Origin of the sequence: Halonotius aquaticus, from assembly GCF_003605575.1 — an archaeon.
Taxonomy (GTDB): domain Archaea; phylum Halobacteriota; class Halobacteria; order Halobacteriales; family Haloferacaceae; genus Halonotius; species Halonotius aquaticus.
Window position 1 is genome coordinate 1 of record NZ_QKNY01000013.1, and the last position, 196,295, is coordinate 196,295.

Here is a 196,295-nt window from a genome sequence, read left to right on the forward strand (position 1 = left end):
CGGTGGCCGTCGCACCGCACCCACCAATGAGCCACCAGGAGTCCGACGGCGAGGCGACCACCGACACTCAGGACGTGCCACGCCACCGGCTGCTCATTCGGAGCCTCATTGAGGGGTGGCTCGTCACTGTCGGCCTCTGGAGCACACTCGGGTACGGCGTTCGTGATGCCTTTAGCCGCCGACTGGCTGTTGGCATCATCTATACTACCGTCGTTGTCGTTGGGGTTGGCGGTGGTGTCGCCGGCGCCGCCATCCTGTTTGAGTATCCGCCGCTGCCAGCGGTCGGGATCGGCGGTGTCGCCGCTGGTGGGCTCATTCTCGCCTCAACGGCTGGCTCGCTGGCACTTGATGACACCGCCCGCCGGGATTACCGCGCTCACATCGTCGCCAGTGTCCCGGGGCTGTCACCGGATTCACTCGCTGATCCACCGGCAGCAGCTGCCGACGCCGCCAGCGACGGTCAGTCGGCGACCGACCAATCGGCAACTCACACTGACGACGCCACCGACGGCACCGAGGAACCCACTGCCAACGACCAACCCACGGCCGACGAGCAGTCGTCGGGTGAGGAAAACGCGGCGGGCAACGAGGAGCCGGAATCCGGCCAGAGCGACGCCTCCCAAGGCGATCCAGCGGAATCCGGTAGCAGCACCCAGTACGTCTCTGAACCGCCCGGTATCGACTTCGATGATGTGGCCGGTATGGAATCGGTCAAAACGGAACTCCAAGAACGCGTGATCGAGCCGCTGCAAGAACCTGAAAAATACGCCAAATACGGCCTCTCGGTCGAAAACGGGTTTCTGTTGTATGGGCCACCAGGCACCGGCAAGACCTATCTCTCGAAGGCACTGGCCGGTGAGTTGGGGATCAACTATGTCGGCATCAAGGGGGCTGACATCATCTCCAAATGGCTCGGCGAGGGCACCCAAAACGTCGCCGCGCTCTTCGATGAAGCCCGCCACCACCAACCCTGTCTCATCTTTATCGACGAAATCGACGCGTTGACGCCGGAACGCGGCGGCGCAAACCAACATCAGGATCAGACGCAGACGGTCAATCAGTTCCTTGAGGAGGTCAGCGATATCAACGAAGGCGACGAGCGCATTGTCATCGTGGCAGCGACAAACCGCCGCGATCAGATCGATCCCGCGATGTTGCGCTCCGGACGACTCTCAGTACAGATCGAGGTCGGCAACCCTGGCCCGAAAACCCGCGTGGCGATCTTTGATACCCATCTTGAGGCCCCACGAGCGTCCGATCTCGATGCCAAACGGATCGCTGAGGCCTCCGGCGGGCTGTCGGCGGCTGATATGGAGCAGGTCGCTACCGAGGCTGCCCGATCGGCGATGCAACGCGAGGACGCGGTGACCAACGACGACGTTGTGACCGCCATCGAGAACGTCCGCTCGTAACGGGATCGGAACGCCCTCATATCGCCCCGTTGAAATCGGTGTATGGCGATCGGAACCGCCGTTGGGAACCTTCGTGGCGACGGCCGTGGTCGTACGCTGCTGGCGATCGCATTCGGCTGGGTGTTTGTGCTGGGTGGCCGCTTTCTTGTCCCGTCGGTGTTGCCACAGGTCAAAACCGCCTTTGCGGTCGGCGATCTCGGGGCCGGCGTCGCCGTCACCATCATCTGGGCTGGGTACGCGGTTATGCAGTCGCCGGCTGGCCTGCTGGTCGACCGGCTTGGCGAACGGCTACTGCTTGCCGGAAGCCTGCTGTTGACCGCGGGCAGCGTGCTTGTGATCGGGCTCGCGCCGGTCTTTGTGGCGTTTCTCGTCGGGTGTGGGGCTTTCGGGCTCGCGACCGGCCTGTATGGCCCGGCTCGCGGGACGGCCCTCTCACGAACCTTCCCGGAACACGATGGCGCGGCGATCGGCGCGACGTTGGCCGCCGGCAGCATCGGCTCAGCTGTCCTTCCGTTTCTCGCGGGCGCACTCGTCGAGACCGCTGGCTGGCGGCTGGTCGTTGCAGGGCTGGCACCGCCGTTGCTGGTGGTGGCCTTTTTTGCGTGGCGGTCGGTGCCTCCCCGACCTGAATCGACGACACCCCCAACGGCCGCCCCGGGTGACCTCGCTGGCGACATGCTCGATGCCGTCCGCACGAAAGGTGTCGCCGTTGCCGGCGCGGCGGTCACGCTGATGATCTTCGTCTTCCAGGGCGTCTCAGCGTTCTATGTCACGTATCTCGTCACGACGAAGCCGTTCAGTCAGACGGTCGCCGCCGGCATGTTCGCGCTGGTGTTTGTTGGTGGGGCGATCGCCCAACTGGGTGGCGGCGCCTTAGCCGACCGCGTTGGCGAGCGATGGCTTCTGGCTGGTGTCTCCGCGGCCGGTGTGCCGCTGTTGGCGGCGGTGCCGTCCGTTGGCGGTTTGTGGCCGGTCGCGTTGCTGTCGGTACTGTTGGGCTCGCGGCTCGCCGTCGCACCGATCACCAACGCCTATGTGATCGCTGTTCTGCCCGAGCAGGTACAGGGGGTGACGTGGGGAACGCTTCGCACCGTCTTCTTCCTGCTTGGGGCTGGGGGGTCGACGCTTGTCGGCGCGCTGGCGGATCGTGGTCTCTTCGATGAGGCATTATACCTGTTGGCCGCCCTCACCGGTCTCGCGGCGGTGTTGTACGCGTTTCTCCCGACTCGGGCGGCCGCGCGTACCGGCTGACGCCCGTCGCATTGAAACCCTTATCCCGACAGCCACGCTACAAGGGCTATGAGTTATGATACTGTCGTGTTTGACAACGACGGTGTCCTTGTTGGCCGTACCCGGTTTGATGTGCTGCGTTCGGCGACCGAGGAGACGTTTGAACAGTTTGGCGTGAGCGACCCCGACCCCGATCACATCGAGGATATGACGATCGGTGCAACCCCACGGAGCGTTGCCAACGTGTGTGATGCCTACGACCTCCAGCCGGAGACCTTCTGGCGTGTCCGCGATAAGACGATGTCCGGTGCCCAACAGGCCGAGGCCCGCGCTGGCCGCAAGACGCCCTACGGCGATCTTGGCGTCTTAGACGACCTCGATGCCACCTGCGGCATCGTCAGCTCCAATCAACAGGAGACGGTCGATTTCCTCCTTGATCACTTTGAGATCGGTGGGCTCTTCGAGACGGCCTACGGCCGTGAGGCAACCGTCGAAAGCCTTGATCTCCGGAAGCCAAACCCCCACTATCTTGAGCGCGCGCTGGCGGATCTCGATGCCGACTCCGCGCTGTTCGTCGGCGACAACGAATCTGACATCAAGGCCGCCGAAAACGCCGGCATCGACTCGGCGTTCATCCGTCGGCCCCACCGCACCGACTGGGAGCTCAACGTCTGGCCGACATGGGATATCGACTCCCTTGAGGATCTCCACCGCGTCTGCAGCACGTAGTCGGTGACCGGGCACCTGTCGCGCCCAGCTAGCGATCAGTGCTAGCAGCAGCCACACCGTGCGTATTCTCACCAGTGTAGAACAGCCACAGTACTCATCTGCGTCGACACCCAACTATGGGTGTGATGAACACAGACCGCTGTCGCAAGGTTGGATCGCTCATGGCAATCGGGCAGGGGATCGTGACCGCCCTCGCGCCGGGGCTGTCGGCGAAACTAACGAAAAAGCTGGTCGGCAAGAACTTCGAGAACGCTGACGCGCTTGAAGCGAAACCGGCCTACCGCCGGCAAACACGCGCCTTCGGCATCGGGCTGGCAGCCGCCGGCATCGCCGGCTACGTGATCGAGCATGTCGCCGCTGATACGGCGAGCGACGACACCGACGAATAGCACTCGTATGGTGTCACCCCACGTGTAAACGGCTGCATCGACGAGGAAGCACCAAATTCGTGCTTCATAATCCTTATATCCGTGTCGCTGCTCCCTGCAGTTGCAATGGCAAACGGTACGGTTGACTTCTTCAACGACACTGGCGGTTACGGCTTTATCGATACTGACGATGCTGACGACGACGTGTTCTTCCACATGGAAGACGTCGGCGGCCCGGACCTCGAAGAGGGTCAGGACGTTGAGTTCGACATCGAGCAGTCCCCGAAAGGCCCGCGGGCCTCGAACCTGACCCGCCTGTAAGTCGGTTTCACCGCTTACAGCCACAGACAACTACCCGGTTTTCTTTCATTTTCACGACCGCGAGCACCTGCGGTCGCGGTTGCTACCAGAACAATACCGCGTTGGGCTACGATACAGACGGCCGCTATGAGGGTGTTGTGCCTGTTGCTCCCGCATACCCTACCGCGAGCCACGCGACCCCAACGAGCGCGACGCCGACCGCGGCGAGCACGCCACCGAACAGCGGCCAGGCGATGGCGTCGTAGGCGACCACATCGCCGACAACGAGATACGGTACCGCGAGACCGGCCGCGAGAACGACGCCACCGAGTGCGACCACGAGATCAGCCACCCGCCGTCGATTGCTGTGATGGCCGATGACGGTAGCCGCACCGACAAGCACACCCAACGGGAGCAAACCGGCCAGCCACGTGTAGATGCCGACCGACTGCCCGCGGAGATCACCTGTCGTATCAGCCCCCGGCTGGACGCCGGTCTGGAGGAGATACCGCTCCTCGCCAACGTCGACGAGGGTGAATATCTCCGATGGCTGAGCCGTGCCATAGGTGAACACCGTCGGTGGCTCTCGCACCGAATCACAGACGAGGACGCTGTCGACACACACCGGCAGCTCATACCGGTACCAGCCGTCGGCATCCGGCGAGCCCGAGACAGTCCGCTCGACGACCTGTTGACTTGTCGCCGGTAATGTCGAGATATCGACAGCTTCGTCGGGGTCAAAGCCGTATTCGGCGGTCAGTCGATCAAACCGATCGCTGGTCTCGGGAACCGCCTGATGGAGATACGGGGCTGGCGCGGTCGTCTCGTACGGCGAGGCGGCGATCGGGGCCGGGAGGAGGCCGCTGGTACACAACAACACGGCAATGAGCACCCCGACGATGAGTCGGTTGCGAGTGTGGCTCATGGGCTAAGCGAGCGACTCGGTGTAGCTGACGGTTGCGACATCGTCTTCCTGCAGTGCGACCGTGAGCTCTGTCGCCGGCTCCGGGGTGAGCCGATCGGTGAGCCGGTTGCCGAAGATTCGGGCAAAGTGCTCGGCACTCGGATTGCGTCCCTCGAAAGCCGGCAGCTCGTTGAGCGTCGCATCCCGAAACGTCTCGACGACGGCCTCGACAGCCTCGATGACCGCGTCGATATCGACGAGATAGCCGTACTCGCCGAGTTCCGGGCCGCGGAACGTTACCTCGGCGGTGAACTGATGAGAATGAAGCTCGCCTTCGGGGCCGGGGTTCGGCACGGTCAGATAATGCTGTGCGACAAAGCGTCGGGTCACCGAGACCGTGTACATACCCGTTCCACGACCGAGTCGTGAATAAATGATGTGGCCGGCACCCCCGGATCGTCGTGTGGAGTATCGATCTGGTCTACTGCCAAGCACTGCTGGATCGATTCTGCTACCTGTTTGCAATGACAGACGCAAACAGTCGATCGAAATGAAACCTGATTCTATTACGCGGCGACCGACTACACCCACGGATTTAATTATCGGAACAGAGCAGTCTCAGGTATGAACGGGCCGCTGGCCGACGGGTTCGGCCGGGAGGTCACCGGTGTTCGGGTGTCGCTGACCGACCGGTGTAACTTCGACTGTGTCTACTGCCACAACGAGGGACTCGGCGACACTCGCGGCCCGATGGAACCCGACGATAACGAGATGACTGCCGACGACGTGGTGCGGTTCCTGGAGGTCGTCGAGGAGTTCGGCGTCGAGAAGGTGAAGTTCACCGGCGGTGAGCCGATGTTGCGCCAAGATCTTGAAGCGATTATCCGCCGCACTCCCGACTCGATGGAGACGTCGATGACGACCAACGGAACGTTTCTGCCGGGGCGCGCCGAGGATCTCAGAGAGGCTGGCCTCGACCGCGTCAACGTCTCACAGGATGCTATCGATCCCGAAGCCTTCGCCGCGATCACGAAATCTGGCGCGTACGAGCAGGTATTGGAGGGCGTTGAAGCGGCTGTGGCCACCGGACTCACGCCGGTGAAACTCAACATGGTTGTGTTCAAACACACTGCCGGCTACGTCGAGGGGATGGTTGAGCACGCCGCCAACAACGACGGCCTCCAACTGCAGTTGATCGAGTATATGCCCGAGTTGACCGGCCATCCAGAGTGGAACATTGACATTCAGCGCGTCCACGACTGGCTGGCCGATATTTCAGCACGCGTCGAACACCGCGAGATGCACGACCGCACCCGCTATTGGATCGCTGGCGACGACGCCGCTCCTGGCGCGCGGATCGACGCATCCAACGGCGGGATGGTTGAGATCGTCGACCCCGTCGAAAATCCGACCTTTTGTGCAAACTGCCATCGCGTACGCGTCACCCACGAAGGCTATCTCAAGGGCTGTCTCAACCGCAACGACGACCTCCGGTCGATGGGTGAGATGAGCCGCGATGCAATCCGTGAGACGTTCCGTGAGACCGTCGCCAATCGGGTGCCGTTCTACGGTGAGTATATGGTGCGCGACGACAACGACGAGTGGGTCGTCAACGACGCGTATGTGTCACCCCCCACAGCCGCCGACTAACTCACAGCGAGGCGTCGGCTTCCAGTTGGGGGCGTCACTCGATCTGTTCGTCGACAAGTTGTCTGATCTCGACGATATCCTGTTGGTGTGTCTCGGCGACAGCTTCCGTGTTTTCGATCGCACTGACAGCATCGTCAAGCCCGTCGACGGTCTCGTCGATCAGTGAGGCGACCTCTTGGGTGCTTTCGGCCTGCTCGTCGGTTGCATCCGAGACCTGCAGCAGGCTCGCTGAGACCTCGTCGATACTCTCGTTGATCTCCGCGAGGTTGTCCGCCGCGGTCTCGATCTCGTCGATCCCGGTGTCGATGCGGTCGTGCATCGTCTCTAAGCTGTCGACTGTTTCTTCCGTTGAGGCCTGAATCGCGTTGATCATCTCCTCGATCGTCTCGGCGTTCTCCTGGGACTCCCCGGCGAGATTTTTGACCTCGTCGGCGACGACCGCGAACCCGTCGCCTGACTCGCCGGCGCGGGCGGCCTCGATCGAGGCGTTGAGTGCCAACAGGTTTGTCTGGTCGGCGATCCCGTTGATCACCTCAACGATCGCGTCGATCTCGTGGGCCTTTTCTTGGAGGTCTTCGATCTCCGACGACACCGTCTCGGAGGCATCGGTCACGTCGTGCATCGCCTCGACGGCGTCGTGGGTCGACTCCTCGCCGTGGGCGGCGAGGGTTGCTGCCTCGTCGGCCTGCTCGTCAACGTCGTTGACGGTCGCGGCGATCTCCTCGATGGTCGCGGTGAGATTTGAGACCTCGTCGTTGATCTCGTTGAGCGTCGGTGCATACCCCTGGATGACCTCGTTGTTGGCGGTCACCATATCACCGAGCTGTTGACCGCTCTGCTCAAGTTCCGCGATCAGATCCTGTAACTGCGTAAATGACGCTTTGTCAATTTCGACCGTCTCGCCGTCGGAAGATCGTGACATTACCAACCCAACGCCGGATAGGATATTTAAACTTGTGACCGGGGCTGTGGGACAAGTCTTGTCGGGCGTTGCCACCGAGCAGCCCCTCTGTGGATCAATCAAGTCCTCTCGACGGTGTTCGGTTGTCACACTGCGACAAGCCTCGATCGCTGCGTTGCCCGCGACCGACCGGTGGTAATCTTTCGGATCGAACACGTGTCGGTTTGGGTGAACGTCGACACGGGCCTTCCACAGCGCAATCTTCTGTCGCATTCACCGATCCCATCGAAAACCGCTATGCGGATGTGGAGATTAATACCAGTAAACTTAATAATGCAAACTATCTCGTGGTGAGTATGGCACATGAACATCTTGATGAGAAGCTGATTAATTCGCTGCTCGGTGACGGCCGCTCCAGCCTGCGGAGCCTCGCCGAGGAGCTTGATGTGTCGGTGACGACGGTCTCGAATCACCTGAAGGATCTCGAAGCCGAAGGCGTCATCGAGGGCTACTCGCCGATCGTCGACTACGAGAGCCTTGGCTACGACGTGACCGCGATCATGCATCTCAAAGTCGAGGGGAGTGCTCTTCCAGAGATCACCAACAAGCTCGAAGCTGAAAAGCAGATGATCTCGGTGTATGAGACGACCGGTGACTACGACATCATCGCCATCGGAAAGTTCGACGACACCGACGACATGAACGACCAGATCAAGTCACTCTTGGAGGATGTCGACATCCGCGAGTCCAACACCAGCGTCGTGCTCAACGCTGTCAAGGACAACGAGCAGTTCGAACTCGACATCCCCGAATAACGTCGATATCGGCGGTCGATCCTGCGTCGCCACCGATTTTTCGCGTCACCTACAGCCGAAAGGTATCTCCACGTCGACCGTCGGCTGTTCGCTTTCGGGCACAGTCAGCACACAGTTCCAACTCGCCGTCGTAATGGAGGCGACAGACGGTCGCACCACAGCGACGGCAACTGAATGCTCCAGGTCGTTGGTCGCAGTGCTCACAGATACCGGCTACAGCCATACCGAACCGTGGCGCGAGAGCTGTATCAATCTTTGCCGCTGTCGTCGCCTGATTGCCTGGTTGCCTCGGCCGCAACGAGTTCATAGGCGACTTCGACCCGCTCGGTGACGCTGATCGGTGCCGGGTGGACGGCCGGATCTGACTCCCAGGCGTCGTCGACGGGCTCGCTGCCGGGGCGGGCAGGTTGTGTCGTGATCGTCTGGGCCGACCCAACCGCGAGCCCTTCGGCGGCCGCCAGTCGATCGGCCTTCTGACGGGCGCGATCGACGGCAGCTGTCATGGCCTCTTCTTGGAGGTCTGCCCGTGTTGCGTCCGTGAGCGCGAACTGAACGTGGTCGACGCCGCCGCCCCCATCGGTCGCCTCGACGACGACCGTGGCGACAGCCGCCGGCTCACAGCGGACGTGAAACTCCTCGACCGCACGGAACGCAGCATCCGTCTCGGGCTCGAAGGCGGCCGCGCTGTTGGTCACCCGGTGGTCGACTGTCTCGATCGTCACCTCGGCGGTCGCCTCGATCGCTGTCCGTACCGTTGCCGCGCGGTTGCGGGCCCGCTCGCGGGCGCGGGCTGCCGAGGAACCCTCTCCGAGGGCGGTAACCGCGACCGTCGCGCTATCGGGGGCCGCTGCTCGCGTTGCCGACGCTGTCGTCGTTACGGTTCCTGTCACACCCCACTGGTCGGCCGAGCGGGTAATGAATCCGGCGGCGAGCCGCACCGCTCAGTCTGTTGCTTCCTCGGTAAATCCATCCTCCCACCGGAATATCCCGTTGCGTTGGATCACCTCGCCGTCAACTGAGAGGCGGCTGTCGGTGCGCATGTCGGCCAGCAAATCCACGTGGATCGCCGACCCGTTGCCGGTCTCGCCGTCCGGCAGACAGGCGTCGTAGGCCCGACCGATGGCAAGATGAACCGTCTCGGCCATCTTCTCGTCGAAAAGAATCCGGTCGGTGATCCGATCGATGCCGCGATTCATTCCGATCCCAAGCTCGCCAAAGCGGCTGGCCCCCTCGTCGGTTTCCAGTAGTTCTCCCAGCGTTGCCTCACCTTGGTCGGCTGCGTAGTCAACGACCTCGTTGTCTTCGATGGTGAACTCCACGCTTTCCAGTCGCGTCCCGTCGACGGTTCTCGGCAGATCGAAGGTTATCGTCCCGTTGGCGTCGGCTGGCGCGGTAAACACCTCGCCGGAGGGGAGATTGTGGGAGTCGTCGGCGACCGAGGCCGTGCTGTTGACCGCGGTTCGGTTCTCGATCGATAGCCGGAGATCGGTCGTCGGGGTCTCGATGTGGACGGTCGCTCCCTCGTCAAGGATCGTCTTGAGTTGGGCCATCTCTTCGGCCAGCGATTCCCAGTCGCGGAGTACCGCATCGTAGACGAAATCCTGGTAGGCTTCAAACGACATCCCGGCTTGTTGGGCGAGCGAGCGGGTCGGGTGGACGGTTGAGACCCAGTCGGTCGCCAGCCGAGCTTCTCGCACCTCCGATTGCGCACGCCGGGCAGCCTGCCGGGTTTCGGGTGGGACATCCGCGGTTGCGGCGGTGTTTCTCCCGCCACCAAGCCGCAGGTAGACATCGGTCGCCTCCAGCATCGCACGTTCGTGGCCTGGCGCGTCGTCAAAGTCGGTGTCGCCCGCGGCTCGGCCCTGAAGATACGCTCGTGAGAGTTCCGCTGAGTCGCTGATCGCCAGGAGGTTGCCACCGCGTTCGCCGACGGCTTCGGCGACGGCGACCCCGAGTTCGTGGGCTCCTTCTGCGACGCTGACGACAACGTTGTCGCCGGGGTCGATCCGGGCACTCCAGTCGACCAACACAGCGGCGTGATCGTGAATTCGGTCGTCCATACGGATCCGGGGGTCGCCAGCGATAAAACTCTCACCGCCGCCTCGCCGGCGACACGGCGACATTCCTGCCATGTTGTCACCGACGACGGTGAGCGACGCGTTACCGTCGACGTTGTGCGACCCGTTCTTCGGCGGTTTCGCTGCTCACGAGTTCGTAGAGAATCGCCCGGCCGCCGTCGGCTTTCGGACGGAGGATCCGACCCAATCGCTGGGTAAACTCGCGTTCGCTGCCACTGCCTGAGAGGACGACGCCGACGTTGGCGTCAGGCACATCGACACCCTCGTCAAGCACGTTGGCGGTGATGATCCGGCTGTACTCACCCTCGCGAAACCGTTGGAGGATCTCGCGTCGCTCGCTGGCTCCGGTTTCGTTCGTAATCGCCGGGATGAGGAATCGCTCGGAGAGGTCGTAGACTAACTCGGTGTGGGCGGTGAAAACGATGAGGCGATCCTCGCGGTGGCGATCAAGGATCCGACCGAGTTGGTGGCGTTTGTTTTCCGCGTTCATCATGATCTCGCGAGCGCGCTGTTTGGCGAGGAGGGCCTCGCGGGCTTGGGGATCGTTGCCGGAGCGTTTGACCAACTGGAGGTAGTCGCTGCCGCTCGAAAAGGAGATATTCGAACTTCGGACGTAGTCGACGAACGTGCCCTGTACGTCGTCGTACTCGGCGCGCTCCTCGGGGGTGAGTTCGACTTCGATCCGCCGGATCTCGTAGGGTGCGAGATGATCGCCAGCCAGTTCGTCGGTGTCGATGGTATACACGCGGGAGCCGACGAGCTCTGCTATGGTTTCGTGGGCTCCATCGGGGCGTTCGAACGTCGCCGTCAACCCGAGGCGATCCGGCGCGGCCAACAGCCGGGCGATGTCCTGATAGCCTTCCGCGCCGAGGTGGTGAACTTCGTCGAAGACGACGAGGCCGAATTTGTCTCCGAGTTCGTCAGCACGGAGGTACGCCGAGTCGTAGGTCGCCACCGTGATGGCTTCGATGCGCTGTTCGCCGCCGCCGAGCCGACCGATGGGAGTATCAAATTCGGTTTCGAGTTCGCGCTGCCACTGTTCGAGTAGATCGATAGTCGGGACGACAACGAGGGTCGGCTCATCGCAAGCGGCCATCGCAGCCAGTGCGATGACGGTCTTGCCCGCGCCGGTCGGGAGTTCGAGCACGCCGCGGCGGTTATTGTCGAGCCAGGCATCGAGGGCGTCCTGCTGATACTCGCGGAGTTCGTAGCTCGTTGCCAGCGAGACAGGGTCGGTGTCGAGAACGGTATCATCAACGTCGGCGTCAACACGGCGGAGCACATCCCGGATCGCCGCGTAGTTGTGGGCCGGCGCGCGGGCGGTGTCGCTCCGGGGGTCGCGCTTGACGCCCGGCAGGCTATCGAGATCGGGATCGCTCTCGCGGTCGCTCTCAACCCGGAGCGTGCCGTCCTCGAAGCCGAGCGTGATCGTCACGGCTGGGAGTGCGAGGGCGGAAAGTAAAATCGCTCCGGTGGTCGATTAGCTCTCAAGCTGGTCGCGGAGCAGCGTGACGTAGGGGCTGGCTCCCCAGCTTCGATGTACGCCGATGCAATCGAGCAGTTGTCGTGCCTCGTTAGTCGACATGTGGCCGTTGCGGGCATAATCGCGGATGAGCCGAGGCGTCGGAACGATCCGCGGGCCACGTAGTGCGGCATGCACCAGCGCGAAGTTCGTCCCGCCGAACTCATCGGTTAGAAAGCCGTCAACGCCGAGGCTGTTTGCGAGAACGATCCCGTCGGTTTCACCGTCGTCGAGCCCGAAGGCCGGCCGCGAGGCGGGCGTTTCCTCGCTGTCGTAGGGATCGACGACCCTGTAGTGGTTGTCGGCGGCGAGCACGTTGCTGGCCGCCGCGCCGTGGATGTCGTCGTAGTCGGCCATGGTGCTCAGTTCCGACTGTACGGTCGGCGGCAGCGACACCGTACACGATGTCAGAACGTACTGCAGTGGATCGGGCAACGCGTCGTCGACGGTGGCGTCCGCTCGCGGCACCGCGAGACTGACGAGCGCGCTGGTGTCGGCGACGACTGTCTGCAGTCGTGGCCCTGCCGTCATTCCTCGGTGACCTCGTCAGCGTCGCTTGCTTCCTCGGCCTCGTCGGCGTCAGCGTCGCCTGTCTCGTTGTTTTCGTCTGGGACGATCGCCACAGCGTCGCCGTCGTAGATTTCATTGTCTGTCGGCTCGCCGAGATCCAGCGGTTCGTCGTCGATATCACGCTTGAGCAGGCGCAGCCGCTGGGCGGCTTCGGTACCGACGAGCTGTTCAACGGTCTCGAAGTCTAGCTGCCCGTTGTAGTACTTGGTCGCCACCAGTTCTTGGACGGTGTCGCTGTTTGCGGTTTCCTTGATATACTCGCGGATTGCTTCGACGAGCAGGTCGGTGCGATCCGTATCGAAGAGGTCGGCAATCGCGTCGAGCCGGTCAACGAGGTACTCCGGCGACTGAAAATGGACGCGCCGCGGATCGTCGCTCGCGCTCATGATGTGTCTGTTTTGCATACAGATACCTAACGGTATCGGTGGTTGCACACAGCTTGCACATCGGTTGCCAGTTTATGCCTCAAGCTCTTCGCCGACCAATTCGGTCGCCTTCTGAACAGCCTGGATCGAACTCAGATACCCCGCGCCGACGCTGGCTTTCAGGGCCTTGGCTGCGCTCCCAGTCACGACTTCGGGGCCGACCTGTGCGACCGCGCCGTCGCCGACCGAGACGATCCAGCCGGGGACGTTGAACCGGAACGGGGTGAGTTCGGGTTCGAAGCCTTCGCGGCCGGCCAACTCCCATTCGACGAGTTTGGCGATGTTCTCTGCGGCGGGGTTGGCGGCGCGGATCGCCGCGGACGCGCTGGCGGGGACGGCCTCGCCGTCGGCGTCGACGACGCGGGCGGTGTCACCAAGCGCGAACGTCGAGTTATTCAGCCGGAGGTCGCGCCGGACGACCGGCCGGTCGCCGGCCATCGCCTCCGGGCCGGCGATGCCGCCAGTCCAGACGAACAGGCCGGCGTCGTGTTCGTCGGTTTCGCCGGTAGCTTCGTGTCGCGTGGCGACTGTCGAGTCGGTCGCTTCGGTGACGGCCGTCTCGGTGTGGATCTCGATGTCGCGGTCGGTCAGTTCGTCGGCGACCGCGTCTTGGAACGCCTTGGGGAACGCGGGCGCGACGGAGTCGAGTTGTTCGAGCAGGGTGATATCGATGCGGTCGCTGGCACCCTCCTCGGCGGCGAGGGCGGCGAGTTCGCCGGCGACCTGGACGCCAGAGAGCCCCGCGCCGCCAACGACGACCGAGGCCGGGTCGTCGCCGTCGAACAGGTCGAGTGCGCGCTCGCGGATCGCCTCGGCGTCGGCGACGGATTTCAGTGGGTAGGCGTGGTCTTCGACACCCGGTAAGTCGTAGAACGCGGTTTCCGCACCGAGACAGAGCGCGCCGTAATCGTAGGTGAGTGTTCCGCCGCTGTCGAGAGCGACTTCGTTGGCGTCGGTGTCGACGCTCTCGACGCGGGCGGCGATGACCTCGGCGCGGTCGAACAGCGACGCCAGCGGGACTTCGATGGCGTCGGTGATCGAAGGCCGTCTGATGACGCGGTGGACTTCGTGCTGAACGAGGTGGTCGTCGGCTTCGTCGACGATGGTGAGGTCTGCTTCCGGTGGGAGGGCGTTTTCGAGCTTGCGGGTGAGGGTGACGCCTGCATAGCCGGCTCCGAGAACAACGATGTGCATACCTGTGGTTGGGGAGCCAGCCGAATGAACATGGCGTTAGACGTGGTGAGGGATGTAGCGGTTGAGAACGGGTAGCGATAGAAAGCCCTCGACGCTATCGACTCCCGCGGCTCTCACGGCTCCCTTCGGTCGCCGTTCGAGCGGATCGCGGTCTCCCTGCGGTCGACCGCGCGCTCGCTGCGCTCCTCGCTCACTACGTTCGCTGCGGTGCTTACGTCGCCGGGGTTCGTCGATAGCGTCTCGCCCTTTCAGTCCGCCAGGATTCGGCTGGTCGGCTGTGGTTAGTCGTCGGCCGGCTGGCTGGTGGTGTTGCCAACGCGGTCGGCCTCGGGGCCGAATGCCGATTCGAGCAACGCGGGCACGTCCTCCGGCTGGACATCGGAGTACCATTCGTCGCGCGGCTGGATCGCAATCGCCGCACCGCCCTCGCTACAGAGGCCGAGACAGCCCGTTTCGACCACCGACACTGACGACCAGAACGCGTCGCGCTCGCGGAGCCAGGCTTTGACCGCTGTCAGCGTTTCCGCGCCGCCGGCGTCGGCACAGCAGTCGTACTCCTCGCGGCTGTTCGTACAGACGAGGACATGAGCGTCAAGTCGCTCGCGGTGGTCGGCGGTTCGGTTCTTCATGATGTTGGCTGCGGTGACTTGGTCGTCGTCGATTCCAACAAGTTCCGCCGCTGGAGCCAGCCGAACGTCGCGGCGATGAGTAGCCAGATCGAGCCCTGGCTCAGAACGACCATCGCGCGGTAGGCCACGACGAGGTCAGCCGACAACTCCGGATGAGTGACTAGCGTCGGCGACACCAGCGGCAGCACAACGACGGTGGCGACAACGGGTGTCGCGCCGGCGACGGCGGCGAGCCCGCGACTCTGTGGTTCGATGCGGTTGTAAGCGAGCACACTGGTCGCGGCGATGGCTCCGCCGAGGACGACGAGGCCACCGTAGAGGGCGAATCTGATATCTGTACTCAGTGCCTGTTCGGCTCCCGGCGCGAATGGCGGCAGCACCAGCCACGGCGTGACCGAGATCGTCAGAAACCCGCTGGCGGCGAGGACGAAGCCCTTCGCCGCGCCGCGACCGGGGAGGGCGGGTTCGAGGAAATATAGCGCGATCCCGAAGCAGCCACCGAGAAAGAGGGCCCATAGCAGGCCGCCGCCCACGCTGACGAGTGCAGTCGTCGATTCGGCGACCACGGTGCCGCCCTCGGGCGCGTGGCTGTGGCCGTGCTGGGCGTGTTCGAGATAGCCGACCAGCGGGTTGGCGACGGTCGCCATGAACAGCCCGTAGGCGATACCGGCGACACCGCCGGCCAGCAGTCCGCGTTTGAAATAGGCGAAAAACATCGCTCAGTGGCAGACGATGCCGGCGGCGTGCCGGAAGTTGTGCAGCGACTCGTGGGCCAGCGGCTCCTGTAAGACGAGCAGTGTGAACGTGATCGCCGCGCCGAAGCCGAAGATCGCAAGCGCTGTCGTCGGCGCGATCTCGGCGCGAGCCGTTTCGATCCGGTCGGCGACCGTGTCGGATTGCGAGGTCATGAAAGTCTACTTTGCCTTTTGAAAATTAGATTGTAAAGGTTGCGGTTCCGCAGATTCTGTCACCGAACTCAGAACAGCGCGTCGCTCTCGGGCAGCACGTGTGCCGGGCCGCCGACTTCCCACACGTCGGTCTCGATCCCGATCTCGTCGATGCGAGACCGCACGTCATCGACGTACTCCTCGGTCGTATTGACGTAGACGCTCGCACCCGTGTCGGTCGAGAAGTAGACCTCGACGCCTTCCTCGCGGAGTTCGCGGACGGCGTTGAAGACCGCAATCGTTTCGGGCTGCCAGTAGACCCACCCCGAGGGCCCGGTCATCGTCGCCGCCGTCAGCGACAGCGAATCGTGTTCGGCGAGTTCGAAGACACGCTCGAAGGAGCCCTTCCGCAGGGCGTCCCGCATCTCGACGATCTGATCGGGGATGTGGGCGACCCGCGCCTGAAACATGTGGCTCTCGGCGGCCTCCTTGTGGGCCTCTTCGGTCTCTTTGTAGGAGGGCACGTGGGCGGCAACGATCCTGAGGTCGTCTTCAAGATCGGATTCCAAGCGATACGAACGACAGTCCTCGTCGTTGAGGCCGGCGTAGAGATGCGAGAACGCCCCTGTCACGGCACGGGCAGCCGACGACGAGCCGCGACGCGCGACCGTCGAGATTTCTGGGAGGCTCATATCGAGCCCGGCGGCTTCGACGAGGGCCATTGCGGCCGCAGCGAAGCCTGATGACGACGAGCCGAAGCCGATGTTCGAGGGGAAGGAGTTCTCGCTTTCGAAGTGGACGGCGTGGTCGAACTCCGCCAGTTCGCGGACGTATTCGACGACCATGTTGATCCGTTCGGCCGCGCGGCCATCGACGTCCTCGCCGTCGATGATGTAGGTGTCCTGCGCGCCGCCTTCGGCGTCGACATCGGTCAGCCACTCGACGGTCGTCGTCGTGTTCGTCGGCGCGGTGCAGACACTGATCGAATCGTGGTACGGCAGCCGAAGTTCCGGATCGCGCATCCCGTGGTATTTGACGAGCCCCTGAATCGGGTGGGCTCGCGCGGTCGCCTTCATGCTCATAGATCGGTATGGCGGCCGGTTGCGGGTTAGGCGTTCCGGATCATCGACCGCGGCCAATCCGACCGGGAGCCAAGGACAAAACCGATAACAAGAGTTTTGGGCGGAGTCGCCGAACGCTCGGCAAATGACTGAGTACACTGTCGAGTTCGTCGGAACCGACGAGACGATTACGGTCTCCGACAAGGAAACCATCCTCAATGCCTGTCTGGAGGCGGGCATCGCACAGGAATACTCCTGTCGCGTTGGGATGTGTCTGGCCTGTTCGGCCGAGATCATTGAGGGCGACGTTGCACAGCCGGCCGCCCGCGGCTTCACCGATGACGAGAAAGAAAACTACGCGTTGACCTGTATGGCGCGTCCACAGTCTGATCTCAAACTCGAACGCGGCGTCTACCCGCCGAGCATCGAAACCGACGCCACAAGCGGGGCCGCCAACGCGGCCCCGGCAGACGACGACTAACTGTCGGGCGACGCCGCTACTGCGCTTCGAATCGGTGCCGCACCACGTCTGCGTCGTCATCCCATTCAAAATCCCCACCGTGGGCTCTGACAAGCCGCTTTTTGTACGCGTCTAAGTCTGCTGATCCCTCGCGTTGGGCGTCTTCATCGGTCAACTCGCCAAGTGTGAGTTCCTCGACGCTCGTGACCGCATAGGTGTCGCCATCGATCTCGAACTGATCGCCCTCGTCGGCGTAGGCTTGCCCGCGAGTCAGCTGTGTCATCTCACCCTCGGCGACCAGTTCCTTGACGTGTCCGTTCGGCAACAGTGTGTCGGCATCGATGTGTGCCATATCGGTGATTACGCGTCTAATAGCAAAAACATCCGGCTGTGGTAGTTCGGCGGGTCGCCCCCAACCCGCGGGATTCAAGAGCGTCGGGCGACCCACCTGCAACAATGCGTCAGGACCACCTCATCACCGCGACCCAACTCTCGCGGGCCGACATCGAGGCGGTGCTCGACCGAGCGGCGGAGATCGACGCCGATCCCGGGGCGGTCGCCGACCGGTATCGGGAGGCCGTCCTCGCCCTCTGCTTTTTCGAGCCGAGCACGCGCACGAAGATGAGCTTCGAGACCGCGATCAAACGACTCGGCGGCGCGACAACCGACATGGGGACGGTCGAATCCTCCTCGGTCAAAAAGGGCGAAAGCCTCGCCGACACCGTCCGCGTTGTTGAGGGCTATGCCGACGCGCTCGTGCTCCGACACCCCAGCGAGGGCGCGGCGAAGATGGCCGCCGAGTTCGTCGACGTGCCCGTGATCAACGCCGGCGATGGAGCGGGCCAACACCCGAGTCAAACGCTGCTCGATCTCTACACCATCCGCGAGAACGTCGGTCTCGATGATCTCTCGATCGGCATCATGGGCGACCTGAAATATGGCCGGACGGTACACTCTCTGGCTGAGGCGCTCACCAACTTCGACGTGCGCCAACACTTCATCAGCCCCGAGAGCCTCAAACTCCCGCGCGGCGTTCGGTTCGATCTCCACAACTCCGGCGCCCAACTCCGGGAACACACCGATCTTGAGGAGGTGTTGCCTGAACTCGACGTACTGTATGTCACTCGCATCCAGCGCGAACGGTTCCCTGACGAAACCGAGTACGAACAGATCGCCGGCGAGTACCAGATTGACGACGACACATTGGAGCTGGCCGACGATGATCTCGCGGTGATGCACCCATTGCCCCGCGTTGACGAGATCGATCCCGCCGTCGATGCGTTGTCGCAGGCAACCTACTTCGAACAGGCCCACAACGGCGTCCCGGTCAGAATGGCACTGCTTGATTTCTTACTATCGGAGGGTGAGCTATGAGCGACCGTGAACTCCGCGTGTCAAAGATCCGCAACGGCACCGTCATCGACCACGTCACCGGCGGCCAAGCCCTCAACGTCCTGTCGATTCTCGGCATCGACGGCTCGGAGGGGTTAGGCGTCTCTGTCGTACTGAACGTCCCCAGCGATCGGTTGGGGCTGAAAGACGTGGTCAAGGTCGAAGACCGCGAACTGAGCCAATCCGAGGTCGATGTGATCTCGCTGATCGCCCCTGAGGCGACGATCAACATCATCCGTGAGTTTGATGTCGTCGAAAAGAACCGCGTCGACCGCCCGGAAACCGTTATCGGCCTCCTGTCGTGTCCGAACCGCAACTGTATCACCAACGCCAACGAGCCCGTCGAAACGAAGTTCGATGTCGTCGACGAGGGCGTTCGCTGCACCTACTGTGGGACGATCATCCGCGAGGAGCTCGCCACCCACATCGATCCCGAGTAGGTCGTTGCCGCCCCGGCCACGCAAAGCCTATTACCCACCCGACACTGGAGGCTAGTATGTCCAAGAAAGCAAAACTGCTTGGCGTCCTCGTGGTTATCGTACTGGCATACGTCCTCTTCTCGGGCGATACCGAACCCGTCGAAGTCAACGTCGACGAGTAATCCTCCGCTCCCCTTCTTCGCGCATCTTTCGGGTAGTCACAACGCCGGAGAGCGAACCACTTACCCACGGCTGTGACCAATCCGGTGTATGGACGGGATCGTCACGCGGAACGAACCAGAGACCGAGTGGGACGAGTTCGAGCAGGCGTTCTACGAGGTCAAAGACGTGACCGGCCGTCCCAACGAACCGATCGCGGGCGCGATCAACATGGTCTCTTGTTTCGGCGATAACGCTGCCGCCGCCGAGAATCCGGATCTTGTCCCCGTCGACAGCGAGGGTCGCCCGGCGACCCGCGAACGAGACTACTTCGATTGGGCCTACATCTGTCCGACCCACGACGCCTACCGCGAGGGGCTGGTTGAGATGATTGCCGACTGTGGGGCCGAACACGACGATGTTCGGCTCGATGACGTTGGCTTTCCCCGCGATGACTACTGCCGGTGTGACCGCTGTGAGCGGCGGTTTGCCGACAGTGAGTTCGACGACTGGCACGCGTGGCGGGCGTCTGTGATCACCGACTTTGTTGCCGCTGCCCGCGAACGTGTTCCGGGGCGACTGTATCTCACCCTCTACCCTGATCCCTATCCAGGCCATCTCTCCCAACGAGCCGGACTTGATCTCGACGCACTCGCCCCGTACGTGGATGAGTTTGTCGTCCCGCTGTATGATCTGGACTACGGCACCACTTACTGGCTGGAGTCGCTCGCCCGCGGGTTCCGCTCCGAGTTGGGTGGCGACTACAACCCCGACGACGCCGATCCCGAGCCCCCGTTTTCGATCGAACTCTACGCGGTCGATGTCGACGTCGACAACCTGATTCAGGCGGCCGAGGTGGCTGGCACCTACGCAACAAACGTGTTTTTCGGCTACGATGCCGCCCAGGCGTCGGCTGCGATTCGGCGCAAAGACGCAGACCAACAGGACGGTGAGACCTATACGCCGGAGTAAGGTTCGCCAATATGCGGACTCAGTTTGTGTAGTAGTCTGCCCACGCGATCCAGAGACACATCACAGCCGAGAAGCTGAGTATCGCCAGATACAGAATAGTGAGCCCGCCGCTAACCCACAGGTACATGGCCCCAAAGAGGACAAAGAGGAGTCCAAAGCCGCCGATCCGCATGCTCTTGAGGTTTGGATACTCCGCGAGCCACCCCACGACGCCGCCGGACTGATCGGATGCCATCGTGCTCTCAGCAACCACCGCCGGTGGCTTAAATCACCCTTTCCACCCTCAGTCGGCTACTGGAGATAGCTGAGATAGTAGATCACGCCGATACCCAGGATAAACACGAGCAGTGCGACCCCACCTAGCGCGACCATCAACGTCAGTCCATCGTCGGTTTCGGCCGCAGTCTCGTCAGCACTCATTACTGGCCGTACGACCGCCAGCCGTTTAGCTGATACGTTGGTCGCCGGTCAGTGGACGGTTCGGTCGTCGCTTTCGTCGATGACCTCGATCGGCTCACTGTTCCCGAACTTGGGGGTCGGCCCATCGCCGGGGGCTGCCCACGCGACCGAATTGGCGAGCACCTGCTGGATCGACTCGTCGTGATAGATCGGATACGTCTCATGGCCCGGCCGAAAGTAGAAGATTCGCCCGTTGCCGCGTTGGTAACAACAGCCCGACCGGAACACCTCTCCGCCCTCAAACCACGAGGTAAAGACGAGCGTGTCGGGGGCGGGGATATCGAACCGTTCGCCGTACATCTCGGCGTTGTCGAGTTCGATGTATTCGTCGAGCCCGTCGGCGATCGGATGCCCCGGCTCGACAACCCAGAGCCGCTCGGTTTCGGCGGCTTCCCGCCATTTCAGCGAACAGGAGGTGCCCATAAGCTGGGTGAAGGGCTTCGAGTAATGCCCGGAGTGCAACACGAGCAGCCCCATCCCCTCGCGGACGCGCTCACAGACCCGGTCGACGATCTCATCCTGCACCTCGTCGTGGGCGGCATGGCCCCACCAGGTGAGTACGTCAGTGTCGTCGAGGACGGCCTCTGTCAGGCCGTGGTCTGGTTCGTCCAACGTCGCGGTTTGGGTCTCGAAGCCGGCCTCGCTGAGAGCGTCGGCGATGACGGTGTGAATCCCCTCCGGGTAGACCTCAGCGACGGTGTCGTTGTGGCGTTCGTGCCGAAACTCGTTCCAGACGGTCACCTGTGTCATAGCTGCTCGGAGTCGACCATCGGTGATAGCGTTTGGGCTGCTCCCGTGTGTCGCCTAGGGTAGCTACCGTGTGCTGCAGCTCGATGGTGTAGTGCAACACACAGCGAGAAACTGTGTTAGTCCGCGCTCGGCGCCAGCGGCTCGGCGGTCTCGGCGTCGACGTCCTCCATCGAGGAGGTGATTCCTTTCGCGAGTTCGAAAACAGCTGCTTTGTGGTCGGTCTTCGATTTGTGGATCGATGTCGGCTTGATGCCAAGCGATTCGTACTCAGTAAGATCAACGTTGTCTTCCCACGCTTCACACTGCGTACGTACCTCGGCAAGCAGGCCGTGTAGGTGGATGAGCTCCTGCTTTTTCATGAGCAACAAGTCGTAACGACTGGAGGGTTATAGTAGTATCCTGAGATAGGTTACCATAGGTCGCCCACAATATCACTTGTTGATTTCGTCGTTACTGCCGGTTCAAACGGCCAAAAAACACCGATCAGCACCGAATTTCACACTTCTCACTGTCCGGCTCATCGCTTTGACTACTGTACTAATTCGCCGTGATCGAGTTCGAGCAGCTCTTTGTAGCGGTTTCGGATCGTGACCTCGGAGATGTCGGCGACCTCCCCGACCTGGCTCTGTGTGACCTTCTGGTTTGTCAGCAGCGCGGCCGCATACACCGCGGCGGCAGCGAGGCCGACCGGCGATTTCCCGCTGGTGACAGCGGCATCCTTTGCGGCTCGGAGCAACGCCCGGGCCTCACGTTCGACCTCCTCGTTGAGGTCGAGCCGGGAGACAAACCGCGGAACGTACTGTTCGGGGTCGGCCGGCTTGACTTCGAGGCCGAGCTGTCGGACGATGTAGCGGTAGGTGCGGGTCATCTCCATCTTCTCGACCCGGGAGACCGCGGCAAACTCATCGAGGCTGCGTGGGTTGTTCAGCTGCCGGGCCGCCGCATACAGCGCGGCGGTCGCAACGCCTTCGATCGAGCGGCCCGGGAGGAGATCCTCGTCGAGTGCGCGCCGATAGATCACCGATGCCGTCTCGCGGACGGCCTTCGGGAGGCCCAACGCCGAGGCCATGCGGTCGATCTCGCCGAGGGCCTGCTTGAGGTTGCGCTCCTTGCTATCCCGGGTACGGAACCGCTCGTTCCAGGTGCGAAGCCGTTGCATCTTCTGGCGTTGATTCGAGGACAACGACTTCCCGTAGGCGTCTTTGTCCTGCCAGCCGATGTTGGTCGACAGCCCCTTGTCGTGCATCATGTTCGTCGTCGGCGCGCCGACGCGAGATTTTGAGTCGCGTTCCGCGCTATCGAAGGCGCGCCACTCCGGGCCGCGGTCGATCTCGTCGCTCTCGACGACGAGGCCGCACTCTCGGCAGACAGTCTCGCCGTGCTCGTCATCGGTGATGAGCTGGCCGCTACACTCGGGGCAGCGGGTGGTCTCATCAGCCGACTCGGTTTCGGATTCGGTTTCGTGCTGTCGGACGGTTGGTGAGGGTCGTGGTGTGCTGTTGCTCATTGATTGGGTGAGTTTGGATGGCCGCTGCCCGGAGAAAGAACATGTAAGGGCAGGGCCGAGTCCGTATTGTGTACAGGTGACCGAAGCTTATAAATATACCGGTCGAATTCAGCACCGTGATAGCTACTCACGTGCTATTTTCATGGGCGACGATCGTGATATTTGGATTGGGATCGGTGCTGTGTTGCGCTGGCTCGTTTCGCTATGTTGCTACTGCTCGCTTACGCTCACAGATGACGGGCATGGTGGGATTCGAACCCACGATCGAGCGGTTAGGAACCACTCGCCTTGTCCACTAGGCCACATGCCCCAGAAAATCAGGTTCGCGGTCGGCAACTCGAAGCGGCTCAGTTCGTCGATTCGCGTTCGGTTTCGAGCTCTTCGTCGTCGAGTTCCGAGACGTCCTCAACCGGATCGGCCTCTGTATCAGCGGCCTCGTTCAGTTCCTTCTCGATTTCCTCACGACCCTTTTTGAATTCGCCCATCGCTTCACCCGTCGAGCGGGCAAGCTTTGGGATCTTGTTCGCGCCGAACAGCAACACAAGCACGAGCAGGATGATGAGCATCTCTGGGCCGACCGGACCAAACAGCGGAAGCAGACCACTCATGGGTTCGGATACTCCGGTGTCGAATATAGGCCTTTTGCTCCGTCTACCGCGCCGCCAACCGTAATCTTCAACGCAAATCGCCGTGTTGGGACGGTATGCTCACCGTTGGCGACGATGCACCCGATTTTGCGGCCCCACTGGTCGGCGCGGAGACCGAACCGTTCCGGCTGTCGAACCGCCGCGGCACCGGCCCGGTCGTCCTCGCCTTCTTTCCAGCGGCGTTTTCGACGACCTGTACCGAGGAGTTGTGTACGTTCCGCGACGAATTAAGCGCGTTTAGCGACCTCAACGCCCGCGTCTTCGGTATCAGCACCGACCTTCCACACGCGCTCAGCCGATTCCGGGCTGAACACGACCTTGGTTTTGATCTCGTCAGCGACAACGACGGGGCGATCATCGACGCCTACGATGTCGTCGACGAGTGGGAACACATCAATCTCACCACGGTCGCCCAACGAGCCGTTTTCGTCATCGACGCAGATGGAACTGTCCGCTACGCATGGCGCGCGGACAATCCCGGTGAAGAACCCGACTACGATGCGGTCGCAGAGGCTGTCGAATCGCTGGCCTGAGCCGAAGCCGCCGCGGCACGACGACCGCTCACGGCCGCTCGGCGCGGCGAATCGTCGACACCCGAGCGTTTTCTTTGAGTGTGAGCCCGGCACCGCCAACGCTGAGGGGAACCCGCCCGAGTGCCTGTGTGTGACGTGTCGGGTGGAACGCACCGCGCGTCAGAAGCTCGTCGCGCGTCTGGACAACGAGGAACACGTCTTCGGGCGGTGACAGCGTCTCGTTGTACTCGATGAGATACTGGCCAGCGTCGAGTGTCCACCACTCGTAGTCGTCATCGGGGTTGCGTTTGGCCGACGGGTGGGGCTCGCTGTCGGCGGATTCCAGTTCGCCACCGCCGAAATCGACACGCCCCGGTTCCGTGATCTCGTATATCTCGTTGACGGTGAGATCGAGCCCTTGGCCCTCGGTCTGTGTTGGTTCATGGACGATCCCGTCGACAAAGGCGGTGAGATCCGTGGTCGGCATATGTTGCCCTACAGCACCCGACAGTAAAGCAGTGGTGTGGGTTTTTCACCGCTGGGCGGCTACGCCACCTACATGCGATCACCCGATGGCGTCTCGGCGTACGATCCCGACGCCGACCACCCGTTTCCTGACGCAGCACTCAATGATATCTTGCCGGTACTCACCAGCGATCCCGAGATCACGACCTATCTTGACGCCCAGAACGTCACCGCCGTCGACCGGATGGGCTACAGCGATCACGGCCCGAAACACGTCGAAATTGTTCGCAACCGCGCGCTCGGGTTGTATACGCTGCTGAAACAGGCCGATGTGACGTTCAACGGCGCGAGCCAACAGGGCCTCGACGAGCGATTTGAGCCTGTGATCCTCGTTTTGGCCGCCACGCTCCACGACATCGGCCACGTTGTCCACCGCGAGGAGCACTCTTACTACTCGATCCCGCTTGCGGCCGACCTCCTCGATCGACTGCTCGGCGACCGCTACGACACCGAAACCGCGGTTCGGCTCAAAAGCGAGGTGCTGCATGCGATCCTCTGTCATCACACTGAGGAGACGCCCCTGACTACCGAGGCGGGGATCATCCGGATCGCCGACGGCCTCGATATGGAGCGCGGTCGCTCACGGATCCCCTACGAACACGGCGGCCGCGGAATCAACACCCTCTCCAGTCAGGCCATCGAGGATGTGCGACTCAAAGCCGGCGACGACACCCCTGTTCTGGTCGAAATCGAGATGAACAACGCTGCCGGCGTCTATCAGGTCGATAATCTCCTGAAAGCAAAGCTTGCAAACTCCCGGCTTGAAGAGCAGGTTCGCATCATCGCGGTCAACACGAAAGGCGACGACGGGCTGGTCGAGCGGATCGAACTGTAGCCGGCGAGAATTTAAATCGGAAGCGGCGGCCACAGCGGCACAGTGCTCCATGTCGCCCCCCGACCGCCCCGAACCGATCGATGCTGACACGGCACCCCACGACGAGTCGATCGCTGCTGATCTACTGGCTCGCCTGCGTCAGGTCATCCGCGCACTTCGTGGCTCGACGTTCGACCGCCGCCCCTACGATCCCGCAGTTGACGACCCGCTGGCGACGTTCTCGGTTCCCGACGGCGAGCAGGAACTTGATCGCTACTGGGTGAACCGACCGTTCGCCTTCGTCGTTATCACCGAACACGACGCCGATGGCGACCGATCGTACTACGCCGTTGAGCCGGATCTCGATGCCTTTGAGGTCGACCTGCTTGATCGCGTCCGCCGTGACATCCGCGCGCCGCTGCTCTACGATGTCGACGACGACGCTAAAAACGAACCACCAGCCAACGTCGCGACCGACGCCAGTGATGAGACGAGGGCCGATCACGACATCGGATCGACGGCCACCCCTACTGAGGAACCGAACGACGACAACGATATCGATGCAGCCTTTGGCGGCAAGTCTGCCGACACGGATGGCGACAGTGACGATGTAGTCGCTGAGAGCGCTGTTGATCGCGTTGCTGACGGGGGCGACGACGATGCCGACCCCGCCGCCGAGCGACTGCGTACCGAACTTGCCGGGCTGATCGAGCGATATGGGATCACTGTCGACGCCCGGACATTTCACGCACTGTGGTACTACCTGCACCGCGATTTCCGCGGCTATGGCCGACTTGATCCGTTGGTACAGGACGACCGCATCGAGGATATCTCCTGTGATGGCCCTGATCATCCGGTGTTCATCTACCACGAGACCTACACCGACCTCGAAACAAACGTCGCCTTTGAGTCGGCCGCACTCGACGATTTCGTCGTCCGACTGGCCCAACAAGCCGGCCGCCATATCAGCGTTGGCGACCCACTCATCGAGGCGACGCTGCCGGACGGCTCGCGGGCGGAGCTCAGCCTCGGCGAGGAGGTCACGCCACACGGCTCGGCGTTTACCATTCGGCAGTACGCCGCCGACCCGCTCACACCGATCGATCTCATTGAGCGTGGAACGTTCGACGCTGCGGGGTTGGCCTACTGCTGGCTCTGTATCGAGCACAAGAAGAGTCTGCTGGTGGCTGGTGGCACCGCCGCGGGCAAAACCACCACGCTGAACGCGCTATCGATGTTCGTGCCGCCAGGTGCAAAGGTCGTCACCATCGAGGACACCCGCGAGCTCACCCTCGCTCACGACAACTGGCTGGCGGCGGTCACCCGAGAGCAACTAACCGAGGGTGCCGCCATCGATATGTATGACCTCCTGCGGTCGGCCCTCCGACATCGTCCGGAGTACCTCTTGGTCGGCGAGGTACGCGGCGAGGAGGCCGAAACGCTGTTCCAGGCGATGAACACCGGCCACACGACGCTGTCGACGATTCACGCCGACTCCATCGAGACCGCTGTCACTCGGCTGGAAAACGAGCCGATCGGCCTCCCGCGGACGATGGTCGAGTCACTGGATCTGTGTGCCGTCCAAACCCAGCGACGCCTTGGGGGCCAGCGTGTCCGGCGGGTCGACGGGATCAGCGAGATTCGCGGCATCGACGACCGGACGGGCGATCTCGATTACGCTGAACCCGTCTCGTGGCAGCCCCAAAGCGACAGTTTCAGCCGATCACATAGCGAGGTGTTGGAATCGATTCGGGCCGAACGCGGCTGGGATCCCGGCGATCTGCAAGCGGAGCTTGCTGCTCGCGAACAGTTCCTCAACACGCTGTTGGAGCGTGGGGTGACCGACTACCGCGAGTTCACCGCACACCTCCGCGCCTACGACGCCGACGCTGTTGACGGCGATCACCAGGCTGACCAGACAGTGTCCGCGATGACGACCGACAGCCAATCCGAATCCGTGTCGCCGCCGGGTGGGTCCGCTGATGATGGCTCGTCGTCGACCGGAACTGCTGCTCATGGATCGGTATCGGACGATGACACCGTCGACCAGCGCACCGACGCTGTCTCGACGATCACGGAGATTTTATCATATCGATGATGTTTCCTACCCGATTGATCGACTATCACCGCTGGCTCCGCCGTATTGCGACCATCCGATCGATCGGGGCTCGACTGCGCTGTGGCGTTGATGCCATCGCACTCGCGTGGTGTCGTCCGCTGGTTCCGGCGTCTGGCCGGCGTGAGCGCAACACACAGCTGGCTGCGATCCATGCTGCCGACCCACCTGAGCTTATCGCCGCCCGAACCGTACTGTCCGCTATCATTGCCGGCGTCGCTGCCGGAGTGTTCACATTCGTGACGATCCTCCATCTCCGAGCCGAGCCCGCAGTGGTGACACAGCTCACTAGCCGAATCGGCATCGATACACTCACGCTTTCACCGGCACCGGCGGCCGTTTTCGCGGCTGGCTGTAGCACTCTCGTCGCCGTCGCAGTCACAGCAGCGACCTACCGATTTCGGTGGGTGCTGATTGATCGTCGCGTGACCGCCCGCGAGCGACGGATCGACCGGACGCTGCCGCGGGCTGTCGCGTGCATGTACGCACTCGCCCGAAGTGGGATGCCGTTGCCGGCGGTGTTGCGGACGGTGGCTGCCCACCGGAACGTCTACGGCGATACTGCCGTCGCCATCGGTGTGACCGTCCGTGAGATCGATCAGTTTGGGGCAGACGTGATCACCGCGCTTGCGTCGACCAGTGACCGTACACCCTCGACTGAGTTCGCGGAGTTCGCCTCGGATCTCGCCGCGGCTGTCGACAGCGGGCAACCGATCGACGACTACCTCCAACAACAGCATGAGCGATACCGTGAGGCTGCCGTGGACAGCCAGCAGGGCTTTCTCGATCGGCTTTCGACCGCCGCCGAGGGCTATGTGACAGGGTTGGTCGTCGGGCCACTGTTTGTGGTAACGACGCTGACAGTCGTTGGTTTGGTTGTCACAGACACACTCCCGGTGTTGCGCGTGGTCGTCTTCGGCCTTCTTCCGATCGGGACAGGTGGCGTTCTTCTTGGGCTTGATCGGCTGCTTGCAAGCCACCGGTTCCCCGTCGCGACACACAGCGACGGGCAGCCTTCCTACCGATCTGTCGCCCCTCCTGGTGATCACGCCACTATCCAGCCGACGGCCTCCTCCCGGGACTGGAGCTCCCAGCGATCGATGCTTCGGATCGCGGATCGACTGTCGCGGTGCCGGCGCTGGCTGCGGCGGCCAATCGCAACGCTCGCTGCTAATCCGTGGGTGACGCTGCTGGTGACTGTACCACTCGGGGTGGGGTGGATTCGCCTCGCCATCGAGCCATCGCGGCTCTCGATGGCGACGCTCTCACCAGCCACCCGCCCGCTTTCGATCGCACTGGTCGGCATCTGTAGCAGCTACGCGGTCGCCTACGAGGTTGGTGCCGCCCGCCGTCGCCGGCTCGCGGCCGCAGTCCCGGTGTTTCTCGACCGGCTCGCCAGCGTCAACGAGGCTGGTCTTTCGGTCGTCGATGGCCTCGACCGGGTGGCCGACGGTGACCTCGGCGCGCTCTCGGCGCCGCTTGCTCGGGTTCGACGTGATGTTCGGTGGGGAGCTGACGTGACAAACGCGTTCCGGCGGCTGGCCTCCCGTGTTCGATCACCGCCAGTCACCGGTGCTGTCGCGTTGGTCACCAACGCCCTCCGCGCCAGCAACCGGATCGGCCCTGTCGCTGCCATCGCCGCTGCGGAACTCCGGGCCAGCCAACGACTCGCCGCTCGTCGCCGACGGGCGATGGCAACGTATCTTGTCGTGATCTACGTCGCCTTCCTGGTTTTTCTCGGGATCATCGCCGCTCTGTCGGCGTCGTTTTTCCCCGCAGTCGAGGCCGCTGCCACCGGGCCGATCGGCGGGCTGTCGACCACTGGCGTTCCCAGAACCGGCATGGCTCGTGTTGGCGGTGTCACGCCTGCCGTCGGTGCGTATGAGACGCTCCTCATGCAGGTCACGATGATTCAAGCGATCTGTTCCGGGCTGGTCGCTGGTCGGCTCGGTGAAGGCGCGCTGCGAGCCGGCATCAAACATGTCGCGGTGCTGTTGGCGATCTCGCAGGTCGCTTGGTGGTTCATCTGAGTTGGGTGCCTGATCCGGGTACCGCTGGCCTGACGCGCTACAGCGTGGTGAGCAACACTCCACCCAGTAGGATGGCGATCCCGAGTACAACCTTGGTGATCGCTGTGGCTGTCTGCGGATCGGCGATGAGAAACGAATGTGTCGGATCATCCGGATCGTAGTAGACGGTTGTTTGCGTGCCTGGCTCGTAGTCGGCGATCGCTGTCTCGGCGGCGGCTTCTGTCCCGAACAGTTTGGCAAAACGGCTCTTCCCGGGATAGACGGTGCTGCCGTCGCGTCGTTCTGTCGGTGTCCGGTACTCGTAGTCGACGACAGGTACATAGTCGTGTGAGCCAGCGGATCCCCTGACCACCTGTATTTCCGACTGGTGTATCGTCCCGGTTGTCTCGACGGCTCGCCGATTGATCGCCCGCAACTGCCGGTATCGCCGCAGGCCGATCCCGGTGAGCACCACGCCGCCACCAACGGCGATGATGGCGAGGATATCAACCAGCCCGAGGCTTGCACTACTCATACCACATCTAGACCATCAGACTACTTAAAAACCGGATCGCACACTGGTGACACCGGTTGCAGGATCGGCGGAGCGGCCCCACAGCGCCAGGTGCGCTCGTGGCACACGTACACTTATATTACTGCAATCACAATGTTGAAATAGCGGTTACCATGTTCAGCACTGGCTCGCGCGGACAAGTAGGGACAGGTACACTCATCGTCTTCATCTCGGTGGTGCTCGTCGCGGGGGCAGCCGCCGGGGTCGTCACCAACACAGCGGGGTTTCTGCAGTTCCAATCCGAGGAGACGAGTGAGAGCAGTACAGCGGAGGTCAGCGACCGGCTTGAGGTCGCATACTCGATCGGCGTCGTCGACAGCGACAGCGCTGAGACTGAGCTCCAACAGCTGGAGCTCATCGTCGGGCCAGCCCCCGATGCAACAGCGATCGATCTCGACAACACGACGGTGCAGTTCCAGAGCCCTGATCGAGCGACAACCCTCGTCAGCGACGGTGCTACCGGCACCGGGCCAACGTTCCGCGTTGAACCGCTCCAAGGGGACACCGACGACAATGTCCTCAGCGATCCGGGCGATCGATCAAAGCTCGTCATCCCGCTTGATGGCGATACGACAGCGTTAGAACCGCTTCGGCGAGGCGAGGAGGTCGCCGTCACGCTGACAACCCCGAGCGGTGCCACAACCCACGTCCAGCACACGGTTCCGCCGGCTGATCCCAACGACAGAGCGGTCAAACTCTGAGTGGATCTGCTTCGTCGCTTTCACAGCCCCGGCGTTGCTGACGGGCACAGAACCCCTGTGCGGCGGTCAGTCGTCGCCTGCCGTGACCGTCGCCAGTCGCTCACCCAGCACCTGCCGTACCGCACCGATATCGTCGCCGATGCGGACGATCTGAAATCCGTCGTCGACGGCGTCGGCCGCAGCCGCCGGATCGTTGAGGATTCGCCCTGCGGGGACGCCGGCATCGAGACAGGCGTCCAGCGTGTTGTCGATGCCCTCCGCAATCGCGTCGGGATGCTTCGCGAGCGGGTCGCCGCCGGACATCGACATATCCATATCCGCCGGGCCGAGGAACGCGAAGCCGAGCTGCGGAACCGAGAGAATCGACTCAAGACTGTCGAGGGCGCGTTCGTTTTCGATCATCGTACCGACGAGGACGTCCTCGTCAGCGTCGCCAACGTGGCTGTCGGCGTAGCCGGCCCACCGGCTGCCGCGGCCGATGCCGACGCCGCGGTCGCCGACTTCGCCATCGTAGGAGAAGTAGGCAGCCTCGACGGCTGGCCGAAGTTCATCGGCTGTTTCGATCCGCGGGATCAACACGGTTCGAACGCCGGCGTCGACGACCTTGCGGACGATGGAGGGCTCGGGCATCGGAATCCGCACGAGCAGTTCGATGTCGACCACGTCGGCGGCCCGCGTGAGTTCTTCAAGCGCGGTGCTGTCGTACGGGCTCGGCCCGCCGTGTTCGAGATCCAGCCAGACGAAATCGAGGCCAAGATCACCGAAGATCTCGATCATCGTCGGCGAAAAGGTCGCTGCGCTCGCCCCGAAGACCGCCTCGTCGTTCTCGACGGCGCGACGGATCGCGTTGTGTGTCATTGGATCGCCCCCTCGATTGCCTCACGGTTAACCGTTGGTTCGGGAATACCACCCTCATAGACCGTTCGGACATTGGCGGCCGCGCCCTCGCTCATCCGTCGGAGGGCTTCGACGGTGACCCCACCGATATGTGGCGTCAACAGGACGCTGTCGTGTGCACACAGGGGGTGGTCAGCCCCCGGCGGTTCGTTCTGGAACGTATCGAGGCCAGCCCCGCCGATGGCGTTGCGGTCAAGCGCCTCAACCAGTGCGTCCTCGTCGATGACGCCGCCACGGGCTGTGTTGATGACGACGCCGGTTTCGCCGAGGGCGTCGAGTTGCTCGGCCGAGACCGCATTGCGGGTGCCGTCGGTCAGTGGGACGTGGAGGCTGACAGCGTCAGAGCGTTCGAACAGTTCGGTCAGCGTTGTGACGCGGACGACGCCGTCGCGGATCGACTCGTCGTGATGTGGGTCGTAGGTGATGATATCGAGCCCGATCCCTTCGGCCAATCGGGCGGTCTCTCTGGCGATCGACCCAAAGCCCATCAACCCGAGGGTGTCGCCGTCGAGTTCGTGGCCGCGGTAGGTGTTGCGCTCCCAGCCGCCAGCGCGAACGTGTTTGTCGGCTGTATGGAGGTTTCGCTGGACGCCGAACAGCAGCGCGATGGCGTGTTCGGCAACCGAGCGGGCGTTGACGCCGGGAGTGTTGCAGACGACGATGTCGCGGTCGCTGGCGGCGTCGATATCGACGTTATCGAGGCCGGTGCCGTGTTTGGCGATCACCTTCAGTCGGTCGGCACGGTCAAGCACGTCAGCGTCGATGGGTGCGACACGGACGATCACCGCATCATAGCGGTCGATATCAGCCATGGCGTCGTCGACGCTCTCGTACTCGTCCATCCCGGTACACTCAGCAAAATCGCTGATTGCAGCCGGGCCTGCTGGATCGATCGCCGGCGGCAACAATACGTGCCACGAGTCTGTCATAGCGGCTGTTCAACGCGAAGGTGGAAAAGTATACCCTGTTTGTGACCCCGTGTCGAGAGATTTACGGGCACGGCCCCTGAGGGTGTAGTATGGCACTTGGCCCACTGACAACGCTGATCAATCTTGTTGGGCCGTTTGTGATCCCCGTTGTGCTCTTTGGTGGTGGGCTTATCGGTTATCTCGTGTTGCGATGGCTGTTTCAGCGACTGGACAGCGACACGGTGTGAGGCTGTCACCAACGTGCATGCCTGCGGCGGGAAGATGCCACGATTTAACTGGCTTCGGAGCCCCTAGAAGGGTGTGTCAGAAGAATCAGGGCGGAACGACCTCCGGATGCCCGACGAAAACGAGATGTTCGCGGTCGTCACCGATATGCTCGGTGGGGGCCGCGTTCGGCTGCGCTGCAACGACGGTAAAGAGCGGATGGGCCGCATCCCCGGCCGGATGCGGTTCCGCACGTGGATCAACGAGGACGACATCGTCCTCATCGAACCGTGGGATTGGCAAGACGAAAAGGCCGACGTGGAGTGGCGCTACGACAGCCAAGACGCCGACCAACTCCGCCGCGAAGGCCACATCGACTAACACCACAGATTTTCCCGCCCGTCAGCGATCGTTGCCAGCGTCGCTGAGCACCGACTGCGGCGTCACCCTCGCTGTATAGCGACGCACTGCGTTCTTCAGCTGACCCGCGGGGTCGCTCGCGATTGTGGCTCTCTCATCGACCTTTGGGTCTGTAGTGACGATTACTAGAGGGTGAGGCTTACAGCAGGGAACGATCACGACGGGGTATGCAGTTGTACGACTCACTGTCCAGTACCATGCACGTCGGCGTGCAGCCACACCACCCGCCAGTTGACCGTCAGCGTCGCTAGTTGGTATGGACGAGTCCACTGACGTCCCCGAGTCGACATCGATCCCCCCGGACGCGCTCCCGGTTCCTGTCGTCGGCGTCGACGATCAAGCCGCCGAGGCCACCATCACGACCGGTAACGACGCCTTCGAAGCAACCTTTGGTGACGCCGTCGGCACGCCAGCTACCGCGTGGGTTGCCAACCACGTTGCGTCGACAGCGGCTGACACCGAGGCGGCCGTGGCTGTCCTCCGGGGTGATCGCGACACCAGTACCACCCTTCGGCTCACACCGCCGGGCGACACTGAGCCGACCTGCTACCGACTCCAGCCGATCGAGGTGTCGGCCGACCGACCGGTGTACACGCTGTTGACCCCCGCTGACTCGTCGTGTACGGTCAAGGTTGACCGGCTGGCCAGCGTCATCAGCCACGACCTCCGAAACCCGCTGGATGTCGCCGACGCCCATCTCCAGGCCGCTCGTGAGACGGGCAACCCCGAACATTTCGAGCAGTTGGCTGCGGCGCACGACCGCATGGAACGCATCATTCAGGACGTGCTCACGCTCGCCCGCGGCGAAGACGCCCTCGCCCCGGTCGCTGGCGTCGATCTCGGGGCTGTCGCCGTCGACGCATGGGCGACCGTTGATACCGAGACCGCGTCGCTGTCGGTCGTCGATGACCTGCCGACGCTTGCGGCCGACCGCGACCGCCTCCAACGACTGTTTGAAAATCTGTTTCGCAACAGTGTGGAACACGGGTCAACGACCACCCGATCGCAGTCCAGCGATGACACCAACGACGCCCTTACCGTCACTGTCGGCCGCGATGGTGACGGGTTCTTTGTCGCCGACGATGGGGTCGGGATTCCGGTCGCCGACCGCCAGCAGGTCTTTGACTCCGGCTATGTCCGCGACGATAGCGGCCGCACCACCGGGCTGGGGCTGACGATCGTCGAGGAGATCGCCGACGCCCACGAGTGGGAGATCTCACTGACCGAGAGCGACGCCGGCGGTGCGCGCTTCGAGTTCCATCCACGTGAGCCGTCAACCACATGAGCCTACACGTTGTACAGCCGACAGCCCCCGCGTCCGTATGAATGAGGCATTGACGACCGCCCCGATCGGTGTGATCGAGGCGACACGCGACGGCGAGATCACCGCGATCAACGAGCGGGCAGCAACGCTGATCGAGTCCGAGCCCGACGCCGTCGTCGGCGAGTCGCTGTCGGCCGGCTTTCCGACCGCCGCCACCGACCATCTCAGCGAGGCCCTCGACGACGAGCTAACGCCGACCGACTTCGAGGAGTATTACCCCCGCATCGATCGCTGGCTTGCCGTCGACGTGCAGGTCGACGATGGCCTTCGGCTGTTCGTGCGTGAGACAACCGAGACCCACGAACTCCAGCAACGCGTCGACCGCCTCGACCGGCGGCTCGATCGCGTCCAGCGAATTGACGCGCTGATCGTCCGCGTGCTCCAGCAGGTGCTCGGCGCGGCTGACCGCGAGGAGATCGCAACCTCGGTCTGTGACCGCCTTGGTGGGGCCGACCGATACGATTTCGTCTGGGTTGGCGACCGGGCGTTCCAGACAGATAGTCTTCAGGTTGTCGCCGCCGCGGGAACCGCCCCGGAGCTTCGCGACCGGATCGATACTGCCCTCGGCGAGCCTGACAGCCTGCCGGGGCAACGCGCTGTCGACACCGGCGAGACGCAGGTGATCGATGCCTTTGCCGACGACGCGTCGGTTCCGCGAGCGGTTCGGCAGGCGGCGTTCGCCAGCGGCTTGCAGTCCTGTCTGGCGGTGCCACTACAGTATCAAGAGACGGTCTACGGCGTCGTCTCGGTGTATGCCAGCCAGGCCGAGGGATTCAGCGAACAGGAGCGCGCCGGCCTCGAAACGCTCGGCCGCGTCGCCGGCTTTGCGATCCGGGCGATCCGACAGGAGGATCTGCTCGTCGCCGACACCGTCACCGAGGTGACGCTCTCGGTCTCGGGTGACTCGATCCCCCTCGATCAGGCCGCTGCCGCAACCGACACGACGTTCTCGCTGGTGGGGGCTGTCCCCCGTGGCGACGGCCCAGTTGTATGCTACGTTACGCCGGACGACAGCGTCGAGGAGGCTGCTCCCGACGACGATGTCACAGCTGCCGACGACGCGGCTACCGGCGACGACGAAACCGTCGCTGGCAATGGGATGCTCACGCCGACGACGATCGAACAGACACTCCACGACTACGAGCAGGTCGCGGATGTGTCATGGATCCGAACCGGCGACGACCCGTTGGTACAGGTCACTGTCGACGGCGAGACACCGGTGACCGCGCTCACGTCGTGGGGGGCGTCGATCCGGTCGGCAACCTACCGCGGCGGCTCGACGCGGATCGTCGCCGAGGCGCCACCGGCCGAAAGTGTCCGACAGCTGATCGAAACCGTTGATGAGACGGTCGCCGAGACTGACCTCCGTGCCAAGGAGGCAACAACACCCAGCGCGGAGTCGGTCGCGGCGTTCCAAAACGAGCTGGCTGATCGGCTGACCGACCGCCAACAGGCTGTTCTCCGGGCGGCCTACCTTGCTGACTACTTCGAATCACCGCGAGGCAGTACCGCCGCTGAGGTCGCCGACAGCCTCGATATCGCGGGGCCGACGCTGTTGTACCATCTTCGGCGAGCCGAGCAAAAGCTCGTGGCGGCGTTTCTGGCGACCGATCCGACGACCCCTGCGGGCGACGCCGATCAGTAGCCTTCTCTGTCGATCCCGTCGAACGTTGACAGCAGTGATTCAGCCTCGGGCAGTAGGTCACGAACACGTGCTTCAGCCGTTTCAAGATCGGCTTCGATCGCGGCGAGTCGCTCGTCGGCGTCGGTGGCTGTGGTGGCATCGGCCGCGAGGACGGCCCGAGTTGACTCACGCCGGAAATACTCGCCAAGGAGTTCGTAGGCCAACACCTGACACTGTTTATCGACAGCCGCATACAGATCGGCGCGGTCGACCGGCTTCGAGAGATAGTCGTCGAACGGCATCTCGACGATGCCAAGGTCGGGATCGATGGCGGTCACCATGATCACACGCGTCGTCAGGTCGCGCTCGCGGAGTTCGTCGAGCACCTCATCGCCGGACAACCTCGGCATGTGGCGATCCAAGAGGACGACATCCGGTGGGCGGCCTTCAGCAACGATCGCCAACGCCTCCTCGCCGCCGTAGGCGACAGTCACGTCGGCGACATCCTGCAGGCGCAACGCGTAGGCGTCGGCAACCTGCTTTTCGTCGTCGACCATGAGCACCCGTGGTTCGTCGACGTGGAGGCCCTCACCCATTGTCTGATGGTGAGACGGCACCGTACTAATAGCCGGTGGACGGCGACGCCAGGATATCCTGCCGTTCCCGCCAGTCGAGTGACGATAGCTAGATGAATATGTGCCGGGCGGTTGTGACTGGTAGCCGGTCTCTATAGCTGGTCGCCGACACAACAGGCAGCTATCGATGTCAACGACCCAGCACTCTCACGGGGGCGTCGTTCAATCCGCTGCGGCCGCCACCGAGGAAACGCGACGAACAGCCGCCGAGGTTGAGACCGATGCCGTACTTGAGCTACTGAGCGACGAGTACGCCCGTCGGGTACTGGAATCGCTGTGTGATCGGCCCGCGACAGCATCCGCGCTCGTGGAGTCGATGGCGGCCTCACGAGCGACGATCTACCGCCGGCTCAACGATCTTGAAGCCGCCGGGATCGTCGAGGCCGCTGTCGCTGTCGACCCTGATGGCCACCACCGCAAACGCTACCATCTCGTTGTTGACGACCTCCAGGTTCGGTTTGGGGCTGACGGCATCGAGATCGACCGCATCGACTGATCTCGCTGTGTGCTATCAACGGGACGCTTTGTCCGTCGGTGTCGTCTGCTTGCTTGTTGGCATCGTTTCTGCCTGCAACGCCCGACTTTCTGTATAGCTAGAGGCTCACCTGCTGTGGCCTGAGAGATAGAAGCCCCAGTATAGATGCCCCGGGCGTTCGATGATATACCTACAATGGTGACCTCGCCACCGACCCTGTCGCCGTCTCAGGAGTCTCCATCCGACGACCGCTTGGTCGACCCCGAGCAGTTGCTCACGCTGCTTGGCGATGAGTACACCCGCGCGATCATCGATGCTCTCGGCACCGAGTCGCTGCCAGCCCGGGAGATCGCTTCTCGCACCGAGATCTCCCGGCCGACCGTCTACCGTCGCCTCGATCGCTTGGAGACCGCCGGGGTTGTCGAACCAACGATGACAGTCGATCCTGACGGCCACCACCGACAGGCCTTCGAGGTCGTGATCGATGGGCTTGAACTGAGTCTCGGCGACACAGCAGCCCAACCGGCTACCACAACCACAGACATAGCATCGCCGATCACGCTCTCAGTGCTGTCAGATTCGACCTGACTCTTTGACTGTGTGGCCGAGAACAGAATCGATTTGTGACTCCCCACAGACCCCACGATCATGCCCTCCATGAGCGACAGTGATGATGCCACCGAGAAATTCGATACCGTTGTCACACGCTACCGCCGGGTTGAACGCGCGGCGAGTTGGGCAACAGCCCTCTTCGTCGGCCTCGTTGCTGCCGAACTGATATTTTCTCTGCCGTTGTGGCAGGGACTTCTTGGAGCCGTGGCCGTCCTTGCCGTCTTTCGGGTGCCGTTGTTCACCACCGGCGGTACCGCGTGCCTCCGGACGACGGCGACGCCGACTGCTGTCCGAGACGCGTTCAGTGGCGCCCACCCGCCGGTGCTTGTCATGCAGTGGGCGATCGCTGAGGAGCGTACCACCACTGCGGACGGTGCCACATTTGAGCTCAGCTATCTCCTCGGATTGCGGTCGATCACAATGTCGACAACGGTTGCGGAGACACCGGCTGCCGAAACCGATTTTGAACTTCGGGTAACCGCCGGCGACAAGCCGTGGGGCACCTACGGCGTCACACTGACCGACGAGGCCGACGAGACGCTCATCGAGATCGATGTCCGGAGCGATCGGCGGTTCGGCCTTCGGGGACTCCCCTCGTGGCTGGTCGCCCAGCGATATTATGACGCTGCCCTCACCGCCCAAGGATACACTGTCTGTACCCGTGATCGATCACTCTCACTTCGTCGCTGAGCACGGCAAAACGAGCGGGTATCACCCGTGAACACCACGCTGCAGATCGTCTTGAGTTCCTCAGTTTTCGTCGTCTTCAACCGCGTCGTCGTCGCCGTAGCGACCCCCGTCGTCGACCGCTTCCGGTTCGTCCGGTTCGTAGGCGTCATCCTCACCGTAGGATGATCGTGCAGCGATGACTGAGGCCTCCTCCGACCACCGGGTTTCGATCTCGCCGTACAGCGATTCCGGTGCTGTCTCGGCATGATCCTCGAAGGGTGTGGCCTCATCTTGGCCGTAGACGTCACCGGCTTCGACGGCTTCGGGTTCCGGCGGTTCGTAAGCCACCCCGTCGCCGTAGCCGGGAGCCGCGCTGTCGGTATCGGCTGCGGTCACCTCCTCTGGGAGGTGAACAACAGTCTTCGGTGGCTTGGCGTCACTGGGTTCCAGTGTGGTCGTTTTGCCATCCGCAAACTCGATGACGACTGTCGGCGGTGTGAGCCATGCCTCCAGCGCGTCGGCGATGCCGCCGGCGTAGGAGTAGGCGGTTTCGATGCTTTCGCCGTCGGCCAGCGAGATCGTCAGTTCGAGTTCGTCGTCTCGCGCTGTCCAGTGGTCGGCCGTCTCGGCGTCGAACTCAATGAGAGCTCCATCAGCATCCGCCGGGATCGACTCGGTGACGGTTATCTGCGTGGCGTCGGGCTCGAACTGTTCGATGATGATCACAATCGCTGGCTCCGGGTAGGCGGCGTCGTGGTAGGACTTATGTACCGTTACGCCGCCGCCGGAGAGGGCAATCGGGTCTGCGTCGCTCATATATCGGGTGGTCTATTCCCCATTCCAACGGCCCAGTAATGAGTGTATGGGTTCCCCTCACACTGGCCGCGGCAATCGAGCGGTGTCGGGTCGATGCCTCCCGATCTCGGTGAGATACACGCACTGAAATACGGCCACCACCTGACGCGATACACCCCCGATGTAGCGGCCGCAAGATAGGGTGGCGGCAAAAAAGAACAGCAGCAAGGCGGGACGACAGCACGATGATCGGCGTGTCGGTGTGGGCGATCCTGTCAGCGGGGATGTGGCCGACAACGGGGGCGGAACCGTCAACGGGGATGGAATCACCAGCGGAGAGGGTGTTGTTGTCGGGGACGAGGTGGCGGTCACAGCGTGTGGTGGTGATCCCATCTGCACCCATGCGTTCCCACATAAAAACGACCCATGGCGTGTTTCAGCGACAGAAACTCGTGATGTCGGTTTAGGGGACATGGGGTCGATACATGATATATGCCACTCGCAACCCCGACTCAGCAGTCGACGACCCCCGAAGCGACCTGTACAGATGCTTTGCTTTTCCGCAACTACGAGGGTGCGAACCCGGTGACGGTTGATGTCACCGTCAGCGATGACGGCCAGCCCGTCTGTGAGACGACGGTCACCCTCGATCCGCTGACGATCGAAACCGTTGATCTTCCGGTCGCGCCCGGCGAGTACCGCGTGACGGCAACGACCGCCGACAGCGCCGCCGCGGCGACCTGCGACCTTGGTGACGCGCCGACCGCACTCGCGTTCGTCGAAGCCGGCAACGGGATCGTCAGCGTTGTCGACGAGGCCTACTGAGCAGCCACAAGGTTCATCGGGGTCTCGATTACGCTATCACACATGTCAGATTGGTCGCCACCCACCCTCTCACGAGGCCAACTCGCTGGGCTCATCGTTGGACTGCTTGCGGTCGCTGCCTACTCGCTGGTCATCGCCCAACAGTTGCTGCTTGTCATCTTTCCGGCTGCCGCAGTCGTTGTCGTCTATCTCGCCTGGCGGTTCGTCGTTGCCGTCGAAGCGATCGCCGACGCGCTTCAGCGGCTTGCGGCCCACAAACCCGACGAGTAGTGCGCCGCAACAACACGATTTATTTGCCTCAGCACCCTACCCCACATCCGTGTCCCCTGTCGTTGCTCGCCGTGTCGGTGTCGACGACGCTCACGTTGGAGGTCGCCGATGAGCCTTCGGCGTCGCCTCGGGAGCCTCTTTAAGAGCCAGTCAGAACTTGATCTCACCGACGGCTCAATCCCACGGTCGCTGTTTTTCCTCTCGTTTCCGATCGTTATCACCAATCTCCTCCAGGTCGGCTACAACCTTGCCGACACCTTCTGGTTGGGTCAGTACAGCACGGAGGCGTTGGCGGCGATCAGCCTTGGGTTTCCGTTGGTGTATCTGTTCATCTCGTTGGGCCTCGGGCTCACCGTCGCCGGGAGCGTGCTCGTCGCCCAACATACTGGGGCCGACCAGCCCGAGCAAGCTGAGTACGCCGCCTCGCAAACGGTCATCTTCACGCTGCTGGCGGGGCTTGTGCTTGGGACTCTTGGCTTCCAGTTTGTCGCCGAGCTGTTGGGCGTTTTTGGGGCGGAGCCGGCCGTGTTGACGCTGGCGACCGACTACATGGAGGTCATCAGCCTCGGACTGCCGTTCCTGTTTGGCTTTACCGTCTTCATCGCGCTAATGCGTGGAGCCGGCGACACCGTCACGCCGATGCTCGTCATGTTCGGCACTGTCGTCCTCAACGTCGCCCTCGATCCGCTGTTGATCTTCGGCGTTGGGCCGCTGCCGGAACTCGGCGTTGAGGGGGCGGCGATCGCCACCGTCTTCGCCCGCGGGTCGGCGATGGTTGTGGGGCTGTGGCTCATGTTCCGTGGGGCCCACGGGATTCAGATCCACCTCCGACAGATGATCCCGGATCTCGCCTACAGCAAGAAGTTGCTCCGGATTGGTGTGCCCGCGTCGGTCGAAAACACCGGGCGGGCGATCTCGGTCAACGCCGTGTTGGTCATCGTAACGCTGTTTTCGACGCCGGTCGTCGCCGCCTTTGGCGTCGGCATCCGCGTCTTCTCGATGATCTTCATGCCCGCGATCGCCATCGACCGCGGCGTCGAGGCGATGACCGGCCAAAATATCGGCGCGGGCCGGCAGGATCGCGTCGTCGCCACCAACCGGTTTGCGGCGAAAACGTCGTTTTTGATCCTCTCGGCGCTCGGCGTTATCACCTTCCTCTTTGCGCCGGAGATCATCGGCGTCTTCGATGACTCGCCGTCGGTCGTCGCCGAGGGGGCAACGTTCCTCCGGTGGATCGCGCCGACGTTCGGCTTCGTCGGGATCCTGCGTGCCTACAGCGGCGGCTTCCGTGGGGCGGGCAAGACGCTGACCGCCGCTGCCATCGCGGTGTTGTTGTTTGGGTTCATTCGCCTGCCGATCGCTTATGTGGCCTCACAAGGGCTGGTTCCGATCGACGGGTGGTTTTTCGCTGAACCCAATCCTACCGGGATCTGGTTTGCCTTTGCCGTCTCCGGGATTATCGCGGCGGTCGTCGCTGCGGGCTGGTTTGAACGCGGCGGCTGGCGCGGCGGCGACCTGACAGAGCGATCGCCGACCGAGGCCGACAGTGAGGCCGAACCGGGTGATGAGCCGACCGCTGTCGGCGACGACTGACAACCTGACACGTCGCCGCCGAGCAGGAATTCCGACCGACTGGGAATACCAACAGCTTATTTTGATACTATATCTCTTAGTCCGTATGGCATGGTCGTGAGCGATCCCCTCTCAATCCGAGGCGTGTACGTACTCGCCTTCGGACTGGCGGCGGTGATCTGCCTTGCCGGCACCGTCGGTGTTCGGAGCCTCTCGCATCCTGATATCCGACGGGGGCTTGGCGGGTTGCTCGGATTGAGTGGGCTGTGGTCGCTGTTTACCGCCGCCCAGTTGGCGACGCCCTCGCCGCTGGCCCAGCGGATCTTTCACCTTGGCGGGCTGATCGCCGGCCTCTCGACGATCGTCGCGTGGGTTGTGTTCGCCGCGGCTTACACCGGCCGCTCCTACCACCGACAACGCTCCTTTCAGATCGGCAGCGCGCTGCTGCTTGCCATCGTTATCGGGATCAAGCTCACAAATCCGATTCATGGCCTCTATTACACCACGACAGCGGCAACAACGCCGTTTTCGTATCTCCAGTTCAACTACGGGGCGATCCACTGGTTTGTCACCGGTATCGTCTACACGATCGCCTTCGTCGGCTTCGGCTGGCTGTTTGAGTCCTTTGAGCGAAGCGACAGCCGCCCGACGGTGCTCTACATCCTTGTCGCTGTGACAGGGGTACCGCTGATTCCATATCTGGTTTCACCATCAGTCGACCCGCTGTTGGGGATCAACTACGAGCCGCTTGGTGTCGCTGTCTTCGCCGTCGGCATCCTCCAATATGCTCGGACGGAATTTGCCAACCACAGTTCGCCGGGATTGTCGACACTGGCCGACAGCGTCGCCGTCGGCGGGCTTGTTCTCGATAGCTCGGCGACAGTCATCGCCTACAACGACGAGGCGACGACGATTCTCGACAGGGAGACGATCCCGCGGCGACCCCTGGCGGCCATCGACGATGGGTTGGCGTCGATCCCTTCCGGCGAAACAGGCCACCGAACATACACGGTCGCCGGCCGAGAGCGAACCTACGAGGTCACCCGCTCGCCGATCGATGACGAAGTGATCGCCGAGGAGATCCTCACGCTGAAAGACGTGACCCGTGTCACCCGGATCGAGCGGCTCGTCCGGCTCAACCGGGATCTGACCGACGCGCTGCTTGAATCGCCTGCGCCGTGGGAGCTGATCCAACGTGTCCCCGAGCGCATGGCTGAAGTGGGCGCCTACGATCTCGTGTGGCTGGTGCCCGTCGCTGCCGCCGACTCGACGGCGGCCGATAGCTCACTGTCCGCTGATGGCGGCCCAGCCGACCATCCCGGCGGTCGGCAGTTCCGTACCGACGCCGACCCGGTTGCTGGCGTTGTTGCCGGCGATGCAACCGACTACGCCGAGTGGGTCGCCGACGACATCCCCGAAGCGGAGCCGGTGATCGACGCCGCAACGACCGCCGCGGCGAGCCACGTTGCTGTCGATGAGGCGGACGCCGCCTGGAGCGGGCGGGCAGCCGACCACGATATCACCGATTCGCTGGCTGTGCCTGTTGTCTTCGATAACCAGCAGGCGTTCGTCCTTGGGGTCTACACGACCGCTCCGACCGGCTTTGATGCCGTCGAGCGAGAGGTCATCGAGGAGATCGGTGAGAGCATCCCGCAGGTCGTCTCGACGATCGAAACCCACGAGGAAGCCCTCCAATACGAGGAGGCGATGAAACACGCCGGCGTCGCCATCAGTATCACCGACAGCGACGGCGTGATCCAGTATGTCAACCCCGCCTTCGAGGAGTTGACCGGCTACAGCGCGGCCGAGGCCGTCGGCTCAACCCACAGTATCCTCAAATCCGGCGAAATGAGCGAGACACACTACGAACAGCTGTGGGACACGATCACCGGCGGCGACATCTTCGAAAAACAGGTGATCAACCGAACGAAGGATGGCGACCGGTACATCCTCCAAGAAACCGTCTCGCCGGTCACGAACGACGACGGCGAGCCGGAAGCCTACGTCGCCGTTCAGTTCGATATCACCGACAAGCTGCTGCGCGAACAGCGACTTGAGGTGCTGAACCGCGTCCTCCGGCACAACCTCCGGGCCAGCGTCAACGTCATCACCGGGCAAACCGGGCTGCTGGAAGACCGCATCCAGGAGGCGATCGGCGAGGACGCACTGCCGGCAGCCATCGAGGACTCCCTCCAGACGATCCGTGATCGGGTCGAACATGTCCACTCACAGGCCGAAACCGCCCGTGAGATCGAGGCCGTGTTGGGCGACAACCCAGCCGAGCAAACCTGGGAGTCAGTCGAAACGCTGTGTGAGACCGCCACCGAGACCGCGGCCGCCTTTGGGGCGAGTTGTGTCTGCGATGTCGACGGCGATATCGACGACCGGCGGGTCGACGGTGAGGTGACCCGGATCATCGAGGAGCTGGTGGAAAATGCGATCCTCCATCACGATGACCAGCCCTCGGCCGTTGAGGTGCGGGTAACGCTGTCGGTTGCCGGCGATGACCTCCTCCTGACTGTTGCCGACGATGGCCCGGGCCTCTCCGAGCAGGAGTTAGTCGTCGTCGAGGAGGGGGCCGAAGATCCGCTCCGGCACGGCAGCGGCCTCGGGCTGTGGATGGTCAACTGGCTGGCGATCGCCTGTGGCGGCTCGATCAGCGCGACGACGGGCGACAGCGGGACGACGATCAGCGTTCGCGTCCCGCTGCGTGACACCGAGGGTGCGTCCACAGCCACTGATCCGGGGGTTGACGCCGGCTGGGCGGCCGAAACCGGGGCGTCAGATACTGAGCGCATGCCTGCTGACGGCACTGATCCCGACGATCACCCGACCGAGGGCTTGTAGGGGCGGTGCTATCGGGGGTCGTCGACAAACGGTATTCCTATACTCGCCGCCACACGACGACCGGTATGGATCTGTTCGGGCGCGATGAGCCGGCCGACGGCATCGCGCTGTTTGTCGACGGGCCGAACATGTTGCGCGATGAGTTCGATGTCGATCTTGACGACATTCGAGAGGCGACGGCAGCAAAAGATCGGTTGGCGACCGCCCGGCTCTACGTCGATGAACACGCGACTCCGGGGCTGATTCAGGCCGCGGAAGCGCGGGGCTTTGAGGTGATCGTTACCAGTGGCGACGTCGACGTGAAGCTCTCAGTCGACGCGACGCGGTTTGCAACCGAAGGGCGGGCGGAGACGCTGGCGATCGCTTCACGGGATACGGATTTTAAGCCGGTGTTGGAGGTTGCCAACAGCTACGGGCTGTCGACGCTGGCGATCGCGCCGGCCAGCCACGGTCGATCGGATGCGCTCCGGAACGCTGCCACGGAGAGCCTCACGCTTGCCGAGGGCGACAGCGATACTTGATCCGTCGGCAGCGTTGCGTCATGTTATGTCGAGATCGGCTTTCCGAAAGCGTACATCGTCTGATGATCGGTTACTTCGACGGTCGCAAAGTCGCCGGGCGAGAGGTCGTATTCGTCGGCGTGTTGGACGATGATCTGTCGGTACGCACCGTCACGGCATTTCACCGAGTCGCCGGTGCCCTCCTCGACGACCAACACATCCTGTGTTGTGCCGACCATGTTTTCGTGTACCTCGCCGACGATCTCGCGTTTGACCGCCGACATCTCCTTTGAGCGTTCCTTCTTGAGTGTCCCGCCGAGGCCCTTCATCTCGTCGGCGTCGGTGCCAGGTCGCTTCGAAAAGCGGGTGACGTTGACCTTCTCGGGGCGGATCTCCCGCAGCAGCTCCATCGAGGCTTCGTGGTCGGCGTCGGTCTCGGTCGGGAAGCCAACGATGAAATCCGTCGACAGCGTCCAGTAGTCCAGCCGGTCGTCGAAGGCAGCGACGACCTCGCGGAACTTCTCGACTCTGTGCTGGCGGCGCATCTCTTCCAGCACGTCGTCGCTGCCGGATTGGACGGGGGCGTGGATGAAGTTGTAGAGCTTGTCGTGGCGGGCAAACACGTCGGCGAGTTCCTCGTGAATGCCGTGAATCCCACCAGGGTTGGCCATTCCCACTCTGACCCGGAACTCGCCGTCGATCTCGGTGCAGATGCGATCCAGCAGTTCCGGCAGCTTGCGATCGCCGTCATCCCAGCCGTAGACGGCGGTGTCCTGACCGGTGATCCGGATCTCCTTCGCGCCGGCGTGGACGAGCGCGCGGGCCTTCTCGACGTTTTCCTCGACCGGCGGGGAGTCAACCCGGCCGGTAGCGAACTTGGTGATACAGTACGAGCAGTTGCTCATACAGCCGCGGGCGATCGGGAGGATACCGATTTCCCCCTCCAAGATCGGTTGGGTATCGGGGGCGACAGTGGGGCATTCACCGTTGAGTACGGCCTCCGGCACCTCATCCCAATGGAGGATCTGGGCGTCGATGCCGGCCTCGTCGAACTCCTCGCCCTGTGCGAGGGCCATACAGCCGGTGACGATGAGGTCAGCCGTCTGTTCTTGGAGCTCCTCAGCCCGGCGGAGCATGTTGCGCTCGGTCTTCTCGACGACGGTGCAGCTGTTGAGAATCGCCACGTCCGCCTCCGCCGGCCCGTCGGCTGGGTAGTGGCCACCCTCGCGGAGGGCCTGCTCGATCTGCCGGCTCTCGCCGCGGTTTGACGTACAGCCGTACGTCTCGATGTGGTAGGAGGCCATCCAGTTACCACCTGTTGCGCCCCGGCGAGCAAAAGGCCGACGATCCGGGTTACGGCGTCGTCCTGGTGGAACAGAAATCGATTACATACTCCGGCTCACTGGGCGTGTGTCGCCACCGACAGTCGACATAACCAGAACCGTTTTTACCCGCCATCGCCGTCTTGCGAATGCGGTGGGATGGCAGAGCGGACTATTGCGCCTGCCTTGAAAGCAGGTGGCCTTTGGCCTCCTGGGTTCGAATCCCAGTCCCACCGAATTTTCGTGCGAACAACAACGGCGAGCACCGGGTGTGCTCGCCAGCACTGTGAGCGCGTCGCTCGTGGTCGGGATTCGAGCAGCGAACAGTGCGAGGTCGCTTGCGACCTCGAAAGCGAACGGCGAAGCCGTGAGCAAATCTTCGATTTGTGAGTGAGTTCGAATCCCAGTCCCACCGCGTTTTTGCCGATCACCACGCCGAGCACTGCTATGTGTGGCTCCGTCGCAGTTCGATTTGCCTGCCTAATATCGCAGCACGGCGTCGCCGATGCCGAGCGTTTGGCCGACGGCGGTCACCCCGATCCCAGCGATGGCGATGAGGTCGACCCCGACGAGAAATGAGAGGAAGTAGATGATCGGCCCGACGATCGAGAGCGTCCCGCTGGCGACATAGATGATCGCCGCCTCCGGTAGTACCGCGCCGGTGTAAAACAGCCCGATCGCGGGGATGACCATCCACCCGATGAGGCTGATCGCCAACAGCGGTGTCGCCACCGAGTCGATGAGGAAGCCGGCGATCCCGCTGAGCGTGATGCCGACGCCAACAACCATGACAACACGCCAGCCCTGGAGGGCGCGATCGTTCATCTCGTCCCACCCCGTCACAAGGAAAAACATGATAAACGCCACCATCACGAGATGTGCGATGAAGATCGATCGGGTGCTGACCACCCCACGGTGGGCCGCGGCGACGACGAGCCACGCTGCGGGGACAAGCAGCCCTGGGCCGGACTCGCGCAGTGTTCGAAGCACGACGGCGGCTTTCACAGCCACCTACAAGAGCGTTATTCGTTGGGCTGCCCCACCGGCCTGTTTTTGTGACCTGAGACCCAACACATTGTAATGAGCGAAGCCACCACGGCGTCGATTACGGTGTACTCGGATTACGTCTGTCCGTTCTGCTATCTTGGTCGTGAATCACTCTCCCGGTATCAGGCTGACCGAGAAGAGCCGTTACGGATCGATTGGCAGCCGTTCGACCTGCGAGCCGGCAAGCGAACCACCGACGGTGAGATCGATCACCCGGTCGACGACGGCAAAGACGATGACTACTTTGAGCAAGCCAAGGAGTCCGTGCGTCGCCTCCAACAAGAGTACGATGTTGAGATGACACTGGAGTTGGCAACCGAGGTCGACTCGCTTGACGCTCAGGTTGCCTCCGCCTACGTCAGCAACGAGCATCCCTATGAGACGTGGCTGGCCTTCGATGAGGCAATCTTCGCCGCCCTCTGGCAGGATGGCCGCGATATCGGGAGCGAGGACGTGCTCGTCGACCTTGCAACAAGCGTTGGCATCGACGGCGATGAAATCACCGCCGCACTCAACGACGAGGCTCACCGGGAGACGGTCACCGACGCGTTTACCGCTGCCCAGCAGGCCGGCATCACCGGCGTCCCGACGTTCGTCGCCGACGGCCACGCCGCACGCGGGGCAGTACCGCCGGCCCAACTTCGCCGACTCGTTGAGGGCGCGGAATGACACAGCCCGCCGAACAGGCTGGCGTCGCCGACATTGACTGTGCGGGACAGACTGCGTTGGTCACCGGCTCGACCAGTGGGATCGGCCGCGAGACCGCCCTCGCGTTGGGGCGGCTCGGTGCCGATGTGATGGTACACGGCCGCGATGCCGACGCCGCCCGCGCGGTCGTCGACGACCTTACCGCGATGGGTGTGGAGGCGACTTTCGAGACAGCCGATTTTGCTGCTGTCTCCGCGGTCAGCTCGCTGGCGACCGCAGTCGACGACTGGGTCGACGATCTCGATATCCTCGTCAACAACGCCGGCGGGCTGTTCCGTGACGGTCGACTCACCGATATCGGCGTTGAATACACCTTCCACGTCAACCATCTCGCACCGTACCTGCTGACTGCCGAGCTGTTGCCGACGCTGGCTGACGATGCCCGGATCGTCACCACGGCCTCAGCTGCCCACCGCGGGGCGTCGCTGGATCTCGATGCCGTCGACTCCGTCGCGGACTACTCCTCGTTCAGCGCCTACCAGCGGTCAAAGCTCGCCAACATTCAGTTTGCCTTCGAGCTCGCGCGTCGATTGGAACAGTCCGAGCATGGGATCACCTCGAATACGTTCCACCCCGGGGCGATCCCCGGCAGCGGCTTCACCCGGTTTCTGCCAGGGCCGCTGTCCGACCTTGCGAGCCTCGCTGGCGGGCTCCCGTTCGTGCCGACCCCGGCCGACGGCGCGGCTACCGCGGTCTATCTCGCGGTCAGTCCACGCGTTGCGTCGGTGTCGGGTCGCTACTTTGCTTACTGTGAACCAACCCAACCCTCGGCTGCCGCTCGCGACCGGGCGGCCGCACGCCAGTTGTTCGAGCGCAGTGCCGCCCTGCTCGACATTCCGGACCCGCTGTCGGCCGACGACTGACGGATTTATGCGGCTTCGTCGCCGACGACCGGTATGGCAATCGAGGCTGGCGATACGGTCGTCATCGAGTACATCGGCCGCTTCCCCGACGGGAGCGTCTTCGACACCTCTCGCTACGAGGTCGCCGAGGAACACGGGTTGGTCGAGGCCCAAGACGCCGATCCCGACGACTACTCCTCGCTGTCGTTCAAAGTCGGCGACGAGGAGGTCATCGAAGGGTTAGAACAGGGCGTGATCGGCCTCGAAACCGGCGACACCGAGACGCTGACGATCCCACCCGAAGAAGGATACGGCGCGTTCGACGACGAAAAGGTGCGCGAGTACGATCCAGAGGTCTTTGAGGGGATGGTCGGCCAACCACCTGAGGTTGGTCTCCACGTTCATGCGGAAAACGGGCTCCACGGCGACGTAACTGCGGTGACTGATGACGCCGTCGAGATCGACTTCAACCACGAACTCGCGGGCCGGACGCTGGAGTTCGAGGTCGAGATCCTCGATACGTGGTAATCACTGTCGACCGCGAACTGAAACGCTGCTGGAACGCTTAGGATTCTGCCGGGACGCTCACGTCGGCAGCATCGCTGTATTTTTCCTCGAACTCCTGAATCAGTTGGCCCATCTCAGCATACCAGTCGTTGAGGAGTCGCTGCATATCCTCTCGGATCGCACCGGGATCAGCCGGCTTGTAAACGTGGTAGTAGCCGCCTTGGTCGTAGTTGATCTGCTCTTTTTGAATCAGACCGGCGTTGAGCAGCCGCTGTACCGAGCGATAGACCGTCGAGCGTTCGCGATCGACATGGTCAGAGAGGTCATCGATCGTTACCGCGGTCTCGGCGTCGACGAGTTCCCGAAAACATCGCTTATCGAGCTCCTTGAGTCCGTGAAAACACTCAAGCAAGCCTTCGCATTCCATATCGGATCGGAGCATTTCCGCGAGGGAATTGGTCATTTTGGTTCACCTGTTATTATCACCGCCGACATATAAGTTTGCAGGATACGTACAACACACTCCACACCAGTCGGTCTCGGCCCGATTCGACGACCAGTGATCAAAACGATCGGCTCTCGTCGGCTTAGATTCGGCCGACGTCTTCGACGGCGACGCTCTCGACGCCCTCAACCTCGGCGAAGGCATCCTCGACGACCTCGGTACCACCGGCGTCGTCGGCGACGATCACCGTCGGCAGCAGAGCGACGAGGCCGAAGGCGACATCGTCGCGCTCGAAGCCGTTGATCTGGGCTCCCTCGGGGAGGGACGCTTCGAGTCGCTCCTGGAGCTCGTCGAGATCGATCTCTGGGCTATGCGGCATGATCTTCATGTTGGCGGCGACCTTCCCCATCGTTATGGCCCCCGGAAGCCGCAGTCGGGACACTCATAGAGGTTGCTCTGCTTGCGGCAGGTCGGACAGCGGTGGATCTCGGTGCCACACTCCGGACAGTCAAAGGCCGCAGCGTTCATCGCTGCGACCTTGATGCCGCAGGAGACACATTGGCTCTCGGACTGCTGTTCGGTCTCGCTCATACCCATAGGGATCACCGCGCGGGTTTTAACCATTGTCTTTCGGCTCGTCATGATCGCCCTGCCGTCGGTGGAGAACGTGCTGTGTCGGCGATTCCCACACCCTCTCACAGCAGCAGTGGGCCGATCAACACCCCCATCAGATGAACCCGGCGGGCCCCGAACCGCGGCGGCAGCAACCCGACGAGCGTAGCGACCAGAAAGACCCCAACCCCGACCCAGCCGGTGAACACAAACGACAGCCCAACGAGCAGCGTGAAGACGACGCCGGAAACGACCGTGTAGTTCAGATTCCCAACCGTCCGAAGGTACCGATCGCCGACTCCCACCACGAGCAGGAAGCCACACGCCGAGCCGATGATGACGGCCGTCAGCAACGCCGGAAGCGTTAGCGGCACGCCGGTGGTATCCATCGCCACCATCACACCGGTTCGTGGGGTACCGAGCGCGAGCAACGCACACAGCGCAAAGACGGTGTTTGCTGTGCTGGCCCCGCTGGTGGCGACGATGAACCCCCGATCGGGATCACTGTTTGGCACCGCCGGCAGCGCGATTACCGAGGCGATCGCTGCCGACACCCCCGGCAGATAGCCGACAAGCGCGCCAGCCAGCGAGCCTGCCCCCGCCGTCAGCCCTAACTCACGGCCCGGCATCGCCAGTTTCGCGTCGGCCTGCGGCGGCACCCCGCCACCACCCATCGCGTCCAACAGGATCGGCGAGCCGAACAAGCCGGTGAGCAGCGGCGTCAACATGCTCCCGGCATCCAGTGGCGCGGCCGGCTGCACGTCGAGCGTTGCCCACCCCAACGCGGCCGCTAACCCGAACGCAAACAGCCCACCGAGCGCCGCCCGAAGCGACGACTCGGTTAGGAGGAGAAACACGACGACACCAATTAAGACGAGCGTGAGATGGGCGTTGATCGTTGGATACCACGACACCATGAGCCACGTAATCGGCAGTGCGAGCGGTAACGCGACCGCGACGGCCAGCGCACTCCCGACCGCCGACAGCCGGAGGGCTTCCCGGCCACGACCCGCCAACACGAGTCGGTGCCCCGGCAACGCGGCGATCGCCATCGACGCGTCGGGTACCCCAAGCGTGAGCGCGGGGACAATGTCGAGAAACGTGTGGACGACCCCCGCCGCGAGCATGGCGACGCCGAGCAACAGCGGATCGGCCGGAATCGACGGCGCTGCCGCCGCCAGCAACACCGCAAAATTGTTGGCGTGCAGCCCGGGAACCAGCCCGCTACAGGTGCCGAGGGCGACGCCGCCAAGCGCGAAGGCGACGACGCCCGCCGTCAGTCCCGGATCGATACCAACTGCGACCCCCATCGGGCTGGCTGGTCGCGGCTTTAGGGTTAAATCTCCGCACGAGTGGCTGCGCAACTGCTATTCGATAGCTGTCGCTGTCTCGGTTGCGTCGCAATAAAAAACGGAACTGCTGTCTGACCGCGATTCAGCCGAAGAGGTTGCCGAGGCCCTCGCCGTCGGCTTCCTCGTCGTCGTCACCGGCGTCGTCCGGCACGTCGGCGTCGTCGCCGTCGTCAGCGTCGGCTTCTTCTTCAGCGTCGTCGCCGCCGTCGTCAGCACTGCCGGCGTCAGCCGACGCGCCGCCAGCGGCCCCACCGGCTGCGGGGGCTGCGGCTGCGGTCTCGACGGCTTCCTCGATGTCGACGTCTTCGAGCGCGGCGACGAGCGCCTTGACTCGTGACTCCTCGACATCGACGCCTGCGGCCTCGAGGACGGCGGTGATGTTGTCTTCGGTGATCTCTGCGTCTGCTTCGTTCAGGGTGAGTGCTGCGTAAACGTATTCCATTGGTGTAATCTCCTGTTGTTAGAGCATATCGAGCCCGGCACCGGCGTCGCTGTCGTCGTCGCCGTCATCGGCCTCGGCTTCATCTTCGTCGTCAGTCTGTGCATCGTCTGCGTTGGCTTCCTCAGCCTCGCCGTCGTCAGCCTCGTCGGCTTCCTCGGCGTCGTCGTCACCGAGATCCTGGAACTCCTCGGGGAGTGCCTCCGGATCGTCGATCTCGCTGGCAAGCGCGCGTACCTGCGCGTCGGCCTTGCCGATGAGGTCGTCGACCACATCCGGGCTCTCGACGGCGGCAGCGAGGGCCACGGATTTGGCCTCGCCGGTCGCCTTGGCGATGAGCGTCGGCGCGGTCTGGGCTGTCGGATACTCGGCGTTGACCGAGAGGTTCCGGGCGGCTGCGGCGGCCGACTGGATATCCGCGCGGTAGTCGTCGATATCGATCTCGAGTTCCTCGGGCGCGAACAGCACGCCTTCGGAGTAGACACTCTTGAGATCGAGGCCGACCTCTTTCGGCTCGATGCCGAGTTCGCTCAGCACGTTTTCGAGGTCGGCGTCGACGGTCTCGCCAGCCGAGAGGACGGTGCTGTCCGACAACACCTGAATCGAGCCTTCCTCGATCCGGGCGTCGGCACCGATCTGCTGGAGTTCGCCGACGAACGGGCCGGGGTCGACGCCCGTGTCACCCTCAGGGATGACGATATCGTTGGGCGCGACCTCGCCCGCGCTGATCGGTGCGGGGGTTTTCGAGGCTTCGAGCTGCTGGAACAGCGCGAATGGGTTGTCGTTCGTGCCGATCAGGGCGATCTGCCCGCCGACGTGCTCGGTGAGCTGCTCGACGCCGTCGTTGACGGCCTCAAGGGCGCGCACGACGAGCGTGTTGCGACTCATCCGAACTTCCGCGCTGCCATGGAGCTCCCGCCGCATGGACTGGAGCTGTCGGCTCGGAATGCCCTCGACGCCGACGATGCCGACCGAGGCGTACCGCTCGATAAAGTCGGTCAGCTCGTCGACTTCGTCTTGTTTCCACTGTGGGATGGTCTCGGTTTTGCGGACGGCTTCGCTGCTGCTCATGCGTCCACCTCAACAGCGGGGCCCATCGTCGTTTTCACGTAGATGGTATCGAGGTTCAGCGGCCCCTTTTCGAGGTCAGCTTCGAGGCGCCGGATGATCACGTCGATGTTGTCGGCGATCTCTTCGGCGTCCATGTCGTCGGCTCCCACGCGCGTATGGAACGTGCGTCGGTCGCCGGAGCGAAGCTGCACCGTGTTTTTCATTCGGTTGACTGTCTCGACGACGTCGTCGTCTGGCTGCAGTGGCGTCGGCATCTTCCCTCGTGGACCGAGCACGGTTCCGAGGTAGCGACCGATGTCCTGCATCAGACTGGCCTCGGCGACGAAGAAGTCGGTGTCGTCGGCGAGGTCTTTGGCGGCGTCGTCATCGTCACCGAGGTCTTCGAGGTCGTCCCCCGAAAGCACCTCGTCGGCAACATCCTCGGCCCGAAGGGCGGTTTCACCCTCCGCAAACACAACGATCTGTGTTTCTTGGCCGGTGCCGGACGGGAGCACGATGCTCTCGTCGACGCGATTCGATGGGTCGTCTAGGTCTAGATCACGCAGATTCACCGCGAGATCGACGGTCTCACTGAAGTTCCGTGGTGGGGACTCGTCGAGCGCGCGAGAAACTGCTTGTACTATCGTATCGTCTGCCATTATTCACCTCCGTAGTACGCAGGAATGCTCCTACGGGTCAGTGACACAGGCGAGGCCTGTCTCATCGGAGAGTGTCGGATGACGCCTAAAAGCCCGTCGAAGCCATTCGCAGCGTCTGTGGGTCGGTCACACGGGTATTGTCATAGAGACACACGGCATACTCAACTCCACAGTACCCCGTGATAGAACAGCCGCTCACAGCTATCACTCTGCAGTTGTACGCCGTCGACAGAAACACCGCAGCCGAACACCTTCCCTGCCGGATTACGCGGTCGCTTCCGCGTCGTCGACGAGCACGTCGTCGTACTCGCCGTCGTCAACGCGCTCTTTGAACGTGCGTGCGTCCTCGCCGTCGATAGTGACACCGAGGGTCATGCAGGTGCCGCTGACCTCTTTGGCGGCGTTTTTCACGTCGTAGGAGAGTAGGTCGGTCGACTTCTGCTCGGCGACCTTTTTGACCTGTTCGACGGACATGTCGGCGACGAAGTCCTCGTGGGGTTCGCCGCTGCCGCTGTCGAAGCCGGCCTCATCCTTGATGAGTTCCGATGTTGGCGGCACACCGACATCGATCTCGAAGGAGCCGTCGTCCTCGTAGTCGACGGTGATCGGGACTTCCATCCCGTCGAAGGCGTCGGTTTCGTCGTTGATCTGCTGTACGACAGCCTGCACGTCAACCGGCGTCGGGCCGAGTTCTGGCCCGAGCGGCGGGCCGGGATTGGCCTGCCCGCCAGGGACGAGTACTTCGATAGTTCCAGCCATATCCATGTGCAGTCGGTTGCTGTTTTTAAGGGTTGTTTTTTCGGAGTCGCCACGCGGGAGTCTCACACGGCGGTGTATCGTCGTCGCCGACAGCAGTGTTGACGCTGACAGGCCGTCAGCACACCATTGACCGACACGCTGGATCGCCAACAGTAACGGCTTGGAGTGTTTTTCACAAGCCACCCACGCACCATGAATGAAGATACCGACGCCGAGTCGATTGATGCCGACAGCCGGGCGGCGTTGGTCGAGCGCGTCAACCGACAGAGTGCGACTGTCGGGGCGAAAACGCCGGAGACGATCACGATCAACGGCACCGAGATCAACCTCCATGAGTTTTTGATCGAGACCCGGAACCTCCCGGAGATCCCGCCGGGCACCAAGGATCTGGTGTCGACAGCGAAACGCCGGCTCAAAACCGAACGCGAGGCGCGCGTCGAGCGACTCAAAACCGAGGAGTCGCTCAGCGAGGCGGCGGCAGAGACACTAGCCGAGGAGATCATCGGGATCGACCGCGCACGCAACGCGCTCGATGGAGTGTACCGACCCGACTACGGTGAGGAAGCCCACAATATGACCATCGATGACTACAAGCGGTGGCTCGGGTTCGTCGAATCAATCCAGTGATCGCCGATCACGGCTGTCGGCGACAGTGATCGATACCTGCTGTCGACCGGGCGGTCGTCGCATCTGCACCTTTTTAGGCTCCCGTCGCACACACCACACCAATGAGTTCCGACGCCTACGACTACGAGGCTCTCGGCTTGATCGCCGGCCTCGAAATCCACCAACAGCTCGATACTGAGACCAAACTGTTCTGTGAGTCGCCGACCGACCTCCGTGAACCCGAGGAATCCGACCGAACGATTACGCGCTTCCTCCACCCCACGAAAAGCGAGTTGGGCGAACTCGACGATGCCGCCCTCGAAGAGAGCCGTGTCGACCGCGAGTTCGAATATCTCGCCTACGATTCGACCTGCCTCGTCGAGGAGGACGACGAACCCCCAACCGAGGTCGACGGCGAAGCACTCGATGTCGCCATGCAGATCGCCTCGCTGCTGGATATGGAGATCGTCGATCAGCTCCACGTCATGCGAAAGCTCGTTATCGACGGCTCGAATACGTCGGGCTTTCAGCGGTCGATGCTCCTCGGCCAGGAAGGCGAGATCCAGACCAGCGAGGGGCCGGTCTCGATCGTCGATCTGCTGCTCGAAGAAGAGTCCGCCCAACGCGTCGAGGAGTACGACGGCGGTGTCCGCTACAGCCTTGATCGGCTCGGTATCCCGCTGGTCGAGATCGGCACGGGGCCGGACATTCGCTCGCCCGAACAGGCCAAGGAGGCCGCCAAACGGATCGGCATGCTACTGCGCTCGACCGGGACGGTCAAACGCGGCCTCGGCACGATTCGCCAAGATGTCAACGTCTCCATCGAGGAGGGTGCCCGCGTCGAGATCAAAGGCGTCCAAGCCCTCGATCAGATCGATGAGATCGTTCGGCTGGAAGTCGGTCGCCAGTCGGAACTCGTCGATATCGCCGAGGAACTCCAAGCCCGAGATGCCAGCGTCGGCGACACCCAAGACGTAACCACGGTCTTCGAGGATACCGACTCCGGCGTTATCGGCGGCGCACTCGGCGACGGCGGCACGGTGACGGCTGTCCCACTGTACGGCTTCGACGGCCTCGTTGGCCGCGAGATCCAGCCCGACCGCCGGCTCGGTACCGAGCTCTCGGATCACGCCAAGCGCAACGGCGCGGGTGGCATCTTCCACACCGACGAACTGCCAGCCTACGGCGTCACCGACGAGGAGGTCGCCGCGCTCCGCGATGCTGTTGATGCGGGCGACGACGACGCCGTCGCCATCGTCGCTGCCGACCCTGAAACGGCTGATCTCGCTATCGAGGCCGCTGCCGAGCGCGCCGAAACCGCTATCGAGGGTGTTCCCGAGGAGACCCGAGACGCGACCGACGAGGGTACCACGCGCTATCTCCGCCCGCTGCCCGGTGCGGCGCGGATGTACCCCGAAACCGACGTGCCGCCGGTCGAACCCGACCCCAGCGAGATCGACGAGCCCGAACTCCTGACCGAGAAGGTCGACCGCTACCAAGAAGTGTTTGATCTCGACAGCGGGCTGGCCGAACAGGTCGCCTACGGCCGCCGAATGCCGCTGTTCGAAGAGGCGGTCGACCGCGGGATCGACCCGACGTTTGCGGCCTCGGTGCTGGAGAGCACGGTCACCGAACTCCGCCGGGACGACGTTGCCGTCGAAAACATCGCCGACGCGCACTTCCTCGCGGTCTTCGATCTCGTTGCCGACGACGAGTTGGCGAAGGAGGGCGTCAACGACGTGCTAACCGTGCTTGCCGAACAGCCCGATCTGACAGCCGAGGCAGCCATTGAGGAAGCCGGCCTCGGCGGCGTTGACGACGAGGAAGTCCGGGAGATCATCGCCGGTGTCGTCGAACGCAACGCCGACCAAGTCGCCGAGGAGGGGATGGGCGCCTTCTCCGGACTGATGGGCGAATGTATGGCAGAACTCCGCGGAAAAGCCGACGGCGACACGGTCAGCGACGTGCTGCGCGAGGAGATCGGCAAACGGAGCTAACTTCCCTGTCGCCGCCGACCGTTCGGTGATGACGATCTATTTCGAGGATCTGGCAGTCGGCGACGAGTGGACGAGCGACACCTACGAGATCACCCAAGACGAGATTATCGAATTTGCCGAGCAGTATGATCCACAGTGGTTCCATACCGATCCCGAGCGTGCTGTCGAGGAGTCGATCTACGGGAGCCTGATCGCCGCGGGGTTCCACACGGCCGCGATCTCGACGCGGCTGTTCGTCGACTGTTTTCTTGCGGATACTGCGACGCTCGGCGGGAAAGGGATCGACAAGCTCCGGTGGCATGAACCGGTGCGGCCAGGCGATCGACTCTCGGTTCGCGCCGACATTCTTGAGTTGGAGGTAGAAACCGACAGCCGTGGGTTGGCTGACATTCGGATTGAGACCTCGAACCAGGACGGCGAGGTCGCCTTTTCGATGATCGCGCTGGTAATGTTCGCCCGGCGTGATGAGGACTAAAATCGCCTGCCGAAACGGCTGTCAATGACCGTGGTTCGCCATCACACGGTCGACAGGGTTTGAAAGCGCTTTTATGCAGGTGTCGCAAACGACGGGGTACAGCCTATCCGGGTTGATGATACGCCTCGCCGTTAGGGATCTACCGTTTGGCGAGGTTGTGTGAGCCCGAGGATAGGGAGAGGAAAACTATGGCAGTTTACGTCAACTACGAAACCCCAGCCGACCTCGAAGAGCGCGCACTTGACGCCCTTGAGGTCGCCCGAGACACAGGCAGCGTAAAGAAAGGAACAAACGAGACCACGAAAGCCGTCGAGCGCGGCAACGCCCAACTCATCTTCGTCGCCGAGGATGTCTCGCCGGAAGAGATCGTGATGCACCTCCCCGAACTCGCCGAGGAGAAGGGCATCCCGGTCATCTTCGTCGAGACCCAGGACGACGTTGGCCACGCCGCCGGCCTCGAAGTCGGCAGTGCCGCGGCCGCCGTCACCAGCGCGGGCGACGCCAGCGACGACATCGAAGATATCGCCGAGAAGGTCGAGGAACTCAACTAACCACCCATGAGCGCAGAAGAGGAGACAACTGGCGACTCGACGGCCGCTGAGGTCATCGAGGTCGTCGGCAAAACCGGGATGCACGGCGAGGCCATGCAGGTCAAATGCCGCATCCGCGAAGGCTCGAACAAGGGCCGCATCATCACGCGCAACGTGCTGGGCCCGATCCGCGAGGGCGACGTGCTCCAACTGCGGGAGACCCAGCGCGATGCGGACTCAATCGGAGGGCAATAACGATGGTTGAAACACGAACGTGTGACTACTCAGGCGAAGAGATCGAGCCCGGCACGGGGACGATGTTCGTCAAGAAAGACGGCACGATCCTCCATTTCAAGGACTCGAAAGCTGAGAAGAACTACCGTCTCGGCCGCGAAGCCCGCGACCTCGAATGGACCGAGGCTGGCCGCAACGACGGCGGCCAACAATAAGACCCCACGGAGTATACCCTTCCTATGTCCTACGACGAGCGAACCTTTGTGATGGTGAAACCGGACGGTGTCCAGCGTGGCTTGATCGGCGAGATTATCTCACGGTTCGAGCATCGAGGGCTGAAGCTCGTCGGAGCCAAAGCTCTCCAACTCGACGAGGAGCTTGCGAAAACGCATTACAGCGAACACGAAGGCAAGCCCTTCTTTGAGGGCCTCATCGAGTTCATCACCTCCGGCCCGGTGTTTGCGATGGTCTGGGAGGGGAAAGATGCGACTCGACAGGTGCGTCGGATGGTCGGCGCAACTGATCCCGCCGAGGCTGCGCCAGGGACGATCCGCGGCGACTACGGCCTTGATCTTGGTCGCAACGTGATCCACGCCTCAGACCACGAGGACGAGGGCGCGAATGAACAAGAGATCAAGGTCTTCTTCGACGACGCGGAACTCTTAGACTACGAGCAGGCGACCGACGAGTGGCGGTACGAGTAGTAACCCACAGTAGCCTCCGCTGACTACTCTGTTATTCGACGCCGGTAATCTCGATACGAACGCCACCAGTCTTGCTGTCGGCAACTGCCACATCCCACCCGTGTGCAGCCGCGATTTCATTGACAATATAGAGCCCCAAGCCGGTTCCCTCACGGCTTGTCGTGTAGCCCCGCTCGAAAATCGTCTCGCGGTCGTCGACCGGAACCCCCGGGCCGTTGTCGGCAACAAAAAAGCCGCCAGCGCAGTCGCCGACCGTGATCGTCACCTCGCCATCGGCGTGGTCGACACTGTTGCGAAAGAGGTTGTCGAGCAGTTGGCGGAGTCGACTCCGGTCAGCTGTGAGTGTGCGTGCCGTCTCGACGTGGAGGGTTGCCGTCGCAGTCGACAGCGTCGTCCAACACTCACGGGCGACCGTCTCAAGTGTAACCACTTCAACATCGTCGATCCCCTCGCCCTGTGTGGCTAAGACCAGCAGATCGTCGATCAACTGTGCCATCCGATCGACGGCCCGTTCGGCGCGCTCGAAGTGTTCGGATTCGCCCGTCTCTGCGGCCAACTCCAGTGAGCTCCCTATCACGTGTAGTGGGTTCCGGAGGTCGTGGCTGGCGATGCTGGCGAACTCTGCGAGCCGTTCGTTTTGGGCTTCGAGTTGCTGTTGAGTCTCTCGGTGGTCGGTGATATCGACGTAGTGTTCGATCCGGCCGCCGGCGTAGGGCCCGTCGGGGATCGGGTAGCTGGAGTGTTCGAGCCACCGATCGGTGCGGCTGTCGTCGCCGACGACATGGCAGGTGAACTGCTCGACGTAGGTGTTGTCGTTGTAGGTGGCACACACGGTCTCGGCGAACCGCTCGGGCTCAGCAAAGATGTGTTTGAGACGGTCGTTGATGAGGCGCCGTTTGTCTCTGCCGAGGACGTCGGCACGGTCGATGCCAAAGTAGTCCTCGATGCCGTCGTTCAGCCAGACGACCGAGAAGTCGCTGTCAAGGACGAAGGTGCCGACCGAGGAGATCGCCAGCCCATCTTCGATGAGCGATCGGTAGGCTGGTTCGTTGTCGCTCGCTGTGTCGATATCGGTTGTCTCGCGGTGTTGGTCACAGGCCCTTGCGGTTTGGTGGCTCGATATCGTCGCGTCGGTGGTGTCGGTCGTCGGTGGGGTGTCGACGGCCGTGCGAATTCGGTTTGCCAGTGTTGTCGTGTGATCGTGGTTCACGTCGCTAGTGGGGGCTCCACCGGCTGTTCCCTCGCCGACGACCGGTGGATCACGTGGCGGCGGCGCAAGCAAACACGGACACTCAGGAGCGTCATTCCAAAGCCCACGGAGTTCGGTGCCGTCGCTTCCACTGACCGCTGTGGGGCCGACGACGATACAATCAGTCGGTGTTGTCGACAACTGGGCACGCCCCTCTGCCACGCTGTCGGTCGTCCTCACGTCGAAGCCATCGCGGTCGGCCAGCGGCGGCGACTTCGATCCGGGCGTCGAACCGCTGATATAGAGGACGCGGATCGCTGCAGGCATTACCATAGCTGTGAACGGTGCGCAGAAAATAGTGCCGATTGCTATCTGAGTGTAGCTGAAATATAGTAATTATATACTATATATTCGCTAAATCGGTTAGAGAACGCCCATTTGGTCGAGTCGTTCCGGCAGATAGGTTTCGGTGACGAAGTCCAGTCCGTTAGCCGCCAGCGACTGCTGTTCGGCCTTTTTGCCGATATCGAGCTGGAGTTCGATCTGCTCCTCCCAGTAGTCGGTCTGGAAGCGTGGATCGGTGAGCTCGGACTCAAGGGCGTTGATATCGGAGTCAGCCAGCGGATCGGTCGGCAGGTCGTACTCGACGATATCGCTCGGCTGGATGCCGACGTAGCGCGCTTCGGGCGTGGCGAGATGTTCCGAGAGGTGGGCGGATTTAATCGAGCCGTAGGCGACCGAGCCGTAGATTCGGTACGACCACGGGTCGCCGTCACAGAAGACCACGACGGGCAGATCGAGTTCGTCGTGGAGCCGTTTGGTGATCCGGCGGGTCGCCCGGGCTGGCTGGCCTTTGAGATGGACGACGAGGCAGTTGTACTGCTCGTCGAACCCATTCTCGATGAGTCGATCCCGCATGCCGCCGGTCTCGACACAGAGGACAAAGTCGATATCGGCATCGAGGAACTCGATGGTGTCAGGATTATTCGGGATCTGATAGCCGCCCTCGCCGACATCCTTCTGACAGTGGATCTCGCGTTCGCCGCGGCGGGTCTGCTCGCGCAGTTTGAGCGGCCCCATCAGCGTTGCCCCGGACTCCTCGGGGCGCATGTGGAAGTCCTCGCGGGTGACCTCCGAGACGATTTCGAGATCCTCGATCATCTGGTTTGACTCGTCTTGGTCGGAGAAATGGGCTTCCTCGTTGTCCCAGGACTCCGAGAGGTAGTAGAGTTCACGCAGTGTGGAGGAACGACCCTGATCGAGTTGGTCGGCGAGGAATTCGATGGTGTACACAGCTTTCAGCAGCTTGCGAGCCCCACGGACGGAGTTCGCGCTGCGGGTCGACGTGCGATCGCCGTAGACCCAGACCCCCGAATCGGGATCGTACTCGATGTTGCTCTTCGTTCGGGTTGGCAGCGTCATGTGCGGGATTTCACCGCCGGCAAACTGGTCGTAAAACTCCGCGGCGAGGTCGATAAGCTGTTCGCGGGCGCGTTCTTCGTTGAGTTTCGTGCTCATGGTTTTGATCTTAGCTCAGGCGTTCAGCGTTAGTTTCTCAGTTTCGACACCCTCGACGGTGATGTCGAACTCGGCGTCGTCACCGACGGTGTAGGTAAGTTTGGTCTCCTCGCCGGCCGACAGCGACGGCGACCACTGGATAAACCACTCGCCGTCGAGGTCGACGACATTGGCTCCGTCGCCCTCGACATCGGTCGGTTCGACCGAAACGATCTCGGTGATCTCGGGTGTTTCGGCGCGATCAGAGTAGTTCTCGACGTGGAGCGTCACGGTGTCGTCGTCGACTTCGCGGTCGATACAGAGGTTGTTCATGATCCGGCCCATCGCGGCGTCGATGTTTGGTCGCTCTTGGCCGGTCACCTCGGCGACCTTGTCGGCCATCTCGGGGAGAATCTGGCTGAGAACGCTCTGTTTCTGCTGGCGTTTCTCAAGGGAGCGTCGCTTGTTGAGATAGGATTTGAGTTCCCGGGCGGCCTCTCGGATCGCCAACTCGATCTCATCTTCGATCTCGGGGATGTTTGCGATGGCGTCCTTCGATTCGCTGGTGAAGGGAACGTTTGTTGAGGCAACGTGAATCATCAAGACGGCCGGCCCGTTCGGCAGGCCACTCCCGCCGGGCTGATCAAGCCCGTAGTTCCGCCAGCCGATCTGTTTGACCACATCTGTTGAGCTACAGGCACCCTGCTGGTAGACCAGCGGGACGCGGTTGGCAAATCGCAGGAGATCGATCTTGCCTTCCGATTGGAGTTCCCCGCCGTAGGCGATGCCGGCTTCGACGATGAACGGGTCGCCGCCGTGAACTTCGGCGTCCCGTGTTGCGGCAGCAAAGAAATCCGCGTCGTACTCCTTGCGGAGCCCGGCCTCAACGAGATCGGCGGTGATCGGCGAGAGGCAGTCGGTCGGCGGCGCGAGGATGTCAGTCGCTCGCATCGCCTCCAACAGTTCGCTGGCGGTATCGCGGTCGCCCTCGATCTCGGTGATCTTTGGCACCTCGTCGGGAACGGTTCGGGCGGCCGTCCACAGCGTGTCGGTAATCTTCTCGCGGGCGGTCTCGCCGAGGGTCACATCGTCGTACTCAACGGTCGCATCGGCCGCTGCCTCGACCAACGCGGACAGATCGTCGTGGGTTACCCGGAACCGCCTGGCCCCATCGTCGCCGAGTCCGTCGGCGCGGCGGGCCAAGCGTTCGGCGAGCGCTTGGACGGTTTCGTCGTCCTTTCGGCTGCTCGTGGCGTCGTCAACGAGGCCGTAGAGCCCGGGTGTGAGGTGATCGCGGCCAGGTTCTTCGCCGTTTGTTGCCTCGTCGTCATCGAAGGCGGTGAGTTCACCCCATGCGGCGGCGACGGCGTTTTCTCTCACCGTCGCCCCGAAGGTGCGGCCGGTGTCGGCTTCGACATCGTCGGCGATCTCGTCGACGAGTTCCTCCAACTCGCTGTACGCTGTTCGATCCCGGCCGATCAGTGTCGACTCGATTTGCTCCGCAAATGTCTCAGTTGCCTCGGCTCCCTTGTTCGAGACGGCCTTGGTGACCGCGTCTGCGATATCGATCCCGGTCGCCGGTGTCGGCCACGCGAGTTCTCTGCCAAAATGGCGGTCGCGGAAGCTATTGAGCACCTTGTCAGCAGTTTTCTTGCCGACGCGGGTGAACTCCTCCTGTAAAAATCCGGAGACGGAGTAGGATTCGGTCGCGGCAACCATCTTGATCAGCGTCCCAAGTTCGACGCCGTGCGGATGGGGACGAATCTCGCTCGTTTCGGCAGGCAGTTGATCGGTGCCGCGTTCGAACTTGAGGGGTTCCTCAAGACCGGGTTCCCGCAGTTCAATCCGAGCGTGAGGGTTGACAACGGCGGTGTTCTTGATGTACTGGTGGAGCTGCTGGCGGGCCCGCATGTTGGCCTCCATCTCCAACTCGATGCGGGTGCCGTGAGTGCGATCCCACGTTGTTGCCTCCGAGTCTCTGATTTCGGGCTCGTTGGTGTCGGTGTCGATGATGAGCTCGAAATACTCGGCTTGGTTAGACTCCTGTGTTCGGCTGGTGATCTTGGCGGGTTTGCCGCTGGTCAGTTGGGAGTAGAGGACAGCCGCCGAGATCCCGATCCCCTGCTGACCGCGATTTTGCTCACGGGCGTGGAACCGCGAGCCGTACAGTAGTTTGCCGAAGATCTTCGGGACTTGGTCTTTCGTGATCCCGGGGCCGTTGTCCTCGACGACAACGCGGTAGTAGTCGCCGACCTCGGTGATCTCGACGTAGATGTCGGGTTTGATCCCGGCTTCCTCGGTGGCGTCGAGGGCGTTGTCGACGGCCTCCTTGACCGCGGTAACAAGCCCGCGGGCACCGGAGTCGAAGCCGAGCATGTGCTTGTTCTTCTCGAAGAACTCGGCGATGGAGATCTCGCGTTGGCCCTTCGCCAACTCCTCGGCGATCCCCTCGTCGGCACCGAGTTCCGCCTGAAATGAGGTCATGCTATGAAGGCTTTTTTCGGGGGAGAGTATAACCTCTATCCCTCCGCGTTCTCGTTGCCGGCGGGGCTGATCGCCGTTCGCGCCCGCGCGTGCGGGAGCTTTATCCCCCGTGGTCTACTAGCAGTGAGTAGTTCTATGGCAGACGAAAGCGACTACGGAGCCGGACAGATCCAAGTCCTGGAGGGCTTGCAGGCTGTCCGCAAACGGCCGGCGATGTATATCGGCTCGACCGACGGCCGCGGGCTCCACCATCTCGTTTATGAGGTCGTCGACAACTCGATCGACGAGGCGTTGGCGGGCTACTGTGACCACATCGAGGTGACGATCCACGGCGACGGCTCCGTCTCGGTCGCCGACGACGGTCGCGGGATCCCGGTCGACACCCACGAGGAGTATGATCGGCCAGCCGTCGAGGTCATCATGACCGTGCTTCACGCCGGTGGCAAATTCGACAACAAATCCTATCAGGTCTCCGGCGGCCTCCACGGCGTCGGCGTCAGCGTTGTCAACGCTCTCGCCAAATCGCTCGAAGTCGAGGTACGCCGCGATGGCTCTCTCTGGACGCACAGCTTCGATCACGGCGAGCCCGAACCTGACGCCTTCCAGCAGGTTCGGTCGCTGGAACCCGACGAAGAGACCGGCACACAGATCCGCTTTTGGCCCGACGACGATATCTTCGAGACAACCGACTTCACCTATTCGACGCTGGCCAATCGCCTCCGCGAGCTTGCCTTCCTCAACTCTGGTGTCAAGATCACACTCACGGACGAACGCAACGATGAGGAAGACGTGTTTCTGTATGATGGCGGGATCAAGGAGTTCGTTCACTATCTCAACGAGACAAAAACCCCGCTCCACCAGGAGGTTATCTACTTCGACGACGAGGAAGACAACATCGCCGTCGAGATCGCCATTCAGGCCACCGACGAGCTCCAGGGCTCGATTCATGCCTTCGCCAACAATATCAACACTCGCGAGGGTGGCACCCATCTCACCGGCTTCAAAACCGCGCTCACCCGGGTTATCAACGACTACGCGAACGATCACAATCTGACGACCGATCTTGATGAGAACCTCAAAGGCGAGGATGTCAGAGAGGGTCTCACCGCGGTCGTGTCGGTCAAACACCCTGACCCGCAGTTCGAGGGCCAGACGAAGACGAAACTCGGCAACAGCGAGGTACGCGGGATCGTCGAAAGTGCGACCCACGAGCATCTTCGAACGTATCTCGAAGAGAATCCCAACACCGGCGAAGCTGTCGTCGCAAAGGCCGCCGAGGCGGCCCGAGCGCGCAAGGCGGCCAAACAAGCCGAGGAGCTAACGCGCCGAAAATCGGCACTGGAGTCGACCGCCCTCCCCGGCAAACTCGCCGACTGCCAGACCCGCGACCCAACCGAAAGCGAGCTGTTCGTCGTCGAGGGTGATTCGGCCGGCGGCTCGGCCAAACAGGGCCGTGACCGCCACAATCAGGCGATCCTCCCGATCAAAGGTAAAATTCTCAACGTCGAGAAACACCGCCTTGATCGGATTCTTGAAAACAACGAGATCCGCGCGCTGATCACCGCCATCGGCGCAGGCGTCGGTGAGGAGTTCGATATCGAGGAGACACGATATCATAAGATCATCCTGATGACCGATGCCGATGTTGACGGGGCTCACATCCGAACGCTCCTCCTGACGCTGTTGTACCGCCATATGCGGCCGCTGATCGAGGCTGGCTACGTGTACGCCGCGCAACCGCCGCTGTATCGGGTTCGGTACCGTGGCAACACCTACGATGCGATGACCGAAGCCGACCGCGACCGGATCGTCGAAGAGAAGTGCAACGGGAATCCCACACAGGTTCAACGGTTCAAAGGTCTTGGCGAGATGAATCCAGATCAACTGTGGGAGACGACAATGGATCCCGAAAACCGCATCCTCAAGCGGATCACCATCGAGGACGCGGCGGCAGCCGATCGGATGTTTTCGATCCTGATGGGCGACGCCGTCGAGCCGCGGAAACAGTTTATCAAAGAGCATGCGACCGACGCCGAATGGGTTGATATCTGATGAGCACCGATCTGCCTGACGATCCTGATGTCGACGCCGCCAGAATCGAGACCGCCCGGATCGAAGATGAGATGGAGCAATCCTACATCGATTATGCGATGTCGGTCATCGCCGGGCGTGCACTGCCGGACGTTCGTGACGGTCTCAAACCCGTCCACCGCCGCATCCTGTATGCGATGCACGAAGCCGGTGTCTCTGCGGGCTCGGCCCACCGCAAGAGCTCCTCCATCGTCGGTGAGACGATGGGTGATTTCCATCCCCACGGCGACAGTGCGATCTACGACACCCTCGCCCGGATGGCCCAAGATTTCTCGATGCGGTACCCACTTGTCGACGGGCAAGGCAACTTCGGCTCTGTCGACGGCGACCCGCCAGCGGCGATGCGCTATACGGAGGCCCGCATGGCCCCCATCGCCGAGGAGTTGCTGGCCGACATCGACAAGGACACCGTCGATTTCAGCGCAAACTACGATGACCGCCTGCAGGAACCTGATGTGTTGCCGTCAGCGTTCCCGAACCTCCTCGTCAACGGCTCCTCTGGGATCGCCGTCGGGATGTCGACGAACATCCCGCCGCACAACCTCGGCGAGGTCATCGATGCGACCGTCCATCTGATTAACAACCCTGAGGCGACCGTTGAGGATCTGATGGATCACGTCAAGGGGCCGGATTTCCCAACTGGTGCCAACATCGTCGGCCGGGGTGGCGTCCACTCGGCGTACAAGACCGGCCGCGGTCGCGTCCGCGTTCGCGCTGAGTTCGAGGTCGACGAGGAGGAAGGCCGGATTGTCATCACTGAACTGCCCTTCCAAGAGAACAAAGCCCGCCTCGTCGAGCGCATTGCAGACGACGTGAACGAGGGCAAACTGGAGGGGATCCGTGATCTCCGCGATGAGTCCGATCGCGACGGGATTCGCGTCGTCATCGATCTCAAACGCGACGCGATGGTCGATGTGGTCAAGAATCAACTGCTCGAAAGCCATCTCGAATCAACCTTCGGCGTCATCAACCTCGCCTTGGTCGATGGTGCGCCGCAGGTACTCGATCTGCGGGAGACGATTCAGCACTACCTTGATCACCGCCGTGAGGTCGTCCGTCGGCGCTCCCAGTACGAACTCGACGAGGCCGAGGATCGCGCCCACATTCTTGAGGGCCGGCTGACCGCCCTCAACAACGTCGATGACGTCGTCGAGACGATCCAAGATGCGGCTGACCGCGACGCCGCGAAGGCCGCCCTACGGGAGCAGTTCGACTTCTCGGAGGATCAGGTCGCCCACATCGTTTCGATGCAGCTCGGGTCGCTGACATCGATGGAGGCCCAAGCGATCAAAGACGAGTACGAAGAGGTGCAGGCCCGCATCGAGCGGCTCGAAGAGATCCTCACCAACGAGAGCGAACTGCTCGGTGTCATCGAGGAGGAACTGCTCGAAATCAAGGACGAATACGACGACGAGCGACGCACCTCGTTCATCGAAGATACCGACACCGTCGCCCACGAGGATCTCATCCCCGAGGAGGACATCGTCGTCGCCATGTCCGAAGACGACTACATCAAGCGGATGCCGCTGTCGACGTTCTCCGCACAGAACCGCGGCGGCAAGGGGATCATCGGCACCGATCTCAAGGAGGACGATGCGGTCTCATCGGTGTTTGTCGCCAACACCCACGACTATCTGCTCTGTTTCACCAACTATGGGCAGATCTACAAGCTCCGTGGGTTCCAGATCCCCGAGATGAGCCGTACCGCCCGCGGGAAATCTGCGGTCAACATCCTCGATCTCGACGACGGCGAGGAGCTTACGGCGGTCGTCAACACCGACGACATCGCCGACGAGTCCTTCGATGGCCAGCGGTATCTGACGATGGTGACCCGCGACGGCTACATCAAACGCACCGGCGTCGATGACTTCCAGAACATCCACACCTCGGGGATCCGCGCGATCCGCCTAGAGGACGGCGACGAACTCGTCGATGTCGAGGTTACCGACGGCGACCGGACGCTTGTGGTGACGACGACCGGCGGGATGTCGATCCGCTTCGATGAAGACGATGTCCGCGCGATGGGCCGGAGTGCCCGCGGTGTCCGTGGGATCGACCTCCAGGACGACGATACGGTCGCTGGTGTCGCCGCCGTCGACGTCGATCGTCACAGCTGGGTACTAACGGTCACCGAAAACGGCTACGGCAAGCGATCCGATATCGACGAGTACCGCGTCCAATCCCGCAACGGGAAGGGTCTAATCGACATCAAAACTGCGGGTCGCAACGGCCCGGTCTGTGCGATGGAGACTGTCGGCCCCGGCGACCACCTGGTCGTGATGAGCAAGTCGGGCCAGATCATGCGCACGCCTGTCGAGGACATCTCAACGGTCGGCCGCAACACGATGGGCGTGATCGTGATGGATCTCGTCGAGGCCGACCGCGTCGCCTGTCTCGATGTGATCCCCCGTGAGATGGTTACCGACGAATCGGAGGCCGACGTTGATCTCGCGACCGATCCCGAAGCCGCCCCGAGCGACGACTGACGAGTAATGGGCCACCAGTGAAATCGTTTCCACCGACGCCACCGGTTGCAGACGCCCCGGACGGGTTGCTGTCGGGACATCTCTGGCTGCTGGAGTTGATCGACGGCCGACCGCTGCGGTTTCAACTCCAGGACTCAGGGCTGCTCCGTGTTGGCGATGGAGAGGCGGTCTATGACGACCCAGAGACGATTCCGCTGCCGTTCCGTCAGGCGGTTGCCCACATTCGTGACTCCCTCGACCGCGACGCACTCAGAGCCGCCGTTGATAACGTCGAAGCGGTCACTTTCTTCGGTGTAGCAACTACCCACGAGTCGGTACCATACGATTTCGAGTCGATGCCGCCGTTTCTCAGCACCGACGTGTGGGCGGCCGACCGCGAGACGTTTCGCCCGCCGGACGCTGCCGATGGCATCTTCCGACGACTCGGGCTTGTACCCGTCAACACCTTCGAACGAGAAGTCAACACACGGGATTTCTCCCCCGATACATACGAGCTGCCGACATCGGCGTGGTATGACGGCCCGGCCGCGGGTGTTGTGATCCGGAACAAACAGGGCCAGCGCGGCCAACTATCAAACCCAGCCGTGGCTGCCTCGACACCGGCAGGAGACTCGACACAATCGAAGCCAGCCCAATCGATCGATGAGCTGGTCGATACGTACGCAACACCGGCGTCTATCGAGTCCATCGCTACGTCGATGCGGTCGGATGAGCGATCAGTTGCCGTCGACACCGTTACCGATCGGCTGTGTGGGGTTGTCGGCCGACGGCATCCTGACGCGTTTTTGGGTGCCGACGGCCTCGATCAGCCCGCGTTCCGCTCGGCGATCGCCGAACAGGTGCAACGACACCTCCATCGGTGAGTCGCTGTGGCTGTGGGCGCACACGGCTGCCGACAGGATTTGTTTGTCACGCCGAAAGAATTTTCCGCCGACGCCGAACTGAAATTTATCACCTGAATTGTAATTATTCTTCCATCGGATTTATGAGTAGTCCCATCGAACGAAAACGCATGTCATCAATCGAACTTACGCCAAGTCAGAAAACCATTCTGACCGCGCTGACCAACCTCCACCGCGAAGCCGAAGATGCGATCAAAGGCGAGGCCATCGCCGACGAAGTCGACCGCAATCCCGGGACGATCCGCAACCAAATGCAGAGCCTCAAGGCCCTCCAACTTGTCGAGGGGGTTCCCGGCCCGAAGGGCGGTTATAAGCCGACTGCCGACGCCTACGAGGCTCTCGACGTTGACCAAATGGACGAGCCAGCCTCGGTACCCCTCCAACACAACAGCGAGGTCGTCGAGAATGCCACCGTCGAAAGTATCGACCTCTCCAGCGTTCATCATCCGGAACTCTGCCGAGCGGAGATCCACCTCCAAGGCTCGATCCGTGACTTCCATGAGGGCGACTCGGTGACCGTCGGTCCCACCCCGCTGTCGAAGCTCAAAATCACGGGCACGCTTGATGCCAAAGACGACACTGACAGTATTCTGATCCTCGAAATCGACGAGATGGTCGCCCCGGTCGACAACTAACACGCGTCTGCGACTGTCGTATGAGACGACACCGACCGGTCGTCACATCCACAATAGCTCGGTTGCTGCCGTGACACTACGCGTGACGCTCTCAGGGTTACCGCGGCACAACGCCTAAGCAATAGCCTACACCATCTCCGCTGCATGCCAGGTGAATTTGAGGAGTACGGTGGTCGACACGTCCCTGAGGCACTCGAAGAACCACTTGCACAGTTGGCTGACGCCTTCGATGAGATTGTTCCGACCGACGAGTTCCAAACTGAGTTTCAATACTATCTCAAACACTTCGGTGGCCGACCAACACCGGTGTTTTACGCCGAGACGCTGTCAGAGATCTACGGTGCAGACATCTATTTCAAACACGAAGATCTGCTGCACGGCGGTGCGCACAAACTCAACAATACCCTTGGACAGGCTCTCCTTGCCAAACGGGCTGGGAAAGACCGACTGATCGCTGAGACCGGCGCGGGCCAACACGGCACGGCGACAGCCATGGTTGGTGCGTTGCTCGACCTCCCGGTGAAAGTGTACATGGGCGAGGAAGATATCAAACGCCAGGAGATGAACGTCTTCCGGATGCGGCTGATGGGCGCGGAGGTCGAACCCGTCACCCGTGGGAATGCAAAACTCGCAGAAGCCGTCGATGCCGCCCTTGAGGATTTTGCGCAGAACATGGAGGATACCCACTACCTCGTCGGGAGTGCTGTCGGGCCGGATCCCTTCCCGCGGATGGTACGGGAGTTCCAGTCGGTTATCGGTCGGGAGGCCCGCGAGCAGATTCAAGAACTCCACGGCGAGTTGCCTGATGCTTGTGTTGCCTGTGTAGGCGGTGGCTCGAATGCGATCGGGCTCTTCCATGCGTTCAAAGACGATGACGTCATGCTCTATGGTGCTGAGCCTGGTGGCACGGGTGACAGCCACTCTGCTCCGCTATCGAAATCAAAACAGGAGGAACCAGAGGTCTTCCAAGGAATGTTGACGAAGGTGATTGACGAAGACACAGAGAACCACTCAGTGTCGGCTGGGCTTGATTATCCGGCTGTGGGGCCGGAACACGCCGCCTTACAGTCGCTCGGTCGTGCAGAATACCACGCAATCAGTGATGAGGAAGCCCTCGCGGCGTTCAAGGAGTTGAGCCAGGCCGAAGGCATCATCCCAGCCCTGGAGCCGAGCCACGCCATCGCACTGGCGAAAAAATTGGCTCAAGAAGACAAACACGACACGCTGCTTGTGAATCTCTGTGGGCGCGGGGACAAGGACATGCAGACAGCCGCCGAGCACTTCGATCTGTCCTGAGAGCGCGTGCCTTCTGGGCAGAAGTAGTATTCTTCTTTGCGCGCTGTTTCAATCAGGCAGTCGCTCGTACCCAACTCAGCAACGTCTACTTTAGTCGCTATCTTCACGCAACGGGTGACACGCTTGCGTCGGGTGGGATGACAATGTATCTGTACACCAGCGTTACATGTCGCTCCAGGCACTGATCGCTCGCTTCGTCGAGCTTACCTCAGCGATCCAGCGGGCGGCGATCGCCTTTTTGAGTGTCCGGGCCGCGACCCCACCGAAGGTGTTGATCGGAATCCCCATGACGTCGTGGGCGACGGCATCCTCGCCGACCGAGATGGCTGTCCCCTTATCCTTGTGTTGCCACGATTTCAGCGGTGCGCCACGCAGAGCGCGAACCAGGTTCTCGCCGGCAACCTCCGCCGCCGTCCATGCGGCCTCCGCGGTCGGCGGGGCCTGCTCGTCGTTGCCCTGGTCGATCAGTGCGGTGTCGCCGATCGCAAAGACGCGGTCGTCGCTGGTCTGGAAGTTGGATTCGGCGTGGACGCGCTTCGACCGCTCATCCTTGTCAAGGTCGCTGTTGGCAACCGTCTCTCGGCCGGTGATGCCACCGGCCCACACAAGTACGTCGTAGGGCATCGACTCGTCGTCGCCGAGGTGAACTAACTCATCATCGACCTCGGAGATGAAATCGCCGGTGAGGATCTCGATATCGCGGTTGAGCAGGCGTTTTCGGAGCGCGCCCTGTACCTCGGGATCGTTGCCCGGGAAGATCTCATCGAGTCCTTCGATCAGTTTGATGTCGATCGGGGCGTGGGTATCGTCCCGGTAGCCGGCGATCTCGCCGGCGATCTGGATGCCCGACAGCCCCGCACCGCCGACCAACACCTGTGCTGGCTCGGATTGGGTTGCGTCCTCGCCGGCCGTTCGTACCGCCTCATGAATCTCGCGGGCGTCATCGAGGCTTTTCAGCGTGAGAGCGTGTTCTTCGAGGCCATCGATGCCGAAGAATGCGGTTGAGCTTCCAACTGCGAGGAGGAGATAATCGTAGTCGACAGGGTCGCCGTCCTGCAGTTCGAGCGTCTGCTCACCGGTGTCGATATCGGTGACGCGGTCGCGGATGAAGTTCGTCGACGGCGATTTGATCTCATCGACCGGGATCGCAACTTTTGATTCGACCTCGGGATTCCGGATCACGCGATGGGTCTCGTGGAGGACAAGATGGTAGTCGTGTTCGGAGATCCAGGTCAGTTCGGCTTCCCCTTCATCGATCTCGTCTTCAAACGATTTGACGGTGCCAGCACCGGCATAGCCGGCACCGACAACGACGACGTTGGCTGACATACCCCTGCTTCTGGGGCCCTCGGATAAAGCGGCTTTGGAACGTTGCCGCGCTGTGTTTCGGTCGAGTTACTCGATTGAGAGCCCTGGGTGCCACCGGTCGACACCGGCGGCCGTCTTTGCGGCATCCATCTCTGCCAACAGCGCGACCGCAAGGCTTGCCGTTTCGGCGGCCTTTCGTTCGCCGACTGTGGCGAATTCCCCGGTTTCGCGGTTGGCGTAGACGGCACACACCGCCCCCGCTCGCAGGTCATAGAGATTCGATAGCGTCAGCAGCGTTGCAGCCTCCATCTCGATGTTGGCAACGTTGGCATTTTTCAGCGTCTCTATGAGATCGTCGCTGCCGGGGGCCTCATAGCCCTCGAATCCGGGCCGGGCTTGCCCAGCGTAGAAGCTGTCGGTGCTAAGCGTGACACCGACATGGTAGTCGTGACCCAATCGCTCGGCGGCGGCAACGAGTGCGCTAACGACCTCGTAGTCGGCACTCGCCGGATACGTTTCGTCGATATACTCGCTGCTGGTGCCCTCGCCTCGCATCGCCCCCGAGGTAATGACGAGGTCGCCGATGGCGATATCCGAGCGGACGGTGCCACAGGAGCCGACGCGGATGAGCGTCTCCGCGCCGACACGGGCGAGTTCTTCGACAGCGATGCCTGTCGAGGGGCCACCGATCCCCGTCGACGTGACCGAGATCGGCGTCTCCCGATACTGGCCGGTCGCGGTGCGGTACTCCCGGTGGCTGGCGACCTCTGTTGCTGACTCCCAGACGTCAGTGATCTTCGCCAGTCGATCAGGGTTTCCCGGCAGCAGGACGCTGTCGGCAACGTCGTCGGCGGTGACGTCGAGATGGTACTGGCGATCGGTGTTAGGGTTCTCGCTGTTTCTCGTGTCAAATGGGGCGTCGCTGTCAGTCATGATGACTCCCCACTATCTGAGTCACTCATATCGTGTGGCGAATCGTTGTCGGCGGCGTCGGTCAGCGTTGACGCTGAGATCGTTTCGGGGAGCAACTCTCCAAGCGTGTAGGTGGCGACTTCGCCGTCGCCGCAATCGCAGACGATCGTGAGGTCGTCTCCACAGAACTCCGCGAGTGTCTGCCGGCACATGCCGCAGGGTGTGACCCCATCTCGCACGCCAGAACTGACCGCCAGTCGATCGAACTCGTGGTGGCCTGCTGTGACCGCCGTTCCGATCGCTACCTCCTCGGCGTGGAGGCTATTGGAGTAGTTGGCGTTTTCGACGTTGCAGCCGGTGAAAATCTCGCCATCGGCCGTCCGGAGTGCGGCCCCGACGCGGTACTCGGAGTAGGGGACGTGAGCCGCCGCGAGCGCCTCGCGGGCGCGTTCGATCAGTGTATCCATACTGTGGAGGGTCGGCCGACCGGCAAATAGCTTGGCGGTGTACTGAATAATAATATTTAATTAGCAGGCGATGTGACGCAATGATATGCATCGACCGCCGTCGCTGACGCGCTACGACGGGCTGTTGGCCGCGATGCCTGTCTCGGTCGCCGGCGGCACGGCTGCAGGCTGGTGGCTGGCGATCCCGCTACTCGCGGGCGTTGGGATCGGCTCGGGGGTCGCTGTCGTGATGATCCTCATTTCGGTCGCCATGACACCGACTGGCTCTCGACGGAAAGCTTCTATTCAGCGCGGCTCCTACCAACAGTGTGACGATTGAATCAGACGACCGCGGTGCCGGCCGGCGCATCCTTTCGCTTTTGGGTCTCGGCATGATCGCGCTTGGCGGCGTTCTCGGCTTTGTTGTCGGTGCCAACGGCGGTGGCGGCATCGACGCTATCGAACCGTTTGGGCTGGTGACGGTGCCGATCTCGCCGGGCGCGATGACGCTCTACGGGATGGGTGTTATCGCCGTGGCGATCGGGACACTCTACGCCTTGGTATCGGTGGCCTCACGATACGACTGACCTGCGCCGGGAAGCCGGCTGATTTTTACTCGTTGGGGCCGACGGTTAGGTATGGCACAGCCGACCAGCGAGACTGAGGCCCCCGAGGATCCGGTGGCGGGTTCGGAGTCACCGACGGAGTCGGTCAGCGATACCGATCGCAACCGGCGACGGGCAGCCCTCTATGCGCTGCCGTTTCTCGCACTTGGCGTCGGCAACGCAATCCTGATTCTCAACTTCGGTCTGGAGCCGCTGTGGGCGTTTGCCCAACTCCCGCCGATCCTGTTTACGACCGTGCTGACCTATCTCGTGTTCAGCACGGATTTCCTCGATGACCGGTAGCCACGACGGTCAGTCGCTTCGACGACCAGCACGTGCGGCGACCGCTTGTTCAGCTGCCGGTATCGTACTTGTAGGTCGCTCCATCGGCGTCGATCCCGAACTCCTCGGCATCAACGGATGGCTCCTCGCCAGCCCCGCTGGCAGTTTTAAACGCGTCTCGCAGCCGCGATGGCATCTCGAATGCCTCGGGGTTGATAGCGAGGGCACCCCCATCGTTGTCTCCCACCGCTTTGGGTTGTGTTCGCTGGTCAGCCAGTGGCGTTGGCAGGTCGTCGACCCGCTCAAACCCAAACTGGGCTGGATAGCCCGGCTCATCAGTCAGTAGGTACACTGTCTCGACGCCGGCGTCGCTGGCTTTGGTGAGCAGCCGTTCGATAATGTGGGCTCCGACACCTTGCTCGCGCCATGATTCGCGAACCCCGATGTGTGTCAGCTCGCCGACCGCCGGCTCGTCCGCATGGACGCACAGCCGGCCAAACCCTGCCCGTTCGTCGGAGTCCTCTTCGACCGCGATCACGTACTCCTGTGGCTCGCCGACCGCCTCGCCGAGGCCCATCGCCTCGATCCCGTCACGAAGCCATGTCTCATCCCGGCTTTTGCCATCGCGGACATACATACGCGGTCGTATCACCCGCACCGATGTAAACCGTGGGGCCACGACGGGAAGACTAAACCCGCTGGTCGAGTAGCAATGCTATGTCGCGTTACGTTCGTCACGCCGGAGTTAAGCAATGAAGCCGAATCGCGTCGATTTTATCGTCGATATGACGTTCGGGCTGTTGATCTCGCTGGCCGTCGTCTTGCTTGTCGTCGTCGGCACCCAAACGGGGGTCGCATTCGGACTCGGGGTGCTCTTGTCCTACACCGTCCACGTCGTCTGGAAGATGTCGCGGTTCGATCCCGACTGGATGACACAGGAGGTCGCCGAAGCCGTCGAGAAAACCGTTGAGGAGACCGTCGACAAAGAGGTCGGCGAGGCCGTCGAGAAGACCGTTGGCGAAACGGTCGAGCAGGAAGTCGGCGACACCGTCGAGAAAACTGTCGAGGAGACAGTCGACAAGGAGGTCGCTGAAACCGTCGAACAGACTGTGGGCGATACGGTTGAAAAAGAGGTCGGCGATACCGTCGAGGAGACGGTTGAGGCAACTGTCGAGGAGACGGTCGGCAAAACTGTCGACGACGGCGTCACCGAAACCGTCGAAGAAACCGTCGAGGAGACGGTCGGCGACGAGGTCGCCAAAACCGTCGAAGCCACGGTTGGTGATGAGGTTGAGAAAACGGTCGAAGCGACCGTTGGTGAGGAAGTCGCCAAACGGGTTGAGGAGACGGTCGAAGCGGCCGTCGAAGAGACGGTCAGCGAGGAGATGTCAGCGGCAACTGAGAAGTTGGAAGCAAAAACTGAGGCGATCGAGGCGCAACTTGATGCGGAAGCCGACGATGGTAGCGCCGATGACAATGATGACGGCGACGATACGGACGACGAGAAGTAGACGAGTTACCTGACACCGCCTGCCGGTGCCAGCCGAGAGCCGATTTTTGCTCTTAGATCCAGCCTTCTTCGACGAGGAGTTCGCCGTTCAGCAGGCTCGCGCCGGCCGCTCCGCGGAGGGTATTGTGAGCGAGACAGTTGTATTTGAGCCCGCTGGGGGTTTCGCTGACGCCGCCGGCGGAGATGGCCATCCCGTTGTCGCGGTTCCGATCCAGCCGTGGCTGCGGTCGGTCAGGCTGGTCGTCGCCAAAGACGTGGATGAGCTGATCGGGCGCACTCGGGAGATCGATCCCAGGGAACGATTCCAGTGCTTCCCGCGCCGCAGCCGGCGACGGATCGTCGGCGAGATCGACAAAGACGCTTTCGAGGTGGCCGTCAAGCGTTGGAATCCGATTACAGGAGGCGTTGACCTCGGCGTCGTGCATGGAGAGTTCCGCGCCGTCAAACTCCCCGAGCAGCTTGCGGGATTCGGTCTCCATCTTGTTCTCTTCGCCGCCGATATGCGGGATGGCGTTGTCGATGATCTCCATCGACGTGACCCCGGAGTAGCCCGCGCCGGAGACGGCCTGTAGCGTCGTCACGTCGGCGCGTTCGATCCCGAAGCCCTCGTCGAGGGCGGCCAACGTCGGCACCATCGTGATCGTCGAGCAGTTGGGATTCTTGATGAGCGCGCCATCCCAGCCGCGGTTGTCGCGCTGTACCTCGATGAGGTCGAGGTGATCGGGGTTGATCTCAGGGATGGTCAGTGGCACGTCCTCCGCCATGCGATCGTTCGAGGAGTTCGAGGAGACCACGTAGCCCGCTTCGAGGAATTTGGGTTCGACCTCGCTGGCGACGCCAGAGGGCAACGAGGAAAACAGAAGGTCGATATCGTCGCCGACAGCGTCCGGATGCGTTTTGCCGACCTCGATCTCGGCGACATCTCGGGGGATTGGGGTGTTTGCGCGCCATTTGGCGGCTTCCCGATACGGTTTGCCCGCACTCGACTCGCTGGCGGTCAGCGCGTCGATCTCAAAGGTTGGATGGCCATCGAGCAGTTGAATGAATCGCTGTCCGACCGCGCCCGTTGCACCGAGGATACCGACAGAGACTGTCATTGCCGTGGGAAACGGGTTCACCTACATAAGTCGGTCGGATTCCCCGACGCTCGGGGTGGTGTCGCAGCGCAACCCAAAAGCCGGCATCGATAGCTGGCTCTCGTTACTGCTGTGCTCGCTGGCCGCCTTCCTCGTAGGGCTGGACGACGACAAAGCCCTCGTTGCCGGTAAACGCCATCTGGAATGACTCGCCGGACTGTTGACCGATCTCGATGGTTTTGTTGGTGCTGATCGACGGCGAGAGATTCGTACTCCATGCGACGGTCGCATCGGGATCGGTCGTGATCGGCGGGGTTGCCACCAGCGGCTCGCCGTGGGTCGTCAGCGCGACCGTGCCGGGGCCGCTGAGGTAGACGTTTGTCAGCCCGCCGGCGATGGCCTCTGAGAGCCCCCCGACCGTGTTGATCTCGTAATCGACGTGGGATTCGAAGGCGAGAATATCGTTGCCGTTGACCGAGATCGAATCATCGGCGTCCAACTCCAGCACCTGTATCTTCTTTTCCTGTTCGGCGACGTAGAGATGTCCCGACCCTTCGGCTTCCATAATTGGCGTCCCCTCATTGGAGACTGCCTCCTTGACGAAGCCGGTGATCCCACCCTCGGCAGAGGATTTGCCGGTGAAGGTGAACTCGCCGGTGTAGGCGACCATCGAGCCAGCTTTGACCATCACGGTATCCTCGACGGCGATATCGAGCAGCTTCGAGTTCTCCAGTTGGAAGCCGTCGCCGCCAGGTTTCGGTGCGTTCGACGCGGTAAACTCCTCTAGCTTCATGTCACCGACTTCTTGATTGAGGCAGCATATATACACGGTGAAGGCTCAAACGAGCGTTTTCAGCACCACACCTCGGGTACGCTCAGATGCGTGCCAACGTTGCCCACAGCAGGATCCCGAGCAGTGGCAGGAACACTGGCCCGGCGATCACGAGCACCGCAACGGCAGTTCCGCTGTCGAGATTGCCCATAGTGAGCAAGCCAACCGGAAGCACACCGAAGACGGTCAGCAAGCCACCGGCAGCAGCAACGACGCTATAATCCGTTTCGGGGCGCTGCGGTTGTGAGATCGGGAGTCCAAGCTCGTCGACGGCGGCATCGAGCTCCGGAACCGGCCCGAGCGTGACTGTCTCACGGTCGTCGTCGGTCGCCGGCAGCGTCAGCGTTCCTGTCCCGAGCAGCCGATCGGGGATCGCGTTTTGCACCTCGATGTCGCCACCATAGACGGGAGCGATCCACTGCGGTTCGGCTAGCAGGCGGTCGTAGGCAACGATCTCATGGTCGCGTCGCTGATACTCGACGGTGCCGAACCGCAGCCATCGACTCAGCACGGCGACCGCGACAATCGCAAGCAGGGCGACGGCACCGAGCCCGACGACCAGCGGGGAACCGATGGTGATGCCAAACGCGAGCAGCGCTGTCAACAGCACGCCGCCGCGGCTGAACAGTCCCAGCATGACGTTCGTAACACTGCCGAGGACGACCGCCGTGGTGTCGGTCTCGACACGGCCGTCGACCGGGGCCTCCGGCAACGCCAGTTCCGGCGGCGGCTCTTGGAGCGGCTCAGTCTCGATCAGCGCGCTCTCTTTCAGCCAGTCAGTGATACCGACCAGCGGCTGACCCATGTGGTCGACGTAGAAGCGATAGGCCTCAGCGGTCGTTTTCGTAAGGACAATGCCGCCCAACAGGCCGACCCCACTTGCCGCCTCGCCCATGGTAAATGGGAGCACGCAGAGCAGCACCAACACCTGCTGGGCCGGCGTGCGGGTGAGCTCCCGCGCTGAGACATCGGTGTACCGCTCGGCACCGATGTAGTCGACCCGAAAATCTGCGAGATGCGAGGCGACGAGGGCGACAAGGGCGACGAGGAGTCCACCCGACAGCGTGGGAGCGAGATCAAGTGAAAACCAGGCAAGCAGACTCACCGGCAGCACCGTCATAGCCCAGACACTCAGTATTGAGACTGCAAACGGGACGTTTCGGGGATAGATCGGCGGCCAGCCAGCCCGTGGCTGCAGCCCGCCGCGCTTGGCGCGCAGATCAGGCAGTCGTTGCACCCCGGGGAGCTCTGGAGAGCCCTGTTTCGCAAAGAGGGCCTTGATCGCAGCCAGCAGCGCGGTTGTGAGGGCTTCGAGCCAGTAGACGACGAGTAGTGACGCGAGGCTCCACTCCCAGACGGCGACGCCGACCAGCGGGAGGAGGTTGCCGGCGACGACCGCGAGGAGACCGAGCCACTGCGTCGTCCTGGAGGGCGAACGCGGCACGGCAGGTGGTGTGGGAGGGATTCGTAACTGTGTTTCGGCTTTCGACAATCGATCATGCCCGTGGACGATGGCAGCGGAAGGTGTAAGCCGAGCGCGCACCGATGTTCTGGTACGTGCCACAAGTCCCCGGCCGAGCTATCCTATTTCGGGAGCGATGACAGTCCGGCGAACCCAGGCACGGGACAGACGGCCCGCTGTCGGCCGCAACGATAGCCGCCCGGCACGAGGGTTTCCCGACCGACGAGGCACGCCGCCATAGGATGAGGTCGGGCGTTAGTGTTCCGGGCGACAGTTTTGCGCAGTGAATGACGGCGGGATTTATTTCACTCCCTGCAGAACAGCGTAGACATGACCTTCTATGGTGGCACTGAACTGGCATCGGTCTACGACGATGCACTTGACTCTGGGTTTGGACTGATCGCAAGCAACATCGCCGAGCCGAACACGATGATCGGGTTGATTCAGGGTGCGGCCAGCGTCGATTCTGATCTCCTGCTGCAGATGAGCAACGGGGCCTGCACGTTCGCCGGCAACGGCGATCCCATCGCGGGCCTGCGCGTCATGGGCAACTACATCGAGCGCATCGCTGCCCAGTACGATATCGGCGTCTTCCTCAACATGGATCACCAAACTGACCTCAATACCATTCAGCGACAGGTCGAGTTGGAGATCCCCTCTTCGATCATGATCGACGCCTCCCACGAGGAGTTCGAGGAGAACGTCGCCCGGAGCAAGCAGGTCGTCGAGATGATCGACGACGCCGATGCCGATATCCTCGTCGAGGCCGAACTCGGGAAGATCAAAGGCGTCGAAGACGAGATCGTCTCCGAGAACGCCTTCTACACTGATCCCGAGCAGGCCGTCGAGTTCGTCGACCGCACGGGCTGTGACCTGCTGGCGATCTCAGTCGGCACCCAACACGGCGTCGCCAAGGGGAAAGACCTCGAACTCAAACCCGACCTGACCGAGGAGATCCGCACTGCTCTGCGCGATCACGGCCTCGATACGCCGCTCGTCCTGCACGGCTCCTCGGGCGTCCAGCCAGACCAACTGCAGGAGATGCTGACTCACGGCATCTGTAAGGTCAACAAGGACACGCGCTATCAGTACGAGTACACACGTACTGCCTTCGATCTCTACCGCGAGGAGACCGACGAGATTGTGCCGCCGGAGGGCGTCGAAGATCACCGCAATACGTTCTTCAACGACGTGGAGTGGGCCCCGAACAAGGATCGCTTCGATCCACGGGTCGCCGGCCGGCAGATCCGCGACCGCATCGCCGACGTGTACGCCGACCTCGCCGAGGTCTCGGGAAGTGCCGGCCGCAGCAAATTCAGCTGAATTACTCCTAACTCTCGGTCGACGACACCCCACTGAAGGGGTGAAATTAAGCGGCCACCCACCGTAGCAGTAGGCATGTACGAGACTATTCTGGTGCCGACTGACGGCAGCGAGACGATTCAGCGAACGCTCCCGCACGCCCTGACGCTGGCCGCCGACAACGACGCAACCGTGCGCGCCCTCTCAGTCGTCGATATCCGCTCGGTACAGGCCGCTGGCGACGACGACCGCGACGGCGTCGACGCCGAACTCACCGCCGACGCCGAAGCCGCTGTCGAGGAGGTCGCCGACGCGGCCGCCGAAGAGGGGCTTGATGTCGAGACGACTGTCCGGCGCGGCACCCCCGACAAGGAGATCGTCAAAGAATCCAACGAGCAAGACATCGACGTGATCGTCATCGGCACCGATGGCAAGACTCCACGCGAGAAACTCCGCTCGCTCGGTAGTGTCTCCGAACGCGTCGTCGACAAAGCCGAAGTCCCGGTGTTCGTGATTAAGCAGGCGGCTGAGGAGACTGCTGAATAGCCGTGCGATTCCGAGAGGAACGACGAGACCGCCGAGCGACACGCTTAACCGCGAAACGCAACCACGAAACAGTAATGCGACCCGTTCGATCGGAGGTGTTGCCGTGAGCTCTGAACTCGCTGACGGCGAGACCACCGAGGAATCCGCGGCGTTCCAGCAGGCCTGCGAGGAGCTCGTCGACCGGATCATCGACGGCGAGATCGAACGCGACGACCTCGAATCCGCGAAGCTGGATGTCTGTTCGGAGTTCTCTTCGCCGAAGGTTCCAAAGAACACCGAGCTACTGTCCTACGCCCCGCAGGAACACCGCGATACGGTCAAGGCTGTCGTCAAGCGCAAGCCGGTGCGGACGGCCTCCGGCGTCTCGCCGGTGGCGATCATGACCTCCCCGCATATGTGTCCCCACGGGAAGTGCCTCTACTGTCCCGGTGGGCCCGCCAGCGAGTTCGATTCTTCACAGAGCTACACCGGCCACGAGCCCGCGGCCGCTCGCGGGGAACAGAACGACTACGACCCCTACGGACAGGTCACGTTGCGGCTCCACCAACTGCGGACAATCGGCCACCCGGTCGACAAGGTCGAACTCATCCTGATGGGCGGGACGATGACCGCTCGCAGTCACGACTACCAGGAGTGGTTCGTCAAGCGCGCGCTGCAAGCCCTCAACGACTACGACCTCGACAACGAGCCCGCCGCCGCCGAGGGTGAAAGCTTCGCCCAAGACCCGGAGGCGTACGAGTTCGAATACCTCGAAGACGTGATCGCCGAAAACGAGACCAACGAGATCAGGAATATTGGAACCACCTTCGAGACCAAACCCGACTGGTGTGATCCCGAGCAGATCGACCGGATGCTCGACCTCGGCGGCACGAAAGTTGAGGTCGGCGTCCAGACGACCTACGAGCGAATCAATCGTGAGATGCACCGCGGTCACGGCAATCAGGCCTCTATCGACGCCAACCGCCGGCTGCGGGATTCAGGGTTCAAGGTTGGCTTCCACATGATGCCCGGCCAGCCCGGCATGACCAAGGAGATGTGTCTGGAGGATTTCCGACAGTTGTTCTCGAATTCGGATTACAAGCCGGATTATCTCAAGATCTATCCCACCATTGTCGTTCGCGATACGCTCACCTACGACATGTGGCGACGCGGCGAGTACGAACCGCTGCAAAACGAGGAGGCCGCCGAACTCATCGGCGAGATCATGGGGATGATCCCGAAGTACACCCGCCTCCAACGCGTCCAACGCGACATCCCCGCGGACTTCATCGACGCCGGCGTCTGGAAATCGAACCTCCGGCAGTTGGCCCAGCAGTACGCCGACGACAACGGGATCGAGTGTCGGGACATCCGCGCCCGCGAGGTCGGCATGAACGAGGCTGAACCCAACGCCGAGGCTATCGAACGCGACGTGCTGACCTACGAAGCCTGCGGCGGCACCGAACACTTCATCAGCTACGAGGATACCGAGCAAGACCTCCTGATCGGGTTCTGTCGCCTGCGGTTCCCGAACGATCCGGTGCGACGTGAGCTACAGGACGCGGCGATCGTCCGCGAACTCCACGTTTACGGCAGCGAGGCTGGCATCGGCGAGGCCGCTGGGGAGGCTGACTGGCAACACCGCGGCTACGGTCGCCGGCTGCTCGAAACAGCCGAGGAGCTCGCGGCTGATGCTGGCTTCAGCAAGCTCAGTGTGATCTCCGGGATCGGCGTTCGGCAGTACTACCGCGAGAAGCTGGGCTACACACAGGATGGCCCCTACGTGAGTACGTGGCTGTAAACAGACAACTCTTTGCGTGAATGGCCATTCATAAGGCGTTATTTTACACAAATACGTGACTTTGTTGGGCTGTATGCAACCCCTGAATTCTATTAGCAAACCATCATTTCTTGTAAAGGGTCACTGGAATTTATATCTGAGCAGGCGTCACTGCAGGGTATGATCGCGGTCAACGATGCCGTGTCGACACCGAGAGAGTGCCACGGGCCGTGTCTCGTCGGCCACATCAGCGACGAGACAGCCGCACGGCGTGGCGCGATGGTAGGCCACGCCATGGCGACCGTGCGGGATACAGAGTTGCTTCTCGCGGAGTCGACCACCACAACACCGGCTGGCGAGATCCAACTGCCGCCGGATCACCGCGACGCATACAGCCAGTCGGCCACCGCCATCGCCGCGGCCAACGACGTTGAACCTGCAGTTGATCGACGAAATCCGTCGGCGCTCGTGGTGGAACGTGACCCGGGGCCGTCGCTGCTGTCGGGCCTCCGCGGTACCGCCGCCGAGCGACTGGCTGACCGGACAGATGTGCTCACCGTCGACGACCGCGGCGATGTCGAGACGCTGGCGTCGATCCTCGTGCCGATCGCCGGTGGTCGTCACAGCCAGCTGGCGGTCGAAGCCGCACAGGCGATCGCCGCCGCCACCGACGCTGCGATCGATCTCTTCCACGTGGTCGAAACTGAGGGCGCGGCGAGCCGCGAGCGTGGCGAACAGATCCTTGCCACGGCGGCAACCGCGCTGGGCGAGTTTGAGAACGTCGACACCTGGCTCTATGAAGCTGAGTCGGCGGCTGATGCAATCATCGAGCAGTCGGAGTACTACGATCTGACAGTGATGGGCGCGCCGACGGTCGGCCCCTTAGAGCGGTTTGTCTTCGGTTCGACCTCGACAGATGTCCAACAGGATGCGGACTCCTCTGTCGTCGTCGCCCACGCGCATAGTCCCTGACTGCAGCGCGCTTGCTTCTTATTCCGTGCTGTCGGCAAGATCCCCAGCGACGCCAGTGTAGCCGGTCGGCGTCAACGCAAGCAATTCCTCCCGAACCGACTCGTCGACATCGAGTGATTCGAAGAGGTCGTAGAAGTCCTCGATTGTGACCTGCTTGCCGCGCGTGAGTTCCTTGACGCGTTCGTAGGCGTCGGTGTCGCCCTCACGGCGGAGGATCGTCTGGACGGCCTCGCCGATAATCTCGGGGGTCGATTCGAGGTCATCGGTCATGACCTGTTCGTTCGGGACGACCTTGCTGAGGCCGGCCTGCGTCTTGCCGTAGGCGATCAAGCAGTGACCAAAGGCCGCGCCGATGTTGCGCTTGACCGTCGAATCAGAGAGATCGCGCTGGAGCCGCGAGGTGGTGACGTAGTCGGCGAGGAAGGTGAGATCGGAGTTCGCCTTCGAGAGGTTGCCCTCGCTGTTCTCGAAGTCGATCGGGTTCACCTTGTGCGGCATCGTCGACGATCCGGTTTCGCCGTCGACGGTTTGCTGGCCGAGGTAGCGATCCGAGATGTAGAGCCACATGTCCTGATCGAGGTCGATGAGGACGTTGTTGACGCCGCGGGCCGCGTCGAACAGCGCGGCCAAGTCGTCACAGGGGTTGACCTGCGTTGTCAACGCAGTGTGATCGAGTCCGAGGTCGGTAACAAAGGATTCCGAAAACGCCTGCCAATCAACATCAGGGAACGCTGCGTGATGGGCGGCGTAGGTGCCCGAGGCCCCGGCGAGTTTCCCCGAGAGGTCGTCGCTGGCGTGCGTGAGTCGTGCCATCGTCTTCCCGAGTCGGGCTGCGTAGACGGCCATCTCCTTACCGAACGTCGTTGGCGTCGCCGGCTGGCCGTGCGTGCGGGCGAGCATCGAGAGGTCGCGGTGCTCGTGAGCAAGGTCGGTCAGCGCGTCGCGGATTTCGCGGAGTTCCGGCAGCAGCACGTCCTCGACTGCGGGCTTGACCAACAGCCGCTGGGCGAGATTGTTCACATCCTCGCTGGTCAGCCCGAAGTGCAGCCACGGATAGAGCCGCTCGGCGTCGCTGACAGCAGTGGCTTCGTCAAGCCGAATTCGGAGAAAGTACTCGACGGCTTTCACGTCGTGGTTGGTCGCGCTGTAGCCCGCCGCGCCGTCGACTTCGAGCTGTTTGATCAACTCGGCATCGTCGGCGTCGAACGCCTCGTAGGTCGCGCGGATCGCTGCCTGCTCGTCGGCGGTGAGATCAAGGTCGACGGCGTCAACGTCGGCCAACGCGATCAGGTACTCGGCTTCGACACGGACGCGAGCCCGCATGAGCCCGGACTCGCTGGCGTACGGTGAGAGGGGGGCCGTCCGGCGGCTATACCGCCCGTCGAGCGGCGAGACCGCCGCCAGCGGGTCACTACGGGAGAGATCAGTCATAGCCGACGGTGCCCGTGGCAGTCGCAAAAGCATGTCGATGGCCGGAGGCCCGCCTGTGAGCCGCTGGCGGGCGGCCCCGGCAGCCGACCGCAACTGTTTTTCGGTCGCCCGGGCACCCACCGGTATGGTGAAAATCGCCGGCTTAGCGAGCAATCGCGGCCGAAATCTGCTGCATATCGCCGACCGCGCGCCGGGCGGCGCGGAGCTGGCTATCGTACTGACAAACGAGGACGGTGCGCCCGTCGTTGAGGGGGCCGCCGAGCGTGGGATTCCGACCGAAGTCGTCGCCCGCGAGGACGGCGAATCCCGCGAAGCACACGAGGCCCGGATCGTCGAAACGTTAGCGAGCTACGATTTCGATCTCGTCTGTCTCGACGGCTATATGCGGATTCTGACCGACGAGTTCATCGACAACGTGCCGACGACACTCAACGTCCACCCCTCGTTGCTGCCGGCGTTCCCTGGCATGGACGCCCACGAGCAGGTGCTTGACGCCGGCGCTCGGATGACCGGCTGTACCGTCCACGTCGTCACCGAGGAAGTCGACGCGGGCCCAATCGTCACCCAAGAGGCCGTCCCGGTCTATGAGGGCGACGACACCGACGACCTCAAAGAGCGCGTCCTCTACGACGGCGAGTTCACGGCCTACCCGCGGGCCGTCCGCTGGTTCGCCGAGGATCGCGTCACCGTCGATCATGAGGCAGAAACCGTCGCAATCGACGGCGACAGTGGCGGCGACTTCCCACAGCGACGCCTCGTCGCCGACGACCTCGCTGACACCTTGCGCTACGGCGAAAATCCCCATCAGGACGGGGCGGTCTATGCCGACGGCACCTGCGAGGAAGCCAATGTCGTCTCCGCACCGCAGCTCAACGAGGGCGCGAAAGACCTCTCGTACAACAACTACAACGACGCCGACGGCGCGCTCAACCTCATCAAGGAGTTCGACGAGCCCGCCGCCGCCGTGATCAAACACACCAACCCCGCAGGCTGTGCCGTCTCGGACTCGCTGGCCGACGCCTACGACCGCGCGCTCCGTACCGACCCGAAGAGCGCGTTCGGTGGCGTCGTCGCGCTCAACCGCGAGTGTGACGCCGAAACCGCCGAGCAGGTCGTCGACTCGTTCAAGGAAGTCGTCATCGCGCCGGGCTACACCGAGGCTGCCCTCGACGTACTGACCGAGAAAGATAACCTCCGCGTGCTCGACGTGGGCGAACTCGGCGACATCACGGAGACGATGACTGAGAAGCCGATCGTCGGCGGGCGACTCGTTCAGGAGCGCGATCTCGCCTCGCCCGATCCCGAAGAGTTCGAAGTTGTCACAGAACGGGAGCCGACCGACGAGGAGCTCGAAACGATGTCGTTCGCGTGGCAAACCCTGAAGCACGTCAAATCCAACGGGATCGCCTTCGCCACCGGCACCGAGACGGTTGGTCTCGGCGTCGGGCAGGTCTCTCGTGTCGACGCCGTCGAACTCGCCGCCAAGAAAGCCGAACGCGACGCCGAAGGAAAGTCGGCTGAGGGAGCCGTCATGGCCTCCGACGCCTTCTTCCCGTTCCCGGATGGGATCGATGCCGCCGCCGAGGCCGGCATTGACGCCGTGATCCAGCCGGGTGGCTCTGTCAACGACGAGGACGTGATCGAGGCCGCCGACGAACACGGGATGGCGATGGTCTTCACCGGGATGCGGTGCTTTAGACACGACTGAGTGGAACGAAGGAGTGTCTAAAGTCAGCGAGCGAACGCAGTGAGTTCGCGCGATTTCAGACACGACTGACCGGAGTGATGGAGTGCCGAACGTCAGCGAACCAGCGCAGTGAACTCGCGCGATGTCCGACACGAGTGAGCGAAGCGACGGAGGTGCGGACGTAAGCGAACCAGTGACCCGTATTTACGCGATTTTCGCCACGATTGAAACCCGTCAGTAAGCATCAGCACTTTGTATACACGCCAAAAACCGGGAGCCATGTCTGTTGGCCTCCAGCGACGGAGTCGGCGACGACACCGCCGGCCGAATCGTCGAGAGCGACTGATTGCCGCCAGCCACGATGCTATCGGAGTCACCGCATGGTAGCACTCGCGTGGTCATTTGGCCGCCTCGCCGCAGCACTGTTTCTCGTCGCGCTCAACGGTTTCTTCGTCGCTTCGGAGTTCGCACTCGTCCGGATTCGCTCAACAGCAGTTGAGCAGATGGTCGAGGAAGGGCGGCCCGGCGCGGGAACGCTCCAAGAGGCGGTCAACAGTCTCGATGACTACCTCGCAGCAACGCAGTTGGGGATCACCGTCGCCTCCCTCAGCCTGGGGTGGATCGGCGAACCCGCTGTCGCCGCGTTGATCGAACCTGTCTTGGCACCGGTGTTGCCAGCGGGAACGCTCCATCTTGTCGCCGTCGGGATCGGGTTCAGCGTCGTCACCTTCCTCCACGTCGTCTTCGGCGAGTTGGCTCCCAAGACGTTTGCAATCGCCGAAGCCGAAAAGATCGCGCTCCTCATCGCGCCGCCGATGAAGCTCTTCTACTATGTGTTTTATCCCGGATTGGTTGTCTTCAACGGCGCGGCCAACTGGTTTACCGGGCTGTTGGGTGTTCCCGCGGCTTCTGAAACTGAGGAAACACTCTCCGAGGAAGAGATTCGGATGGTACTCGCCCGCGCCGGGAGTGCCGGAACCGTCGGCGGCGAAGAGGTCGAAATGATCGAACGTGTGTTCGAACTCGACGATATCACCGCCCGCGATGTAATGGTACCACGTCCGAACGTCGTCACCGTCCCAGCCGAGCTGTCATTTGCGGACGCGCGCTCGCTGGTGATCGACCACGGCCACACCCGCTATCCGGTCATCGACGACACCGACGACGAGGAGACGGTCGTCGGCTACATCGACACGAAGGATCTCTTGGAGGCGACAGCCGAGGACACCAACGAGCTCACGGCCGGCGAGATGGCCCGCGACCTCCCGCTAGTGCCGGAAACGATGCCGATTGCCGATCTCCTGTCGCTGCTGCAGGACGAGCACCACCAACTCGCGGTCGTCATCGATGAGTGGGGGACGCTGGAGGGGATCGTCACCGTCGAGGATATGATCGAGATTGTTGTTGGCGACCTTCAAGACGCCTTCGACGCCCGGACGCCGGAACCCACGATTCGCGAGGATGACGGCAGTTATCTCGTTGACGGCGCGTGTTCAGTCCAGCAGGCAAGCGACGCGCTTGATGCGGACTTCGAGACGACCTACGGGACGATAGGCGGACTCACGCTCGGTCGACTCGGCGGTTCGCCCAGCGTCGGCGAGACGGTCACCGCGGGTGGCTACCGGATCGAGGTCACCGCGGTCGACGGGGCGCGAGTCAAGACCGTCCGGCTCACGCCGGTGGACGACTCGGCTGCTGACGCAGCGACCGATGCCGACACGAGCGACACGTCGTAGCGACGCGCGCTCAGTCGCGTTCAGAAAGATAACGCGGCGGAACGTGATCGGTTGTATAGACGCTTTTTCCGCGTTTTGTGATCGTGTGGCCGTCGTCGCCCATTGTCGCCGCGTCGATCTGTAGGATTACCGGCTCGGCCGCATGGCGGCTCCCAACGTCGCGAGCGTCGCCGACCGATTCGCTGAGGTGGACGTACTGCCGATTCATCGGTTTGAGGCCCGATTCGCGGATCGATGCCAGCGCGTCTGGTGAGGTTCCATGATACAGCGTTTCGGGAACCGGTGTGCCGCCAGCATCCAGATCGACGGTGATCGAGTGGCCGTAGGCTGCCCGCACTCGGTCGTCGTCGACCTCAAAGCGACCCTTTGGGTCGGTTTGAATGATCCCAATGACCGCCTCGCGGTCGATGCCGTACTTCTCGCTGGCGCGGTCGACGACGCTGTCGAGGGCTGTCCAGCCGGCCTCGTCGAGAGCAAGCCCGGCATCGTCTGGGAAGTGACGCAACGCGCCACTGAGGAACTTCGATACCTGTCGTCGGGTCGATCCATCGAGGACGTGGGTTCCGGTCGCTCCACAGGTGGGACACGTTTCGGCGTCGAAGTAGCCATGGTCGTCACAGGCGGTAATATCGCTCATCTCGGGTGGTGCTTCTCCCGTAGTCGACGGCGACCCATGGACGTTTCGCCCCCGACACCGCGACCAAGCTACATTGACGGAACCGAGGTCACCCAGCACGAAACGGGTGACGAACCGTCACCGGCGGTCTTGCTGGGAGAAAAATCACAACACATTTGATTCGACACATCGCAGATATGGCTGTCATGCCCTCCATCGCTATCCTCGGACTGTTGATGTCGCTGCTGTTTCTCGCAGTCCACGTTGCAATGATCATCTGGACGTACTCCGACGCGAACGACAACAGCGAACAGCCGGCGTTCCTGTGGGCGGTTGTTGTCTTTCTTGCCCCGCTGTTGGGGCTCGTGTTGTACCTCCTGCTCGGTCGGAACTGATCATCGGCTACCACTCGTTTCTTGTCGCTGCCGGCCGAGCGTCCGATATGCAGCATCGCCGCGTTGTCTCTATCCTTGCCATCATCGCCGTGGTCGCTCTCGCCGGCTGTAGCGGGATCGCCCCGCTGCCGACGCCGGATGCCGGGCCGACGACCGAGCCTGTTGCGACCGCCGAGGGGCCCTCATGGAACGTCACGGTTACCCGCGTCATCGACGGCGACACCGTTGAGATTCGCTACGCAAATGGCACGACCGAGACGGTTCGGCTCCTTGGCGTCGACACGCCGGAAACGCCACCAAACACGGTCTCGCCGGCGGAGTTCGAGGGGATTCCTGACACCGAAGCCGGCCGAGACCATCTCGTTTCGTGGGGTGGGAACGCAACCGAGTTCGCTGAGCGAAAGCTGGCCGGCACGGAAGTCCGGCTCGTCGTCGACCCTGAGTCGGATCGGCGTGGCGGCTACGGTCGCCTACTGGCCTACATCTATGTTGACGGCGAGAATTTTAATTCGCTGCTGCTGTCAGGCGGCTACGCACGGCTCTACGAAAGTGAGTTCCGGCTTCGAGATTCGTTTGCAGCGACCGAAGCCACCGCACAGCAAGAGCGGGTTGGGCTTTGGAACTTCGAGTAAGTTGCCGGCGGTTGGATTGCGACGCTTCCCACAGTCAGGTGGTAGCTGTTCGCGCGCTGTCGCCAACGCCGCTGTGGCTGTGTTGCCACTGGCTGCTTCGAGAACCCCACCAGATCACTCTTTGAGTGGCTGTCCGTAGGAGGCGATTGTACGGTAAGGCGATCCCGTCGCGGATTCGTCTCCCACACCAGAGCATCCATGAATCGACGACAGGTGTTGACCGGCCTTGCTGGCATCGGACTCACCGGTGGGAGCCTCTGGGTTGTTCGCGGCAACGACACCAGCCGTGGAGACGAGTTTCCGATCACCGTCGAGACAATCGACGCCACGGGGTCGACAGCCGGCGAAACCACGCTGCCGGTCGCCGACGCGCCGACCCTGATCGACTGTTTTGCGACTTGGTGTGATCCCTGCAAGAAGCAGTTCCCGAAGCTGGCTGAGCTCCACACCGAATTTGGCGAGGCTGTCGCCTTTGTTTCTGTGACGAACGAGCTCATCGGGCGCGGCACCACGAAGGCCGAACTGCGACGGTGGTGGAACACCCACGGCGGGGTGTGGCCGGTCGGGATCGATCGAGATGGCGCGGTGCTGGAGGCGATCGGTGCCAGCAGCATCCCGTCGCTCGCTGTCGTCGACGCAACCGGGGCGATTCAGTGGACGGACAGCGGGCAGTTCGATGTGGCATCGCTGCGGACACAGCTTGCCGCGGTTTCGGAGTCGACATGACACAGTCGGCGTTTCTCGGCACGCTGGCCTTCGCCGGCGGGGCTGGTGTGACGACCTTTTTTTCGCCGTGTGCGTTCCCACTCCTGCCAGGCTATGTGGGCTACTACGTCCACAACAGCGACGAGTCGACACCGGCGATCGTGTCAGCGATCGCGGCGGCCGTCGGCGCGCTGCTTGCGGTCGGCGTGATCGGCGGGCTCGCCTTGCGTGTCGGCCAACAGGTGACGACTGTGTTGCCGCTGTTCGAACCGCTGGCTGGGGTCGCGTTAGTCGTGTTCGGTGTTGTGATCCTGTTCGGTGTGACACCGAGCCAACCGATCGAGTTACCCGCTCGTCCTGACTCGCTGCTCGGGTTTGCAGGATTTGGGGCCGTCTATGCGGTTGCGGCCGCCGGCTGTGTCGTGCCGGTGTTTTTCGGCGTCATCTCCCAGGCACTCACACTGCCGGATCTCCAGGCAGTGGTCGTCCTCGGTGGGTATGCTGTCGGGCTCGCTGCCCCGCTTGTCGGTGTGACACTGCTCACCAGTGCGGGCATCGAGTCATGGCGGGCGGCCGGCCGGTACACCGGCTGGCTCAAACGCGGGGCGGCTGTGGTGATGATCGCTGCCGGGATCGGCCAACTGTATCTGTCGATCGTTGTCCTTGCTGTGGTGTAAGCCGCGGTGAGCGCGTCGTCGCTGCGTGGAGCAGCGGACTCGCCAAGGGTTGATATCGCTGGCCCGCCGACCAGGCGGTGTGGCCGAATCGACCCCACTCGGCTTTCAGTCAGCCACGACCGAGTACGACGACTACCGTCCGCCCGTTGAGGGGACGATCCCGGCGTGGCTCTCGGGAACGCTCATTCGCAACGGGCCCGGTCGCTTCCGTGTCGGCGAAGAGCGCGTCAACCACTGGTTTGACGGATTGGCGATGCTGCGTCGCTATGCCTTCGACGATGGCGGGGTACGATACTCGAATCGATTCCTCCGCAGCGACGCATATGCCGACGCCGAGGCCGGCCGACTGACCGGCCAGTTCGGCACCGACACCCGCGGCTGGCGACGCGTGCTCGATACACTCCGATCGTTTGGCCTGCCGGAGCCAACCGACAACGCCAACGTTCATGTCGCCCAGATCGACGCCGAGTATGTCGCGCTCACCGAGGCCCCGCGCCGGGTTGCGTTCGATCCCGAAACCCTTGCCACCCGCGGCGAGTTCACGTTCGACGACGACCTGACCGAGCACATCACCGCGGCCCATCTCGTTGACGACCCCCACCACGAGGAGCTGATCGGCTTTGCGACCCAGTTTGGCATCCAACCGCAGTATCATCTCTACCGAATCCCACGCGACAGCCGGCGGCGGGAGCTGATCACCTCGATCAACGCTCGCGGGCCGGCATACATACACGACTGCAGTGTGACCGATCGCCACGTCCTGCTGGTCGAATCACCGCTCACGCTGTCGGTGTGGCGAGCATTGAATCCGTTTTCGGAGGGCGCGATCGATATGTTGCGGTGGGATCCTGAGCAGCCGACCCGGCTGCTCGTCGTCGACCGCGAGAGTGGCGAGGTGGTCGCCGAGCCAACCTTCGAGGCGACGTTCTGTTTCCATCACGTCAACGCCTTCCGGGACGGCGACGAGATCGTCCTTGATCTCATCGAGTTCCCCGACAGCGACATCGTCGGCGCGCTCTCGATGGCCGAACTCGACGGCGAGGGGTTCCCCGACGTGCCGGATGGCCGGCTTCTGCGATACCGGATCGATCCAGCGACCGACGACATCGATCTGACACGGCTGTATACTGGCGGGATGGAACTGCCGCGTGTCCCACGGGGCACAGTCAGTCGTCGCCACCGCTACGCCTACGGGCAAGCCACCGACCGCGATGGGGCCACCGGGCTGGTGAAAGTCGACTGCGAGGAGGGGACAGCACAAGAGTGGTGGGAGGAGTCGGTGTATCTTGAAGAGCCGATCCCGATACAACGCCCCGGCGGCGACGGGGTCGACGACGGTGTCGTGGTGGCGACCGCACTCGATGTGCCGCGAGAACAGACCAGTTTGCTCGTCTTTGACGCTGAGACGCTCACGCTGCAGGCGCGAGTTGCCCTGCCGCACGTCGAACCATTCGGCTTTCACGGCCGGTTCTTTCCCGACGAATAGCTGTCGCTCTCGACAGACGACGTTGTCCGCGGATGCAAGATGGTTTTATTCGCGGTCGCAGAATCATACCTATGAGCGAGGAGCCGTCGTCGCCACCAGCCAACACCCCCGATCGCGCGGCCGGGAGCGTTCAGGCTGTCTACGACCGCATCGCCGATCACTTCGCATCAACACGGGCCTACGCATGGCCCGAGGTTGAGTCGTTCGTGACGACGATCGCCGACAACGAGGGGCTTGGTCGCGCACTTGATCTCGGCTGTGGCAACGGTCGCCACACCGAACTCCTGGCCGAGCACGGTGCTGATGCCATCGGTGTTGATGTGAGCCGCGGGCTATTGTCGACGGCGGCGACACGCCAACGTGATCACGGATTTGCTGCCGGGCTTGTGCAAGGTGACGCGGCCACGCTACCCTTTGCCGACGCGACGTTCGACCAGATTGTCTATGTTGCCACGCTGCATCACCTCCGACCGGAGGCGACTCGCCGACAGAGCCTCGCTGAACTCGGTCGCCTGTTGCGTCCGGGGGGCCTCGCGCTTGTCTCAGCATGGAGCACTGCCCATGACCGCTTTGACGCCGAGAGGAGTTTTGACACGACGGTCGAGTGGACGCTGCCCGGCGGCGAGACGGTCGATCGCTACTATCATATCTACGATCCCGACGCGTTCCGAGCGGCTCTGAACGCCAGTGACACGATCGAACCACTTGTTGTGGCCGTCTCTAGTGGGAACTGTTATGCGATCGTGACAACCACCGACGGCGACGCGACACCGGACTGGCCTGTTGAATCGGTATTGTAGGCTGGTCGCACGACTGGTGCGGAGTTATATGACTGGGGGTACAAGATGGGTATACATGAGTACAACGGACGGTGTCGATCCTGAAGCCGAGGCCGACGAGTATGAGGTTGCGGTGGTCGGGGGTGGGCCAGCCGGGCTCTCGGCCGCGCTGTACACGACGCGATTGAGCCACGACACGGTTGTCATCGACCGTGGTGGCGGCCGGGCGGCGATGATGCTAGATACGCACAACGTCATCGGGGTTCCCGAGGAGATCTCGGGCAACGAGTTTCTGCAGACCGCCACCGAACAGGTACAAAACTACGGTGGCGACGTCGTTCGCGATCTAGTGACCGAGATCGAACGCACCGACGACGGCCGGTTCTACCTCAGCGGCAACAGCACCGAGATTGTCGCCGATCGCGTCGTTCTCGGGATGGGCTTTTCCGATGAGCGACCCGAGCCGCCGCTCCCGCGAACCGGGAAAGGGCTGCATTACTGTCTGCACTGTGACGCCTACATGTTCATCGACGAATCGGTGTACGTGATGGGTACCGGCGAGGCCACAGCCCACGTGGCGATGATCATGCTCAACTTCACCGACGAGGTTGATATCTTGACGCGGGGCGACGAGATCGAGTGGAGCGAGGAGACCCAGCGACTTGTCGAGGGTCATCCGGTCGACGTGATCCACGAGGACATTGAGAGCCTGACGCGCGGCGACGACGGTTGGCTCGAAAGCTTCACCTTCGAGGATGGCACCACCCGAGAGTACCGCGGCGGATTCGCCATGTATGGGTCGGATTACAACACCGGATTGGCGACCGATCTCGGCTGTGAGCTCAACGACGACGGGACGGTCATCGTCGACGACCACGGGGCGACGACCGCCGACGGCGTCTACGCGGTTGGCGATATCACGCAGGGTCACAATCAGGTACCGGTCGCGATGGGGAAAGGAGCCAAAGCCGGGTTGGCGATTCACAAGGAACTGCGGACATTCCCCAAGTCACTGGACGAGCTCGAAGCTGAGGGGCCGGTCGGCGAGACCGAGGTGCCAGGGGTCTCCCCGGATATTCGGAACGCCGCCGAGGCATTTGGCGACGACTGACGACGCTGAATCGGTAAGGTATTAATGGCCCATCGGAAAGTGGGTGGTGCGTGCCGGTGGTCTAGTGGTAGGACCTGAGCCTTCCAAGCTCATGGCCCGGGTTCAAATCCCGGCCGGCACATACTGCCGAAGACAACACTGCGAGCGACTGCCCTGTCGCTCGCACCTCGTCTGAGGCTGTCTGTAACACGCCGGATTTGAACCAGGGAACGATGCGAACGAAGTGAGCAGAGCGAGTGAGGTTCAAATCCCGGCCGGCACATTCCTGCGGCGAACAACACCGCGAGAGAGTGTTTTCATTAAGGTGACTGAGGCTATCAAGAGAAATCCCGCCAATTAGTCACAAGAATACCCAAATCGATGCCAAAATATGTTAGAAAATATCTCATTTCTGCCAATCACATGCACATACGCATGAAAATTTGTGACAGTTCAGCTTTGTAAGCCTTTCCGCGGCTAGCCCGCCGCGTGAATGAATGAATTTACTCTTATCCGAGTTGTTCATTATTTTGTTTGCAGGAAATACGGTGTTAACTCAGAGTTTGCCGCTTTAGACAAACAAATGTGTGTATATACCGTGTTATCTACTGCAATGATGGCAAGAAAAGTAGCTGAAACGGAACGATCAAGTATCGAAACCGGCCGGTACAAGCGCTTCCGAGCAACCACCGACAGCGGCTCGCGGTACAGCAGTCTGCGGGCGACGAGCGGTACCATCTACCGGCGTCGCTCCCAGCGGCGTCGCCGCTGACGCGATCGGTTCCCCTGTCGTCCCACTGTACCACCGTTCGGTGGCCACCCACTCCACCTGGTGTTTTCGTGCTGACCCACACGCTACTCATCCCGTGGGTTTTCGAACCGCGTGAGGCCAAAGTCTGATACTGCACGCTTTCCGACACCAGCCTGATGCATTGGTTTCGAAACGCACGGTACGCGATAGCGCTGGTAGTAATGCCCCTGGCCGGAATCGGCTTCGCCACACAGATCGGTGACCACTCCACGCTGTATATTGCAACGATCTATCTCATGTTAGCAGGCATGGTTGTACTGACCCTCGGGCTCGCGTATGCAGACAAGTCACTAACCGAATGACACTCTTGCTCTGTGGGTGATCCGCTCCGCTCCGACTGGTGGTTCTACCGCTTGTGAAAGCGTCGCTGTGGAGCGACTGGACACCAGCGCTCTCGTTGCGCCCCACTCGATTCGTGGTCACCGCCGCGAGTGTGCTCAGTTGTAGTGTTCCTTGAGGTACGCCGAGATCTCGGAGCTGTCGTCTAAATAGCCATCGGGGAGGTCGTCACTGACGAGCACTGGCACGCCACGTTGGCCCGTGATCGATTCAAGATCGTCGCGGTCGGGCTTGGATTCTGGGACGATGATCTCCTCGTGGTCGACTTCGAGTACGTCAAGGACGCGGCGCACGCGTTTCGAGTACGGACAATCCGGTCGGTCGTAGAGGGTGAATGCTGACATGCAGGTGAGGGTGCGGCTGGTGGTCGGATAGTGATTTTTCAACAAGCGATCGGAATCGACACGAAGAGTGCTCAAACTCAGTTCAAAGTCTGGCTGTAGTTTGAACGGTCTGTTGAATCGGTAGCTGGGCACGTCTACATTCGCTTCGCCGATTTCAGGGCTGCAGTTCGGAATTGAACCCTTGCGGATCGGGGTACCAGAACACTTTTTGCTGTTTTGCTGTAATCTGTAATTAAGATCCAACAGTGTCACAGCCCGCAACTCCCGCTGACGGCGACATCGTTCGTGATTTCCTCTCGGTGGCGGATTTACTTGACGAGCCGCAGTTGGCGCGGCTCTACGCGTATTTCGACCGCGAGGGTGCCGCGACAGTCAAAGAGGCAATGGTGGCTCTCAATCTCTCGCAGGGGACGGCCTACAGCTACGTCAATCGGCTCGTCGATACCGGCGTGGTCGAGATAACCCACGACGAACAGCCCCGGCGGTATGTGGCCCGCGAGATCGACCTCACCGTGACGACGGCCGCGGGCGAGTACACGATCACGCCGGCACTCATCGACGCTGTCGGCCGCCGCGAGACCGACGACGACATCGACACCTATATCGACCGCCACGGCGTCGCCGGCCTTGCGACGGCGCTGACGTATGCCGTTTCCCGTGAGCGCGGCGAAACGACCCACCGGCTGATGGCCGACGATCTCGATATCTCGCCGCTTGCTGCGGAACTAATCCTCCAAGCACTGCGCCCGGTCGTGACTGAACAGTATGCTATTGATGCGTCCGGCGGCTCGCTCGACGAAATTGACCCGGCAGATACTGCCAGCGACGCGTGAGTAGCCTGCATATCGCTGACACCGGGTTGTTCGTCGCAATGGGACAGCCGTCGAACAGTCGCTATCAGGCTGTCCGCCGGTTCGTTCGCCGCAACGATATCACGTTCGTGGTTCCACAGCGAGTCTACGACGAATTGACTACCGACCAGTCTGCTGTTGAGAATCCACCCGTCGACACCGCAATTGAAGCGGGCTGGGTGCAGGTCGCAGCCCCGCTTCCGTTCTCGAAGCCGATCGTCTCTCGCGTCATGGACGGTGTCCAGCGATACATCGCCAGTGTCGACGACCGACCGGCTGACAACGTCGAGCAAGCCGATGCGGCACTCGCCGCGCTGGCGGCCCAGCAACTCAGCACAGGTGAGACAACGGCGGTGTACATCTACACGACCGATATCGCTGCCGGCGATGGGGCCGAAACGGTGCTCGCCGATGAGGGGTACGGTGACTCGGTGACGTTCGTGAACGGATTCCGGTTCATCGACCATCTGTTGACTGGTGATACATAACTGATCGGCAGCGTTCTCACGGCAGCGTCCTCCGTCCGCGAACCAAACGCGTTTTATATACTCACGGCAAAGCGACGTCAAGGAGATTATACCATGGAAATGCCACGCCGGATGAATACATACTGTCCGCACTGTGATGCTCACCACGAACACGAAGTCGAGAAGGTTCGCTCGGGTCGCTCCACCGGAATGAAGAAGGTGCAAGACCGCCAGCGCGACCGCCAGACCTCGACGATCGGCAACGCCGGGAAGTTCTCGAAGGTGCCCGGTGGCGACAAGCCAACGAAGAAAACCAACCTCACCTACCGCTGCAGCGACTGTGGCACCGCCCACATCCGCGAGGGATGGCGCGCCGGCCGACTCACCTTCCAGGAGTAAGTATGGCAGGCAACTTCGTCACCGTCGAATGCAGCGACTGCGGCAACGAACAGATCGTCTTCGAGAAGACCGCGACGGTCGTCAACTGTGCGGTCTGCGGCACCACGCTGGCAACGCCGACCGGCGGCAAGGCCGACATCGACCACGAGGTCGGCGAGACCGTCGAGGCACGGTAGGCCCCCGAATCAATGAAGTACAGTGGCTACCCCGAGGTCGGCGACCTCGTCGTCGGTGAGGTCGATGAGATCGCTGACTTCGGCGTGTTCGTCGATCTGGATGAGTACGAGGACAAACGCGGGCTGGCCCACATCAGCGAGGTCGCCAGCGGCTGGATCAAAAACGTCCGCGATCACGTCCAGGAGGGCCAAACCGTCGTCGCCAAGGTGTTAGATGTCGACGAAGGCTCCCAACAGATCGATCTCTCGATCAAGGACGTCAACGAACACCAGCGCAAAGACACCATCCAGGCCTGGAAAAACCAACAGAAGGCCGACAACTGGATGGAACTCGCTCTCGGCGAGGACGTCGACGACGACACCTACAGCACGGTCGTCAACGGCCTCCTGGCCGAATATGACTCGCTGTACGAGGCCTTCGAGCAGGCAGCGATCCACGGCATCGAGGCCCTCGACGATACCGATCTCGGCGAGGAACACGTTGAGGCGATCGTCCAGACCGCCCGCGAAAACGTCTCGGTGCCCTACGTCACCGTTACGGGCTACGTCGATCTCCGCTGTCCAACCGCCGACGGCGTCGACGACGTGAAGGAGGCACTCCAGGCGGCGGAGGGCAACGGCGAGGTACCGCCGGAGGTCGAACTCGAAGTCACCTACGTCGGTGCGCCGGAGTACCGCATCAAGGTACAGGCCCCCGACTACAAAACCGCCGAAGCCGAGCTTGAGGCGAGTGCCGACCGCGCCACCGAGGCCATCGCGGCCGCCGGTGGCGAAGGCGAGTACCACCGCGAGCGACGCGAAGACGACGAATAACCGCGTTCTCCTGCTTTTTTCATGAAATCTGACATCCGTGTTTGTAGCGCGTGGGAGACCGAACACGAGCGGCCGGTCTACAGCCTCGGCGACACCTGCCCAGAGTGCGGCAGCCCCACCGCAAACAGCGCGCCCGCGCCGTTTAGCCCGGAGGATCCCTACGGCGAGTACCGACGGGCTCTTAAGCGAAGCGACCGCGAATAGGGCCATGGACGAAATCGAGATCAACTCGCTTGCGGAGCCTGATCTCCGCGATCCGGTGTTGATCGAAGGACTGCCGGGCGTCGGCCATGTCGGGAAGCTCGCGGCGGAACACCTCGTCGAGGAGCTCGACAGCGAGCTGGTGCGGCAGGTCTACGCCGACGAGTTCCCCCCGCAGGTCACCGTCAACGACGAGGGGGTTGCTGACCTCACCTGCGCTGAACTCCATGCCGTCACAACCGAGGGCGACGGCCCTGATCTCGTCGTGTTGACCGGCGACCACCAGGCAGCCACCAACGACGGCCACTACCGGCTGACCACCGCCTTCCTTGATGCAGCGGAATCGTTGGGCGTCGAGACGGCTTACGCACTCGGCGGCGTTCCGACCGGCGAACTCATCGAGGAGTATACCGTCCTTGGGGCGGTCAGTGGTGTCGAGCAGAAAGCGACACTCGAAGACGCCGGCGTCGAGTTCCGCCCCGATGAGCCGGAGGGCGGCATCGTCGGCGTCAGTGGCTTAATCCTTGGACTGGGCAAGCGACGCGGTCTCGATGCAGCCTGTCTGATGGGTGAAACGAGCGGCTATCTCGTCGACCCCAAGAGCGCGCAGGCCGTCCTCGAAGTGCTCGAAACGGTGCTTGACTTCGAGGTCGATTTCAGCTCCTTGGAGGATCGCGCCGAGGAGATGGAAGAGGTCGTCGGCAAGATCCAGGAGATGCAGTCCCAACAGCAGGCGATCCCCGACGAAGAACTGCGATATATTGGTTAAACCGCGGCTGTTGTCGACGCGTTGGCAGCCACAATTGTGGCCGTTGACTGAGTCATCATTTTATTCCCGGCTGTTGAATCGATTGGTATGACGATTGTGCGTGTCGCCGGTGTCGGCCTCACACCATTTGGCGACCACGGCGACCGCGCCGGCCGCGACCTCTTTGCTGACGCCGCCGCGGCCACTATCGACGACGCCGGGATCGACCGCGCGGCCGTCGATCGCCTCGACTACGGCAACTTCATGGGTGCACTCGCCGAGCAACAGGGCCACCAAGCCCCACTGATGGCCGAAGCTGCCGGCCTCGACTGCTCGGCAACGCGCTACGAGGAGGCCTGTGCCTCCGCCGGTGTCGCGGTCAAAGCCGGCGTCGAAGCGATTCGTGCGGGCACTGCCGATGTCATCGTCGCCGGCGGGATGGAGCGGATGACCTGCCTCGACACCGGCGCGGTCACTGACGCTCTCGCCATCGCGGCCGATGAGCTGTATGAGGTTCGCGCCGGTATGACGTTCCCCAGCGCGTACGCGCTGATGGCCCAAGCCTACTTCGAGCGTTTCGGCGGCAGCCGCGAGGATCTTGCCCATATCGCGGTCAAAAACCACGCCAATGCCGTCCCCAACGAGTACGCCCAGTACCAACGCGAGATCACCGTCGAGGACGCGCTTGACGCGCCGCCGGTCGCCGAACCACTGCATCTCTACGACGCCTGCCCGATCACCGATGGCGCGAGCGCGGTCGTCCTCACATCCGACGAATACGCCGCCACCCACGGCCTCGACGCGCCGGTGTCGATCACGGGTGTCGGACAGGGTGGCGACCGCCTCGCCTTGCAGGATCGAGACGCGATCGCCGAAACGCCGGCCGCGACGGCGGCCGCCGAGACTGCCTACGCCGACAGCGGGATCTCCGCCGCCGACATCGACGTCGCCGAGGTGCACGACTGTTTCACCATCGCCGAAGCGATGGCGCTCGAATCGCTCGGCATCGCCGGGGCCGGTGAGGGGATCCTCGCCGCCCGCGATGGCAAAACGACACCAGACGGTGACTGCCCAGTGAACCTCTCGGGCGGGCTGAAAGCCAAGGGCCATCCGGTCGGCGCGACCGGTGGCAGCCAGATCGCCGAACTCACGCGCCTGCTGCGGGGAGACCACCCAAACAGCGAGCACGTCGATGATGCGACCACCGGTGTCGCACACAACGCCGGCGGCACCGTCGCCAGCGCGGTGGTTCACGTGTTGGAGGTGGCCGAATGACAGACGAGCACCCAGCCACAGATGGGCAGCCAGCCAGCTACGACGAGTGGCTTGACGCCATCGACGCCGGTGAGGGGTTCTATCTTGAATCACCAGCTGGCGTCGGCTCGTTGCCACCGCGCCGCGTCTGTCCCGAAACCGGATCGACTGACCTCACACGCGAGCCGCTGCCCGAGATTGGCACCATCGACACCTACAGCGTCGTCCACGTCGCAACTCCCGGATTCGACGCCGACGCGCCCTACGTCAGTGCGATCGCCTCGTTCGGCCCGGTTCGGATCACAGGTGTCGTTCGCGGTGTCGACCCCGACGCAGTCGGTGATACCACTGATCTCATCGGGGCCGAGGTTCGGGTGACCGTCGAGACACGTGCAACGACCGACGATCGGCTCGTTGTGTTGCGCCCAACCGATAGTAGCAACGACGGCTGAACCGCAGGAGAGACCACACCGTCTGATCGTGTCGAGACGTCTATACCACCAGCACCCCAAGATGAGGCCATGAGCGACGACGAGGGCTTGGGCCTCACCGTCAAGAGCGCGGAGAAACGCGACGCCGGCCGTGGTATCGCTCGCCTGTCGGAGCGGGCGATCCGCGAACTCGGCGTCTTGAGCGGTGATACGGTCGTCATCGAGGGCACGCAGGCGACCGTCGCCAAGGTCTGGCCCGGCGGCCACGACGTGGCTGACGGCACCGTTCGCATCGATGCCGACACCCGCGCTAACGCCGACGTGAAAGTTGGCCAGCAGGTGCGTGTCAGAAAGGAGTCTGTCGCCGAGGCAACCGCGGTGACACTCCAGGCACCCGAAGAGCTTGGCACCGTTGACATCGATCACGAGACGATCGAAACGGCGGTCAAACGCGGGCTGCGGGATCGCCCGATCAGAACCGGCGAAGGCGTTCGCATTGAACGACTCGCCGGCAGTCGATTCGTTGTGACCGACACCGATCCTGATGGTACGGTTCGGGTGAGTGGATCGACGACGGTGACCGTCTCACCGACCACCGGCAGCGACGCCGGTGAGTCAGCCGGCGACAAACTCCGCAAAACCGTTGATCGGGCGACGGGTGCCGGCGGCGACGACGCGCCACAGCGACCGGAGACCGGCGTCACCTACGAGGATATCGGTGGTCTTGACGAGGAACTCGAACTCGTCCGGGAGATGATCGAACTCCCGCTGTCGGAGCCGGAGGTCTTCACCCGCCTCGGTGTCGACCCGCCGAAAGGCGTCCTGCTGCATGGCCCGCCGGGCACCGGCAAAACGCTCATCGCCAAGGCCGTCGCCAACGAGGTTGATGCAACCTTCCTCACCGTGTCCGGCCCCGAGATCATGTCGAAATACAAGGGCGAAAGCGAGGAGAAACTCCGCGAGAAGTTTGAGGCGGCCGCCGAGGACGCCCCTGCCATCGTCTTCTTCGATGAGATCGACTCGATCGCGGGCAAACGCGACGACGGCGGCGACGTGGAGAGTCGGGTCGTCGGCCAACTCCTCTCGCTGATGGATGGTCTTGACGCCCGCGGCGACGTGATCGTCATCGGCGCGACCAACCGCGTCGATTCGCTCGATCCCGCACTCCGGCGGGGCGGTCGCTTTGATCGGGAGATCGAGATCGGGGTTCCCGGCGAGGCTGGCCGGCGGGAGGTACTCGATGTTCACACCCGCCGGATGCCGCTGGCCGAGGATGTCGATATCGACACACTCGCGGCGCGAACCCACGGGTTTGTCGGCGCTGATCTAGAGGGCCTCGCGAAAGAGGCGGCGATGACGGCGCTCCGTCGAACCCGACAGGCCGGCGATGATCTCCGGGCCGTCGAGGTCACCCGCGAGGACTTCGAGACGGCGATGACAGCGGTCGAACCCTCGGCTATGCGGGAGTACGTCGCCGAGCAGCCGACAACCGATTTCGACGACGTTGGCGGCCTCACCGCGGTGAAAGAACAGCTCGAACAGGCTGTGACGTGGCCACTGCAGTACGGCCCGCTGTTCGACGCTGCCGATACAACGCCGCCGACTGGGGTGTTACTGCATGGGCCACCGGGCACCGGCAAGACGCTGTTGGCCCGCGCGATCGCCGGCGAAAGCGAGGTCAACTTCATTCAGGTTCGGGGCCCCGAGCTACTGGATCGCTACGTCGGCGAGAGCGAAAAGGCCGTCCGAGAGGTCTTTGAGCGTGCCCGACAATCCGCACCGGCGATCATCTTCTTCGATGAGATCGACGCCATCGCCGGCGACCGCGATGGGCTGGGCGGCGACTCGGGTGTCGGCGACCGCGTCGTGAGCCAACTGCTGACCGAACTCGATCGTCTCAACGACACCCCGAATCTTGTCGTGTTGGCCGCGACGAACCGCCGGGAGAGCATCGATGGGGCATTGCTCCGCTCGGGACGGCTTGAACGATCGATCGAGGTACCGAACCCGGATCGAGCGACGCGTCAAGCAGTGCTCGATGTGCATACTCGAACCATGCAGTTGGCCGACGATGTCGACCTCGATGTGATCGCTGCCTCAACCGAGGGGGCCTCCAGTGCCGATCTCACATCGATCTGTCGGGAGGCATCGCTGCTGGCGATCACGGAGTTGACTGAGCAGTACGAAGGAGCCACAGCCAACGACCACGCCGACGAGTTGGAAGTCACTGCAGCCCACTTCGAGGCAGCCAAAGCATCGGTGCTTGAAACGTAGCTACGGCGAGAGGCTGTCGGCACCGACCCGTGGTTTGAAGCCGACTGCCACCAAACGCCGGGCATGAGCGATGAAGAACCGCTGTCTGAGCAGCCATTGACCGAGAGCCGCGCCGACCAACTCAAAACAGTCTGCCGGAGCGCGGTCGGCGACAGCTGTCGGTCGGTCACCTACTTTGATGCGACCAACTACATGCAGGTGTACCTCCGCGATGATCTCGAACAGGACGCCGATCTGATGTCGTTTATCGGCCACGAGTGGCACGACTACAAGACGACGACCGACGCCTACGCCGGCTCCGAGTTGGGGCAGTATCGCTACTCGATCCGCGTGTTCGAAAACGGGTTTCTGGTGCGGATCGGCGTCGGCGACAGCGGCGTCTTCGTGACGACCGACGGGCTGAAGCTCAAGGACTTTGATTCGTTGGTCGCAGCCATCTCTGAGTTGCTCGACCGCTGGGAGTAGGCTGTGTCTTCGGGTCGGCTTCGCACGCTGCTCGGCGTCCCCGTGACCGCTGCCCGCTGGTGGCGACGCACAACGACCGCGCCACCCACCGAACAGTACCTGCTGTTGGTCGCCCTCCCAGCAGTCCTGAGTTTGGGCTGGGTGCTCGGTATCGGTGACGGGTTGGGGTTCAGTCTCGCCGCTGACTCGCTGTTTGCCGACAGGCGAACGCTGCTCACAGCCTTTACCGCGAACTACGTCCACGTCAGCGGTCGACACCTCGTCGACAATCTGCTCAACTTTTGGGTCACCCTGTTCGGCCTCTACCCGCTGGTGGCGATCGCAGGCTGGGAACAGCAGTTCCGCCGCCTGACAGTTGGCTATCTTCTCGGCGTCCCATTCTGTATCGCCTGGGTCACACTGGCGACACTCGGGCAGGTCACCAACCAACTCTCAGTTGGGTTTTCGGGGATCGTGGCTGCCTTTCTTGGATTGGTGCCGGTCATGCTGGTGGCCGCTGGCAGCGAGGTTACTGACGGCGAGATTGATCCAGCATGGAGTGTGGTGCCGTTCACTGGCTCGTTGGCTGTTGTCTTTGCCGCCCCCTCGGTGTGGTACTTCCCTGTCCAACCACTGATCGCCCTTGGCTGTCTCGCAACCGGGGTTCTCGCCGGCGGGCTCCTCTGGTGGCTGAAACCACCAGCCGGTGTCGTCGCCACCGCGCGGTCGCTGTCACCCGATCGTCTGTTGGCGTTTTTGATCGGGACGACCGTCTTTGTCTTCGGCGTTGTCGGCGCGTTGGTGCTTGTCCCGCGCGGCACCAATGTGTGGGGACATCTCACGGGCTACGTCGCTGGCTTTCTGCTGCCGTATCTCGGCTACGTCATCGGCCCGGCACTTCGGTCAAACCGGTGACTGCCTTCCACCGAACACCTGTCCAGCCTGCTGGCGGTGCCGAAACCGTTATATTGGTGTTGGCTAATCCTATATTTAGATGAGTCTAATTTACACCGGCGTGGTGGCAGCTCACCCACGGAGGTGGCTCGATGGCGGGTGAAATTCTCGACATCTTTCTCGCCTCAGTGCGGGATGGCTACGTGCAGGTCAGCGCGTTTGTTGCGGTGACTGTCCTCGCGTTCAGTTACGTCCAGTATCGAACCAAGGGCGCGCTCACCGACCGCTTGGAGTCAAACCGCCGGTACCAGCCGCTTGTCGGCGCGGCGATGGGGTTGACGCCGGGCTGTGGCGGCGCGATCGTCATGATGCCGCTGTACATCCGCGGCACGGTGAGTTTTGGCACTGTTGTGGCGACGCTGATCGCCACTGCCGGTGACTCGGCGTTCGTGATCCTCGCGCTCGCCCCGGAGGCTGCCCTCTATGCCTACGGGATGGCCTTCGCGGCGGCGATTCTCTCGGGGTACGCCATCGACCGCTTCGGCATGGGCGTCGGCTACGTCGACAGCGCGGTGAGCCAACTGCAGACGACAGCGACCGACGGCGGAACCGCCGCCAGTGTCGTCGGCCGAAGCTCGAACCCGGCCCATGAGTACGACGGCGAGACACCAATTCACACCCACGAGTCCGGCCCTGATCGTGAATCGAGGGTGTTGACGCCGCTGAGTCACGCGATCCACGCGCTGTGGTGGGTGGCAGCCGTCGCGGCTCTCATCTTGGGCGTTACCTACCTCCTTCGTGGCGCGCCGGAGGTGCCGCTGATGGTCGGCGGCTCCTTTGCCGGCCTGTTTACGATTGTCGGCATCGCGGGGACGACGCTGTCGTTTTACCTCTATCTCGTCGGGCGACACTACATCGGCGAGGGGCAGGTCGGCCGCGCCCGGGAGTCATTTGGAAGCCTGTATAGCACCTTTCAACATGCCGCCATGGAGACGAGTTTCGTCACGGTCTGGGTGCTTGTTGCCTATCTGCTCTATGAGTACCCCGTCGCCTTCTTCGAGATCGATATCGCCGCCGTCGCCGCCGCGGCGGGCGTCTTCGCGCCGGTCGGCGGCGCGCTGTTGGGGTTGATCCCGGGCTGTGGCCCCCAGATTGTGCTGGCGGGCGCCTACGCCCAAGGCGGGATCCCGTTTTCCGCGCTGGCCGCCAACGCGATCAGCCAGGATGGCGACGCACTGTTCCCGCTGATTGCGATCGACAAGAAGGCCGCTATCATTGCCAGCATCTACACGACGATCCCCGCGCTCATCATCGGCGTCGCGCTGCACTTCCTGTGGGGGCCGGTGTTCGGGCTCGAATCCTTCGGCTTTGGTGTCCTCGGCGGCTAACTTAGGTCGCCGCTGCTCCACCGACCGGGAAGTCGGCCGCGAGATCGGTGATAACACCGGCCAGCAGGTCGATCCCGACGGCGATATCGCGCTCCTGTACGTCGAACGTCGGCGTGTGGTGGCCGCCCGGATGATCGGTGCCGACGCCGACGTAGGCTGCCAGTCCGCCCCGTTGGTGGACGCGCTGCATGAGATACGTGGCATCTTCGCTGCCGCCGAGGCTGTCATATTCAACGACGGTGTCGACGCCGGTCATTTGGCGAGCAACACGGTCGACAACCTCGACGACTGCGGCGTCGCTGTGGGCGCTCGGCGCGTCGCCCAGTCGTTCGATGTCGACCTCGCAGTTGTGCATCCTCGCCGCTCCCGCCAGCACATCTTCGGCGTGATCCCACATGTACTCCATCAGGCCGGTCGTCTCGCCGCGAACCTCGCCTTCGATGAACGACTCTTCGGGGACGATATTGCTCGCGGTGCCGCCGCCGACACGGCCGGCGTTGACGCGGGTGCCGCCGGCGGAATTGCGCGGTATCCCATAGAGATTCTGCACCGCGGCGGCCATCGCCTGTACCGCGTTGTCGCCGTCCTCGGGCCGCGCGCCGGCGTGGGCCGATTCGCCCGTAAACGTCGCCTCGAACTGTCTGACAGCGAGAAACTCGTCGATGCCGGCGACAACTTTGCCCGAGGGGTGATCGAGGCCGATGTGCGGAGCCAGCAGGGCGTCGACATCGTCGAGGACGCCGGAGTCGGCGATCGACTTGCCGCCCGAGATCGTCTCCTCGGCGGGCTGGAAGAGCAGTTTGAACGTGCCAGCGAAATCACTGTCGAGGATGCGATCAAGTACGCCGAGGCCGATGGTCGCATGCGCGTCATGGCCGCAGGCGTGCATGTAGCCCTCGTTGGTCGAGCGAAACCCTGCGGCTGTGGGATAGTGATCGTCGCTGTCGGCTTCGGTGATCGGCAACGCGTCGATGTCGACCCGGAGTGCGATGGTTGGCCCATCGCCGCGCTTGACGACGGCGACCGCGCCGGTGAAGCCGTCACCGATGGTGGCGAGTACGTCCTCGCTCGCGCCGGCCTCGCGGGCACGCTGTCGCCACTCGGTGAGCGTCGTGTCACCGGGGACGTTTCGGCGACTGTCGGGCGCGTGGATCGCTGGGCCGGACAGGATATCGTCTATCTCTCGCTGTTCGAGTTCCTCAAGTAGGCGGCTCGTCGTGTAGAACTCACACCATGCCGGTTCGGGCTGTTGGTGGAGGTCGCGACGAAAGGTACGATAGCTCGCAGCCAGTGTGGAGTCGGCCATACCAGCAGCAGGACGGCAGCGAAAATAAAACGCGGCGACCCTGTCGAGGTGTCGCCTCCGACTGCGGTCGCGTCGTCGATTCGGGTCGTTGAGGCCTGTTCGCTACTGTGAGTACGGGATCCGCGAAGGGCGACCCATGTTCCGATTCTCGGCGGCTTCCATCCGGCCGACGACCATCCCGGCGACCTGTACCGCCGCGGCCAACACCGGCTCTTCGATGTCCATGTGGAGTTCTTCGGGGGATTGGCTCGCTAACAGTTCGAGATAATCCTGATTAAGCTCGTCTAACAGTGCCGGATCGAGTTCTTCGAGAATGAAGGCCTCCGCCAACTCATCCGCTAACTCGACAACGTCGGGATCAAACTCGAAGGCCCCTCCATCGGCTGGCGACTCCGTCATAGAGCTATCTACCGTACTCGGCAAAGTGAATCTTTCTCCATTCGACCGATATGTGTGGGTGTTGTCGACTTTTGATACCCCAAACAGCCAGTCAGCCGGCATCAGTTGCCGCCCAGCGGTTGCTGTTGTTCAACCTCGATTTCGACATGGATCGAGTCCGGAAAGTCCATGTGGCCGACCTCGTTGGCGATGTGTTCCGCCCCGTGGATGTCGATCCGACGTTCATAGACACTGTAGTCCCAGTTTTGGAAACTATCGCCCGGTTGGAGGGTCTGGTACTGGGGGACGGTGAGCCGGGTTTCGGGGGAGGTATGCGGCCCCTTACACTGGCCACCTTTCCGCTCGACCAGTTCCTTCAGATCGTCAACCGTCTCAGTGAGGACGGCTCGATCGCCAGACTGGAAGGTGAGTTTCGTGACGAAGGTCATATCCACCCCTGAGACGGCAAGCACTAAAAGCCCGTCTACCGCCTCGTGGCGTGCGGTACCCTCTCATCCACGATGGCAGGGCCGGACTGCGTTTTCGGTCGACCGCCGGCTGGGCTACCGATTGCGTGGTACCGCCGCCTCCGATACCCTCTTAGGGTGGGCCTCCGTAGCAGGGCGCAATGACGGTTGAGGCAACCAGTGCTGGAGCGATCCTCTTCCGCGATACCCGTGGCTGCCGGGAGTATTTGCTCCTCAAAAGCCGACCGGGGGACTGGGAGTTCCCCAAAGGCGGGGTCGAAGGAGACGAGGAGCTTCAGCAAACTGCGATCCGAGAGGTAACGGAAGAAGCCGGGATCGAAGAGTTCCGACTCATCAACGGCTTTCGTGAGGACTACGATTACGTGTTCCAGGCCAGCGGCGACACCATCCACAAGACGGTGCATCTGTTCATCGCCCACTCCTTTGAGGCCAGCGCGGAACTCTCGACGGAACACCGCGACCTGCAGTGGCGCGACTACGAGCAGGCCCTCAATACAATCACCCAAGACGGCCCACGAGAGATCCTCAAACAGGCCGACGAGTTCCTCGATGAGCGGCTTGAAGAGGAGGGCGATTACATCTAACCCGGGTTGTGTCCGGCCCTGCAACCGCCGACTCGGAGTTTAGCTACGAGCTGTGTGTCTGTCGCTGGGCGGAACTCGCGTGGCCGCCCGGCAGCGACAGCAACGACGAGAGTGACGCACACACCAGCGACGATACCGTTCATGTTGTTGCCCGACAACTCGGCACGAAACATCGACGCTGGGATACCGTCGTTATTGAGTGTGATCCGGACGCACTGCAGGCGCGGGCGGCCTTCGGCGACGACGAACTCGATTCCGACCTCCTCCATGTCGTCCGCAACGCGCCCGCTGAGTGGGCGTGGTACCGCGACGCACTCCCCGAGCCCGACTATCCGTGGCGATACGTCCGGGAGGCGGTGCATCGCGCGGCCGACCGCGGCGTGGTACAGACCCGCAGCGAGGGCAACCGGATCCAGCTCAAACAGATCGCCCCCTACCCCGACTGGGTGCAACGACTGATCGCCATCGAGAACAAACCGGATCTTGACGCCGCGGCGGCCGACCGACTGGCCGAACAGATTGACCATGATGTTGAAACCGGTCTCGCAGACGAGGTCTGGGTTGCCACCGCCGAAACCGGTGCGACCGTCGAGCCAGCCTTGTTGGAAGCACTCCCGGTTGAAGCTGGCATCCTCACGACGGATTTCACCGGTGGTGTCGACAGCGACGCCGCCAGCGTCGCTTGGCATCCAACTTCGTTGACACCGACCCACGGCGACGACTACCGGGTGTCACGCCGACTCGAACTCGCCGAACGCGCCTATGGCCGCGGCTGGCGGGAGTATCACGCGACGATGCGGCCGGATTGCCGACATTTTGAGTTGCGACGCACTGGCCGGCTTTTGGTTCCATGGTGTGCTGCCAAGGAGTGCCATCAGTCGTCGTCAGTTTGTAGCGGTGGCTGCGAGGCGTTCGAACCTGAACCACCGGCGTGGCGAACGAAGGGGTGGCCCATCGACGGCGGGCCGGGAGCCGGCATTCGGCGACTGTTGGCTGCTCGGGCCGCCCGCAAGCGATAGCTACTCCTCAGTTGTCGACACCGACACGGTATCGCGGTCGACGCAGGCGCGGAACGTCGGCACCGCACGATAGATGACTTCGACAACACCGATCCGCTTCAATCGCTGGAGGGCTTGCCGGACGTCGTCGACATCGGGGTCGATGTCGTAGGCCGCTCGCAGCCCGTTGAGCACGCTGACGACGCTTTCGGATCGCTCATCAGCCCCGGCAACGGTTTCGAACACGTTGGCCTCCAACGGCGAGAGTCGGACGGAACTCGGCGGCGCGTCGTCATCTTCGCCGTCGGCCGGCGGGGCGACCCCCGGCTCGACGCCCGTGAGCTCGACGGCCTCCGGCGTCGATCGGATGAGGCTGTCGTCGTCGCGGTAGTAGTAGTCTTTGAGGTGGCCTTCGAGATACTGATGGACCTCGCTGCCGCTGTCTAACTCCCAACGTTCCTGTAGCTCGCCGTTTTTTGTCGGCTGGAGCTCGACGACATCTTCCAGCCGTGAGAGCTCCTCGTCGGTGAGGCTCATACCGGCCGTTTGCAACCGTCCCATATCGTGGTTCCGGGTTCCGGTCGATGGAGCGGCGTCGTGACGCACCGTCGCAACCCTGTGGTTTAAGTACGACAGTTGATTGCCTCCGCTTAATGGAATTCTGTGACGACTGCGGTTCGATGCTGAAGACTGAGGGCGACAAATGGGTCTGTGGGTCGTGTGGCTTCGAGAAGCTCCGCGATGAGGCCGCCGAGGCTGCGATGGTAACAACTGAAGGACAAGAGGAAGGCGAGATCATCGACATTAGCGACGCCGAGGACAAGGGGCTCCCGACGACGACGGCGGCCTGTCCGGAGTGTGACAACGACCGCGCCTACTGGTATATGCAACAGATCCGGGCAGCCGATGAAAGCGAGACTCGCTTCTTTGTGTGTACCGAATGCGAACACAAGTGGCGCGAGGACGACCACTAGATGGATGTTCCCCGGCCGGCCGTCCCGAGCGACCACCTGGCCGGCTGGCGGGAGACTGACGCCACCGTCGACGAAGCGTTTTCGACGCCGGTTGTGACCGTCTACACGCATACGGTCGTATTTGAGGAGACCGAAGCACGCGAGCACATTCGCGCCCAGACTGGCTGTGATCACCCCTGGCAATTCTTCTTCGTGAGTCGCATTCGGCTTGAACCGTCACGCGACCCAGGGCCGATGTTGACGAAGCTGGTACGACGGAAGGCCGCTGCCGGCTTCACCGACCGGCTTGCCGATCGCGGCATCGAGCAGGTCGCCGAGCGCAGTCGCCGTGACCGATCGATCGGCGACACGTCGGGACTACTTGTCACCTACGGCGGGCTGGTTCGGCGGTCGATTCAGGACAGCGATGGCACCGACCCCTCGGCTGTTGCCGACGAGAGCACCGATGCCGCCAGTCACGCTCACGATCCCTCGCCTGCGCTGCTGTCGGTGCCGATTACCGCCGTCCTCGGTGTCTGGGCGGCCGCTGGCGACTACCATGTTGCCGGCGGCGGTGCCCCGGCTGGGCCGCCCGACAGCGGCCCCTCAGACGTTGTCGACGCTGTCGCCGAGGCAATCGATCCGACAGCGGCTCGTGAGACCCTTCTCGATCTGATCGACGCTTGCGGCCGGGTCGGATAAGTCGGTGGGCTACTTGTCGAGGAGCACCTGACAGCAGGCGCGAGCGTCGGCGATGTGTTCGTCGGCAATTTCGTCGCCGGTCGCGTCGGCCTCAGCCAGTAGCGCGGCGACCTGCTGGACTCGCTTTCGTCTGGTCGCCGGGTCGATGTCGTCGCTGGCCGCATCCCGTGCGACCGCTTCGGCTTCGCCAAGCCATCGGTTGGTCGCCGGCGGAATCGGTCGCTCGGCGGTGGCAGTCAGATGGGCAGCCAAGGCGTCGCTTGCGGCTGCGGGATCTTCTGGGGGTGTGTCGGGCGCTTCCATACATCTCCTCGTCGGAGGAGCTGTGTAATCGTATTGGCCCCCGTCGCGATCTAACAGTGGTTTGCTGTGCGCAGTCGATCAGTGTGGTTTTATGTATGGTGTCAGTAGCGCACAAGCATATGACTGAGACGCCGTCCGTTAGTCGACGACGACTGCTCGCCGCCGGTGGTGTCGGCCTCGGGTTGGCCGCTGCCGGCTGTATGGCACCAGGTTCAGAACGACGCGCCACTGCCTTCCTGCAGCTGTCAGAGGACGCCCAGGCTGAACTACAGGCCCAAAACCAGGAGCTCAGACAGGAGCTCCAAAGTGGAAACATCTCTCGACAAGAGGCTGGCCAGCAGGTCTCCGAACTTCGAAGCGAGCTCACCGACGAGCTGGTCGAGAGTGCGACCACAGAGGCGGAATCACTCGGACTGACGGTTGAGGATTCGATCATACCACCAGGCGGCTCACCGCTGCTACTCGTGTCGGGATCAGAGAGCGCACTCCTCGATTATATAAACGTCGACATGGTCGCTGGCATCACCAGCCCTGACCAGTTCGAAGAGCTCCGACAACAACAGGCTCAAGCAGCAAATCAGACTACCCAACCCAGCGGCTAACCGCGGACGGTTTCACGTCGCCGTCGCCGACACCGATCATTTTTCCATCCGCCGCGCCGACCCACACTGATGACCGATCCACTGCGTCGCAATCGACTGGCCGAGGAGGGTAGTCCGTATCTCACCCAACATGAGGACAATCCCGTCAACTGGCAGCCGTGGGATGCGACCGCCTTGGAGGCAGCGAAAGATCAGAACAAACCGATCTTTCTGTCGATCGGCTACTCGGCGTGTCACTGGTGTCATGTCATGGAGGAGGAAAGCTTCGAAGACGACGCCGTCGCCGAGCGGCTCAACGAGCATTTCATTCCGATCAAGGTCGACCGCGAGGAGCGACCGGATATTGACAGCATCTATATGTCGATCTGTCAGCGCGTCACCGGCCGCGGCGGCTGGCCGCTGACGGCGTGGCTCACCCCCGAGGGCAACCCCTTCTACATTGGCACCTACTTCCCGAAGGAACCACAGGGACAGATGCCGGGCTTGCTCGATCTGCTCGACAAGATCGCAGCCTCATGGAACGATCCCGAGGAGCGAAGCGAGATGCAAACCCGCGCCGAGCAGTGGGCTGACACCGCCCGCGACAAGTACGACACCCCCGACGCCGACAGCACAAGCGAGGTACCCGGCGACGACACCCTCGACAGCGCGGTTCGAACCGCACTCCGTTCGGTCGACGACGAGTACGGCGGCTTCGGCTCTGATGGCCCGAAGTTCCCCCAGCCGGGGCGGATCAATCTGCTTCTGCGGGCAGCGGGTCGCAGCGGTAGCAGCGACGCACTGACCGCGGTGACGACGACGCTCGATGCGATGGCAGACGGCGGGATGTACGACCACCTCGGCGGTGGCTTCCACCGCTATGCGACCGACCGGGAGTGGACGGTGCCGCACTTCGAGAAGATGCTGTACGACAACGCCGGGTTGCCACCGCTGTATCTCGCTGGCCACCAACTCACCGACGACGACGGATACGTCGAGACTGTCGACGAGACGCTGGCGTTTGTCGACCGCGAACTCACTCACCCCGATGGCGGCTTCTACAGCACACTTGACGCTCGCAGTGGCGACGAAGAGGGATCGTTCTACGTCTGGACGCCTGAAGACGTTCATGCGCATCTTGATGATCCGGCGGCGACGCTGTTCTGTGAGCGCTACGGTGTGACCGACGGTGGCAACTTCGAGCGCGGGACGACTGTGCTGAACGTCTCAGCCACGGTCGAAGCACTCGCCGACGAACACGATCTGTCGGCCGATGAGGTCGAAGACACGGTAGCGACAGCACGCGACACGCTGTTCGAGGCTCGTGAAGAACGAACCCGACCACCACGCGACGAGAAGATCTTGGCCGGCTGGAACGGGATGATGATCTCAGCGTACGCGGATGCCGCACGCATGCGTGACGCTGACTACGCCGAGCCGGCTCGCGACGCGCTGGACTTTGTCACCGACCACCTCCTCGACAGCGAGACGGGGCGGCTCCAACGGCGGTTCATCGACGGCGATGTCGCCGGCGAGGGGTATCTGGAGGATTATGCCTTCCTCGCGCGTGGCGCGTTCGACCTGTATCAGGCGACCGGCGACCTCCAGCCCCTCAGTGTCGCGCTTGATCTCGTCGATACCATTGTTTCGGCGTTCTGGGATGCGGAGACGAAAACGATCTACTTCACCCCCGATGACGGCGAAGAACTGGTGACGCGACCCCAGGAACTCACCGATAGCTCGACACCGTCGAGCCTCGGCGCGACCGTCGACCTACTCTGTGAGCTTGATGGTTTTGTCACCGACGCCGACTACCGAGAGATTGCTGGTGAGGTGTTGGCAACCCACAGCAACCGTATCACCGGTAATCCACTCCAACACGTCTCGCTAACGCTGGCGGCCGACCGCTACACCAACGGCGGCGCGGAACTCACCGTTGCGGCCGACGACCTCCCGAGCGACTGGCGGGATACGTTAGCCGACCGCTACCTGCCGGGTGTCACGCTCGCACACCGTCCGCCGACGGAATCGGGGCTCCAAGCGTGGCTTGATGAACTGGGCTTAGAGACCGCGCCGCCGGTCTGGGCCGGCCGGGAGGCCATCGACGGTGAGCCAACGGTCTACGCTTGTGAGTCGTTTACTTGTTCGCCGCCAAAAACGGCGTTGGAGCCGGCTTTGGAGTGGCTAGACGCAAATCGGTAAGTACGATCTCCGTTTGTTACCTAACTGCCTGCGACAGCAACGAAGCGATTTATATGCGTCGACGCGGGCAACACACACGTAGATGGCCACCACTTGTTGGGCTCGGCAGTTGGGAGGGAGCCAATGATTCCGCTTGCTGGTGAGGCTGGCACGAACACGCTGTTGATCGTCGCGGCCATCCTCGGCTTAGGTGTCACCTCGCAGGTGCTGGCTGATCGGTTTCGCGTCCCCAGCGTCCTCTTTTTGATCCTCTCTGGCGTCGCTGTCGGACCGAAGGGGCTCTCAATTGTCACCCAGGATGTCTTCGGCGGGGCGCTCACAACGATCGTTGGGCTCAGTGTGGCGATCATCGTCTTTGAGGGCTCATTCCACCTCAAAATCGAGAAGCTGCGAGAATCGCCCTCCGCAGCCCTCCGGCTGATCACACTTGGGGCCGCGCTCTCATTTATCGGGACGACGCTTGCTGTCCGGTTCTTTCTCAATACTACCTGGGGAATCGCAGCGCTCATTGGGGCCTTGCTTATCGCCACCGGGCCAACAGTCATCACACCGATCCTCGCGGTCGTCCCGGTGCGTGATCGCGTCGCTGCCGCGCTTGAGACCGAAGGCATCGTCAACGATGTGACGGCGGCGATCCTTGCGGTCGTGATCTTCAAACTCCTCGCAGCACAGGGGGCAACACCGCTGGCGTATCTGACTGACTTCGTCGAGCGATTGAGCGTCGGCGTGTTCATCGGGCTCGTTATCTCGGCGATTTTGTGGTTGCTCCTTACCCGTGTGCGGACGCCAATGGGCTGGACGCCACAGAACGCCCGGTTGCTGACGCTTGTCGGCGCGATTGTGGCCTACAGTACCGCGGATACGATTGTCACCGAATCCGGGGTTGCGGCGGTGGCAACCGCCGGGATCGTCCTTGGAAACGTTGGATTGCCGTATGAGGCCGAGATCGAGGAGTTCAAAGGCGATATCACGATTATCGTGCTCTCGTTCGTGTTTATCGCCCTTGCTGCCTTGATCGAGTTTGAGACTCTGCTTGATCTTGGTCTCGCTGGGCTGGCCGTTGTCGTGGTGGTCGCACTCATCTTGCGACCGCTGTTGGTGTTTTTGTCGACGACTGGCGATCGGTTCACCCGTGGCGAGAAACTGTTTATGAGCTTTGTCGGTCCGCGCGGGATCATCCCCGCCAGCGTCGCCACGCTGTTTGCGATCCAACTCGGGACGCCGGCAGCCCCTTCGAACCCGGAGGGTGCAAGCATCCTTGCGGGCACGGTCTTTCTGGTAATTCTGCTCACAGTGGTGTTTGAAGGCGGGTTTGCACGGCAGCTTGCGGAATGGTTCAAGGTGATTCCAATGCGAGTACTCATCATCGGCGGCGGACGTGTCGGCACAGAACTGGCTGAACGACTCGAGGAACGCGGCGAGAACGTCGTCATCATCGAGGAGCGAAAATCGGCGGCGGAAAAACTCCGCAACAACGGTTTCAGTGTTCGGGAGGGTGATGGCACAAACGTCGAGTTGCTGCGAAAAGCCGGCGGTGACCGGTCGAAAACGATCGTCGCGGCCACCGGCGACGATGATACCAACCTGCTTGTGGCACAGCTTGCAGAATCGACGTTTGACACCGAGACGGTGATCACCCGTGTCAACGAGCCCGAAAACGTCGACGCCTTCGAGGAACTTGGTGTCAAGACCATCTCGGCGTCGGCCTCGACAGCGTGGGGGATCGACAACCTCATCGAGCGGCCAGCGATGTCACGATGGATGACCGAACTCGGCCGCAGCGGCGACGTCCAGGAGGTCGAGGTGACCGACGAATCGCTGGCCGGCAAAACCATCAGCGACGTCAACGAGATGCTCCCCGAGGGCTGTATCGTCGCACTCGTCAGCCGTGACGAGGAAAATACCGTGCCAGAAGCCAGCCTTGAGTTGGAGTACGGCGATCACCTGACGATCCTCGGTCGGACGGAGGCGGTTCACGAGGCGATCGATCAGTTGCATCCACACGACTGAGGACAGTCCCGTCCCGAGACATATGCGGTAGTGTCGCCTCGGTGTTGATTCGGTCACTGCGCTGGGCTTGCGGTTCTCCGAGCGAGAGTCCGGTTGTGTCGGCTCGTTTCGCGGCTATCCCAGGGATTTAATATGAGCTGTCAGGTACGTGTGGCTAAATATGTCACACAACATACGGCGGCGAGATGTCGTGAAAGCACTGGGTGCAAGCGGAACGATCGCGCTGGCTGGCTGTGCCGGCAACGGCGGCGGTGGCGATGGCGGCGGTCGGACGCTGAGCCAGGGTGTGTTGATGCCGCTATCTGGCGGTCTCAGCAATCTCGGCCAGCCGATCCGTGACGGCGCGACGCTCCCGTTTAACCTGCTTGAGGGGAACACGGAGTTCACCATCGACAGCCAGGTTGAAGACACCCAGACCGATCCCAATGCCGGCCAGACGGCCGCAAGCGCGCTCGTCGACGCCGGCTATCCGGCTGTCACCGGCGCGGCTGGGTCGGAAGTTACGATCCAGGTCGCCGAAAACGTCTTGATCCCGAACAACGTTATGGCTTGCTCGCCGGCTTCAACGTCGCCAGCAATCACCGATCTCGACGACAATAATCTTATTTGGCGAACGCCGCCGTCGGACGCGCTGCAGGGGCAGGTGTTGGCGCAGGTCGCAACCGAAAACGAGGGGGCAGAGACGGCTGCGACAATGTACGTCAACAACGCCTACGGACAAGCACTCTCCAACAGCTTCGTGTCAGCATTCGACGGCACCGTCCAAAACGAGGTGTCGTTCCCGTCAGGGGCGAGTTCCTACAGTTCACAGCTGAGTCAGGCCCTCAGTGATGATCCGGATACCGTCGTCGTTGTCGGCTATCCCGAAAGCGGCGTCCAACTGTTCCGGGACTACTACTCAGAGTACGACGGCTCGACGCCGTTCCTCGTCACCGATGGGCTTCAGGACGGCGACCTGCCGAGCAATGTCGGCAACGCAATGACCAACGTGCAGGGAAGCGCACCAAGTGCGTCCGGCCCCGGTCGGGACTTTTTCACCACCGAGTATCAAAATGAGTACAATAGCGAACCCGGCGTCTTCACCTCACAGGCATTCGACGCAACGGCCGTCTGTCTGCTCGCCAATGCCGCCGCCGGCGAAAACAGCGGCCCGGCAATCGCCGAGCAGATGCAGGCCGTCGCCAACCCCGGCGGCGAGGAAGTGACGCCGTCAACGCTGGCCGACGGGCTGGCGATGGCCGCTGAAGGCACTGAGATCCAGTATCAAGGTGCCTCCAGTCCGGTCGACTTCAACGAGAACGGCGATCTGACGGCAGCGACCTACCAAGTCTTTGCGTTCAACGAGGACGGCTACGAAGCCACCGACACCATCGAGTTCTCGGCCTGACAGCCGCTGTCGCAGATTTACCGCCGAATTAGCCGCCGAGGAACTGTTTTCTGACTTCCGGATCGTTCAGCAACGCGTCGCCGTCCTCCTCGTAGCGATTGTTCCCTTGGACGAGGACGTAGCTGCGGTCACAGCGTTTGAGCGCCTCCTTCGCGTTTTGTTCAACCATAAGGATCGCCGTCCCATCGTCGTTGATTCGGTCGATCCGGTCGAACATGTCGTCGACGAGATCGGGCGCGAGGCCGGCGCTCGGCTCATCGAGCAACAGCAGGTCGGGATCGAGCATCAACGCTCGCCCCATCGCCAGCATCTGCTGTTGGCCACCCGACATCGTCCCCGCCTTCTGGCCCTGCCGCTCTTCTAAGATCGGGAAGCGGTTGAAGACGGCCTGCATGGCGTCGTCGGGCACAGTATCGAGCACATACGCGCCCATTTCGAGGTTTTCCTTGACCGACAGCGACGGGAAGACGTTGTCCGACTGCGGCACGTAGCCGATGCCGTGGTGAATGATCTCCTCGGGGCGGAGCCCGTGGATCGGTTCATCGTTGAACTCGATGTGGCCGCCCATGTAGGTCGTCAGCCCGAAGACCGATTTCATCGTTGTCGACTTCCCCGCGCCGTTGGGGCCGACGATGGTGACGTACTCGCCGTCGGCGACATCGAGATCAACGTCTTCGAGGATTTGGAGGTCGCCGTAGCCGGCGTCCAGTGACCGAACGCACAGCAGGCTGTCGTCGTAGGTCGTCACCTCGGTGGTTGCAGTCGTCTCGCTCATTGTTGCTCACCAAAGTAGGCATCGACGACACGCTCATTATTCCGGATTTCCTCGGGGCGGCCCTCGGCCAAGACGTGCCCTTGATGCATCACGATAACGGGATCACAGTGTTCCATGATGATGTCCATGTCGTGTTCGACCAACAGGAAGGTCAGCCCCTCCTCGGCGCGTAGTTGATTGATGCGGTCAAGCAGCTTCGTTTCCAGCGTCGGGTTGACGCCGGCGAACGGTTCATCTAACAGGAGCATGTCTGGGTCGGTCATCAGCGCGCGGGCCAACTCCAGCAGTTTCCGTTGGCCGCCGGAGAGATTCCCGGCCTGCTCCTCAGCGAGGTGGTCGATCTCGAAGAACTCAAGCGATTCCCACACCGCCTCGCGCAACTCGGTTTCCTCCTCGATCACACCGTCTCTGAACGGCGGGAGTATCGACCGATAGAGGGCCTCGCCCTGTTGTCGCTGTGGAGCGAGCATCAGGTTTTCGAGGACAGTCATCTCGGCTAATTCGCGTGCGATCTGGAAGGTTCGCACGAGCCCGCGGTTGGCGATGACGTTCGGCGCGAGCCCGGCGATATCCGTGCCGTTGAAGTAGACCGCGCCGTCGGTCGGCTCGTGAACTCCCGTAATGCAGTTGAACGTCGTCGATTTTCCCGCGCCGTTCGGCCCGATCAGCCCTGTAAGGGACTCGTCGGCGACCGTAAACGACGCCCCATCGACAGCGGTGATGCCGCCGAACTCCTTGCGGAGGTTTTCGACACGGAGGGGTGGGTCTTCGTCGCCGTCTCCGGCGGTGTCGACGGCCGGATCCTCACCGATACTGTCGGCGGCTGACTCGCTACTCATTGTCGACACCTCCTTCATCGGGAGCCGTCAAATCTGTCCCTGTTTGGCCCCCTGGTGTGTGGCCCTCGCTGAGATCGACGGCGGCCGCCGTCTCGGTGCGATGGCCGAGCAGCCCCTCGGGGCGATTCTGCATCAGATAGACCAACAGGACGCCGACGAAGACAAATCGGAGCGCAGGGAGCCGTTGGTTCAGGATGTAGCCCAACAGGGGGGCGATCTCGCCGGCCGCGATCGGGCCAACCGCGGCGATGAAGTTGTTGGGGTTAGCCTGGATCGAAAAGGTCTGCTCGATCATGGTGGGGAGGTACTGCGGCAGGAGAAAGAGGAGGTTGGCGAAGACCGCCCCACCGAGGACGCTGCCGGTGTTTGAGCCTGCACCGCCGATGATGACGGCAATGAAGATGTAGAAGGTGAGTTCGGGGCGGAATGCTTGTGGGTAGACCGCACCGGTGCCGAACCCTTGCCAGAGCACGCCGGCCAACCCCATCAGCGCGCAGCCGAGCATGAACGTCTTGATCTTGAAGCGGTTGGTGTCCTTGCCGAGTGATTTGGCGACGACCTCGTCTTCCCGGATCGCCTTGAGCACGCGACCGAACGGCGAGTTGCCGACGCGAGCCAACAGCGTGTACACGAGGAACACGACGACCGCAAGCACCAGCCCATAGGTGAGATCGACGATGACAGCACTGCGAACGACGCCGAACACAGCCTCGAAGAAGCCAAAGACAGCGGCCCCGATCGGCGTTGTCCCCGACGCAGCACTGCTCGGATCGACGTAATAGATCGCCCGAACCGGGTTGCTCGGGAAGTTCCCGATGCCGCTGGCCCCGCCGGTACCGAGGGCGATGCCGCCGGGCAGCGTGAACGTGCTAAACGCCGGCGAGTTGTACGTCAGTCGGATGATCTCCGAGATCGCGACCGTGACAATGGCGAGGTAGTCGGCGCGCAGCCGGAGGGCCGGCAACGCGGTCACGAGGCCAACGAGTGCGGCCGCCAGCATCCCGCCGACGATGCCGACCGCGATCGGGAGGCCGAGGCCGGGCGGCGAGCCTGTCGGCGGCGCGGTCAACATCGCCATCGTGTAGACGCCGACGGCCATGAATCCCGCAATCCCGATATTGAACAGCCCGGCGTATCCCCAATGGAGGTTCAACGCGAGGACGATCAGCGCGTAGACCGCGGTGAAAAAGGTGACCTGTCCGAGAATCGAGATGAGCCCCGCGACATCGTAGTTGAGAATCGCGCCGACGCCGAGAAAGAGCAGGTAGAACGCGGCCATCGCTGTGAGGACGAGTGCGGCATCGGAGCGTTCGAGCAACTCGCGGAACTGCGTGAGCCGACCGGTCTGGAACTGATCGCTGCTCATGCAGTGCTCACCCCGCCGAAGATCCCTTCCGGACGGAACAGCAGCACGAAGATCATCAGCCCGAAGGCGACGGGCTCGGCGAAACTGGAGAGGTCGCCGGTCAGCCAGATCAGCGAGAGCCGGCTCGCCAGCCCGATGACCAGGCCACCGACGATCGCGCCGTAGACCGAGCCGATACCGCCCATAATGACGGCGGCGAAGATCAACAGCAGCAGCAACCAGCCGAGATCGTAGGCGATGGTGCCCTGCGTGAGGACGACGAGGTAGCCAGCCGCGCCGGCCAGCCCGCCGCCGAGAATCCACGTTGTTCGGATGACGCCCTCGACCGGAATCCCTGTCACCTGTGCGAGATCGCGGTTGTCGGCCATCGCCCGCATCGCCTTGCCGAGCTTGCTTCGTTGTAAGAGGAGATGGACGCCGACCATCAGCGCGAGAGCGATAGCGACGATTGTGAGTTCGTGGGCGTTGATGACGACGCCGCCGATGTCGTAGGACGGAACCCGGCTGATGTCGGTGACGCCCTGTCGACCACTATAGAAGAAAAAGACGATGAGATACCGGAGTACGAAGGCAACCCCGATACTCGCAATGAGTAGTGTGATCCCGTCGGCCTCGCGGATCGGCCGGTAGACCAGCCGATCGACCAACAGCGACACGCCGATCGTGAAGCCGACGGCGACGACGAGCCCGGCGAGAATGCTCCCCGGTGTGTTTGTGATGCTGACGCCAACGTCACCGGGTGCGGGGCCGTCGCCGGCGCCGATAAGCAGCAACCCGCCGGCCGCATACCGATCAATGCCAGCCAAGAGATAGGCGACTGCCCACCCTGAGAACGCCCCCCAGGAGATGTAATCGCCGTGGGCGAAGTTCGCAAATCCAAGGATGCTGTAGGTCAATGAGAGGCCGATCCCAGCCAGCCCGATGAGTAGCCCGATCACCAACCCGTCCCAGACAAAGCCGCCGAACCGCGCGGCGGTGAGGCCGCCGCCGAGCAGTTTCCCGAAGAGGTCACCGACCAACAGCATGGCGGCGACCGCTACGACCACGAGCCCGGGTTGGTCGCGCAGTAGTTGTTGACCGCGTGCGTATAGCTCCATTCGTTCGCACGGAGAACAGGAGTGCTGATAAAAGAATCTTCCCACCATCTGTACGGTGACCGTCAACTTGCTGCGGTGGTGCTCCGGCCGGTCGACCCCAAGAGACTTTTTATGCCCCGCACCCTACGGATGGATACTTGAATGACGGATCACGAATCCCGTCCTCCCGGCGTCGATCCCGAAGCCGACCTCGCGTGGTGCCACGAGGCGGTACAAGGGGTCTCCCGAACGTTCGCGCTGACGATCGACGCGTTGGACGAGCCCATGTCGACACACATCTGCCTGGGGTATCTCTTCTGTCGTGTCGCCGACACGATCGAGGACGCAAACCACATTCCACCTGGCCCACAGGCCGACCTCCTCCGCACCTACGATGCGGCGATCGACCCCGAGACCGACACCGATATCGACACGTTCCGCTCGGCCGTCGATGAGTGGCTGCCGCCCCGCGAGGAGCAGTCAGATGACTGGATTGTCGTTGACGAAGCACCTCGCATCGCCGCCGCCTTCGAGGAACTCCCCGATGATGTTCAAGAGGCGATCATCCCGCCGGTACGCGAATTGATCGACGGGATGGCGATGTTCGTCGAGCGACATGCCGACAGCGGTGGGCTCCGGATCGACGACGGCGAGGAACTCGAAGAGTACTGCTACTACGCCGCCGGCACCGTCGGGACGCTCATCACGAACCTGTTGACCCGCGGTGAGATCGCCGCCGACCGCCGCCAGCAACTGTACGACACGGCCGTCGACTTCGGCCTGCTGTTGCAGTTGGTCAATATCTCGAAGGATGTCTACGACGATTACACCGAGGAGAACAACGTCTATCTGCCGGCCGAATGGCTCGCCGAGGAAGGCGTCGACCAGGATGCCGTCGTCGACCCTGACAACCGCGAAGAGGCGGCGACCGTCGTCAGCCGCACCGTCAGCCACGCCCGGTCGTTCCTTGATGATGCCGAACGCTACCTGCAGGCGATGCCGCTGCGACACGGTAACACCATGGCGGCGTGGGGTGTGCCATTCCTGCTTGCGGTTGGGACGCTTCGTGAGCTTCGAAGCCGCCCGGAGGATGCCCTCACTGACCGCGGTGTGAAGATCTCCAGACAGGAGGTCGGCGCGGTGATGACCGCGATGCACGGCGAGGGTGGCGACTCCCTACGTGAGCTTCGCGAGCTGATCGCTGCCCAGCCGTACCATACCGCGGTCTCCAACGCCGACTAGTCCAAATCCACGCGCTTTTGTCGATGCTCCCGGAACGTCAGGTATGAGTTTCGAGAAAGACGATACCGTGGTGCTGGACGACAAACACAGCGACTACGACGGCGAGACGGGGACGATCACCCAGGTCATCGAGAACATGTTTGGCGATGCAACCTACACGATCAGCTTCGAGGACGGCCAGGAAACGGGTGTCCCCGAGGATGATCTGGCGGCCGCCGACGCTGAGGCTGACGACGCCTGAAGCCACGGAGTTTTTAGTACCACACGCACAACAGATCGATACCACCGAACCGGCAACGCTGGCTCGGTCGTTCGGCACAATGTTGGCCGCGGCGACACGGTGCGTCCGGCCGTCGGGTTAGCCCACGCGGTATAACTATGGATAACCAAGTCCTCTCAATTGACGGGCACGAGACGATCACTCGGTGGATGACATCTGTCTGTGCAGAGCCCGTTGATCAGCGGGGGTGTTCCGAACGCGGCCGAGCGCGCCACTGCAGTGCCACTGGGAACGAATCTAACTGGTGACCTAATGACCTCAAACACGACTGAATCACGGGTATTGGCGGCGATCGACGAGCGGCGCAGCCGCATCAACCAGGCCATCGACGAGGAACTCCCGCTGAAAACGCCGGAACGGCTGTATGAGGCCTCCCGATACCTCCTGAAAGCCGGCGGAAAGCGACTTCGACCGACGGTCACGCTGTTGGCCGGTGAAGCCCTTGCCGATGTCGAGCCAGCCAGCCGAGACTATCGAGCATTTCCGACGCTGGCCGGTGCTGAGATCGATCTGATGCGGGCAGCGGTGTCGCTGGAGGTCATCCAGTCGTTTACGCTGATCCACGACGATATCATGGATGACGACGACCTCCGGCGGGGCGTGCCCGCGGTGCACAACGAGTACGATACCTCGACGGCGATCCTTGCCGGCGACACGCTGTACTCCTCGGCCTTCGAGATCATGGCCGACACCGGCGGCGACCCGGCTAACGCGTTGGCAGCGATGCGGTTGCTCTCCTCGACCTGTACGAAGATCTGTGAGGGTCAGGCCCTCGATATCGCCTTCGAAACCCGAAACGACCTGCTGCCGGAGGAGTATCTGGAGATGGTCGAACACAAAACGGCCGTCCTCTATGGGGCCTCCGCAGCTGTTCCGGCCGAGCTTCTGGGCGCCGACGATGAGGTGGTTGAGGCGATGTACCAGTACGGAATCGAGTCCGGACAGGCCTTCCAGATCCAAGACGACGTGTTGGATCTCACCGTGCCAAGCGAGAAGCTGGGCAAACAGCGCGGCTCGGATCTCGTCGAGGACAAAGAGACGCTGATCACGTTGCATGCCCGCCAGCAGGGCGTCGATGTCGACAATCTCCTCGATACCGACAGCGTCGACGCAGTCACCGAGGCTGAGATCGATGAGGCGGTCGCCGAGCTTGAGGCCGCTGGCAGCATCGATCACGCCCGCGAGAAAGCCACCGAGCTCACTGAGCGCAGCAAGAATCGGCTCTCGGTACTTCCCGACAACGACGCCCGTGGGCTGTTAGAAGATATCGCCGACTATCTGATCGACCGCGGCTACTGAGACGCTGTTTGTGCTGCGTACGAGGGAATTCGACCCGGCCTACCGAGTCAGTAATTGACGACGTTGCTCCTCCTGCGTTGGCTGAGAACGGTGGCAGTACTACTGTGTCAGCGTTACTCAAGTTTCGTCGCGGCGTCCTGTTGGAGCAGTACCTCGGCGTTGGTGGTGGGCAGCGTTACGACATCCTCCGCTTGCAGCGTGTATTCGCGTTCGTCGACCCCGAAGATCGTCCCGACATCGTCGGTGATCCGCACCACTGTCCGCGGCGTTGTATCGGCGGCTGCAGCGACCGGTTCGGTCGTCGCGTCGGGTTCCTGTTGGGTCGATTGCTGGGTCGCTGATTCATTGGCCGTCGACTTAGTCGCGGGTTCCGGTTCTGCCATTGCGGCTGTGGCTGTCGTTCCCGTTGGATTCGATTCAGTCGGAGCCGATTCGGTCGACGGTGATTCGGGTACCGCCGCCTCGGTCGCTGCCGACTCGCCGTCTGGGGTCGCCATCCCCGTGCCGGTTGTCGTGTCTGATTCGGGTGGTGCCGTCGATCCGGTCGTCGGCTCGGTTGACTCGGGCTGCGGTGCTTGCGATGGCGACGCACCCGATTCAGAGTTGCCCGGCGACGAGGGCGTTGGCTGTGTCGGTGGTGTGTCGCTGGACTGTGCAGACCCCACTGTGCTCCCGCCGTCAGGCGTCGGGACACCGTCGTCGCCATCGGTGGTGTCGGTCGGCGTTGTGTCGCCGAGAGCGGCATCGCTGCCACCCTCGTACTCGGTGTCGCTGGCAGGCTCTCCGGCCGGTGGTTGCTCTGTTTCTCCCGACTCAGCTTCGGCCGCCCCGCCCATCGCGTTGGCCAAGACATCGTCGGCCTCGGCGTCGGCTTCCGGTGGCGTCGGTGGCGACCCCCCATCGTGGGGGTCTGCGCCGCCGATCGTGGTCGGGTCATCGGTTGCTGTCGCCGGTGATTCCGTTGGTGGTATCGACTCGGTCGGTGTGGATACCGGCGAGTCGGTGGTGTCGGTCGCTTTCGTCTCAGTGGTTTGTTCGCCGGCCAGCACATCGAGAACGGACGCCTTGTTCCGTTTGATTCGGTCGACGAGGTCGTCGAACAGTTCCTGTTCTTCGATCGTCATCCCCTCCTCGCTGGCGGACATATCGGCGGCCGCAAACGAGGCGAGCTTGACGACCTTGCCGACGCGTCGCTCATAGAGGGCTTCGGCGACCTCTTCGGCGGTATCGAGTTTATCCGAGAGCTGCCGTACCTCATCATCGCTGAAGGGGTTGTCGACCTGTTCGGCGCGGCGGTCGCGCTCGGCGCGCAGATCCTGAATGTAGGCTGCGACATCCTGATAAAACGAGTCCCGCAGCTGTTGGAGGCTGTCTTTCCGCCGTTCTTTGGACTGTACGGAGCGGAGTTCGTCGAGATTCATGCTGGGGCCTTGGCTGCGTCGCCGCGCGTCATCAGGAAGACGGCGATTGATTCCGGTACTGAATGCACACCGGGGTTCAACTTAATCGTGTCGCCACCGAGGGCCACTTCCGTGGGTTCCTCGACCTCGATCGCAATGTCTTGGGTGGTGAACCGCTCGGGTACCGCATCGACCAACGGCTCGAAGCTGTCGAGATTCTCGCGGTCGATCGGCGTGACGACCAGCCCGCTGCCGCCGTGCAGCGACCCCGGCAGTCGGATCAGGCGGTGGGTATCGGTCGTCACCGGCTCGTCGATCGGTGCGGCGTGTTCGTCGACGACGCGGTCGGCCAAGGCGTCGGCTAACAGCCGAATCCCCGGTCCGCCGGCCTCCATGTTGCCGCGCTCGATCGCCTGTGGGTTGGCCGCCAGCGCGCCGAGGATCGTCTCTGCCCGTCCCTCGCCGATCCCGTCAAAGCTGGTGAGTCGGTCGAGGGCGTCGGTCTCTGGGAGTTCCCGGAGCTCCGTTGTCAACGATCGCAGTTCGTCGTGGACGCGCCGCCCCCACCCACCTTCGGTGCGGAGCAACCGCTGTGTCGCGCCGCCCGTCGAGGCGACGCGGATGAGCCCATCGGTGTCGAGGTCGCGCCCGCGAACGTAGTCGACAATCTCTCCGCGTGCGTCGCTATCCAGCGACTGGATCGAGTCGGTACGCACATGGACGTGATAGCCGCGACCACCCGAGAAGACGATCCGAAGACCGGTGAATCCAAAGTCGGCTTCGAGAAAGGAGAGCAGTCGTTGGAGGGCGTCCTTGCAGGCCGCCAGCATCTCCTTGTAGCTCGTTTCGGCCGGGTCGACGCGTGGGAGGTGATCGGCGTCGAGGTCGAAGATGAGATCCGCGCCGCGCCACCCCTTTGCGCCCATCGTGCTCGCCCCCGGATCGTCGTAGCGCGCCGCCGAGAAGTAGACGTGTCGCGGTGCGGTGCGGGTCAGAAACTCGCCGATGTCGCCGAGATCCAACTGTGACTGGTGGCGTACCATCGTCGTTCCCGACCCCGGTGTCCACGGGATATGCCCCCACTCGCGTTCGTTGGCCGCCGGCGGCAGCGGTGTCTCCGCCGCCCGGTAGTAGTCGGCAAACCGGCCGCGGAGATACTCCCGTGTGCGTTCGTCCATGCTGTCCGGCGGTAGTCAGGGCCGCCTCATAGACGTTGTCGTTTCCGGGTTGTTTCGCGGGCTGAAACAGGGGCGTGGGTGTTATGTGTCGCTCGCCGACAACGAACACGCGAGGAGACATGCTTATCCGGTCGCCGCCGGAAGAAACAGTAAACAGATTTAGATGGAGTACCAGTGGCTGATCGATCGGGTTGATTCGATTATCGTCAACCGATCAAAGACGGTCATCCTTGCGTTTCTGCTGGTGACCGTGCTGTTTGTCGGTGGGCTTGGGTCGATTACGACCGAAAGCGGCCAAGAGCAGTTCATCGAGGATCTGCCCTCCTTCCAGGCGGTCGAGGATATCAACGAGGATTTCAGCGCGTCGTTCAGCGAGGTGACAACGAGTACGACGCTCGTCCAAGCGTCGACAAACGTCCTCTCGAAGGGCGCGCTGACGGACATGTTGGCGACGCGAGAACGAATTATCAACACCAACTCACTTCGGGTTGAATCAGTGTCGACACCGGCCGTGACCGTCGCCGAGACGCTGAACCCGAATGCGACGACGCCTGCGGCACACCTGCGGGCGGTCGAACGTGCGACGCCGACACAGATCGATGCGGCTGTTCGGGAAGCCGCTGCCGACGATGCTGGCTTTACCTCCAGTCTGAGCGACGATTTCAACCGCCAGTCGGCGTCGGCAACGTCGAGTCGAGGGAGCGTCAGTCACCTCGCTGGCCCCGGTGAGGGTTCCGGCGGCGGCCCCGGTGGCGGCTCGGAGTACCCCCCGAACAAAGTCGATCGTATCAAAAGCGTCGTGACTGACGACGCCTCGAATATCTGGGTACAGGGTACACCCCCGGATACGACTGGGACGACCACGAGCGTCGTGTTGCCGGCTGCACTACTGTTGATTATCGTGTTTCTGGCGGTCGCCTACCGCGATCCGGTTGATATCGGTATCGGGCTGTTGGCGATCATCATGACGCTGCTGTGGACGTTCGGTTTTATCGGCTATGTCGGCATCCCCTTTGCTGTCCTGTTGATCGCGGTGCCGCCGATCCTCATCGCGATCGGCATCGATTTCGGGATTCACTCGATCAACCGCTACCGTGAGGAGCGGGTGACCGGACTTGGCATCTCGGAATCGATGATGCGAACGACCGATCAGATGTCGGTCGCCTTTGCCATCGTCGTCGGCACCTCCGCGATCGGCTTTCTCTCAAACGTCGTCAGCGCGTTTCCCCCGACACAGGATTTCGGAATCGTCGCTGCCGTTGGGATCATCTTCACCTTCCTCATTTTCGGCGTGTTTGTTCCCGCACTGAAGGTGACCGTCGACCGCGCCCGCCAGCGGTATCCGATCCCGACGTTTGCCACCACGCCGCTTGGCTCCGAGCGATCACTGCTCGGCCGGCTGTTGTCGGTCGGTGTCATCGTCTCAAAACGCGGGCCACTGGTCTTTCTGCTGTTGATTCTGGTTGCGACCGCGGCTGGTGGCGTGTATGCGACCGGCGTCGATACGGGCTTTAGCCCGGATGATTTCCAGCCCGCCGAGGAAACCCCCGAGTACCTCCAGTATCTCCCCGAATCGATTCGGCCGCCCGAGGAGTTTGAGTACGTCCGCATCAACAACTATCTCGACCGCAACTACCAGCAGGATAGTCAGGTGCTGATGTACGTTGAGGGGCCGATGACGCGGGATTCCGCGCTTGAGGAGATCTATCGTGCCAGTCAGTCGCCACCGGAGACGTTTCGCGAGGAGCGCCGGCAGGCCGAAGCTCGAAGCATTATCACGGTTATCGAGGATCGCGCCGAGCGTGACCCTGAGTTCCGCGCACTCGTCAATCGGAACGACCGCAACGACAACGGTATCCCTGACGACAATCTGCCGCAGATCTACGACGCCCTATCAACCGACGACAGCGATCTCAGCGGCTTCCTCGGCGAGGATCGCCGGAGCGCGCAGGTGATCTACACCGTTGACGGCGACGCCGAAGACGACGTGGTCACCGATGACGCGTACGCAGTCGCCGATCGGTTCCGGACGACCGCCCAGCCGACCGGCAGCGTCATCATCTTTGATGAGGCCCTCTCGCTGGTGCTTGAGTCAGTCATCCAGAGCCTCATCCTCACGCTCGTGGGTGCATCTGGCTTTCTCGTGTTCGCATACTGGGTGATCGAGGGGCGGCCATCGCTGGGGCTGGTGAATATCGTCCCGATCTTCGTCACCGTCGTCGCGCTTGTCGCCTCGATGCGGGCCGTTGGGCTGGCGTTCAACGCAATCAACGGGACGATTCTGGCGATCGCCGTCGGGATCGGCATCGACTACGCGGTACACGTCGTCCACCGGTTTGCCGACGAGTACCACGAGCAACCACTGTATCCCGCCCTCCAACGGACGGTTGTCGGTACTGGCGGCGCGCTCACCGGGAGTATGCTCACCACCGTCTTCGGGATCGGTGTGTTGGTGCTCGCGCTCAACCCTGCTCTCGGCGCGTTCGGCATCCTGATCTCGCTGAGCGTGCTGTATGCGTTCCTGTCGTCGATTCTCGTGTTGCCGTCGACGATCGTCGTCTGGGCCCGACTTACCGAAAGTGAGGGGGTTCGGCTCCCGGTGATCGAGGCGATCACCGGCACCGACACCGCTGAGTCGACAACGACTGACTGACCGTCGCGGCCGCCGGAGCGTAAGACTAACTTCCCCTGCTTGCCATTTCACGACATGGACTGGCCACACGATCCCGACGGCGAGCAGGGTAGCGAAGGCCGCCGCGTTTACGGCCACGCCGTGATCGCAAAGAAGGTCGACGAGGAGGACGATTTCCCACTCGATGTCGAGTCGTTCGTCTCCGAGTACGGTGACGATCCCATCCGGATCGACCACGAGACTGTCGTGCCGCTCCGGGACATCTTCGAGCACGTCGAGGCAACGGAGTTTGACGACATTATGACGATGCACAAGAAGGTCGGCACCGCGATGCGGGACAACGATCTCTGGTTTTACGAAGGCGCCGATCAGTTCACCCGCACGCGGTGAGCGATCGCTCCCCGCTCCGCTGGCTGAGCTATGACGGCCAACACTCTTGACTGTCCTTCACGTATCAGCCCATGGAGGCGTCCTGTGAGTACTGACGACGCAGTTACTATCGAACTCGCCACAGTCGACGACATCGATGCGATCGCTGACTGTTGGGTCGCATTGGCGGCCGATCAACAACAGCATGGTTCACGACTGCAGGCCGAGCCAAACCGAACGTCGGCGACCGAGACGATCGCCCGCCACGTCGTCACCGATGGTGTCTATGTCGCCCGCGAGGACGGCGTCCGGGGGTTCGTCATATTCCATGTCGATGCCGGCACCTACAGCCAAACCGAGCCGACCGGGACGATCACGACGCTCTATGTTCGGCCAGCGGATCGAAACGAAGGGATCGGAACCCAACTGTTGGCGGCCGCCGAGCGGGCGTTGGCCGATCGCAGTGTGGCGACAGTCTCACTTGAGGTGTTGACCGCAAACGAGGCCGCCAGAGAATTTTATGATCGTCGTGGCTACGATCCCCATCGGATCGAGCTGCGAAAACGGATCGAAAACGATACACACTCAAAGGATGACCCGTAACTACCGACTGCGCTAGGAGAGCATGGGCGGTTCATGCACTCGACTTGTAATCGAGACTTCCGGGGTTCAAATCCCTGTCCTAGCTTTCCGTTTCTGTCCGTTCGTGGCCTGAGAGTTCCCCAAACAGCCCAACAACGTGTTCGTGCATTGCCGTCGATAGGCCGTCAACCCATGGTTCTGCGACGCCCGCACGGCCATCGACGCAGCCGGCGGCACAACAGGCTGCCAGTAGTTCCCGTTCGGTCGATGGATCGTGCAGCCGCGCTTGGCCGGTCAAGTGTTCAAGCGCGGCAACGATCCCATACGCACCCCAGTTTGAGACGCCGGCGACGACAAGGTGATCGACGGCGGTGGTGGCGGCAATCTGCTCGCCGTGCTCGAGTTTAGCTTCGACGGTCGACCGAATCCGACCCATCCCGATCTCATTGCCGCCGTCGCCGACCGCGATCGTTGGGATCTCTCGCTCACGCGCCAGCGCAAACAGTGGATCCATCTGCGCGACGTGGGCTGTGATGTCGGTTCCTGTCATGCTTCGATAGGTGCGGTCGGCCGTCTCCCCCGGTCGTTCGATAGCGATGACAGCCCCCGGCTCGTAGCGATCGAGGAGTGCTTCGCTGGTCGCTGTCGTCGTTGCATCCGGTGGTATCGGCTCGAACGGCAGGGTCGCAAGCCCACACACCTCAGCAGCTGCGTCGATCGGTGCCTCTACCCGTGGCTCGGCGACGATCACCGGCTGGGCACCGAGTGCCTGGAGCGCGCGCGCCAGCACAACCGTCCCTGGCGGGCCGTCAGTTTCCGGCTGCCAATCCGGTGGAATCGGGAACCCCGTCGTCAGCAACACAGCGTTGCCCGCAGTTGCCACCTCTTGGAGCGTTCGTGCGGCGGCTTCGACCGGCGGTGTGTCGTAGGTCGCGGTAGCGTGTAACGCTCCGATGCCACGCTCGCCGGGGTCAAACCGAAGGAGGTCATCGAGTGCCGCAAACATAGTCGACATCGGGGCCACAGCGTGCTAAACGTAGCGGCGTCGGTGTCAGTTCGACGCGCTGGCGGCAGCGAGGCTGTCATCGCTGTCTGGCTCGTCGTCGCGTTTCCGCCGGTTCCGCACGACGAGGGCGGCGAAGATCCCAAAGCCGACCGTGCGGAGTGTCAGATCCAACAGCAACGCATTCACCGAGATGCTCACCCCGACCAGCCCCAGCAGATCGAAGACACTCTCGGAGATGAGCCGTGGGGCCATCAACAGCAGCGAACTGAGCGCGAACCCAGTCCGGGCGGCCGCATCAACGCGGGTGTAGAGCGTCCCGATCACGGTTGCCCCGAGGGCGATCACTCCCAGGAAGACGCCGATTACGGGTACTAGGATCTCCGGCACCGAGTAGGACAGCTCGGCCAGATCGTTGAGGCCGACAACGCGGTACTGATCGCGGATCGGCAACTCGGCGGCGTTGGCTTTCTTTCGCAGCAGGACGATCCCCGGGGCGAGCACGAACGCGAAGGGGACAACCGCCTTGTTCAACGACAGCGAGAACGCCTTGACGCCGGTCTCGAAGGGATCGGATTTGGCGACGCCGCTGGCCGCGTAGGCCGCCACCGCCACCGGCGGCGTGATGTCGGCGATCACGCCAAAGTACAGGATGAAGAGGTGGGCCGCCAACAGTGGAATCCCGAACTCGACGAGCGGACTCGCCAACATCGAGATGAGGATGATGTAGGTCACGGTTGTCGGCATCCCCATCCCGAGGATGATGCTGGCGACAGCAGTCACGAGCAGCATGACGACGATGGAGCCACCCGACAGCGCGAGCAACAGGGAGGTGAGGTTCGGCCCGAGCCCGGAGACGCTGATGACACCGGGGATGATGCCGGCGGCGGCGACTGCGATGACGACCGGCACCGCGGTGCGGGCTCCCTCGTCCATTGATTTGACGATGAACGCACCGAGGCGGGCCGGCTGGGTGTCGAGATCACGCCCGGTCTTCTCCGAGAGCATCGTCGTCGTTTCGGTGACCTTCGGATTAAGATTGAGCAGCGACGCATCGAGATCCGGCTTCGAGATCAGTGTGATCGCCCCCGCGATCATCATATACCAACCGAGCCGCGAGCCGACAATCCCTGCGGCCTCACCGAGTGGAATGCCCGCGGTGGCCCCTCCGAGTAGTCCGGTAACCGGCACACCGGCGAGCGTGAAACTCGCCAACTCAGCGGCGACGACAGCGATGAGGACGCCGAGGAGTCGCCCACGTGTCTCTTTGCTGTACGCTGAGACGAGGGCGACCAACGCGACGAGCGCAACCAATGTGAACCACGCTGACCGAGAGACCGACAGCCGTTCGATGATAAGGTAGTACAACAGCAGGCCGATCGGCACGAGGTAAAACCAGCCTCGTTTGAGGTGTTCGCCCATCGACACAGTCTCTTCTTCAAGCCCGCCGATGCCCTCCTGAACAGCTTTGAGGTGAACCATCACCCAGACGCCGAAGAAGAAAACGATCGCTGGGATCGTCGCGAGGATGATGATATCCGCAAACGGTGTTGCGGTGTACTGCACCATCAGGAACGCGGCCGCGCCCATCACCGGCGGGAGGATCTGCCCACCCGAGGAGGCTGAGGCCTCAACAGCCCCGGAGAACTCCGGGGAGTATCCTGATCGCTTCATCAAGGGGATCGTGAACGCGCCGGTCGTCACGGTGTTGGCGATCGATGACCCCGAGATTGTCCCCATGAAGCCACTGGCAAGAATACTCGCCTTCGCCGGGCCACCTTTGCGTTGGCCGGTCGCAGCGTAGGCAAGATCAATGAACCACTGACCCGCACCGCTCATTTCGAGGAACGAGCCAAAGAGAATGAAGATGTAGATAAAGCTCACCGAGACGGTCACCGGGATTCCGAAGACGCCGTTTTCAGTGTTATACCACAGATTTTGAATGATATCTGGCCACGTTAGCTCCGGGATCGCCAGCAGGCCAAGGAACGGCGTGTTGCCGCTGATGAGGTAGCCCCACCGCGCGTAGACGATAAAACTCGCCACGATCAACATGAGCGGCAGGCCGAGTGTTCGCCGGGTCGCCTCCAAGACGAGCAGGATACCGATCACGCCGAGGGCCATCGCATAGGAGTATTCGCTGACAAAGGGAACACCGCCGAAAAGCGGCTGGAGGAACGTGTAGATCGCCGTCACCGGCCGCCCGGAGTCGATCCCGAAGACCCGCATATTCTGGATCTCGGCAAACTCCGTCAGGAAGTAAAACGCTGACAACACTGCCCCGATAATACAGGCAATGTCGAAGGCGGTGACCCGTTCCATCTCGGGGTCGACGAAGGCCCACCGGAAGCCACGCCGCAGGGCGGCTGCCGCCCGCGTGAGTGGATTCTGTTCGCCGACAGCGTCGGATAGTGCGGGGACAATCCGGCCGAGGTTGCGGACGACGATCCCATCGCCGGTGCTTGATGGAAACAGCAGGAAGGTGATGACGAGCGCGAAGGCGACGTGGACGGCATTCGCCTGTAGCAACTGCAGGGAGACCTGAAAGTTTTCAACGAACGGCAGCGGGACGACGAAGGTGAAACTCCGTGCAGCAAGGAACAGTTGGAACAGCGAAAACAGGATCCCGATGGCTGCGACGGCAACGGCGGCGATACCTTGTAACGATCGCCGCCGTTCGATCTCGTCGATCAGCTCGTCGGCCTCCGCTTGTGAGAGTTCCTGCTCCGATTCGTCGCCGCCGTCGGCGGGTGTGGATGTGCTCATAGGATGCGCTCGATGAGAGATCGTCGTTCGATGTGGAGACGGACGTCCCGGGCGTCGCTTACGGCAACGAGGTCATGTCGTGTGCCATCGATTATCAATGTATGGTTGGCGACGCGGCCAGGTGACACCAACAACTCCTCAAGTTCTGTGATCGGTTCCTCGGGGGCGTACACAAGCGTCCCGTTGACGTTCGTGACGTTAACACGGGCGGGCAACCCCCAGCCGTAGGATTCGAACTCCATGCGGGTGTTGACCAGCGTCGTTCCCTCGACGTGATACCGGTCGTAGACGCGGGATTTCTCGACGCTATGGGTGTATTCGAGGGCCACGATGCTCTCGTTGTCGACCGGCTCTGAGAGGTACTGCTCGCCGGTGTGGATATCCTCGACGATCAGGACACGCTCGGCTGGCAGCGTCCCGACAAGTCCGGCCCCGAGCACCGCGGCTACGAGGACAGCGAGGAGCCACCATCGCCCGGAAACGCCCTGACGCAGTGCTGTGAATCGTTTGGTAACCACTCTAGCGTTGTCACATGGGTTCCGTCGTCTTTCGAGCACCGCTATCGATAGTCAGTTGCCCGTCGACAGCGATGCTCGGTCGATCAGTCGCGGCGACAGCAGTCGACCGCAGCGGCGGCGTCGCCACCGCAGGAGTGCGCTTAGGCGTCGAAGTACGCTGCCGCGCCGTCGTTGAGCTCGATCGACATGCCATCTTGGGCGCTGTCGACCGTGATGAAGTCAGTCTTGATCGTCAGCTCATCGAGGTTGTCGAAGATGGCCGCGGTGACCGTCTCGACAGTGTCGGCGTCGACGCCGCTGTGGGTGGCGATCATCGCCTGGACGGCGACAGTTTCGACATCCTCCTCGACGCCGCTGTAGGTTCCACCGGGGATGGTGTCGTCGGCAAACCACGAGGCGTCGGATTTGACGGTCTCTCGAACCTCGCCGTCGATGGGAACGATCTGGACATCGTTGGTGTTAGCGAGATCCTCGATCGCGCCGACCGGCCAGCCGCCGACGACGAACGCCGCGTCGATGTCGCCGTTGGCGAGCTGTTCGGAGGCCTGCGAGAAGCCGGCGTTCTGCTCGTTGTAGTCGCTGATGCCCGCGGATTCGAGAATCTGGTTGGCGTTAACCTGTGTCCCCGAGCCGAGGTCACCGGTGTTGATCGTCGCGCCGCTGAGGTCGTCGATCGTCGAGATGTCGTTGCCGGCCAGCGTGACGAGCGTGATCGTTTCCGGATACAGCGTGGCGACACCCTGCAGTGACTCGATCGGACTCCGCTCGAAGGCATCGATCCCGGTGCCGTTTTTCGCAAAGGAGGCGATGTCGTTTTGAATGAGTGCGAAGTCCGCTGAGCCATCCGAGAGGCTGCCGACGTTCTCAACGCTGGCACCCGTCGACTGGACGTTCAGCGAGAAGTCCGTGTTGGCTTCAACGATCGTCTTGATCTCGTTAGACAGCGGGAAATACGTCCCACCGGTGCCGCCGGCGTGCCAGCTCAGCCGGTTGGCGGTGCCGCCGCCATCGCCACCGTCTTCCTCGCTGCCGTCGCCGCTATCGCCGCCGTCGCCGTTGCCTGCACAGCCGGCTAAGGCCGCGACACTTGCGATACCAGTCGTTGCAATGAACCGCCGTCGTGTTTGATCTGTTGGCATACGAATGTCTATATTTATCATGGACATATAAATATCACCCAAAAGTCCGGCAAAACGATATATTGGACTCGTACAACGCGTTCATATGTTCACCCGCGCCGGAACGTGTGACGATGGTATCAGGGGCGATGCTCCCAGCAGCCGACGCTGCGTCGGCGTGAACCGATGTCTTTGAGCCCTCCGCCCGAGACAACGCATCTATGTCGATGCCCCCAACCTGCCCCTCGGGCTGGCTTGTCAGCACTTCCCAGCCAACACACCTCAGCCTACTGTACCGTCCGGATGGCCGCTCACTGCTTGTTCGGCCGACCGAGCCTACACCCGTCTCAGCCGACCCCGAAGCCGTTGAGGCGTGGACGGTGAAGGGACTGGCCGGCTACGGGCCGCGCTATCCGATCTTTGCTGAGGCTGTCACCCGAGACGAGGCCGTCGCCACCGCGGAGTCAGTGATGGCCACGATCGCCGACGGCGACGAGCCAACGCCGGTTCGGGTCAGCGATCAGGGTGCCGGCACCGAAGCTGCGGCCACCGACGCCAACGCGACTGCTGACGCGACCGACGATCAAGCTGCCCTTACTGCCTTCGCCGACGAATCTGATGACGCGGGCTGAGCGACCGTGTTTCAGCCTCGGAAACACGCCCACAGACCTATATCGGTGGCGACGCGTCCGTCGGCCATGCCCTCCCTGTCCAGACGTAAGCTGTTGGCCGGCTGTGCGGCCGGACTGACCGCCGGCCTGGCTGGCTGTGCCGATCCCGATGCGGTGATGTATGTTGAATCGGTACCCGCCGCCACCGACATCGCAACGCAGGCGACGACAGCACCGGACAGCCGTGATGCTGAGACAGCCGAGTTGGTCGCTGAAACCGTCGCCGGCGGCACGAACCGCACCAGCCGGAACGACCGCGGGAACCCACCGTATCAACCCAATCGGCCGGTTCGATACAACGGCACGGTCTACGATCTCAACTGGGACGCCACCGGCAGACAACAACAGCGCACCGAGTATCTCCTCTCGGTGACCATCCACGACGCTGACAGCGACTATGCCCCCGAGATCAGCTTCGACGAACTGCCAGCTGTCGATCAGGAACGGCTGACCCCGCTTCCGCGCGTTATCGGCCAGATCGAAGAGGCAAACGAAACCCCCGGCCTCCCGGAGCCCTTCGAGCGGCAGGCGTGGTATCCACCGGCTGACCGCGAGGCGTCAGCGTTGGTGCCCGAGCCAGCGTACGACACCATCGAGGTCAACGGCTACCCAGTGACGGTGACGGTCGAACCGGTCACCGTCCAGCTTGACGTCTTTGCCTACACCGCGACCGAACGGGCGTCGTCGCTGGCGGCGTTCGGCCGGGAGCTTCGATCGGCCCACCGGTTTCCGTTGATCCGGCTCAGCGATGCTGAACGTGAGTTTTTCGAGATGGTCATCGAGGAGGGCTCCTTCTACAAGGGTGGCTTTGACGACGTGGAGGACGGTGTCTTCGAGGGTGTCGCCGAGCAGTTCGTGCGCCAGCCGGCGCTGTTTACCCAGTATGACTCGGAAGCCGAGTGGCTCACGCGCTACGATGGCACCGACTACTGGGTGACGATCGATTTCGTCCGGATGTCCGAGTTCGCTGACCGGATTCAACCCGTCGAGGAACTGTAGGCCGCGCTGGCTGTAGTCGGTGTGTGGTTCAGCAACGCACCCGAGTTACTCGGTGGTAGCTGTCTCGTCGTCAGCGGTGGTTTCGTCGTCGTCGCCAACCTGAGGTTTGGTGGCTGGTTCGTCGCCACCAGCATTGCTATCGGCCGTGTCGTCGCCAGCGTTGCTGTTGTCGGCTCCGTCGTCAGGTTCGGTTTCAACGACGGCTGTGCCCGCACTGTTTCCCTCGGTTGTGTCGCTTCCGCCGGTTAGGTCGTCGGTGATCATCGCCAATGACGGCTCCACGTCACTAAGGAGCAACAGCGCGTAGTACCGCAGGTAGCTCCGGACGGGAGCCCGTATCAGTGATACCACATACCGGTAGCCAAGATAGCCGGCGATGACCCCAGCCGCTACAACCGGTTCAAGTGCGGGAACGCTCTCGGTGACAAGGACGCCACCGCCGACCAACAGCAAGCCACCGATGGTCATCGCGAAGAAGCTCAGTATGAACAGCGCGATGCCGACCACCGTACTGATCACGACGGCAACGAGCAGAAATACGGCCACGGCCGTCCAGTGGCCGCTGATCGCGCGGGTGAACCGCCGCCACGCGCCGAGTGGGCCGCGATGTTCGTACTGCATGATCGGCACGACAAAGGCGTTGGTCAGCGTACTGGTGACGAGCCAGCCGACGGCCGCCACGGCTGCGGTCACTCCGATGAAGAGGATATCGCTGTCGGTCAGCTCTCCGGCTGCTGGCGGCTGCGTGATCCCAACAGTTGCGGCGACCACCGCCGCGACGACTGCGATTGCACCGAGGATGAGAGCCGCACGAAACGCCATCAGCCAGCCGGCCCGCCGGAGATTTGCTCTGACGTATGATCGTACCGGGAGCCGCCCGGAGCGCAGCGAGGCAACAAAGACAAAATCGGCAACGGCGGCCACGTATCCGACGACACCGACAAGCAGGAGTGCGATAGCTAGTGGGCCAGTGGTTTGTTGCCAATTGACTGATTCCACTGGCTGTTCAGGGGTAAGGACACCGAGCGTGTTCATCCCGACCCCCGCACCGATCGAAAACAGGAGCACGACGACACCGAGTGTGAGCCACCCGCTGATGCCGAGGGCCGCGAGGTATCGCTTTGTGGTGCCACCAGCCGCTTGGAGGCGGTCAGTTGTCGCCATCGCTGGCCTCCGGTCGGGCGTCACGGTAGTCGGGTGTTGACCCTGCGTCGTTGTGGATGGTTGCTTTCTGTGAATCGTTACGATCGACCATCGTCCGTCGATGGGAGATTGCCTTGCAGTCACCGGTGGCGACTAGGCTGTCGCAGCCGGTCTGTCGTGGAGGGCAGCGTCGTTGCACGAGTGACCCTGCGTAGACAATCCAGATAAACCGCGATGGCGGATTTCACAGCGCGAAGCCACTGCCAAATTACACGCCGCCGTCGCTCATGCTCGGCGGAACCATACGACGAGTGCGGCCACAACAAGGCCGCCAACAAAAAACACCAGTCCAGGTTCAAGCACCTCGATAATGAGCCACTGGAGCGTTGGGTCGGTACTTGCTTCGGCGGCCGCTTCCATCGCCGCATCCTCGGTGGCTGTCATCGTCGTGGCCTCGCGGGCCTGCGGGCGCACCGCGAACTCACGCGCAACGAGCCACTGCACGAGGAGACTCGCCACACCCAACACGGCCAATCCGCCGACGACGTGGTGCAGCGATTCTTTGATCGCTGGTAGTCGATCCGCGTCGCCAACGAAAACCAGCGGATCGCTGGCAGGCGCGAAGACGGTCATCTCGTTGCCTTTCCCGGAGTAGACTGTCTCGACCGGTTCGACGAGACCGGCGTCTTGGAGTGTCTCCAGGTGATACTGGACGTTTTGGATCGAGGTGTCGACGCTTTCGGCGAGTTCGGAGGTGGTCTGTGGCTCGGTAAACAGGGCCCGGTAAACACGGCGACGTGTGGTCGGCGACAACGCTGACAGCACCTCATCGGCACCCTCGTCTTCCATCTCCATGATGCGAGGCTGCTGGGTCGGCGCACTCGATCGTTGTTGGAGCCGCTCGATGAAATCGGCCATCGTGGCGTGGCTTCACAGCCGAACTATTTGCGTGTGTTCCAGACTCAAATCAGGATTGTAGTGCTGATAGCCGGCTCACTCGATCCGCAACTCGCTGTCGGAGCTCTCGCTTCCGCTGTCGGCCTCGTCCCACTCAAGTTCAAATTCGACGCTCAACTCGGTCATGTTCCCCGCCGGTCCTTCTCGCTCGGCTTTGACCTCGAAAGTTGGCCGTGCCGGCGGATCCATCGTGGTCGACTCCGAACCGGAACTGAGCGTGATCGCCTCGCCGGCTGCGAGTTTGTCGGCGACATCGTGGAGGTATGTTGCGATCTCCTCGCGGCTGTACTGCTGTTCCGAACTGAAGAGCACTTCTTCTGGCATACAGTACCCTTCGCTAGGAGAGGTTATAAACACACCTGTCAACTGCCCCGGATACAGATATCCTGTGATAGCAGCCCGCAATCTCCCTTATTGGTCGCCCATCGCCTCGCTGGCGATGTTACGTCCGCGTGAGTTGAGCGTCACCTCCCGTCGTTCTCGTACCTTATCGACGATATCGAGTTCGATCAGCTTTTCAAAGGTTTCCTCAACCGTCTCGACATCTTGGTCGATGAACTCCGGGATGCTAAACGGTGACACACCCGAATACAATGCCATCAGCACCTCTTCCTCGGCGGGCGCAAGATCAACGTTTGTTTCGCTGCGTCGCTCACCCTCTTTGAGAAACGCCTGCGCGAAGATGCAGGTTCGTGCTGTGCCGGTGAAATGCGTTTCGACGTTCGTCGTCCCCTCTACGTGTGAGACCTCGATGACTGTTCGCTTCCCGCCGTCGACGGTTCGCTGTTCGGTGTCGATCTCGCTGATCTCATCGAGCTCCAACTCGACGAGCGTGCCACTCTTTAACGTGACCAGCAGCGATTCGGGTTCGACAGCGAGGCGAGCCTTCTCCCAGGGGCTGTCTTGGACGACGCCGCCCTCGACAGCCGGATGTTTGGCCTTGATCACCATCTCCCCGAGCATCGCGGTAAAAAAGGCGGTCTTGAACGCCTCGTGGTCGTTGGGGGCGATGATGATCACGTCGTCGCCGACCTTGACGCTCAGATAGTTCGACAGCGCGGCGATCGACTGGGTGGCGTCTTCTCGTCCCGAGAGCCCCGTGACATCCGAGAGTCTGATCGTGCGTTTGCCATCGTTGCCCGCGAGAATGAGCCGTTTGTTCGACAGCAGGATCCGGCCGTTCTCCCAAGAGATATTGTTGAGCTTGCGGCCGTCTTTGACCGCGATCGTGAACCGGCCCGTGGCATCGGCTATCTGGTACTCCTCGTCAGCCATAGCCCGCGCTCACTCCCGATGGCCTGCCAGCCCTGCCCATAGCGATCTGTACGGGCGGACGTGTCTTAGCCGTGTCGCCATCGTGCCGGCGACGCTGGTTCGATGGGCGTGCAGTGACTCGATCAGGCCGGCAGCGTCGTGATGTCGCCGACCCTCGCAAAGGCATAGCCGCAGTCCTCACAGGCCCACTTTGTTTTCTCACCGAGATGCAGCGTCGTACTCGCCGTGCGGTAAAACGTCTGTTCGGTCTCACACTCCGGACAGTACTGTTCGATTTCGAGGCTCATACGGTACAGTTTGGCCTGCCGACTGTTAAGATATCGGTCATCCGACGGCCACGATCATCGACTGGTGTCCCTCGCGAACGGATCGCCCTATGGCCAACCCCTAAGTGGTGGTGGGTGGACTGGACTGATATGGCTCCGAGCGTACTCACACTGGGCTGGGGATTCCCACCGAACGTGACCGGCGGTCTCGACACCTACGTCGCTGAAGTGTTCCATGCCTTCGAGCGGAAGGGCATCGAGCAGAAACTGCTACTTCCCGCGGAGTACGCCCCTGACGACGACGACAACATCTACAGCGTCGACACCGGCGACGGCGATATCATCTCCCGGGTCGGCCGCATGGGCGACAAGTTCGTTGAACTCGCCGACACAGTCGATATCGCCCACACCAACGACTGGTTCGGGTATGGGCCGGGACTGCGCGCTAAACGCGAAACCGACGCCACGTGGGTGTCGTCGTTCCACTCGCTGTCGCCGGATCGCAATATCAACCCACCGGAGCGTGAGGTCGAAACCGAACAGCGCGTCGCCGACCAATCCGACGTGTTGATCTCGGTCAGCGACATCGTCCGCCAAGACGTCTTAGAGCTCTACGGCGCGGACTCCCATGTCGTCCACAACGGGTTTACGTCGGTCGAACCCAGCGGCGTCGACATCAAGAGTGAACTCGGGATCGACGGCCCCATGCTGTTTTTCGTCGGTCGCCACACCGACCAGAAGGGGATCACCCACCTGCTGTATGCGATGCGAAAGCTGGGTGAGACCGACGCGACGCTCGTGCTTGGGGGCTCCGGCCATCAGACCGAACACCTCAAGATGTTCACCGAGCTGCTCGGCATCGACGACCGCGTTCAGTTTGCGGGCTACATCCCTGAGGAAGAACTCGGTGACTACTACGAAGCCGCCGACGTGTTCATCTCGCCGTCCCGTGCCGAGCCGTTCGGCCTAACGATCACCGAGGCGCTGGCGGCTGGCTCACAGGTTGTCGCCACCCCAAGCGGTGTCCGCGAAACGCTGCCCGATGGCTGTCTGGTTGAGGTGACGACACACTCCGATTCGATTGCCGAGGGTATCAAGGAAGCACTGGCCCGAGAAAGGCCCCCGGAGTACGAGCCGCGAACGTGGGACGAGGTTGCCGACGACCTGCTTGCGGTCTACAGCGACGCCTTGGAGTAACCGATCCACAGCACCCTGGTTTGTGGTGCCGTTTGTCTCTCTATCTCTCTTCAAAATACGCAGTGAACCGTTAGACCTCGGTGCGACGGACAACGGTGATCTCACATGCCGGCTCGGGATGCGTGATCTTGAAGCCGGTTCTGGTCTCGGTTACCCCACGCGTGCTTGTCTCCTCTTCTTCCTCGCTTGGTTGGTACGGGCTGTCGGCGTCGGCTGGCTGGTAGGGGCTGTCGGCTTCGTAGGGGCTATCGCTCGGTTGATACGGGCTGTCGGGGTCGCCGGCTGGCTTTTCGTCCATATCCTCCGGCGGGAAGTAGATGCGTTCGCCACCGTCCGACTGGACGATAAAAGCGACCTCTGTCTCGCCGGTCACATCGATAATCGTCTGGCCGTCTTCGATGCGGGTGGTGTACTCCACGGTCGGCAGTTCGGCTGCGGCTTCGCTCATATCTCTCTGTGGTGAGGGAAGCCACTTAGCAGTTCCCCGGGTCGGCTGTCGGCGCGCCAATAGTTTTTATCCCGGGCCGCCGAATCTCCGTGTGATGGACGTAGACACACCTGCCGAAGAGCTTGCCTCCGCTCTCGGCGTTGACAAACAGGAGGTCAAAGAGGATCTGGAATCGCTGCTGCAGTACAGTGTCCCGCTGGAGGAAGCCAAACAGAGCATCCGGCGGAAACACGGTGGCGGCGAGGGTGGTGGCGACGCTGCCCAGCCGGAATCGGTCGCGCTCAACGAGATCGCTCCCGGTCAAAACAACGTCACCGTCAGCGTCCGCGTGTTGACCGTCGGCACTCGGACAATCCAGTATCAAGGCGAAGAACAGACGATCCACGAGGGTCGCTTCGGCGACGAAACCGGGACGATCTCCTACACCGCCTGGCAGGATTTCGGCTTCGAGGCCGGCGACTCGCTGATCGTCGGCAACGCCGGTGTCCGCGAGTGGGAGGGCAACCCTGAACTCAACCTCGGCTCGTCAACGTCGGTCGCGATGGCCGAGGAGCCAGTCGAGACGGCTGCCGAGATCGGCGGCGACAGCGACCTGATCGAGCTCTCGCCGGGCGACCGCGGCCGAAACATCGAAGTGCAGATCCAGGAGGTCGAAACCCGCACTATCGACGGGCGCAACGGCGAAACCGAGATCCTCTCGGGCGTTGTTGCCGACGAGACAGCGAGACTTCCGTTTACCGACTGGGATCCACATCCCGAGATCGACGCCGGTGCCAGTTGCCGGATCGAGGACGTGTACGTCCGAGAGTACCGCGGCTCGCCGTCGATCAACGTTTCCGAGTTTTCGACGGTGACACCACTCGCGGAGTCGGTGGCTGTCACCGACGACGCGCCGCAACTCTCGCTTGCTGAAGCTGTCGACAGCGGCGGGCTCTTCGATGTCGAGGTCGTCGCTAACGTCTTGGAGGTGCGTGACGGATCCGGACTGATCGAACGCTGTCCGGAGTGTGGCCGGGCGATCCAAAATGACCAGTGTCGGGTGCACGGCACCGTCGACGGCGAGGATGACCTCCGGATCAAGGCAATCCTCGATGACGGCACCGCGACCGTGACCGCGATCATCGGCTCGGAGCTGACCGAGAAGATCTATGGCGGCGACGTGACTGACGCCAAGGAGGCCGCCCGCGACGCGATGGACAAGGAGGTTGTCGCCGAGACGATCCGCGAGGAACTGGTTGGTGATAGCTACCGCGTCCGTGGCAGCCTCTCGATCGATGAGTACGGCGCGAATCTCACGGTTGAGGACTTCGCGGCTGACGACACTGATCCGGCTGCGCGTGCCAAAGCCGTCCTCGCGGAGGTGCACGGATGAGCGCAAACACCGACGACACAAGCGACGCCGACGACACCACCGGCGGCGACTCAGGGCCGGGCACCCGGGAGGTTGCCTACCGGCTGTTTGCGACCGAGTTCGATGACGCCACCCTCTCGTATTCCGAAAGCGACGAGGAACGCGCCCCCAACTACGTCGTCACACCGACCGGCCTGCGGGTCAATCGGCTCTTTGCCGTCGGTGTGCTGACCGAAGTTGAGCGGCTGAATACTGACACGCTTCGGGGCCGAATCGTCGATCCGACAGGTGCGTTTGTCACCTACGCCGGCCAGTATCAACCCGAAGCGCAAGCCTTCCTCGATGGCGCGGACGCACCGTCGTTTGTGTCGATCACCGGCAAGGCACGCACCTTCGAACCCGACGACTCTGATCAGATCTTCACCTCGGTGCGTCCCGAGAGCCTCAGCGAGGTGACCGCCGACACCCGTGATCGCTGGACGGTCTCAGCCGCCGAGGCAACGCTTGATCGGGTTGCGGTCTTTGCAGCAGCCCTCGACGCAGGGCGTACCGGCGATGCGTTAGAGGCGGCGTTGGCGGACGCCGGCGTCGACGCGTCGCTGGCGGCTGGCATCCCCCGCGCCATCGATCACTACGGGACGACGACCGCCTATCTCGAAGCGATCCGGCAATGTGCTGTCGACGCCCTCGAAGTCGTGGCCGACGAGCGCGACGAGGTGCGTCCGGTCGATGTCGCACCCGGTGCGGGCGGCGAAGCAACACTCGGCTCGCTGCCTGCTGTCGACATCGATCTCGCTGGTGTGGCCAGCGAGTCAGCACCGACGTCCGAAGGGTCGAATCCGGCGACAGCCGGGGCGTCGTCAGCGGCGACTGATTCGGCGAGCGGGTCGGCTGACTCGTCCGCCCAAACGACAAGCGCAACGACCGAGTCGTCCGACTCGACGTCGGGTGTGACACCCGAGTCATCCGAATCACCGGCAAGTCAGACGACCGAATCGCCTGACACAACAGCGACCACGGACGCTGAAGCTGACTCCGCAGGTGCGAATACACCTGCGTCAGCGACGTCATCGACACCGACCGAGACCCCTGACGATTCGACCCCAACCGCCGCGAGCGACGAGTCGCCACTCGCCACAAGCGACGACCCGTCGACGCCCGACACAGCGACCGAGTCGACCGCAGCCGAGCCGTCGACGACGACGGAGACGGAGTCATCAACGGAACCTGACACCGCCCAGTCGGTAACTGCGGACACTGCCACGGAGCCACCAGCGAGCAGCGAGTCGGATCAGCCCGACGATACCGCCGACGACGCAGCCGACGACCCAGAGATGTACCAACTCGATGAGGAGCGTGCCGAGGAGTTGGAATCCGAGTTCGGCGCGGACTTTTCGAGCGGCAACGAGGTTGATCCGGCCGGTGAGGCCGACATCGATGTCCCCGACGCCGACGAACTCGCGGCCGAAGCCGAAGCAGCCGACGAACCCACAGCCGATACCGAGCCGACACCAACAGCATCGACTGAGGACACTGACACGCTCGGCTCCTTCGAGGATACTGTCGAGCGCGACGACAGCGACGACAAGAGTGACGACGACAGCGACGACGCGACAGCCGATGCCGCGGCATCGACTGACGAGCCCCCCGAATCGGATGCATCGACAGCCGACAGCGATGCAGATGTTGATATCGAAGATGCGGCCGTCGATCTGATGAGCGACCTCGATGACGGCGATGGCGCCAACCGCGAGGCCGTCGTCGCCGCGGTCGTCGACGAGCACGGTGTCGAAGTCGGGGCCGTCGAGGACGCCATCGACGACGCGCTGATGGGTGGTCGGTGTTACGAACCTGACGACGGCACGCTCAAACCGATCTGATGGCGCGGCCACCCAGCCGACTCGTCGAACCGATCCCCGGCGAACCCGCGGCGACTGCTTCGCTTGGCGACGAGCGAGTTCTCCTTATCGCCGACTACCACGCCGGCATCGAGGATGGCCTCCGCTACGAGCGCGGCGTCGAACTGCCGAACAACGCCGCCAAGCGTCGCCAGCGAGTCCTCGCGTTATTGGCCGACACTGACGCCGACCGGCTGATCGTGCTGGGCGATCTCGGCCATCGAATCGGTGGGGCCGAGGGCGTCGAACGCGAGGAACTCGACGCGCTCTATGAGGCAGTCGTTGTTGACCGTGACGGTGCGATCACGATCGCACCAGGGAATCATGACGGCGAGATCGAGGCGCTGTTCGGCGATCGCGAGGGCGTGACGATTCTGCCGGCCAGTGGCGGCGTGCTCGGTGAGCCGCCGGCAACGCTGGGCGTTGTGCATGGGCACACGTGGCCAGATCCTGCGTTACTGTCGGCGACGACAATCTGTATGGGCCACGAACATCCACAGGTCAAATTAGCGGACAGCGTCGGCGGCTACCGCGTCGAGCAGGCGTGGCTCCGTGGCCGCGTTGATCCCGCAGCACTGGTAGACCGAGACGACAGCGACCCACCAGATCACGCTGGTGATTCGCCGGAACTGGTTGTGTTTCCAGCGTTCAACGAGCGCTCCGGTGGGACGTGGGTCAACGTTGAGGAACAGGGCTTTCTCGCGCCGTTTCTCCCCGCGGCGATTCCGGACGCCGAGTGTTACCTCTTGGACGGAACGCGACTGGGTGCTTATCGGAGCGTGTGAATCGCCGGCCGGGGCAAGCAGTGGGCTTAATCACTTCGCGGCCCTGTATTCGGTAATGAGTTCTTCGGGGTCGCAGGCGGGTGCAGACGCCTTTCGACACCTCGGCGACACCGTCAGGTCGGCGCTCTCCGACCGCGGCTTTTCGCAGCCGACCGAGCCACAGCGACGCGCGATCCCGCCGCTGGCCGCCGGCGACAACGCACTCGTCCTCGCGCCGACCGGCACCGGCAAAACCGAGACGGCGATGTTGCCCGTTTTCGATTCGCTCGTCGCTCACAGAGCAGCACACGGGTCGACCGACGGATTTGCCGCGCTGTATATCACCCCGTTGCGCGCGCTGAACCGTGATATGCGGGAGCGACTCGACTGGTGGGGCGAGACGCTGGATTTGGAGATTGACGTGCGGCACGGCGATACAACCGACTACCAGCGACAACAGCAGGCCGACGACCCGCCGGATGTGTTGGTGACGACGCCAGAGACGTTGCAGGCGATGTTGACAGGGTCGAAACTCCGGGACGCATTGGGTGATGTGCGGCACGTCATCATCGACGAGGTGCACGAACTCGCGGCCTCAAAACGCGGCGCGCAGTTGACCGTCGGCCTCGAACGCCTCCAACTGCTGTCGGGTGGCTTCCAGCGGATCGGCCTCTCGGCGACGGTCGGCGATCCCGAAGCTGTCGGACGCTTTCTGACCGGCAAGCGCGAGACTGACAAGCCGCCAGCCGTCGAGACTGCTCTCGACAGCGAGCCACCGTCAGGTGTGGATCGAAGCTTTGAGATCGTCAGCGTCGATGTCGGCAGCCGTGTTGCGTTCACCGTCACGCGCCCCGAGATCACACCCGAAGACGAACGATTGGCTGGCGAGTTGGCGACGACCGAGGAGATGGCGAGCCACGTCCGGACGATCCGCGACGCCGTCGCTGACAACGAATCGACACTGGTGTTCGTCAACACTCGACAGACCGCCGAGGCGCTTGGCTCACGACTCAAGAAGCTCGATGTCTCGCTGGAAGTCCACCACGGCTCGCTGGCCCGAGACGTGCGGATCGATGTTGAGGATCGGTTCAAAAACGGCGACCTCGCTGGTCTCGTCTGTACGTCCTCGATGGAACTCGGCATCGACGTGGGCCGCGTCGATCACGTCGTCCAGTACGGAAGTCCACGGGAAGTCGCCCGACTGCTCCAGCGGGTCGGCCGCGCCGGCCATCGCCACGATCAGGTCTCACAGGGCACGGTGATCACCACCGACCCCGATGACACGGTCGAATCGCTCGTTATTGCCCGCCGAGCGAGTGAGGGGCTGGTCGAATCGACGGCGATCCATCACGGCAGCCTCGATGTTCTCGCCAACCAGCTCGTCGGGTTGCTGATGGATTTCGACGACGTGAGCGCGCGAGCCGCCTATGAGATCTGTCGGCGCGCCGCACCCTTCCATGAGCTTGCCGAAGAGCGGTTCCGCGCTGTCGTCCGCGAACTCCACAGTAACCGTCTTTGCTGGCTCGATGAGGACGCCGACCGGCTGGAAACCGCCGGCGGGACGTGGCAGTATTTCTACCAGAACCTCTCGATGATCCCCGACGAGGAGAGCTACGAGGTCTACGATATGTCCTCCCGAACGCAGATCGGCACCCTTGATGAGCGATTCGTCGTCAACTTCGCCGCGCCCGGTGAGACGTTCATCCAGCGCGGGGAGATGTGGCGGATCAACGATATCGACGAGGATGAAGCCCGCGTCAATGTCGCCCCGATCGCTGATCCCGGCGGTGAGGTGCCCTCGTGGGTTGGCCAGGAGATCCCCGTCCCCGCGGCCGTCGCAAATGAGGGCGGCGAGATCCGCGAGATCGCCGGCGAGCAGTTCGCCCGCGGCGCAGAAACCGACGCCGTCGCCCGCGATCTCGCACCCCGATATCCGGCTGACAACCCGACAATCGAAAGCGCACTCGACCCCATCGAGCGACAGATCGAGAGCGACCACCCGATCCCGACGGCGTCACGGCTCATCCTTGAGGCACAAGCCAGTACGGTGCGGCTCAACAGCCCTTTCGGCCACGAGATCAACGAAACGCTGGGTCGGTTGTTGGCGGCATTGGTCGGCCAGCGCACCGGCTCGTCGGTCGGGATGAGTGTTGATCCGTATCGGATCGAATTCGAGGTACCATCCGGCGTCGGCCTCTCGGCGTTCCGCGACGTGTTGCTGTCGACCGATCCTGCCCACCTCGAATCGCATCTCGAACTCGCGCTGAAGGGCTCGGAGACGCTGAAATTCACTGTCACGCAGGTCGCCGCGAAGTTCGGCTCGCTGAAACGGTATCAGGGTCGCGGCCGCTTTGGCGGCGACCGACTGCTGGAGGCACTGGAGGATACGCCGGTCTACGAGGAGGCCCTCCGGGAGGTGTTTCATCGTGATCTCGCCGTCGACGATGCTGCCGATGTGCTCCGGCAGTTACAGGCTGGTGAGATCGATCTTGAACTCGTCGGCGAGGCGACACCGCTAGGGGGTTCGGGATCGACGCATGGCCAGGAACTGTTGGTGCCCGAAAACGCCGACGCCAGCGTCATCGAGACGCTGCAAAAACGGCTGCGGAACGATCGGATTCTGCTGTGTTGTTGTCACTGCACGGAGTGGGAGCACACAACGAAGGTACGGCGCGTCCGCGAGCAACCCGAGTGCCCGGAGTGTGGCTCAACGCGGATCGCCGCGTTGAATCCGTGGGCTGAGGAGGTTGTGACGGCGGTACGGGCCGAACAGAAAGACAGCGAGCAGGAGCGGCAAACCAAGCGGGCCTACCGGGCGGCCAACCTCGTCCAGAGCCACGGCAAGCAGGCCGTCATCGCGCTGGCTGCTCGCGGCGTCGGCCCGGATACGGCCGCGCGGATCATCAATAACTTCCGTGAGGACGAGGCAGATTTCTACCGGGACATTCTCGCCGAAGAACGACAGTACGCCCGGACGCAGTCATTTTGGGACTAGCTTCGGTGGCGTGTCCGTATCCGGCGATTCGGCGATGGCTGTCACAGCGTCGTTGGCACAAAAGTAGTGTGGAGAGCCAGTGATCAGCGGTGTGTCTGGGCGGTTTAGCTATTTGAATACAGATAGAGCGAACAGCCGATGAGAATCGACTCCGCGGATTTTGCGGTTATCGCCCACTGAGCGATGGAGCCGTTTCTGTAGAGTAGCGAGTCTATCGTCCAGCCGTGTACCATGAACATTGCCACAATCGAAGCTAATGCATAGAGTGCAGCTACAATAAACAGTTCTTTGCGCCAGTATTTCGAGAGATACAGAACTGTTCCGCCAACGAATCCGATCCCGTTGAGTGCAAACAACACCCCGCCGGTAGTACCTGCCGTTGCGAGTGCCCCCGGAATGAGGTACAGATGCAGGATACCAGTCGTAAGTGCAGTCAGGACGGCAAGATACCCTGCGGAATTCGCTGGTGTACTGAATGCCTGTGCGTCTGTGGCTGTCGTTGTTTCAGCCATGCCTCGGAGATACTATGTTCGAATAATAAAACCCATAGAAATTTGGAGAAAAAAGTTTTCCACCCGGTTATTAGTTTTATTGTGGTGGAAATGATTTTATCCATATGAAATTTGATGTTTCCCCCGGGGTCGGTGCCGTAGGCAACGACACGCGAACGCAATGAGTGGAAAACCGACGAAACGGGTCACGGCCGATCCAGATACGACTCCACAGGTTCCGCATCCTCCCAGAGCGATTCGTAGAGATCCGAGGCCCAGCGGATCGCGGAGTCAGTCTCAGCGACGAGCATCGACGCAACCGGTGACTCGGCCATCGGACGAAGCGCCAGCATCAGCGACGACTCACTGACCGTGAATCCGAACTGCACATTCCGCACTCTGCACTGTGCTGCATCGATCTGCCGAATTCCGTCGCGGGTTCCCGTCCCGGAGTCCGCTCGTACTGTGTCGATCACACTCGGCGAGAACAGCAGCCGAGAATCGGGATGATCCGGAAACGCGTTCCGATACTCCGGGACATGGATCGGCATGGCAGTCCGGCAGCTTTCTGCCTGCTCAAGCAGGTCGACAGCGACTCTGGCATGGGCTCGAACGTCGGGGGGTTCGGATCGAACAATCTCGTACTCCCCCAGTTCAGGCAGTCGACGGAGAAACTCACGGGGAAGATGATCGGTTCGGTGCGTCTCCCAGTAGTCCTGGTCGTGGGTGATCGTCTGAACGGTGGATTTTCGATGGTCGATAAGATCGACCACCAGCCGCCCGTGTCCGGTGAGCCGCCAGCCAGCTTCGCCATCAAACACCACACCCTGCCGTTCCAGATCTGCGAGTGCGGTATACACTGCCGACGTGCTCGCATCGAGGTGGTCGATGAGCTCATCCGTCGGCTGCGGGGTTGCGGCAAGTCGCTGCACAATATCAACCCGAACTGACGACGAGATGACGAACGCATACACCGAGTCCCCGTGCATTGCTATCTAATCGCTCAGTTCACGGGGTGATAATAACCGGGGGTCGATGGTCTATCTGTGATCGAAACGGGTGGTGTCACCCTCGATACCGCCCGAATCAGCACCACGGGTCGGGAAGCAGCGGCGGATGTTGCCTGCGATCGTCTCACTGCGGAACGACAGAACGCCCCCGGCACAGTCGGATTGGGACTAGCCCAGAAGTCTTATTGAGTCAACGGCCAGTCCATCGACAACGACGATGGTGGGCATCTGATGACGTTTTATCTCGACTGGCGGGCCAGTGTAAGCCTCCTTGGCACGGTTGTGAAATACCTCGCGTTGACGATGCTGGTACCGTTGACTGTCGCGGTCGTCTACGGCGACGATATCTGGGTGTTTGCGGCCTCGCTGGTGATCGCGCTGGTGGTCGGTGTCGCCCTCGAACGGCTCGACGATGAGCCAGATATCGGCCCGACCGAAGCCCTGCTGTTGGTGTCACTCGCGTGGTTCGGTGCGGCAGCCGTCGGTGCAATTCCGTACATACTGGCCGGCTACGGAACCGAGTCAACGCTTGCCTACCCGATCAACGCCCTGTTTGAGGCGATGAGTGGGTTCACAACGACCGGCGCGACCGTCCTTGGTAGTATTAGCGTTGAGGATCACTCGCATGCGATTATGCTGTGGCGACAACTGACGCAGTGGCTCGGTGGGATGGGGATCATCGTACTCATGATCGCGATTCTCCCGGAGTTGGCAGTCAACGGCGCGGAGTTGATGCAGTCGGAGGCCCCCGGCCCCGAGTTGCAGAAGCTGACACCGCGGATCGCCGAAACCGCCCGCGCACTGTGGCTCATCTACTTCGGCTTTACAATCCTCCTGATTGTCATCCTCTATGGGCTCCATCTTACCGGGATGGCTCCGAAGATGAATCTCTACAACGCCATCGCCCACGGCTTTTCGACACTGCCGACCGGCGGCTTCTCGACGAAAGCCGACAGCATCGCAGCGTTCAGCGGCATCGTCCAGTGGGTATTCATCCCCTTCATGGTGATCGCCGGGGTCAACTTTGCGCTGTTCTGGCAGGTACTCCACGGGGAGTGGCGCGCCCTCGTCGACAACCCGGAGTTCCGCACCTACGCCGGCGCAATCGCCGTGTTGATCGCTGTTCTGTCGTTTGTCCTCGTTCGCGGGGCAGCCCCCCCGCTGGAAATCGGTGGTGTAACGACCGGGCTCACCGAAAACACGATCCGCCAGGCGGCCTTCCAGATCGGCTCGTTGATGAACTCAACCGGGTATGCGACCGCTGACTTCGCACAGTGGGATCCCCACGCACAACTCGTGCTCGTCTTTGCGATGTTCATCGGCGGGTCGGCGGGCTCAACGGGTGGCGGCATCAAGGTTATTCGCTGGCTGGTCGTCATCAAATCACTCCGGCGAGAGCTGTACACGACGCTCCATCCGAGCGCGGTGGAGCCGGTGCGTCTTGGTGGCCGCATCGTCGACGAAGACGCGATCCGTGGCATCGTCGTCTTCACCATGCTCTACATTTTGTTGTTCTTCATTGCGGCCCTCTTTTTGAGCCTTGATTCCGCGCGGATCGGCTACGAGCTGTCGGTGTTAGAAGCACTGAGCGCGTCGCTGGCGACACTCGGCAACATCGGCCCAGGGTTCGGCTCGCTGGGGCCGTTCGGAAGCTATCTCGACTTCTCACCGATCTCGAAGTCTGTCATGATCTTCCTGATGTGGATCGGCCGGCTGGAGATCGTCCCTGTCCTCGCGCTGTTCGTCGGTGGACTTGAGGATCGGGACTGACTGCTTTCGGCTGGCCAGCAACGAGCAACGGAAACACGAGGCTTGTCGCCCGAACAGCCGTCAATGAGCGTTACCCGAATAGCGATCAACGAGCGTTACCCGAACAGCCGTTCGATGATCGACCGTTTCTGCGGGCGTTCAGCCAACAGGACAGTGCTGTCGACATCATTGAGTACCTCGAAGGCCAGCGAGCCACGCATCAACCGCGAGAGCAGGCCTTCGCGTGTCGCGCCGATGATGACCATCGAGCGGTTCTCGGCGTGGCGGGCGATGGAATCCTCGACATCGCCAGAGGTGTCGACGATCCGGTCGGCGTCGTCGAGGCTGTGATCTGCAGCCCACGTCGAGAGGAACTCCTCACCCTCGGCTTGTTCGGTGTCGTCGTCGACGACGTACAGCAGCGATACGTCTTTGGCGTTGTCAAGCAGCACCTCGGCGACCTCCGCGCTGAGATCGGAGCTGTAGCCACCCGCCGTCGGCAGCAACACGTCCGAGGGATCGAAGCCACGATCTTTCATCACGAGGAAATCACACGGGAGACTGCTTGTCAACTCATCCAGCGGGCTCTCGACGCGACCAGCCGACAGTGGCGTATCGCCGGCCCAGCCCATCACGACCAGATCGGCGTTGTTTGTCTCGGCAGCGTCGAAGACCTCCTCGAAGGAGCGATGCGAGACGATCGTTTTCGTCTCGATATCGGCATCAAACGTCTTGGCGTCTTCGCGTGCTGCGTCTAGGAGTTTCTGTGATTCGGAATCGATCCGCTCGATGTGGTCGGAGCCGGCATACAGCGGGGTCTGATCGGGAACCTGAACGATATGTGTCGCCAATACGCTGCCGCCCTTGGCTTTCGCTATGAGACTCGCTAACTCGATGAGGTCGCGTTCGGTGCGCGGGTTCGACAGCGGCACCATCACCCGATACTCGCCGCCATCAGGTTTGACCGAACTCGCCGCCGACACTGCCGCATCGGGCATCTCCTCGGAGCGCGAGAGGATATACTCCGAGAGCACACCCTCTCGCGTCGTCCGCGAGCGGGCATACAGCATGTACCACGCCAACGCCAGAGCGACGAACAGCCCACACAGCGCGATGACAAACGGCTCGATAAAGGCGATCAGCGCGAACGACAACACTGCCCCAAGAATCGGCGTAATCGGGTACAACGGCACGGTAAATTCTGGGTCGTACTCGGCAGGATCACCCTCACGGAAGACGATCAACGAGAGATTGAGCAGCCCGTAGACGACCAGATGGAGGACGCTGCCCGCCGTTGCCAGCAGTTCGAGGTTGCCGACGACGATGAACAGCAGGATCAACACGCCGGTCAGCGCAATCGATTTGTACGGCGTGCCGAACCGTTCGTGCACCTCATTGAGCGACGGCGAGACGATCTTATCGCGGCCCATCGCGAAGTTGATCCGCGAGGACGCAAGGATCGACGCGTTCGCCGACGACGCCGTCGCAAGTAGGCCGCCGAACAGCAGGGCGGCCGCACCGATCGGCCCGATCAGTATCCGGGCGACCTCGACGACGGCGGTGTCGTTGCCGGCGACGACCTCGTTGGGGACGGCCGCCAGCACGGCCAACAGGACGAGCGCGTAGATTGCGGTGACGATGACGACGCTACCGATGATCGCAATCGGGAGATTACGGCCCGGATCCTGAATCTCCTCGGCGACGGAGGTAATCTGGACAAAGCCGAGATAGGAGACGAAGATGATGCCAGTCAGCGGCAACAACGGCGTGAGGCCTTTGGGCGCGAACGGCCGGAGGGTCTGAATATCGGCGTTTAAGAGCCCAAATAGCGTGAATACCGTGAGAATGCCGAGCAGGATGAAGACGATGATATTCTGCAGTTTGCCGGTTTCCTTCGCACCGACGTAGTTGACCGTCACGAAAAACGCGGCGCCGAGCAGCGCGACGATCTTCGCGCCCGACAACGACAACGGGCCGAGAGCCAGTCCCGGAACACTGACGAAGGCGTTGACGTACTCGCCGAGCCCAAACATGTAGAACGCCGAGGCAAAGGTGAGGCCGATCCAGTTCCCCCAGCCGGCGACCGAGCCGAACAGCGGCCCGAGTCCGCGGTTGACATAGAAGTACGCGCCGCCGGAGCGCGGCATCGCGGTGCCGAGTTCGCTGGCCGACAGCGCAGTGAAGATGGCGATAGTGCCGCCGAGGATGAACGCCCCGGCCGACAGCGGCCCCGCCATCTCGACGGCCGTGCCCGGCAGCACAAAGATGCCAGCGCCGATCATCGTCCCGATGCCGATCGTGAGCGCCGACGTGAGCGTCAGATCCTTCGCGAGTTCGTCCTCACTCATCGGGATCACCTCGATCGCAGTGGGGTTGGTGGGAGATAGCGTGGCGACGATCTGACACGATCGATACAGGCGAGGTACCGGGTAAACGACGATTCAGCATACCGGAGTGGTCGCGGCCACCGGTCTTAATCGGTTCGGCTGCAGATTGCCAGGTTCTGACACAATCCTTATGCAACCGCCCTCGGTGGTGTTCGTATGGACAACTCAGCAGACACCACACCCAAGATGCTGTCACATGTCCTCCTCCCTGTCGCCACGGAGGCTGACGCCGAACACACCGCCAGCGCGCTTGCGCCGTACGCTCCCGACCGAGTGACTGTTCTCCATGTCGTCGAGAAAGGCGGCGGTTCCCCCGACAAAACACCGGTCGAACAGTCCGAGGGGATCGCCGAAGCCGCTGTCGAGGCCGTTCGAGAGGAGTTCCCTGATGCAGAGCTACACACGGCCTACAGTCGGGACGTGGTCGATGCGATCTTCGAGGTCGCCACCGAGATCGACGCCAGCGCGATCGCCTACCGCTCTCGTGGCGGCAACCGACTCGTGCAGTTCCTCTCGGGTGATCTCTCGGTCAAACTTGTCACCCACGCCGACCGCCCCGTCATCGCACTCCCCCGAGGCGACGACTGACGATCGCTCACTCGTTCGGGCCCACAATCGAGTCGTCACCGCCGGTCTTCGCGTTGTGGCTGCCCGGGGTGATCTCTGACTGGCTTTTATCCCGCTGTCCGCCACCGAACAGCCGCGTCAGTAGTGACCGCGAGGAGGGGCGTTCGGCCAACAGCACCGAGCACTCTACCTCGTTGACAACATCGAGATGGAGGGAGTCGCTTGCGAGCCGGGAGAGCAGGCCGCGTTCGGTCGCGCCGATGGCGACGAGTGTCGCGGTGTCGGCCGCCCGCTTGATCGCCGCCTCGATATCGCCGCCGGTGTCGACGATCTGCTCGGCATCATCGAGGCCGTGTTCGGCGGCCCAGCTGTCGAGGAACGCCTCGCCGGCAGCCGTTTCGCTCGGATCGTCAACGACGTGGAGCAGCGTCACTGACGCCCCGACCGCCGACTGGAGCGCGGCGGCGATCTCCGCACTCAGCCCTGAGTCGGGGCCGCCGGCCGTCGGAATGAGAATCTCAGATGGGTCGAGGCCGCGATCCTTGAAGATCGCAAAGTCACAGGGGAGCTGATTGGTGATTTCATCCAACGGCCGCTCAGCACGGGCCGCGTGCCAGAGCTGATCGTCGCCCCACTCCATGGCGACCAGCTCCGGTTGGGTTCGGCGCGCCATATCGAAGATCTCCTCGAAGGCGTGATGACTCGCCAGCGAGGTGACGGTGATGTCGACATCGCACTTCTCGCCGAGCGCGTAGATATCCTGCATCCGCTTGCTGGATTCAGCCTCGATCCGTTCGACGTTGCCACCGCTGACCAACGAGAGCTGTTCGGGGGCCTGAATGATATGGACAACGTGGACGGTGGCGTTCTCTTGTTGGCTGGCGACCCGGGCGGCAAGTTCGACGAGTTCTGTGTCGGTTCGCGGGTTCGTGATCGGCACCATCACCCGGTAGCGATCCTCGCCGACCAGCGTCGCCTCAACCGAATCGAGGATCGGGACGTACGATCGCCCGGCGAATCGACCGAACGCCCACTCGGGGAGCGTGAGCCGGCGACTCAGCCCCTCGAAGCGGGCGTTTTCCAGCCGTCGTTCGCTCGTCTGGAAGTAGTTGACGACGGTGACCAACACAACGCCGCCAAGCGTGTTCCCAAGTAAGACCGGGAGCACGAACTCGGTGAGGCCCGGCAGGAGAGCCAGCCGACCGAGCAAGACGAGATAGATGACCTCGGTAAAGGAGACGACAACGTGGAACAGATTCCCCAGTGGGATCGCCAGAAACGCGATGTAGACGACGAGCAGCCGGGAGACCGTATCGGTTGCCGAAAAGATAACCCAAACGACGCCGGCGACGATCAGTCCGGCGAACACCGCTTTGAAAAACAGCGACCACCAGCCGGTTTCGAAGGCGCCCTTTTCGGCCAGCTCGATGGCTTTCGTCGTCGTTTTTGCATCGAAGACGCCGCCGTAGGCCAAGGCGACCGCACCGATTGCGCCGCCGGTGAAGTTGCCTGTCAGCACGATCAACCAATGGCGCAACAGCGTCGGAATGCTGGCCAATCGCTCGATAGTCAGCGCGACCGGCGGCAGCGTGTTTTCGGTGTATAGCTGGTAGCCACCGACGATAATGTAGATGAAGCCAAGCGGGTACAGCATGACGCCAACGACGGGGTTGTCGCTGGCCGCCGACAGCGACGCATACAGCAGAAACGTGATCGTGATCGCAAAGCCGGCGGCGACCGCACTGAAAAACAGCTCCCGAACGCCGGAGGTGATCTCCTCGTCGGCGGCGGCGACCACCCGCTGAAACACTTCGTCGGCCGAAAACCGGTCGCGGAGGACTTCGCCGACCGCGGGCGCGCCGCTGCGGGATCGCTCGACAGCCTCCCGGACAGAATCCTCGGGATCGGAGGACGAATCGCTCATTATGACTTCGAATCAGTGCGGTTCCTAAGAGGTGACGTTTCGCGTAGCCGCCGACCCCGCAAGGCTGGGGACGACTACTCTGGCGCGCCCGAAAGGATCGCGGGGCCGCTGGAGGCACCGATCCGCTCGGCTCCCGCCTCGATCATCGCCATCGCCGTCTCGTAGTCGCCGATCCCGCCGCTGGCCTTGACCGGCAGGTACTCCGCCATGAGTTCGACATCCGCGACGGTCGCCCCGCTCGGTTCGCTGTCGGCGAAGCCGGTCGACGTTTTCACCATGTCGGCGTCGGCGTCGACGGCGGCCTCACAGGCGCGGTGTTTTTTCTCGTCGGTAAGCAGGCCGGCTTCGATGATGACCTTCACCGGGATCGGCACCGAGGCGACGACCGCGCCGAGTTCGTCGGCAACGGCGTCGTCCTCGCCGGCTTTGAGGCGGCCAACATTGAGTACCACGTCGAGTTCGTCGGCGCCAGCTTTCCAGGCGACTGAGCCGGCTTCACGTTTGATCTCGGGGTCGGCTTGGCCGTGCGGGAAGCCGATGACGGTGGCGATGGTGAGCTCATCCCCGGCGTCGCTGGCGACGCTATCGACATAACAGGGCGGAATACAGACGTTCATGCCAGCCTCGGTGGCCTCGTCGACGACGCGTGCAACGTCGTTGGCCGTCGTCGTCGGCCCGAGGACAGTGTGGTCGATCTTCGCTGCAAGGTCGGCGCGCTTCATACGCCCCGGAGACCACCCATCGGCAAAAAGCTCCCCACCGGTGGGCAACACGCAATGCCGGCGACCACAACCCTTTCTACCGACTCACCGAAACCGGGGGTATGGTGTTGCTTCCGGCCGGCTTCAGCCTCCCGCCGCTGCCCTACGCCCTCGCGTTGCTCGCTGGTGGAGCCGCCGTCGCCGTCGGATTTGCCCGGCGACGGCCACCGGTGACGGCTCGTCACATCCTCTCGCTGACGCCGTGGATGGCTCTCGGCTCGACGCTGCACGTCCTCTACGGGATCGATGGCCTGCCGGCGATCGTCGCCCCGTTCGGCGGGACGGCCGCTGTGTATCTGACGACCGCGATCCTGGCCGGGGCGGGCTGGCTCGCTGTCGACGCCGTTCGCCCGACGCGGGTTCCCCCGGTGCTCGCTGGTGGGGGGCTCGCCGCGCTGGTTGCGACAGTCGCCGTCGCCTTGCGCGCCGGGCTGGCTCGCGGGACGCTTGCGCCGGCGTGGCCGGCCGCTGGCGTGTTGCTGACGGTCGTGTTGACCGCCGCCGGCTGGCTGGTACTCCGGCGGCTCCGGCCGGCGGCAACGGCGACAACCGGTGCGGTCGGGTTGCTTGCGCTCTTCGGCCACACGCTGGATGGTGTCTCGACGGCCATCGGCGTCGACGTGTTGGGATTCGGCGAGCGCACGCCGCTGTCGCAGGTGATTCTTGAAGCGGCTGCGGCTCTGCCGACCGCCGAGACGATCGGCGTTGGCTGGCTGTTCGTCCTTGTGAAGATCGGTGTTGCCAGCGGTGTCGTCGTGCTCTTTCGGGAGTATGTTGACGCCGAGCCGACAGAGGGATACGCGTTGTTGGGCTTTGTCGCCGCCGTCGGGCTCGGCCCGGGCGTCCACAATCTGCTGTTGTTCACCGTCGTTGGCGGTTGATCCCGGGTAGGACTGCGACACGTCAGTCGTCGATCCGCACGCCGGTAAACTCGAAGCGCGCGCCGCCGTCCTCGCTGTCGGCGATGGCGACATCCCAGCCGTGGGCGGCGGCGATCTCCTCGACGATATTGAGCCCGAAGCCTGTCCCATCTGGATTGGTCGTGTAGCCGGCCTCGAAGATCTCATCGCGGTTGTCGGGGTCGATCCCCGGGCCGTCGTCGGCGACATAGAAGCCATCGGAAAGCGCGCCGATGGTGATCGCCACGTCGTCGCCGACGTGTTCGATGCTGTTGCGCAACAGATTTTCTAAGAGCTGCTGGAGGCGGCCTTCATCGGCGTGGACGACCAGTCCGTCGGCGACCGATAGCGCCGCGCCGGCGGTTTCGACGTTCGCCCAGCAGTTGGCGGCCAGAACCTCAAGATCGACCGGTTCCGTTTCTTCGACGGCTTGGCCCTCCCGAGCAAGCGTAAGCACGTCGTCGATGATCGCCTCCATCCGGTCGAGATTTTTGGCGACGATCGGCGCGTGTTCGTCGTCGTCGATCAGTTCAATCCGGCCCTGGGCGACGCCGAGCGGATTCCGGAGGTCGTGGCTGACGACGTGGGCAAACCGTTCGAGGCGGTCGTTCTGTCGGCGAAGCTTCTGCGCTTGGCGGTGGCGTTCCAGCGCATACCGGATCGTCCGATGGAGCACATCGCCGTCGACATCGTCCTTCACGAGATAGTCTTGGGCTCCACGTTCGATCGCTTCCACGGCGGTCGCGTCATCCTTCAATCCGGTGAGCACGATCACCGGCAACGGCGACAGCGCGTCGGCGTCGTCGACGGCTTCGAGATACCGCTCTAAGGTATCCAGCCCCGTACTCTCTGGAAGCCCCAGATCAAGCAAGACCAGCTCAAACTCGGCGGATTTGAGTGCCTCGATCCCGGCGTCGAGCGATTCGACGTGTGTCACCGTCGCCGGCGGGAAGGTGCCACCGCCATCGGTGGTCAGGTGGTGTTCGAACAGCGTCGCATCCCCAGGGTTATCCTCGATGAGGAGAATCCGAAGCGTGTCGCTGACGCCGATCGACATCTTATTTCTCCGGGAACTTCACGACCTGGAACCAGAAGTTCTCAAGCCGATTAACGATCTCGACGAAGCCGTCGAAATCGACGGGTTTGGTTAGATACGCGTTGGCGTTGAGCTCGTAGGATCTGACGATATCCTCCTCGGATTCCGAGCTTGTCAGCACGACAACCGGAATCCGGCGCAGTTCGTCGTCAGCGCGGAGCTCTTCGAGCACTTCCTGGCCGTCCTTTCGGGGCATATTGAGATCCAACAGAATCAGATCCGGGCGGGGGGCATCCTCGTACTCGCCGTCCTGACGCAGAAATTCCAACGCGTCGACGCCGTCTGTCGTCACATGCAGGTTGTTGGCGAGCTTCCCCTGTTCGAGTGCCTTGCGTGTCAACATGACATCTCCGGGGTTATCTTCGGCCAACAGAATCTCGACTGGTTTATCGATATTCACGCCATGCCACCCTGGGTGCGCGTCGCTCGACATGTCCGTTGCATTGTGCGTGCTACGCGACCGACTGGTTTAGAAGTATGTGTTGGGCCGCCGCGGCCTGCAGCATTGTCGACGGCGATCACAACTGACAGCACAGACCCCCAACCACTAATGGTACTGCTGCTAATATGACCGTATGGACGACGACCTCATTGCGACGGGCCTCGACGAGCTGGAAGATATCTTCTATATTTTCACCCCGGAGGGCGATTTTGTGGAGTGGAACGAACAGTTGCCAGCGGTCTCAGGGTATGCCGGCGAGGAGCTGGACTCGATGGAGCCAACCGAGCTGTTTTCAGGCGGGGATCAAGACGCCATCGAGGACGCTGTCGACACCGTCATTGATCGCGGGATCCGGACGGCTGTGCAGGCGAATCTCGAAACGAAGGGCGGCCGCGAGATCGCCTACGAGCTGTCGATGTCGCCGCTGGAACCCGACGATGAGTTGGAGGCTATCGTCGGTATCGGCCGGGATATCACCGACCGGCTGGAGCAGGAACGCCGGCTGCAGGATATGGCCCAGGAGATCCAGGAACTCTCCATGCCGGTCGTCGAGATCTGGGATGGGGTGATCCTCACGACGGTCGTCGGTTCGCTGGATACGCAAAAGGCCGAGCTGCTGACCGAGGATCTGCTTGATCAGATCGTCTCGACGGAGGCCGCCATCGCGCTGATCGACATCACCGAGGTCGCCGCCCTCGATACCGCGACCGCCCAACACCTGATTGATACGATCAACGCTGTCAATCTCCTCGGCGCGAATGTCGTGATCACGGGGATCAGCCCGGAGATCGCCCAGACGCTGGTCCAACTCGGCGTCCGGCTCGACGATGTCGAAACCCAGTCGTCGCTGATGGAAGGCCTCCGGGTCGCCCTCGCCTGGCAGGGGGTCGAGTTCGAATGACCGCGACCGACAGTGCCGCCGTAACCGAGGTCTTCGATGTGTTAATCGCGACGTTCCCCGGTCGCCCAACCGATCAGGCCGTTGATGAGCTCCGACAAGACGTGTTGGATCGGATGGAGACGGCCGATCCCCGTGGTGTCGTCCTCGACATCTCGGCTGTGACGACGCTGGATTCGTTTTTCGCTCGGGTGATCTCAGAGACCGCCAGCATGGTCGAACTGATGGGCGGTGCGGCCATCGTCGTCGGCATGCGCCCGAGTGTGGCGATCACCGCGGCCGAACTCGGCTTTGGACTTGAGTCCGTCGAGACCGCCCGCAGCACCGACCACGCGCTGTCGATGCTGGGCATCAGCGTTGAGGCGACCGACGACGACACGAGTGACCCAGACGACGGCGTTATCGACCGATCCAGCCCTACGTCGTCGCCCGGAGGCAGGCAATGAGTGAACGGGCGGATGCTGCCGACGCCATCGACACCGAGGCGACGGTGCTCCGCTCGGGAACAATCCGCGTGCGGTCGGAAGACGACATTTTGCGGGCCAGACAGGAGGCCCGAGAGATTGCCGAGGAGATCGAGTTTTCGACAACCGATGTGACCCGGATCGTCACCGGCGTTTCAGAGCTCACGCGTAACATGCACCTTTACGCCGAGGACGGCATCATGGAATGGCGTGAGATCGAGGCCGGCCGGGACAGCGGGCTCGAACTCGTTTTTGACGATAACGGCCCCGGGATCGACGACATCGAGGGAGTACTGCGAGCCGAACACTCGACGTCAGGCGGGATGGGACGCGGCATCCAGGGCACAAAAAAGCTCATGGATGCCTTCGAGATCGTCTCAACCCCTGACGACGGCACGACGATCACGGTTCGGAAGTGGCGATAATGTCCGAGCCGACACGCGAACAAACGGAGCGACACGAGATCACCCAAGACGGCGACGACATCCTCGTCAAACAGGCCGCCGAATCAATGGCTGCGGCCATCGGCTTCGAGGAGTCGGCGGCCGCCGAGATCGGCATCGTCGCCGTCGAACTCGCCTCGAACGTGCTCAAACACGCCGACAGCGGTGAGGTCGCACTCAGCCATCTCACTGACGGCGACCGTGAGGGGGTTCGGATCGAGTCCTTCGATGTCGGCCCTGGCATCGCCAATGTGGATGCAGCCTTCGAGGATGGCGCGTCAACAGCCGGCAGCCTGGGCGGCGGGTTAGGGGCGGTCAACCGACTCATGCACCGGCTGACCGTCACCGCCCCCGGCGAGCCGGATTTCGGAACCAAGGTCGTCGCTGATCGCTGGAAGCGAAAGCCAGCGTCGGCGACGCGCCCCTGCCCGCTTTCGTTTGGTGCCGCGTCACGACCCGCGGCCAACGAGACGGTCAACGGCGACAGCTTCGTCATCAAACGGTGGGACGAGCAGGCGCTCGTCGGCGTGATCGACGGGCTCGGCCACGGGGCCGACGCCCACGAGGCGTCTATGGCGGCGACAGAGTACGTCGAAACGCACTACGACAGCCGGATGGAAGCGATCTTTGACGGCACCGAACGCGCCTGTCGCGGCACCCGTGGTGTCGTCATGGCACTGGCTCGCTTCGACTGGGACGCCGAGACGGTGACGTTTGCCACGGTTGGCAACATCAACTACAAACTCACCGACGACACCGATCTCACCGTTGTCCCACGCCGTGGCGTCGTCGGGAGCAACGGCCCCGATCCGAAGGTTACACACAGCGAGTGGCGGCCGGGCGATCGGCTGGTGTTGTTTTCTGACGGCGTCGACTCTCACTGGGAGCTGCCACCGGCCCGATCGATGGCAGATGAGTCGGCGACGGTTACGGCCCGACGGCTGCTTGATCAGCACAGCAAACCGCACGACGACGCGACCGTGCTGGTGGTCAGCGAGCAGGTTGCCGATCACTCTGACTGATCTCACACGCCAGCACCGCTGGCCGACCGCGGCCCCACAGTTTATGCTCGTGGTCGGCGTACCTCATTGTCAATGGCTCAGCTTATCCCGTCGCTCTGCGACGATCTCGGGGTCGGGATATCGGTACATGATCCCGACACCGGCGTGATTCACAGCGTCAACGAACGGGTCGAAGCGCTGACCGGGCACCCGGCCGCGGAGCTGCGCGGTACCACGATGGAGGCATACTCGGCCGCCGATGCGACGGCGACGTCGGATGCGTTCCACCAACAGATTCAGGCGACAACCGACGGGGAGCCCCAACAGTTTGCATGGGCGGTTGCGACCCCGAGCGGCCAGGTGTCACAGCTTCGTGTTCGGCTCTCGACGACCACGCTCGATGGCGAGCCGTATGTGCTGGCCGAATTCCAGGATATCACCCCCGAGCAGGATCGGATCAATCAGCTCAAAACCCAGGAGTCGGTGCTACGACGCTTTCACGAACTGGCCTCGCAATCGGCACCGTTCGAGGAACGGATGGCGTCGCTGCTGGAGTTCGGTCGCACGGTCATGGGTGTCGAGCAGGGATTTCTGACCAGTATCGACGGCGACACCCAACGGATCACGATCGGTGTTGGCCCCAACGACCAGCTCCAAGACGGTGCGACCGCGCCGTTTGCGGAATCCTACTGCCGGTATACGGTCGAGCCCGACCGCGACCAGCCGATGACGGTCGTCAATGCTGCCGAGGATGGCTGGGAGAACGACCCCGCCTACGATCGGTTTGGGCTGGGCTGTTATGCGGGCTCGAAGCTTGTCGTCGATGGCGAAACGGTCGGGACGCTCTGTTTTGCTGACCGCGACCCCACGGACACACCGTTTACTGAACTGCAAGAAACGTTCATCGAACTGCTCAGTGAGTGGGCGAGCACCGAACTCGAACGCGCCGACCGCGAACAGGAGTTGCGACGAAAGGATCGCGCGATCGAGGCTGCCCCGGTCGGCATTACGATCACCAATCCCGAGCAAAGCGATAATCCGCTGATCTACGTCAACGACCGCTACGAGGAGATGACGGGGTACAGTGAAGCCGACGCGCTGGGCCGCAACTGTCGGTTTCTACAGGGCGATGCAACCCGCGAGGAGCCGGTCGCCGAGATGCGTCAGGCTATCGACAACGCCGAGTCGGTAACTGTCGAACTTCGGAACTACCAACAGGACGGCCAGCAGTTCTGGAACCGGGTTTCGATCGCACCTGTGACCGACGACGAGGGGGTGCTGACGAACTTCGTCGGGTTCCAACAGGACATCACCGAGGACAAACAGCAACAACTGGAACTCGAACGCACAAGCGAACTTCTCGAACAGACCCAACAGGTGGCCAACATCGGCGGTTGGGAGTATGACCTGCGCTCGGAGACGCTCCAGTGGACCGATGAGGTCTATCATATCCACGGGAAGCCAGAGACGTATGATCCGACCGTGGGGGCGGCGATCGAGCAGTTCCACCCGGATGACAGGGAATCACTCCGCTCGGCGTTTGCGGAGCTCACAACCGACGGCACGCCGTTCGATCTTGAGGTGCGGATCCTGCGAGACGACGGCACGATGCGGTGGGTTCGCACCCGAGGCACCCCGCGGTACGACGGCGACGAACTCGTGGCCGTGGCCGGAACGCAACAGGACATCACCGAGCGCAAGGAGTTCGAGGAGGAGCTCAAACGCTCAAACGAGCGGTTACAGGAGTTTGCGTACATTCTCTCCCATGATCTCCAGGAGCCACTGCGGATGGTATCGAGTTACGTCTGTCTGCTGGAGGAAGAACTCGAAGAGCAGCTTGATGACGAAACCAGGCAGTATATCGATTTCGCCGTCGACGGGGCCGAGCGAATGCGTGGGATGATCGACGGACTTCTCCTCTACTCCCGGGTTGAAACTGAAGGCAGCGAACACACCGAAACCGATGTCAACACCGTCCTTTCGGCTGTCGAGGCGGATCTCGAACTCAAACTTGCGGAGACGGACTCGGAACTCCACGTCGACAGCCTCCCGACGATCGAGGCCGATGAGGATCAGTTGGTGCAACTGTTTGAGAATCTGATTAAAAATGCGATCGAACATGGCGGCGAGGAGACAACGGTCAGCGTGACCAGCACGTCGGTTCCCGAAGGAGTTCAGTTCGCTGTCAGCGACGACGGCCCCGGCATTCCAGCCGACCAGCAGGATGAGATCTTCGGCCTCTTTGATAAGGGCGGCGACAGCGATGGCACGGGGATCGGGTTGGCGATCTGTGAGCGGATCGTCGCCCGCCACGACGGCGAGATCAGCGTCGAGTCGACGCCCGGCGAGGGAGCCACGTTCTACGTCACGCTACCCGACAGCTAATCGTTGCTGTAGGGTGTTGGGTCGGCTCTTGCATGCCGTCTGACGTGCTTATTTACGGATCGACATGGTGTGTCAGGTATGGAATCGCTCACGAGTGGCCTCACGATCGGCGGGCTGGCCCCGCTGTGGTTTCTGGCGATCGGCATCGCTGCCGGCGTCGTGGCTGCACTCGTGATGGATTGGCCGATGAGTCGCCAGCCTGAGGGCTTTACGCCGGCGTATATCGCTGCCGGCGTCCTGACCCGAACGCCGCCAACCGATGTTCGGTTTCGGACGGCAATGTTCGCCCACCATCTCGCTGGCGGGCTGGCCGGCCTGTTGTACGCGCTTGTCGCCCTCGTTGTTGACCGACTGACGCCGACGCTGCCGCCGACCGTTGGCGTCGGCCTGCCCGCGCATCTGGTCGGCGTGATCGTCGTTGTCGGCTTCATCTACGCCTTTTTTGCCCACCTCGTTCTCCCGCGAGCCGGTGGTCGCCCCTACGAGGAACAAGCAACGGCGGTTCGCGGCCAGTGGCTCCGCTCAGCCCTTGTCTATGGGCTGACGGTGCTGGTGGTCGTGCCGGCGGTCGTGGTGTCGGTGAGTCCCTGAGATGCGTTAGACGACGCGGTTTTCAAAGTCGGTCTCGCCGTTGCGGTATCGGTCGATGTTGTCGGCGAGAATCTCGGCGGTGCGCTCGTAGTACCGCGGCGTGTGGCCGGCGTTGTGTGGCGTGATCGAGACGGTGTTGAACCCCCACAGCGGATGGTCTTCCGGTAGCGGCTCGGGATCGGTCACATCGAGTGCCGCGCCGGCGATCCGGTTGGCCTGCAGCGCGCTCACGAGGTCATCGGTGTCGACGACGCCACCGCGGGCGATGTTGACGAGGAACGCTTCGGTCGGCAGCGTCAACAGCGCCTCGCTGTCGATCAGCCCACGGGTCGTCTCTGTCAGCGGGCAGGCCAAGACGAGATAGTCGGTGCGAGCAAGGGCCGTATGCAGCTCGTCGAAGCCGAATACCTCGTCAGTTGGGCCTCCCTTCTCGGGGGTGTAGCGAACACCGAGGGTTTCGACGCCGAAGGGATCGAGTCGGTCGACGACTGCTGAGCCGATCGCCCCAAGGCCGACAACTGTCACCGTACTGCCCTGTAGTTCGCGGGCGGGATACGACTGCCAGGTACGTTGCTCCTGTTGTCGTCGCGCTCGCGGGAAGCCACGCACGTGACTCAAAATCGCGCCGATGACGTACTCCGCGATATTCGGCCCATGAACCCCGGAGGCGTTTGTCACCGCGACATCGTTGGCCTCGAAGGTATCCAAGGGGAGGTGGTCGACGCCCGCGTAGACACCGGCGAAGAGATCGAGATTCTCGGCGGTCTCGATCAGCTCCGCATCGAGGTCGTAGCCGGTGACGATCGGTGCCGACGCCACAAGCTCGCGTTCCGCAGCCGGCGTGTCTGCGACGGCGATGTCGATCTCCGGGAGTTCATCCCGCAACGCTGTCGCGTAGTCGTTCGCCGACAGCCCGTGAATCTTCTGTCGCAACACGGCGATTGTTGGGGAGCCCATACCGGCGGTTCGGCTGTCTGCCACATTAAAATATGCCTCTCGCTGCTGGGCAGTTCCACACCCACACGTCTCGTCAGCCGACACACATATTCTGTTGTGCGTGCAACGATCGCTATGGTCGCGCTCCACCGTGACGACCGTGGGCAGTCTCGGCTTGGGGTCATCATCGTCGCCGTCCTTCTCTGTGGCAGTATTCCGGCCGCGCTGTGGGTGATCGGCGGCTGGCACGGCCTCGCTCTTGTCGCCGTCGGTGTCGCCGGTTGGGTGGGGCTTCGTCGGCTGCAATCATCGGCCACCGACGAGACCGCTGACAGCAGTCCTTCGGCTGTCTGGAACCTGATTCCCTGTCGGCAGTATGCTGGTCGACACGCTGAGTCCGGTGGAGTAGCACGTGGTGAACAAGAGGCCGCACTAGAGGAGATCAGCCAGCAAGCCGCCGAACAGTCGAACGCGCCAGCTCAGTCGGAGCGCAATCAGTAGCGGATCCGTCGACTGATACCTGCCTGCAAGAGTGAGATCCTGAACTGTCCTCCTGGTACGGCTTGTTGGTGCCGCAAGTGGGACATCCAAGTGTCTCAAGCGAGTAGAGTATCTTATGGATGGGAGTGACCGATTCATGTTGTATGCAGTACTGTTGTTGGGACTGCTGATTGTCGCTGGCGCACTCCTCGTGCTCCTCGTTGACTGAGTGCTGCCGATGGAGTACGTCGTGAGGTCTGCCATCGGTCGATATGTCCGTCCACAAAGCCGTCTCACGGCGATGACGTGTCAATAGCCGTCTCGACCGGCTCCTGAAACCCGACCCAGTTGCTGATCGTCCCTGTTTCGTCGGGGATCGGCGCGATAGCAACCCGGCTGTAAAATGGTGTGCCATCAGCGCGGTAGTTTTGCAACTCGGTAATCGCGGCTGTCCAGATCTCGGTTGCCTCTCGCAGCGTAGCGACCGGCTCGGCGGCCGTCTCGGGGCCTTGCAGACACCGGAGGTTCTCGCCCAGCACGTCTGCTTCGGCGTACCCGGTCAGCGACTCGAAGGCGTCGTTGGCGTACCACACCGGATTGTCCTCGTAGGCTGGACCGGTGATCACCATGCTGATCGGGGCGGTGTCCATCGCAGGCGTCGCCCACCCGATTGCCGTCTCGTCGCCACCGCCGTATGTTTCGGGCGCTGCGGCCGTTCGAATCTCACCAAGGGCCGCCGCCAGCGAGTCGGCAACGGCTGTCGATGGGATCGTCGGCCCGTCGTCGACATGCTGCCGAAGTAGAGCCCCAACGTCCGCTGATTCGGCCATACCAGCGGTTGGAGACCGAGCCATGTAGGCGTTGAGATCCATCCTCGCGGCGGTGTCTTTTCGGAAAATAGCGGGCTGTTTCAGTGGGTTTAAGCCTCGATCAGGCCGGGTGACTGTATGGAACGCGTAGATGTCGCCATCGTCGGTGGCGGCCCGGCTGGGGCGGCCGCAGCCCACGCTGCCGCCGGTGAGGCTGCCGAGGCGGTCGTCCTCGAAAAGGGCGTCCCCCGAGCCGACCGCGACTTTCTTGGCCCGGATTCGACGGACGCCGCCGGGATTCTCGACTACTGGGTTGATCTCATGGGGATTCACCCCGATGAGTTTCCCGACGATGTCGTCTGCCAGGAACTCGACCGCGCGGAGTTTGTCGGCCCGACCGAGGCCTGCACGCTGACGAGCACCGGCATCGACTCCTCATACGACCACTTCGGCTATACCTTCCAACGAGCCCGCTTTGATGACTGGCTTCGGGAACGGGCTGAAGCCGCCGGCGCGAGCTACCGGGTCGGCGTGCGGGTCAGAGCTGTCGAGAGTACCCTCGATGCCGCCGGCGACGAGCCTCGCCACCGGGTCGTGGTCGCCGACGGCGAGGACATCGGTGCCGATGTCGTGATCCTTGCCGACGGGCCACAACGAACCGTCACAAACCAGGTGCTCGACGACTATCTCCCCGCCGACACACCGGCCTCCGAGCGGTTGGCCGCCCCGAAAGCCAACCACATCGCCTACCAGGAGTACCGTCGAGTGCCCGACGCCGTCTTCGAGGAGCTCAAAACCGCGATCACCTTCTGGTGGGGGCATATGCCCGGCCACACTGCCTACCCGTGGGTGTTTCCGAACGACGACGGCGTCTGTCGGATCGGGCTAACGATGCCGATCGGGCTCGACATCGACGCGGTCGAAGATCGCGACGCCTACCCGCTACTCGAAGCTAACGACGAGACGATCCCAAACGGGGCAACCTACATTCGCCGCCTACTCGAACTGGAGTGGGGCGACGAGTACGATATCGAGGCGGACTTCCCGATCGTTGAGGATTGCGGCAAACGCGACGGCACCGAAACCTACAGCATCTCCTCGACACAGCCGATCGAATCACCAGTCGACGCCGGGATCGCCGTCGTCGGCGGGGCGATGGGAACTACCTCGGCCTTCCATGAGGGTGGCGACCACGTCGCCGTTCGAACTGGAAAGATCGCCGGCGAGTTGGCGGCGACCGGTGAGTTGGCGGCGTACAACGACCGCTGGCGATCGGCGATCGGCGACGAGTTGCTTCGGAATGTGACGTTTGCGGAGTTGTGTCGGGACTACGGCCCGGACGACTGGGATCGCACGTTCAAATCGGTACGAGGGATGCTCACCGCCGAGGGTGTGAATCTCTTCGAGATGAACACGCTCCGCTCCGGGCTCTCAGGAGCGAAGATCCTCTATCAGTACAAAAAACAGAAACGCCGGCTGCGGAAGCAGGGATACACGCAGTTGACCGAGAACGACTACGTCTACTGAGCGACGTGGCGACTACGGTCGCTACACGATGTGCTGTGACACGCGCTTGCGGGGACAACGTCGTCAAAAGATCCGATTAGACTTTCGCGGCTTTCTTCCGGGTGATGTAGCCGGCGACCCGGTTTCGGACACCCTTCGATTCGACGGTGGTGAGCTTGCTGACGTTTTCCTTGTTCGTCTCGAAATCCGTGTTGAACGCCTCCGGATAGTCCTCAAGCAGGGTGCGACCGAGCTGCTTGACGTACTTCGGTTTGATTGCCATACACGGGATTACCCGGAGCACCACTAAAACGATTCGTTCCGCGACAGTCGTCGTTCAGCCCTCATTACCGGTCAGCGACCGCCAGTCGGTCGCCTCACTCAGAGTCTCAAAGGCCGCCCGCTCCTGGGGCCCCCCGCATTTTTCAACTGTTTCCTCGAAGTATGCCAGTCGATCGAGCAGTGTTTCAGTGTCATAGCTCGGCACATCCAACCGCGAGGCGGCGACGGTCGCATCGATGACGGCCCCGAAACCGCGGTTGATCGTGTGTGGTCGTTCGGCGGCGACAGTCCCCGTGTCGGTTGGCCGAAGCTCCCACCGCTCCCACTCGGTGCCGCCATCTGTACCGGTTGCGACGGATTCGGCTGCAACGTCGACCCATGCGTCGGCACTCGGCAATACGGGATGTTCTTCCTCTCGGATCGTCACCGCAGCATCGACGAACGCTCGTGGGTCAGGGGAAAACTGGACGACACCACCGCCCTGCCGGTGAAAGTTGCGCTTCGTGCGGGTGTTGCCCCAGGTTGTCGCTTCGACCGGCTCGCCTGACTCGTCGGGGGCATGCAACCCAAGGGCAGCCATGTTCCAGCGGTCGTTCGGGCCGAGGGTGGCGACGATTGACTCGGTGACGCCGCGGAGCGCAACCGGCCAATCGCTGGCGACGCTGTCGCTTGGATGCCCGCCGTCGCTGGTCATACAGACAGCCCACGTTCAAGCGCAATAAACAGCGCGGCGGCGGTCAGATCCGCCGTGGTGCCGGGGTTGTAGCCGGCGTCGACGAACTCCGCGGCGAGTTCCTCGGCGGTCGTGAGGTCGCCGTCGGTATCGACGCGCTCGGCGACTGTGGCGGCCCGCTGGGAGACCTTGCGCGCGGTTGCCGCATCGTGTGTTGTCGCCACGAGCGTATCCGGCTGCGCAGCCAGCAAGTCGAGAAAAAGTCGCGCCGTGCGATCGCCGACCGGCCCACTGTCGGCCAGCAATTTGTCGGCTGCTGTGAACGCGCGATCGAAGCCGGTGACCCACTCGCGGGCGTTGCCATCAGGAACCCCCTCGGCGGGATCGGCCGCAAGTTCCATAATCTCACCCAGTGATAGCTCTCGCTCTCGGAGCGTCGACGCGGCCGCAGCGCCCCGGCGCACGTCAAGTGCGTCAGCCTCCGGCGGCGGGTCGCCGACGGCGACATCGACATGCTCGAAGGCCCGATAGAACTGCACCGCGTCGTCGACGGTCGTTGCCGCAACGATCTCGCTAACGCCGGCCGGTGAGAGATCGTCGGTTGCCGCAGCCCGAACGAGTGGCACGAGCAACAGCAGGCAGCCAAACTGCGTGTTGCCGCCCTGTTGGGTTGCCATGCCGGCGACCGCCTCCTCGAAGGCGACGCCGACGGGATCGCCGGCTTCCGCCCGACGGAGCCCCTCGGCTGCGCCGACCGCGCCGGCCATGAAGTGCTCAAATCGGAGCTCATCGAGATCGCGGTGGCGGTCGACATTCCCCGGCTTTGGGGTGCCACTGACTTCGAGCAGCAGGGCGAGTTGTGCGTTTTCGGCTGGGGTTCGGTCTCGGTCGGTGCCGGCCGCCGGCTGAGTATCGTCGCTCATGGGTTTGGCTCCGGGCTGTGCTGTGCAACGGCGTCGGCGACACGGCGCAATACCTGGCCGTCGGGATCGCGGCTCGGTCGCCCGACGCTGACGGCGTCGGCTCCGAAGCGACGATATTCGCGGACGCTGTCGGCGTCTCTGACCCCATTGTTCGCGATCACGAACAACTCGGTCGCGTCGGCAACCGCACCGACGACGGGTTCGGTGTCCATCGCGTCGATATGGATCGCATCGCCACCGGCCGCCTCGATCGCTTCGGCGACCGCGACAAGATCAACGCCGTCGACGGCGGCTCTGACCTTGGCGCTGACAGCTGCCCCTTCCTCGGCGGCGACGGCGACGTAGTCGGCCAGCCGGCTGCTGTCGGCCAACAGGGACTCGCCACAGCCGACCGCACAGAGTTCCGCTTGGCGGCAGTGAGCATTGATCTCCAGGATCGCGTCGTAGTCGGCACAGATCGCTGCCGCCGCTCTGATGGGGTCGGCGGTCGTGGTTCTGACGTTGATGGCTGGCCGAATCGACGCGGTATCGGTGGCGACCGTCTGGAGTTGGGCGTCGATGAACGCCAGTGGATCAGCCGGGAGGAACTCCTCGCGATCGCGGGCGACAAGCTGGCGGGCGGCCTCGCGGGCGGGCTCATCAAGGGCGATCCCACCGAGAAACGCCGCGCCCGCGTGATCGGCGGCAGCCAGTGCCCACTCGGCGTCGGCCTCGCCGCTCAGGCTGGCCAGCGCAAGCGGTGGCTCAAACACGCGCCAACGCCTCCTGGATCGCCGCGAACACGCGCTCGCTGTCGGCGACCGTCTCGATCGCGGTGTCAGTGCGAACCACCGGACGATCCAACTCGGTCTCGTCGTCGGTATCAAGCACAAAGGCGTCGACAAACGGGTAGGCGTCGGCGACACCCTGTGTACTCGGTTCCCGGCCGGTCGCGGCCATGAGATCAGCCGCTGGCCCCGAAAAGACACGATCCTCGATAAACGGCGAGACAGCGACGACATCGGTCTCGTCAAGTGCGGCTTCGACGCCGTCGAGGGCGAGCATTGGGCCGATACTCGTCACCGGGTTTGAGGGACCGATCACGACCGGGTTGTCGAGGGCGTCAAGCACGTCGTCGGTTGGTTCAGCGTCGTCGGCTCCGCGGAACTCCACATCGTTGACAGCAACGTCGCCGCGGTGGCCAACCCAGTATGCTTGGAAATGCATCAGTCCCGAGTCGGTGTGGATGAGCGACGCGACCGGATCGTCACTCATCGGGAGCAGTGTCACCTCGACACCGAAGGCGTCGGCGAGGATCGCGGTTGTCTCGGTGAGCGAGTGCCCCTCGTCCAGCAGGCTCGTTCGCGTGATGTGAACAGCTCGATCGCGGTCACCGATCGTCATGAACTCCGCAATCCCCGAAAAGCGTCGCCAGCGAGCGATTTCGCGACCGGTGGTCTGCTTGTCGTCGGGCAGAAATTGCGGCCCGTCGTCGAGGCCGGCGGCGTCGGCCAGTCGGTGGAGTTCCGCGGTTGTCTCGTGGCTGTCGCCGTCGATTCCCCACCAGCGGTCGGTATCGAGCATCCCGCCCTCGTGGAACAGCACCGTATCGAGATCCGGACAGACGAGCAGCCCGCCGAGCTCGACATCATCGCCGGTGTTGCCAACGACGGTCAACTCGGCGGGATCGACGTGAGCTTTCGCGCCGGCCAGCAGCTTCGGCGTCCCCGTCCCGCCGGCGAGCAGCGTGCGCATACTTCCGGTTCGGCCCCTGTCCGTTTGTATCCGACGGCTCTTTGCCACCGCACACAAAGCCAGCCACATGAACGAGACGCGCCGAACACTGCTGTCGGCTTTCGCTACGGGGCCGGCAACGGGCCCGGAACTCGCCGCGGAGTTGGGCGTTTCGCGGGCCGCCGTCTGGAAACAGGTCGACGCGCTGCGCGAGGCCGGCTTCGAGATCGAAAGCACCCCGGACGGCTATGCCGTCACGAGCGTCCCGGCGTACGGCGCGGCCGCAATCGAGTATGAACTCGACGCACCCTATACGGTCGAGTACCACGACTCGATCGGGAGCACGAACGATCGTGCCCGCGAGCTCGCGGTCGACGGCGACCGCGATATCGTCGTCGTTGCCGACGAACAAACTGGCGGTCGGGGGCGACTTGAGCGCTCATGGGACTCGCCGCCTGGCGGGATCTGGGCCTCGGCGGTGCTCGATCCGTCGTTGCCGGCCGCCCACGTCCCGCTGGTCACATTAGCCGCTGGCGTTGCTGTCGTCGATGCCTGCCGCGCCGTTGGCGTTGAGGCGACGCTCAAATGGCCCAACGACGTGCTCGTCGGCGACGACCCTGACAGCGACCGTGGCGGTCAGAAGCTCGCCGGCATTCTCACCGAGATGGAGGGGGAAGCCGACCGCGTTTCCTGGCTCCTCGTGGGGATTGGGCTCAACGCCAACATCGCACGCGAGGCGTTGCCGGACGGCGCGGCCAGCCTCCAGGAACAGGGCGGCGACGTTGATCGTCGGGCAGTGCTCCAGACGATCCTTGAATCGCTGTCGACGTTGGTAGCTGCCCCGGACACGATCATCGAGCAGTGGCGGGCCTACAGCAGCACGCTCGGCCGCGCGGTGCGTGTCGATACCGGCCGCGAGCAAATCGAGGGAAGGGCTGTCGACGTTCAGTTCCCCGGCGCGCTCGTCGTTGACACAGACAGCGGCGAAGAAGTCGTCCATGCCGGCGATTGTGAGCATCTCCGGCCGGTCTAATCAGTTCAGAGGTAGCCGAGATCGCTGAGTCGGTCTTCGAGTTCGGGGTGATCTGCGACGGCCTCTTTGAGCGTTGAGACCTCCACCTTGCTGGCTTCCAGTATCTGGAGTGCCGAGCGCAGTTTGTAGTGTACCTCTTGGTCGTCTGTCTCCTCGATCACCGATTCAAGCAGCGTCTGCACCGTCTCCAATGGATCCTCGCTCATGGTCTCTCTGGGGACTGGATTAGTATAATCGGTCTGCTTCCGGCTCTCTGGACTGCCACAGGTGAGCCTTACTCGCCGTGGCGATAGGTTTCGATGATATCGTCGAGTACCATCGCCCGCGGGTCGGTCGCGGGATACTGCGTGTCGATCAGCTCGCGGGCGGTGTCGACCTCACCGCGGAGAGCAAACTGCCGGACGCGGGCGGCGACCTGATAGAATTCGCCGTCACCCTCGCCTTCCGGCTCCTCGCGACCCAGAGCGTGGTCGGGAAAGACCTCATCGCGGACGTCCTCGAAATCCAGCATTTCGGGTTCGTAGTCGTCAATCTCGGAGAGGACGTACTCGACGGCAAACCGCTGGAACTCCGATTTGCTGGAAAACTGGTCGCCGGAGACCAGCTCCTCGACCCGATCCATCACCGTCTCGGAGAACCTGACTGTGGATTTGACCATTTGTCTTCGGTGTTGGGTGGCAGCTACGTAAGCCTATCCCAGCGTCAGACGCCCGTCAGCCGCCGATGTGGCGGGATAGACTCCAAGCAGTTCAGGCGAGCAGCCGACGATCAGTCCCGCCGATCGCGGACGATATCGAGGGCCTTCCCCGGTGCGCCGAGGGCGTTGAACCCGACGCCGACAAGCACAAACAGGGTATAGAGGCCGAGCGTCGATAGAAAGATGATCACCATGGCGAGGATCGCCAGCCAGTCATTCTGGAGCCAATAAAACGCCCCGAGGGTCATGACGGTGCCGTACAACAAGACCATATATGGTCCCCAGCCGCGGGCGTGGCCGCGGCGGCGCTTCCGGCGGATATAGCGTTCGAGGTCGGCTTTGAGGGCTGGCTTGTCGACGGTTCGATCCTCGATATCGGCCTCGAAGTCGTCGAACTCCGCGCGAAGCTCCGCAAGACGGGCGTCGAGATCGCTGATATCCGGGGCCCCCTCCGGCTCGACGTGACCGCCGTCGCTGGCGGTCGTTTCGTCGGCACCGGGGGTGTCGCCGCCACCTGCCCCATCGTCAGCGATCGACTCCTCGGCGGTTCGCTCAGGCGACATGTATCCGACACCTCGGTTGCCGGGGTGTTGTAACTGCCGATCCGGAACCGCGATCGGCTGGTGGGTGCTGTCTCAGGTCGGTGTCGCCACGCTGTCGACGCCGGCCAGTACCGCGTTGATGATCGCACCCAGAATGACGATATTCGCTGCGAGATACAGCCACGTCACCAGCAACAGAATGCCGCCGATAACCCCATACGCCGTATACTGGGTTGCACTGGCGGCATAGAGCTGAAAGCCGGCCTGCAGCAGTGTCCAGCCCACAGCCGCAAAGAGTGTTCCCGGGAGGGCGTCTCGGATCGGTATCGGTGGATTCGGGAACTGCCGGTAGACCGGCACCAAGAGCAGCGTCAACACGGCAGGGAGGCCGAGGACGCCAACTACCCGACTGCCTGTGTCGAGCGGCAGTGCGGCCAACACGACCGCAAGCACGACCATGATCCCGATGCCACCGCCGATCCCGATGAGAACCAAGCTCGCATCCCGGAGCTGGCCGCCGAGACTCGCGGTGTCGCCTTGGCCGTAAACGGTCAGAAAGGCGGTATCGAGCGCGCGAAAGACTTTGAGCGTACTCCAGGCGAGGACAGCGAGCCCAACGATGGTCGCGCTACCGGCTCCAGGCGCGTTCGCAATCGCTCCTGCGACGGCTTCCTGGCCGGCTGGTGTGAGAAATCCGCTGGTCAGGGTGACGAGCCGCTCGGCGACGCTCGCACCGCCGACGCCTGTCGCCACGACGAGCAACAACAGGAGCGCGGGCAACAACGAGACAAAGGCGTAGTAGGCGACCGCGGCGGCCAGAAACGTGATCTCCCTGTCTCTGGCCGTCGCCACGACCGCTTTTGTTGTCGCCACGATAGTCCGGGTTCGCGAGTTCACGACCGTCCGTTATCGTGGATCGCCGAAAAGGGGTTGGTATGTCCGTTATCGCGGATCGCCGAAAAGAGGTTGGTGTGTTGACTCAGCGGGTGATCTCTCGCGGCTCAGTTGTCGGCGTCGGGAGCCGCCGCTTCCCGGATCTCTGTGACATCCGCGTCGGTTTTGAACGCTGTCCCGCTGTACTGGGCAGGGGTCGCCTCATAGCCCGCGGCGCGCAGGTCGTCGAGAAACTCGTCCATCGCGTTAGCCGGGACGCCCCACTGCTTGCAGAGGCGGTGTTGGTCGTAATGGGTCGGTGTATCGAGTTCGTCCGCGACCGTCGCCAGCAGTTTGTCAGCCTGTTTTCGTTCGCCCAATTCTGGGCTGAGTTGCTGGCGAACCAGTTCGGTAAACTCGCTGTCGGCGACCCCGCCGAGCCAGATCGGGCCGGCGGTGACGACGCGATTGCTCCCACAGTTCGGACAGGTCTCGGGCACCGACTCGGGATACCAGCCGAACTCGTGCTCGCGGGCGAGACAGTCCTCGCAGTGGTGGACAAACCCCAGCGATTCGAGCAGGTCGTCGGCACGGCTCGCGCTGTGGTCGAGTTCCAAATACGTGCGGGCGTAGTGGCGGCTGACATGGGAGCAGATCGGTTCGGCGGCTACATCGTAGCGGGCGGCCGTCCGAACTAACGCGGAGATGAGCGTTCGCAGCCCCATCTCAGGGTGGTAGTCGGTGTTGCGCGGCACCGCGCTGTACTTGCGTTTCCCGCTGTTGAGATGCGCGCCACAGATCGGTGCGGTGTCGGTCGCCGTCACACAGACCATATTGCGGGTTTGAGCGAAGGCAGCGTCAGCGAAGGGGATCGGTGTGCCGAAGGGATCGAGATCAACGATATCAAACATCTCCTCATGCAGGAGGGCGTTGACATTGCGCTCAACGACCGCACCGTCGAGATCGTTGCGAGCGAGGTTTTGTCTGGCGAGGGCGACAGCCTTGCTGTCGGTGTCACAGCAGGTCACGTCGTACCCTTCGTTTGCGGCTCGCACGCCACGAATCCCGGAGGCAGCCATCCCATCGAGATAGGTGGCAACACGGGGTTCCCGTTCCTGGTAGGCCCGCAGCACGGCGACCGTGATATCCCGATTGAGCTCCATTGTCGGGTTGAAGAACACGCCGTCGCCGCTGCCCTCCCGGGTGCCGTCTCGTGGCTGCTCGACGTCGATCTCGACGCCGCCCTCGCTGAGTTCCATAGCGACCGTGGGTACCGCCGCCGGAAAAAGGACACCGAACCTGATTAGGCCCGGTATCCTGTAAGCCCGCTGTGAGCGAGGTCGACGACTGGCGGGCGGCACTCGATGCGGCCGGTGAGCTACAGCCGGCGATCGTTACCGCCATCCTCTCGGCCCACGGCGACCGCGGCGGCAAAGCCATCGACGCGGTGGCTGAACAACGGGTGAAGCGGTACCGCGATTTCACCGTCGTCGTCGGCTACGAATCCGAATACGTGATCGAAGACGGCGGCTGCACCTGTAAGGACAGCCAGTACAATCTCGACGCGGATGAACAGTGCTGGCACGCCCTGGCCGTCGAGATCGCCGAGCGAATCGATGCGATTGATCACCACGATATGTGGTACTCTGACGTGCGAGACTTCATGTAGGTCGCGGCGACTTCACCGCGGATCTGTCGTCAACACATAGCCAAACAGCGGCCCGAAGGCGGCGACCAACGCGGCGGCGACAAGCGGCTCAGATGGCCCTGCCGTGAGCCCGGCGACGACAACCAAGCCGGCAGCCACGCCGAGGCCGCCGAGCAATGTGTTTCGGCGTCGCTGCTGTGTCGGCTGTACACCGCCGAGGTAAAACAGCCAGCCGGCGAGGAAGACCAACAGCGCGCTGGTCGCCGCCGGGCCGGTGGCGGCGACCGTTCCGATAGCAAGCAGCCCGGCTGCACCGAGCGTTGTTATGACAACGACAACACGCGGCTTGAGACTCGCTGGTGGGGTGCCGTAGCTGCTGGCGTAGCCCGCAACCGGCAGAAAGACGACGAGTGCCAACAGCCAGCCGAACACAACCGTGTCGATGGTTGGTGGCTGTTGGCGAACGATCCCGCCCCAGACGACAAGTGATGCACCGCCGGCGATGATCGTGAGGAGTCGCGGCGGTAAGACGCCCGTCGGCGAGTCGCTGGTGCGTACCGCGTAGGCCCCGAAGGGGTACCAGCAGACAACGGTGGCGACGATCGCTGCGGCCGGATCACCAAGTGAAAAAAGGACGAATCCACCGATCCCGCCCCCGAGGATTCCCCCGGCGATCAGGGCCAACTCGGGCGCATACCGGTTCATACAGCCACCTCGCGGTGGGTGCCAAAGAGTCACGCGGTTCTCGATCCCGGCAGCGGAAGCGTTTAGACGGGGGATTCGCTACGACGGTGTATGGCGAACTGTCCACTGGCGGAGGACTGTCCGAGCTTCTCCGAGCGGATGCAAGGCATGGGGTGTCAACACTACGAGGAGAACCGCGGCGGCGCGGAGTGGTGCCAACACTACGGGATGCCGATCACCGAACTCAAACAGCAGCCGGTCACCCCCGGCGAGGAGGTTATCGTCGACATCGACGATATCCACGAAAGCGGGGCCGGCGTCGGCAGCACCGAGGATGGCTTTATCGTGTTTGTCGATGGGTTGCTCCCACCGGCTCGCGCGAAGGTGCGGATCGATCGCGTCAAAGGCAGTCACGCCCGCGCAAAGAAGATCGTCGAACGGCTCCCACTGGAAGCCGACGAGGAATCTGAGGAAGACGCCGATGCCGACTTGGACGATGAGGAGACCGACGATGCGGATACCGCCGCCGCCACCGGTGACGACGACGGCGATACCGAGGAATCAGCCGATGAGGAGGAAGACACGGACGACAGCGACGACAGTCCGGATCGGCCCGACCGCGACCGCCTCGGTAGCCGCGAGAACTTCTGGGGTGGCTGAGGTCGGTCACCGAGCGATGCCGCCGTGGACAGCGAAGTCTGTAGCTTTTTGCAGTTCCCCGACAATACGTGAGCAATGACCGACAGCGATGGCACGCCAACCGCAACGCCACCGGACGAGGACGGCGCGTCACTCGATGTGGCCGCACTCCTCGATCGGATCGGGTTCGATCCCGAGACCAATGTGTTGACCCAGCGGCAAGCCGAGGTACTCGCGCTCCGGGAACACGGCCTCCGCCAGCGGGATATCGCCGACCGACTCGGCACCTCCCGGGCCAACGTCTCAAACATCGAGAGCAGTGCGCGCGAAAATGTTCAGAAGGCGACCGAGACGGTCGGGTTTGCCGAAGCGTTGTCGGCACCGGTGCGCGTCGAAATCCCCGCCGAGACGGATCTCTATGATGTGCCGAATCTGATCTTTGATGCGGCCGACGAGGCGAACGTGAAGGTTACCTACACCGCCCCCGATCTGATGAAACTGATCAGCGATGAGGCCTCCGCGGCGATCAAAGGCCGCAACGTCAGAACCAGGCTGTTCGTTAGTGTCACTTCGGAAGGCGCGATTCGCGTTCGACAGGCAACGCACTAGCTGTCGGTATTTTGGTTTCCGTCGGCCTCCCAGGTTTCGATCCGGCCAGCTTCGATATCCTCGACACAGCCACGGCAATCGATGTGGTCGGCGTCGAAACAGGCAGGCCGGCCCTCGCTGTCGATCGTGGCGGCGCGCTTCACCGCGTGGCGGCGACACACGAGTTGCGCGCGGCCGGCATCGTCGGTCGGTAACGCCGCGGTCACGTCGTCGTCAGCCTCGGCTACTCCCTCGTCAAAGGCGGCGCGGGTGCGTTCGACGTTCCGGCCGGCTGCGCGGAGGTGCTCCCGCAGGAACGCTTCAAGCCGCTCGTCCATAGCCGGCTTTCGACGGCAGTCGGTATAGGCTCGTTGCTGGTGGCGTTCCTTGGCTTGAGTCACCCCAGTGTCACTGAAAATGTCTGACGCGATATCGTTCAATCCTGACGCTTGTTGTCGGATTTCACTTTCAGTTTGCTCCCCATATCTTTTATACGATGCGGCACCAACCGACGTATGTCTCCCATTGAAAACACCGCGGAGGCAACCACTATGACCGAATTGCGAACACACGCAGCCGAGATTGCGGAACAGTTCTCAGACCACGTCGACGTGACCGAAGACGAGGTCGAATCCAAGCTCCAACAGCTTGTCGAGGAGTACCAAGTCCCCCTTGATGAGGCCACGCGGAGCGTCAGAAACAGCTACCTCGAAGAGGCCGGTATCGAACGCGATGAGATCAGCCAGGGCGGCAGCGACCAGGTGCTGGTTAACGAGATCGACCAAGACGAGCAGTGGGTCGACCTCCGCGTCAAACTGGTCGACCTCTGGGATCCCCGCAGCGACTCCATCTCCCAGGTCGGTTTGCTGGGCGACGAATCGGGGACGATCAAGTTCGTCGCGTTCAAGACCTCCGAACTGGAGAAACTGGCGGAAGGCCAGAGTTACGAGCTCTCGAATGTCGTCACCGACGAGTACGAGGGCACCTATTCCGTCAAACTCAACCGCACGACGACGATCACCGAGATCGACGAGGAAATCGAGGTCGGCGACAACAGCGAGACGATCGAGGGTGCGTTGGTCGACGTCCAGTCTGGCAGCGGGCTGATCAAACGTTGTCCCGAGGACGACTGTACCCGCGTTCTCCAGAACGGCCGGTGTGCCGAACACGGTGAGGTCGACGGCGAGTTCGACCTCCGCATCAAAGCCGTGCTTGATGACGGCCAGACGGTACAAGACGTGATCTTCAACCGCGAGGCGACCGAGGAGCTAACCGGTATTGAGCTAGAGGAAGCCAAACAGCTTGCCAAGGATGCCCTCGATACGACGGTTGTTGCCGACGAGATGCGTGCCGATATCCTCGGCCGGTATTACACCGTCACGGGGCCGACACTCGGCCGCTACGTGCTCGCAAACGAGTTCGAACAACACGACGGGCCAGCAGATGCCGAACGTGTCCTGATCAAAGCGAGGTCGATCTAAGATGAGCGAATCCGAATCCGAATCCGAGTCTGTCAGCCGCGAGGTCGCACAGCGTGTGTTCGCCGCCGAGTTCAACGACGCCAGCTACACATTCAAGGAAAGCGACGACGACCGCGCGCCGGTGTATCTGCTGTTGCCGACCGGCGAGCGCGCCAACCGGATCTTCGTCGTCGGCACCCTCACCGAAACCGAGGATGTCGGCGAAGACAACGAGTACTGGCGCGGCCGGATCGTCGATCCGACGGGGACGTTCTTCGTCTACGCCGGTCAGTATCAGCCCGACGCCGCAAGCGCGTTGCGGGAGCTTGAACCACCGGCTTACGTTGCGGTCGTCGGCAAGCCCCGCACCTACGAAACTGACGACGGCGATATCAACGTCTCCGTTCGTCCCGAGTCAATCACCGAGGTTGACGCCGCAACCCGGGATCAGTGGGTTGTCGAAACCGCCGACCGAACACTCGACCGGATCGACGCCTTCGATGCGGCTGGCAACGAGTACGCCCGCATGGCGGGCGATGAGTACGGCGATGCTGTCGCAAAATACACTGAGACCGTCGTCGAAGGGCTGGAAAGTCTCGAAACAACGGATGAACTCGATGCGGATGTGGCTGCCGACAGCGACGGTGATACTGCGGATGCGACCGACGATGACGCTGAGGGCGACGCCGTCGATACGGCTGACCCGAGCCCGCAACCGTAACTGTCCTCGCAGCTGTTAGCGATCCGTTTTTACCGCCGTTTTATCGGAGATTCCGCGTCGACACACCATGTTTGTGTCGCGTCTGACGAATCATTAAGTATTTGCGCCCGCCATATGTGGACAACTGAGCGCACACCATGGGAAACAAAAACAAGACCATTTCCTTCCGTGTCAACGAGGATTCCTTCGAGAAACTGCGGGAGATCGCCGAACAGCGTGACATCTCGCTGTCGGCCGTCTTCCGGGAGTACGTCGAAACCCTCGTCGCCCACGATGGCCAAGTCGAGGTCGTCCCCGAAGCGCGGATCGACGACGCCGACGACACCGATGCGTTCCCGCCGAAAGTTGAGGTACCGAAAAGCTTCGTCCGCGAACACGAACGGCTCGAACTTGAGGCCGACCACCTCCGCGAACAGCTCGAAGAGCACAAACAGTACGTGACGTATCTCCACGACCGGCTTGATGAGCAAACCGAAGACGAAGAGGAGGTCGTCCGGCTGGAAGATCTCGATTCAGAGGTCGACACGGGTGAGGAAGACGAACCGACCTTCCGACTCGGGTAAGTTACCCTGTCAGATCTCGTTTTGCGGTGCGAATTGCTTCGCTCCGGCCTGTGTTCTCGATGTCGGCGAGTGCCTCGGCAGCCTCCAGTGTGCGGACTGACTGGTCGAGAAATGAGAGGATATCCCCTGAGTACGCATACAGCATGTAGTCGTCGCCCATTACATCGACGATGGCGTCGGGCCCGAATCCCTGCGCGCGAAGCTCCAGCAGGTAGTCGATAAACTTCCGTTCGGCACAGCCACAGTAGGGATGAGACTCGCAGCTACAATCGAGGAAATCCTCCGAGAAATCGAGGACGCGATCACGAGTCGTGCTGTCGAGTTTGGCGAGACTATCGCCGGTAAACAGCATATCAAGCGTTGCCCCGGCAAACGCGCTTTTCGGGAAACTGGTGTCCAACTGCGAGGCGAGTTGGCGATGGTTTTTGACGTAGATCTTGTCCGTGATGGCCACAGCTACCTGCCCGTAACGGCGGCGACGACAAAAGCGTCGCGTTCGGCGGCCAGCGGTTGGATGGCAGGCGTTCCCGCGGAGTCCCCGAGTCGTAACGTATATCTTCCCGAACGGAATACGATGGGATGCGTGTCCGGGGTAGGGTAGTGGACTATCCTTCAGCCTTGTGGAGGCTGAGACGCGGGTTCGATTCTCGCCCCTGGACCTTTCTGTCTCCGAACTTCTCTCCTTGTGAGCGTGTGCTCCGTATGGAGCACCGCGAACAGAACGCTGTGAGGAGAACGTTCAACGAAAGAGAATCGAAGCAGGGAGTGGAGTGAACGATACCGAGCGGAACGAGCGAGGTTCGATTCTCGCCCTTAGAATTTCCTGCTCTAATTTGTGATCCCAATAGCTTTGAGTCTGCTGTCGACATACTGATTCAATGACGCCTCGCGGCCGCCGACTGCTCGCCGTCGCACTCCTCGTTGGGCTGTTGGCCGGCCTCTCAGTGTGGCATGGCACGCTTGTGCCAAATGCGTCAGACGGGCGATATCCCGGCCCGGAGGCTATCGCAACTGATGGTGATGCCATCGTCGGTGACACGGTGACGGTGTGGGGAACTGTCGTTGCAACTGACCCTGTTGTGATCAAAAGCGGATCGCGTGGTGAAGCTATTCGATTTACCCTAACTGGCGAGCCAGTCGGTGACGCGTCAGTTGGGGCCGGAGCCGGTGTCCACGGGAAATTACAATCCACAGATACGATCGCTGTGGAACGCGCTCTGTTTCAAGAGCCGTGGGAACTGCAGTATCTCTACGGTATTTCATTTATTGCCGGGTTGTGGGTACTCGGCCGATTTCTCCGTGACTGGCACCTTGACGGCTCGACGTTTTCGTTCCAGCTGCGATCGCACGAAGGCTGAGATGGACACCGAAACCAGTACTATCCACTACCAAAATATGATGAGCAACCATTATATAGTCGCCCAGTAACGTACCGCTATGACCCAGCGGGCGATCGTCGTCGATGACTCCTCGTTTCAGCGAAATATCGTCTCGAATACGATCGGGAACTGGTTTGATGTCGTCGGGACGGCGAAAAACGGGAAGGAAGCCATCGAGGTGTTTGAAGCGAAGCGCCCGGATGTCATCACCATGGATATCATGATGCCGGAGCTCAATGGCATCGAATCTCTCCGCCGAATCAAATCTCGCTCCCCAGAAACGACGATTGTGATGGTGACAAGCGTCTCCCAAAACGAGAAGATGCGAGAGGCTGCCCGCGCCGGTGCTGACGGCTATGTGACAAAACCAGTCGACACCGAAGCCCTCCGTGAGGAGTTCGACGATGTACTTGATTTCCCGGTGACCCGCTAATCCACCTCGTTATCGCAGTGCTGCAACCAGTTTTTCCATCCCCGCGAGGCCCTTTTCGACGCCTGTTCTGAGGAGTGACCCGCTCTTGAGTGTCCCAAATCTGGCATAGGAAGCCGTCTGTAGTGTGCCTGCCTTCGCGTAGTAGCCGCTTTTTCTGGCTGCACCGATCGCGTAATGTTTGGCCGCCATCGGCACCGGCGCCCGTCGTCCCTGCACCGCCGTTGAGCCGTTGCGGATCGCCGTGAGCACATCCCCGCGTGTAACCGCCTCGCGGTCGACTTCCGGGATCGTGATCTCTGTGTACGCTCGCCCGACGTACGGCAGCGTGTGGGCGTCGCTGGCGGCGACAGTCGGGTAGCCGTAGGCCTCGGCGTACCGCCGAGCGCGTTGGTTCTTGTAGCCGGTAAACAGCCAAGCGTTGAACGTCTCGATCGCGTCCACATCGGGGATGTTCTTCTTGCGGACGCCGTGGCGCGTTCGCTGGAAGGGATGCGGGACGATGGCGACGCCGCCGTGGTCGCGGATCCACGCGACCGTTTCATCGTACGGCGCACGGCGTGGCGGCATCTCATCGACGCCGATCGCAAGCAGGTGGCCGTGGGCGGTTGACACCTCGACGCCGGGGATCCCGATAAGTCCGTAGTCAGCTGCGAGAGCGGCCGCACGTTTGGATTCGTGGATCACGTCGTGGTCGGTGATGACGACGCCGTCGAGCCCGATGTCGGCGGCGTGTTCGAGGATGAGGTCGACCGGCTCGTGGCCGTCGTAGGAGCCCTCCGAGTGGACGTGAAAATCGAGCTGGAGGGTTGACATACGATTCAGAACGCCCTACACGAACAAAAAGCTCGGCACTCGGCGTCGATCACACCGTCGCCGCCAGCCGCTTGCCAACGTCGACGCCACACCACAGGGCCTCGTGAGCCCGTGGCTCGCCGACAACCCAGTCGCCGGCGACATAGAGACCGTGTGCCTCCAGCGGCTCGACGGCTTCGCTGTCGACGCCAGCATCCGGGAGAGCATATCGCCAGCCCTGATCGTCGACCCAGTTCGGTTCCGTGAGGCGGTCGTCATCGAGGAGCCGGGCGGCCTTCGCAGCAACCTCGCTTGCGGCGTCGTCGACCGGCTTATCGTAGTTTGCTGTCGACCAGTCGGGCGCCATCTGGACGACCAGTAGTTCCTCGCCGTCCGGTATGTGGCCGGGTTTGCAGGATTCCCGGGCCAGCCAGCCAATGTCGTGGTCGCGGTCGTCGTTGACCAAGGCATAGTATGGGCGATCGATCTCGAAGGGGTAGTGCAGCATGAGCGACCGAATCGTCCGATACGGCACCTGATCGACAGCGTCGGTAGCTGCCGCGAGGTCGCCGTCGCCATCGACGAGTTCGGTCGCCCGCAGGAGGTCGGCCGTCTGTGGGGCTGGCGGAGTCAACACGACGGCGTCGAACGGGCCGTGTGTCGCGCCATCGGTATCACTGATCGTCCAGCCTGACTGGCCTTCTTCGAGTTCGTCGACACGAGTTTCTTTCCTGATGTCAGCATCCGTTCGGCCAAACAGTCGCTTGGCGAGTTGGGTGATCCCGACCTCCCACGTCCATTTGTGGGATTCTGGCCGCTGACTTTCCGAGATCGTGCCCTCGCCGTCGAAGGGCCACACCGGTGCGTCGATGTCGACGAGGCCGTCGGCCCCAAGCGACGTCAGCAGCTCACGGGTTCGCTCGTCGCTGTCTTTGATATAGTTCGCGCCGTGGTCGTATCGGCAGCCGTCTCGGCGACGGGTCGCGGCGCGGCCGCCGACGCCGCGGCTCTTTTCGAGTGCCGTAACCGACACCGGCTCGTCGCTGAGTGCGTCGGCCATCCCTGCCGCGGCGAGTCCGGCACCCACGATACAGAGGCGACTCTCGTCGTCTGTGGACATACAGATCGATAGCGCGCCAGCCGGTAAAACCTCTCGCCGGGTGCCGTTTCAGTGATCGAATGAATCCCCCGCTTTCAGCTTCCGAACCCGCGTTGCCAACGCCCAAAACAGCGGCAGTACCGTCAGGACGACCGCAGCCCACCCCGCCAGTTGAAACGCCGTTGCCTCCAGCGCAATCGGTGTCTCGCGGGCCAGCGGGATCGCTGTATGGTGTGGCTCACCGACAATGGGGATAAAGTAGTCAACCGTGAGGTCGACTGTGTACCACAGTACCGCGGGGCTGACCGCCCGAACCGGAAAGTCGGTTATTCGGTGGAGGACGAACGCTTGGACGACCATGGCGAGATGGCTGACGAGGAGGAAGGCATACAGCGGGAGCGGTGTGAACGCGAGGAACTCCTCGGCGAAGACAACCAACACCCACGGCGTCCACAAGCCGAGTTTGATGTTGCCAAAAAAGGCCAACGTCGTCAGCGTGTCGTTGGCTCGCCCAACAGCCCACAGCGCGAACGCACCCGCGATAAATAGCGTTGCCATCGGGCTGTCAGGAACAAAGAGCCACATTTCTGTGGGCGTCGCGGCGAATTGGGCGCGGTAGTACCAGAACCCAAAGGCGGTGCCCGCGAGGTTGATGGCGACAATCAGCCAGACGAGCCGGAAGCCGAGATTCTCTAGGGTGGCTGGCACCGGCGACAGCCACCACGGCAGATCATCACGAGCGGGCAGTGACTGTCGATCACGCAGCAGCCGGGACATACCGGCGGTGCGACGGCGAGTTCAATAAGTGACGCGATGCCGCTCAGGCACCGGTTTTCTCGACGTGGTACCACGTGCCGTCCCAGCTGACGGCGTACTCAAGGATTGATTTGAGCATGAGGACGCCAAACACCGGGTAGACAAACGGTGCGATGAGCGTAATCGAGACAACCGAGTCGATGTCGCCGGCTCGGGTGTCCGTCCAGCCGACGCCGGCGGCGATAAGCGCGGTCGCGAAAATCGGGAGTAGATAAAACAGCGTGGCATCGAACAAGACCAACACCGAGAGCTTCGAGAGCAACACCAACAGGAAGATGCTGCCGCCGATGCTCGTAATCATCCGCGACATCGAGATCCAGCGGCGGTGTCGAATGCCGTCGGTGAGCCGCCCCATCAGCGTCGCATGCAGCACTTCGACCTGTCCAATGCGCCATCGCTTGCGCTGTCCCCAGAAGTCCGTGAGCGTGTGTGGGGCTTCCATCAGGCTGGTGTAGTTTCTGGCCTGTCGTACCGACAGATCATGGCGGTAGCATTTGTGGGCGAAAGCGAGGTCTTCGGTCAGCAGATCGTCGTAGCCGCCGACTGTTTCGTACGCTTCTCGGGTAAAGACCGTCGACGAACTCCGGCAGTTGCGGAACCCGGTCAACTCAACCAGTTTGTAGCTGGCGTGGAACGTCACGCGCTCACAGTAGGCCAACGTCTCGACAAAGCCGGTTGGCTCGGGGATGCGACGACCCTGGAATACGTCGTGGCCCTCGATGTGGAGTGCGCCCATGCCGCTGGCAAGGAACGAGTCGTCAACGACCTCGTCGGCGTCGAAGACGGCGAAGGCGTCGCTTTCGGCCCGTTCAACGACTGTTTGGATCGCGCCGGCTTTCGAGCCCGGATGCTCGTTGATCATCACCGACACGGTATCGTCGGTCATGGATCTGGCAGCCGTGATCGTCGCTTCGTCGTCGGGTTCGCAGGCGATAACGATCTCACGATTCTCGTAGGTCGACGCTCGCAGGCTGTCGACGCTCCGATGGAGGACATTCGCGTCTCGATAGACCGGAATAATCGCCGTCAGCTTCGGGCCGTCGGTGAGTTCGGCGACATTGGTCGCAGGCGTCGAGACTTCGTGGATTAACAACAGCCCGCTAAACAGGAGAAAGCCGGTAAAGACGAGGCTGGCCGAGATGGCATCGAGCCAGACGATTTCGAGGGAGAGCCACAGCAGCTCGACGGTGAGCACCTGCTGTTGGATCCCCTGATAGAGGCCGAAAAGCACCAACAGCAGGGCGGTTCCGGCCCACCCAATCGTTTCAAACGCACGTTGGAGATGGGCTCTCATAGCGGGGTAGTGATCGATAGTGCTGTCGCTATCAAGTAAAAGCCCTCGAAAACGACCCGTAGCGTCGATCATATCCAACATTTGGCATGGGAGGCATCCACAGTCGAGACTGTCGATCAGTTTTGTGTTCATTTCAGGGTCAACGGTTTAGTTCCCAGCCGACAGATGAGATGTATGACAGCCACAGCACTCCCACAGTTGGAGGCCCCATGAGCGAGTCAGCCCGTTCCCGTGGTCGGAGACGCCCGAACGCACGAGCCCAGCAGTCGCTTCGCCGCCCAACGCGGGAAGCGTACTCGATCCGTACCATCGAGTTCGACAGCGACGGCGAGACCTGTGTCGGGACGCTGTACCTGCCTGCTGAGACCGACACGCCACCGGTTGTGGTGATGGCACCTGGGCTCGGCATGTGGCGATCCTTCGTCCTCCCCGCGGTCGCCGAGCGGTTTGCGGCTGCTGGCTTCGCTGCCTTCGTCTTTGATTTCCGCCATCACGGTGACAGTGAGGGTGAGCCACGGGGGCTCGCCGACCCACAGAAACAGATCGCCGACTACGAGGCTGCGATCGAAGCGATGATTGACACCGACGCTGTCGACAGCAATCGCCTCGTCCTCTGGGGCTACTCCTTTTCCGGTGGTCACGTCCTCTCGGTCGCTGCCGACGACTTTCGGGTCGCCGGGGTGATCGCAACGGCCCCCTTCGTTGATGGCCGGCAGGAACTCCGCCGCTCGTTGCGACAGTCAAAACGACTCCTGCAATCGACGGTGGCTGGCTTGCGGGATGCGGTCGGCGCAAAGATCGGTCGAGGACACGAGGTACGACTCGTTGACGACCCCGGCGAGTTCGCGGTGCTTTCCGCTCCGGGCGCAAAGCGGGCGATCCTCGATGCCGTCGACCGCGATTCCGATTGGGTCAATCGGTTGCCGGCCCGTATCTTCCTCGCACTGTCCTCGTATCGACCGATCACGACCGCCGACGAAATTCGCTGTCCCACGCTCGTTATTGGAGGCAGTCGGGATCAGATCGTTCCCGCCGAAGGCCCCGAAGCCGCGGCCGACCGCATCCCGGAATCGACGTATATCGAACTCCCGGCCGACCATATGAGCGTCTTCGATGCGGACTTCGAGACAGTTGTCGGTCACCAACTCACCTTCCTCCGGGCGACAGTCGACCACCGGCAGTGATCGTGCGGTGACCGGCTGTCGCCGTCGACAGCGACAACCGACAACCCTTAGCAACCGCCGCCCGCAGACCTCCCTATGACCGCAGACGCCGACCGCGTGGCCGACCTCGTCGAGCGTGTTGACGCTGGCGAGATTCGCCTCCACCAACTGACTGACCACACTGATTCCGACACCGCTGCCGCCGTCCGCCGGCAGGTCGTTGAAACCGCTGCCGACGCCGACTGTGAGGCCATCGGCGACTACGGCTTCCCGGCGGCGGTCGCCGAACCAAACATCGAGAATATGATCGGCACCGTACAGGTGCCGCTGGGCGTCGTCGGCCCGGTCGATATCAACGGGGCCGCACTCGACGACGAACGCTACCTCCCGCTGGCGACGACCGAGGGCGCGCTGTTGGCTTCCGTCAACCGCGGTTGCTCAGTCATCAACAAGGCCGGCGGTGCGACCGCCCGCGTGACGAAAGCTGGGATGACGCGCGCGCCGGTGTTCAGCGTCACCGACGTAGCCGAAGCCCTCGCGCTCGTCGAGTGGGTTCGGGACAACGAAGCCGCGCTCCGTGAGGCCGCCGAGGAGACGACGAACCACGGCGAGCTACAGGACGTGACACCCTACGTCGTCGGTAACAACGTCTATCTCCGGTTCCAGTACGACACGAAGGACGCGATGGGGATGAACATGGTTACCATCGCCACGAAGGCCGCCTGCGAGGTAGTTGAATCCGAAACCGCCGCCTCCCTGGTCGCGCTGTCGGGGAATCTCTGTACGGACAAGAAGCCAGCAGCGATCAACGCGGTCGAGGGCCGCGGCCGCTCGGTGACCGCGGATGTCGTCGTCCCGAGCGAGGTCGTCGTCGAAACCCTTGATACCACGCCCGAAGCCATCGCCGAGATCAATACCCGGAAGAATCTCCTCGGCTCCGCGAAAGCCGGCGCGCTCGGATTCAACGCCCACGTCGCCAACCCGGTCGCGGCGATGTTCCTGGCGACCGGCCAGGACGAAGCCCAGGTTGTCGAGGGGGCGAACGCGATCACGACAGCCGAAGAGACCGACGACGGCGACCTCTATATCTCCGTTTCGCTGGCGAGTCTCGAAGTCGGCACCGTCGGCGGCGGCACGAAGCTCCCAACGCAGTCGGAAGCCCTCGACATCCTCGGCGTCGGCGGCGGTGGCGACCCCGCAGGAAGCAACGCAGACGCGCTGGCGGAGGCGATTGCGGTCGGCGCGCTGGCGGGCGAACTCTCCCTGCTCGCCGCGCTCGGTTCGCGGCATCTGTCGAGTGCCCACGAATCGTTGGGTCGCTGACGGCGAGGTGCTGCCGGTCGCCGCCGCGAGTTACAGCAGTCGATACCGACCGCGACTTTCTGAGGCGTCACCCACCCGACAGAGTTTTTCGAGGAGGTTGCTCGCTTTCTCTGCCGGCACGCCACGATCAGCGGCGTAGTCGACGATCTCGCGTTCTGTCGGTCGATCCTCGCCGCCAGCCTCCCGGACGGCTTCCCGAACGATCTCGTCGTGCGATCCCGCTGTCTCCCGTGTCGTCTCACCTACGGCAGCGACGCTGTCGGCATCGATCCCAGACGCCTCCAGATATTCGCGGTCGTCGATGCCGGCGTCCTCGGCCTGCTGTTCAAGCTCTGAAACATGCGCGACATCGGCGAAGGCTTCGGAATCGCCCTGTTTTTTCGCCAGCAACGCTGATCGGGCCTCTCTGGCCGCCGATCGATCCTCGGATTCGAACAACCGTTTCAGCTTGCTGGTTTGGTGCGTCCGCTCACATCGGGGGCACGTCGCGGAGTCAGCACTGTCAGGATCAGTAAGGAGCCACAGCATACTGCAGTTGTTGCAGCCAACGACCGCGTACATATGATGGTCGTCTCGGTGTACCGTGTTGAGTTTGTGGGTCGCGGTGCGGCAGCGTTCGGTTACCCACCGCTGACCGGCGGAAACAACGCGAGTTCGTCGTCGTCGCTGACGGGCGTGGCGAGGCCGGTGTCGCTGACGTTCTCGCCGTTCCGCAGCAGATTGAGATGGGATTCGAGGTCACCGTCGGCTGTGAACACCCGATCCGCTAACTGGGGATACTCGGCCAACAGCGCGTCGAGCGCATCACCGGCGGTCGGTTCGCTGTCGTCGACGGAGACGTTGATCTCGTCGTCGCCGGCGCGTTCGGCGAGATCCGCAAACAGCTTCCAGCGCATACCCGACTGTCAGCGCGCTGCTGTATGAGCGTTTCGTCGACACCGCAGCAAAAAATAACGAAGCTTGGGACGGCTTACTCTTCGTCTCGTGCCCAGTCTTCAGACCGTTCGACGGCGTCTTTCCAGCGGTCGTAGTTGACTTCGATGTCGGCGTCCTCGTCGACGGGGAAGCGTCGGTCGACCTGCCAGTTGTCGCGGAGTTCGTCAACCGTGTCCCAGTAGCCGACTGCGAGGCCGGCGGCGTAGGCCGCGCCCAGGGCGGTCGTCTCGTCGACGACCGGGCGGACGATCTCCGTGCCGATGATGTTCGACTGGAGCTGACAGAGGAAGTTGTTTTTGACCGCACCACCGTCGACACGCAGACTCGACAGGTCGATGTCCGCATCCGACACCATCGCTTCGGCGACGTCTTTGGTCTGGTAGGCGATGGATTCGAGCGTGGCGCGAACGATGTGTTCGCGTCGGGTACCACGGGTCATGCCGACGATCGTCCCGCGTGCGCGCTGATCCCAGTGGGGGGCACCGAGACCAGTGAATGCTGGGACGACATAGACGCCGTCAGTCGAGTCGACGCTGCGTGCGAGTTCTTCGGACTCGGCAGCGTCCTCGATGAGCGTCATGTCTTCGAGCCACTCGATCGCGGCACCGGTAATGAAGATCGAGCCTTCGAGGGCGTACTGCACGTC

General features: G+C 62.5%; 213 protein-coding genes, 5 tRNA genes and 1 pseudogene. 120 read left to right on the forward strand and 99 right to left on the reverse strand.

Going from position 1 to position 196,295, the window contains the following annotated elements; genetic code table 11:
* The 5 genes from DM826_RS08155 to DM826_RS08175 all read left to right on the forward strand — a co-directional run.
* Positions 1 to 1,412 (forward strand): ATP-binding protein (locus DM826_RS08155; RefSeq protein ID WP_205738825.1); only part of this gene is annotated, 1,412 nt, incomplete at its 5' end.
* A gap of 42 nt (positions 1,413 to 1,454) precedes the next feature.
* Positions 1,455 to 2,663, forward strand: a complete 1,209-nt coding sequence (locus DM826_RS08160; protein ID WP_120102909.1) for an MFS transporter — start codon at positions 1,455 to 1,457, stop codon at positions 2,661 to 2,663.
* 48 nt (positions 2,664 to 2,711) lie between these two features.
* On the forward strand, positions 2,712 to 3,371 hold the full coding sequence (locus DM826_RS08165) for an HAD family hydrolase (protein ID WP_120102910.1): 660 nt from the start codon (positions 2,712 to 2,714) through the stop codon (positions 3,369 to 3,371).
* 125 nt (positions 3,372 to 3,496) lie between these two features.
* The gene (locus tag DM826_RS08170) at positions 3,497 to 3,760 is read left to right on the forward strand and encodes a hypothetical protein (RefSeq protein WP_233735752.1); all 264 of its coding nucleotides are present in this window, start codon (positions 3,497 to 3,499) and stop codon (positions 3,758 to 3,760) included.
* Positions 3,761 to 3,865: 105 nt separating this feature from the next.
* Positions 3,866 to 4,060: a cold-shock protein gene (locus tag DM826_RS08175; protein ID WP_021040194.1), complete on the forward strand. Its 195-nt coding sequence runs from the start codon at positions 3,866 to 3,868 to the stop codon at positions 4,058 to 4,060.
* A gap of 124 nt (positions 4,061 to 4,184) precedes the next feature.
* On the opposite strand, the gene DM826_RS08180 is transcribed toward DM826_RS08175, so the two are convergent.
* Both DM826_RS08180 and DM826_RS08185 read right to left on the reverse strand, forming a co-directional pair.
* Complete coding sequence (locus DM826_RS08180; RefSeq protein WP_120102912.1) at positions 4,185 to 4,964, reverse strand: hypothetical protein; 780 nt, start codon at positions 4,962 to 4,964, stop codon at positions 4,185 to 4,187.
* A gap of 3 nt (positions 4,965 to 4,967) precedes the next feature.
* A complete protein-coding gene (locus tag DM826_RS08185; RefSeq protein WP_120102913.1) occupies positions 4,968 to 5,348 on the reverse strand; it encodes a 6-pyruvoyl trahydropterin synthase family protein in 381 nt (126 codons plus the stop codon).
* Between the two features lie 219 nt (positions 5,349 to 5,567).
* Here DM826_RS08185 and moaA point away from each other — a divergent pair, with 219 nt between their 5' ends.
* Positions 5,568 to 6,593: a GTP 3',8-cyclase MoaA gene (gene moaA / locus DM826_RS08190; RefSeq protein ID WP_120102914.1), complete on the forward strand. Its 1,026-nt coding sequence runs from the start codon at positions 5,568 to 5,570 to the stop codon at positions 6,591 to 6,593.
* 34 nt (positions 6,594 to 6,627) lie between these two features.
* Here the strand turns inward: moaA and DM826_RS08195 are convergent, their stop codons facing one another.
* Positions 6,628 to 7,515 (reverse strand): methyl-accepting chemotaxis protein, encoded by an 888-nt coding sequence (locus tag DM826_RS08195; protein ID WP_233735737.1) that lies wholly within the window; start codon positions 7,513 to 7,515, stop codon positions 6,628 to 6,630.
* A 335-nt stretch (positions 7,516 to 7,850) separates the two neighbouring features.
* On the opposite strand from DM826_RS08195, the gene lrp reads away from it, so the two are divergent.
* Positions 7,851 to 8,309, forward strand: coding sequence for an HTH-type transcriptional regulator Lrp (gene lrp / locus DM826_RS08200; RefSeq protein ID WP_120102916.1), 459 nt, complete (start codon positions 7,851 to 7,853; stop codon positions 8,307 to 8,309).
* A 248-nt stretch (positions 8,310 to 8,557) separates the two neighbouring features.
* Here the strand turns inward: lrp and DM826_RS08205 are convergent, their stop codons facing one another.
* The 10 genes from DM826_RS08205 to mvaD form a co-directional block, all read right to left on the reverse strand.
* Entirely contained in the window at positions 8,558 to 9,199 is a 642-nt protein-coding gene (locus DM826_RS08205; protein WP_165853283.1) for an SIMPL domain-containing protein, read from the reverse strand.
* A 51-nt stretch (positions 9,200 to 9,250) separates the two neighbouring features.
* On the reverse strand, positions 9,251 to 10,369 hold the full coding sequence (locus DM826_RS08210) for an aminopeptidase (protein ID WP_120102918.1): 1,119 nt from the start codon (positions 10,367 to 10,369) through the stop codon (positions 9,251 to 9,253).
* Positions 10,370 to 10,469: 100 nt separating this feature from the next.
* Positions 10,470 to 11,822: a DEAD/DEAH box helicase family protein gene (locus DM826_RS08215; RefSeq protein ID WP_120102919.1), complete on the reverse strand. Its 1,353-nt coding sequence runs from the start codon at positions 11,820 to 11,822 to the stop codon at positions 10,470 to 10,472.
* A gap of 45 nt (positions 11,823 to 11,867) precedes the next feature.
* On the reverse strand, positions 11,868 to 12,440 hold the full coding sequence (locus tag DM826_RS08220; protein WP_120102920.1) for a hypothetical protein: 573 nt from the start codon (positions 12,438 to 12,440) through the stop codon (positions 11,868 to 11,870).
* Entirely contained in the window at positions 12,437 to 12,865 is a 429-nt protein-coding gene (locus DM826_RS08225) for a hypothetical protein (RefSeq protein WP_233735738.1), read from the reverse strand. Before DM826_RS08225 ends, DM826_RS08220 begins: the two co-directional genes overlap by 4 nt.
* Before the next feature lie 72 nt (positions 12,866 to 12,937).
* Positions 12,938 to 14,098 (reverse strand): NAD(P)/FAD-dependent oxidoreductase, encoded by a 1,161-nt coding sequence (locus DM826_RS08230; protein ID WP_120102921.1) that lies wholly within the window; start codon positions 14,096 to 14,098, stop codon positions 12,938 to 12,940.
* Between the two features lie 281 nt (positions 14,099 to 14,379).
* The gene (locus DM826_RS08235; RefSeq protein WP_120102922.1) at positions 14,380 to 14,727 is read right to left on the reverse strand and encodes a (2Fe-2S) ferredoxin domain-containing protein; all 348 of its coding nucleotides are present in this window, start codon (positions 14,725 to 14,727) and stop codon (positions 14,380 to 14,382) included.
* Positions 14,724 to 15,443, reverse strand: a complete 720-nt coding sequence (locus DM826_RS08240) for a CbtA family protein (protein ID WP_120102923.1) — start codon at positions 15,441 to 15,443, stop codon at positions 14,724 to 14,726. Before DM826_RS08240 ends, DM826_RS08235 begins: the two co-directional genes overlap by 4 nt.
* A 3-nt stretch (positions 15,444 to 15,446) precedes the next feature.
* Positions 15,447 to 15,635: a CbtB domain-containing protein gene (locus DM826_RS08245; RefSeq protein ID WP_120102924.1), complete on the reverse strand. Its 189-nt coding sequence runs from the start codon at positions 15,633 to 15,635 to the stop codon at positions 15,447 to 15,449.
* 68 nt (positions 15,636 to 15,703) lie between these two features.
* Positions 15,704 to 16,690 (reverse strand): phosphomevalonate decarboxylase MvaD, encoded by a 987-nt coding sequence (gene mvaD / locus DM826_RS08250; RefSeq protein WP_120102925.1) that lies wholly within the window; start codon positions 16,688 to 16,690, stop codon positions 15,704 to 15,706.
* Between the two features lie 130 nt (positions 16,691 to 16,820).
* Here mvaD and DM826_RS08255 point away from each other — a divergent pair, with 130 nt between their 5' ends.
* A complete protein-coding gene (locus tag DM826_RS08255) occupies positions 16,821 to 17,156 on the forward strand; it encodes a 2Fe-2S iron-sulfur cluster-binding protein (protein ID WP_120102926.1) in 336 nt (111 codons plus the stop codon).
* 16 nt (positions 17,157 to 17,172) lie between these two features.
* Here the strand turns inward: DM826_RS08255 and DM826_RS08260 are convergent, their stop codons facing one another.
* A complete protein-coding gene (locus tag DM826_RS08260; protein WP_120102927.1) occupies positions 17,173 to 17,487 on the reverse strand; it encodes an ASCH domain-containing protein in 315 nt (104 codons plus the stop codon).
* 104 nt (positions 17,488 to 17,591) lie between these two features.
* Between DM826_RS08260 and pyrB the strand changes: the two genes are divergently transcribed.
* The 3 genes from pyrB (at position 17,592) to DM826_RS08275 (ending at position 20,077) form a co-directional block, all read left to right on the forward strand.
* A complete protein-coding gene (gene pyrB / locus DM826_RS08265; RefSeq protein WP_120102928.1) occupies positions 17,592 to 18,509 on the forward strand; it encodes an aspartate carbamoyltransferase in 918 nt (305 codons plus the stop codon).
* Positions 18,506 to 18,967 carry an aspartate carbamoyltransferase regulatory subunit gene (gene pyrI, locus DM826_RS08270; protein WP_120102929.1) on the forward strand — a complete coding sequence of 154 codons (462 nt, stop codon included), beginning with the start codon at positions 18,506 to 18,508 and terminating at the stop codon, positions 18,965 to 18,967. Before pyrB ends, pyrI begins: the two co-directional genes overlap by 4 nt.
* 249 nt (positions 18,968 to 19,216) lie before the next feature.
* Positions 19,217 to 20,077: a hypothetical protein gene (locus DM826_RS08275; RefSeq protein ID WP_120102930.1), complete on the forward strand. Its 861-nt coding sequence runs from the start codon at positions 19,217 to 19,219 to the stop codon at positions 20,075 to 20,077.
* Positions 20,078 to 20,096: 19 nt separating this feature from the next.
* Here DM826_RS08275 and DM826_RS08280 read toward each other — a convergent pair whose 3' ends face one another.
* The 7 genes from DM826_RS08280 to DM826_RS08305 form a co-directional block, all read right to left on the reverse strand.
* Complete coding sequence (locus DM826_RS08280; RefSeq protein WP_120102931.1) at positions 20,097 to 20,312, reverse strand: hypothetical protein; 216 nt, start codon at positions 20,310 to 20,312, stop codon at positions 20,097 to 20,099.
* 56 nt (positions 20,313 to 20,368) lie between these two features.
* The gene (locus DM826_RS13295) at positions 20,369 to 20,497 is read right to left on the reverse strand and encodes a hypothetical protein (protein WP_267899971.1); all 129 of its coding nucleotides are present in this window, start codon (positions 20,495 to 20,497) and stop codon (positions 20,369 to 20,371) included.
* A 48-nt stretch (positions 20,498 to 20,545) separates the two neighbouring features.
* Positions 20,546 to 21,286: a ThuA domain-containing protein gene (locus DM826_RS08285; protein WP_120102932.1), complete on the reverse strand. Its 741-nt coding sequence runs from the start codon at positions 21,284 to 21,286 to the stop codon at positions 20,546 to 20,548.
* Positions 21,287 to 21,402: 116 nt separating this feature from the next.
* Entirely contained in the window at positions 21,403 to 21,645 is a 243-nt protein-coding gene (locus DM826_RS08290) for a UPF0058 family protein (protein ID WP_120102933.1), read from the reverse strand.
* A gap of 170 nt (positions 21,646 to 21,815) precedes the next feature.
* The gene (locus tag DM826_RS08295; RefSeq protein ID WP_120102934.1) at positions 21,816 to 22,793 is read right to left on the reverse strand and encodes a transcription initiation factor IIB; all 978 of its coding nucleotides are present in this window, start codon (positions 22,791 to 22,793) and stop codon (positions 21,816 to 21,818) included.
* A 237-nt stretch (positions 22,794 to 23,030) separates the two neighbouring features.
* Positions 23,031 to 23,103 (reverse strand) — tRNA-Arg (locus DM826_RS08300).
* 37 nt (positions 23,104 to 23,140) lie between these two features.
* Positions 23,141 to 23,401 carry a Sec-independent protein translocase subunit TatA/TatB gene (locus DM826_RS08305; RefSeq protein ID WP_120102935.1) on the reverse strand — a complete coding sequence of 87 codons (261 nt, stop codon included), beginning with the start codon at positions 23,399 to 23,401 and terminating at the stop codon, positions 23,141 to 23,143.
* A 95-nt stretch (positions 23,402 to 23,496) separates the two neighbouring features.
* On the opposite strand from DM826_RS08305, the gene DM826_RS08310 reads away from it, so the two are divergent.
* The gene (locus DM826_RS08310; RefSeq protein ID WP_120102936.1) at positions 23,497 to 23,973 is read left to right on the forward strand and encodes a redoxin domain-containing protein; all 477 of its coding nucleotides are present in this window, start codon (positions 23,497 to 23,499) and stop codon (positions 23,971 to 23,973) included.
* A 28-nt stretch (positions 23,974 to 24,001) separates the two neighbouring features.
* Here DM826_RS08310 and DM826_RS08315 read toward each other — a convergent pair whose 3' ends face one another.
* Positions 24,002 to 24,439, reverse strand: a complete 438-nt coding sequence (locus DM826_RS08315) for a dCTP deaminase/dUTPase family protein (RefSeq protein ID WP_120102937.1) — start codon at positions 24,437 to 24,439, stop codon at positions 24,002 to 24,004.
* A 72-nt stretch (positions 24,440 to 24,511) separates the two neighbouring features.
* Here DM826_RS08315 and DM826_RS08320 point away from each other — a divergent pair, with 72 nt between their 5' ends.
* From DM826_RS08320 to DM826_RS08330, 3 genes are read left to right on the forward strand one after another with little or no spacing between them, the layout of a single operon-like run.
* Positions 24,512 to 25,312 (forward strand): HD domain-containing protein, encoded by an 801-nt coding sequence (locus DM826_RS08320; protein ID WP_120102938.1) that lies wholly within the window; start codon positions 24,512 to 24,514, stop codon positions 25,310 to 25,312.
* Positions 25,313 to 25,361: 49 nt separating this feature from the next.
* Complete coding sequence (locus DM826_RS08325) at positions 25,362 to 27,389, forward strand: type II/IV secretion system ATPase subunit (RefSeq protein WP_233735743.1); 2,028 nt, start codon at positions 25,362 to 25,364, stop codon at positions 27,387 to 27,389.
* Entirely contained in the window at positions 27,386 to 29,437 is a 2,052-nt protein-coding gene (locus DM826_RS08330; RefSeq protein WP_120102939.1) for a type II secretion system F family protein, read from the forward strand. Before DM826_RS08325 ends, DM826_RS08330 begins: the two co-directional genes overlap by 4 nt.
* 37 nt (positions 29,438 to 29,474) lie before the next feature.
* On the opposite strand, the gene DM826_RS08335 is transcribed toward DM826_RS08330, so the two are convergent.
* The gene (locus DM826_RS08335) at positions 29,475 to 29,951 is read right to left on the reverse strand and encodes a DUF3592 domain-containing protein (protein ID WP_120102940.1); all 477 of its coding nucleotides are present in this window, start codon (positions 29,949 to 29,951) and stop codon (positions 29,475 to 29,477) included.
* Positions 29,952 to 30,103: 152 nt separating this feature from the next.
* Between DM826_RS08335 and DM826_RS08340 the strand changes: the two genes are divergently transcribed.
* Positions 30,104 to 30,691 (forward strand): archaellin/type IV pilin N-terminal domain-containing protein, encoded by a 588-nt coding sequence (locus tag DM826_RS08340; RefSeq protein WP_120102941.1) that lies wholly within the window; start codon positions 30,104 to 30,106, stop codon positions 30,689 to 30,691.
* A 66-nt stretch (positions 30,692 to 30,757) separates the two neighbouring features.
* Here DM826_RS08340 and DM826_RS08345 read toward each other — a convergent pair whose 3' ends face one another.
* Entirely contained in the window at positions 30,758 to 31,549 is a 792-nt protein-coding gene (locus DM826_RS08345; protein WP_120102942.1) for an HpcH/HpaI aldolase family protein, read from the reverse strand.
* Positions 31,546 to 32,517, reverse strand: coding sequence for a hydroxyacid dehydrogenase (locus DM826_RS08350; RefSeq protein WP_120102943.1), 972 nt, complete (start codon positions 32,515 to 32,517; stop codon positions 31,546 to 31,548). The genes DM826_RS08345 and DM826_RS08350 overlap by 4 nt, the downstream gene beginning before the upstream one ends.
* Positions 32,518 to 32,606: 89 nt before the next feature.
* Between DM826_RS08350 and DM826_RS13060 the strand changes: the two genes are divergently transcribed.
* The 4 genes from DM826_RS13060 to DM826_RS08365 all read left to right on the forward strand — a co-directional run bounded on the left by DM826_RS13060 (position 32,607) and on the right by DM826_RS08365 (position 36,110).
* Positions 32,607 to 32,744 (forward strand): hypothetical protein, encoded by a 138-nt coding sequence (locus DM826_RS13060; protein WP_165853284.1) that lies wholly within the window; start codon positions 32,607 to 32,609, stop codon positions 32,742 to 32,744.
* A 73-nt stretch (positions 32,745 to 32,817) separates the two neighbouring features.
* Positions 32,818 to 33,102, forward strand: a complete 285-nt coding sequence (gene eif1A / locus DM826_RS08355; RefSeq protein WP_120084228.1) for a translation initiation factor eIF-1A — start codon at positions 32,818 to 32,820, stop codon at positions 33,100 to 33,102.
* Positions 33,103 to 33,397: 295 nt separating this feature from the next.
* Positions 33,398 to 34,426, forward strand: a complete 1,029-nt coding sequence (locus DM826_RS08360) for a sensor histidine kinase (RefSeq protein ID WP_120102944.1) — start codon at positions 33,398 to 33,400, stop codon at positions 34,424 to 34,426.
* Positions 34,427 to 34,463: 37 nt separating this feature from the next.
* Positions 34,464 to 36,110: a bacterio-opsin activator domain-containing protein gene (locus tag DM826_RS08365; protein ID WP_120102945.1), complete on the forward strand. Its 1,647-nt coding sequence runs from the start codon at positions 34,464 to 34,466 to the stop codon at positions 36,108 to 36,110.
* Here DM826_RS08365 and DM826_RS08370 read toward each other — a convergent pair.
* Positions 36,104 to 36,685, reverse strand: a complete 582-nt coding sequence (locus tag DM826_RS08370) for a response regulator transcription factor (protein ID WP_120102946.1) — start codon at positions 36,683 to 36,685, stop codon at positions 36,104 to 36,106. The genes DM826_RS08365 and DM826_RS08370 overlap by 7 nt on opposite strands.
* A gap of 166 nt (positions 36,686 to 36,851) precedes the next feature.
* Between DM826_RS08370 and DM826_RS08375 the strand changes: the two genes are divergently transcribed.
* The 3 genes from DM826_RS08375 (at position 36,852) to DM826_RS08385 (ending at position 38,501) form a co-directional block, all read left to right on the forward strand.
* Positions 36,852 to 37,220 (forward strand): winged helix-turn-helix domain-containing protein, encoded by a 369-nt coding sequence (locus tag DM826_RS08375; protein ID WP_120102947.1) that lies wholly within the window; start codon positions 36,852 to 36,854, stop codon positions 37,218 to 37,220.
* A 174-nt stretch (positions 37,221 to 37,394) separates the two neighbouring features.
* Complete coding sequence (locus tag DM826_RS08380) at positions 37,395 to 37,787, forward strand: ArsR/SmtB family transcription factor (RefSeq protein ID WP_165853285.1); 393 nt, start codon at positions 37,395 to 37,397, stop codon at positions 37,785 to 37,787.
* A gap of 60 nt (positions 37,788 to 37,847) precedes the next feature.
* Positions 37,848 to 38,501, forward strand: a complete 654-nt coding sequence (locus tag DM826_RS08385; RefSeq protein WP_120102949.1) for a hypothetical protein — start codon at positions 37,848 to 37,850, stop codon at positions 38,499 to 38,501.
* A gap of 60 nt (positions 38,502 to 38,561) precedes the next feature.
* Here the strand turns inward: DM826_RS08385 and DM826_RS08390 are convergent, their stop codons facing one another.
* The gene (locus DM826_RS08390; protein ID WP_120102950.1) at positions 38,562 to 39,296 is read right to left on the reverse strand and encodes a hypothetical protein; all 735 of its coding nucleotides are present in this window, start codon (positions 39,294 to 39,296) and stop codon (positions 38,562 to 38,564) included.
* Positions 39,297 to 39,767: 471 nt separating this feature from the next.
* Between DM826_RS08390 and DM826_RS08395 the strand changes: the two genes are divergently transcribed.
* The 5 genes from DM826_RS08395 (at position 39,768) to DM826_RS08415 (ending at position 45,310) form a co-directional block, all read left to right on the forward strand.
* Entirely contained in the window at positions 39,768 to 40,100 is a 333-nt protein-coding gene (locus tag DM826_RS08395; protein WP_120102951.1) for a hypothetical protein, read from the forward strand.
* Positions 40,101 to 40,142: 42 nt separating this feature from the next.
* Positions 40,143 to 40,370, forward strand: a complete 228-nt coding sequence (locus DM826_RS08400; protein ID WP_120102952.1) for a hypothetical protein — start codon at positions 40,143 to 40,145, stop codon at positions 40,368 to 40,370.
* A gap of 108 nt (positions 40,371 to 40,478) precedes the next feature.
* The gene (locus DM826_RS08405; RefSeq protein ID WP_120102953.1) at positions 40,479 to 41,963 is read left to right on the forward strand and encodes an MATE family efflux transporter; all 1,485 of its coding nucleotides are present in this window, start codon (positions 40,479 to 40,481) and stop codon (positions 41,961 to 41,963) included.
* A 96-nt stretch (positions 41,964 to 42,059) separates the two neighbouring features.
* Positions 42,060 to 44,789 (forward strand): PAS domain S-box protein, encoded by a 2,730-nt coding sequence (locus tag DM826_RS08410; RefSeq protein WP_165853286.1) that lies wholly within the window; start codon positions 42,060 to 42,062, stop codon positions 44,787 to 44,789.
* Between the two features lie 65 nt (positions 44,790 to 44,854).
* Positions 44,855 to 45,310, forward strand: coding sequence for an NYN domain-containing protein (locus DM826_RS08415; RefSeq protein ID WP_120102955.1), 456 nt, complete (start codon positions 44,855 to 44,857; stop codon positions 45,308 to 45,310).
* A gap of 23 nt (positions 45,311 to 45,333) precedes the next feature.
* Here the strand turns inward: DM826_RS08415 and DM826_RS08420 are convergent, their stop codons facing one another.
* Positions 45,334 to 46,593, reverse strand: a complete 1,260-nt coding sequence (locus DM826_RS08420; RefSeq protein WP_120102956.1) for a tRNA (N(6)-L-threonylcarbamoyladenosine(37)-C(2))-methylthiotransferase — start codon at positions 46,591 to 46,593, stop codon at positions 45,334 to 45,336.
* Between the two features lie 171 nt (positions 46,594 to 46,764).
* Here DM826_RS08420 and DM826_RS08425 point away from each other — a divergent pair.
* Positions 46,765 to 46,847: transfer RNA gene (locus DM826_RS08425), tRNA-Ser, on the forward strand.
* 244 nt (positions 46,848 to 47,091) lie between these two features.
* Here the strand turns inward: DM826_RS08425 and DM826_RS08430 are convergent.
* Positions 47,092 to 47,601 carry a hypothetical protein gene (locus DM826_RS08430; RefSeq protein WP_133304669.1) on the reverse strand — a complete coding sequence of 170 codons (510 nt, stop codon included), beginning with the start codon at positions 47,599 to 47,601 and terminating at the stop codon, positions 47,092 to 47,094.
* 90 nt (positions 47,602 to 47,691) lie between these two features.
* Between DM826_RS08430 and DM826_RS08435 the strand changes: the two genes are divergently transcribed.
* Genes DM826_RS08435 through DM826_RS08445 form a run of 3 tightly spaced genes read left to right on the forward strand, consistent with a single transcriptional unit; the run spans position 47,692 to position 49,736 of the window.
* Entirely contained in the window at positions 47,692 to 48,327 is a 636-nt protein-coding gene (locus tag DM826_RS08435) for a DsbA family oxidoreductase (RefSeq protein WP_120102958.1), read from the forward strand.
* Entirely contained in the window at positions 48,324 to 49,229 is a 906-nt protein-coding gene (locus DM826_RS08440) for an SDR family NAD(P)-dependent oxidoreductase (protein ID WP_120102959.1), read from the forward strand. Before DM826_RS08435 ends, DM826_RS08440 begins: the two co-directional genes overlap by 4 nt.
* Before the next feature lie 33 nt (positions 49,230 to 49,262).
* The gene (locus DM826_RS08445; protein ID WP_120102960.1) at positions 49,263 to 49,736 is read left to right on the forward strand and encodes an FKBP-type peptidyl-prolyl cis-trans isomerase; all 474 of its coding nucleotides are present in this window, start codon (positions 49,263 to 49,265) and stop codon (positions 49,734 to 49,736) included.
* Between the two features lie 37 nt (positions 49,737 to 49,773).
* Here DM826_RS08445 and DM826_RS08450 read toward each other — a convergent pair whose 3' ends face one another.
* From DM826_RS08450 to DM826_RS08485, 8 genes are all read right to left on the reverse strand, one after another.
* On the reverse strand, positions 49,774 to 50,178 hold the full coding sequence (locus DM826_RS08450; protein WP_120102961.1) for a helix-turn-helix domain-containing protein: 405 nt from the start codon (positions 50,176 to 50,178) through the stop codon (positions 49,774 to 49,776).
* 124 nt (positions 50,179 to 50,302) lie between these two features.
* Positions 50,303 to 50,569 carry an elongation factor 1-beta gene (locus tag DM826_RS08455; protein WP_120102962.1) on the reverse strand — a complete coding sequence of 89 codons (267 nt, stop codon included), beginning with the start codon at positions 50,567 to 50,569 and terminating at the stop codon, positions 50,303 to 50,305.
* Positions 50,570 to 50,571: 2 nt separating this feature from the next.
* Entirely contained in the window at positions 50,572 to 50,751 is a 180-nt protein-coding gene (locus DM826_RS08460) for an HVO_2753 family zinc finger protein (RefSeq protein ID WP_120102963.1), read from the reverse strand.
* A gap of 104 nt (positions 50,752 to 50,855) precedes the next feature.
* Positions 50,856 to 52,082 carry a tripartite tricarboxylate transporter permease gene (locus tag DM826_RS08465; protein WP_120102964.1) on the reverse strand — a complete coding sequence of 409 codons (1,227 nt, stop codon included), beginning with the start codon at positions 52,080 to 52,082 and terminating at the stop codon, positions 50,856 to 50,858.
* A 124-nt stretch (positions 52,083 to 52,206) separates the two neighbouring features.
* Positions 52,207 to 52,566: a 50S ribosomal protein P1 gene (gene rpl12p / locus DM826_RS08470; protein ID WP_120102965.1), complete on the reverse strand. Its 360-nt coding sequence runs from the start codon at positions 52,564 to 52,566 to the stop codon at positions 52,207 to 52,209.
* Between the two features lie 18 nt (positions 52,567 to 52,584).
* Positions 52,585 to 53,634, reverse strand: coding sequence for a 50S ribosomal protein L10 (locus DM826_RS08475; RefSeq protein WP_120102966.1), 1,050 nt, complete (start codon positions 53,632 to 53,634; stop codon positions 52,585 to 52,587).
* Positions 53,631 to 54,272, reverse strand: a complete 642-nt coding sequence (locus DM826_RS08480; protein WP_120102967.1) for a 50S ribosomal protein L1 — start codon at positions 54,270 to 54,272, stop codon at positions 53,631 to 53,633. The genes DM826_RS08475 and DM826_RS08480 overlap by 4 nt, the downstream gene beginning before the upstream one ends.
* 264 nt (positions 54,273 to 54,536) lie before the next feature.
* On the reverse strand, positions 54,537 to 55,031 hold the full coding sequence (locus tag DM826_RS08485) for a 50S ribosomal protein L11 (RefSeq protein ID WP_120103105.1): 495 nt from the start codon (positions 55,029 to 55,031) through the stop codon (positions 54,537 to 54,539).
* A gap of 192 nt (positions 55,032 to 55,223) precedes the next feature.
* Between DM826_RS08485 and DM826_RS08490 the strand changes: the two genes are divergently transcribed.
* The 7 genes from DM826_RS08490 to ndk all read left to right on the forward strand — a co-directional run bounded on the left by DM826_RS08490 (position 55,224) and on the right by ndk (position 59,577).
* Positions 55,224 to 55,658, forward strand: coding sequence for a DUF5788 family protein (locus DM826_RS08490; RefSeq protein WP_120102968.1), 435 nt, complete (start codon positions 55,224 to 55,226; stop codon positions 55,656 to 55,658).
* A 101-nt stretch (positions 55,659 to 55,759) separates the two neighbouring features.
* The gene (gene gatE, locus DM826_RS08495; protein ID WP_120102969.1) at positions 55,760 to 57,634 is read left to right on the forward strand and encodes a Glu-tRNA(Gln) amidotransferase subunit GatE; all 1,875 of its coding nucleotides are present in this window, start codon (positions 55,760 to 55,762) and stop codon (positions 57,632 to 57,634) included.
* 28 nt (positions 57,635 to 57,662) lie between these two features.
* Positions 57,663 to 58,109, forward strand: a complete 447-nt coding sequence (locus DM826_RS08500) for a MaoC family dehydratase (protein ID WP_120102970.1) — start codon at positions 57,663 to 57,665, stop codon at positions 58,107 to 58,109.
* Positions 58,110 to 58,297: 188 nt separating this feature from the next.
* Entirely contained in the window at positions 58,298 to 58,660 is a 363-nt protein-coding gene (gene rpl7ae / locus DM826_RS08505) for a 50S ribosomal protein L7Ae (protein WP_120102971.1), read from the forward strand.
* Between the two features lie 6 nt (positions 58,661 to 58,666).
* Positions 58,667 to 58,894, forward strand: a complete 228-nt coding sequence (locus DM826_RS08510) for a 30S ribosomal protein S28e (RefSeq protein ID WP_021061981.1) — start codon at positions 58,667 to 58,669, stop codon at positions 58,892 to 58,894.
* 2 nt (positions 58,895 to 58,896) lie between these two features.
* Positions 58,897 to 59,088 carry a 50S ribosomal protein L24e gene (locus DM826_RS08515; protein ID WP_120084264.1) on the forward strand — a complete coding sequence of 64 codons (192 nt, stop codon included), beginning with the start codon at positions 58,897 to 58,899 and terminating at the stop codon, positions 59,086 to 59,088.
* A gap of 24 nt (positions 59,089 to 59,112) precedes the next feature.
* Positions 59,113 to 59,577: a nucleoside-diphosphate kinase gene (gene ndk, locus DM826_RS08520; RefSeq protein ID WP_120102972.1), complete on the forward strand. Its 465-nt coding sequence runs from the start codon at positions 59,113 to 59,115 to the stop codon at positions 59,575 to 59,577.
* A 31-nt stretch (positions 59,578 to 59,608) separates the two neighbouring features.
* Here ndk and DM826_RS08525 read toward each other — a convergent pair whose 3' ends face one another.
* From DM826_RS08525 to DM826_RS08535, 3 genes are all read right to left on the reverse strand, one after another.
* Positions 59,609 to 61,093, reverse strand: coding sequence for a receiver/sensor box histidine kinase (locus DM826_RS08525; protein ID WP_165853287.1), 1,485 nt, complete (start codon positions 61,091 to 61,093; stop codon positions 59,609 to 59,611).
* Between the two features lie 96 nt (positions 61,094 to 61,189).
* Positions 61,190 to 62,284, reverse strand: a complete 1,095-nt coding sequence (locus DM826_RS08530; protein WP_120102974.1) for a DNA topoisomerase IV subunit A — start codon at positions 62,282 to 62,284, stop codon at positions 61,190 to 61,192.
* Between the two features lie 15 nt (positions 62,285 to 62,299).
* Positions 62,300 to 64,747, reverse strand: a complete 2,448-nt coding sequence (locus tag DM826_RS08535) for a DNA topoisomerase VI subunit B (protein ID WP_120102975.1) — start codon at positions 64,745 to 64,747, stop codon at positions 62,300 to 62,302.
* Between the two features lie 135 nt (positions 64,748 to 64,882).
* Here DM826_RS08535 and gyrB point away from each other — a divergent pair, with 135 nt between their 5' ends.
* The 5 genes from gyrB to trpB all read left to right on the forward strand — a co-directional run bounded on the left by gyrB (position 64,883) and on the right by trpB (position 72,157).
* Positions 64,883 to 66,799 (forward strand): DNA topoisomerase (ATP-hydrolyzing) subunit B, encoded by a 1,917-nt coding sequence (gyrB, locus tag DM826_RS08540; protein ID WP_120102976.1) that lies wholly within the window; start codon positions 64,883 to 64,885, stop codon positions 66,797 to 66,799.
* Positions 66,799 to 69,324, forward strand: coding sequence for a DNA gyrase subunit A (gene gyrA, locus DM826_RS08545; protein ID WP_120102977.1), 2,526 nt, complete (start codon positions 66,799 to 66,801; stop codon positions 69,322 to 69,324). The genes gyrB and gyrA overlap by 1 nt, the downstream gene beginning before the upstream one ends.
* A 17-nt stretch (positions 69,325 to 69,341) precedes the next feature.
* Positions 69,342 to 70,187, forward strand: coding sequence for a hypothetical protein (locus DM826_RS08550; RefSeq protein WP_120102978.1), 846 nt, complete (start codon positions 69,342 to 69,344; stop codon positions 70,185 to 70,187).
* Positions 70,188 to 70,336: 149 nt separating this feature from the next.
* Entirely contained in the window at positions 70,337 to 70,861 is a 525-nt protein-coding gene (locus tag DM826_RS08555) for an Rrf2 family transcriptional regulator (protein ID WP_120102979.1), read from the forward strand.
* Positions 70,862 to 71,005: 144 nt separating this feature from the next.
* Entirely contained in the window at positions 71,006 to 72,157 is a 1,152-nt protein-coding gene (gene trpB / locus DM826_RS08560; protein ID WP_120102980.1) for a tryptophan synthase subunit beta, read from the forward strand.
* Between the two features lie 162 nt (positions 72,158 to 72,319).
* Here trpB and DM826_RS08565 read toward each other — a convergent pair whose 3' ends face one another.
* The 3 genes from DM826_RS08565 to cdd all read right to left on the reverse strand — a co-directional run bounded on the left by DM826_RS08565 (position 72,320) and on the right by cdd (position 74,844).
* Positions 72,320 to 73,486, reverse strand: coding sequence for an NAD(P)/FAD-dependent oxidoreductase (locus DM826_RS08565; protein ID WP_120102981.1), 1,167 nt, complete (start codon positions 73,484 to 73,486; stop codon positions 72,320 to 72,322).
* Between the two features lie 66 nt (positions 73,487 to 73,552).
* Positions 73,553 to 74,398: a nucleoside phosphorylase gene (locus DM826_RS08570; protein WP_120102982.1), complete on the reverse strand. Its 846-nt coding sequence runs from the start codon at positions 74,396 to 74,398 to the stop codon at positions 73,553 to 73,555.
* Entirely contained in the window at positions 74,395 to 74,844 is a 450-nt protein-coding gene (gene cdd / locus DM826_RS08575) for a cytidine deaminase (RefSeq protein WP_120102983.1), read from the reverse strand. Before cdd ends, DM826_RS08570 begins: the two co-directional genes overlap by 4 nt.
* A gap of 85 nt (positions 74,845 to 74,929) precedes the next feature.
* Here cdd and DM826_RS08580 point away from each other — a divergent pair, with 85 nt between their 5' ends.
* The 3 genes from DM826_RS08580 to DM826_RS08590 are packed head-to-tail and all read left to right on the forward strand — an operon-like array spanning position 74,930 to position 75,731.
* Positions 74,930 to 75,163, forward strand: a complete 234-nt coding sequence (locus DM826_RS08580) for a hypothetical protein (protein ID WP_120102984.1) — start codon at positions 74,930 to 74,932, stop codon at positions 75,161 to 75,163.
* Positions 75,153 to 75,410 (forward strand): DUF7520 family protein, encoded by a 258-nt coding sequence (locus DM826_RS08585; RefSeq protein ID WP_120102985.1) that lies wholly within the window; start codon positions 75,153 to 75,155, stop codon positions 75,408 to 75,410. Before DM826_RS08580 ends, DM826_RS08585 begins: the two co-directional genes overlap by 11 nt.
* A 51-nt stretch (positions 75,411 to 75,461) precedes the next feature.
* Positions 75,462 to 75,731 (forward strand): hypothetical protein, encoded by a 270-nt coding sequence (locus tag DM826_RS08590; RefSeq protein ID WP_120102986.1) that lies wholly within the window; start codon positions 75,462 to 75,464, stop codon positions 75,729 to 75,731.
* A 49-nt stretch (positions 75,732 to 75,780) separates the two neighbouring features.
* Here the strand turns inward: DM826_RS08590 and DM826_RS08595 are convergent, their stop codons facing one another.
* Complete coding sequence (locus DM826_RS08595) at positions 75,781 to 76,347, reverse strand: GNAT family N-acetyltransferase (protein WP_120102987.1); 567 nt, start codon at positions 76,345 to 76,347, stop codon at positions 75,781 to 75,783.
* 115 nt (positions 76,348 to 76,462) lie between these two features.
* Here DM826_RS08595 and DM826_RS08600 point away from each other — a divergent pair, with 115 nt between their 5' ends.
* Positions 76,463 to 77,221: a hypothetical protein gene (locus DM826_RS08600; RefSeq protein WP_120102988.1), complete on the forward strand. Its 759-nt coding sequence runs from the start codon at positions 76,463 to 76,465 to the stop codon at positions 77,219 to 77,221.
* A 52-nt stretch (positions 77,222 to 77,273) separates the two neighbouring features.
* Here DM826_RS08600 and asd read toward each other — a convergent pair whose 3' ends face one another.
* The 3 genes from asd to DM826_RS13240 form a co-directional block, all read right to left on the reverse strand.
* Positions 77,274 to 78,317, reverse strand: coding sequence for an aspartate-semialdehyde dehydrogenase (gene asd, locus DM826_RS08605; protein WP_120102989.1), 1,044 nt, complete (start codon positions 78,315 to 78,317; stop codon positions 77,274 to 77,276).
* A gap of 103 nt (positions 78,318 to 78,420) precedes the next feature.
* Positions 78,421 to 79,089: an AIM24 family protein gene (locus tag DM826_RS08610; RefSeq protein ID WP_120102990.1), complete on the reverse strand. Its 669-nt coding sequence runs from the start codon at positions 79,087 to 79,089 to the stop codon at positions 78,421 to 78,423.
* An 82-nt stretch (positions 79,090 to 79,171) separates the two neighbouring features.
* Complete coding sequence (locus DM826_RS13240; RefSeq protein WP_120102991.1) at positions 79,172 to 80,572, reverse strand: DUF6498-containing protein; 1,401 nt, start codon at positions 80,570 to 80,572, stop codon at positions 79,172 to 79,174.
* Between the two features lie 348 nt (positions 80,573 to 80,920).
* Between DM826_RS13240 and fba the strand changes: the two genes are divergently transcribed.
* The 4 genes from fba (at position 80,921) to DM826_RS08635 (ending at position 85,169) form a co-directional block, all read left to right on the forward strand.
* On the forward strand, positions 80,921 to 81,913 hold the full coding sequence (gene fba / locus DM826_RS08620; protein ID WP_120102992.1) for a class II fructose-bisphosphate aldolase: 993 nt from the start codon (positions 80,921 to 80,923) through the stop codon (positions 81,911 to 81,913).
* 75 nt (positions 81,914 to 81,988) lie between these two features.
* Positions 81,989 to 82,438, forward strand: a complete 450-nt coding sequence (locus DM826_RS08625) for a universal stress protein (protein WP_120102993.1) — start codon at positions 81,989 to 81,991, stop codon at positions 82,436 to 82,438.
* 103 nt (positions 82,439 to 82,541) lie between these two features.
* Positions 82,542 to 84,218, forward strand: a complete 1,677-nt coding sequence (locus DM826_RS08630; RefSeq protein ID WP_120102994.1) for a tRNA uridine(34) 5-carboxymethylaminomethyl modification radical SAM/GNAT enzyme Elp3 — start codon at positions 82,542 to 82,544, stop codon at positions 84,216 to 84,218.
* A gap of 159 nt (positions 84,219 to 84,377) precedes the next feature.
* Positions 84,378 to 85,169, forward strand: a complete 792-nt coding sequence (locus tag DM826_RS08635; protein WP_120102995.1) for a universal stress protein — start codon at positions 84,378 to 84,380, stop codon at positions 85,167 to 85,169.
* Positions 85,170 to 85,187: 18 nt separating this feature from the next.
* Here DM826_RS08635 and purB read toward each other — a convergent pair whose 3' ends face one another.
* A complete protein-coding gene (gene purB, locus DM826_RS08640; RefSeq protein WP_120102996.1) occupies positions 85,188 to 86,600 on the reverse strand; it encodes an adenylosuccinate lyase in 1,413 nt (470 codons plus the stop codon).
* A gap of 124 nt (positions 86,601 to 86,724) precedes the next feature.
* On the opposite strand from purB, the gene purH reads away from it, so the two are divergent.
* Positions 86,725 to 88,308: a bifunctional phosphoribosylaminoimidazolecarboxamide formyltransferase/IMP cyclohydrolase gene (purH, locus tag DM826_RS08645; protein WP_120102997.1), complete on the forward strand. Its 1,584-nt coding sequence runs from the start codon at positions 86,725 to 86,727 to the stop codon at positions 88,306 to 88,308.
* Positions 88,309 to 88,667: 359 nt separating this feature from the next.
* Positions 88,668 to 90,023: a hemolysin family protein gene (locus DM826_RS08650; RefSeq protein ID WP_120102998.1), complete on the forward strand. Its 1,356-nt coding sequence runs from the start codon at positions 88,668 to 88,670 to the stop codon at positions 90,021 to 90,023.
* Positions 90,024 to 90,033: 10 nt separating this feature from the next.
* Here the strand turns inward: DM826_RS08650 and DM826_RS08655 are convergent, their stop codons facing one another.
* Positions 90,034 to 90,660, reverse strand: coding sequence for an RNA 2'-phosphotransferase (locus DM826_RS08655; RefSeq protein ID WP_120102999.1), 627 nt, complete (start codon positions 90,658 to 90,660; stop codon positions 90,034 to 90,036).
* A gap of 185 nt (positions 90,661 to 90,845) precedes the next feature.
* Between DM826_RS08655 and DM826_RS08660 the strand changes: the two genes are divergently transcribed.
* From DM826_RS08660 to DM826_RS08695, 8 genes are all read left to right on the forward strand, one after another.
* Positions 90,846 to 91,034: a PLDc N-terminal domain-containing protein gene (locus DM826_RS08660; RefSeq protein ID WP_120103106.1), complete on the forward strand. Its 189-nt coding sequence runs from the start codon at positions 90,846 to 90,848 to the stop codon at positions 91,032 to 91,034.
* A gap of 47 nt (positions 91,035 to 91,081) precedes the next feature.
* Positions 91,082 to 91,666, forward strand: coding sequence for a thermonuclease family protein (locus DM826_RS08665; RefSeq protein WP_120103000.1), 585 nt, complete (start codon positions 91,082 to 91,084; stop codon positions 91,664 to 91,666).
* Positions 91,667 to 91,864: 198 nt separating this feature from the next.
* Positions 91,865 to 92,392 (forward strand): TlpA family protein disulfide reductase, encoded by a 528-nt coding sequence (locus tag DM826_RS08670; RefSeq protein WP_120103001.1) that lies wholly within the window; start codon positions 91,865 to 91,867, stop codon positions 92,390 to 92,392.
* On the forward strand, positions 92,389 to 93,048 hold the full coding sequence (locus DM826_RS08675; RefSeq protein WP_120103002.1) for a cytochrome c biogenesis CcdA family protein: 660 nt from the start codon (positions 92,389 to 92,391) through the stop codon (positions 93,046 to 93,048). The genes DM826_RS08670 and DM826_RS08675 overlap by 4 nt, the downstream gene beginning before the upstream one ends.
* Positions 93,049 to 93,127: 79 nt before the next feature.
* Positions 93,128 to 94,534, forward strand: a complete 1,407-nt coding sequence (locus tag DM826_RS08680) for a carotenoid oxygenase family protein (protein WP_120103003.1) — start codon at positions 93,128 to 93,130, stop codon at positions 94,532 to 94,534.
* A 71-nt stretch (positions 94,535 to 94,605) separates the two neighbouring features.
* Positions 94,606 to 95,334, forward strand: a complete 729-nt coding sequence (locus DM826_RS08685; protein ID WP_120103004.1) for a class I SAM-dependent methyltransferase — start codon at positions 94,606 to 94,608, stop codon at positions 95,332 to 95,334.
* A 55-nt stretch (positions 95,335 to 95,389) separates the two neighbouring features.
* Positions 95,390 to 96,424: an NAD(P)/FAD-dependent oxidoreductase gene (locus DM826_RS08690; RefSeq protein WP_120103005.1), complete on the forward strand. Its 1,035-nt coding sequence runs from the start codon at positions 95,390 to 95,392 to the stop codon at positions 96,422 to 96,424.
* Positions 96,425 to 96,474: 50 nt separating this feature from the next.
* Positions 96,475 to 96,545 (forward strand) — tRNA-Gly (locus tag DM826_RS08695).
* 1,106 nt (positions 96,546 to 97,651) lie between these two features.
* Here DM826_RS08695 and DM826_RS08705 read toward each other — a convergent pair.
* Positions 97,652 to 97,897: a glutaredoxin family protein gene (locus DM826_RS08705; protein ID WP_120103007.1), complete on the reverse strand. Its 246-nt coding sequence runs from the start codon at positions 97,895 to 97,897 to the stop codon at positions 97,652 to 97,654.
* A 245-nt stretch (positions 97,898 to 98,142) separates the two neighbouring features.
* Here DM826_RS08705 and DM826_RS08710 point away from each other — a divergent pair, with 245 nt between their 5' ends.
* From DM826_RS08710 to DM826_RS08770, 13 genes are all read left to right on the forward strand, one after another.
* On the forward strand, positions 98,143 to 98,730 hold the full coding sequence (locus DM826_RS08710) for a DUF7437 domain-containing protein (RefSeq protein ID WP_120103008.1): 588 nt from the start codon (positions 98,143 to 98,145) through the stop codon (positions 98,728 to 98,730).
* Positions 98,727 to 99,236: a hypothetical protein gene (locus DM826_RS08715; protein WP_120103009.1), complete on the forward strand. Its 510-nt coding sequence runs from the start codon at positions 98,727 to 98,729 to the stop codon at positions 99,234 to 99,236. Before DM826_RS08710 ends, DM826_RS08715 begins: the two co-directional genes overlap by 4 nt.
* 93 nt (positions 99,237 to 99,329) lie before the next feature.
* Positions 99,330 to 99,614, forward strand: coding sequence for a 50S ribosomal protein L44e (locus tag DM826_RS08720; protein WP_120082597.1), 285 nt, complete (start codon positions 99,330 to 99,332; stop codon positions 99,612 to 99,614).
* Positions 99,615 to 99,616: 2 nt separating this feature from the next.
* Positions 99,617 to 99,790: a 30S ribosomal protein S27e gene (locus DM826_RS08725; protein WP_120082595.1), complete on the forward strand. Its 174-nt coding sequence runs from the start codon at positions 99,617 to 99,619 to the stop codon at positions 99,788 to 99,790.
* 12 nt (positions 99,791 to 99,802) lie between these two features.
* Complete coding sequence (locus tag DM826_RS08730) at positions 99,803 to 100,603, forward strand: translation initiation factor IF-2 subunit alpha (RefSeq protein ID WP_120103010.1); 801 nt, start codon at positions 99,803 to 99,805, stop codon at positions 100,601 to 100,603.
* Between the two features lie 21 nt (positions 100,604 to 100,624).
* Positions 100,625 to 100,807, forward strand: coding sequence for an RNA-protein complex protein Nop10 (locus DM826_RS08735; RefSeq protein WP_120103011.1), 183 nt, complete (start codon positions 100,625 to 100,627; stop codon positions 100,805 to 100,807).
* Between the two features lie 4 nt (positions 100,808 to 100,811).
* Positions 100,812 to 101,573, forward strand: coding sequence for a proteasome assembly chaperone family protein (locus tag DM826_RS08740; RefSeq protein WP_120103012.1), 762 nt, complete (start codon positions 100,812 to 100,814; stop codon positions 101,571 to 101,573).
* Between the two features lie 87 nt (positions 101,574 to 101,660).
* Positions 101,661 to 102,827 carry a thiolase C-terminal domain-containing protein gene (locus DM826_RS08745; protein ID WP_120103013.1) on the forward strand — a complete coding sequence of 389 codons (1,167 nt, stop codon included), beginning with the start codon at positions 101,661 to 101,663 and terminating at the stop codon, positions 102,825 to 102,827.
* A complete protein-coding gene (locus DM826_RS08750; RefSeq protein WP_120103014.1) occupies positions 102,824 to 103,258 on the forward strand; it encodes a Zn-ribbon domain-containing OB-fold protein in 435 nt (144 codons plus the stop codon). The genes DM826_RS08745 and DM826_RS08750 overlap by 4 nt, the downstream gene beginning before the upstream one ends.
* A gap of 69 nt (positions 103,259 to 103,327) precedes the next feature.
* Positions 103,328 to 105,511: an AAA family ATPase gene (locus tag DM826_RS08755; RefSeq protein WP_120103015.1), complete on the forward strand. Its 2,184-nt coding sequence runs from the start codon at positions 103,328 to 103,330 to the stop codon at positions 105,509 to 105,511.
* A gap of 63 nt (positions 105,512 to 105,574) precedes the next feature.
* Entirely contained in the window at positions 105,575 to 105,976 is a 402-nt protein-coding gene (locus DM826_RS08760) for a DUF7522 family protein (protein ID WP_120103016.1), read from the forward strand.
* Between the two features lie 3 nt (positions 105,977 to 105,979).
* On the forward strand, positions 105,980 to 106,870 hold the full coding sequence (locus tag DM826_RS08765; protein ID WP_133304670.1) for a hypothetical protein: 891 nt from the start codon (positions 105,980 to 105,982) through the stop codon (positions 106,868 to 106,870).
* 131 nt (positions 106,871 to 107,001) lie between these two features.
* A complete protein-coding gene (locus DM826_RS08770) occupies positions 107,002 to 108,237 on the forward strand; it encodes a putative manganese transporter (protein WP_120103018.1) in 1,236 nt (411 codons plus the stop codon).
* A gap of 1 nt (position 108,238) precedes the next feature.
* Here DM826_RS08770 and DM826_RS08775 read toward each other — a convergent pair whose 3' ends face one another.
* The 3 genes from DM826_RS08775 to DM826_RS08785 all read right to left on the reverse strand — a co-directional run bounded on the left by DM826_RS08775 (position 108,239) and on the right by DM826_RS08785 (position 110,370).
* Complete coding sequence (locus tag DM826_RS08775) at positions 108,239 to 109,543, reverse strand: amidohydrolase (protein WP_120103019.1); 1,305 nt, start codon at positions 109,541 to 109,543, stop codon at positions 108,239 to 108,241.
* Between the two features lie 102 nt (positions 109,544 to 109,645).
* Positions 109,646 to 109,942 (reverse strand): hypothetical protein, encoded by a 297-nt coding sequence (locus DM826_RS08780; RefSeq protein ID WP_120103020.1) that lies wholly within the window; start codon positions 109,940 to 109,942, stop codon positions 109,646 to 109,648.
* 101 nt (positions 109,943 to 110,043) lie between these two features.
* Complete coding sequence (locus DM826_RS08785; RefSeq protein ID WP_120103021.1) at positions 110,044 to 110,370, reverse strand: uS10/mL48 family ribosomal protein; 327 nt, start codon at positions 110,368 to 110,370, stop codon at positions 110,044 to 110,046.
* Positions 110,371 to 110,549: 179 nt separating this feature from the next.
* Here DM826_RS08785 and DM826_RS08790 point away from each other — a divergent pair, with 179 nt between their 5' ends.
* Entirely contained in the window at positions 110,550 to 110,993 is a 444-nt protein-coding gene (locus DM826_RS08790; RefSeq protein WP_120103022.1) for a bis(5'-nucleosyl)-tetraphosphatase, read from the forward strand.
* Positions 110,994 to 111,001: 8 nt separating this feature from the next.
* On the forward strand, positions 111,002 to 112,012 hold the full coding sequence (locus DM826_RS08795; RefSeq protein ID WP_120103023.1) for a DUF5787 family protein: 1,011 nt from the start codon (positions 111,002 to 111,004) through the stop codon (positions 112,010 to 112,012).
* On the opposite strand, the gene DM826_RS08800 is transcribed toward DM826_RS08795, so the two are convergent.
* Entirely contained in the window at positions 112,013 to 112,528 is a 516-nt protein-coding gene (locus DM826_RS08800; protein WP_120103024.1) for a DUF5797 family protein, read from the reverse strand. It lies immediately after the preceding gene.
* Positions 112,529 to 112,644: 116 nt separating this feature from the next.
* Here DM826_RS08800 and DM826_RS08805 point away from each other — a divergent pair, with 116 nt between their 5' ends.
* The gene (locus tag DM826_RS08805) at positions 112,645 to 112,965 is read left to right on the forward strand and encodes a transcription factor S (RefSeq protein ID WP_120103025.1); all 321 of its coding nucleotides are present in this window, start codon (positions 112,645 to 112,647) and stop codon (positions 112,963 to 112,965) included.
* On the forward strand, positions 112,966 to 113,646 hold the full coding sequence (locus DM826_RS08810; RefSeq protein WP_120103026.1) for a hypothetical protein: 681 nt from the start codon (positions 112,966 to 112,968) through the stop codon (positions 113,644 to 113,646). It abuts the gene before it with no gap.
* A gap of 9 nt (positions 113,647 to 113,655) precedes the next feature.
* Here the strand turns inward: DM826_RS08810 and DM826_RS08815 are convergent, their stop codons facing one another.
* The gene (locus DM826_RS08815) at positions 113,656 to 113,949 is read right to left on the reverse strand and encodes a hypothetical protein (RefSeq protein ID WP_120103027.1); all 294 of its coding nucleotides are present in this window, start codon (positions 113,947 to 113,949) and stop codon (positions 113,656 to 113,658) included.
* A gap of 119 nt (positions 113,950 to 114,068) precedes the next feature.
* On the opposite strand from DM826_RS08815, the gene DM826_RS08820 reads away from it, so the two are divergent.
* The 4 genes from DM826_RS08820 to DM826_RS08835 all read left to right on the forward strand — a co-directional run bounded on the left by DM826_RS08820 (position 114,069) and on the right by DM826_RS08835 (position 120,129).
* Entirely contained in the window at positions 114,069 to 114,551 is a 483-nt protein-coding gene (locus DM826_RS08820) for a hypothetical protein (RefSeq protein WP_120103028.1), read from the forward strand.
* A 69-nt stretch (positions 114,552 to 114,620) separates the two neighbouring features.
* The gene (locus tag DM826_RS08825) at positions 114,621 to 116,732 is read left to right on the forward strand and encodes a thioredoxin domain-containing protein (protein WP_120103029.1); all 2,112 of its coding nucleotides are present in this window, start codon (positions 114,621 to 114,623) and stop codon (positions 116,730 to 116,732) included.
* Between the two features lie 123 nt (positions 116,733 to 116,855).
* Positions 116,856 to 118,742, forward strand: a complete 1,887-nt coding sequence (locus tag DM826_RS08830; protein WP_120103030.1) for a cation:proton antiporter domain-containing protein — start codon at positions 116,856 to 116,858, stop codon at positions 118,740 to 118,742.
* A 160-nt stretch (positions 118,743 to 118,902) separates the two neighbouring features.
* Positions 118,903 to 120,129: an ABC transporter substrate-binding protein gene (locus DM826_RS08835; protein WP_120103031.1), complete on the forward strand. Its 1,227-nt coding sequence runs from the start codon at positions 118,903 to 118,905 to the stop codon at positions 120,127 to 120,129.
* Between the two features lie 28 nt (positions 120,130 to 120,157).
* On the opposite strand, the gene DM826_RS08840 is transcribed toward DM826_RS08835, so the two are convergent.
* From DM826_RS08840 to DM826_RS08855, 4 genes are read right to left on the reverse strand one after another with little or no spacing between them, the layout of a single operon-like run.
* A complete protein-coding gene (locus DM826_RS08840) occupies positions 120,158 to 120,904 on the reverse strand; it encodes an ABC transporter ATP-binding protein (RefSeq protein ID WP_120103032.1) in 747 nt (248 codons plus the stop codon).
* Positions 120,901 to 121,761: an ABC transporter ATP-binding protein gene (locus DM826_RS08845; protein ID WP_120103033.1), complete on the reverse strand. Its 861-nt coding sequence runs from the start codon at positions 121,759 to 121,761 to the stop codon at positions 120,901 to 120,903. Before DM826_RS08845 ends, DM826_RS08840 begins: the two co-directional genes overlap by 4 nt.
* Complete coding sequence (locus tag DM826_RS08850) at positions 121,736 to 123,109, reverse strand: branched-chain amino acid ABC transporter permease (RefSeq protein WP_165853288.1); 1,374 nt, start codon at positions 123,107 to 123,109, stop codon at positions 121,736 to 121,738. The genes DM826_RS08845 and DM826_RS08850 overlap by 26 nt, the downstream gene beginning before the upstream one ends.
* Positions 123,106 to 124,206, reverse strand: coding sequence for a branched-chain amino acid ABC transporter permease (locus tag DM826_RS08855; protein WP_120103034.1), 1,101 nt, complete (start codon positions 124,204 to 124,206; stop codon positions 123,106 to 123,108). The genes DM826_RS08850 and DM826_RS08855 overlap by 4 nt, the downstream gene beginning before the upstream one ends.
* Before the next feature lie 141 nt (positions 124,207 to 124,347).
* Between DM826_RS08855 and DM826_RS08860 the strand changes: the two genes are divergently transcribed.
* From DM826_RS08860 to idsA3, 3 genes are all read left to right on the forward strand, one after another.
* Positions 124,348 to 125,427, forward strand: a complete 1,080-nt coding sequence (locus tag DM826_RS08860) for a phytoene/squalene synthase family protein (RefSeq protein WP_120103035.1) — start codon at positions 124,348 to 124,350, stop codon at positions 125,425 to 125,427.
* A gap of 43 nt (positions 125,428 to 125,470) precedes the next feature.
* A complete protein-coding gene (locus tag DM826_RS08865; RefSeq protein WP_120103036.1) occupies positions 125,471 to 125,668 on the forward strand; it encodes a DUF1918 domain-containing protein in 198 nt (65 codons plus the stop codon).
* Between the two features lie 291 nt (positions 125,669 to 125,959).
* A complete protein-coding gene (gene idsA3, locus DM826_RS08870; protein WP_120103037.1) occupies positions 125,960 to 127,006 on the forward strand; it encodes a geranylfarnesyl diphosphate synthase in 1,047 nt (348 codons plus the stop codon).
* A 113-nt stretch (positions 127,007 to 127,119) separates the two neighbouring features.
* On the opposite strand, the gene DM826_RS08875 is transcribed toward idsA3, so the two are convergent.
* Entirely contained in the window at positions 127,120 to 128,427 is a 1,308-nt protein-coding gene (locus tag DM826_RS08875) for a DNA replication complex subunit Gins51 (RefSeq protein WP_120103038.1), read from the reverse strand.
* Positions 128,424 to 129,584, reverse strand: coding sequence for a DNA primase small subunit PriS (gene priS / locus DM826_RS08880; RefSeq protein WP_120103039.1), 1,161 nt, complete (start codon positions 129,582 to 129,584; stop codon positions 128,424 to 128,426). Before priS ends, DM826_RS08875 begins: the two co-directional genes overlap by 4 nt.
* A gap of 163 nt (positions 129,585 to 129,747) precedes the next feature.
* Here priS and DM826_RS08885 point away from each other — a divergent pair, with 163 nt between their 5' ends.
* The 4 genes from DM826_RS08885 (at position 129,748) to DM826_RS08900 (ending at position 133,273) form a co-directional block, all read left to right on the forward strand.
* The gene (locus DM826_RS08885; protein ID WP_120103040.1) at positions 129,748 to 132,237 is read left to right on the forward strand and encodes an efflux RND transporter permease subunit; all 2,490 of its coding nucleotides are present in this window, start codon (positions 129,748 to 129,750) and stop codon (positions 132,235 to 132,237) included.
* Positions 132,238 to 132,291: 54 nt separating this feature from the next.
* The gene (locus DM826_RS08890; protein WP_120103041.1) at positions 132,292 to 132,606 is read left to right on the forward strand and encodes a DUF5785 family protein; all 315 of its coding nucleotides are present in this window, start codon (positions 132,292 to 132,294) and stop codon (positions 132,604 to 132,606) included.
* An 84-nt stretch (positions 132,607 to 132,690) separates the two neighbouring features.
* Positions 132,691 to 133,188 carry a GNAT family N-acetyltransferase gene (locus tag DM826_RS08895; RefSeq protein WP_233735745.1) on the forward strand — a complete coding sequence of 166 codons (498 nt, stop codon included), beginning with the start codon at positions 132,691 to 132,693 and terminating at the stop codon, positions 133,186 to 133,188.
* Between the two features lie 11 nt (positions 133,189 to 133,199).
* Positions 133,200 to 133,273, forward strand: a tRNA-Thr gene (locus DM826_RS08900).
* On the opposite strand, the gene DM826_RS08905 is transcribed toward DM826_RS08900, so the two are convergent.
* From DM826_RS08905 to DM826_RS08920, 4 genes are all read right to left on the reverse strand, one after another.
* Complete coding sequence (locus tag DM826_RS08905) at positions 133,268 to 134,173, reverse strand: DUF4392 domain-containing protein (RefSeq protein ID WP_165853289.1); 906 nt, start codon at positions 134,171 to 134,173, stop codon at positions 133,268 to 133,270. The genes DM826_RS08900 and DM826_RS08905 overlap by 6 nt on opposite strands.
* A gap of 45 nt (positions 134,174 to 134,218) precedes the next feature.
* Entirely contained in the window at positions 134,219 to 136,936 is a 2,718-nt protein-coding gene (locus DM826_RS08910; protein WP_120103044.1) for a TRAP transporter permease, read from the reverse strand.
* Positions 136,933 to 137,454, reverse strand: coding sequence for a DUF1850 domain-containing protein (locus DM826_RS08915; RefSeq protein ID WP_394338546.1), 522 nt, complete (start codon positions 137,452 to 137,454; stop codon positions 136,933 to 136,935). The genes DM826_RS08910 and DM826_RS08915 overlap by 4 nt, the downstream gene beginning before the upstream one ends.
* Before the next feature lie 140 nt (positions 137,455 to 137,594).
* A complete protein-coding gene (locus tag DM826_RS08920; RefSeq protein ID WP_120103045.1) occupies positions 137,595 to 138,593 on the reverse strand; it encodes a TAXI family TRAP transporter solute-binding subunit in 999 nt (332 codons plus the stop codon).
* Between the two features lie 200 nt (positions 138,594 to 138,793).
* Here DM826_RS08920 and DM826_RS08925 point away from each other — a divergent pair, with 200 nt between their 5' ends.
* Both DM826_RS08925 and DM826_RS08930 read left to right on the forward strand, forming a co-directional pair.
* Positions 138,794 to 139,204 (forward strand): hypothetical protein, encoded by a 411-nt coding sequence (locus DM826_RS08925; RefSeq protein ID WP_120103046.1) that lies wholly within the window; start codon positions 138,794 to 138,796, stop codon positions 139,202 to 139,204.
* Positions 139,205 to 139,270: 66 nt separating this feature from the next.
* A complete protein-coding gene (locus DM826_RS08930; RefSeq protein WP_120103047.1) occupies positions 139,271 to 140,242 on the forward strand; it encodes a hypothetical protein in 972 nt (323 codons plus the stop codon).
* A 45-nt stretch (positions 140,243 to 140,287) separates the two neighbouring features.
* Here the strand turns inward: DM826_RS08930 and DM826_RS08935 are convergent, their stop codons facing one another.
* The 5 genes from DM826_RS08935 to DM826_RS13065 form a co-directional block, all read right to left on the reverse strand.
* The gene (locus tag DM826_RS08935) at positions 140,288 to 141,406 is read right to left on the reverse strand and encodes a DUF7544 domain-containing protein (RefSeq protein ID WP_120103048.1); all 1,119 of its coding nucleotides are present in this window, start codon (positions 141,404 to 141,406) and stop codon (positions 140,288 to 140,290) included.
* A 264-nt stretch (positions 141,407 to 141,670) separates the two neighbouring features.
* A complete protein-coding gene (locus DM826_RS08940; RefSeq protein ID WP_120103049.1) occupies positions 141,671 to 142,303 on the reverse strand; it encodes an ArsR/SmtB family transcription factor in 633 nt (210 codons plus the stop codon).
* Positions 142,304 to 142,378: 75 nt separating this feature from the next.
* Positions 142,379 to 142,666 carry an amphi-Trp domain-containing protein gene (locus DM826_RS08945; RefSeq protein ID WP_120103050.1) on the reverse strand — a complete coding sequence of 96 codons (288 nt, stop codon included), beginning with the start codon at positions 142,664 to 142,666 and terminating at the stop codon, positions 142,379 to 142,381.
* An 87-nt stretch (positions 142,667 to 142,753) separates the two neighbouring features.
* Positions 142,754 to 143,617 carry a CheF family chemotaxis protein gene (locus DM826_RS08950; protein WP_120103051.1) on the reverse strand — a complete coding sequence of 288 codons (864 nt, stop codon included), beginning with the start codon at positions 143,615 to 143,617 and terminating at the stop codon, positions 142,754 to 142,756.
* Positions 143,618 to 143,739: 122 nt separating this feature from the next.
* Positions 143,740 to 143,904: a DUF7838 family putative zinc beta-ribbon protein gene (locus DM826_RS13065; RefSeq protein WP_165853290.1), complete on the reverse strand. Its 165-nt coding sequence runs from the start codon at positions 143,902 to 143,904 to the stop codon at positions 143,740 to 143,742.
* Positions 143,905 to 144,033: 129 nt separating this feature from the next.
* Here DM826_RS13065 and DM826_RS08955 point away from each other — a divergent pair, with 129 nt between their 5' ends.
* Positions 144,034 to 145,080 carry a glycosyltransferase family 4 protein gene (locus tag DM826_RS08955; RefSeq protein ID WP_120103052.1) on the forward strand — a complete coding sequence of 349 codons (1,047 nt, stop codon included), beginning with the start codon at positions 144,034 to 144,036 and terminating at the stop codon, positions 145,078 to 145,080.
* Between the two features lie 70 nt (positions 145,081 to 145,150).
* Here the strand turns inward: DM826_RS08955 and DM826_RS08960 are convergent, their stop codons facing one another.
* Positions 145,151 to 145,528, reverse strand: a complete 378-nt coding sequence (locus tag DM826_RS08960) for a DUF7510 family protein (RefSeq protein ID WP_120103053.1) — start codon at positions 145,526 to 145,528, stop codon at positions 145,151 to 145,153.
* A 94-nt stretch (positions 145,529 to 145,622) separates the two neighbouring features.
* Here DM826_RS08960 and DM826_RS08965 point away from each other — a divergent pair, with 94 nt between their 5' ends.
* From DM826_RS08965 to DM826_RS08980, 4 genes are read left to right on the forward strand one after another with little or no spacing between them, the layout of a single operon-like run.
* Entirely contained in the window at positions 145,623 to 146,900 is a 1,278-nt protein-coding gene (locus tag DM826_RS08965; RefSeq protein WP_120103054.1) for a Single-stranded DNA binding protein, read from the forward strand.
* Entirely contained in the window at positions 146,897 to 148,759 is a 1,863-nt protein-coding gene (locus DM826_RS08970; protein ID WP_120103055.1) for a hypothetical protein, read from the forward strand. The genes DM826_RS08965 and DM826_RS08970 overlap by 4 nt, the downstream gene beginning before the upstream one ends.
* Positions 148,759 to 149,562, forward strand: a complete 804-nt coding sequence (locus DM826_RS08975; RefSeq protein WP_120103056.1) for a metallophosphoesterase — start codon at positions 148,759 to 148,761, stop codon at positions 149,560 to 149,562. Before DM826_RS08970 ends, DM826_RS08975 begins: the two co-directional genes overlap by 1 nt.
* 55 nt (positions 149,563 to 149,617) lie before the next feature.
* Positions 149,618 to 152,536 carry a DEAD/DEAH box helicase gene (locus DM826_RS08980; protein ID WP_120103057.1) on the forward strand — a complete coding sequence of 973 codons (2,919 nt, stop codon included), beginning with the start codon at positions 149,618 to 149,620 and terminating at the stop codon, positions 152,534 to 152,536.
* Between the two features lie 104 nt (positions 152,537 to 152,640).
* Here DM826_RS08980 and DM826_RS08985 read toward each other — a convergent pair whose 3' ends face one another.
* Entirely contained in the window at positions 152,641 to 153,048 is a 408-nt protein-coding gene (locus DM826_RS08985; protein ID WP_120103058.1) for a DUF7475 family protein, read from the reverse strand.
* 185 nt (positions 153,049 to 153,233) lie between these two features.
* Positions 153,234 to 154,016 carry a helix-turn-helix transcriptional regulator gene (locus DM826_RS08990; RefSeq protein WP_120103059.1) on the reverse strand — a complete coding sequence of 261 codons (783 nt, stop codon included), beginning with the start codon at positions 154,014 to 154,016 and terminating at the stop codon, positions 153,234 to 153,236.
* Positions 154,017 to 154,268: 252 nt separating this feature from the next.
* On the opposite strand from DM826_RS08990, the gene DM826_RS08995 reads away from it, so the two are divergent.
* The gene (locus tag DM826_RS08995) at positions 154,269 to 155,807 is read left to right on the forward strand and encodes a TrkH family potassium uptake protein (protein WP_120103060.1); all 1,539 of its coding nucleotides are present in this window, start codon (positions 154,269 to 154,271) and stop codon (positions 155,805 to 155,807) included.
* 95 nt (positions 155,808 to 155,902) lie between these two features.
* Here the strand turns inward: DM826_RS08995 and DM826_RS09000 are convergent, their stop codons facing one another.
* Entirely contained in the window at positions 155,903 to 158,134 is a 2,232-nt protein-coding gene (locus tag DM826_RS09000) for an amino acid permease (protein WP_120103061.1), read from the reverse strand.
* Between the two features lie 195 nt (positions 158,135 to 158,329).
* Here DM826_RS09000 and DM826_RS09005 point away from each other — a divergent pair, with 195 nt between their 5' ends.
* Positions 158,330 to 158,761 (forward strand): universal stress protein, encoded by a 432-nt coding sequence (locus DM826_RS09005; RefSeq protein WP_120103062.1) that lies wholly within the window; start codon positions 158,330 to 158,332, stop codon positions 158,759 to 158,761.
* A gap of 7 nt (positions 158,762 to 158,768) precedes the next feature.
* Here the strand turns inward: DM826_RS09005 and DM826_RS09010 are convergent, their stop codons facing one another.
* Positions 158,769 to 160,664 carry a formate/nitrite transporter family protein gene (locus tag DM826_RS09010; RefSeq protein WP_120103063.1) on the reverse strand — a complete coding sequence of 632 codons (1,896 nt, stop codon included), beginning with the start codon at positions 160,662 to 160,664 and terminating at the stop codon, positions 158,769 to 158,771.
* A 74-nt stretch (positions 160,665 to 160,738) separates the two neighbouring features.
* A complete protein-coding gene (gene deoC / locus DM826_RS09015; RefSeq protein WP_120103064.1) occupies positions 160,739 to 161,386 on the reverse strand; it encodes a deoxyribose-phosphate aldolase in 648 nt (215 codons plus the stop codon).
* Positions 161,387 to 161,487: 101 nt separating this feature from the next.
* Between deoC and DM826_RS09020 the strand changes: the two genes are divergently transcribed.
* The gene (locus DM826_RS09020; RefSeq protein ID WP_120103065.1) at positions 161,488 to 162,306 is read left to right on the forward strand and encodes a DUF63 family protein; all 819 of its coding nucleotides are present in this window, start codon (positions 161,488 to 161,490) and stop codon (positions 162,304 to 162,306) included.
* Positions 162,307 to 162,328: 22 nt separating this feature from the next.
* Here the strand turns inward: DM826_RS09020 and DM826_RS09025 are convergent, their stop codons facing one another.
* Both DM826_RS09025 and DM826_RS09030 read right to left on the reverse strand, forming a co-directional pair.
* A complete protein-coding gene (locus tag DM826_RS09025) occupies positions 162,329 to 163,381 on the reverse strand; it encodes an ATP-binding response regulator (protein WP_233735747.1) in 1,053 nt (350 codons plus the stop codon).
* A 1-nt stretch (position 163,382) separates the two neighbouring features.
* On the reverse strand, positions 163,383 to 163,820 hold the full coding sequence (locus tag DM826_RS09030; RefSeq protein WP_233735750.1) for a response regulator: 438 nt from the start codon (positions 163,818 to 163,820) through the stop codon (positions 163,383 to 163,385).
* A 175-nt stretch (positions 163,821 to 163,995) separates the two neighbouring features.
* Here DM826_RS09030 and DM826_RS09035 point away from each other — a divergent pair, with 175 nt between their 5' ends.
* The 6 genes from DM826_RS09035 to DM826_RS09060 all read left to right on the forward strand — a co-directional run bounded on the left by DM826_RS09035 (position 163,996) and on the right by DM826_RS09060 (position 169,644).
* On the forward strand, positions 163,996 to 164,763 hold the full coding sequence (locus DM826_RS09035) for a PAS domain S-box protein (protein ID WP_120103067.1): 768 nt from the start codon (positions 163,996 to 163,998) through the stop codon (positions 164,761 to 164,763).
* Entirely contained in the window at positions 164,760 to 165,206 is a 447-nt protein-coding gene (locus tag DM826_RS09040; RefSeq protein WP_120103068.1) for an STAS domain-containing protein, read from the forward strand. Before DM826_RS09035 ends, DM826_RS09040 begins: the two co-directional genes overlap by 4 nt.
* A complete protein-coding gene (locus tag DM826_RS09045; protein WP_120103069.1) occupies positions 165,203 to 165,649 on the forward strand; it encodes an ATP-binding protein in 447 nt (148 codons plus the stop codon). Before DM826_RS09040 ends, DM826_RS09045 begins: the two co-directional genes overlap by 4 nt.
* Positions 165,649 to 166,689 carry a SpoIIE family protein phosphatase gene (locus DM826_RS09050; RefSeq protein WP_120103070.1) on the forward strand — a complete coding sequence of 347 codons (1,041 nt, stop codon included), beginning with the start codon at positions 165,649 to 165,651 and terminating at the stop codon, positions 166,687 to 166,689. The genes DM826_RS09045 and DM826_RS09050 overlap by 1 nt, the downstream gene beginning before the upstream one ends.
* A 72-nt stretch (positions 166,690 to 166,761) precedes the next feature.
* A complete protein-coding gene (locus tag DM826_RS09055) occupies positions 166,762 to 169,053 on the forward strand; it encodes a PAS domain S-box protein (RefSeq protein WP_120103071.1) in 2,292 nt (763 codons plus the stop codon).
* A gap of 78 nt (positions 169,054 to 169,131) precedes the next feature.
* Entirely contained in the window at positions 169,132 to 169,644 is a 513-nt protein-coding gene (locus DM826_RS09060; RefSeq protein WP_120103072.1) for a hypothetical protein, read from the forward strand.
* Positions 169,645 to 169,650: 6 nt separating this feature from the next.
* Here the strand turns inward: DM826_RS09060 and DM826_RS09065 are convergent, their stop codons facing one another.
* Positions 169,651 to 170,601 carry a D-2-hydroxyacid dehydrogenase gene (locus tag DM826_RS09065; RefSeq protein WP_120103073.1) on the reverse strand — a complete coding sequence of 317 codons (951 nt, stop codon included), beginning with the start codon at positions 170,599 to 170,601 and terminating at the stop codon, positions 169,651 to 169,653.
* A gap of 114 nt (positions 170,602 to 170,715) precedes the next feature.
* Here DM826_RS09065 and DM826_RS09070 point away from each other — a divergent pair, with 114 nt between their 5' ends.
* Entirely contained in the window at positions 170,716 to 171,081 is a 366-nt protein-coding gene (locus DM826_RS09070) for a hypothetical protein (RefSeq protein ID WP_120103074.1), read from the forward strand.
* A gap of 272 nt (positions 171,082 to 171,353) precedes the next feature.
* Here DM826_RS09070 and DM826_RS09075 read toward each other — a convergent pair whose 3' ends face one another.
* Entirely contained in the window at positions 171,354 to 171,890 is a 537-nt protein-coding gene (locus DM826_RS09075) for a PAS domain-containing protein (protein WP_165853291.1), read from the reverse strand.
* A gap of 117 nt (positions 171,891 to 172,007) precedes the next feature.
* Here DM826_RS09075 and DM826_RS09080 point away from each other — a divergent pair, with 117 nt between their 5' ends.
* Positions 172,008 to 173,396 (forward strand): NAD(P)/FAD-dependent oxidoreductase, encoded by a 1,389-nt coding sequence (locus tag DM826_RS09080; protein ID WP_120103076.1) that lies wholly within the window; start codon positions 172,008 to 172,010, stop codon positions 173,394 to 173,396.
* Between the two features lie 76 nt (positions 173,397 to 173,472).
* Here DM826_RS09080 and DM826_RS09085 read toward each other — a convergent pair whose 3' ends face one another.
* The 5 genes from DM826_RS09085 to cofD are packed head-to-tail and all read right to left on the reverse strand — an operon-like array spanning position 173,473 to position 176,987.
* A complete protein-coding gene (locus DM826_RS09085) occupies positions 173,473 to 173,658 on the reverse strand; it encodes a 30S ribosomal protein S17e (RefSeq protein ID WP_120103077.1) in 186 nt (61 codons plus the stop codon).
* 54 nt (positions 173,659 to 173,712) lie between these two features.
* On the reverse strand, positions 173,713 to 174,351 hold the full coding sequence (locus tag DM826_RS09090; RefSeq protein WP_120103078.1) for a DUF447 domain-containing protein: 639 nt from the start codon (positions 174,349 to 174,351) through the stop codon (positions 173,713 to 173,715).
* Positions 174,348 to 175,253: a triphosphoribosyl-dephospho-CoA synthase gene (locus DM826_RS09095; protein WP_120103079.1), complete on the reverse strand. Its 906-nt coding sequence runs from the start codon at positions 175,251 to 175,253 to the stop codon at positions 174,348 to 174,350. Before DM826_RS09095 ends, DM826_RS09090 begins: the two co-directional genes overlap by 4 nt.
* Positions 175,250 to 176,005, reverse strand: a complete 756-nt coding sequence (locus DM826_RS09100; protein WP_120103080.1) for a beta/alpha barrel domain-containing protein — start codon at positions 176,003 to 176,005, stop codon at positions 175,250 to 175,252. The genes DM826_RS09095 and DM826_RS09100 overlap by 4 nt, the downstream gene beginning before the upstream one ends.
* Positions 175,998 to 176,987: a 2-phospho-L-lactate transferase gene (cofD, locus tag DM826_RS09105; RefSeq protein ID WP_120103081.1), complete on the reverse strand. Its 990-nt coding sequence runs from the start codon at positions 176,985 to 176,987 to the stop codon at positions 175,998 to 176,000. The genes DM826_RS09100 and cofD overlap by 8 nt, the downstream gene beginning before the upstream one ends.
* A gap of 67 nt (positions 176,988 to 177,054) precedes the next feature.
* Here cofD and DM826_RS09110 point away from each other — a divergent pair, with 67 nt between their 5' ends.
* Positions 177,055 to 177,999, forward strand: a complete 945-nt coding sequence (locus tag DM826_RS09110; protein ID WP_120103082.1) for a biotin--[acetyl-CoA-carboxylase] ligase — start codon at positions 177,055 to 177,057, stop codon at positions 177,997 to 177,999.
* 5 nt (positions 178,000 to 178,004) lie between these two features.
* Here DM826_RS09110 and DM826_RS09115 read toward each other — a convergent pair whose 3' ends face one another.
* The 4 genes and pseudogenes from DM826_RS09115 to DM826_RS09130 all read right to left on the reverse strand — a co-directional run bounded on the left by DM826_RS09115 (position 178,005) and on the right by DM826_RS09130 (position 181,370).
* Complete coding sequence (locus tag DM826_RS09115) at positions 178,005 to 178,205, reverse strand: hypothetical protein (protein ID WP_120103083.1); 201 nt, start codon at positions 178,203 to 178,205, stop codon at positions 178,005 to 178,007.
* A 68-nt stretch (positions 178,206 to 178,273) separates the two neighbouring features.
* Positions 178,274 to 178,657: a transcriptional regulator gene (locus tag DM826_RS09120; RefSeq protein ID WP_120103084.1), complete on the reverse strand. Its 384-nt coding sequence runs from the start codon at positions 178,655 to 178,657 to the stop codon at positions 178,274 to 178,276.
* Positions 178,658 to 178,767: 110 nt separating this feature from the next.
* Positions 178,768 to 180,135 (reverse strand): annotated as a pseudogene (locus DM826_RS13410) (YihY/virulence factor BrkB family protein).
* A 104-nt stretch (positions 180,136 to 180,239) separates the two neighbouring features.
* A complete protein-coding gene (locus DM826_RS09130) occupies positions 180,240 to 181,370 on the reverse strand; it encodes a tRNA (guanine(26)-N(2))-dimethyltransferase (RefSeq protein ID WP_120103085.1) in 1,131 nt (376 codons plus the stop codon).
* 71 nt (positions 181,371 to 181,441) lie between these two features.
* Between DM826_RS09130 and DM826_RS09135 the strand changes: the two genes are divergently transcribed.
* On the forward strand, positions 181,442 to 181,780 hold the full coding sequence (locus tag DM826_RS09135; protein ID WP_120103086.1) for an SWIM zinc finger family protein: 339 nt from the start codon (positions 181,442 to 181,444) through the stop codon (positions 181,778 to 181,780).
* 12 nt (positions 181,781 to 181,792) lie between these two features.
* Here DM826_RS09135 and DM826_RS09140 read toward each other — a convergent pair whose 3' ends face one another.
* Complete coding sequence (locus tag DM826_RS09140; protein WP_120103087.1) at positions 181,793 to 182,464, reverse strand: hypothetical protein; 672 nt, start codon at positions 182,462 to 182,464, stop codon at positions 181,793 to 181,795.
* A 90-nt stretch (positions 182,465 to 182,554) separates the two neighbouring features.
* Between DM826_RS09140 and DM826_RS09145 the strand changes: the two genes are divergently transcribed.
* Together DM826_RS09145 and DM826_RS09150 are read left to right on the forward strand one after the other, a co-directional pair.
* Positions 182,555 to 183,103: a TRAM domain-containing protein gene (locus tag DM826_RS09145; protein ID WP_120103088.1), complete on the forward strand. Its 549-nt coding sequence runs from the start codon at positions 182,555 to 182,557 to the stop codon at positions 183,101 to 183,103.
* A gap of 75 nt (positions 183,104 to 183,178) precedes the next feature.
* Positions 183,179 to 183,691: a Tfx family DNA-binding protein gene (locus DM826_RS09150; protein ID WP_120103089.1), complete on the forward strand. Its 513-nt coding sequence runs from the start codon at positions 183,179 to 183,181 to the stop codon at positions 183,689 to 183,691.
* On the opposite strand, the gene DM826_RS09155 is transcribed toward DM826_RS09150, so the two are convergent.
* Positions 183,688 to 184,008: a DUF7091 family protein gene (locus DM826_RS09155; protein ID WP_120103090.1), complete on the reverse strand. Its 321-nt coding sequence runs from the start codon at positions 184,006 to 184,008 to the stop codon at positions 183,688 to 183,690. The genes DM826_RS09150 and DM826_RS09155 overlap by 4 nt on opposite strands.
* Positions 184,009 to 184,221: 213 nt before the next feature.
* On the opposite strand from DM826_RS09155, the gene DM826_RS09160 reads away from it, so the two are divergent.
* The 3 genes from DM826_RS09160 (at position 184,222) to DM826_RS09170 (ending at position 186,414) form a co-directional block, all read left to right on the forward strand.
* Positions 184,222 to 185,151, forward strand: a complete 930-nt coding sequence (locus DM826_RS09160) for a replication factor A (RefSeq protein ID WP_120103110.1) — start codon at positions 184,222 to 184,224, stop codon at positions 185,149 to 185,151.
* 1 nt (position 185,152) lies between these two features.
* Positions 185,153 to 185,851, forward strand: coding sequence for an RPA family protein (locus DM826_RS09165; RefSeq protein WP_120103091.1), 699 nt, complete (start codon positions 185,153 to 185,155; stop codon positions 185,849 to 185,851).
* Between the two features lie 137 nt (positions 185,852 to 185,988).
* Positions 185,989 to 186,414, forward strand: coding sequence for a ribbon-helix-helix protein, CopG family (locus tag DM826_RS09170; protein WP_120103092.1), 426 nt, complete (start codon positions 185,989 to 185,991; stop codon positions 186,412 to 186,414).
* A 1-nt stretch (position 186,415) separates the two neighbouring features.
* Here DM826_RS09170 and DM826_RS09175 read toward each other — a convergent pair whose 3' ends face one another.
* Positions 186,416 to 186,868 carry a DUF5814 domain-containing protein gene (locus tag DM826_RS09175; protein ID WP_120103093.1) on the reverse strand — a complete coding sequence of 151 codons (453 nt, stop codon included), beginning with the start codon at positions 186,866 to 186,868 and terminating at the stop codon, positions 186,416 to 186,418.
* Between the two features lie 132 nt (positions 186,869 to 187,000).
* Between DM826_RS09175 and DM826_RS09180 the strand changes: the two genes are divergently transcribed.
* From DM826_RS09180 to DM826_RS09190, 3 genes are all read left to right on the forward strand, one after another.
* Positions 187,001 to 187,073: transfer RNA gene (locus DM826_RS09180), tRNA-His, on the forward strand.
* Positions 187,074 to 187,292: 219 nt separating this feature from the next.
* The gene (locus tag DM826_RS09185; RefSeq protein ID WP_120103094.1) at positions 187,293 to 187,772 is read left to right on the forward strand and encodes a hypothetical protein; all 480 of its coding nucleotides are present in this window, start codon (positions 187,293 to 187,295) and stop codon (positions 187,770 to 187,772) included.
* A gap of 79 nt (positions 187,773 to 187,851) precedes the next feature.
* A complete protein-coding gene (locus DM826_RS09190) occupies positions 187,852 to 188,226 on the forward strand; it encodes a response regulator transcription factor (RefSeq protein ID WP_120103095.1) in 375 nt (124 codons plus the stop codon).
* Between the two features lie 9 nt (positions 188,227 to 188,235).
* Here DM826_RS09190 and DM826_RS09195 read toward each other — a convergent pair whose 3' ends face one another.
* From DM826_RS09195 to DM826_RS09210, 4 genes are read right to left on the reverse strand one after another with little or no spacing between them, the layout of a single operon-like run.
* Positions 188,236 to 189,039 carry a CehA/McbA family metallohydrolase gene (locus tag DM826_RS09195; RefSeq protein ID WP_120103096.1) on the reverse strand — a complete coding sequence of 268 codons (804 nt, stop codon included), beginning with the start codon at positions 189,037 to 189,039 and terminating at the stop codon, positions 188,236 to 188,238.
* Positions 189,040 to 189,088: 49 nt separating this feature from the next.
* Positions 189,089 to 190,138 carry an NAD(P)/FAD-dependent oxidoreductase gene (locus DM826_RS09200; RefSeq protein ID WP_120103097.1) on the reverse strand — a complete coding sequence of 350 codons (1,050 nt, stop codon included), beginning with the start codon at positions 190,136 to 190,138 and terminating at the stop codon, positions 189,089 to 189,091.
* 48 nt (positions 190,139 to 190,186) lie between these two features.
* Positions 190,187 to 190,894, reverse strand: a complete 708-nt coding sequence (locus tag DM826_RS09205; protein WP_120103098.1) for a DUF1405 domain-containing protein — start codon at positions 190,892 to 190,894, stop codon at positions 190,187 to 190,189.
* A gap of 43 nt (positions 190,895 to 190,937) precedes the next feature.
* Positions 190,938 to 192,299, reverse strand: a complete 1,362-nt coding sequence (locus DM826_RS09210) for a glycosyltransferase (protein ID WP_205738827.1) — start codon at positions 192,297 to 192,299, stop codon at positions 190,938 to 190,940.
* A gap of 137 nt (positions 192,300 to 192,436) precedes the next feature.
* Here DM826_RS09210 and DM826_RS09215 point away from each other — a divergent pair, with 137 nt between their 5' ends.
* On the forward strand, positions 192,437 to 193,411 hold the full coding sequence (locus tag DM826_RS09215) for an alpha/beta hydrolase (RefSeq protein ID WP_120103100.1): 975 nt from the start codon (positions 192,437 to 192,439) through the stop codon (positions 193,409 to 193,411).
* Between the two features lie 75 nt (positions 193,412 to 193,486).
* Positions 193,487 to 194,713, forward strand: coding sequence for a hydroxymethylglutaryl-CoA reductase (NADPH) (gene hmgA, locus DM826_RS09220; RefSeq protein WP_120103101.1), 1,227 nt, complete (start codon positions 193,487 to 193,489; stop codon positions 194,711 to 194,713).
* Positions 194,714 to 194,743: 30 nt separating this feature from the next.
* On the opposite strand, the gene DM826_RS09225 is transcribed toward hmgA, so the two are convergent.
* The 3 genes from DM826_RS09225 to DM826_RS09235 form a co-directional block, all read right to left on the reverse strand.
* A complete protein-coding gene (locus tag DM826_RS09225) occupies positions 194,744 to 195,274 on the reverse strand; it encodes a DUF5817 domain-containing protein (RefSeq protein ID WP_120103102.1) in 531 nt (176 codons plus the stop codon).
* A gap of 59 nt (positions 195,275 to 195,333) precedes the next feature.
* Positions 195,334 to 195,609 carry a ubiquitin-like small modifier protein 1 gene (locus DM826_RS09230; protein ID WP_120103103.1) on the reverse strand — a complete coding sequence of 92 codons (276 nt, stop codon included), beginning with the start codon at positions 195,607 to 195,609 and terminating at the stop codon, positions 195,334 to 195,336.
* Positions 195,610 to 195,683: 74 nt separating this feature from the next.
* Positions 195,684 to 196,295 (reverse strand): FGGY-family carbohydrate kinase (locus tag DM826_RS09235; RefSeq protein ID WP_267899974.1); only part of this gene is annotated, 612 nt, incomplete at its 5' end.

What these genes read in the sequence shown, in the direction of transcription:
- DM826_RS08665 (WP_120103000.1), top strand. Translation starts at nt 91,082, where the DNA reads ATGCAGCATCGCCGCGTTGTCTCTATCCTTGCCATCATCGCCGTGGTC.
- DM826_RS08780 (WP_120103020.1), bottom strand. Translation starts at nt 109,942, where the DNA reads ATGACGGAGTCGCCAGCCGATGGAGGGGCCTTCGAGTTTGATCCCGAC.
- deoC (WP_120103064.1), bottom strand. Translation starts at nt 161,386, where the DNA reads ATGAAGCGCGCCGACCTTGCAGCGAAGATCGACCACACTGTCCTCGGG.
- DM826_RS08970 (WP_120103055.1), top strand. Translation starts at nt 146,897, where the DNA reads ATGAGCGCAAACACCGACGACACAAGCGACGCCGACGACACCACCGGC.
- DM826_RS09010 (WP_120103063.1), bottom strand. Translation starts at nt 160,664, where the DNA reads ATGAGCGATTCGTCCTCCGATCCCGAGGATTCTGTCCGGGAGGCTGTC.
- DM826_RS08310 (WP_120102936.1), top strand. Translation starts at nt 23,497, where the DNA reads ATGCTCACCGTTGGCGACGATGCACCCGATTTTGCGGCCCCACTGGTC.
- DM826_RS08525 (WP_165853287.1), bottom strand. Translation starts at nt 61,093, where the DNA reads ATGCCTGCAGCGATCCGCGTCCTCTATATCAGCGGTTCGACGCCCGGA.
- DM826_RS09190 (WP_120103095.1), top strand. Translation starts at nt 187,852, where the DNA reads ATGACCCAGCGGGCGATCGTCGTCGATGACTCCTCGTTTCAGCGAAAT.
- DM826_RS08455 (WP_120102962.1), bottom strand. Translation starts at nt 50,569, where the DNA reads ATGGGGAAGGTCGCCGCCAACATGAAGATCATGCCGCATAGCCCAGAG.
- DM826_RS08860 (WP_120103035.1), top strand. Translation starts at nt 124,348, where the DNA reads ATGACGGATCACGAATCCCGTCCTCCCGGCGTCGATCCCGAAGCCGAC.
- DM826_RS08435 (WP_120102958.1), top strand. Translation starts at nt 47,692, where the DNA reads ATGAGCGAAGCCACCACGGCGTCGATTACGGTGTACTCGGATTACGTC.
- DM826_RS08965 (WP_120103054.1), top strand. Translation starts at nt 145,623, where the DNA reads ATGGACGTAGACACACCTGCCGAAGAGCTTGCCTCCGCTCTCGGCGTT.
- DM826_RS08650 (WP_120102998.1), top strand. Translation starts at nt 88,668, where the DNA reads ATGGTAGCACTCGCGTGGTCATTTGGCCGCCTCGCCGCAGCACTGTTT.
- DM826_RS08295 (WP_120102934.1), bottom strand. Translation starts at nt 22,793, where the DNA reads ATGAGCAACAGCACACCACGACCCTCACCAACCGTCCGACAGCACGAA.
- DM826_RS08655 (WP_120102999.1), bottom strand. Translation starts at nt 90,660, where the DNA reads ATGAGCGATATTACCGCCTGTGACGACCATGGCTACTTCGACGCCGAA.
- DM826_RS08580 (WP_120102984.1), top strand. Translation starts at nt 74,930, where the DNA reads ATGCATCGACCGCCGTCGCTGACGCGCTACGACGGGCTGTTGGCCGCG.
- DM826_RS08465 (WP_120102964.1), bottom strand. Translation starts at nt 52,082, where the DNA reads ATGGGGGTCGCAGTTGGTATCGATCCGGGACTGACGGCGGGCGTCGTC.
- DM826_RS09205 (WP_120103098.1), bottom strand. Translation starts at nt 190,894, where the DNA reads ATGTCCCGGCTGCTGCGTGATCGACAGTCACTGCCCGCTCGTGATGAT.
- DM826_RS08940 (WP_120103049.1), bottom strand. Translation starts at nt 142,303, where the DNA reads ATGGCCGATTTCATCGAGCGGCTCCAACAACGATCGAGTGCGCCGACC.
- DM826_RS08750 (WP_120103014.1), top strand. Translation starts at nt 102,824, where the DNA reads ATGACAGACGAGCACCCAGCCACAGATGGGCAGCCAGCCAGCTACGAC.
- DM826_RS09040 (WP_120103068.1), top strand. Translation starts at nt 164,760, where the DNA reads ATGACCGCGACCGACAGTGCCGCCGTAACCGAGGTCTTCGATGTGTTA.
- DM826_RS08280 (WP_120102931.1), bottom strand. Translation starts at nt 20,312, where the DNA reads ATGGCATCCGATCAGTCCGGCGGCGTCGTGGGGTGGCTCGCGGAGTAT.
- DM826_RS09140 (WP_120103087.1), bottom strand. Translation starts at nt 182,464, where the DNA reads ATGAACCGGTATGCGCCCGAGTTGGCCCTGATCGCCGGGGGAATCCTC.
- DM826_RS08830 (WP_120103030.1), top strand. Translation starts at nt 116,856, where the DNA reads ATGATTCCGCTTGCTGGTGAGGCTGGCACGAACACGCTGTTGATCGTC.
- fba (WP_120102992.1), top strand. Translation starts at nt 80,921, where the DNA reads ATGACCTTCTATGGTGGCACTGAACTGGCATCGGTCTACGACGATGCA.
- DM826_RS08245 (WP_120102924.1), bottom strand. Translation starts at nt 15,635, where the DNA reads ATGACCTCGCAATCCGACACGGTCGCCGACCGGATCGAAACGGCTCGC.
- DM826_RS09045 (WP_120103069.1), top strand. Translation starts at nt 165,203, where the DNA reads ATGAGTGAACGGGCGGATGCTGCCGACGCCATCGACACCGAGGCGACG.
- DM826_RS09025 (WP_233735747.1), bottom strand. Translation starts at nt 163,381, where the DNA reads ATGTCGATCGGCGTCAGCGACACGCTTCGGATTCTCCTCATCGAGGAT.
- DM826_RS08440 (WP_120102959.1), top strand. Translation starts at nt 48,324, where the DNA reads ATGACACAGCCCGCCGAACAGGCTGGCGTCGCCGACATTGACTGTGCG.
- DM826_RS08755 (WP_120103015.1), top strand. Translation starts at nt 103,328, where the DNA reads ATGAGCGACGACGAGGGCTTGGGCCTCACCGTCAAGAGCGCGGAGAAA.
- DM826_RS08865 (WP_120103036.1), top strand. Translation starts at nt 125,471, where the DNA reads ATGAGTTTCGAGAAAGACGATACCGTGGTGCTGGACGACAAACACAGC.
- DM826_RS08260 (WP_120102927.1), bottom strand. Translation starts at nt 17,487, where the DNA reads ATGGCACACATCGATGCCGACACACTGTTGCCGAACGGACACGTCAAG.
- moaA (WP_120102914.1), top strand. Translation starts at nt 5,568, where the DNA reads ATGAACGGGCCGCTGGCCGACGGGTTCGGCCGGGAGGTCACCGGTGTT.
- DM826_RS08320 (WP_120102938.1), top strand. Translation starts at nt 24,512, where the DNA reads ATGCGATCACCCGATGGCGTCTCGGCGTACGATCCCGACGCCGACCAC.
- DM826_RS08980 (WP_120103057.1), top strand. Translation starts at nt 149,618, where the DNA reads ATGAGTTCTTCGGGGTCGCAGGCGGGTGCAGACGCCTTTCGACACCTC.
- DM826_RS09230 (WP_120103103.1), bottom strand. Translation starts at nt 195,609, where the DNA reads ATGCGCTGGAAGCTGTTTGCGGATCTCGCCGAACGCGCCGGCGACGAC.
- DM826_RS09095 (WP_120103079.1), bottom strand. Translation starts at nt 175,253, where the DNA reads ATGAGCGACGATACTCAGCCGGCGGCCGGCACCGACCGAGACCGAACC.
- priS (WP_120103039.1), bottom strand. Translation starts at nt 129,584, where the DNA reads ATGGACGAACGCACACGGGAGTATCTCCGCGGCCGGTTTGCCGACTAC.
- DM826_RS08325 (WP_233735743.1), top strand. Translation starts at nt 25,362, where the DNA reads ATGTCGCCCCCCGACCGCCCCGAACCGATCGATGCTGACACGGCACCC.
- DM826_RS09070 (WP_120103074.1), top strand. Translation starts at nt 170,716, where the DNA reads ATGGTCGCGCTCCACCGTGACGACCGTGGGCAGTCTCGGCTTGGGGTC.
- DM826_RS08285 (WP_120102932.1), bottom strand. Translation starts at nt 21,286, where the DNA reads ATGACACAGGTGACCGTCTGGAACGAGTTTCGGCACGAACGCCACAAC.
- DM826_RS08175 (WP_021040194.1), top strand. Translation starts at nt 3,866, where the DNA reads ATGGCAAACGGTACGGTTGACTTCTTCAACGACACTGGCGGTTACGGC.
- DM826_RS08610 (WP_120102990.1), bottom strand. Translation starts at nt 79,089, where the DNA reads ATGAAGCTAGAGGAGTTTACCGCGTCGAACGCACCGAAACCTGGCGGC.
- DM826_RS09000 (WP_120103061.1), bottom strand. Translation starts at nt 158,134, where the DNA reads ATGAGTGAGGACGAACTCGCGAAGGATCTGACGCTCACGTCGGCGCTC.
- DM826_RS08415 (WP_120102955.1), top strand. Translation starts at nt 44,855, where the DNA reads ATGGATCTGTTCGGGCGCGATGAGCCGGCCGACGGCATCGCGCTGTTT.
- purB (WP_120102996.1), bottom strand. Translation starts at nt 86,600, where the DNA reads ATGACTGATCTCTCCCGTAGTGACCCGCTGGCGGCGGTCTCGCCGCTC.
- DM826_RS08165 (WP_120102910.1), top strand. Translation starts at nt 2,712, where the DNA reads ATGAGTTATGATACTGTCGTGTTTGACAACGACGGTGTCCTTGTTGGC.
- DM826_RS09075 (WP_165853291.1), bottom strand. Translation starts at nt 171,890, where the DNA reads ATGGCCGAATCAGCGGACGTTGGGGCTCTACTTCGGCAGCATGTCGAC.
- DM826_RS09055 (WP_120103071.1), top strand. Translation starts at nt 166,762, where the DNA reads ATGGCTCAGCTTATCCCGTCGCTCTGCGACGATCTCGGGGTCGGGATA.
- pyrB (WP_120102928.1), top strand. Translation starts at nt 17,592, where the DNA reads ATGCGTCAGGACCACCTCATCACCGCGACCCAACTCTCGCGGGCCGAC.
- lrp (WP_120102916.1), top strand. Translation starts at nt 7,851, where the DNA reads ATGGCACATGAACATCTTGATGAGAAGCTGATTAATTCGCTGCTCGGT.
- DM826_RS08910 (WP_120103044.1), bottom strand. Translation starts at nt 136,936, where the DNA reads ATGAGCACATCCACACCCGCCGACGGCGGCGACGAATCGGAGCAGGAA.
- DM826_RS08600 (WP_120102988.1), top strand. Translation starts at nt 76,463, where the DNA reads ATGAAGCCGAATCGCGTCGATTTTATCGTCGATATGACGTTCGGGCTG.
- DM826_RS08395 (WP_120102951.1), top strand. Translation starts at nt 39,768, where the DNA reads ATGCCACTCGCAACCCCGACTCAGCAGTCGACGACCCCCGAAGCGACC.
- DM826_RS08805 (WP_120103025.1), top strand. Translation starts at nt 112,645, where the DNA reads ATGGAATTCTGTGACGACTGCGGTTCGATGCTGAAGACTGAGGGCGAC.
- DM826_RS09210 (WP_205738827.1), bottom strand. Translation starts at nt 192,299, where the DNA reads ATGATCGACGCTACGGGTCGTTTTCGAGGGCTTTTACTTGATAGCGAC.
- DM826_RS08935 (WP_120103048.1), bottom strand. Translation starts at nt 141,406, where the DNA reads ATGGCGACAACTGACCGCCTCCAAGCGGCTGGTGGCACCACAAAGCGA.
- DM826_RS08705 (WP_120103007.1), bottom strand. Translation starts at nt 97,897, where the DNA reads ATGTCAGCATTCACCCTCTACGACCGACCGGATTGTCCGTACTCGAAA.
- mvaD (WP_120102925.1), bottom strand. Translation starts at nt 16,690, where the DNA reads ATGAAGGCGACCGCGCGAGCCCACCCGATTCAGGGGCTCGTCAAATAC.
- rpl7ae (WP_120102971.1), top strand. Translation starts at nt 58,298, where the DNA reads ATGGCAGTTTACGTCAACTACGAAACCCCAGCCGACCTCGAAGAGCGC.
- DM826_RS09165 (WP_120103091.1), top strand. Translation starts at nt 185,153, where the DNA reads ATGAGCGAATCCGAATCCGAATCCGAGTCTGTCAGCCGCGAGGTCGCA.
- DM826_RS08400 (WP_120102952.1), top strand. Translation starts at nt 40,143, where the DNA reads ATGTCAGATTGGTCGCCACCCACCCTCTCACGAGGCCAACTCGCTGGG.
- DM826_RS08170 (WP_233735752.1), top strand. Translation starts at nt 3,497, where the DNA reads ATGAACACAGACCGCTGTCGCAAGGTTGGATCGCTCATGGCAATCGGG.
- DM826_RS08365 (WP_120102945.1), top strand. Translation starts at nt 34,464, where the DNA reads ATGAATGAGGCATTGACGACCGCCCCGATCGGTGTGATCGAGGCGACA.
- gyrB (WP_120102976.1), top strand. Translation starts at nt 64,883, where the DNA reads ATGGCAGACGAAAGCGACTACGGAGCCGGACAGATCCAAGTCCTGGAG.
- DM826_RS08815 (WP_120103027.1), bottom strand. Translation starts at nt 113,949, where the DNA reads ATGGAAGCGCCCGACACACCCCCAGAAGATCCCGCAGCCGCAAGCGAC.
- DM826_RS08775 (WP_120103019.1), bottom strand. Translation starts at nt 109,543, where the DNA reads ATGGCCGACTCCACACTGGCTGCGAGCTATCGTACCTTTCGTCGCGAC.
- DM826_RS08350 (WP_120102943.1), bottom strand. Translation starts at nt 32,517, where the DNA reads ATGACAGACTCGTGGCACGTATTGTTGCCGCCGGCGATCGATCCAGCA.
- DM826_RS08370 (WP_120102946.1), bottom strand. Translation starts at nt 36,685, where the DNA reads ATGGGTGAGGGCCTCCACGTCGACGAACCACGGGTGCTCATGGTCGAC.
- DM826_RS08925 (WP_120103046.1), top strand. Translation starts at nt 138,794, where the DNA reads ATGTCGATGCCCCCAACCTGCCCCTCGGGCTGGCTTGTCAGCACTTCC.
- DM826_RS08225 (WP_233735738.1), bottom strand. Translation starts at nt 12,865, where the DNA reads ATGAGCGCGAGCGACGATCCGCGGCGCGTCCATTTTCAGTCGCCGGAG.
- DM826_RS08570 (WP_120102982.1), bottom strand. Translation starts at nt 74,398, where the DNA reads ATGACTGACAGCGACGCCCCATTTGACACGAGAAACAGCGAGAACCCT.
- DM826_RS09110 (WP_120103082.1), top strand. Translation starts at nt 177,055, where the DNA reads ATGAACGAGACGCGCCGAACACTGCTGTCGGCTTTCGCTACGGGGCCG.
- DM826_RS08625 (WP_120102993.1), top strand. Translation starts at nt 81,989, where the DNA reads ATGTACGAGACTATTCTGGTGCCGACTGACGGCAGCGAGACGATTCAG.
- gatE (WP_120102969.1), top strand. Translation starts at nt 55,760, where the DNA reads ATGAGTTCCGACGCCTACGACTACGAGGCTCTCGGCTTGATCGCCGGC.
- DM826_RS08685 (WP_120103004.1), top strand. Translation starts at nt 94,606, where the DNA reads ATGAGCGAGGAGCCGTCGTCGCCACCAGCCAACACCCCCGATCGCGCG.
- DM826_RS08510 (WP_021061981.1), top strand. Translation starts at nt 58,667, where the DNA reads ATGAGCGCAGAAGAGGAGACAACTGGCGACTCGACGGCCGCTGAGGTC.
- DM826_RS08460 (WP_120102963.1), bottom strand. Translation starts at nt 50,751, where the DNA reads ATGAGCGAGACCGAACAGCAGTCCGAGAGCCAATGTGTCTCCTGCGGC.
- DM826_RS13295 (WP_267899971.1), bottom strand. Translation starts at nt 20,497, where the DNA reads ATGAGTGCTGACGAGACTGCGGCCGAAACCGACGATGGACTGACGTTG.
- DM826_RS08340 (WP_120102941.1), top strand. Translation starts at nt 30,104, where the DNA reads ATGTTCAGCACTGGCTCGCGCGGACAAGTAGGGACAGGTACACTCATC.
- rpl12p (WP_120102965.1), bottom strand. Translation starts at nt 52,566, where the DNA reads ATGGAATACGTTTACGCAGCACTCACCCTGAACGAAGCAGACGCAGAG.
- DM826_RS09090 (WP_120103078.1), bottom strand. Translation starts at nt 174,351, where the DNA reads ATGACCAGCGACGGCGGGCATCCAAGCGACAGCGTCGCCAGCGATTGG.
- DM826_RS08845 (WP_120103033.1), bottom strand. Translation starts at nt 121,761, where the DNA reads ATGAAGGAGGTGTCGACAATGAGTAGCGAGTCAGCCGCCGACAGTATC.
- DM826_RS08660 (WP_120103106.1), top strand. Translation starts at nt 90,846, where the DNA reads ATGCCCTCCATCGCTATCCTCGGACTGTTGATGTCGCTGCTGTTTCTC.
- DM826_RS08535 (WP_120102975.1), bottom strand. Translation starts at nt 64,747, where the DNA reads ATGACCTCATTTCAGGCGGAACTCGGTGCCGACGAGGGGATCGCCGAG.
- DM826_RS08530 (WP_120102974.1), bottom strand. Translation starts at nt 62,284, where the DNA reads ATGAGCACGAAACTCAACGAAGAACGCGCCCGCGAACAGCTTATCGAC.
- DM826_RS08905 (WP_165853289.1), bottom strand. Translation starts at nt 134,173, where the DNA reads ATGTTTGCGGCACTCGATGACCTCCTTCGGTTTGACCCCGGCGAGCGT.
- DM826_RS08420 (WP_120102956.1), bottom strand. Translation starts at nt 46,593, where the DNA reads ATGGCCTCCTACCACATCGAGACGTACGGCTGTACGTCAAACCGCGGC.
- DM826_RS08590 (WP_120102986.1), top strand. Translation starts at nt 75,462, where the DNA reads ATGGCACAGCCGACCAGCGAGACTGAGGCCCCCGAGGATCCGGTGGCG.
- DM826_RS08820 (WP_120103028.1), top strand. Translation starts at nt 114,069, where the DNA reads ATGACTGAGACGCCGTCCGTTAGTCGACGACGACTGCTCGCCGCCGGT.
- DM826_RS08230 (WP_120102921.1), bottom strand. Translation starts at nt 14,098, where the DNA reads ATGCACATCGTTGTTCTCGGAGCCGGCTATGCAGGCGTCACCCTCACC.
- DM826_RS08305 (WP_120102935.1), bottom strand. Translation starts at nt 23,401, where the DNA reads ATGAGTGGTCTGCTTCCGCTGTTTGGTCCGGTCGGCCCAGAGATGCTC.
- DM826_RS08720 (WP_120082597.1), top strand. Translation starts at nt 99,330, where the DNA reads ATGGAAATGCCACGCCGGATGAATACATACTGTCCGCACTGTGATGCT.
- DM826_RS08790 (WP_120103022.1), top strand. Translation starts at nt 110,550, where the DNA reads ATGACGGTTGAGGCAACCAGTGCTGGAGCGATCCTCTTCCGCGATACC.
- DM826_RS08375 (WP_120102947.1), top strand. Translation starts at nt 36,852, where the DNA reads ATGTCAACGACCCAGCACTCTCACGGGGGCGTCGTTCAATCCGCTGCG.
- DM826_RS08990 (WP_120103059.1), bottom strand. Translation starts at nt 154,016, where the DNA reads ATGCACGGGGACTCGGTGTATGCGTTCGTCATCTCGTCGTCAGTTCGG.
- DM826_RS09020 (WP_120103065.1), top strand. Translation starts at nt 161,488, where the DNA reads ATGGTGTTGCTTCCGGCCGGCTTCAGCCTCCCGCCGCTGCCCTACGCC.
- DM826_RS08760 (WP_120103016.1), top strand. Translation starts at nt 105,575, where the DNA reads ATGAGCGATGAAGAACCGCTGTCTGAGCAGCCATTGACCGAGAGCCGC.
- DM826_RS08380 (WP_165853285.1), top strand. Translation starts at nt 37,395, where the DNA reads ATGGTGACCTCGCCACCGACCCTGTCGCCGTCTCAGGAGTCTCCATCC.
- DM826_RS13065 (WP_165853290.1), bottom strand. Translation starts at nt 143,904, where the DNA reads ATGAGCCTCGAAATCGAACAGTACTGTCCGGAGTGTGAGACCGAACAG.
- DM826_RS08985 (WP_120103058.1), bottom strand. Translation starts at nt 153,048, where the DNA reads ATGGCTGAAACAACGACAGCCACAGACGCACAGGCATTCAGTACACCA.
- DM826_RS08500 (WP_120102970.1), top strand. Translation starts at nt 57,663, where the DNA reads ATGACGATCTATTTCGAGGATCTGGCAGTCGGCGACGAGTGGACGAGC.
- DM826_RS08785 (WP_120103021.1), bottom strand. Translation starts at nt 110,370, where the DNA reads ATGACCTTCGTCACGAAACTCACCTTCCAGTCTGGCGATCGAGCCGTC.
- DM826_RS08800 (WP_120103024.1), bottom strand. Translation starts at nt 112,528, where the DNA reads ATGAGCCTCACCGACGAGGAGCTCTCACGGCTGGAAGATGTCGTCGAG.
- DM826_RS08835 (WP_120103031.1), top strand. Translation starts at nt 118,903, where the DNA reads ATGTCACACAACATACGGCGGCGAGATGTCGTGAAAGCACTGGGTGCA.
- DM826_RS08555 (WP_120102979.1), top strand. Translation starts at nt 70,337, where the DNA reads ATGTCATCAATCGAACTTACGCCAAGTCAGAAAACCATTCTGACCGCG.
- cdd (WP_120102983.1), bottom strand. Translation starts at nt 74,844, where the DNA reads ATGGATACACTGATCGAACGCGCCCGCGAGGCGCTCGCGGCGGCTCAC.
- DM826_RS08385 (WP_120102949.1), top strand. Translation starts at nt 37,848, where the DNA reads ATGCCCTCCATGAGCGACAGTGATGATGCCACCGAGAAATTCGATACC.
- DM826_RS09005 (WP_120103062.1), top strand. Translation starts at nt 158,330, where the DNA reads ATGGACAACTCAGCAGACACCACACCCAAGATGCTGTCACATGTCCTC.
- DM826_RS08255 (WP_120102926.1), top strand. Translation starts at nt 16,821, where the DNA reads ATGACTGAGTACACTGTCGAGTTCGTCGGAACCGACGAGACGATTACG.
- DM826_RS08240 (WP_120102923.1), bottom strand. Translation starts at nt 15,443, where the DNA reads ATGTTTTTCGCCTATTTCAAACGCGGACTGCTGGCCGGCGGTGTCGCC.
- DM826_RS08945 (WP_120103050.1), bottom strand. Translation starts at nt 142,666, where the DNA reads ATGCCAGAAGAAGTGCTCTTCAGTTCGGAACAGCAGTACAGCCGCGAG.
- pyrI (WP_120102929.1), top strand. Translation starts at nt 18,506, where the DNA reads ATGAGCGACCGTGAACTCCGCGTGTCAAAGATCCGCAACGGCACCGTC.
- purH (WP_120102997.1), top strand. Translation starts at nt 86,725, where the DNA reads ATGGTGAAAATCGCCGGCTTAGCGAGCAATCGCGGCCGAAATCTGCTG.
- DM826_RS09200 (WP_120103097.1), bottom strand. Translation starts at nt 190,138, where the DNA reads ATGTCCACAGACGACGAGAGTCGCCTCTGTATCGTGGGTGCCGGACTC.
- DM826_RS08360 (WP_120102944.1), top strand. Translation starts at nt 33,398, where the DNA reads ATGGACGAGTCCACTGACGTCCCCGAGTCGACATCGATCCCCCCGGAC.
- DM826_RS08950 (WP_120103051.1), bottom strand. Translation starts at nt 143,617, where the DNA reads ATGGCTGACGAGGAGTACCAGATAGCCGATGCCACGGGCCGGTTCACG.
- DM826_RS08445 (WP_120102960.1), top strand. Translation starts at nt 49,263, where the DNA reads ATGGCAATCGAGGCTGGCGATACGGTCGTCATCGAGTACATCGGCCGC.
- DM826_RS08235 (WP_120102922.1), bottom strand. Translation starts at nt 14,727, where the DNA reads ATGAAGAACCGAACCGCCGACCACCGCGAGCGACTTGACGCTCATGTC.
- DM826_RS09215 (WP_120103100.1), top strand. Translation starts at nt 192,437, where the DNA reads ATGAGCGAGTCAGCCCGTTCCCGTGGTCGGAGACGCCCGAACGCACGA.
- DM826_RS09170 (WP_120103092.1), top strand. Translation starts at nt 185,989, where the DNA reads ATGGGAAACAAAAACAAGACCATTTCCTTCCGTGTCAACGAGGATTCC.
- DM826_RS09065 (WP_120103073.1), bottom strand. Translation starts at nt 170,601, where the DNA reads ATGGGCTCCCCAACAATCGCCGTGTTGCGACAGAAGATTCACGGGCTG.
- DM826_RS09115 (WP_120103083.1), bottom strand. Translation starts at nt 178,205, where the DNA reads ATGAGCGAGGATCCATTGGAGACGGTGCAGACGCTGCTTGAATCGGTG.
- DM826_RS08730 (WP_120103010.1), top strand. Translation starts at nt 99,803, where the DNA reads ATGAAGTACAGTGGCTACCCCGAGGTCGGCGACCTCGTCGTCGGTGAG.
- DM826_RS08515 (WP_120084264.1), top strand. Translation starts at nt 58,897, where the DNA reads ATGGTTGAAACACGAACGTGTGACTACTCAGGCGAAGAGATCGAGCCC.
- DM826_RS08180 (WP_120102912.1), bottom strand. Translation starts at nt 4,964, where the DNA reads ATGAGCCACACTCGCAACCGACTCATCGTCGGGGTGCTCATTGCCGTG.
- DM826_RS08890 (WP_120103041.1), top strand. Translation starts at nt 132,292, where the DNA reads ATGGACTGGCCACACGATCCCGACGGCGAGCAGGGTAGCGAAGGCCGC.
- DM826_RS08670 (WP_120103001.1), top strand. Translation starts at nt 91,865, where the DNA reads ATGAATCGACGACAGGTGTTGACCGGCCTTGCTGGCATCGGACTCACC.
- DM826_RS08675 (WP_120103002.1), top strand. Translation starts at nt 92,389, where the DNA reads ATGACACAGTCGGCGTTTCTCGGCACGCTGGCCTTCGCCGGCGGGGCT.
- DM826_RS09080 (WP_120103076.1), top strand. Translation starts at nt 172,008, where the DNA reads ATGGAACGCGTAGATGTCGCCATCGTCGGTGGCGGCCCGGCTGGGGCG.
- DM826_RS09060 (WP_120103072.1), top strand. Translation starts at nt 169,132, where the DNA reads ATGGAATCGCTCACGAGTGGCCTCACGATCGGCGGGCTGGCCCCGCTG.
- DM826_RS09160 (WP_120103110.1), top strand. Translation starts at nt 184,222, where the DNA reads ATGACCGAATTGCGAACACACGCAGCCGAGATTGCGGAACAGTTCTCA.
- trpB (WP_120102980.1), top strand. Translation starts at nt 71,006, where the DNA reads ATGCCAGGTGAATTTGAGGAGTACGGTGGTCGACACGTCCCTGAGGCA.
- hmgA (WP_120103101.1), top strand. Translation starts at nt 193,487, where the DNA reads ATGACCGCAGACGCCGACCGCGTGGCCGACCTCGTCGAGCGTGTTGAC.
- DM826_RS09185 (WP_120103094.1), top strand. Translation starts at nt 187,293, where the DNA reads ATGACGCCTCGCGGCCGCCGACTGCTCGCCGTCGCACTCCTCGTTGGG.
- DM826_RS08475 (WP_120102966.1), bottom strand. Translation starts at nt 53,634, where the DNA reads ATGAGCAGCAGCGAAGCCGTCCGCAAAACCGAGACCATCCCACAGTGG.
- ndk (WP_120102972.1), top strand. Translation starts at nt 59,113, where the DNA reads ATGTCCTACGACGAGCGAACCTTTGTGATGGTGAAACCGGACGGTGTC.
- DM826_RS09155 (WP_120103090.1), bottom strand. Translation starts at nt 184,008, where the DNA reads ATGGACGAGCGGCTTGAAGCGTTCCTGCGGGAGCACCTCCGCGCAGCC.
- cofD (WP_120103081.1), bottom strand. Translation starts at nt 176,987, where the DNA reads ATGCGCACGCTGCTCGCCGGCGGGACGGGGACGCCGAAGCTGCTGGCC.
- DM826_RS08490 (WP_120102968.1), top strand. Translation starts at nt 55,224, where the DNA reads ATGAATGAAGATACCGACGCCGAGTCGATTGATGCCGACAGCCGGGCG.
- DM826_RS08485 (WP_120103105.1), bottom strand. Translation starts at nt 55,031, where the DNA reads ATGGCTGGAACTATCGAAGTACTCGTCCCTGGCGGGCAGGCCAATCCC.
- DM826_RS08955 (WP_120103052.1), top strand. Translation starts at nt 144,034, where the DNA reads ATGGCTCCGAGCGTACTCACACTGGGCTGGGGATTCCCACCGAACGTG.
- DM826_RS08565 (WP_120102981.1), bottom strand. Translation starts at nt 73,486, where the DNA reads ATGTCAGCCAACGTCGTCGTTGTCGGTGCCGGCTATGCCGGTGCTGGC.
- DM826_RS08975 (WP_120103056.1), top strand. Translation starts at nt 148,759, where the DNA reads ATGGCGCGGCCACCCAGCCGACTCGTCGAACCGATCCCCGGCGAACCC.
- DM826_RS08275 (WP_120102930.1), top strand. Translation starts at nt 19,217, where the DNA reads ATGGACGGGATCGTCACGCGGAACGAACCAGAGACCGAGTGGGACGAG.
- DM826_RS08875 (WP_120103038.1), bottom strand. Translation starts at nt 128,427, where the DNA reads ATGAATCTCGACGAACTCCGCTCCGTACAGTCCAAAGAACGGCGGAAA.
- DM826_RS08330 (WP_120102939.1), top strand. Translation starts at nt 27,386, where the DNA reads ATGATGTTTCCTACCCGATTGATCGACTATCACCGCTGGCTCCGCCGT.
- DM826_RS09195 (WP_120103096.1), bottom strand. Translation starts at nt 189,039, where the DNA reads ATGTCAACCCTCCAGCTCGATTTTCACGTCCACTCGGAGGGCTCCTAC.
- DM826_RS08855 (WP_120103034.1), bottom strand. Translation starts at nt 124,206, where the DNA reads ATGGAGCTATACGCACGCGGTCAACAACTACTGCGCGACCAACCCGGG.
- DM826_RS08745 (WP_120103013.1), top strand. Translation starts at nt 101,661, where the DNA reads ATGACGATTGTGCGTGTCGCCGGTGTCGGCCTCACACCATTTGGCGAC.
- DM826_RS08345 (WP_120102942.1), bottom strand. Translation starts at nt 31,549, where the DNA reads ATGACACACAACGCGATCCGTCGCGCCGTCGAGAACGACGAGGCGGTC.
- DM826_RS08770 (WP_120103018.1), top strand. Translation starts at nt 107,002, where the DNA reads ATGGCGGGTGAAATTCTCGACATCTTTCTCGCCTCAGTGCGGGATGGC.
- DM826_RS09145 (WP_120103088.1), top strand. Translation starts at nt 182,555, where the DNA reads ATGGCGAACTGTCCACTGGCGGAGGACTGTCCGAGCTTCTCCGAGCGG.
- DM826_RS08825 (WP_120103029.1), top strand. Translation starts at nt 114,621, where the DNA reads ATGACCGATCCACTGCGTCGCAATCGACTGGCCGAGGAGGGTAGTCCG.
- gyrA (WP_120102977.1), top strand. Translation starts at nt 66,799, where the DNA reads ATGAGCACCGATCTGCCTGACGATCCTGATGTCGACGCCGCCAGAATC.
- DM826_RS09085 (WP_120103077.1), bottom strand. Translation starts at nt 173,658, where the DNA reads ATGGCAATCAAACCGAAGTACGTCAAGCAGCTCGGTCGCACCCTGCTT.
- DM826_RS08850 (WP_165853288.1), bottom strand. Translation starts at nt 123,109, where the DNA reads ATGAGCAGCGATCAGTTCCAGACCGGTCGGCTCACGCAGTTCCGCGAG.
- DM826_RS08450 (WP_120102961.1), bottom strand. Translation starts at nt 50,178, where the DNA reads ATGACCAATTCCCTCGCGGAAATGCTCCGATCCGATATGGAATGCGAA.
- DM826_RS08185 (WP_120102913.1), bottom strand. Translation starts at nt 5,348, where the DNA reads ATGTACACGGTCTCGGTGACCCGACGCTTTGTCGCACAGCATTATCTG.
- DM826_RS08635 (WP_120102995.1), top strand. Translation starts at nt 84,378, where the DNA reads ATGATCGCGGTCAACGATGCCGTGTCGACACCGAGAGAGTGCCACGGG.
- DM826_RS08390 (WP_120102950.1), bottom strand. Translation starts at nt 39,296, where the DNA reads ATGAGCGACGCAGACCCGATTGCCCTCTCCGGCGGCGGCGTAACGGTA.
- DM826_RS13060 (WP_165853284.1), top strand. Translation starts at nt 32,607, where the DNA reads ATGGCACTTGGCCCACTGACAACGCTGATCAATCTTGTTGGGCCGTTT.
- DM826_RS08480 (WP_120102967.1), bottom strand. Translation starts at nt 54,272, where the DNA reads ATGGCAGACGATACGATAGTACAAGCAGTTTCTCGCGCGCTCGACGAG.
- DM826_RS08725 (WP_120082595.1), top strand. Translation starts at nt 99,617, where the DNA reads ATGGCAGGCAACTTCGTCACCGTCGAATGCAGCGACTGCGGCAACGAA.
- DM826_RS08810 (WP_120103026.1), top strand. Translation starts at nt 112,966, where the DNA reads ATGGATGTTCCCCGGCCGGCCGTCCCGAGCGACCACCTGGCCGGCTGG.
- DM826_RS08195 (WP_233735737.1), bottom strand. Translation starts at nt 7,515, where the DNA reads ATGTCACGATCTTCCGACGGCGAGACGGTCGAAATTGACAAAGCGTCA.
- DM826_RS08595 (WP_120102987.1), bottom strand. Translation starts at nt 76,347, where the DNA reads ATGTATGTCCGCGATGGCAAAAGCCGGGATGAGACATGGCTTCGTGAC.
- DM826_RS08220 (WP_120102920.1), bottom strand. Translation starts at nt 12,440, where the DNA reads ATGACGGCAGGGCCACGACTGCAGACAGTCGTCGCCGACACCAGCGCG.
- DM826_RS08315 (WP_120102937.1), bottom strand. Translation starts at nt 24,439, where the DNA reads ATGCCGACCACGGATCTCACCGCCTTTGTCGACGGGATCGTCCATGAA.
- idsA3 (WP_120103037.1), top strand. Translation starts at nt 125,960, where the DNA reads ATGACCTCAAACACGACTGAATCACGGGTATTGGCGGCGATCGACGAG.
- DM826_RS09050 (WP_120103070.1), top strand. Translation starts at nt 165,649, where the DNA reads ATGTCCGAGCCGACACGCGAACAAACGGAGCGACACGAGATCACCCAA.
- DM826_RS08840 (WP_120103032.1), bottom strand. Translation starts at nt 120,904, where the DNA reads ATGAGCGAGACGACTGCAACCACCGAGGTGACGACCTACGACGACAGC.
- DM826_RS08995 (WP_120103060.1), top strand. Translation starts at nt 154,269, where the DNA reads ATGACGTTTTATCTCGACTGGCGGGCCAGTGTAAGCCTCCTTGGCACG.
- DM826_RS09225 (WP_120103102.1), bottom strand. Translation starts at nt 195,274, where the DNA reads ATGTACGCGGTCGTTGGCTGCAACAACTGCAGTATGCTGTGGCTCCTT.
- DM826_RS08960 (WP_120103053.1), bottom strand. Translation starts at nt 145,528, where the DNA reads ATGAGCGAAGCCGCAGCCGAACTGCCGACCGTGGAGTACACCACCCGC.
- DM826_RS08405 (WP_120102953.1), top strand. Translation starts at nt 40,479, where the DNA reads ATGAGCCTTCGGCGTCGCCTCGGGAGCCTCTTTAAGAGCCAGTCAGAA.
- DM826_RS08735 (WP_120103011.1), top strand. Translation starts at nt 100,625, where the DNA reads ATGAAATCTGACATCCGTGTTTGTAGCGCGTGGGAGACCGAACACGAG.
- DM826_RS08920 (WP_120103045.1), bottom strand. Translation starts at nt 138,593, where the DNA reads ATGCCAACAGATCAAACACGACGGCGGTTCATTGCAACGACTGGTATC.
- asd (WP_120102989.1), bottom strand. Translation starts at nt 78,317, where the DNA reads ATGACAGTCTCTGTCGGTATCCTCGGTGCAACGGGCGCGGTCGGACAG.
- DM826_RS08290 (WP_120102933.1), bottom strand. Translation starts at nt 21,645, where the DNA reads ATGAAAAAGCAGGAGCTCATCCACCTACACGGCCTGCTTGCCGAGGTA.
- DM826_RS08930 (WP_120103047.1), top strand. Translation starts at nt 139,271, where the DNA reads ATGCCCTCCCTGTCCAGACGTAAGCTGTTGGCCGGCTGTGCGGCCGGA.
- DM826_RS08740 (WP_120103012.1), top strand. Translation starts at nt 100,812, where the DNA reads ATGGACGAAATCGAGATCAACTCGCTTGCGGAGCCTGATCTCCGCGAT.
- DM826_RS09035 (WP_120103067.1), top strand. Translation starts at nt 163,996, where the DNA reads ATGGACGACGACCTCATTGCGACGGGCCTCGACGAGCTGGAAGATATC.
- DM826_RS08335 (WP_120102940.1), bottom strand. Translation starts at nt 29,951, where the DNA reads ATGAGTAGTGCAAGCCTCGGGCTGGTTGATATCCTCGCCATCATCGCC.
- DM826_RS08160 (WP_120102909.1), top strand. Translation starts at nt 1,455, where the DNA reads ATGGCGATCGGAACCGCCGTTGGGAACCTTCGTGGCGACGGCCGTGGT.
- DM826_RS09150 (WP_120103089.1), top strand. Translation starts at nt 183,179, where the DNA reads ATGACCGACAGCGATGGCACGCCAACCGCAACGCCACCGGACGAGGAC.
- DM826_RS08885 (WP_120103040.1), top strand. Translation starts at nt 129,748, where the DNA reads ATGGAGTACCAGTGGCTGATCGATCGGGTTGATTCGATTATCGTCAAC.
- DM826_RS08210 (WP_120102918.1), bottom strand. Translation starts at nt 10,369, where the DNA reads ATGGACGACCGAATTCACGATCACGCCGCTGTGTTGGTCGACTGGAGT.
- DM826_RS08690 (WP_120103005.1), top strand. Translation starts at nt 95,390, where the DNA reads ATGAGTACAACGGACGGTGTCGATCCTGAAGCCGAGGCCGACGAGTAT.
- DM826_RS09120 (WP_120103084.1), bottom strand. Translation starts at nt 178,657, where the DNA reads ATGGTCAAATCCACAGTCAGGTTCTCCGAGACGGTGATGGATCGGGTC.
- DM826_RS09130 (WP_120103085.1), bottom strand. Translation starts at nt 181,370, where the DNA reads ATGGAACTCAGCGAGGGCGGCGTCGAGATCGACGTCGAGCAGCCACGA.